This is a genomic window from Rhizobium sp. NXC24 (assembly GCF_002944315.1).
Taxonomy (GTDB): domain Bacteria; phylum Pseudomonadota; class Alphaproteobacteria; order Rhizobiales; family Rhizobiaceae; genus Rhizobium.
This window is the reverse complement of sequence record NZ_CP024311.1, coordinates 2,254,139-2,477,422: the sequence shown is the minus strand read 5'-3', so window position 1 is coordinate 2,477,422 and position 223,284 is coordinate 2,254,139. Positions and strand designations below refer to the sequence as shown.

Genomic DNA, 223,284 nt, shown 5'->3' with positions numbered 1-223,284 from the left:
TGCTCCGGCTCCTCGTCAAAGAAGGGAATGTCGTCATGTCCGATGGTCATGCGGCTCAATGTAATGATTCTGCCCTGAAAGGCAAAAGAAACGGCCGGGAAATAGAACAAAAAGTGCACATTTCTTGGGTTGTTAGCCTTTCAAGGGACTGTCTCGCAGTTCCTGCGGCTTGTTGTTCAACGGAGCGGCGGCTGCATGAAGAGATGTAGGAAGCGGCATTGCGTGCGAAGGCGGCCAGGCTCCGGGCGGCGGAATGATCGCAACCTGAACGCGATAACGATTTTCTGATCGAGGGCGATTTATGGTAAATTGCCAGTTTCCATTATCGCTTTCTTAAGCATGATTGCTAATCATAGCGCCTGTAACCGCTCGAGTTTCAGGCGCTGTTTTTTTGCCGGACTCCACCTTCGCCGACTTCGGTTGGCCCGCGCGCATGAGCGCCCGCGGCATGGTTCCAATGTCTTCATGTATCTGTTGTGTATCGTTGCGTCCGGAGTCCTGTGTCGTGAGTATTTTTTCGACCTTCATAAGGGTAAGTTCCCCTGTCAAAACAGCCCTTGAAGTCCTTCGAAACACACAGGCGGATCTGAATGTCGCACAGCGTCAGATGTCATCCGGTCTGCGTGTGCAGACCGCTAAGGACAACGCCACTTACTGGACGATCTCGACATTGACGCGCACCGATATTGGCGCCGTCTCGGCCGTGCAGGATGCGCTGGGGCTTGCTGCTGCCACGGTCAGCACCGCCTCCACGGGCATCACCAGCGCAATCGATATCGTCACTCAGATCCGATCGAAGCTGGTGACTGGCTATGAGGGCAGTGTCGATAAGACCAAGCTCAACGACGAAATCTCCGAACTTAAGGACCAGCTTCGCAGCGTCGGCGAGTCGACGAGCTTCAACGGCGTCAACTGGGTCGTGCTGCAGAACGGTGACGATCCGACCGAGCCACACGAGATCCCGGGCTCCCTCATCCGCCACACCGATGGCACGGTTTCGATCGGCATGCTGAACTATGAGGGTGTCGGCTCGACCAGCGGCCCCATCGTATCGACGGATGCACGATATCTGATCGACGATCAGTCAAGCGGCACGGGCGGCTATGGCGTGCTCACCTCCACGGCTTTTGCAACGGAAGCGGGGGCAGCCGAGAACTATGTGCTGATCGGCAGTAAAAATGGCGATACCAGCGGGCAGGTGGAAATCTCGCTCGACGCCAATACGACACAGGGCGCCGTGACCGACATGGTCAACACCGTCACCGCCATGCTGCACCAACTGAACACGATAGGATCGGCCTTCGGCTCGTTGGAAACGCGCGTCAGTCTGCAAAACCAATTTGCCAGCAATCTCAGCGATTCGCTGACGAGTGGCGTCGGCAAGCTGGTCGATGCCGACATGGAGAGGCAATCAAGCAGGGTATTGGCGCTGCAGACGCAGCAGCAACTGGGATTGCAATCATTGTCGATTGCCAATGCCAGCTACGATACGGTGAGACAACTCTTCCAAAACCTCTGACGGCGGAAGCCTGGATTTCAAGGGGAATAGATCGGCGGAGCGGATCCAATCTCCTTGAACTGGTTAGTTTGGAAGAAAACGCTCCAGAATAGTGGCCGGGCAGCCCGGCCGCGGGTGGACGAAAATTATATTTCATCATATTGCCGCAATGCTTCATATCTGCTGCGGACCATCGAACCGGAGAGCGACGATTCTATGATCAAGAAATTTGCCATCCTTGCCGTCTCGGCAGCCTTTCTCAATGCATGTACGACAACCGATCCCTATACGGGAGAGCAGAAAGTATCCAACACGGCGGGAGGCGCCGCGATCGGTGCCGGCGTTGGTGCGGTTGCCGGTCTTCTCATCGGCCACTCGCCGGCATCGCGCCGCAATGCTGCGCTGATCGGCGCCGGCGTCGGTGCGCTTGCGGGTGCCGGCATCGGCAATTACATGGACCAGCAGGAATCCGAGCTGCGCGCGCAGTTGCAGGGTACTGGCGTCTCCGTAACGCGCGTCGGCGACCGCATCATCCTCAATATGCCGTCGGCCATTACCTTCGACATCGACCAGGATGCGATCAAGCCGGAATTCGATCCGACGCTGAATTCGGTCGCGATCGTGCTTCGCAAGTTCAACCGCACGCTGATCGACGTCAACGGCCATACGGATTCGACCGGCAGCCTGCAGCATAACCAGGAACTGTCCGAACGCCGCGCCGATTCGGTTGCCAGCTATCTCGGCAGCCAGGGCATCGACCAGCGCCGCATGTCTGCCGTCGGCTTCGGCCCGAGCCAGCCGGTCGCCACCAACGCCAGCGAAGCCGGCCGTGCGCAGAACCGTCGCGTCGAAATCCAGATCGCGCCCATTACCCAAAACGGCTGATCTGACGTAGACCTTCAAACAAGGACGGCCGGGTTTTGCGACCCGGCCGTTTTGTTTGACCGCTGCCCGTTCACGAGTGCATCGTCGCGCCTTTGGTGATCTTGTCGACGATCTTCTTGTCCGCGCGCAGCGCGATGCCAACCACCTTGGCGTCCTCAGGCGTAAATTCGGAGAAGACGGCGCGATTGGCGACATCGTGGCCGGTTGAGAACATTTCCTCGATGAAGATCGAGGAGGTGACGTTGCGCTCCAGCGAGCGGCGATGAATCGTGCTCATGGTTTCTTCGTTGGCCGACAATACGATCATCGGCTGGATCGATAGCGCGTTGTAGAGGTTGCCGGCGCGATCGCGATAGGGTTCGCCGATCATGTCAGGAAATTGCCCGGCAATGCCGGTCGCCAGGAAAGCAGTCACGTTCAGTTTCTGCCAGGATTCAAGATTGCTTCGCAGAACGATCGCGATTTTGGTATTGAACATGGGTGATCTCTCTTATGCAGTCTGGGAATGAGCCTTTGCGCGAGGATGTTGCCGGCCATATCTTCGAAGGTCTTGAACGTTCGTGCACGATGCCGGAAGCAAACCGCATCGTCTCCGCACCCGCTTACCCCGGTATCGAGCGTATTCAGGCGCAATTCCATGGTGATGCGTTCGAGCCGCACCGGCACGATACCTATGCGCTCGGCGTCACCATCCGCGGCGTGCAGACCTTCAGCTATCGCGGCGAACGGCGCTACAGCCTGCCGGGAAGGGTGATCGTCCTCCATCCGGACGAGCTGCACGACGGCGGCGCTGCGACCGACGACGGCTTGCTCTACCGCATGCTTTATCTCGAACCGTCGATGCTGATGCAGTGCCTGGAAGCCGCGCGCATTGGCCTGCCCTTTGTCGAGGACCCGGTGGTCGAGGACGATCGTCTGGCCGGCTTGCTGCTGGCCGCCCTCGGCGAGCTCGACCGCGAGCTGGATGAACTCTTTGTCGATGATTTTGTCTCACGGGTGGCTGCGGGGCTCGCTTCGCATGCACATCTGCCGCAGAAGCCGCTGGGCAGCGTGGCCTGGGGCCAGGTGAAGACGGCGCGCGATTATCTAGAGGCGCATGCCATGCGCGGCGTCCGCTCGCAGGAGCTGGAACGAATCACCGGCCTCGATCGCTTTGCGCTCTCACGGCATTTCCGCGCCGCTTTTGCCACCAGCCCGCATCGCTTCCTGCTGATGCGGCGGCTGCAACGGGCGAAAGGAATGATCGCCGATGGCGAGCCGATCGCCGAAGTCGCTGCGGCCACTGGGTTTGCGGATCAAAGCCATCTGACACGGCATTTCAAGAAGGCGTTCGGCATGGCGCCGGGCGCCTGGGTCGGCATGCTGGGAACTGCTGGGGCACCGGTTCGAGGTTAACCGGCGGCTGAGAGCTCTCAGTGCAGGCCGAGAAACTGTTTGAGTTCCGGGGTCTGCGGATTGGCGAATACATCGCCCGGCGGACCGATTTCGTGGACGCGACCCTGGTGCATGAAGACGACGCGCGAGCAGACGTCACGAGCGAACTTCATTTCGTGTGTCACCATCAGCAGCGTCATGCCTTCGCTGGCAAGTTCGCGGACGACTGCGAGAACCTCGGACACGAGTTCGGGATCGAGCGCGGAGGTGATCTCATCGCAAAGGAGCGCGATCGGCTGCATGGCAAGCGCCCGGGCAATGGCAACGCGCTGCTGCTGTCCGCCGGAAAGTTCGTCGGGATAGGCGTCGAATTTGTGCCCGAGGCCGACGCGATCGAGCATGCGCCGCGCCATTGCCTCGGCATCGGCCTTGGAGGCCTTCTTGACGACCATCTGCGACAGCATGACGTTCCGCCCGGCGCTCAGATGCGGAAAGAGATTGAACTGCTGGAAGATCATGCCGACCTTTAGCCGCAAGGCCTTCAAATGCAGATCATCGGGCAGGAGCTGTGCGCCGGCGACCGAGATTGCGCCGTCATCGATCGTTTCCAGCCCGTTGATGCAGCGCAGCAGCGTCGATTTGCCCGAGCCGCTCTTGCCGATGATGGCGATCACTTCGCCGGGCGCGACATCGAGGTTGATGCCTTTCAGCACTTCGTTTGCACCGAAACTCTTGCGGACTTCAGTGACCTCGATGAGCGACATTGAGCTTCCTCTCCAGGATCTGGCTGCTCTTCGACAGCGGCCAGCACAGGGCGAAATAGATGAGGGCGACGAAGCCGTAGACGGTGAACGGCTGGAACGTCGCGTTGGTGATGACAGTGCCGGCCTTCGAGAGCTCTACAAAGCCGATGATCGAGGTCAGAGCCGTGCCCTTGACCACCTGCACGGAGAAACCGACTGTGGGCGGCACGGCGATGCGAAGCGCCTGCGGCAGGATGACGTAGCGCATCTGCTGGAGGTAGCCCATGCCAAGGCTGGCAGAGGCTTCCCATTGGCCCTTTGCCACGGCCTCGACGCAGCCACGCCAGATTTCGGTGAGAAAAGCGGCTGACCAAAGGATCAGAGCAACGCCGGCCGCCAGCCATGCCGGTACGTCGATGCCGAAGAGCCCAAGGCCGAAGAAGGCCAGGAAAAGCTGCATCAGCAGCGGCGTGCCTTGAAAGAGCTCGACGAAATATTTGACCATAGTGCGCGCGGCCCGGTTTTTGCCAATGCGCAGAAATAGCAAGATTGCGCCGACAGCACCGCCGCCGGCGAAAGAAATGAGCGAGAGCAGAACGGTCCAGCGTGTGGCCAGAAGCAGACCGCGCAGAATGTCCCAGGTGGAGAATTGAATCATCGGCGAACCCTGCGCGGGAAAATCAGGCCGCCCACAACGGTAAGTAACTGCCGCAGGATGACGGCCAGACCCAGATAGATTGCGGTGGAAACGAAATAGGCCTCGAAAGCGCGGAAGGAGCGCGACTGGATGAAATTCGCCGCAAAAGTCAGGTCCTCCGCGGCGATCTGCGAGACGACCGAGGAGCCGAGCATGACAATGACGACCTGCGACGACAATGCGGGCCAGATGCGCTGGAGTGAGGGCACTAGGATGACGTGGCGGAAGGTCTCGAACGGCGTCATTGCGAGGCTGGCGCCGGCCTCGAACTGGCCGCGTGGCGTCGCCTGGATGCCGGCACGAATGATCTCGCAGCTATAGGCGCCGAGATTGATGACCATGGCAAGGTTGGCGGCAGCGATCTCGTTCATGTGAATGCCGGCGGCGGGCAGACCGAAGAAGATGAAGAAAAGCTGGATCAGGAACGGCGTATTGCGGATCAACTCGACATAGGCCGCGACAAAAGGCTTGAGCCAGCGAGGACCCAGCGCCCGCGCCCAGGCGCAGGCAATACCAAGAGCGATACCGACCGCAGAGCCAACGAAAGTCAGCTCCATGGTGACGAGAATCCCCTTGATCAGAACGGGATAATAATCGGCAAGCCAGCCGAAATCGAAGTGATAGCGCATGAGAAGGTGCCTCGCTCGGCCCGGACCGCGCCATCGGACGATGGCACGGCCGATGCTCTGTTGATCAGAAGCCGGCGGGGAGGGCCGCGCCCAGCCATTTCTGCGATATCTTGGTCAGCGTTCCATCGGCCTTGGCGGCGGCGATAATGTCGTTGACCTTTTTCTGCAGGGCGGGCTCGTTCTTGTTCAGGCCTATGAAGCAGGGCGAATTGGTGATGAGGAACTTCATCTCCGGCTTCTTCGGCGGGTTCTTGGCGAGAATGGCCGCTGCAACCACGTTGCCAGTGGCGATGAGATCGACCTGACCCGAGAGGAAGGCGGAGATGGTGCCGTTGTTGTCTTCATAGCGCTTGATCGTCGCGTCCTGCGGCGCGACCTTCGTCAGCGCGAGATCCTCGATGGCGCCGCGGGTTACACCGATCGTCTTGCCGGAAAGATCCTCGGGCTTGGCGGCCGCAACATCGGCAGAACCGAAGACGCCGTTGAAGAAGGGTGCGTAGGCGTCGGTGAAGTCGATGACGGCCTGGCGCTCGGCATTTTTGCCCAGGCTCGAAATCACCAGGTCGACCTTGTTCGTCTGGAGATAGGGGATGCGGTTGGCGCTGGTCACCGGCACCAGCTCGGTCTTCACGCCGAGCTTTTCGGCGATCAGGTTTGCCATGTCGATATCATAGCCCATGGGTGCCATGTCCGCCCCGACGCTGCCGAAGGGAGGAAAGTCCTGGGGAACGGCGACGCGGAGCGTGCCCTTCGCGGTAATATCGCTCAAGGCGTCCGCCCGGGCTGCGTGTGGGCTCGAAAGCGCCCCCATCGTCAGCATCGCCATACCGAGTGCCATGAGCAATTGTCTACGCTTCATCGAATGTCCTTCCAATCGTGGCTATGTCAAAGCTGCGGGGTAAAACGCAAGACATGTGCCAGTCGCGGGACGGCATAGTTTCCCGTCAAGCGCGTGCTTTTTGCGAGAGCTTTGTGCGGTGTAAATCGAATTCTGCCCAAAAAAATTGCAGATTTTGCATTTCGCGTCGTTTGCCATCGCTTATGAACGACAACGTGCGGCCGTATTGGTTTCCTTCGATAGCGCTGGCTGGACAGGCCGGTTCCTATTGCCCATACAACCCATGCAGGCGAGGGAGATCGGTCCGATGGCTTTGATGGGTGCTATGGCGGGCAGGGGCGTGTGGCCGCTATCGTACCAATGATTTTTCGTGCCGGTTCGCGGCCGCGCCGAATGCTTGCCGTCACCGTGTCTCGCGCAGGCAAACCACAGGCTATTTTCGTGACTGGACAGCGTCGCGCTGATGTCTCATAGAACCGCGAAAAGGGTTAACATTTCCTTTTTTGATTGTGATGGGAGATCGGAACGATGGCTCTGACTGATACGAAGGCGGGGATACGCAACGAGGCGGGCATTGCTGCCGTTCTCGGCATCCTGAAGCAGGCCTTCGGCGAGCGTTTCCAAACCGGCGAGAGCTTTCGGGCCCAGCATGCCCACACGACCACCTATATCCCGGCGCAACTTCCGGACGGGGTGGTTTTTGCCGAGACGAGCGCGGACGTGCAAACGGTCGTCAAAGCCTGCGCCGAGCACAAGGTTCCGGTTATCGCCTTCGGCACAGGTTCTTCTCTGGAAGGGCAGGTGAATGCGCCGCAGGGCGGAATATCGATCGATTTCAGCCGGATGAATCGGGTGCTTGAAGTGAATGCCGAGGATCTCGACTGCACGGTCGAGCCTGGCGTCACCCGCGAACAGCTCAACACATATCTGCGCGATACCGGCCTGTTCTTCCCAATCGATCCTGGCGCCAATGCCTCGATCGGCGGCATGGCTTCGACGCGTGCTTCCGGCACCAATGCGGTGCGCTACGGGACGATGAAGGACAATGTGCTCGCCGTAACCGCAGTCACCGCCAATGGCGAGGAGATCCGCACCGCCCGCCGCGCCAGGAAATCGTCCGCCGGCTATGACCTGACCCGGCTCTTCGTCGGTGCTGAGGGAACGCTCGGCGTCCTGACGTCGGTGACGCTGCGGCTGCAAGGCATTCCGCAGAAGATCGCCGGCGGCACCTGCGCCTTTCCGAACGTGAAGGCAGCTTGCGACGCGGTCATCATGACCATCCAGATGGGCGTTCCGGTTGCTCGCATCGAACTGCTGGACGCCGTCCAGATGCGGGCCTGCAATCGCTATTCCGGCTTGACCTATGACGAGCGGCCAACCTTGTTCCTGGAATTTCACGGTACGGACGAGACGGTCGCGCTGCAATCGGCGCAATTCGCAGAGATCGCGAGCGAATGCGGCGGCGGGGAATTCCTCTGGACCAGCAATCTCGAAGAGCGCAACAAACTCTGGAAAGCGCGTCACGATGCCTATTGGGCATCGCGGGCTCTGGCGCCGGAACTGGCGGCCTTGTCGACGGATGTCTGCGTGCCGATCTCGAAACTTGCCGAATGCGTTGCAGCGACCCAGGCCGATATCGAGGAACACGGATTGCTGGCGCCGATCGTCGGTCACGCCGGCGATGGCAATTTCCACGTCCTGGTGCTGTTCGATGACAAGACGCCGGAAGGTATCGCCGTCGTCGAGGCCTTCGTTGCCCGGCTGAACGGGCGGGCGCTCGCGATGGAGGGTACCTGCACCGGCGAACATGGTATAGGGCAGGGCAAGATGTCGTTTCTCGAACAGGAGCTTGGCGGCGCCGTCGATCTGATGCGCCAAGTCAAGCAGGCGCTCGATCCTGATGCGATTTTCAATCCCGGCAAGATATTCCACAGTCATCGAAAAATGGAATATTGCCAAGATCTTGGCTTGCCCCCGGCGTGAATGGCGTTAGGCTAGACCATCCCGTTTTCATATGGCGTCATGGAAAGCGGTGGAGATGCCCTAGATTTGCAGCATGGTCCAAGAATTGCGATGCGGTTCTGGATAGGAAAGCAGGCTTAAGCCGAAGATCTGGGATGTCTTTTGCATGTCCGCTTCGCTATGTGACGCTTGATATCGTAATTGGAATGCAGAATGGAGACGGTGTGCATTGTTAGGTAAGGTCCTGGTTTTTCTGGGGGGAGTGCTCGTAGTGGTGCTGTTCGTGGCGCTGCTCGCTCCGCTCTTCATAGACTGGACCGATTTTCGCAAGAATTTCGAGGATCAGGCGAGTCGGATCATCGGAAAGAAGGTGACCGTTCACGGCACCGTTGACGCCCGCCTTTTGCCTTTTCCTTCCGTGACATTGCATGACGTCCGCGTCGGACAGGAAGCCGACGGGACGCCATTGGTGCAGATCGCCCAATTCTCCATGGACGCCGAGCTGGCGCCGTTCCTGTCCGGCGAAGCGCTGATTTTCGACATGCGCGTTTCCGAGCCGAAAGTGCGTCTGCGGCTGTTGAAGGACGGGACGCTCGACTGGATGCGCGGCAGCCAGCCGGAAATCCCTGCCAAGTCGGTGGTGCTCGAGGGCGTGCATGTCGATGGCGGCGATATCCAGTTCATCGACGAGCAATCTGGCCGCACCCGGCACATAACCGGTCTCAACGCGCAAATGTCCGCCCGGTCGCTGGCGGGACCCTGGCGAATCGATGGCGATGCGGCGCTCGACGGCGAGCACGGCAATTTCAGCATTTCCAGCAGCCAGCCTGACGATAATGGCGTCTTGCGCGTCCGCACCCGGCTCTTGCCGGACCGCCATCCGCTCAATGTCGACCTCGACGGCGAATTGAAGCTGGTCAACAGCAAGCCGGATTATATCGGCATGTTTACGGCGGGGATTGAGGACAAGCAGACACATAAACCTGCCGACGAACAGGTTCAGCCCCGTGTCAAAGGTCGATTCGAGCTTACCAACGAGCGCATACGGGTTTCGGAATATCGTCTCGAAGTGGGTACCGCGGACGATCCCTATGTGGTGACGGGGGAGGCGACGCTGGACACCGGCACCAAGCCGGAATTCCTGCTGACGGCCGACGGCCAGCAGATCGACGTCAACCGCCTCGGCAACACGCAGGGCACGAGCGGCAAGACCAACCGCAATCCCACCATTTCGGCGCGCCAGCGACTAAACAGCCTGATTGCCATTGCCGCCGAAATTCCGGTGCCGCAGGTGCCCGGCAAGGCGACTTTCCGCCTGCCGGCGATCGTTGCCGGCGACACGACCATCCGCGACGTACAGCTCGATCTGGAGCCTGCCGGAACCGGCTGGAAGATCGATCACGCCATCGGCATGCTCCCTGGCCGCACCCAGGTGGAGGCCAAGGGCAATTTGATGCTGCAGGGCGATCCGAATTTCATCGGTAATCTCGTGGTCGCCTCCAATCAGCCATCCGGTCTGGCATCCTGGCTGGTGGGTTCGGTCGATCCGGCGATCCGGCAGTTGCGACAGGCCGGTTTTTCCGCCGATGTCAGCCTGCGTCACGAGGAGCAGCGCTTCGAGAATCTTGAAATCGCCGTCGGCTCGGCGACGCTCAAGGGCCAGCTCGACCGGCAGGCGCCGGCAAACGACCAGGCGCCGAGGCTTGCCGTCGATCTCAGCGGCGATGCGCTCGATCTCGATGCGCTGAGGGCGCTGACAGGGCTGTTCACCGGTCAGGATGCCGGCGAGACCTTGCTCGATCACCGGATTACGGCCCATCTGAAAGCGGACAAATTCGCCGCGTTCGGCGTGCAGGCCGACAATGTCGAAACGTCGTTTTCGATCGCCGATGGCGCACTCACGCTCGACAAGCTTGCCGTGCGCGATGTCGCCGGTGCCGAGCTTACCGCAACCGGCCGTGCCAATGGTTCGCTGCTGGACTACAAGGGGTCGGGCGAAATCACCTTCAAGGCGGCCGATCCCGGTCCCTTCTTCGATATGCTGAGCCAGCATCTGCCGCATCATCCGGCGATGGACCGGCTGGTGCGAAACGCTGCATGGTATGGAAATACCGCGCTTCGCGGCGCGCTGACGCTGGGCGGCGACCAGGGCGATGGGCTGGCGGTAACGCTTGCCGGCGTCTCCAACGGCAGCCGCGTCAATCTCGATTACCGCATGTCCGACCTGTTGGCGCTGACCGGCAAAGGGACGACGACGCTTGAAGCAACGCTCGAAAATTCCGTGACCTCGATCCTGTTCGGGCAGGCGGGCCTCGATCCGCTGCCCGTCGAAGCGGATGCCAATGGCCGCCTGACGCTGAAGGTGACAGCAAACGGCACCGATCCGGCGGATGCGGCGCTGACCTTTGCCACCGACAAGACCTCGTTCACCGCAAACGGCAAGGTCGATGTGCGTCCCGCAACCTTCCTCAACGGCAAAATCGCGCTATCGCTCGAGAGTGCCGATCTTGATCCCTATTTCGTCATGAACGGCATCGGCGTACCGCAGATGGGCACGGGCCTGCCGGTCAAATTCCAGGCGAATGCCGCGCTCGATGCCGGCAAGATCGTATTCTCCGATATGAAGGGCCTGCTTGCCGACAACAATGTTTCGGGCGCGCTCACCTTCGACCGCAAGGCGCCGAATATCAAGGCTACCGGCCAATTGACGCTCGACAAGGCCGATCTCGGCTGGCTGGGCGAAGCAATCTACGGGCCGGTGACGGATGCGATGACGGGCAACCTCACCAAGGCCAAGCTGGGGTTGCCGATGTTCAGCGGGCTTGATCTCAACGTCAAGCTTTCGGCCAAGCAGTTGTGGCCGGGCATCTTCGGCCCGATCTCGGATTTCAGTACGAACGCTGCCTATAAGGGCGAGGAGCTGCGGCTGAACGACATCGCCGGCGCTTGGAACGGCGGTACGCTTAGCGGCAATTTGATGTTTGCGAACTCGGACGGCACCGGGCTGATGCAAACGAAACTCAACCTCGCCAATGGCGACCTTGCCGCGGTTGCCTGGCAGCGCGATGGCGCGCCGCTCGCCAATGGCCGCTTCGGTTTGGGACTGAGCATGGAAGCGAGCGGCAAGAGCCTGGGGGAACTGGCTGCCAACGCCAGCGGCTCGGGCGAGATCAAGCTTGGCGACACGCATGTCCGCGGCCTCAACCTCTCCGTTTTGCCGCCGCTGTTGTCGGCGACGGACCAGATCCAAGGTGAGATCACAGCCGATAAGGTGCTGCCGATCGTCCAGACATTGCTCAACAATGGCGAGGCGGCATTGCCGGCCATCAACATACCGTTCAATATTTCGACCGGCGTCATCCGTGCTGCCAATATCAGTGCCGGCAATGACCTGGCGAAGCTTTCGGGCAATGCCGAGATCAGCCTGCCGGATGAGCGCATCCGTGGCTCCATGGGCATCGATTTCGATGCCGGCAACGAGGCGCTGAGCGGCGCCGAGCCGGCATTGCGCCTCGATTTCGCCGGTCCGTTGGCGACGCCGGGTCGGACGATGGACGTTACCGACATTACCAGCTTCCTGTCGCTGCGCGCCTTCGAACGTGAGCGCCAGCGCGTCGAGCGGCTTCAGGCAAGCGTATTGGAAAAGCAGCGGCTGCGGCGCGAGGTGGCGCTCTACAAGTACACTGCCGTCGCACGCGAAGCCCAGCGTCAGCGCGATGCGGCAATCGAGCAGCAGCGTAGCGCCGAAGAGAAGCGCTTGAGGGAACTGGCGCGCAAGGCCGAGGCAGAAAAGCAGGCGGAAGCCGCAGCCAGGGCGAAGGCGAGTGCGGAAGCCCGAGCGAAGGCGGAAGCGCAGCAATTACCTGCTCTCAACGGACAGGTGCCGCAGACAGGCGCGCCGCTGAACTTTAACAATCTTCCCGGCATCGCCCGATAGATCATTCTCCATCGACCATACGAAATCCGCCGCTTTCGTCGCTGGGAGCGGGGATGCTATTGAGTAGAGAATGAAGTGACTAAGCGCCCTCGTTCAAGGCGGGGCGTTTCAGGTGCGATCCTTCAGCCATTTCAGAACATAGAGCCGAAGCGCCGAGGAAAGGTTGCTTGCCGGATCGCGGCCGTCGTCGATCTCTGAGATCAGAGCCGCAAGCGACGTCCCGCGCGCATTGGCGATCACCTTCAGTTCGGCCCAGAAGGCGTCTTCGAGGGAAAAGCTGGTGCGATGGCCATGCAGCGTGGCGGAATGTTTGCGGATCATCGGCGGATCGATCAAAAGTTCGGAAACGGAAGAGGTAATTCTAAAAATGATTCAAAATGCTGGGGTAAGCGATTGATTTCGGAGGGCTATAGACTTTCAGCTCGGTATTTCAATCGTCTGTTTTGGATGACTCGATATGGCCGGCCTCGTGTGTTTTCGCGGTCTTTTCATTGAGCGCCTTGGTCAACTGCTTCTCCGCCTTGGTGCGGCCAAAGGTAACACGGTTCTGCTCCGCCTGCTTTTCTTTTTCCAAGCGTGTCTGTTTCTTACGGAACTGGCGCAGATTGACGATTTCGGCACTCATCGATGGTTCCTCACGGCCGATGTGAAAAGGGGAAGCGCCTGCTTCCCCGGATGCTATTGCTTCTTGCGGAATGCGTCGAGGGAGACGACCGATCCCGGCTTCTTCTCCTCGCCGTCCTTGGCGACCGCGGGCTCCTCGCTGCCCTCGGCCGATACCGGATAGGCGGTGATCTCGCCGGACGGCATTTCCTCGTCCTCGGCGAGCGGCACGTCGAATTCCAGCTCGAAATTCACGGACGGATCGTAGAAACCCCGAATGGCATTGAACGGGATGACCAGCTTTTCCGGAACGTCGGAGAACGAAAGACCAATCTCGAACTGGCTCTCGGTAACCTTCAGGTCCCAGAACTGATGCTGGATGACGATGGTCATCTGCTCGGGATATTTCGACTTCAGGTGCTGCGAAATGCGCACGCCGGCCGCACCCGTCAGAAAGGTGATGAAGAAATGATGGTCACCGGGCAGACGGCCGGTGGTGCCGACCTCGGTCAACACCTTGCGGATGACCCCACGCAGGGCGTCCTGTGCCAAAATGTCGTAGCGGATATGATCCTGCCCCATACTTTCCTGTCTTTCGTTGGCCATGTTTTTTCTAAGGCTTATGCCACGCCCTGCGCCGACGGGAAACCCCCGTGCGCGAGTCAACGCCTGATCATACATAATATCGAAGAGAGGGAGAAGGTGAAGGCTTCTGTTGCCAGGTGCCTTCGAACCCCGCCTAAGAGTGCGACCCCTTAGGACTTTATTTGAAGTGCCACACTGCGATTAAGCAGCGAGACGAGCTTCCGCATAGTTGTCGTTTGCAACTACAATTTTAGCCCGATAACGGTGGTACAATGCCGAGCGAAAAGTCGATCTTTACACCCTTGTCGATCCTGTTTCGCCCCCATCAAAAGCCGGTCTTGCCCGACCAGTTTTTGGTGGAGGCGCCGGGTACCGCCCCCGGGTCCAATAGGTTTATTACACCGCTCATTTATCGCCATAGCCGGCCCGAAGACCGGCATGGCTGATATAGTGTTTTCCTCAGGCGAATGGAAGGGGATTTGTCATAAATGCTTCGCCGAAACACAGGTTTGCCATAACAAACGACGGCCGGATGGGAGAATTCCAGGGATTATGCTTGCCCGCAGTTGGTTTCGTGCCGACTTGCCATTAAATTGAGGAGGAATGGAATCGGCGGCGGGTGCGATGAAGCAATATCTCGATCTTTTGAAGCATGTGATGGACACCGGCATCGATCGCGGCGACCGCACCGGCAAAGGTACGCGCTCGGTCTTCGGTTACCAGATGCGCTTTGACCTTTCCGAAGGTTTTCCGGTGCTCACCACCAAGAAGCTGCATCTGCGCTCGATCATCCACGAGCTGCTATGGTTCCTGAAGGGCGAAACGAACATTCGTTATCTCAAGGAAAACGGCGTTTCTATCTGGGATGAGTGGGCCGACGAAAACGGCGATCTCGGCCCGGTCTACGGCCATCAATGGCGTTCCTGGCCGGCTCCCGACGGCGGCCATATCGATCAGATCGCCAATCTGATCGAAGGGCTGAAGACCAACCCGAACTCCCGCCGCCATATCGTTTCGGCCTGGAATCCGGCTGAGGTGGACGAAATGGCGCTGCCGCCGTGCCATTGCCTCTTCCAGTTCTACGTCGCCGACGGCAAGCTTTCCTGCCAGCTTTACCAGCGCTCCGGTGACACCTTCCTCGGCGTGCCCTTCAACATCGCCTCATACGCGCTGCTGACGTTGATGGTAGCGCAGGTCACGGGGCTGAAGCCTGGCGACTTCGTGCACACGCTGGGTGATACGCACATCTATTCCGACCATTTCGAGCAAGCCAGGCTGCAACTGACCCGCACCCCGAAAAAACTGCCGACCATGCGCCTTAATCCGGCGGTGAAGAACATCTTCGATTTCAAGTTCGAGGATTTCACGTTGGAAGGCTATGAGGCCGACGCCAATATCAAGGCGCCGATCGCCGTCTGAGGGGGTAGGGATGGCCGAACCGGTAAAAACCATTCTCGTCGCCGTCTCGCGCAACGGCATCATCGGCCGCGACGGGGATATGCCGTGGCGGCTGTCGTCCGATCTCAAGCGGTTCAAGGCCATGACGCTCGGCAAGCCCGTCATCATGGGACGCAAGACGTTTCAGTCCATCGGCAAGCCGCTGCCGGGCAGGCCCAACGTGGTGATCAGCCGCGATCCCGGTTTTTCCGCCGAAGGCGTACAGATGGCGCATTCGCTCGGCGAAGCCATCGATATTGCGAGCCGCCTTGCGGCAGAGAGCGGAGTTGACGAGATCTGCGTCATCGGCGGCGGTGAGATCTACCGGCAGGGGATCGGCCTTGCCGATCGGTTGCTGATCACGCATGTGGAAGCCGAGGTGGATGGCGACACGTCCTTTCCGGCGATCGATCCGGCCCTATGGCAGGTCGAGAGCGAGCTTGCCGTGCCGGCCGGCGAAAAGGACAATTATCCGACGCGTTTCGTCAGCTATTTCAGGCGAAAAGCATAAAAGCTGCCCGCGAAAATCAACTATTTTCCAATAAATCCGACGAACTTCCTGAAGTTGCGTTGAAAGCAGATGCGCCGATACCTATAACGGGAGACAATCGCCGCCGCCTGCGAATTTCAAAGTCTGCGCGATACTGGGAGTCCACAAACAAAGAGGTTTTGATGCCCTGGAGCAATCAGAATGGCGGCGGCGGCCCGTGGGGCGGCGGTGGCGGCGGAAACAATCAGGGGCCTTGGGGGCAGGGACCGAACCGGCCGCGGGGAAGCGGCAGCGGTGGCCCGCCGGATCTTGAAGACATCATCCGCCGTGGTCAGGACCGTCTGAAGGGACTTGTCCCCGGCGGCTTCAACGGCGGCGCCTTTGTCATCGTCGCGGCGGTCATCGTCGTTTTCTGGCTTATCCAGTGCGTCTATACGGTTCAGCCGGACGAGCGCGGCGTCGAATTGCGATTTGGCGAGCCGCGCCCGGAAGTGTCCATGCCCGGCCTGCATTTCCATTTCTGGCCGATGGATCGTATCGAGATCGTCAAGGTTACCGAACAGCAGCGCAATATCGGCGGCCGTTCGAGCTCGAGTTCGAATGCCGGCCTGATGCTGACGGGCGATCAGAACATCGTCAACGTGCAGTTCTCGGTGCTCTACACAGTCACGAACCCGCAATCCTACCTCTTCAACCTCGAAACTCCCGACGAGACGCTGCAGCAGGTTGCCGAAAGCGCCATGCGCGAGGTGGTTGGCCGCCGTCCGGCCCAGGATATCTATCGCGACAATCGCCAGCAAATCGCGATCGAGGTAAGAAACATCATTCAGGATACGATGGACCGATATGGCTCGGGCATTTCCATCAACGCCATACCGATCGAGGATGTGTCGCCGCCGCGCGAAGTGGCCGATGCCTTCGACGAGGTGCAGCGCGCCGAGCAGAACGAAGACCAGCAAGTTCAAGAGGCCAATCAATACGCCAATCAGAAGCTCGGTCAGGCTCGTGGTCGTGCGGCGCAAATCCGTGAAGACGCGGCTGCTTACAAGGACCGTGTCGTCAAGGAAGCCCAGGGTGAAGCGCAGCGCTTCGTCTCCATCTATGACGAATACGTGAAAGCGCCGGAAGTGACCCGCAAGCGGCTGTTCCTCGAAACCATGGAGTCCGTTATCGGCAATTCCAACAGCATCATCATCGACGACAAGCAGGGCGTCGTGCCCTACCTGCCGCTGAACGACCTCGGCAAGCAATCCACGACGCAGTCGGGTAAGCCCGCGACCGCACCTCAGCCGGAGGCCAAATAATGACGTCCAGCCGTTTGCCAGCCATTCTCATCGCGCTCGCGGTGGTGCTGCTGATCGTTTATTCCTCGGTTTTCGTGGTCAATGCCCGCGAACAGGCGATCGTTCTGCGCTTCGGCCAGATCCGTGCCGTCAAGACGGAGCCGGGCCTCTACTTCAAGCTGCCCTTCGCCTTCATGGATGCCGATCGGGTGCAGTATATACAGGACCAGGAGCTGCGCTTCGATCTGGACAATATCCGTGTCCAGGTTTCGGGCGGCAAGTTCTATGAGGTCGATGCTTTTGTCGTCTACAGGATCACCGATGCGCGGAAGTTCCGCGAGACGGTGTCGGGTGATCGCGATGCGGCGGAATCGCGCCTCAGGACCCGCCTCGATGCATCGCTGCGCCGGGTCTACGGTCTGCGCGGTTTCGAAGCTGCCCTATCGAACGAACGCGCTTCGATGATGACGGAAGTGCGCGACGACCTGCACCGCGATGCAGAGTCCCTCGGGCTGAATATCGAGGATGTGCGCATCCGCCGTACCGACCTGACCCAAGAGGTGTCGCAGCAGACCTACGACCGCATGAAGGCCGAACGTCTGGCGGAAGCGGAGCTGATCCGCGCCAGAGGTAACGAAGAAGGTCAGCGCCGCCGCGCCATTGCCGATCGTCAGGTGGTCGAGATCGTGGCGGATGCACAGAAGGATTCGGAGGTCCTGCGCGGTCAGGGCGAGGCCGAGCGCAACGGCATCTTCGCCGACGCCTCCTCGCGCGATCCGAGCTTCTACGAGTTCTATCGCTCGATGGCCGCCTATCGCACATCGCTTGCTTCAGGCGGCAAGACGTTGGTGCTGCCGCCGAACCAGTCGGAATTCTTCAAGTATTTCGATAGTTCGGTCGGTTCGGCTCCTGCAGCGGGTGCCCCGGCGCTGGCTGCGCCGTCCATGACGACGCCTGCGAAATGATGTGAGGCAACCTCACGAAATCCAAGGGGCTGCCTGTCGGCGGCCCCTTGTCTTATGTTTGATGGCATCAATCTTACCTTGAATAAAAAGGCCGGATGGACGTTCGGAGATTTCGCAAAAAGGTGATTTCACGCTTCATCATTCCGCCTTATGTTGATGCTTATACAAGACTTCCCTTTCTCGATGAGGATGCCTGATGGCTTTGACCAATCGCCTGCCTTTCAGACGTTCGTTCGCTCTTCTGGCCAGTGTGGCGCTGATTACCGGTCCCACCCTTGCAGGCGTCGATCGGGCGTATGCGCAGACGACACAGACGCCTTCGACGGATACGACGACGCCGAATAGCGGCGCGGCTCCAGGCGCACAGGTTCCCGCCAATTCCGCGACGGACGCGCCCGCGTCAGGCTCGGCTACGGCGCCGGCGACCGGTTCGTCGGCTGCGCCAAGCGGCGAGACGAAGACCGAAACGCAGGCGCCAGCCAATTCCGGGACGACAGCGCCGGCAACAACCGGCGAGACGGGTCAGGCTCTAGCCACGGGCTCTGCCAGCGCACCCAACGGCAATGCCGTGTCCGGCACGCAGCCGCCCGCGACCTCCAACGGCCAGACCCCAGCCACGGCGACCAATCCGGCGCAGGCTCCGATGGGCGGCTCGACGGCAACGACGACCGAAAATCCAGCCGTCGTGCCCAACACGCCGCCGCCGGTCACGGGCAATCCGGCAATGAATGCCGGCCCGGCTTCGGTTGCGGATCTGGCATCCGGTCTGCTGGACGCAGTGGTCAACATTTCCACCTCCCAAAAGGTCAAGGATGAGGGCGATGGCCCGGCGACACCCAAGGTGCCGGACAACTCGCCATTCCAGGAATTCTTCAACGACTTCTTCAAGAACCGGAACAACGAAAACAGCAACCGCAAGGTCAGCTCTCTCGGTTCCGGCTTCGTCATTGATCCATCCGGCTATATCGTCACCAACAACCACGTCATCGAGGGCGCCGACGATATCGAAGCGATCTTCCCGAACGGCACCAAGCTGAAGGCGAGGTTGATCGGCACCGACACCAAGACCGATCTTTCCGTGCTCAAGGTGGAACCGAAGCATCCGCTGATAGCAGTGAAATTCGGCGATTCCAGCAAGATGCGGATCGGCGACTGGGTGATGGCGATCGGCAATCCATTCGGCCTGGGCGGCTCGGTGACCGTGGGTATCGTGTCGGCCCGTGGCCGCAATATCAATGCCGGTCCCTATGATAATTTCATCCAGACGGATGCGGCGATCAACAAGGGCAATTCCGGCGGGCCGCTCTTCAACATGAAGGGTGAGGTGATCGGCATCAACACGGCGATCATTTCGCCGAGCGGCGGCTCGATCGGCATCGGCTTCGCCGTGCCGTCCGAACTGGCCGAAGGTGTCGTCAAGCAGCTCATGGATTTCGGCGAAACCCGTCGCGGCTGGCTCGGCGTGCGCATCCAGCCGGTAACCGACGATGTTGCCAACAGCCTCGGGCTCGACAGCGCCAAAGGCGCGCTGGTGGCTGGCGTCATCAAGGGCGGACCGGTCGATAACGGCTCGATCAAGGCCGGCGATGTCATCCTGAAGTTCGATGGCAAGGATGTTGACGAGATGCGCGACCTGCCGCGCGTTGTCGCCGAAAGCCCCGTCGGCAAAGAAGTCGATGTCGTCATCATACGCGACGGCAAGCAGCAGACCGTCAAGGTTACGCTTGGCCGGCTCGAGGACAGCGACCAGGCAGCCGCAGCCAGCGCCGGCGACAGCAATCAGGGCGACAAGGGCGGCGGCGACAAGGCACCCCAGCTTGCGCCCAATGATCATGGCGGTCGCGACGGCGTCATCAATCCCGACGAGGGGGATGAAGATGATGAGGGAGCGGACGGCCAGGACCAGGACAACGATCAGCAGCAGCAAGCGCCGCAGCCGCAGGCTACCCAGGACGTGCTCGGCATGAGGCTTGCGACCCTCAATGCCGAAAACCGCAAGAGCTTCGGCATTGCCGACAGCGTCGACGGCGTGGTGATCACCCAGGTCACTCCGGGTTCGGCCGCAGCGGACAAGGGGCTGAAGCCCGGCGAAGTCGTCGTCGAAGTGGCGCAGGAATTCGTGCAGACGCCGACGGCTGCCTCGGAAAAGGTCGCAGCGTTGAAGCGGGAAGGTCGCCGCAATGCACAGATGATGATCGCCTCTCCGAATGGCGATTTGCGTTTCATCGCGGTAGCGCTGGAATAGGCTGCTTCAACGTTCCGTAGCCTGCATCTGCCGCTGGCGCCATTCTGCAGCGCTGAGGCGATAGAGCGCATGGCGCTTCAATTGCGGATGAGTGGCGGGAATATCGGGGTGGTCGAACGCGCCGGCCGGATCCGGACGCATGCCAATCCTTTGCATGACGGCCAAGGCGCGGTGATTATTGTGCACGGCGATGGACACGATTTCATCGAGTTTCAGCGTCTCGAAACCATGGCGCAACAGGGCCGCGCCTGCCTCGCTAGCATAGCCCTGACGCCAATTCCCTGCTGAAAGTCGCCAGCCGATTTCGACGGCGTTTTCGGGAAGGAACGGTTCAAGTTTCGGCCCTGAAAGTCCGCTGAGGCCGATCGGCTTGCCGCTCTGCTTCAACGTCAGCACGAGAAGATCGAAACCGTCTTCCGGCGTCTGTCCGCTGATCATGTCGAAGACGGCATCAGCGTCTTCACGGCTGCGGCGGAAGGGAAAGAATTCGAGGACATCGGGATCGGAACTCAGTTCATAGAAGAGTTCGCGGTCGCTTTCCCGGCACGGGCGCAGGATGAACCGCGGCGTCTCGATGATCGTCATTGCAGGGCGCGCCACTCGGCTGCGGTGAGGCGATAGAGCACGTGACGCTGCAGGTGAGGGTAGGTATCGGGAACGCCGGGGTGGTCGAAATCCCCGCCTTCGACCCGATGCATGCCGATCCGCTCCATTACCGATGTCGAGCGGATATTATTATGAACCGCGAAGGATACGATCTGGTCGAAATCAAGCGTTTCGAAGCCGTGGGCAAGCAATGCCCGCGCCGCCTCGCTGACAAATCCCTTGCCCCAATATCGCGCCGCAAGCCGCCAGCCGATCTCGACGGTACCTGCTGGTACAAACGGTTCCAGATGGTTTGTCTGTGCCAGTCCACAAAAGCCAAGCGCCTCACCACTTGCCTTGAGCTCCAGGGCATAGAAGCCAAGCCCGGTCTCAGCGATCATGGATTGGACGCGCTCGAAAAAGGCGTTGGCTTCCTCACGATTGCGGCGGAATGGAAAGAACTCCATGACGGCCTCGTCGGAGTTGATCTCGTAGGCGAGTTCGCGATCCGCCTCGCGCCAGTTCCGGATGATGAGTCGGTCGGTTTCGGTGATGATCATCTGAGCCCCGATCCCGGCGATTGCGCCGTTCTATGGTTTGATGAAATCCGTTTTCCGGTAGCCCTGGATGTAGAGCAGGGCGGTCAGGTCGCCGTGGTCGATGCGCATCTTGGCCTGGGCAGCCACGGTCGGTTTGGCGTGCAGGGCGACACCGGAGCCGGCGAGTTGCAGCATGCCGAGATCGTTGGCGCCGTCGCCGACGGCAATCGCGTCATCGGTGGAGATGCCGAGCTTTTCGGCAATAGTGTTGAGTGCGTCGACCTTGGCTTGCATGCCGAGAATGGGTTCGGCGACAAGGCCGGTCAGCACGCCGTTGTCTTCCAGCAGGATGTTGGCGTGGTTCTCGTCGAAATCCAAGGTGGCCGCGATGCGGCTCGTAAAGAGGGTGAAGCCACCGGAGACGAGGGCGCTGTAATAGCCCTTGGCTTTCATGGTGGCGATCAGTTCCGCCCCGCCGGGAGTGAGGGTGATGCGTTTGGCGATGACGTCATCAACGACGGACAGCGGCAGGCCCTTCAGCAGGGCCACGCGCTCACGCAAAGCCGGCTCGAAGGCGATCTCACCATTCATGGCGCGCGCGGTGATGTCGGCGACCTTTTCCTTCAATCCGACTTCGGCGGCCAGTTCGTCGATGCATTCCTGGCCAATCATGGTGGAGTCCATGTCGGCGATCAGCAATTTCTTCCGGCGCGTCTCTGCTTCCTGGATGACCAGATCGATCGGCGCTCCGGCAATGATGGCGAGAATGTTGGCTTCCGCTGCCCGCAGGTCGGCGTCGTCGCGCAGCGCAATATCGCAGGCGATGCCGTCAGCCAGCCAATAAAGTCCCAGCGCCTTGACGGCGTCCGCCGCCGGCTCGGCGATTGCCGGAACGAGAACGGGGTTTGACGGATTGGCAATAAGCGTGGCAACGAAGGCCATGAGCAGAAACCTTATAAGCGATATCGACGCGATCCTGATAACCGGGCCGACCGCCAGCGGCAAGTCCGCGCTTGCCGTGGAATTGGCGCGCGCGCATGACGGCGTGGTCGTCAATGCCGACAGCATGCAGGTCTACGACACATTGCGCGTGCTGACGGCTCGGCCATCCGAAGCGGAGATGCAAGGCATTCCTCATCATCTTTATGGCCATGTGCCGGCAAGGCAAGCCTATTCCACCGGCGCCTGGCTGCGCGAGGCTGCCGCGTTGGTGGCGCAATTGCGCGATGAGAAACGGCTGCCCGTTTTTGTCGGCGGCACCGGGCTCTATTTCAAGGCTCTGACCGGCGGGCTTTCCGACATGCCCGAGATCCCCGCGGAGATTCGCAACCACCTGCGGGAGCGGTTGTTGATGGAGGGAGCCGAGGCGCTGCATCGGGAGCTTGTTATTCGCGATCCAGCCGTAGCGGAAAGTCTCAATCCTCAGGATGGCCAGCGCATCGTGCGTGCCCTGGAAGTGATCGAGGCGACGGGACAATCCATCGCCGCTTTTCAGGGCAAGACCGGTCCCGTTATCGTCGATGCCGATCGTGCGCGAAAGATCATCGTGCTGCCGGATCGCGCGGTCTTGCATCAGCGCATCAACGGCCGTTTCGAAAAGATGCTCGCCATGGGTGCTGAAGATGAGGTGCGGGCCTTGCTGGCATTGAAACTGCCGGACGAGATGCCCGTCATGAAGGCGATCGGCGTCACGCAGATTGCTGCGATGCTACGCGGCGAGATGACGCGTGAGGAGGTTCTTGAAACCGGTGCTGCCGCGACGCGGCAATATGCCAAGCGGCAGATGACCTGGTTTCGCAATCAGATGAATGAAAGCTGGGAGCGGATTAGTCCGTAGTCCGCGTCAGTCCTTGTTATAGAGGCTGCTCAGCGGCTTCTTCAGGATACTGTCGCGCAACGAGAGGCCGCCTTCGCGCCGCACAGACGGAGCGGGCTCCTTCTCCGAAGGGGATGGACTGCTTGTGTTGTCGCCGCCTCGGAACTCTCGGCGCAGCTCGGCAAGTCTGCTATCGATCGACGTCTGGGGAGCTGCGCTAAAAGCCGAAGCCGCCGTGGCGCGCGGCAGCATGTCGGGCCGATAAGGCTCTATCGGTGGCGGATCAATTCGCACCGGCTGGGGCTCGGATATTGCGGCAGGCTGATCGAAATCGTCATCGCCAATGTCCTCGTCCATATAAGCGGCCGGCTCGCTTGAGGCCTTATAGCTCTGCTGAAAGGCAGAGATGTCGGGACCGGAGATCGAGCGCATGCGGCCGACGATGGTGCGCAAGTCGACGGTATCGGGTGATTCCTCGCTCGTTCTTGCGATGCTACCGCTGGCCTTCGGCAGTAGGTTTTCTTCGACGCGGGAAAAGCGCATGCGCATGGGGACTGCAATGGCTTCGCCGAAGGCGATGGCTTCGCCGTTGCCGATCGAAGACAGGAAGCTCGTCGTCGAAATTGAGGAGTTCGGGATTGCCGACCGTATGATGTCCTGGTCGCGATCGTTTGCGAGGCGCATGGCGAACAGCGTCGAGCATTGCGACAGGATCGTCTGATCAAGTTCGCCCGGACGCTGGGTGATGATGCCGAGCGACACACCGTATTTGCGGCCCTCCTTGGCGATGCGGGCAATCGCCTGCCGCGTTGGGAAGAAGCCGAGGTTCGGGTCGGCGGGGATATAGCGATGCGCTTCTTCGCAGACGACCAGCATATGGATCGCCCCTTCGCTCCAAAGCGCAAGCTCGAAGGCCATGCGGCAGAGAACGGAGGCGACGGAATTGACTACTTCGGAGGGAATGCCGGCGAGCTGGAAGGTACAGATCGGCTTGTCATCACCGGGAATACGAAAGATCTGCGCGATCGTCTCCATGATCGTGTCGCTGATCGTATTGTTGGAGAACATGAAATGATAACGCGGATCGTTGATCGCCGAGATGACGCGCATCTTCAGAGAGCGCAAATGCGGTTTTTCCTGCCGGCCTTCGAGGCGGCCGATGCGCTCGTCGATCAGGGCCAGCAGATCGGCCATGCGATAGGGAACCGGTGTATCTGCTGTCACCGAGCTTTTTTCCGTCTGACGGCGCATCAGCGGCGAGTCACTGCCGCGAAAGGCGCGCTTCGCTTCGGGAATAATATCGCGCAGCATATCCAGTTCGTCGGGGATCGGCGGCCGGCCCCGGAAGACAACCTCGGCAAACTCGTCGAGCCGCATCAGCCAGAAGGGCAGGTCGAGCGTATCCGTATCGACGACGACAGAATGCTTGGGAAAGGCGGCGGCGAATTCGTTGTGCGGATCGAGGATCAGCACGCGCAGTTTGGGATCGGAGACGATTGCCTTGTGCAGCAGCAAGGAGACAGCGGTCGATTTACCGACGCCGGTGGAGCCGACCACGGCGAAATGCTTGGCCAGCATCGAAGGGATATGAATGGCGGCGTCGATGCTTTCATCCTGCGTCAGCTTGCCGATGACGCAACTGCTGTCCTTGCCGGCATCGAAAATGCGCATGAGATCGGCTGCGCGGATACGGTGAGCGATGGCGCCGAGATGGGGATAGGCGGAAATGCCGCTGGAAAACTCCTCGCGGCCGTTTGATCCGACGCGGACTTCGCCCAGCAATTCCACTTCGATGCGGAAAAGATTGTCCTGTCCTTCGCCCCAGCCGGTATTGCCGGTGTTCATGGCGTAGACGAGAGCTGCGACGCGATTGGAGCCTACGCTGATCGAGATCAGTTTGCCGACGGACCAAAGCTCGGTCAGATCGGTACCGCCATCCTCGGCGACTGCGGCGATGGTTGCCCTGGAACCGGTGCACGCGACGACACGGCCGAGGAAGCGATTTCCCGGCTTCAGATTGTCGCGGCGATCAAGGTCCCCAGCTTTGCCGGACGTCTGCAAATCATTATTGAGCAAACGGCTACTCCCAGCGTTAAGACATGGAACATAAGGAAGGTGGCTTAACAAAACCCTTAGCGCCGCTCGACATTTTAAGAGGATCGGTAAAGGTCGCGATTTTTTATTGCTGAATGCGTTGACGCTTGGAAATTTTCTGTCTATCAATTCCGCCCATGAAAAACTCGACGGCTCTTATCGTGGTGGGAAAGCGCATGGGCAGGATGGTGTAACCATCCGGCGATAGCCACCCATGCGCTAGACGACAGGCTCCACAGGAGCCTTTTTTTATGCCCGAAATCGAGATTTCACTTTCCAAACCCTCAGCAGATAGCGGAACAAACGTATGACCGGCAAAGATAATCAGACGAGCGGCAATCAGATGACAGGCGCGGAGATCGTGTTGCAGGCGCTCAAGGACAATGGCGTCGAACACATCTTCGGTTATCCGGGCGGCGCGGTTTTGCCGATCTATGACGAAATTTTCCAACAGGACGATATCCAGCATATCCTCGTGCGCCATGAGCAGGGCGCAGGCCATGCGGCGGAAGGTTATGCCCGCTCGACCGGCAAAGTCGGCGTCATGCTGGTCACCTCCGGTCCGGGCGCGACGAATGCCGTCACGCCGCTGCAGGACGCCTTGATGGATTCGATCCCGCTGGTTTGCCTGAGCGGCCAGGTTCCCACGTCACTGATCGGCTCGGACGCGTTCCAGGAATGCGACACGGTCGGCATTACGCGTCCCTGCACCAAGCACAATTGGCTGGTCAAGGATGTCAACAAGCTCGCCGCGGTCATCCACGAAGCTTTCCGCATCGCCCAGTCCGGCCGTCCGGGTCCCGTCGTCGTCGACATTCCGAAGGATGTTCAGTTCGCCACCGGCACTTATACACCGCCGGAAGCGCATGATGTCCAGAAGAGCTACCAGCCCAAGGTTCAGGGCGATCTCAACAGGATCACGCAGGCTATCGAGCTGATGGCGAGCGCGCGCCGGCCGATCATCTATTCCGGTGGCGGCGTCGTCAATTCCGGTCCGGAAGCCTCGAAGCTGTTGCGCGAACTCGTCGAGCTGACGGGCTTCCCGATCACTTCCACGCTGATGGGCCTCGGTGCCTATCCGGCATCCGGCAAGAACTGGCTCGGAATGCTCGGCATGCATGGTTCCTACGAAGCCAACATGGCGATGCATGATTGCGACGTCATGGTCTGTATCGGCGCGCGTTTCGACGACCGCATTACCGGCCGTCTGAACGCCTTTTCGCCGAATTCGAAGAAGATCCACATCGACATCGATCCGTCGTCGATCAACAAGAACGTTCGCGTCGATATCGGCATCCTTGGCGATGTCGGCAATGTTCTGGAAGATATGGTTCGCCTGTGGCGCGCACTGCCGCATAAGCCGGCAGCAGATCGCCTCGGCGATTGGTGGGCGAATATCACACGCTGGCGTGCGCGCAATTCCTTCGCCTACAAGCCGCACGACGATGTCATCATGCCGCAATATGCGATCCAGCGTCTCTATGAGCTGACCAAGGATCGCGACACCTACATCACCACCGAAGTCGGCCAGCACCAGATGTGGGCGGCACAGTTCTATGGCTTCGAGCAACCGAACCGCTGGATGACCTCCGGCGGCCTCGGCACCATGGGTTACGGCCTGCCGGCTGCCCTTGGCGTACAGATCGCCCATCCGGAAAGCCTGGTCATCGATATTGCCGGCGATGCCTCGATCCAGATGTGCATTCAGGAAATGTCGGCGGCCATCCAGCACGATGCGCCGATCAAGATCTTCATCCTGAACAACCAATATATGGGCATGGTGCGCCAATGGCAGCAGTTGCTGCACGGCAACCGCCTGTCGCACTCCTATACAGAGGCGATGCCCGATTTCGTCAAGCTGGCGGAAGCCTACGGTGCCGTCGGCCTGCGCTGCGAAAAGCCCGGCGATCTCGATGCCGCGATCCAGGAAATGATCGACGTCAAGAAGCCCGTTATTTTCGATTGCCGAGTTGCCAATCTCGCCAACTGCTTCCCGATGATTCCCTCGGGCAAGGCACATAACGAGATGCTGCTGCCGGACGAAGCCACCGACGAGGCCGTCGCCAACGCCATCGACGCCAAGGGCCGGCAGCTCGTTTGATCGGAAAGCCGGGACACGGTAGGCTTGCCGTGTCCCCCGGCCGCTGGACCAATCACCACTCAAATCAGGATCGAGCTGGCATCCTGACCATAAGAACCGAGGAAACGGAACAAGGACAATGACCGCACACCTTCAACCCACGGGCTCCGCCTATTTCATCTCGCCGGAAACCGCGGCTTCCGAGAGCCATACGCTTTCGGTGCTGGTCGACAACGAGCCCGGCGTTCTCGCCCGCGTCATCGGCCTCTTCTCCGGCCGGGGTTACAACATCGAAAGCCTTACCGTTTCCGAGACCGAGCATCAGGCGCATCTGTCGCGCATCACCATCGTCACGCGCGGCACGCCGCAGGTGCTGGAGCAGATCAAGGCGCAGCTTGAGCGCATTGTGCCGGTCCATCGTGTCGTCGACCTGACGGTACGCGCCCGCGATCTCGGCCAGGAGCGGCCGATCGAGCGCGAAGTGGCGCTGCTGAAGGTGATCGGAAGCGGCGAGACCCGCGCTGAAACGCTGCGGCTGGCCGATGCCTTCCATGCCAAGGTGGTGGACGCGACCGTCGAGCATTTCATTCTCGAAATCACCGGCAAGTCCTCGAAGATCGATCAGTTCATCGCCATCATCAAGCCGCTCGGCCTGATCGAAGTCTGCCGCACCGGCATCGCCGCGATGAACCGCGGCCCGCAGGGAATGTGAAGAACGCCTGTCGTTGACCGGCTTATCGGCGTCGCGTAGCTTGCGCGGCGCTTGGGCGTGCAAGGTAGGCCCCAACTTACGCAGGTGGCATAATTGGGGCTTTCGACCGAAAAGTATACGCCCGATATCGGCGAGAAAAGCTGGCATCCTCCGGCAGGAATGCGTCTCGGCGCTACCTTCTATGTGCGGCAGGCTTTCCCCTGGCTTGGCCAGTATTTCGGGTCGCAGAAGATCGCGTCGACCCTCTCGCCGGCCATCGGTGGTATCGTATCCTGGGGCGGGCGCATGCCGGCAAAGACGGCAGCGGCGATCTCGCGGTTGCGGGGATTGCCGAATTGGAACCTTGAAGACGGTTTTCTGCGCTCGGTCGGCCTTGGAAAGGCTGGCGCAGTGCCGCTCTCCATCGTCGTCGATGATCTCGGTCTGCCGGTGGATGCGAACCGGCCGTCGCGTCTCGAGCGGCTGATCCAAGGGGCTGATGGGGTGCAGATTGGCGAACTTGGCAAGGCAATCCGCGAACAGATCGTTCGGAACAAGCTCTCCAAATACAATCATCTGCCGCACAAGGCGCCCACGATCGAGCGGACAACGAAACGCCGTATCCTGCTGGTCGATCAGGTCGTCGGCGATATCTCCATTGGCAAGGCACTCGGTTCACGCGCCTCGTTCGAACGGATGCTTGCCGATGCGCAGGCCAGCGGCGCGCAGTGCGTGATCCGGACGCATCCGGATGTCATGGCCGGCCACCGCAAGGGATATCTGACTACAGAAATTGCCGGCAAGAGCGACGGGATATTACTCAACGATGCGGTGTCGGTAGCATCGGTCCTGGACGTTGTGGATGAGGTCTGGACGGTCTCCAGCCAGTTCGGCTTCGACGCGCTGCTGCGCGGCATTCCGGTACGCTGCTATGCCGCGCCGTTTTATGCCGGATGGGGTGTGACGGAAGATCAATTCGGCGTCTACACGAAAGCAGTCCTTGCCGACAGACGAACAAGGCGGTGTACCGTCGACCAGATCGCCGCGGCTGCCTTTTCGCTTTATCCGACCTATCGCGATCCGGCCGACTGGCGGCAGATCGATGTTTTCCAGGCAATCGAGCTGATCGTCACGCAGCAGCGCGCGGAGGCCCGCAATTAGAGCATCTCCAGCGGCTTCTTTCGCGCCGGTGGCGGAAAGGCGGCGTCGAGGGTGGCCCAATCCTCGTCGGTGATGTCGAGCGAGACGGCGTCGCGGTTTTCCGCAACCCGTTGCGGATTGGAGGTCTTGGGAATGGCGATCACGCCGTCGCGCTCCAGCAGAAAGGCAAGCGCCACCTGAGCCGGCGTTGCCTGATAGGTCTTCGCGATGTGGATCAGGTCCGGATGATGGGCGAGGCGGCCCTGCTCGATCGGCGAATAGGCCATGATCGGAATGTTGCGCTCCTGGCACCACGGCAGCAGATCATATTCGATGCCGCGTCGGCCGAGATTGTAGAGCACTTGATTGGCGGCGACATTGCCGCCATCGGGAACGGCCAGCAGTTCCTCCATGTCGTCAACATCGAAGTTCGAGACACCCCAGGCGCCGATCTTGCCTGCGGCTTTCAGGGCTTCGAAGGCCGCCACTGTTTCAGCCAGCGGATACTCTCCGCGCCAATGCAGCAGATAGAGGTCGATGCGGTCGATTTTCATCCGTTTCAGGCTGCGTTCGCATGCCTCGATCGCGCCCTTGCGACTCGCGTTCATGGGATAGACCTTGCTGACGATGAATACCTTGTCGCGCTGCCCCTTGATCGCCTTGCCGACGATTTCCTCCGCGCCGCCGTCGCCATACATTTCGGCGGTGTCGATCAGCGTCATGCCGAGATCAAGCCCGGCCTTTAGGCTGGCGATCTCGTCCTCAGCCCGAGCGATCGTTTCGCCCATGTTCCATGTCCCCTGGCCAAGAGCGGGAACCGTGATGCCGGAGGGAAGGGTGACGGTAGGAATGGGGTCGCGCATGGCCTGTCCTCGCTGCTTGAGAAGCGAAGGATAAGTGCATTCATCGGGATTTCAATCGAGGCCATTCATGTCACCGTGACAATCATCTCATGGCATTCGATTCCAAGGCGAATTAGGGTTGCGCGGCGCCGCTGTGACAGACGCGCATCGCGAGGAATGGACGCTTCCGTTGACCAAGAGAGCTGCGTCCGGGGAGGCTTTATGGCGCCGGATACATTTTTGGCTCTTCTGTTGTTTGCGTTCACGACATCGATCACGCCCGGACCTAACAATATGATGCTGTTCGCATCGGGCGTGAATTTCGGTTTTCGTCGCACGATCCCGCACATGCTCGGCATCGGCGCCGGCTTTCTGTCGTTGCTGCTGGGCGTCGGGCTGGGGCTTGGGGCATTGCTGCATACCGTACCGCTGCTCTACACTGCCCTGAAATTCGCCGGTGGAGCCTATCTCGTCTGGATCGCCTGGAAAATTGCGACGTCACGCAGCCTCAGCGAGAAGGAAAGCGGCGTGGAGCCGATGAGTTTCCTGAGCGCTGCCGCCTTTCAGTGGGTCAATCCCAAGGCCTGGGTCATGGCTGTCACGGCCATGGCGACCTACACCAATCCGCAGCTCTATTTGATCAGCGTATTACTCGTCGGCCTTGCCTTTGCGGCGGTCAATGTTCCCAGCGTTTCGACCTGGGCCGGTTTCGGCTCGGCCCTGCGCGACTGGCTTTCGGACCCCGTTCGCCTCAAATGGTTCAACATCACCATGGCGGTCCTGCTGGTGCTCAGCCTCTGGCCGATGCTAAAGTAGCGATATGGATGGCTTGTTGAGCATCAGCCAAAGAATGCTGATGACCGCGAAAAAGGCGGGGAAGCCGCAAGCAAACCAGATGCGATAAAGACGGTGATAGGCTGCCGGCAGCGGCGTTCCGGTCGCGGATGCCCTTCGAGCGAGATCGCGCAGGCGGATTTGTATCCAAACCACCGGCAGCCAGAAAACTCCGGTCAGCACATAGAGCAGTAAGGACAGGGCGATCCATCCTTCTTCGAGCGGCCAGCCGATCGATTGTGCGAGCAGATAGCCGGTCACCGGCTGAAAGACGACGGCCGTTGCCGTAAAGATGGTATCGGCGATGACGACCGTTGCGGCGACATGTGCGATCAGCTTGGGGTCGCCGGTACGATGCGCCATGACCATGAAGAAGGCGATACCCGCACCGGTGCCGAAAAGCACTGTGGCGCCGACGACATGAACAAGCCGAAGAAGCTCCTCTGTCAGCATCAGCGCTCCTCCAATACCGCAAATGTGGCAAGCGTCAGGAGGATCGCCGGCAGTGCTTTGACAAATGGCCCGAGTGGATCGAACCAAAGCGACGGTTCGAGCAACGTGCCGCCGGCAAGATAGCCGAGCGTGACGGCGAGCATTCCGAACAAGGCCGATCGCGCAAAGGGCCGCACAAGGACAAAGGCGCCAAGGGCTATGTCAAGCAGACAGGTAGTCAGCGTCAAAGCCATTGCCATGCCGTCCGGCATGAAGGGTAGGAAGTGCCGGCTTGCCGCTGTCGGGGCTAGCATCGGAATGATGCCCGACAGCATCCAGAAGAGCGCCAGCCCGCCGATCATCAACGGCTTTAACAGGTAGAGGCGGGCAAACCACAAATCCTGAACGCCGGAGGGATTGGCATTCAGCGTTTCGATGGCCGTCGCCAAACGTTGAGTTGGGAGGTGCCCCGCATTCCTTCGGCTGAGAACTCCTTCGGACATCACCGCCATCGCAGTCGACCGGAGCGGCGAGCGCCATCCAAACCTGCCGGCGATGTCGGCCGCCGAGCTTACCACCTTTGCCAAGCCGGCCGGTATCGGCATGACCCGTGTCGGCGGCAGGCCGAGCCAGTTTCGATGAAGGATGACGAGTTCGCGCAGTGTCAATGCTTCGCCGGCAGCAAGATCGATGTCGGCGCCGGATTCGAATTCGCCGGCAACCGCCGCCGAGACGATCGCGGCGACATCATCGACCGAGACCGTCTCGACCGGGCTTTGCGCATGGGTGAGAGGCAGGACAAAAGGTATGGCCGCAAGCGCGCGCAGCAATGCCGTACCGCCATGGGCGTTGCGGCCAAGGACGAGCGCTGGCCTCAGAATAATGTGGTTGAGACCACTTGCCGCCAGCGCCTTGTCGGCATTGCGCTTTGTCGCCAGGAACGGCTGCTCTTGGCCTCCACCTTCCGTGCGGGCGGAAATCTGCACGACGAGCTCGATTGCCGATTGTGCTGCTGCGGCATAGAGCGCCAGCATTGCCTTTTCCTGCGTGGCGGCGAGATCATCGGAAGGCCCGTCCTGAAGGGCGCCGGCGCAGTTGATGACGAGCTGATGGTCGTTCAGCACGGCATGCCAGTCTGATGGATTGGTCATCTTGGCCAGATCGGCTTTGATCCAGGTAATCGAAGGGTGTTTTATCCGCGCCCGGCCAGGATTACGGGCAAGACCGGTGATCATATGCCCGTCCTTGCGCAATCGCGCCGCGATTACAGAGCCGATGAAACCAGTTGCGCCAAGAATCAAAATCTTCATGCTGGGCAGACTAGCTAAACGCGCTAACAATGCGAGGGGTTGCGGCATCTGATCGCGGTTGCAACCTATGAAGAAGGCGCTTGGCGGCCGTATGGCAAAGGCTTAGAACTGAGGCTTGTTCGACGGGGAGATTTATTATGCACGATCATGACGACCATCATCACCATGATCATGACAACCACTATTCCGATATGCAGGCGCGCGTGAAGGCGCTGGAGACGCTGCTGACGGAAAAGGGGCTGATCGATCCGGCGGCGATCGACATCATCGTCGAGACCTACGAGACGAAGGTCGGGCCGCGCAACGGAGCGCAGGTGGTGGCGAAAGCCTGGAGCGATCCGGAATTTGCCGAATGGTTGAAGCGCGACGCAACGGCGGCGATTGCCAGCCTTGGTTTTAGCGGTCGGCAGGGCGAGCATATGCGGGCGGTGTTCAATACGCCAGAAACGCATAATCTCATCGTTTGCACGCTCTGCTCCTGCTATCCCTGGTCAGTGCTCGGCCTGCCGCCGGTCTGGTACAAGGCGCCGGCTTATCGCTCTCGCGCTGTCATCGATCCACGCGGCGTGTTGGCCGAATTCGGTCTGACGCTGCCTGATGGGCAGAAGATTCGCGTCTGGGATTCGACGGCCGAGCTGCGCTATCTCGTTATCCCGGAACGTCCTGATGGCACCGAGGGCATGAATGAAGCGGCCCTTGCCGATCTCGTCAGCCGTGACGCCATGATCGGTACGGCGGTCGCCAAGGCTCCGGAGGTGACGATATGAACGGGCCGCACGATCTTGGCGGGCAGATGGGTTTTGGTCCGGTCGCGCCGGAGCCGAACGAACCGGTCTTCCATGCGGAATGGGAAAAGCGGGCGCTCGGCCTCACGCTCTCCTGCGGCGCGTTCGGCGCCTGGAGCATCGATGAAAGCCGGCATGCGCGTGAAAATATCCCTCCGGCTGCATACCTAGCCGCCAGTTATTATGAGATCTGGACGCGTGGGGTCGAAGTGCTGCTGCAACGGCATGGTTTTGTAACGCACGACGAGTTGCGAACCGGCCATTCGTCGCAGCAAGGTGTGGTGCCGAAGCGTATCTTGAAGGCCGATATGGTCACCGGCGCTCTTGCCAAGGGCGGCCCCTGCGATCGGCCGGTCAATACGGCGCCGCTTTTTGCGGTCGGCGATCACGTGCGGACGAAGAACATCAATCCGACGGGACATACGCGTTTGCCCCGCTATGCGCGAGCCAAGACGGGTGTGGTGGAAGCCGTTCAGGGCTCGTTCGTTTTCCCCGACGACAATGCTCATGGCAAGGGCGAGAATCCGCAATGGATTTACACCGTCGTTTTCGATGCGCCGGAAATCTGGGGTGAGGGCGCCGATCCGTCGCTAACCGTCTCCATCGACGCCTGGGAGAACTATCTTGAGCGCGTCTGAGACCTCGTCGCTCCTGGCGCAATCGCCGCAACTGCCAAAATCCGCCGATGGTGAGCCGGTCTTCCCCGAGCCCTGGGCGGCGGAGGCTTTTGCAATGACCGTGCATCTGCATGAGAAGAGACTGTTTAGCTGGGGCGAGTGGGCAGAGCAGCTTTCTGCCGAATTGTACAAGCCTGGCCGGGCCAAAGACGGCAGCGATTATTTCGACTGTTGGGTGGCCGCACTCTCCAGCATGTTGATCAGCCGCGGCATCGCCGATGCGAGCGCGATCCTCGACCTGCAGAAAAGCTGGCAGCGCGCGGCGGAAGCGACGCCGCACGGCAAGCCGATCTTGCTGGAGAACGATCCCGAACGCTGAGCGTCTTACGATGAGAACTGCTTATAGCATTCATCCGCCACCCGCCTCAGCATGTCGCGCGAGATTTCGCCGGTAACGGCATAGCCGAGCTTGCCGTCGATCCAGTAGAAGGTCTCGACCGTACCGGCACTGGTGAAGCGGAAGCTGGTCGTCGTATTGTCCTTGTTGCTGCCGACGAGCACGGTCAAGCGTTGGCCGCTGGCGTTCTCATACATGAAGAGTGCACCGGGCGTGCCGTTGATCGGCAGCAGACGGCCGCCGACGAGCTGGAAGCCGAGCGCGCTGAGGCTCGGCACCTTGAGGCCGGCGACATTCATGCGCTTGCCGAGCCAGGTGGCAAGATGTGCTTCCTGATCCGCGCCGACCTCGACCGGGTGGCGGACATCGCTCGCATAGACGACGAAGGCCGATTGCGCCTGCCGCGGCAGCGCTTCGATACCCGCCAGGCGAAGGTCCGGCTGCGTCAGAAGCGGTGGGCCGAAATGGCCGGCGGCAGCGCCGACCAGGAAGATCGCTAGGGAGGCCGCGGCCATCGGCAGCCAGCGAAGCCGACGTGACGCTGCGGCAGGCACAGACGACGCCGGGATGCGCAATACCAGCTCACGGTCGCCTTCCTTCGACGTTTCATACGGCGCAAACAGCGCCTTGATGCTGGCGTTTTGCGCCTGCCATGCGGAGATCTGGTCCGCTTGTTCGGAGTTTTCGACAAGCCAGGCTTTCAATCGGGCGTGATCGTCCGCCGGCAGCAATCCGTCCGCAAAGGCGTGGAGATCCGCTTCGGTCACGGTCGGGTTACGTTCGCTCATTTCGGTCTCCGAAGCGTAATGACATTCTCGGCACTCATCAGATTGGTCATTTTCCGGCGCGCTCGAGACAGGCGCGACATGACGGTGCCGATCGGAATATCCAGTGTGGTGGCGACGTCCTGATAGCTGTAGCCTTCGACCACCACCAGCATCAGCACTGCGCGGTAATCCTCCCCGAGGCTGTTCAGCGCCGCTTCCAATCGCGAGCGCTCCAAAGGGTCACTGCTGGTCTCAGTGGCCGGCAGATCGGTGTTGTCGTCAAGATCGACGAAATTGCGACGACCTTGCTGGCGCAGGCCGTTGCGGTAGAGATTGGTCATGATGGTGAGCACCCAGCCGCGCAGGTTCAGCCCGCGCCACTGGCTGCGCCGCACCAGCACCTTTTCCACGCAATCCTGCAGAAGGTCTTCGCCATCGGCGTCGGATCGGGTGAGGCTGCGCGAATAGCGCCGTAACGAGGGGAGGAGCGCCAGCACCTCCGCCTCGAAGCTGTCGGGTGCGGGGGAGGCTCCCCCCGCATCCCGGCCGGTCCGATCAGGGCCGTGCGGCATCCCAGACACCCTTGAAGCCATCGCCGGCAACTTCACCGGCCTTGGTATCCTTCATAAAGAAATAGAGCGGCATGCCGTCCTTCGCCCATTGCTTCTTCCCGTCTTTGCGGGTGATGATCGAATATGCGCCTTCTGCCTTGGCTTTGCTATCGGCCATTAGCGGCGGCCATGCCTTGGCGCAATCGTCGTTGCAATTGGAGACACCCTTCTTGTCATTCTTGAAGGTGTAGAGTGTCATGCCGTTTTCGCCTGTGAGAACCTTGCCCTTGGCGCTTTCGCCGGTTTTTACCGGGGCGGCGGCAAAGGCCGACGTCGCTACGGCCGATGCCATGACCAGGATCGGCAAGAATTTCGCGGCTTTCATGATGTTTCTCCTCGGAATGGTAGACCTATGGTCTAGGCCCCACGTTTTGCGTTGCCGGACATGAGACGCGAATTGCCACGATTTTATTCCCAACAATTCTGGGTTTTTTACTGCTTGCTTCTGCCGGGCGAATCCTGCCAAGTCGGCCCATGCAATTCGCACCACAACAAGACGAAGCGCTCAAGGCCGTTGCCAAATGGCTGAAGGAACGGCGCTCGCCGCTGTTTCGCCTGTTCGGTTATGCCGGTACGGGCAAGACGACGCTTGCCCGGCATTTTGCCGAGCATGTCGATGGCGAAGTCCTGTTTGCCGCCTTTACCGGCAAGGCGGCGCAGGTGCTGCGCTCACGCGGCGCCAGCAACGCCAAGACCATCCATTCGCTGATCTATCGCCCGCGCGGTGAAGAGGCCGTCGAGGACGAAGAAACCGGCAAGACGTCGATCGCCCCGATGTTCACCATCAACCGGCAGAGCCCGGTCGCCAAGGCCGCGCTGATCATCGTCGACGAATGTTCGATGGTGGATGAAGCACTCGGCAAGGACCTGATGAGTTTCGGCACGCCGATCCTCGTCCTCGGCGACCCCGGGCAGTTGCCGCCGGTTTCGGGCGGCGGGTTCTTCACCAACGAAGAGCCGGACTATCTTCTGACGGACATTCACCGTCAGGCCCGTGACAATCCGATCATCCAACTCGCCATGCATGTGCGCGAGGGCAGGGAGATCATGCACGGCGATTACGGCACCGCGCAGGTGATTTCGAAGAATGAAGTGACGCAGCCGCTGGTGCTCGAGGCGGATCAGGTGTTGGTGGGCACCAACCGGACCCGCCGGCGGTACAATCAGCGACTGCGCGAGCTCAAGGGTTTTACGGCCGAATATCCGCAATCCGGGGACAAGCTGGTCTGCCTGCGCAACGACCCCGCCAAGGGCCTGCTCAACGGTTCGCTCTGGCAGGTGATGACATCTTCCAGGGAAACCACGAAGCCCGGCATCAATCTGCTTGTTCGGCCGGAAGATGACGACATGGATCGGGGTGCCGCGAAGATCAAGCTGCTGAAGCAGGCCTTCGAGGATGTCGAGGGCGAGATCCCCTGGTCGACCCGCAAGCGCTATGACGAATTCGACTATGGCTACGCGCTGACCGTGCATAAAGCGCAGGGTTCGCAGTGGAACAATGTGGTGTTGTTCGATGAAAGCTGGGCGTTTCGCGATACGCGCGAGCGCTGGCTTTATACGGCGATTACGCGTGCCGCCGAGACGCTGACGATCGTCCGCTGAAGTTTACTTGCTCGCCTTACGACGCCGATCAGGTGGCCTCAACCCCATGCTGAAACGGTCTATCAGATGTCCCCACCATGAGAATGAGGGCGCTCTGCAGTGCTATCATAATCAAGGAGATCGGTGACTTTCTGCATCTGCCGATTCAATTCGGACATCTCGATGATGAGTTCGCGCTTGCGGTGGTTGAGGGCCGTGCGGAAGATGGTCTCGGCATCGTCTGATGTTTCCGCATCATCGAGCTTTTCCATGATCTCCTGAATGGCGGCGATCGACATGCCGATTTCGCGGCAGACTGTAATGACGGCCATGCGCAGCACATCGTCGGTGCCGTAGATGCGCATCAGCCCGTGGCGATCGGCTGAGATCAGCCGCTTTTCCTCGTAAAAATGCAGCGTCCTGTGTGTCACCCCGAAAGCGCTGGCCATATCGGCAATGGCGACTGCCCCCTCCGGCAGGTCAGAAGGAAGTGCGGTCTCAGGCAGGAACCGGTACTTGGCACGCGCCCGCGAAACAAGGTTGGCGGCAGCAAACGGACGTTTGGAACCGTCAGACATGAGTACCTCCATATTTCCATCCCCTTTTGTCGCGGCGCCCCACGCCACGATTGAGTGCCTATTTTTTTGTCTGACGGAGGAGGCCGCAGCTACGCCCAACTCGCTTTCACAATGACGCGACTAACAAACGCAGATATGTCGCCGATGAAAATTCTTAGGTTTCATAAGGACAAATTTACTGTGGGTGAGCTTGAGCTCCCTCGTTCCCGGACGAATCAAATCAGGCGCCCGATACAACGACGCTATCGGGTTTCGGCGAAATTATAAGTTGCCCGAAGGGGGTATCGTCGGACGGGCGAGACGGCAAAAGAGGGGAAGACCATCAATCTTTTGCATGAGTCGATGTTCGAATCTCGTTGGTCTTGCGGCGTGCAATCGCATAAAACGGATGTATTATCCTCTTTATAAATCATGGATTTCGATCATGCCCGCCAAGCTCTCCGTGAACCTCAACGCCATCGCGATGCTGCGTAACCGGCGCGATCTTCCCTGGCCAAGTGTCACGGGCTTGGGACGCATCGCGCTTGCCGCCGGCGCCAGCGGTCTGACCGTGCATCCGCGGCCCGATCAGCGGCACATCCGCTTCTCTGATCTGCCCGAAATCCGGGCGCTGATCGACGATGAATTTCCGGAAGCGGAGTTCAATATCGAAGGCTATCCGACAGACGAGTTCTTCGATCTCTGTGCATCCGTAGAGCCGGAGCAGGTGACGCTGGTACCCGACGATCCCTCACAGGCGACATCCGACCACGGCTGGGATTTCCGTAAGAACCGCGATTTGCTGGTCGATGTCGTCGCCAAATACAAGAAGATCGGCTGCCGCGTTTCGCTGTTTGCCGACGGCGACGGCGATGCCGACGCGGTGAAGATCGCCAAGGAGGTCGGTGCCGACCGCATCGAGCTTTACACCGGCCCCTATGGTGGCTGCTATGACGCACCGGAGCGCGCTGCCGTCATTCTCGAAGCGCTTGGCAAGACGGCTGATGCTGCATTCGCCAACGGCCTTGACGTCAATGCCGGTCACGATTTGACGGTCGCCAATCTGCCAGCGTTGCTTAAGCGTATTCCGAAGCTTGCAGAGACTTCGATCGGCCATGGGCTGACTGCCGATGCGCTGGAATATGGCATGGCCGAAACGGTGCGGCGCTTCCGCCGGGCTTGTGGTCAGGCGGTTTGAGCTAAAAATCCTTCACGTACCGAGAAATCAACTCGTATAGCTGTTGTTTCCGCTTGCGATCTGAATATCGCGGGCGTGCCTCTTGCTAGCATTGTTCTTTTCAGCCATTCTGCACGCAAAACGGGTGCAGAATGGCTTTTCAATTCTGAGGCTAAGCTGCGAACCCTCCTGTCAAAGAGAGTTAGTTGCAGCAACTAGCTCGACCCCAGTGATCGTGAGTTTGTGTAATGAAGGCCGCAAAGCTGACAATTCTTATTGTATTGTTGGTGCTGGGATTGATCGACAGCTTTGTTATCAGCTTTGTTGGATTCGCGGCTCTTTCGGACGGCTTAGAGCAATGCCCTGACGGAAATCATTGTGACAGAGCAATCACGACTCTGGTGATTTGCTCGATGGTTTTGCCCGTAAGCGTAGCGACGTGCGTCTTCTCTCTTCGCGCGGTCATGCGAAAGATTTCGTCGCCATCTCACACCGTACCGTCCACACTCAGCGTATAGTCAACTGAGGCTCCTAATACGCAAGCGCAGATTTGCGCAGTTCTTAACGATCAGCGGATGTTGTCTTTGGTTGTTCCCCGTCGACGCGGACTAGTTTGGAGTAGGCGGTCAGGCAGGCCCTTGCCGCCGTGGCGGCCCAGCCTGACCTTCTCCAAAGCCTTAGCCGAGCAACGCGGCCTTGTGTTCCTCGACGAAGCTGCGCAGTGTCTGCGGCTCCTTGCCGGTCAGCTTGTTGAAGTCGTTCGTGAGGATGTTGAAATTGCCGGCGCGGATGTTAGCGTCGAAGGAGACGAGCATGTCGACCACGAATTTCGGCAGGCCGGCGCCGTTGAGGCCAGCGGCGAGTTGTTCGTCGTTGACCTGTACGACTTCCAGCGGACGGTCGGTGATCCTGCTGACGACGCTCGCAATCTCATCGATGGTGACGGCAGTCGAGCCCGTCAGAGTGTAGGTAGCATCTTCCGTCGCATCGGACGCCAAGGCGGCGGCGATGGCGAGCGCGCAATCTTCGCGGCTGATGTTGCTGACGCGGCCGCCGCCGGTCGCGGTGTACCACTTGCCGGTTTCGAGGCTATGCGGCAGACCCATCAGATAGTTGTCGAAATACCAGGCGTCGCGCAGGATGGTGTAGCCGATGCCGCTTGCCTTGATGGCGTTTTCCGTGCCGAGATGGTCAGGCGCGAAGCTGACGAGCGAACCTTCCGGGGCCGGCATGGAGGTGTAGAGAATGTGCTTCACGCCAGCGGCCTTCGCGGCTTCAACGGCAGCCGTATGCTGCTTCAGGCGCTGACCGGGAACGGCGAGCGAGTCGGTGCTGATGATAAGCAGGCGGTCGACGCCGGCAAAGGCGGCGGACAGGCTGGCGGCATCATCAAAATCGGCCTTGCGGGTGACGACGCCCTTGGCGGCGAGGTCGGCAAGCTTCTCCGGGCTGCGGGTGGCGGCAATGATGCGGCTGGGCGCGACCCTGTATGTCTCCAGCAGGTGATGAATGACGCGCTGACCAAGCTGACCCGCGGCGCCGGTGACGAGAAGAGTGCTGCTCATATGTTTTTCCTTGTTTGACCGCCGCGGACTTGCAGAGGTTTTCCGCTCTCAAAAAGAGACTAGCACTAGAATAGGAATTGACTTCGGGCTGTAAAGGAGGCAGTTTTTCAGCCCTACGTTACCAAAAGGGAACCAGCCCGATATGAGCGCCAGCACCGTCGTCAACTTGCGCAGCACAGAGGAACCGCTGCGTGTCTTCGATGTCAGCAAACTCGATTTTACGAATTGCCCGGTGCGGGACCTGATCTCGCAGATCGGCGGCAAGTGGTCGGTGTTGCTGCTGGAAGCCTTGGCGCAGCGGCCGTATCGTTTCGGCGAGCTGCGGCGCATGGTGCCGGATATTTCACAGCGCATGTTGACCCAGACGCTGCGGGACCTCCAGCGCGATGGCTATATCGGCCGCGAGGTGTTTCCAACCAAGCCGCCGAGTGTCGAATATCGCATGACCGATCTCGGCCGCTCGCTGTATGTGCCTTTGGCGCAACTCTTGAATTGGGCCGAGGCCAACCATGATGCTGTGCGCGCTGCACGCGTCCGTTTCGATCAATCGCAGGACTGAGCGCGGCCAGTGAAATCCCTGAAAATTGCGATCGTCGGTGCCGGACCTGCGGGCCTTGCGGCTGCCCTGTTTCTATCACGTGCCGGTCATACGACGGAAATTATCGAGCGGTTCGATAGTCCTTCGCCGGTCGGATCCGCGCTGATGCTGCAGCCAACCGGCCTGACCGTGCTGGAATCGCTCGGCCTCGGTCCTGCCATTCACACCGCCGGCAATCGCATCGATCGGCTGTTCGGCACCGAGGCGAAACGTGGCTGCATCGTTCTTGACGTGCGCTATGACACGCTGGCCGGCGGGCGCTATGGGCTGGCGGTTCATCGCGCCGCACTGTTCGACACGCTCTATGACGAAGTCTCTGCGCGGCGACACCTTGTCCTCACCGGACGGCGGGTAACTGGCGTGCTGGAAGAGGGCAGTCACACCCATCTCATTACCGAGGGCGGAGAGCGGTTGGGGCCGTATGATCTTGTCGTCGACGCGAGCGGCGCGCGTTCTGAGTTGGTCGCTGCCTGCCCGGTCGCACCACGGGTGCGCAATCTCGCCTATGGCGCCTTCTGGGCGACGCTGGATTGTCCCGATGGATTGGTGGATGAGAGGGCACTGACGCAGCGCTACGACCAAGCGAAAGTGATGATCGGCGTGTTGCCGATCGGACAGCGTAAGCCGGATCTGCCGAAGCAGGCGGCGTTGTTCTGGAGCTTGAAGATAGCGGATGCAGACGAGGTGCGCCGGCAGGGGCTTGAGCGCTGGAAGTCGGCGATCCGCGGCTATTGGCCGGAATGCCAGCCGTTGCTTGATCAAATTATCGATTGGGAACAGTTGACGCTGGCGCGCTACGCCCATCGAACCGTGGCCATTCCCTATAGCGGCCGCACGGTTTTCGTCGGCGACTCCGCCCATTCGACCAGCCCGCAACTCGGGCAGGGCGCCAATATGGCGCTGCTGGATGTAGCGGCGCTTGCGCATGCATTGGCGGGCAACGACGATATCAGCGCGGCGCTTGCGGCTTACGCCAAAGCGCGGCGCATGCATGTGCGGCTGTTCCAGTTGCTATCGCTGACGTTTACGCCGTTCTACCAGTCGGATTCGGCAGCATTGGCCTGGATCCGGGATCGACTGGTTGCCATGATCGCCAGGGTACCGCCGGGGCCGCAGATCTTGGCGTCTATTGTCTCCGGCACCTTGATCGACCCATTTGCCGCTGCCGGCCTCAGTGAATGCGACTGGCTGCGGACCATCGTTCCGCAGCCGTCTTGATCATTTCTGCCGCTCGGTCAGGAAAATGAGCAGCGCCACGACCGGGAAGCAGACGCCGATCCAAGAGGCGAGGTTCCAGCCGCCGGTGGCATAGGCCCAGCCGCCGATCGCCGAGCCGAGGGCGCCGCCGGCAAAGAATGTCGCCATGTAGAGACCGTTCAGGCGGCTGCGATGTTCGGCGCTCAGCGCAAAGATGGCGCGCTGGCCGAGCACGAGATTGGTCTGTACGCCGAAATCGAGCAGGATGCCGGAGAGCGTCAATGTCGCCAGCGCCAGTAGCGAACCGCTGCCGGACGCATGGCCAATAAGGAGCGCGATGATGGCGAGCACTAGGGCGAAGGTGGTGGCAAGCTTCGTCCAGCCGCGATCAGCGACACGGCCGGCAATCGGCGAAGCGACCGCGCCCGCAGCTCCAGCCAGCGCGAAGAGCGCAATACCGTTCTGCGTCAGGCCGAAGGCAGGGCTTGCAAGCAGCAGCGGCGTCGTCGTCCAGAACAGGCTGAAGGCGCCGAACATGCAGGCCTGATAGAGCGCGCGGCGCTGTAGCACCGGCGTATGCAGCGCGAGATGGCCCATCGAATAAAGCAGTTGGCCGTAATGCAGCTTGGTATGCGGAACACGGGTCGGCAGGACGACGCGAAGGATGATGGCAAGTCCGATCATGACGCCGGCGGAGAGGATATAGACCGCATGCCAGGAGAAGAGTTCCGACAGGAAGCTTGCCGCGGGCCGCGCGAGCATGATGCCGCAAAGCAGGCCACTCATGACATTGCCCACAACCGCGCCGCGGCTGGCATCCGGCGCCATATGGGCGGCGAAAGGCACCAGCACCTGGACAGCGACGGAGGCGAGGCCGATGCAGAGCGAGGCGAGCAGGAAGAGCGACGGCGACCACGCAAAGGCGGCGCCGACGAGCGCCAGTGCCGAAAGACCGATCAGCGTCAGTACCAGCCTGCGGTTTTCCAGGAGATCGCCGAGCGGCACGATCAGCAGCAGGCCGAGGCCGTAACCGATCTGCGTTAGTGTCACGATCAAACCGGTTGCCGCCGGCGTGAATCCCAGCGCCTGGCTGATCGGACCGGCCAGCGGCTGGCCGTAATAGAGATTGGCGGCCACCAGCCCGCAGGCGGCAGCGAACATGAATGTCAACAGCGGTGAAATGGTCTTCTCGGGGAGCGGTGTGCTCTCCCGTCTGGCAGCGGAAGTTGCGGGCATGTTTTATCCTCGATGCGGGCGAGGGAGCGTGCTCCCCGAAAATTCGTGTGAAAAAATCAGTTCAGCAGTTTCATGGCCGTCTCGGCGACGGCGAGCATATGTTCGGTTTTGCGGCCGGTCTTTCCGATCACGCGCATGCCTTTCGTTAGGGCAAGCAAGGCGCAGGCGGTGCTTTCAGGGTCGATATGCTTTGCCACGGATCCATCCGCCTGACCCAGAAGGACGAGGTCGCGAATGCGCCGCTCGTCGAAATCGAAAGCCACGCTGACACGGCTGGCGACCTCCTTGTCGAAAAGCGCAAGCTCGGTCGCGCTGCCGACCACGAGACAGCCTCTGCGGCCGATCTCACCGCACGAAGCTTCGGCGAAGAACGCCACCAAAATACGCAGTTTCTCATATGCGTTCGGGCCCTTCGCAAGAGCCTCATCGATCAGTTGCTGGCGCATACGGCGATAGCGATCGAAAGCGGCCAGGAACACGCCCCGCTTGTCGCCGAACGCCTTGTAGACGCTGCCCGCGGTCAGCCCCATGGCCTCGGTCAGTTCGCTAATCGAGGCGGCATAGTAGCCGCGCTCGGAAAAGACCCGCAGTGCCTCGTCGAGCGCTGCGTCCATATCGAATTCCCGCGGGCGACCGCGAAGCTTCGGGGAGAAGTCTTGTGTGTCTGTCGTCATGCAGACTGTTTAGGAAATGATCGTTTCCAAATCAAGCGGAATTTTGCGGCGCAACATAATCGTGATGGCGCGTTATTTGATTAGAGGTCCAGCACCCATGTCTGGCCGTTCAATTCGGGGCCGAACATACGGTGTTTTTCTTCCGAGACGAGTCGGAATCCAGCCTGGACATAGATGGCTCGGGCAGTATCGAGGATGTCGTTTGTCCAGAGCGAAAGCTGACGATAGCCGGCGTTGCGGGCAAAACGGATGCATTCACCGACCAGCAGCTTGCCGAGGCCGAGGCCTCGTGCCGTCTTGTCGACATAGAGCAGCCGGAGCTTTGCGAAGCCGTCGCCGCCATCGGCGACCATGACGGAACCGATGTTCAGTCCGCCCCGCTCGACGATCCAGCATTGGTCCTTCTGCGGATTGAAGTTGGAGAGGAATTTTCCGGCGACCTCGGCGATCAGGCCTTCGAAACGCAGATCCCAGCCGAATTCCTCGCAATAGAAGCGGGCCTGGCTCTGGACGATCCAGCCGATATCGCCGGCGCGGTGAGTGCGGATGACGGCGGGAGGCGTGACATTGGCACTTGAGTTGAGGACGGTCTGGATCGTTCGCATCGCGTCCACGACACGTTCGGGCTCACCGATGGCCAGCGCATCGAAATGCCCGGCGATCTCGGCGCGGGAGCGGCGGACAAACTCGTGGAACTGCGCTTGTCCCTTGTCGGTGACTGTAATGATCTGGCTGCGCAGATCGTCCGGATCTGGCTTGGTTTCGATCAAGCCGTCTTCGCGAAAGCGTTTCAGAATGCGGCTGAGATAGGCGGGATCGAGATGCAGATCCCGTGTCAATGTCGAAGCGGCGACGCCGCCACGCGAGCCGACTTCGAACAGCACGCGGACGTCAGTCAGCGCATAGGGGCTGTCGAGATAGGCTTTGTTCAGAACGCCAAGGAAACTGGTATAGAAGCGATTGAAGTCGCGCGCCGCATCGATGGTCGCGAGTTCCGTAGTCACAAGCATGGACATCGTCTCCCTATAGCATAGGAGACGATGTCCATCATTTATTTGACTCAGTCAAGTAAATTTGGCTTGATTTACGCGGCCTGGCTTGCTCTTGCCTTTTCATTGCCGACAGCGAAATCGACAGCTTTCTGTGCGTGAATCGCCGTGGTGTCGAAGCCCGGCAGAGTAAGCGCGTTCGGATCCAGGATCAGGCAGATCTCGGTGCAGCCAAGAATGACGCTATCGGCGCCTTCGGCTTTGGCGCGCTCGATGATGGCCATCAGCTTCCGGCGCGACTCGTCCTTGACGACGCCGGCGCAGAGTTCATTGAAGATGATGTCGTGGGTCGTGGTGCGATCTTCAGCGCCGGGGACCATGACGGAAACGCCATTGCGGGCCATGCGGTCGGCATAGAAGCCGTGTTCCATCGTGTAGCGCGTGGCAAGCAGTAGCGGCTTAACGCGGCCGGCGGCCTTCAGCGTGGCAGCGGTCTCGTCGATGATATGGATCAGGGGGATCGAGATACGCGCGGCAACTTCCGGGGCGATCAGATGCATGGTGTTGGTGCAGATCAACACGCATTCGGCACCGGCGATCTGCAGGCGAAGCGCGGCATCCCCGAGACGGGCAGCGGCATCGTCCCAACGCCCGGCCTTCTGCATGGCGACGATCTCTTCGAAATTGACGGAATACATCAGCACCTCGGCAGAGGCGAGGCCGCCTAGTCTGTCGCGAACCATCTCATTGATAAGACGATAATAAACTGCCGAACTCTCGAAACTCATGCCGCCGATCAGGCCGATAGTGCGCATACTGCCGCTCTCCGTTCTCGAATGTGAATAGCAGAATATTGAGACATTTCACGCGCCTCGTGTTTGCAATCTTTGTCGTCTATGCGATCTTCACTGCAAGATTTTGCGCAAGAATGATATTATGCGCAAAATTACAGCGCCATTAGGGAGATCGTTGCATATGCTCGACGGGCGAGACAGAAAGATTCTCGATCTTTTGCAGACCGATGCCGGCATTTCGGTGACCGATCTTGCCGACCGCGTGGCGCTGTCGGTCTCCGCCTGTTCCCGTCGCATTCAGCGGCTGGAGGAGAGTGGCCACATCGCCAGACGTATTGTCGTGCTCGACCGCGAGAAGATGGGTGTGCCCACCACGCTCTACGCGCTGATCAAGACCGCACATCATGCCGACGAATGGATCGAGACCTTTCGCAAGGCGATCAGCGACATTCCGGAGATTGTCGAGGCGCACCGGCTGACCGGCAATCACGACTACATCCTGAAAATCGTGCTGCCGCGTGTCGAGCACTATGATGTCATCTACAAGATGCTCGTACGCAAGATCGAGCTCTTCGATGTCTCGGCCTCCATTTCCATGGAGGAGTTGAAAAGCGGCACATCCATCCCCGTCGGCTATGCACATTGAGCTCACTACGGTCGCGTGCTGATTCTGCATATCACCTCAGCAAAGCTGTCATGAAAATCACCAGTTTTTAAGTTGTAGAGTCGCTGTCGCAATTATCGCTTTAGGGGCAATATGCCATGCGCAATTCTGACATTCAAAACTACTTCCTGCCTGGTGAAAAATTATTGTGGCTGGGCCAGCCGAAGCAAGGGCTCATGTTTAATAAGAAAGATCTACTGCAAGTGCCTTTTTCGTTGTTGTGGGGCGGCTTTGCGATCTTCTGGGAAAGTTCGGTGATACGCCAGATCAATGCGCCAGTCGTTTTCAGGTTATGGGGCGTGCCTTTCGTATTGATCGGTCTCTATCTTATCGTTGGTCGTTTTGCGGTCGATGCGTTCGTTCGCGCAAGGACACAGTATGCGGTCAGTGACCAGCGCATCATAATTTTACGCGACGGCTGGTTTTCCAAGATTCTTACCGTATCGCTGGAACGGTTGCCGGCTCTGGATCTGGATCAGCGCGGTGATGGAACAGGGACGATCAGCTTCGGAACCGATACCCAAGTCGGCTATGGCCGTTTCGGCGGTATGGGGGCCTGGACTCCAGCGCTTTCCAACGTTCCACAATTTCTCGGTATCAAGGACGTCCGCGACGTATTCAATCTGATCTTGCGTGCGCAATCGGCGAAAGCATCTTAGCCGCTATGGCAAGGTGGCAGATGCAGGGGTGCCATGCGTAAAAGGCGGTTGCTGGCCATCATCCTCAACCCTACGTTTGCGAAGACAAAACAGGGTGCGGGGTGTCGTCATGCAGGATCATCACGTTGTCGTCGTCGGGGGTGGATTTGGCGGCTTGCAGCTCGTCAACGATCTCAAGGGAGCTCCGGTCCGGATCACGCTGATCGACCGGCGCAACCATCATCTGTTCCAGCCGCTGCTCTATCAAGTCGCCACTACGTTGCTCGCCACGTCCGAGATCGCCTGGCCAATCCGAAGCTTTTTCCGCGATCGGCCGGAAGTGACGACATTGCTGGCGGAGGTCGTCGGCGTCGACAGCAAGGCACATGTGGTGACGCTGAAGGGTGGCACCACGATCGCCTATGATACGCTTGTGCTGGCGACGGGTGCGACGCATGCCTATTTCGGACATGACGAATGGGAACCGGTGGCGCCGGGCCTTAAGACGCTGGAGGATGCGACGACGATCCGCCGCCGCGTTCTTTTGGCCTTCGAGCAGGCGGAGCTGGAAACCGATCCTGCCGTCTGCGACGCTTTGCTGACTTTTACCATCGTCGGCGCCGGGCCGACCGGCGTCGAGCTTGCCGGCATTATTGCCGAGCTGGCCAGAACGACACTCCCGAAGGAATTCCGCAACATAGACACCACCAAGGCCAGGATCATTCTTGTCGAAGCCGGGCCGCGCGTTCTCCCAAGTTTTGACGAGGGGCTGTCTTCTTATGCCCACAAGGCGCTGGAAAAGTCGGGCGTCGAAGTTCGCACGGGAAAACCCGTTACATCGTGCACCGCGGAGGGTGTCACGATCGGGGAGACCTTCGTGCCGAGCCGGACGATCGTCTGGGCCGCTGGCGTGCAGGCTTCGCCGGCGGCGAAATGGCTCGCCGTTTCGGCCGACCGCGCCGGCCGCGTCGTGGTTGACAAGGAACTGAGAGCGTCTGGCGAGGCGGATATCTTTGTCATCGGCGACACGGCGGCGGTCATGCGCGGGGATGGCAGTCCCGTGCCGGGCATCGCGCCGGCCGCCAAGCAGCAGGGCTCTTACGTCGCCAAGATGATACGGGCCAAGTTATCGGGCCAGCCGGCACCAGGGCCATTTCACTATCATCATCAGGGAAGTCTCGCGACGATCGGCAAAAGTGCTGCGATCATCGATTTCGGCTGGATCAAGCTCAGGGGATGGATCGCCTGGTGGGTCTGGGGCCTTGCCCACATCTACTTCCTGATCGGCGTGCGCTGGCGCATTGCGGTCGCCTGGAGCTGGCTGTGGATCTATATCAGCCGGCAGCACAGCGCCCGGCTGATCACGCAAAGGGAAACCATGCGCGAAGATTAAAGAAGGCGGCGCCCGTTTCGGACGCCGCCGTTTTTCTTAGGCCAGCGAAGCGATATCGATGACGAAGCGATAGCGAACGTCGCTCTTCAGAACGCGCTCATAGGCTTCGTTGATCTCCTGGATGTTGATCTTCTCGATCTCGGCGACGATGTTGTGCTCGCCGCAGAAGTCGAGCATTTCCTGGGTTTCCTTGATGGAGCCGATCATGGAGCCGGAAAGGCTGCGGCGGCCGGGGATGAGCGAGAAGGCGTGAACCGGAACGGCATGTTCCGGAACGCCGACCAGCACCATGCTGCCGTCATACTTCAGCAGGTTGAGATAGGCATTCCAGTCGATGGCGGTGCCGACCGTGTTGATAATCAGGTCAAACGTGCCTGCGAGCTTGGTGAAGGTCTCGGCATCGCTGGTGGCGTAATAATCCTTGGCGCCCAGCTTGAAGCCGTCTTCCTTCTTCGACAGCGTCTGGCTGAGAACCGTCACGTCGGCGCCCATGGCATGCGCCAGCTTGACGCCCATGTGGCCGAGACCGCCCATGCCGACGATGGCGACTTTCTTACCCGGGCCTGCCTTCCAGTGGCGCAGCGGCGAGTAGAGCGTGATGCCGGCGCACAGCAGCGGCGCGCCCGAATCCAGCGGAATATTGTCGGGGAAGGAGAGGACATAGCCCTCCTTGACGACGATCGAGTCGGAATAGCCGCCGTAGGTCGGCGTCTCGCCGTCTGCTTCCACGTCGTTGTAGGTCTGGACCAGGCCCGGCAGGAAGTGTTCGTAGTCCAAATCGCGCGTCGCGCAGGTCGTGCAGGAATTGACAAAGCAGCCGACGCCGACGCGGTCACCGACCTTGAACTTCGTCACCTTCGAACCGACGGCCGTGACGAGGCCGGCAACTTCGTGGCCAGGCACCATCGGATACTTCGAGCCGCCCCATTCGTTGCGGGCCTGGTGGATGTCGGAATGGCAAACGCCACAATATTTAACGGAGATGACGACGTCGTCTTCGTTCGGCTCGCGACGTTCGAAGGTGAAGGGAGTAAGCGGCTTGGACGCGTCGGTGGCGGCATAACCCTTTGCAATTGCCATGGAAGACTTCCTTTTGTTAGGATTGGCTTTGGGGTGGCCGACTTATGGACCGGAACCGGGTGAGAGCGTTAGAGCGATCCTGCAAGCTTTATGTACGATCCTGCGAATCTAAATTGGCAGCGGCTCTTTTTCAGCGACGAGGGGTCACCTAGATAAGCTGCGACAAGCCCTCGAAAACAGTTGGTTGCGCATGACACTGCCATTCAATCCCAACCAGGAACTCGCCTCCATCGTTGCCCGTTTCGCCACGGGGGATGGAGAACATCGCACACCGATCGACGGTCTCAATCTATACCGGCAGTCGGCGGTGACCGTGTGGCAGCATGGGGCCTATCGACCTTCCTATGCCGTCGTTGTCCAGGGACGCAAAAGCCTGACGGTCGGTGCCGACACGTACCATTACGGTGTCGGCGAGTATATTCTGACCGCTCTCGATCTGCCTGTGTCGACACAGGTAACCAATGTCCACAGTGAAACTCCCTACCTCTGTTTTGCCATGGTGCTCGACAGCGAACGGCTGAATGAGCTGTTATCGCGCGTCAACATTCCGCGCCAAGCGATTATATCGGAACCCATGCGTGGGCTTGCGGTCAATGCGGCATCGCCGGAACTGCTCGACGCCTCGTTGCGGCTACTTAGATTGCTCGACCGGCCGGAGGATATTCCTGCCATGGCGCCATTGATCGAACAGGAAATCCTCTACCGTCTGTTGACGGGCCCGAACGGTCCTCGGCTGCTGCAAGTCGCCATGGCGGAGAGCCAGAGCAACAGAGTGGCGCGCGCGGTTGCCTGGATTCGCGGCAATTTCGTCCAGCCGCTGCGCATCGAGGAACTGGCGGAACGCGTCGGCATGAGCGTCTCCTCGCTGCACCATCATTTCAAGGCGGTGACTGCGATGTCGCCGATGCAATATCAGAAGCAGCTCCGGCTCCACGAAGCGCGGCGGCTGATGATCGTCGAGCAGCTCGATGTCGGATCGGCCGGCCACCGCGTCGGCTATCAAAGCCCTTCGCAGTTCAGCCGCGAATATAGCCGCCTCTATGGGCTTCCGCCGCTGAAGGATGTCGAGGCCATGCGGAGCCCGGTTGCCGCGGAATAATTTCCTTCGTTTTTGACGCATTGCAGCAACGATTTGCGCTTGACGCTGGCTTCTCCCTCAGTCATAACGACGGCGAACCGTACCGTACGGTACGTATTTGGGAGTGGCCATCGTGCTGAGCGAAGCAGGACAGTCGAGCGAGTTTTCGCCGCGCCAGAACGCTGTTCTGGAACAGGCGTTGCGTCTGCTCGTCGACGGCGGCGAAAAGGCGCTGACGACCTCGGGCGTCGCGCGCGCTGCCAATTGCTCCAAGGAAAGTCTCTATAAATGGTTCGGCGATCGCGACGGTCTGCTGTCGGCGATGATCGCCTATCAGGCGAGCAAGGTGCGCACCTTCGAGCGCAACGGCGAACGGCTGACCGTGGCGAGCCTGCATGACCATCTCGTCATTTTCGCCCGCGATCTGCTGGAAGTCCTGGCGGGCGACGTTTCGCTCGCATTGAACCGTCTGGCGATCGGTCAATCGAACCGCGACGGCTCCAAGCTCGGCAAGCTTCTGCTGGAGCGCGGGCGCCGCCAGATCGACCGGCGCGCCAGCGGGCTGATCGATGCCGGCAAGCGGGCAGGGCTGCTGCGCTTCATGGACGCCGACGAGGCTTATCATACGTTTTACGGGCTTATCGTTTCCGATCTGCATGTGCGCATGCTGCTCGGCGAGCCCGGTTTGAGGGACACCAGCCGTCAGGCGGAGAAGGCGGTCAGCGCCTTCCTCCGGCTTTACGGCACGGAAAAAGTATTGGCGGAAGCGGCAGCGACCGTCTGACAATTTAAAATCTGCACCCAGACAAGCAAAGGGAAGGACAAACAATGCGCGTCTATTACGATCGTGATGCCGATCTCAACCTCATCAAGTCGAAGAAGGTCGCCGTCATTGGCTACGGTTCCCAGGGCCGCGCCCATGCGCTGAACCTGAAGGACAGCGGTGCGCAGAACCTTGCGATCGCGCTCAAGGCCGGCTCGGCAACCGCCAAGAAGGCTGAAGCCGACGGCTTCAAGGTCATGACCGTTGCCGAAGCTGCTGCCTGGGCCGACCTGATGATGATGGCGACCCCGGACGAACTGCAGGCCGACATCTACAAGTCCGAAATCGCTCCGAACATCCGTGATGGCGCTGCGATCGCTTTCGCACATGGCCTCAACGTCCACTTCGGCCTCATCGAGCCGAAGGCTTCGGTCGACGTCGTCATGATCGCTCCGAAGGGACCGGGCCACACGGTTCGCGGCGAATACCAGAAGGGCGGCGGCGTTCCCTGCCTCGTTGCCGTTCATCAGAACGCTTCCGGCAATGCGCTTGAACTCGCTCTCTCCTACGCTTGCGGCGTCGGCGGCGGCCGTTCCGGCATCATCGAAACCAACTTCCGCGAAGAGTGCGAAACCGATCTCTTCGGCGAACAGGTCGTTCTTTGCGGCGGTCTCGTCGAGCTCATCCGCGCCGGCTTCGAAACGCTGGTTGAAGCTGGCTACGCTCCGGAGATGGCCTATTTCGAGTGCCTGCATGAAGTGAAGCTGATCGTCGACCTGATCTATGAAGGCGGTATCGCCAACATGAACTACTCGATCTCGAACACGGCCGAGTGGGGCGAATACGTCACCGGTCCGCGCATCATCACCGAAGAGACCAAGGCTGAGATGAAGCGTGTCCTGAAGGACATCCAGACCGGCAAGTTCACCTCCGAGTGGATGCAGGAATACCGTTCCGGCGCTGCCCGCTTCAAGGGCATCCGCCGCAACAACGACAGCCACCAGATCGAAGAAGTCGGCGCCAAGCTGCGCGGCATGATGCCCTGGATCGGCAAGAACAAGCTGGTCGACAAGAGCGTCAACTAAGCTTCTTCAGCTTTACACCGCAATGAAAAGGGCCGGGGAGGGAGACTTCCCCGGCCCTGACCGTTTCAAGACGGGTTTACGGCTTACATAGCCGATCAAATATTTTTCCGGGCTCTCATCCGCAGCCACCTCGTCGGTTTGCCATCGTAGCCGCCGCCATCGGTTTCGTTGAGGGAAATGTCCTTCCAGCCGGTCGAGATGAGCAGATCGTTAAGCCAGTCGGCGGAGATATAATTGTAATATCGGCCGAAGCCGTCATAGCCCTCGGCTTCTCCCGCTTTGAAACTGGCGTGAAATATGCCGCCGTTCTTCAGGGCCTTGTGGATGCGGTTGAAAATCCCTGGAAGATCGGGTCGCCGCACATGCAATAGGGATGCTTCGGCCCAGATGCCGTCATAGAGCTGGTCGTCCTCCAGCTCCTCGAACCTCAGAACGACGACCGGCTTTCCGATCAACTTTTCGGCCTGCTCGGCTATTTCCGGCGAACCGTCTGTGGGCGTGACGTTGAAGCCGCGCGAGATCATGTAGGCTGCGTCTTGGCCGCCGCCGCAGCCTAATTCCAGAATCGATGCACCGGCGGGAAGGGTATTCAGGAAGGCATCGAGTCGCCGCTGCGGCAGGCTGCGATCGCGCCTGACATAGACGGCGGCGTTGTCGTCGTAGAAGGAGGAGGTGGGGTTGTCGTTTGTCATGCGTGTTCCCATTCGGTCATCAACTTGAGTATCGGAGCGGGATCGCTGTTTCGCAAGTTTGATCTTGAATTGCGGGCGAGAAGTAACTAGTCTTTTAACTAGTCAGATGGAGGGTGTCATGCGCCAATGGCCTGTTCAGGACGCCAAAGCGAAATTTAGTGAAATGCTTGATGCCTCGCTGGAGGAAGGGCCGCAGCTTGTTTCAAAAAGAGGCGAACCTAAAGCCGTGCTTGTTTCCGTGTCTGAGTGGGAAGCGCTGAACAAGCGGGCCAAGCCGTCCGCCAAGGACGTGCTTCTCGCGCCGGAGCCAAGATTCGATCTCGATATCCCGTCTCGTAAGGAATGGGTCTGGCGGGACGTCAATCTGAGTGAGGATTGACGCTTGTATTTGCTTGATACGAATGTGGTATCGGAATTGCGCGGGATAAAGCCGCATGGCGCGGTACTGGCCTGGATACATAGTGTCAGGAGTGACGACCTTGCGATTTCGGCCATCACGATCGGCGAGATCCAGCGCGGTATAGAGTTGACTGGAGAAACCGATCCGCAAAAGGCAAAAGAGCTTATGCGTTGGCTGGACAGTTTGCAGCTTGGGATTCGGGTCATTCCCCTGGATGCGGAGTGCATGATCCGATGGGCGCAATTCATGCATCGCAAATCGCCGACGCTGATTGCCGATGCGATGATAGCGGCGACTGCATCCGTTCATAATCTCACGATCGTTACGCGCGATATCGTCGATTTTTCGGCCTTTCCCGCTGCTGTTCTCAACCCCTTTGACTACAAATCTCCTTGAGAATGTCACCGTCACAAACAAAATAGGTCAGTATTATTGACTTATCGTTTGTTGCGTGATCTTGTGGCGCAAAGACAAAAAATTACGAGGAAGCCCCATGCTGAATTGGGAAAATATCTTTGCGACGCGCTCAAGCCGTATGCGCGCCTCCGAAATCCGCGAGTTGCTGAAGCTGCTGGAGCGTCCGGACATCATCTCGTTTGCGGGCGGCATTCCCGATCCGGCGCTGTTTCCGGATCAGGAATTCAAGCAGGCTTATGCGGACATCTTTTCCGGTCCGGCTGTCAACGCGGCGCTGCAATATTCGGTCAGCGAAGGCTACAAGCCGCTGCGCGAATGGCTGGTCGGCCAGATGGTGGCGCTTGGGGTTCCCTGCGAGCTTGAAAACGTCTTTATCGTTTCCGGTTCGCAACAGGGTCTCGATTACCTGGGTAAGCTGTTCCTGTCGCCGAAGGATACGGCATTGGTCACCGCGCCGACCTATCTCGGTGCGTTGCAGGCATTCAATGCCTATGAGCCGACTTACGATCAGCTCACGCCGAACGGCAATCGCACGCCGGCTTCCTACCGCGCGACTGCCGAGCAGGCGGGTGGAAAGGTAAAGTTCGCCTATCTCTCCGCCGATTTTGCCAATCCGACCGGCGAAACGGTCGATCTCGCTTCCCGCGAAAAGCTGATCGATCTCGGCGACGAACTGGATATCGCCATCATCGAAGATGCCGCCTATCAGTCGCTGCGTTATGACGGCGAGGCGATCCCGCCAATCCTGGCGCTGGAGATAGCCCGCAAAGGCAATATCAACGATACGCGGACGATCTATTGCGGCAGCTTTTCCAAGACCTTGGCGCCGGGTCTTCGCGTTGGTTTCGTCGTTGCCAACGCGCCAGTCATTCGCAAATTGGTGCTGATGAAGCAGGCGGCTGATCTGCATTCCTCGACCATCAACCAGATTGCCATCCATCAAGTCGCCGAACGCGGCTTCGATGCGCAGGTCGCCAAGGTCCGCAAGACTTATAGCCACCGACGCGACTGCATGCTGGCGGCGCTTGCGAAATATATGCCTGAGGGTACGAGCTGGACGAAACCCGAGGGCGGGATGTTCGTCTGGGTTACCCTGCCGAAGGGCATGGATGGGGCCAAGCTGCTGGCAAAATCGCTGGAGACTGCGAAAGTGGCCTTCGTGCCCGGCCAGGCCTTCTTCGCCGATGGCTCCGGCCCGAACACCTTCCGCGTCAGCTTCTCCTGCGCCAACGAGCAGATGATCGATGAGGGGATCTCGCGGCTCGGCAAGTTGATCGCCAGCGAAATCGGGGCGATGGCGGCCTAGTTCTTACCTTCTCCCCAGCTGGGAGAAGGATGCGCTTTAGCGCAGGTTGAGGGGGGCGTTGCACCGTAAGGATTGCCTTTCGCTTGCCGCTGAAGGCGCTCGCCGCAATGCGACGGGTTCCCCCCTCAACCGGCCAATCACTGCTTCACTGCGTTCAGCAGTTCTTGTCCACCTTCTCTCCGGGGAGAGAAGGTTTTTGGCTTTCCATCAGTTCGCCAGATGCGGTGCAATCAGCGAGAGGTCGGCATCGCTCAGCCTGTCGGTTGCTGTATTGCGCTGGTGCCAGTAGGGATACAGTAAAGGCAACAGACTGACGTCGTCGAGGCGCTTGCGCTCTTCTTCCGTCAGCTTCAGCTCGGCGCTGGCGAGATTGTCCTTGAATTGCGCGTCCGTGCGACCGCCGATGATGACAGACGTTACGCCCTTGCGGCCGATCAGCCAGGCGAGTGCGACCTGTGCGGCTGAGACGCCACGACCATCGGCGATCTCCACCAGCGTATCGACGATGTTCCACAGGCGGTTCTCGTCGCGGATCGGCGGCTCGGTCCAGCCGGCAAACTGGCGGGTGCCTTCCGGCGTCGCTTGGTTGCGGCGATGTTTGCCGGAGAGGAGACCGCCGGCGATCGGGCTCCAGACGAGGACGCCGAGGCCCTGGTCGATGCTGACTGGCAGCAGCTCATATTCGGCATCTCGCGCTTCCAGCGTATAGTGGACCTGCTGGCTGACGAAACGTTCGCGCTTGTCGCGCTCGCTGACGCCGAGTGCTTTCATGATGTGCCAGCCGGAAAAATTCGAGCAGCCGATGTAGCGCACCTTGCCTTGACGGATGAGCGTATCGAGCGCTTCCATCGTTTCTTCGAGCGGCGTCTGGCCGTCCCATTCATGCAACTGATAGAGATCGATGACATTAGTCTTCATGCGCTTCAGGCTGGCTTCGCAAGCCTGGATCAGGTGCTGGCGTGAGGAGCCGGCGTCGTTGACGCCCTGGCCCATCGGGAAACGGGCCTTGGTGGCGATCAATACGCCGTTCTTGCGCGGGCCGCCGATGATCTCGCCGAGAATTTCTTCGGAAGCCCCCTGCGAGTAGACATCGGCCGTGTCGATCAAGTTGACGCCGGCATCGAGGCACATATCGACAAGTCGTTTCGCCTCGCTGACGCCGAGATCACCGACGGTCTTCGCCCAGCCGACGCCACCGAAGGTCATCGTGCCCATGGTGATGGTCGAAACTTTGAGGCCGGAGCGGCCAAGCAGACGGTATTCCATAGATTATCCTCCAAAACCAAAGCTGAAACTCGCGCGCTAGGAGATAGTGCAGGGCGTTTATGGTCAAGGTCGAATGATAGTATGAACGGCCGGTCTGCGGTTGCAGATTGTCACAATCATGTTAACCGCCGCCGCTAAGGAACCCTTCTCATCACCCAGCCGAGGACGCTTCATGAAGACGTTTGTTTCCGCTCTCGCCGGCCTGCTGGCCATTGCTCTTTTCTCTGGTTCTGCCGCCGCCGCCGATCTCGTCCTCTACACCAGCCAACCGAATGCCGATGCGCAGGCAACCGTCGATGGCTTCATGGCTGCCAATCCCGGCATCAAGGTCGACTGGGTTCGCGACGGCACGCCGCAGATCATCGCCAAGCTGCAGGCGGAAATCCAGGCCGGCGCTCCCGTTGCCGACGTTCTGCTGATCGCCGATACGGTTACGCTGGAGCGCCTGAAGGAAGCCGGCAAACTATTGGCCTATAAGTCGGCGGAAGCCGCAAACTACGATCCGGCGCTCTATGACGCCGACGGCTACTACTATTCCACCAAGCTGATCACCACCGGCATCGTCTATAACACCGCCGCTGCGATGAAGCCCACGAGCTGGCAGGACCTGACCAAGCCGGAAGCCAAGGGGCTCGTCGCCATGCCGAGCCCGCTTGCTTCGGGTGCCGCTCTCATTCACGCGCAGACGCTTGCCGGCGTCGGCAGCCTCGGCTGGGATTTCTACAAGAATCTCGCCGCTAACGGCGCAATCGCTTCCGGCGGCAATGGTGCGGTGCTGAAGGCGGTTGCTTCCGGCGAAAAGGCCTACGGCATGATCGTCGATTACATGCCGATCCGCGAAAAGGCCAAGGGTGCGCCGCTGGAATTCGTTTTCCCGACCGAAGGCGTTTCGGCCGTGACCGAGCCGGTCGGCATTCTCGCCAGCACCAAGCATGTCGACGCCGCCAAGAAATTCGTCGACTACGCTCTGTCGGAAAAGGGCCAGCAAGGCTTCCTGAACCTCGGCTATATCCCTGCCCGCAACGGCATGCCGCTGCCCGCCGGTTTCCCGGCGCGTGACAGCATCAAGGTTTTGCCGTTGAATGCGGCCGAAGCTCTGAAGAACACCGACCAGGATCTGAAGACCTTCTCTTCCTACTACGGATCGAAGTGATCCAATCTGGACGGTCGATGTACGGATATGTGCGTAAAGGAAACAGCCAGCCAACCTGGCTGTTTCCTTTTGTCGTTACCATCGTGATGCTGCTCAGCGTGCTGCCACTGGCGCGGCTGGCGGAGGCTGGCATCGAGGCGCTGCTGCGTGGCGGAGCCTACGAACTGATCACCGATCCCGCCCTCTGGCGTTCGGCCTGGTATACGATTGAGACCGCCGTGTTTGGCACGGTTATTTCCGTGTTGCTCGGCAGCCTCTTTGCCTTCCTGCTCACCTTGACCGACATTCCGGGCCGGGGACCCCTTAGTTTTCTTTTCGTCCTGCCGATGATGATCCCGCCGCAGGTCACCGCGCTCGCCTGGGTGCAGATGTCCGGCCCATCGAGCCCCCTGTTGAAGGCGCTGCACATCGCGCCGCCGCTCGGCTCGCCGCAGCCGCTTTATTCTGTCGGCGGCATTGCGCTGCTCTATGGCGTGCAGCACGCGCCGTTGGTTTATCTGGCACTCCGGGCCGGTCTGATGGCACTGCCGCGTGACGGCGTCGAGGCGGCAAGGCTTTCGGGTGCTTCGGGATTTCGGGTGTTCCGCGACATCATCCTACCGCTGTCACTGCCCGGTGTCATCGCCGGTGCCGCCATCGCCTTCGTCTCTTCGATCGGCAATTTCGGCATCCCGGCTATACTCGGCATTCCTGCTTCGATCTTCACCTTGTCGACGTTGATCTTCACCAAATTCTCCACCTTTGGCCCACGCACCTTCGGTGACATCGCCGTGCTGTCGGCGATGATCGCGGTGATTTCGGTTGCCGGCCTCGCGGTACAGGGCAAAGCGCTGAAAGGGCGGGATTATCGCGTCATCGGCCTTTCCGGCGCCTCTGCCGCCCTGGCGCTCGGCCGTTGGCGTCTTGGGGCGGTGCCGCTGCTGTGGATGATCCTGTTCATTATGCTCGTCGCACCGTTCTTCGCTCTGGTCGCCGGCGCGCTGGTGCCGGCCTATGGCGTGCCGTTGACCTTCAAGACGGCGTCGTTGCACGCCTTCACCGAAATTCTGTTTCGGCAGACGGTGACGCGCGTCGCTTTTTCCAATTCCCTATTCCTCTCCGGGATGACGGCACTTGGTCTCCTGGTGGTGACTGTCCTGGCCGCTTACTCCCTGACGCGACGCAAGGATATGCTGAGCCGGATCGTCGGCGGATTGATCGAGATTCCCTATTCGCTGCCGGGGATCATCGTCGCCGTCTCTTTCATCCTGGTTTTCGCGGCACCATTGCCCGTCCTCAATATCACGCTTTACGGCACGATCTGGATCATTCTGCTCGCCTATTTCTCGGCCTATTTCGCTGTCAGCCTCAAGCCGGTGATGAGCGCCTTTCTGCAGCTCGATCCGGCGCTGGAGGAGGCGGCTCGTCTCTCGGGCGCCGGTTTCTTCCGTCGTCTTGCCGATATCATTGTGCCACTGATCGCGCCGGCAGCGGGCGCTTCGGTGATCCTGGTTTTTCTCATCGCCTGCAACGAGCTCACCGTTTCCGCTTTGCTCTGGGCGGCGGGCACGCAAACGCTCGGCGTCGTCATCTACAATCTCGATGATGGCGGCAGCGCCGATCTCGCCTCCGCCATGTCCGTCATCGTCGTCGCCATGGTGGTGACCATGATGTTGCTGCTGGAAATTTTAGCCAAGCACCTGCCGAAGGGAGTGGTGCCGTGGCGAAGCTGATCCTCAATCACGTCAGCAAGGATTTCGGCACGGGCGGCCGCCCGGCGGTCAAGGCGCTGTCGCTGGAGGTCCGCGAAGGTGGTTTCCTGGCGTTGCTCGGCCCCTCCGGCTGCGGCAAGACGACGGTGCTGAGAATGATAGCCGGCTTCGAGCAGCCGACGGATGGTTCGATCCATCTCGGCGAACGTCTGTTTGCCGATGCCGCTCATACCTTGCCGCCGGAGCGGCGCAACATGGCGATGGTGTTCCAGTCCTATGCGCTCTGGCCGCATATGAACGTTGCCGGCAATGTCGGCTACCCACTCAAAGTGCGCGGCATTTCCGGCGAGCGTTACCGTCAGAAGGTGCGAGAGGCGCTGTCGACCGTGCGGCTGGAAGACTATGCGGAACGGCGGCCTGCGGATCTTTCCGGCGGCCAGCGTCAGCGTGTGGCGCTGGCGCGCTGCCTTGTGACATCGCCCGATGTCGTGCTGCTGGACGAGCCTCTCGCCAATCTCGATCGTCATCTCAAGAAGGAGATGGAGGAGACCTTCCGCGAATTCCATCAGCGCTCGGGCGCCACCATGGTTTATGTCACCCACGACCAGAGCGAGGCCATGGCGCTCGCGACCGATGTCGCAGTCATGTCCGAGGGACGGCTATTGCAGGTGGCGGCGCCGGCGGAAATCTATGCGCGACCGGAGGGACGGCTGGTCGGCGGATTGGTGGGGCAGGGCGCGATCCTGTCGCTCGCCATTCCGGATGGTAAGCCGCGGCTTATCGATTGGTCGGCGCTGAAGACGATTTGGAGAGAGCAGGGGGACGGGAACCCGCGCGCTGATATCCTCGTTCGACCCGAGGACGTGGTCGCCGATGCCGATGGTATCTCTTGCAGGGTGGACACCGTCCTTTACGAGGGCGAGCGCTACGCCTTGCGGCTATCGCTGCCGGATGGTCAGATATTGAGAGCCTATAGCCGCGAAGCGGTGAAAACGGGCGATGTCTACGCGGTCGCCGTTCGCTCGGCGTGGCGGCTGTGATCGATGCGGCGGGCGGGGAGACAAGACGGTTGTTCACGGTCCCCACCTGTGCTTGAGTTGCCCGATGTCACGAATGGGAGTCGCGCCATGTCCGATCAAAACTTCCCGATTTTCGATCTCGGCGCCTTCGAGGCGGCCGGCGAAGGGGAGAAGAGGCGGCTTGGTGCTGAGGTCGACGAAATCTGCCGTTCGACCGGCTTTCTGGCGATTGCCAACCATGGTGTCGATGAGGCTGTAATCCAAGCCGTATGGGCAAAGACGCACGCTTTTTTTGATCGGCCCGCCGATGTCAAGCAACGGGCAAAAGCGCCGTATCCCGGCTATCCCTATGGCTATCTTGGCCCGGGCACCGAGGCGCTGTCGAAATCGCGCAACATCGACACACCGCCCGACCTCAAGGAAAGTTTCAACGGCGGGCCGCTTGCCGTGCCGGCTGGCATGACCGATCCGGAAGCGCTCGGCTTCTGCTATGCCGCCACCATCTGGCCGGATGGTCCGGAAGGCTTTGCGGATGCTTGGAAGGCCTATTACCGTTCGATGGAGGATTTGGCGGCGCGGATCATGCGCGTCTTTGCCACCGCGCTCGGTCTCGACGAGCATTTTTTCGACAGCTACGTCGACGCACCGATCAGCGCGCTTCGGGCGCTGAATTATCCCGAGCAGCGTGTCGCGCCGCAGCCGGGCCAGTTGCGCGCCGGCGCGCATACCGATTATGGCAGCCTGACGATCCTGCTGCCGCAGCCGGGCTCCAAGGGACTGGAGATCATAGCGCCCGACGGCCAATGGACGCCTGTGCCGCCGGTACCCGGCGCCTTCGTCATCAATATCGGTGACCTGATGGCGCTTTGGACCAATGATCGCTGGGTCTCGACGGTGCACCGTGTCGTCAATCCGCCACCGGAAGAGGGAGGGATGCAACGACGGCAGTCGCTGGCGTTCTTTCACCAGCCGAACTGGTTTGCCGAGATCGCCTGCCTGCCGTCCTGTCTTTCGCGGGGCGAGGAGCCGAAATATGCCCCTGTTCTCTCCGGCCCCTATCTCATGGGCAAGTTCAAATCGACCGTAACAGCCAAGCCCAATTGATTTGGGCGAGCCGGCCCATATCTCCACAAACCGGAATGCCAGATGTCCCTGCGCCTTGCCACCTTCAATGTCGAAAACCTGCTGACCCGTTTCGATTACACCGGTTTCCGCAATCAGTTGCGCCAGGACCGTGTGTTGAAGCTGTTCGACGTGCAGAACGAAGCCATCTACAAGCAGCTCGAAGCGGCGCGCGTGGTCGCTGCCACCGATGACACCAGGCAGATGACGGCGCTTGCGATCGCCGATGCAGATGCCGACATCATTTGCCTGCAGGAAGTCGACAGCATGGCGGCATTGCAGGCTTTCGAGTACGGCTATCTCTACCGCATGGTCGGCAATGGCTACCGGCAGAAGTTCCTGATCGAGGGCAATGATGGCAGGGGTATCGATGTTGCCGTGATGATGCGCGAGGAGACGCGTGACGGGCAGCCGATCGTGTTGAAGGACATCAGAAGTCACGCCATGGTGACTTATCGCGATTTCGGTCTTTTCAACGATGAACTGGCCGCACTTGATCTTCATCTGGACGACAAGATCTTCAAGCGTGATTGCCTGGAGCTTGATTTGACCATCGGCGGCGTGCCGTTCTCGCTGTATGTCGTGCATCTGAAATCGATGGGGCCAGTGCGGGAAGGCGTCGGTGGCCGAGATTCGACCATGCCGGTCCGCCGCGCCGAGACGCTTGCCGTGCGCCGCCTCATCGAGGACCGTTTTGGCGCCGGTCATACGGCGACGAAGAATTTCGCTATTTGCGGCGATATGAACGACTATCAGGAGCGCGTCGATGTCATCGGCACGCGCCACACCGGCTATCGTTTCAAACATCGGGATGAAGAGAGCAGCGCGCTCGATGTCTTCAGCAAGGACGGTTTCGTTGAAAACGTTATGCGCCGGCGCGATGTGCTGGACCGCTGGACGTTGTATCACGCTCGCGGGCCGCAGGAGCAGTGGCTTTGCCAGCTCGACTATATCTGGCTGTCTCCGGCCTTGGCGCGCGCCAATGCGCAGCGGATGCCCGACGTCGTCCGCTCCGGTCAGCCCTTTCGCACCATATTTCCGCCCGGACAGGAAGTAGAACGTTATCCACGTACCGGTTGGGACAGGCCGAAGGCCTCCGATCATTGCCCCGTCGTCATGACATTGGATCTATTATGACTCACGCTTTCAAACTGCGAAACGACATGGCCGCCTGGCCGCCGGAAAATACCGTGTTCCCGGTGGCCCGCATCGATCTTGCGGTTATTGCCGGCGATCACCCTTTTCATCTCAGCAACGCCGAGGCAGCGCAGGAAAACTGGAAGAAGGAGATTGCCGCCAATCCGGCACTTTTCGATGGACGGATGATCTTTCAGCATCGCTTGTCGGTCAGCGAGCAGGCGGTGGAGGGTGAGGCATATGTGACGCCGTTCTCCACATTCATGTGGTGGCGCAAACAGAGGGAGCGCGGCGGCGGCTTTCATGTCTTTGCCTTTCCGGTCGCGGTTTCCTCCGATGGCGCGATCATTGCCATTCGCATGGCTGAGCACACCGCCAATCCCGGCCAGGTCAATTGTGCCGCGGGTTCGATGGATGAAAACGATATCGTCGACGGGCGCTGCGATGTCGAGGGCAACATGCGCCGCGAAGTCATGGAGGAAACAGGCCTCGACCTATGGGATGCGGTCGCGGAGCCGGGCTATTACGCCACGCATTCGAACCTTTCCGTTACCCTGTTCCGCATCTTCCGCTTCCCCTGGACAGCCGAGGAGATGCTGGAGCGGATCCGGGCGCATATGCTGGTAGACCACGAAAAGGAGATCGACGACGCGGTTGCCATTCGCTCGGCCAACCCTGCTGCGCATCATTATAGTTCGGCGATGCCGCCTATTCTCGCGTGGTTCTTCGGTCGTCGGGAATAGCTTTAGCTTGCGCTCAAATGTGTTGCCGTTATGTATGGTTGAGCAGGCGTCTACAGTCTAGAATCATGTAATGGAGGCAGGGGTGGCCCGCAGCTTCAGTGTCTATGATGTATTCACCGACAGAAAACTCGCGGGCAACCCGCTAGCCGTCATCTTCGATGCCGAGGGATTGGACGACGAGGCGATGCAGGCGATCGCGAAGGAGATGAATCTCTCCGAGACGGTGTTCGTTCTGCCGCCGCAGAACCCGGCGCATACCGCAAGCTTGCGCATCTTCACGCCCGCCCGCGAGCTGCCTTTCGCCGGCCACCCGACCGTTGGCACGGCGATCGCTCTGGCTGAGCGGGCGCATGCCCGCCATGGCGGCGACGTCGATCTCGTTTCGGTGCTGGACGAGCGGGTGGGGCCGGTGCGCTGCGCCGTCCGGCTCAGGCAGGAAAGGGCGGGTTTTGCCGAATTCGACCTGCCGCGGAAATCACAGCAAATCATGTTGCCGCTCGACCGTGCCGATATCGCCAATGCGCTCAGCCTGAAGATCACCGAGATCGGTTTCGAGAATCACGTGCCGTCGATCTGGAGCGCCGGCGTGCCGTTCCTGCTGGTGCCGGTGCACGATGTCGGGGCCGCCGAACGGATGGAATTCGATCCGCAGCTCTGGGAGAAGACCGTACCCTTCGTCGACGGTGCGCTCGCCTCGGCCTTCATCTATTGCCGCGGCGCGCTCAATCACACGGCCAAGTTCCATGCCCGGGTATTCCCCGTCGGGATGGGCATTGTCGAGGATCCGGCCACGGGCGCGGCGGTGGCTGCGCTTTCCGGCGCGATAAACTATTTCGACAGGCTGCCGGATGGCCACCATCCCGTCATCGTCGAGCAGGGTGTCGAGATGGGCCGCCCATCCTTCATCCACCTTCACATCGACATCGACGGCGGCGATATCGTCAACGCCCGCATTGGCGGTCAGGCAATATGCGTGGCGACGGGAATTCTTGAGCTTTGATTTTGTAAGGTTTTTGCGGCTCTTCGAAATTTTTTTGACGATTAACCAAAGAAAATTCATCTGGCCGCTGGACAATCAAACCGATCCTATTTATATGCCCGGTCACACCGCGAGCGAGCGGTTACGGGTGATTAGCTCAGTTGGTAGAGCAGCTGACTCTTAATCAGCGGGTCGTAGGTTCGAGCCCTACATCACCCACCATTTTTACCTCACGGTATCAATGGGTTACGCCGATTTCTTTTGTCATCAGATAAAACACGAATACCCCGCTAGATCACTATTAGATCACGCGAGTAAGTATCTGTTTTTCCGTTCTATTTTCGTTCCAAGTCAACAGACTGTGGATAATCGGAATTCGCTCCAGCCATCCCCTGCTGAACCTAGCCGTCCGTCAGTTCAAAACTGAGGAACGATGGGAGCATCGCCCGTCGGCCAGCGACGGGTACCCCAGGATCCTGCCTCAAGAGCCTGCAAAATTCGAGCCTGCACTCGTTGACTTGCAATCGTCGTATTCATCAGATGACGAAAATTGAACAGACGCTCGGGAGTTCTGAGAAGAATGGCAAAACTCGATTTCAGCGTGCGCGGCTTCGTCTATGAGTCCGGTATCGATTGTCTCCGCGACAGCTTCACCGCCGCTGCCAGAGGAATCCAGGATAAAATTCGAGAGGAGGCAGAGGCGTGGGAATTGAGCCGACAATCGGGAGAGTATGATGATCAGCTAGAGTTCGCCGAGGACGGTTCTGTGCTCTTCGATCCAGCCGACGTCTATAAATACAAGATGGAGGCGCTTGACGAGGCACACGCAGAACTCCGCAAAGCCTTCGCGATAGCGATATATCACTACTGGGAACGAAAGATCCGAGTATTCTGCAAGCTCCCGGACGGTAAGCACGCGGAACTGGAATCATGCGCCAAGAAACTGGGCATTGAGATTCCCTCAGCCTTCGCCCGCGTTCATCGTCTCGCGAACGCCTTGAAGCACAACAACCGCGGTAGCGTGAATGCGCTGCACCGTGAATGGCCGGATGTCAGCGGGGTGCTCTTCGAAGCTCGGGGCCACCGCGACTGGTATGCTGGGATAGAGCTGACTGATGAACATATCTATTATCTACTCGAGCTGACTAAGCAGGCAGGCCCCCCGGTAAGGAAACGGAAGGCCGAACCTGCGCACGGCACCGCTTCGTGACTTCACGCCGCGAGACTCCGCTTGACTCTCGCGTCCTTGAGAACAAAATAGGAACAAAATCCGTTGACACCGGAAGCAATTCCTAAGGAGATACCATGACCCAGCTCGCCCCCGAAACTGGCGCCCAGTCGCCCCCCGACGTGGATCTAGCCGTGTCTGTGCTCAACGCATTCGATGGTGATGCGCTCGCCGCGATCCGGGAATTGCTCGAGGACGCCGATTTCCTCCGTGACCAGCTCTACATCGCGTCCAATCTGATGAGCAAAGGGATCTCGCGCGGCTGGAAGCCGCAGTACGAGCGCGGACATGAAGCATAGGAAAGGCATCGACTTCGTTGGGACAGGCGCCGACACGGGATACACCGTAGGAGAAGGCATCCGCCGTGGATCTGGATCGGAGCCGCCTGATGCTCCATATCGAATAGAAGTCTGGTCTGATCCTCCTGAAGCCGGCGGCGAGCTTCTTGAGACGATATCGCGGTCGACGGTCTTTGCAGTGTCTGTCGCGGCGCTCAAGGCGGCCGTCCGCGAGCGACCCGGAAAAGTCCTCGTCCACCTCAACCAGAGACATCGCATGACGTGCGAGCGCGCACCGGATCCGCCGCTCCCTCTCTGCCGAGGCCGACCAGGCGGCGGGATCGGCCGTTTTCTCCCTTCGACAGACTCCGGACGACTGCCTCACGCTCGACAAGCTCGAGCAATGGTATCTGCTCGGCGGTAGCTGCCAAAACTGTCACCATGTCGGCTGGCTCGACCGTTGGGACATCGGACGTCGATTTGGCAGAAAGGTGCTCATTGTGACGTTGATGCCGCGGTTACGCTGCACGACATGTGGTAACAATCGTGGAAACACTCTGAAGCTCGGTAAGATCAAGCGATAGCGATCGTGCTCTTTTAACGCTTCCGGAAGAAATGGGGCTCCCAAACGATTAGGGTCCGTATAGCGTCGACTCCCGTGTTCAACAGGAGTGCTGCGTATGACGATCTTCACATCTCGCGACCCTGCAAGCCGCGCCGCTGGCGAGCTTGCACTAATCACCGCCGGCATCGTGGGCAGTCTCGGGGACGCGCATGCCGCTGGTCTCCAGGCTGCCGAAGAGCGCCGTGAGAAGCGCGCGGCGTACCGCTACGCGTGTGAGTTGGCTGAAGCTCGCGGTCGCGCTGATGAACTCGGGCGGGTCGCCATTCGTGCTGTCCGCCACGTCGCCGCACTCGAAGCTGAAGTCCGTCGTCTCTGCATTGCGCTCGAACAGCGGCAGGCTCACATCGACCGTCTGCGCGGAGCAGCCGCATGAGCATCATCCCAGACTTGTCCAACGAAGGCCTCGTGAAGCAGTTTGGGGATATATTGTTCGAAATTCCCGAGCTTTGGGACGCGTTGCGCCGCTTCGAACTGCAAAACCGCCCTGTGAAGGGCGGCTTCAAGATGTCAGTGAAGGGTGCTGACAAATTTGGGATTCGGATTGGGTATTCCCGGGACGAGAAATAGCTCTCGGAACCGCGCGCTGATGAATTCGCGCTTCGCCTCTTCATTCTCTTCGTCGCTCGGGATCGCATAGATCTCGGGCGTTTCCATTTCTGGCGCTGCCTTCGGGTAGCTCGGGAGCACTTCCTTCGCTTCCAGGCTCCGCGCGCAGCCGCTCGGTGTCGACATGCCGAGCTTGTCGAGATCCTCGTCCGATAGCCGCAGCAGCCAGTCCTGTTCCTCCATGTCGAGCGCGGAAAGATCCATCGTTGCGCGGCCGGCAGCATCAGCACTTGCGTAGGCGCGGACGACCTCTGCAGGCGACATCTCCCGGGTGATCGCGTCGACGGCGGCTTCCTGTTCCTCGGCGAGCTTCTTCGCGTCATCGACGTCTTCTTTCTGGATGTTTTCGAATCCTTCTGCCCGCGGCGGCGTGAGCATGCCGAGCCATCTCAGTAGCGGCCCGAATACGACGGCGAGGAGCCCTATGGCGGCGTTGAGCCACTCGAGCGGATTCAGCAAGCTCCACATCGATTTCTTCTTCCCAATCATGACGACACCTCCTTGTTCGATGAGGTCAGAGTCCTGCCGGCGGCCGAAAGCGACAAACGGTCGAAAACATCATGGATAAATCCGTGAACAATTGTCGGATAAACCGAAGGCCGTTAACCTAAGTAATTGTTGACAATGAATTTTTTGGATTTTCACTCTTGCCTGTATCGGCTGACGGATACAGCATTGTCATATCAGCGCCCTTAAGGCGCTAAGACAAGGAGATCTGAAATGACTACCGTGACACTTTACAAGACGCATTCCGGTTTCGCGAACGTCGCTGACGATTGGTCGCTCGACGGAGGTGGCGCAAACGAGTACCGCGGCGACTACAGTCAGGACTTCGTACTGCCCGCCCGCGTAACTCTGGCCAAGACCATTTTTGGATTCCCGGCGCTCTTCGACGGGGAAGGCGAATATGTCCACCTCAGCATCAATAAAAGCGGTCAGCCGATCGTATTGATCGGCTTCGACTGGCACGCCCTACAAGCCGTCTGACGATGGCTCCGTTGGCCGGAGCCGAAACCTCCTCCGGGAGGTCGCGGTAGCCAAAATCACACAGATGACAACGACGACCGTGGGAACGCACCAAAAACACCAGGGAGAGTCTGAATTGGAACTACAAATCTTCGTCGAGCCGCCGCAGGAAGTGCAGCCGACTTACCACCTCACGATCGGTGAAATCACCGCGCATTATCGTGATGTCATGAGTGTCCTGGACGCGCACGGCGTGTCGCATGACGAGGCCGCTCGTCATGTTGGCCTGTCACCGACGACGCTGACGGCATACGGCCGCGGCTACGGCACGGCTGCCCACCGTCGGATCCCAGTGGAAACCTTCGACAGGATCCGGGATCTTGCCGTCGATGCCTACTGGAAGGCGGCCGCGCATCCATATCGGGTCGAGCAAGCCGGCAGTGCGGAACGCTTCTATTTGATTCCGACCTGGCACGCGCACGACAACGCCGGGCTCGTCCGTGATCGGCATCCGCATCCCCTGAGGATCCGGGAGGTCGCCGATAAGCTCGGCGGTCAGGTCACGCAGGCATGGGCTGTCGGCATTCCGACGCGCGAGAGCGTGAAACCACCACCACTCGATGCGAAGGCTTCCCTGCGGAGCCGCTGGAGGATCGGCGCTTGGCAGCTACGCGACCAATTCGATTACCTCGGCCGCGCTGCGGACGAGGCGGATGCGACCCTCTGCGGGATCGCGGACTGCTGCCGATATAGCCTGTGGTCTTTCTCGACGGAGTACCGACCATGGATGACGCAGGTGACGACATCGCAAGTGGAGCGCCTCGAAGCCGCGGTCGCCGACATCGAGCGTGGCGACGAAATCCAGCCATTCGAATCCGCTGTGCAGCGCGCGATGGCCGACCTGGAGGATTTCTGATGCGGGTGTTGTCCACCTTCTCCGGCATCAGCGCCGCCTCGGTCGCCTGGAAGCCCCTCGGATACGGTTTCGTCGGGTACTGCGAGCCGGCAGCGTTTCAGTGCCATGTCCTCAATCAGCGTTGTAATGCGACGGCTCCGAAATACCTGCCGCATGGCAAGGGTTTCGAGCGTCGGAAGTACGGATCCATCCCCGGCGGGTCCGTCGTCAATTTTGGCGACATCACGCAGATCACCGACGACGACCTCCGCGCGCTCGGCCAGATCGACGTGCTCGAGGGAGGGTCGCCGTGCCAGGCGTTTTCGATCTCCGGACTTCGCAAGGGCCTGGGCGACGACCGCGGAAATCTAACCCTGGCATTCGCGAAACTGGCTGCGCGGATGCGGGAAATTAATGGCCTCAGATTCGTGATCTGGGAAAACGTGAAAGGAGTTCTCAGTGACAAAACCAATGGATTCGGATGTCTTCTGGCTGGCCTCGCCGGTAGCGGGTCGGGAGGACATCCTGTGGAGTCGCCAAGGGGCGGATGGACGAATGCTGGTCATGTGCTTTCAAGAGACGAGCATGGAAATGCCGACGTCTCCATCTGCTGGAGAACCCTGGACTCTCAATATTTCGAAGTCCCACAACGCCGGGAGCGCGTGTTCCTTGTCGCAAGCTTTGACGGAGCCGTCGACGCAGGAAGCATATTCGCTGAGCGAGACTGCGAAAACCGGGATCCTTCGTCGCGCCGCGGCCCGCAACAAGCAGATGCCGGCAGCCGTGAGATCGGCTCTGGAGACCTGATCTGGCCTCCGGTGCTCGGCACGCTCAATGCGAGCGGAGCCGGAATGTCTCGCCCGGCGGGTCAGGGCAATGAGCTCGATTTCGTCCTCGTTTTCTCCGACGGCACCGTTCGCCGACCGACCCCACTCGAATGCGAGCGTGCGCAGGGCTTTCCGGATGGATGGACGGATGTCGCGGTTGGCGGGCGCGCGACTCTCGACATCGAGCGGTATCGTGGGGTCGGGAATTCGATGTCGGTGCCCGTCATGGAATTTGTGGGCTACCGGCTGCTGAAGGCCGTGGAAGCCGCTGAACAGGAAAGGATGGCGGCATGAGCAAGCGCGTTGCGAAAGCTGCGGCAAAGCAAGCCGCATACGAAGAGACCATGACATCGCAGTCGACGAAGCCGAAAGTCTCAAAGTCGCGCTGGATCAAGCACACTTGGGACGAGAAGACCGACACCTTGCGAACGCAATGGCAGCCCGGGTTCTTTCCACGAGCCAGCCAACACTGGCACCGCGAAGGCAGCCTGGACGAGATCGAGCAGCGAGAGAATGCCGGGCAGCGGGAGATGTTTTGATGACCAGGAAGAATCATTTTGCCAAACGGCTCGAGCGTGCTGCACACTGGAAGCAATCGTTGCGAGATCAGGAACAGCAGGAGCCGGAGGAAACCGAAGGCCGATGGCAGCGGACGGCGCGGATATGGGAGCGGATCGAAAAGCAAATGGATGAGCAGAAATGACAGAGGCCGGGATCAACTCATCGGCCTCTTCACTTTGAAGCTGTTGTTGCAGGCTTCCTCTTGATCACGAGCTTCGGCTTGGTAACCCGCTTGAATTTGACATCATAGGAGTCGATGTCCATCTGGTAGACCCGGATATCGGCCTTCGTCATCGCATTCAGGATTGCTTTCTTGTGATCCGCCTTGATCCTTGAACCCAAGTAAACGGCGGTTACGCATTCGCCCTTTCGATATGAGGCAGGGCCACGTTCAGGGCGAATGAGGCGCCACTCACGTTCGCCCGCCCATTTTATAGACTTACATGAAAGAATGAGCTTGGCTCGGTTTGATGCCGTTTCGTAGTTCCGAAGAAGGATGGGTGCCTGCTCGTTGTACGTCATCTTCACAAACTCGCAGTTCTTCGGAAGATGGGAGAGCAGCGACTTCATGCCGTAGGCCACGCACATCCCTTCGAAATTGCTTGCATAGTGCGCCCACATGGGCTCGTGCGACTTGCTCTCGGAAAACGAAGCGATACCGAACCCGTTCAGCGCGTCTCGAACCTCCGTGATGCTGCGGCCGTAGCTCTTGCTCTCTTTGAGCAGGGCGCTCTCTCGATGGTTTCCTTCCATCGGGTCGTTCATCTCCGTATAGGTCGGGCAGAACACGTACCTGTCGGTGATTGCCTTGATCTCGCGCTCCAGGATGTCGTCCGTGAGCGGACGAAGGCGATAGAGCGTGCTTGGTCGGCTGTATGCTTCAATTGTCGCCATGGAGTTGCCTTTCCGTCAGGTTGAAGCGGCAGTTATGGAACAACTTTATCGAGGCGTTCAAGGTCTCCAGCCGCAGATCTTCGCACCCGTTCCGATCGCTCGAGAAGCCGCAGTGCCGCCCTGTAGACACCGTTTCGACATCTCGGCCGTCGTCCTCCGGCCATCGAGTCAGGGATGGAGCAACGCGTATGGAGCAGGAACGGACCCGGAACTATCTTGTTAATGTTCTCTTTATGTTCTATGGATAAAATTCTGTCGAGATGTCAGAGAGATTCCCAGATGACGCGAGGTGATTCTATGTCCGAGTTCTCCACGCTCCGCCAGAAGGCTGGCTTGAGCGTTCCTGAGGCGGCCAAGCAACTGGGCTACAACGAGCGACAAGTCTACAGGTGGGAATCGGGGGAGAACGTTCCGCGCAAGGTCGTCATGGACAAGCTCGAATCCTTAAGGCTAGAGCGTTGTGGTGTTGCTCCGGACCATTCCTTCACGTTCATTGATTTGTTCGCCGGAATTGGTGGGCTGCGTCGTGGATTTGACTCAATCGGGGGCAAGTGCGTGTTCACCTGCGAGTGGGACAAACATTCCCAGCAGACCTATCGCGCCAATTTCCCGGACGACGATCATGAGATCTGGGGGGATATCCGGCAACTCAGGGAACAGGACATCCCTCAGCACGATGTTCTCTTGGCAGGATTTCCATGCCAGAGCTTCTCGATCGCAGGGGTTTCGAAGAAGAATGCCCTCAACCGACCGCACGGATTCGCATGCGAGACTCAGGGGACGCTCTTCTTCGAGATTCAGCGAATCCTTGCTTACCATCGACCCAAGGCCTTCTTGCTCGAGAATGTCAAAAACCTCGTTAACCACGACAAAGGGAGGACATTCGCCGTCATCCGCGATGTCCTTGAGAACCAGCTTGGCTACACGATCCAGTTCAAGATTCTCGACGCTAAGTCATGGCTGCCGCAGCACCGCGAGCGCATCTTTATCGTCGGCTTCCGCACGGACCAAGGATTCAGCTTCAACGACCTGCAGATCCCCGACGTCCTCAAAGGGCCAACCCTCAAGACAATCCTTCACCCCGAGAACGGAGAAGAGGCGCCGGAAAAGCCTTTCACGGATGGCAACATCGGACGTGTTTCCAACAAGTATGTGCTGAGCGACAAGCTCTGGGCATATCTTCAGGCCTATGCTCAGAAGCATAAGGCGGCAGGTAATGGTTTCGGCTTTGGTCTGTTCGGTCGGGAAGGCATCGCTCGTACGCTGTCCGCCCGGTATCACAAGGATGGTAGTGAGATTCTCATCAGCCGTGGCGACGGCAGCAACCCCCGCCGTCTGACCCCTCGCGAGTGTGCTCGTCTGATGGGCTTCGACGGCCCGGGCGAAAGCAATTTCAGAATCCCTGTCTCCGATACGCAAGCCTACCGTCAGTTCGGGAATAGCGTTGCTGTGCCCGCGGTGAAGGCGGTGGCAGAACTCATGAAGCCCTACATCTTAGACTACCAAGAAATCGAGGACGTGATCCGCAAGCGCGCGTAATGGTCGACATCGTCAGCCCCGAGAAACGCAGCCAGATGATGGCTGGCATAAAAGGCAAAGATACTAAGCCGGAAATCGCTATCCGAAAGGCACTGTTTGCTCTCGGATGGCGATATCGTATCCATGATAAGCGACTTCCTGGAAAACCTGACCTCGTCTTCCCTTCGCGCATGGCGGTGATTTTTGTCGAGGGCTGCTACTGGCATGGCCACGACTGCCACTTGTTCAAGCTGCCGTCCTCCAGAACCGAATTCTGGGGGAGCAAGATCGAGGGCAACCAACAGCGCGACGTCCGCGTCCGCGAGGAACTTCGGACTTTGGGATGGCGACATCTGACGGTATGGGAATGCGCGCTTAAAGGGAGAACCAGATTGCCTTTTCCCGAGCTCATCGACACGATCGTTGCGTGGCTCGAATCACCTGAGCCATCGGGGGAAATAGAGGGACTTAGGCATGGCGTTGGCGGATCTGACCGACTGGATGGATGAGTTCGGCCGCCCCGGATTCGTCTGGTACGCCAAGCGCCTGTCCGGGAACGACACCCTGGCCAACAAAAGCCATCAGGCTGGGCCTTACATTCCCAAAGAATTCCTGTTCGAGATGGTGCCGAGCATCAAGAAGCCGGAAGTTCTGAACCCCGATGCCAAATTCGAGCTGTATGTCGACTCTCACCCGGATGTGCAGACCATCAGAGCGATCTGGTACAATTCGAAGCTTCACGGAAAGACCCGCAACGAAACGCGGCTGACCGGGTTCGGCGGAGCGCAGTCAGCACTGCTGGATCCCGATAGCACAGGCGCACTTGCGGTCTTCGCGTTCAGACCAGAAACTGACGCTACCCCGGCCGATTGCCACGTATGGGTGTGCGGCGGCGAAGGGACAGAGGCTGATCTGATTGAAGAGCGCTTGGGCCCTGTCGAACCAAAGATACCGGTAATCTGGCGGCCTGGCGTGTCCGAGCCGCAGGCTGATCTCTTCAGTTGGTCTCCCCCGTCGCGGGCATCGTGCTGGCTGCAGCCGCATGAGATCCCGGCCGAGTGGCTCATTCAGTTTCCTACGGGGCGCGAGATCATTGCGAAAACCATCGCATTGCGATCGGCAACCGGAACGACTGCTGACGTGCGCCTGCTGCGCCGAAGGACATGCGAGTTCGAAATCTTCAAGTCGATCGAGGAAGCAAGCTGGCTGCCGAAAATCAAAGAAGGCTTTCATTCGATCGATGGTTTTCTCGGGCTCGCGAACACGATCTTGCAGAGCCGAAAATCCCGAGCGGGCAAGTCCTTGGAGTATCATACTGCTGCCATCCTTGAGGAGGAAGGCCTCGCCCCGGGGACTGCATTCGTCCACAACCCGGTTATCGAGACCAACAAAAGGCCGGACTTCCTGTTTCCTAGTATTGCAGCCTACGAAGATCCGGCATTCCCGTCCGGTCGGCTCCGCATGCTGGCCGCCAAGACGACCTGCAAGGATCGATGGCGACAGATCATCAACGAAGCGGACAGGATACAGACCAAACATCTTCTCACGCTACAGGAAGGCGTGTCGGAGGCGCAATTCCGTGAAATGACGGAAGCCGGCGTGCGGTTGGTGGTTCCCTCAGGAATTCATGATGCCTATCCTGAGACGGTGCGACCTCATCTCATCACGTTCGAAGAATTCATCGGCGATGTTCGTACAGCGTGACCCCACATCGAGTGGCTCAACCGACATGACCGACGCGCCGATCTACGTTCCTATTCCGAGAGACCTCTACAACGAGATTATCGTGAGGTTTCATGGTGCTGTAGATCCTGTGGAGTTCATCACTCGGCAGGCCAGACAGCTCGTGCGTTGTAAAGCGGTTCCATTCAGCCCACCCGAAAATCTATCTCCGGGATGGCGCTTGTCGACATTGGAGGAACTTGAAAGGAGCACCGCCGGACACAACTGGGAAGAAGTTTTTTTGTTGAATGGCTCTAAGCTTCTGTTGCCGTGGAGAGGGCATTGTTACCAAGCAAAGGTGTATGACACGCGGATAAGAGCTTCAGGCTGGCTTTTCGATACGGTTCGCGACTGGTTCATCTTTGTCACTGACGCTGAAGATAAGGACGAATGGAAATACGTCGAGGTTAAGCGTTCCAACAAAAATGAAGATTTCTGTCAGGCAGCGCAATTGCGGCAGCAGTCTGCGAAGCAATCGCGCCGGATTTGCGACATTGCTAGTCGGTCACGCGGTTGAGGATCTCCTGCATCTTTCTGATGATGGTGAGATCAAAATTGCTTTCCGGTAACGCGTCAGTGTCATCCCCCTCCCAGCCAGTGTCATCAGAATCCACTCCCAGCGCCATGTTACTTGCGGTAGCATCGATTGATATGAAGGCCGCACCGGGCGCGATTTCGATCCCGAACATCGCGTAGACAAAAGCTGCAGCCTTGCTCAACGTCGATATGAAAAGTACGACCAGACTTCCATCGGTCTTCAGCCCGATGATGATGGTATCACCGGGCATGGCGCGCTTGGTTACAGGATTGTCGTAGTAGTAGAGGCGGTACTCCGAGCGCGTTGGATGTCGAGCTCTCGCATCATACCAGGTAAGGGAGCCATCTGAGCGAGCTATTTCGCCACCGTCTTCCAATCGCAAGAACAGAGCTTTGAAGCGTTGAGGCTGTTCCGTTCCGAAAAGGCCGATGAGAGCGCGGGATCCATTGAACTCATGCTGGTTGGATCTTGAGGAGTCCGTTTCCACAACGCTCAAAAGCTTCACAACAACGCCGCAAAACCGCGACGAGCTCATCTGGAAAGCTCCGGAAGCCCCGACGGCGGACTATTGAACGGCGCGTTCAGTACGACCCTGAGGCACTCCTCCTTCTTTGCCCATTCTGAGATCTGTCTCGATCCGGCTGTCTGCCGGAGTACCTCTTCCACGCTGGAAACAATATCACCAATATAGGAATGTAGTTGCGGTGAAACTGACTGGCGTTGCCAGATCGCATCGAGCGCGAGCCGTCCCTTGGTAAGGTGAGATAGGACGGTAATGGAGTATACCGTTATGTTCGCTTTGGCTTGTGGATAGCCCCGTGAATTGACAATCTTATGGGTGGTCTTGAAGATAATCGCCTTGGCGATCATTTCCTTATAGGCTGATACATCCGGCATGATCTCTGAGGCATCGTCCGCCATGAAGCGGTCAAAGTTCTTCTGGTTGCCCAAGGAGACGAGATCAGCCCTGCCTGCCCATGCCTGCAAATACTTTGCGAGATCGGTTTTGGTGATCTTGCGTGCAGGAGGGATGCTATCCTTGAGTTTCTTCAGCTTGGAGGGGGTGGTGCCCTCGCGGGCAAGCAGCACATTGTAGCTGCCGGCTGCGCGCTCATAAAACCATCGCCCCGTTCCGTCCGGCAAATAGGTTGAATTGGCGAGCTTCTCTACTTCGACATGGAAGGGCTTGTTCGCGGAGAGGTCGCTTACTTTTACCGCATTCTGACTGTTGGCGAACTTCGAGATGTCCCCGATCAGGGCTTCCTCCGCTTCAGGGTCATGGCGATGAAGAACAATAATCTTGGCGGGGACGCGCACCCGGGACAGATCCGTTTCCGGGTTTCGGCGCTTCGTGAAATAGATCGACGCGGTGGTCTGTCCACCATTCACAATTTGCATGCCCTTCAGCCAGGACAGTCCGGTGGAACCATCCAATGCCTTCCCGAGACTCACCTCATCGGCAATCACGACGATCCCGTTGTTGTATGCCATAAAGCGTTCAGGCGTGTCTCTGAGTGTTTCCCGAATACCCTTGTTCACTTTCCCCGTCTGGCTCAGGAATGATCGGACGTTCGCTTCAAGGAGGCGCGCGCCATATCGCTCATAAAGCAAGCGGAGGGCTTGCCCGGGGATCGCGGTCAATGCGTAGTCGTAGTCCTCGTTCTCGCCCGGCACGTAAACGCAAGGAAGCGGCGTTCCGCAGACCTCCTCAAAATTCACAACAAGTTCGTCTCTCGGTTTTCCCTCGGACCAATGACGATGGAGTCGCTCGATATCCATGACTTCGAGCTTTACCGCTTTGCCGGCAACCTCACGGGCCTTGTAGATCTTGGTTTTTGTCAGCATATCCGTAAGGACGTAGACTCGCACCTGATCAAGATCTGAGTAACAGGACTTGATTGTGTGGCTGAACTCGTAAGCATCGTCGGAAGGATCGATAAGTTCCACTACACGGCCATCGGCAGACTGCCCCAGAAATTTGATGCACTGCTCGGCAACGCGTGTGACCTCTGAGTCAGGTATGCTCTCAATCTTATCCGTCGCCTTGTAAATGGTGACGAAAAGATCGACTTGGTCAGCGTCGTCCGAGACGGCGTACCCGTTTAACTTAACGTTCGATGTACCTATTTTTCGCTCGATTCGCAGAGCAGTCGGCTCGAAAGTCATCCCGCACTCTGACATGTGCTGCATCACGATCTCGGTGAATGCAGTCTCCGAGTTCAACCATGAATCCGTCGCAAGTTGCTCGTTCACCATTGCCTGAACGTCAGCCTGAGTTTGCGAAAGGAATTCTTCAAGTGTCATTACGTGTTAACTCCAAAATGCAGCAGGACTGGGCCCAGATCGTTGGAAGAGCCGTCAATCATATCGAGTTCAAGTTCATAGACCGCGCTTCTGATGGCCGTCGAAACCAACCCGCGACGAAGGCAGGGAAAATCGTCACCAACGTGAAATATTCGGCGCTGCGAAACTGAATAGCTGCGGGTGTACTCGTCAGCGCTTGAATCATCGAAACCCGCAAAAAGCAGTGACCGATTGAAGTTGCCCAGTGCTCCTGGAAAGGGCTCGAGTTCATGCCGGATGTCATCTATGAGGCTCGGCAGAGTGCGGCCCTCGTTCTGCATTGTCAGGCGTAGCGCTCCTAGAAGGACGAGTTTGCCATCGAAGGTGTCCAATTGCTCGAGCGAACTTATTGTGACTGGAAAACCTGCGGGACGTAGATTGGTTTTGATCTCGACGCCAGCGGTGTCGGTAATGAAGTCTTGTAGTCCCCCTCGCGGCCCAACCCATGATGAAAGAGCCTTGTCGGGATGAACTTGCTCGGCAAGTAGCATCTCCAAGAATGCTACTTCGCCGAACAATCCGATCTCCTCTTCCTGTGAGAGCCGACCTGCGCGAGGACGCTCCATGAAATCCTGCCAAGCCCGGATCCTGGCAATCAAAACTGAAAGGAGATACACTTCCGATCCCGCCGTAGGTGTCGAGAGAGCCTCGATTGCGTCTTCTGCCATCTGTGTGAAGAGATCAGCGATAGCACCAGGCTGCCGCTCCAATGCTACCCACAGGCTGAAACCGGGGCCAAGAGGTTCGGAAGAAACCTCCACTTTGAATCCCCGGCCAACCGGCAGCATCTGCTTTTGCGGAGGGGATTGAAGATTGAAGCCTACGAGCAATACTTCCTGATGATCGGGGTAACGGATTCCCCCTCTAAAGCGTGGTCCTGCACTTCCAAGAGCGATGCTAAGGTAGCCCGAGTCCTTACGTTCGTTGGCGAGAGCCGCCCACGCGACCTGAAGTTCGTTAGGGTCAGTCTGCACCGCCGTACTCCTGGGTCCAGAGAATGTTGGTCACACGGTATTCAACCTTCGTACCGGAGTCACTTGAGGGAAAGCTTAGGCCCATGGCGACCACCGGCGGCAATTCGTCAACCAGCTCGGCCTCTTTGGGATCCAGAACATACAGAAGGAGCAGGCCGCGTTCTGGATGTCGTTGGCCACGGACGGTGCGGATAGCCGGGCCTGACGGGTCAGTCGGGGGTGTTTCAGATTTTGATCTGGCGGGATCCGGCTTCCAACCAAGTTGTGTTAATCGTAGGGCCTCGCTGTACTCCTCACTGGACAGGTCTATTGTCTCGTCGCGGGGCGAGAGCAGCCGGCCGATCGAGTATCGGTCTGGCGCGCCCTTCGCGCTGCGCTTCAGCATTTCGATTGAAATTGTCTTCGTCACATCGAAAGTTGCCCCGCCTCGGGCGCCGATTAGGGCAACGGAGAACTCCGTTAGCTCTCCGTAAGCGTTCATTTTTGTTATGAACTCCGACAACAGGGCGTTATTGACCTTGTACGCGTCCGGATGTGTTTGATAGGCGGCCAGAAAAGCGGTGACTTGAGACGATGGAACAGAGTTCCAGAGAATGCCGCGCCATTGCTGGACGCTTCCATCTCGTTCTCGTTGAGGATTTATATCGCCCGGTCCCAATCCATCGATCAGACTGGCGAGAGCTCTGCAATTTCGTTCGAGAACTGCCGGTTCTTTGTGGAGGGTAATAGTTTCAGAAACCTGCCCGCTGAATGACAACATCAAACTCTTCGATGATCTCATCTTCAGGCGTGAAGTTACCATAAGGACAGGGTGGGATTGAACCTTCAAGCCATATTCACGAGGCGTTGCGCCAGCTTCGGCCATCAGATCAAATTCCTGACGCAGCTCCTCGGCAGCGTCCGCGATATGACCAAACCAGTCGGCCAGCTCAGAGGTCGTGTATAGTCGGCATAGATCTATGTATCCCGGGCGATATCCGAACCAGCGGCCCATCTGCATAAGGGAGTCGTACATCTTCGACGTTCGCAAGAAGTAGCTCGTGCATAGTCCTTCCAAGGTCAGGCCACGCGAGAGCTTATCACCGCCAACTGCTATAACCTTGAGCCCTTTTCGATCAGCGTAATCAAGAGCGTCCTTGGCGGTCCCGTTGATCATCCGCACATCAATGTCGTTGATGACAGACAACAGGCCGTTAAGGACGTCGTCCCAATCGGGAATTTCGGGATCACCGGAGAGGTGCGAAAAGTCTTCGGCGGCTGCTTCGGTGGTCGGGACGAAATCCTCTTCCCAAAGATTGCGCAGCCGTGTCTCGGTCTCGTTATTTCCAATGCGCCGTGTCAAGCGCTGCTTCACTTCGCGGAGGAATTCGTCAACTCGTTCGTGAACAGCCTTCTGGACGGATGTAAAACGGGTCACGTGGATCAGCATCGACGAATGCTCTTCACTCTGCCCCCGCAGATGTCGGACGGCGCACGTCAGGAGGAAAGAGTAGATCGCCTTTTCAAGCGATTCCGGAATTCCACTTTTCCGGTCAATTTTCGGGACGTAGCCGTTCTTATGCGAGTGCGGCATCCAACCGCCCTTACCATCTTCTGAAACGTGATCATCTACTTCCCTGTAGAGCGGCAGCCCGTCTGATCGCTCCGCGCCATTTTTCAGACCAAATATCTGGGCGGGGCCGATGTAGTTCGAAGGTGCAGCCAAGTTGACTATGAAAGCTGACGGGAAGAGGTCGGGGCCTTCCTCGGTCGTTGCGCCGCGCTCATGAATAAAGATGTTCGCGAAGGGTGTGGCCGTGTAACCTACATACGCGGATCGCGCGAATGTATGAAGGATCTTACGTGTGAGGCTGTTGATCGCCTTGGGCTGATAGTCCGGGTCTGGCAAGCCTTCCTCATCGAAGACCTGTTCCCCAGTGTCGACGGAGGCGTGATCAGCTTCATCATCGATCAGGAGCAATGGAAGACGCTGTATAATCTTTCGCCCGTGTTCATCTTTTCCGTCTGCCACGTGCTGCCTGAGCCAGCCCAGCAATCGCTCAAGAACGGTCTTGTTTTTCTTGACGACAAACAGCCAAGGACGCTGCTCGGGCGTGATGCCAAGGTTGTTTGCACGTGCAGTGCTGAAGTCGCCGTTGTTTGTGCGATTGGTTACGTAATTTGGGCGTATGAAGGGATCACGGTCAATCAGCCCAACACCTATCTGCCGGATGTCGTCAGCAATCGGCCGGGTTTCGTAGCCTAGAAATCCTTCATCGAGGCGCATTTGAGTCTGCGACCGAAGATTGTTGTGGAGGCCTGCGAGCACGATGACAATCTTGTATCCTGCGTCTGCGGCCTTGCATATCAATCCGGTGTAATTCCCGGTTTTACCTGATTGAACATGACCAACAACCAGCCCACGTCGATCCCATTGGCCGTCCCTGAGTGGATCCTCCAGCATATCGAGGATGGTGTCCGTCGATCGATCCAGACCGTCCACTGCTACGACTGACATTTTGGCTTCGAGGTATTCCCGGTATCTTTGCCAATACCGCCAGTCAGCCTTCCTGGCAGAATTCAGCCACGGTTTATGTCCATCGTCGCTGCTGATTTTGGTATCAATCCCGACCCATAGACTGAACCTCCTCACAAGTTCAGTCACCGCTGCGTCGCGGTCGAAGTCTTGCTTCCAAGCTGGCTTGAATGCGAGCACCTGATCGATCTTCGAATTGATGAGTGCCGGGCTGATCGGTGTACCCTCCTCATCGACTAGGAGTTCCTGTGCAAATTTGATTACGCTTTGAGTGCTCAATTCATGTTCTCCTGGATGCCGTCATCGTGTCCAGAAACGACGGCCAGTTATCAAATGGATCTGTCGTGCTGAGGTGCCTGCGTGCCTGTTCCTCGGACAAACCCTTCCGGTTCACCAAATTGTTGAAAACGGTTTGCATAACCGACCGTACTTCCTCAGGAGGTGCGCCATCGAAGCCCGTCTTCGGGGTCTCTTTGGCTTCAGCGGTATCGAGCCAGATCTGCTGGACTGGAACCGTCTCCTCAATCACGCGAAGCATGGCAATGACATCCTGCCTGAGGTCTCCCGCATGCTCCAGAACAGCGGCGATTGCCGGGTGAGTTTGATCGACCCGATATCGCATGCCGTTCTTCAATCTCTCGACCTCCCAGACGGGCGCGACGAGACCAACAGAACTGCGCCGTTCAGACTTCCCTCGAAAAGCGAAAACCCGGCGGGCGCGCTGCCTGACATCCTCGGCAAAAATGGACAGGCGTGGTCGCGCGGCATGGGGAGGGCGAGCAATCGATTTCCGGATGTCGATCTTCCAGTCCTCATCTGCTGTATTCGGTATGTCGAGGCGTATCCGGGCGAGCCTGAAAGGCTCTTCTTTAGTCCACGACCGGCCACGTCCTAAACCAAGCCAGTTACCAGCAACCAAGAGACGTTCATTGCGATACACATAAAATCCCTGTTGAGCGGTCCAACCGTCGGGACCCGCAGAGTCTTCATAAATCTTAGGTGGTAGCCGATCCTTATGAGGCAGAACAAAACCTTCGAAGTTAATACGATGACCGTCCACCACCATCGCATTTTCACCTGAGCGCCATGTATCTGCCCGTGAGCGCAAGAACGGATCCCATGGCTTGATGGAGACGTCGTTGATCTTGATGTCGATTGATTTGCGCTCCAAAAAGCGATGAAAGACCATCGAAAGGTGCTGTTCCACCCGGTCAATGACCTGCAAGAAATCCTTGTCGCTCGACCCCGGGGGCACGACCCGATCCAGAACCTCCCAGAGTACCAAGGTGCCCCGTGTGAGTGGTTCAAGGGCTGCGAAAAATTGTTCAGATCCAGGTTGGCAACCTTCCAGCAACAACCATCGCCCCTGAGGATCCGCCCGCAAAAGATCAAGATCCCATCGAAGTGTTTCCGACGTATCATCCCGTTTCGATCGGACCGTTAACCGACGCGCTTGCGAAAACGAGGCTGTTTTCAAGCCTAGGCCGAAACGTCCCAGGTCAACGAGCGAACGATCATCAGAAGGATCCTTATCCCCAAGTCGCATAGCGCGCTCAAGATCCATGGGAAGCATTCCCGATCCGTTATCCATAATGGATATCGCGCTATCCGGGCCTCGCCAGTGGAAGTTGACATTGATTACGTCAGCTTCGGCCGAGATGCTGTTGTCAATAATGTCCGCAATTGCTGTCGAGATGGAATATCCCATCCCCCGGAGGGATTCGACCATAGCACCTGCCTTCGGCGGTGCCTCTCGTGTTGATAGTGTGATTTGGCCCACTGATTGACCTCACGGATCCAAGTATGATCGCAGTACGCGACTGCGAGAAGGATGTTTGAGCTTTCGTAGTGCTTTTGCTTCGATTTGGCGTATCCGCTCTCTGGTGACGTCGAATACGTGACCAACCTCTTCGAGGGTGAGTTCCACCTCATCAAAAAATCCGAAACGCATCCTAAGGACTCGTTCCTCTCGCGGAGTTAAAGTCATGAGGACTAAGCTTGCTGTCGATCTGAGCTCATTCATCAAGGTGATATCGAACGTCTCATTCACAGACTGTCGAAGCGAATTTTCCTCGATCACGTGGCTTGTGATGCGTGGGAGACAGAGAAGTCGTTTGGCCTGAGTGACCGTAACATCGATACCGGCCGATATCTCTTGCACGTAAGGCTTCCGGTTGAACTCGGCCCGGAACTGCTCGATGAACCGATTAAACCTTCCGACATGGGTGACAAGATGTACAGGGATGCGAACCGTGCGCAATTTGTCCGATAAAGCCCGAGTGATTGCTTGGCGAATCCACCAGTTCGCATAGGTTCCAAACCGGGCACCGTTCTTAGGATCGAACTTTTCGACCGCGCGGATCAGACCGATGTTACCTTCTTGAATGAGGTCCTCGATGGGCATCCCCATTTTCTGATATCGCCGCGCGATCCAAGGAACCAGCTTCAGGCCCCCTTCTATCGCCAAATCTCGTGCTCTAAGATATGCGTCAACTTTCTTCCGGAGGTCACGGCGTTCGTTACCGCGGGTTTTCCAATCCTCGCTCTCGAGCTTTTTCATAGCTTGAGCCAAGAGCACCTCGTCCGAGTCCGGGGCTATCTCTTCCTCTCGCGAAGGTATTTCCTCATCCTCGACGTCCTCATCCTCAACCGCTGCCGCATAATCATCCGAGTTCGCTTGCGTTGATGGGTTGGGCTCAAGTTGCATCTGCCTCGCTATGATCAGCAGATCATCCTTGGCCTGCGTCAATCGAGCAAAGATGCGCGCCTCGCGTTCGGCGGTGAATACACGGGATTGTGCTATATTTGCGATGTAGGAATCGGCAGCGTCCGAACCGGTCTCGATGAGACTGTTGAAGTTCTCGGCGAGTTCACGTGCCGCCGCCGAGTTTCGGAATATTTCCGTGCCGCTATCGTAGAAGTCCCTGAAGACGGACTCGGAAATAAGGCGAATATCCGCTGCCGCCAGAACATGCAGAAGGGTACGCCTTTGATGGCTAGTGTATCCCTGTGATGCTAAAATGACGCTCCTCTTCGTCGTTACGCCTGACGACAGGGCCGCTTCGAATAGTCGCAGCAATCCGGGTGACACATGCACAGGGATGTAAGATTCTGAAGCGGAGGGCAGCACTAAGTCAGCAAGCTGCCACTCGTCATCGGTTTGCTGGAACCGATGATCGCTTATTCTATCTTGTATCGCCTTCAGCGTGTTGTCTGGATCACCGATGGCAGCGGGTGCCTCGAACGACTCCTCGGCCATCCAGAGGGAGTCTTCGTCGCCCTGCAATTCAATAACTGGCGTGGGGTCTGCTTCCGCAGGTCGCGGGAGCAGCGTGGTTCGTATGAGAGCAGACAGATCCTTCCAGCCTTCACGTTCGGCAATGTCGGCCGCGCACGCGCCGCCGGGCTCCGTGATCGAAGGATCTGCTCCCTCTGCTATGAGAAGCTCGCAAAGATCGCGCCGCCCCAGTCGAGCCGCGATCATTAGTGGCGTGTGGCCGTGGTTATCCACCCCATCAAGCGGGGCACCCCTTCTAAGATGCAGGACAATCGCAGGCTCTTCTCCCTTGACGAGAGCCAAGCGAAATAGAGGAGAGATTCGGCTACTCTGTTTGTTTAACATTCTAAAGACGCGATGGATCAAAGATCATCGCGAATACCCCCAATGCGCCCACCCCGTTCTATCGGCGAAGGTATTAATGATTCTCGGTTTAGGCTAGCGAGATTTTCAGAAAACCAATCATAAGATGCAGCAGTAACCTTCAATTCTCGGCCAATGCTCGTCAAGGAGACCACTTCTTTTATCTGTCCTTGCACTGCTGGTTGTCGTCATCGACAAGCCGTTCCTCGAATTCATGTCGAGGATGGCGCATCAGTCGCACATCTCGAACTACGATCGTCCGGATCGTGGTGCGATTCGAAGAAGAGTCTGGGTACGATAAGGCGAAGCTGATTATCGATGAGGCGATCAATAAGTCTCTTGATAATGCCGTGAACCACGCGCACGGCCAAGGAGCAGTGGCCGCTCGGGCGCCTCGGTTTGGCCGATGACCGACTTATCGATCACATTCTCGATGACGGCCTTCGGCCCGTAGCGCCCCGCGACCTCGTTCACCGTCACGCCCGGTCGCAAACTCTCCGACACGATCCGTGGCTTGACCTCGTCCGGCCATTGGCGATTCACGTCGCGACGTGTTGCGAGAACCTCCAACGTAGTCTCCATGGAGAACTTGCTCGCCGCTTATCCATGGTAACTGGATCACAGGTCAGGCGACTGCGGGCACCTAGGGCAGAACACCGGTGTCTTGTAACAGTGCTTGCGCCCGGAGGCTTGCGATCAGCTACATGGACAAGTGTTCGAGCCGTCCAGAAAATCGGGCCCGGCCTTTCTCGCCCTTGCTTCATGCAACCGGTGGTCAGAACATCATAGTGATCGCGGCAAAGGAGCGGGACGAAGCATGACAATGACACAGAACGGCAGCCGCCCTCATTATAATCTGCATCAGGGACCAGGTTTCCCTTCTGGCCGTCGCTGCATAGGGAGTGTCTACGAATGGCGGCCTTTGTTGATGGCGTTCGAAAGATTTCGACGGATCGAGTTGCTAGATCATGCGGAGGCTCTGTATCTGCTGTCCGATCTCGTCCTGCATCAAAAGGAGCGGCTGCCGGCCGCTTGCACAGGCAGCATTGTGCTGAACGGAGTTCCGGAGGTCGGAATTTTTCTGGATGCCTCGCTGCTCTCGAACCTCGCGTTCGGCTGCAGGGAATTGCTGCTGATGGTGAAGCATGATCGTTTCGGTGCCTTCCGTGGAACTCTATGCGATGGTTGGCAATCGAGATACGGGCACGAACCTCTGCTGAGCGACGACGAAGATCACGCCGTCAGATCGGTTGCCAGCAAGATCATTAGCCTCATGGACAACGATACCCCAAGTATGTACGACTTCGCCTCCGAACCGATGGCGGCTCTCCCAACGCCGGCAGCGACAAGAACCCCATCGACCTCGATATAGCAGCAGTCCATGCCGTCGGAGATCGGATGGGGCTGGCGGGGATCCGGAAAGAACCGCCTGACCGGATGCTCGGTCATGATGACGATGTCGAACGATCGTGTGGCTTCGTCGACCGATGTCGGTGCCCCTGCGAACGAGCGGCGGAACTGGGACGCGGCGCATGCTCGTCGTTGTCGGCGATGTCGAAGGTCTTACGGGCATTCGCTCTCGTCTCAGATCAGTGTCTGAAGAGGAGCGTCACCTGGTCCCCTGCAAGCTTCGGAACGAATGGCAATGAGAAATGAAAGCCCCCGGTATCGGGGGCTTCAAGGTTCCGAGCGCGGCTCAGACTACGCGCAGGCGCCCTTGCCCAAGGACAACGTCAAGCACCTCCTGAAGGTCGTGGAGGTATTCTTCGGTCTGCAGTTTATCCGCGACGTCGTAGCAAGACTTGCCCGCACCGAGGCTGAGTGTGACCGCGATCGCTCCCTGACGATCGTCACGGTGAGCGTCGATGTACGCTTCGGTCGCGATGATCATGTAGACGATGTCGACTCCCTGTGAGCGATCGGGGTCGCGCCACAGGCAAGCGAAAAGCTCGTCCTCGTAGGGCACGGATCCGACGACGTGCGGTTGCGAATCCAGCCAGTCACGGGACTGGAGCGTCATCTCGCGGATCCACCCCTCGTCGCAGCCAGTCCAGACGGGGCCAGAAAGGCGGAAGCGGAACTCGTGATCTACGAGAGGCATACGCAGCGCGGTATCGATGTCGCTCATGCTGCTGCTCCTTCTGCGCAATGGCGGTCTCCAATAAGGCGCGGGTGTGCGGCACGCAGCATGCCGACCAAGGTCGACGGCGACGCCCAGTTGTGGATCAGTTCCTGGACCGCCAGCGAAAGCTCCGCATACGACCTCGACGAGCCGAAGGCGTGAAACAGTGCGTCTTTTTTTGCTTCGTGCGGGAGTTCGACGACATCGCCGAAGCTGATGCGCACACCCAGTTCACCGTCCACGTCGATATAGGACCACAAGGCGATAGAAGCCTGCCGCATGGTCGCGTTCGAGCTAGGGAACCAATGGCGCATCTGAAGCTCAAGCGCGAGCTGCAGAAGACTGGAGTCCACGTAGGCGACGAGCTCCGCCAGGCTCTCCGGAGAATCCTCGAAAAGATGGCTCATTCCGACACCTCCACGTTGGAGGTCGCGTTGAGCGGATCGGGCATCGTCAAGACGTTGCGAATGAAGCGCTCGAACGCCTCATTGCTGACGCGCTCGATACGGGTCTTGCCTTCTTTCAGGTTGGTCGAGCTGAAGTAGCGCTCACTGCCGTATGTAACGAAGTCTGCAAGGTACACTGTACTGATCCTTGTGCTGTTGAGTACGCACATAGGAACACCGGACCACGTCGCCCCTGTCAACACTTTTTGGCGGGACGGCGCTCAGAAAAAGCCGTTTTATAGCAATGGCTTACGATGTGTGGTTTTTCGGCACTCGCGGATATATCCGTGATATTTTTTGGCGCTTGTGAACTCGTTTTGCCGTCCCCCCTGATAGGATAAGACCCGGATCCGCTGCCCCCGCTGCCGTCCAATTTCTCCAACTCGTCATCGACCATCGGCGCACCTTCTTCGCATTCGATACGACAATGGTGTGCGCCCGATGTGCCTACGCAAACGCCGGCGGAAATTCATGCTTCTGAAAGCGTGTGGTGATACGCGTTCTGCAATTCGAGGTAACCGTACAACGCAGGGGGCTGTAGATGAGTGGGAATGGTGTGGACGCGAAGGCAGTGGGAATGAAATTACGGGCTGGTGACGGCAAACTGATCATAGAGCTCTCGGATTTGCTGCACGGCGACATCCTCCTCTACAAACCGAGTTCTGCACAGCTCCACCAAGCCGCGATCTCTCGCTCTACCAACAGCCCTTACACGCACGCGGCGATCTACGTCGGGGATGGGGAAATTGCGGAATCCAATGTTCCAGGCGGAGTGAAGAAGAATCCTGTCGAAGGAATCCTTGATGGGGCGGAATACGTTGCTGTTCTACGAAGCCAATGCGGGTTCGGCGGTGATCGACCGCGCCGCCTGAAGGAATTCGTCGACGCGGTCGTGAAAGAGGCGAGATTCTACGACGTCGCCACCGCTGTCCGTTTTGTTGCGAAGAGCCGCGAGTACTTCGCAGGACAGTTGCAGTTCGTCAGCGAGAACTACAGCAAGTACTCGACTACAGAAGAGTATGCGCAGAAAAGGTTCATCTGCTCGGCCTTCGTGGTCGCGTGCTACACCGTTGTTGGGATCATCGACAGCAGTGCGCAGGTGGCCTACGTTCCCGAACATTTCTCTCCGGGGCACCTTGCGACGGACAGCTCTTTCGGCTGGCTGCTCGGGTATCTCGTTCCAGAGGGTGTCACGGTTCCCGGCGATGATCCGTGCCGCTTCAAAGGGGCGTGGATCGACATCGGCACTGAATGGTGGAAATGAAGCATGATGAACGACGCGCAAGCGCTGACTAGGAGCGGCCTATGGGATCGATGAGCGAGCTGATGATCGAGCAATGGGCCGCTGAACCCGTCGATATCGAAGTCACCTTTCTTTGCCCTCATTGCGGCCATCCTGCAGCAGCGTGGCTGAAGGTTCCGGGGGACGATCACGACTACGCCGAGGAAGTGTCGTGCCTGAATCCCGAAGAGGATCACGAGTGGACCGTTAGGCTCCGCAAGAGGAACGGCATCCGCACGGCCTATCTCGAGGGACAGCCCGGCTTCGATGTCTCCATACACGAACTCGACACATCCGACGACGATTGGGACGAGCCGCTCCCGGAGCCGGGGGCCTATGGCATCTTCCTGGATGCGATGAGGGAATGGAAAGCGAATGTCAGCGCATTAAGCGAACTTGACGGCGGCAGCAGTCGAAATCGCATGCTGTTTGGCACGTTGTATTCCATCATTGAAGCCTACTTCGCTGACGCCATCATCGGATCCGCGCTCGCGGATGTGAAGGTGCAGCGGCAACTGATCAAGCTGGAAGCGCTCGGCTTGCACGACAAGCAGCTCAGTCTCGATACTGTCCTCGACAAGCCCACCATCGTCCGCGACATGCTCCGGGCGACGCTTCAGGGCCTCTCGTTCCACAAGCTGATCCTCGTCAGCCGCATCTCGGAGACGGCATTCGGGAAACCGATCCTGCCGAAGGACAAGGATGACCGCGCACTGGCCGTCAGCTCGGTGCAGAAGCGACATGACTGCGTCCATCGCAATGGATTCAACACCGACGGAAATAAGCATACCGACATCACTCAGGACTACCTGAGAAAGATGGGGTCGATCTTCGAGGAGATGGCGCAGTCTTTGGAGAACGCGATGCGGGACGCCCAAGCAAAGCGGTTTTTTGAGGACCTCGGGCCGGATAAAGAAAGCTAATCGCTGTAGTGACGCAAACGCTGACAAATTGTGCGAGACTGATTGGATGGAAGTCGAAATGAGCGCTAAAGAGTTCCTGGAGGCGCTAGACGCCTTCCGTGAACGGCATGGCTATAGCTACGAGAGCGCCTTCCGCCTTCAGAGGCTATTTCTGGAAGATCTTGGAACCGTCAGCCACACCGAGTTCCTTCGAAAACTAGATCAGAACGCAGCCTGGAGATCGGTCTACCTTCAGAGCATCATGACATCGCCAGAAGTTCGGTCGTGGGGCCTAGAAGGCAAATCTTTGCAGGAGATTACTGAAGAACTTGCGTTCCCGGCGCGATTTGAAGACACGTTAATGTGGGCTCTTTTCAACGCACTACAATCCGGGGCATCGGCCTTTGCTCAGATGGAGCTCCCCGCCTATCAGGAAGAAAGCACGCTCAACGGATCATTGTTCGGGCAGCTACGCGGCATGTCAATATCGTGGGCGCGCGATATCAAGCCAATTCTGGGTGGAAAGGCAGGTTCAGCCCATTTCTCGAAGATTGACCTTCAGGTGAAGAAGAGAGAACAGGCCACGGGCGGCGACACAGCCGTCTTCATTGAAAGCCAGAATGTCAACGGCGACCTCGCGACAATACCGCTTATACTGCAGGCCAAACGCTTCGCGCGCGAAGATGCTAAAATATCGCAGCGGAATGGCGAAATATACCAGTTTCACACGTTGAGAGACTATTGGCTGCCGACTGCATACATCTTCTTCCACAACAGCAAGACCCGGCGTATCGAGAGGCCATTGCCTCCGCTCGTGAAGAATGTGCACGACATTGCTTACTCCGATACACCAGAGAAAACCTCTGCTCTCACCGACAGCCTTCCGTTGGCAAACTATATACTGCGACTGGTCACAACGGCGCCCAGCAGCCATCGTTTTGTATCCCCCGCCGACGCCGTCGCTGCGATGGCGGCCAATGTGTCTCCAGACGATCTTACGAATGTCATTGTAATCTCTCCGAGCAGCACTGCCGAACTCCGATTCGACGAGGCTTGGAAATCCCATCTCATCGAGAACGGATACATCACTGAGCCCAAGGCTGAGGCAGAGGATGATCCTTCAGATGACTTCGGAATGTGAACTCGCTGACTCCTACGAATCCATCTCGGCGTACGGTCGCGTGTCCTCGACGAGGGAGTCGAATCCTTCCGTCCTGCTCGCGACGGCCCCCTTTTTTCAACATCACATTCTCCCTGTAACTGGGTGCCGTGGTGAGCGCTCCCGTTGCCCAGCGCAAACGCCGGCGAAATCTAACTTGCTGTAGAAGTTGTCGATGACTACTGTTCGACAACTCTGGGGCATTGGGGAATCGAATGACTAATCAGGTCCAACAATCGCAAGCGGCACAGCATGCGGAGATGATTGGCAAGCCACTGTTCGCGATCCTTCTGGTCGTCATATACGGGATCTATCGGATCGTGCAGGAAGGCGTCTGGCCGGCATGGCCTAATGGCACCATCCTGGTTGTCGGCGGCATCGTCTCTGCAGTCTGCATCATCGCCTACATGAAGAGCATCGAGGGCGGCCCCGGAAGAAGCTGGGGCAAGGCCGTCTCTGGCTTTGGCGGTCTGATCCCATATGCCTATTCCCTGTTCGGCGTTCTCATCGGCTACCGGATCCTCAAGTCCTTCTACGACATCACTGAAGTCGTTGCGGCCTCACAATGATGGGTAAAGATAGCCGATGTGCGACATGGGTATCATGGGGTGCTCCTGGCAATGGCTGTCGAATCTTCAAGGAGCGCAGGCCGCCTTCGTGGGGTCTGTCACCGGCTCCTTGTTCGGCATCATCGCGCTCGTCATCGGTGCCCTGTTTAATTTCTGGCTCACACGGCGACGCGATGCGAGGATCCGGTCTGAAGAGTCGAATGCGGTGGCTGCGGCGCTGTTCGGAGAAATCGTGCTGTTCAGGGAGGAGCTTGCTCGAATTGCGAAGCTGGTTGCAAGCTTCGAAGCGAACCATCGCGAATTCGATGCACACTTCCTCGAGCGGATCCATCTACAGGATCCATCGCTCTACAAGGCTCTTGCTGGAAAGGTTGGACTCCTTGATGCCCATGTCTTGCTTGCGATCGTAACGTTTCACAACAATGTCCAAGCAGTGCGAGATTGGCTTCCACAGCTCGTGGAGAATAAAGAACGCAAGTTCAGCTACAGCACGATGACGGTTCTTGAACCTGCAATCGAGGGTATCGAAAACATCTTCCCCACACTCAAGATCCTTGCCGCCAGAATGGGCGTTGCGCCTCCGAAGGAAAAGTTCGACCTCGGCTACGCATATGCAATTCTGGAGACTGAGCGGGATAGATTCGCAAACTGAGGGTCAAGAGCGTCCGATGACGACGCCTGCGCTATAGTCGCGGTGCTCGCGATACATAATTATGCGCCCCGGAAGTGCGGTGGCCTGCCAGCCTGCCGGAAGCACCGAGAGGACGGCGGAAATGACTTCCCGCGTGGTCGCCGGCTTGATTGCAAAAGGCGGCACGATGTTGTCGGTCAGATCGGCGTGAGGCTTGGGCAAGTCCTTTCTCGCCGATCGCCGGAGCTTGATCCCCGGCTCCATGCAACAGGGATAGGTTGTACCAGCCGCGCGTATCGATAAGATGCGTTGTGGGGCTTTTGGGGGCGGTTATGTGGGAACTGATTGTTGAAGCGTTCGACATGAATTCGTACGGAAAGGCGGATCTGCTACCTGCCTCCGTGATACTGATGCTTGGTCTTTTTTGGGCGACTTTTGTTCCTTATCGGGCTTCGTCGGAGTATGGAATCAAGCCGTTTGCATCCATACTACGCGCAGTAGGCGTCTTCTTCGCGATGATGCTCGCACTAGAGCTGAATGACGCCGATTACAGGTTGGTTGCGGCTTGTATTGGCCTTCTCGCTGTCGGCGCCGCAACGTCACCCTGCTTTGTGGTGTCTCCGCCAGTATCGAAAGATGAACAATCGAACGGGATCATCAGGTTCCTCCACAATGCCGGTGAGCGTTTTCTGGACAGCAAATTCGCCGCGTTCATTGCTCTTATCGTAGGATCACTTATCACCCTGACACTCGGGTTCGATGTTGCCATTTGGTGCACGATGGCGCTCGCCGGCATCCTACTACTCGCGAAAATCGGGAAGACTCATGAGGGCTTGAATACCCTTGAATTCCATCGACGTGGGTATTTCAGGTTCATGGCGTTTATATCAACTGGTCTCATGCTGTACGCGATCTTCTCGCTGACTTCTATAGCGAAGAACCTCGCTCACCTGACCCTCGGCGATTTCTGGTCAGTCTTGGTTCTGGTGGCTGGTTTCCTGTTCGGGGCTTTGTTCTAACCACCCCGCTCCACGATCTGAGCATCATACGATGCCCGCACACGCCCGCCTGGACGTGATATCCGAATAGGATCGGCAACTCGAGCGCATAGAGCTGGTCGATCTCTGCGGGGGTGAAACCCTCCCGGAGCTTCTCGTCCACAAACGCCGTGATCGCACGCTCGATGACTGCCAGTCGAGTGCGGACGCCATCACGGATGACGATGTCGTCGCGTGTCTGCGGTATCATGCCGGCCACCGTCACAGGATTCGTGATATAGGTCATGGCCGGCTGCGCAGGAGCCGGATCCGGGACGATGACGGCAGGAGCAGCAGGCTTCTGCTTGCGAGATGCCATTACGCGTCTCAATGGGCTGCGTGCATGACAATCCTCCTTTGTCGTAGGAAGATTGTTTGTGCCCGCGGCGCGTGAAGCAAGTCAGCCTTCGGGTTCGAGTTCCTCGGGCTCGGGAAGCCAGTAGTCGTCAGGGCGCCACTCTTCTTCGTCACTGGTGCGGCGACGCGGCTCAGGTAGGACATCGAGATGGAAGAACTCGGCGTCGAACACCGTCGTGAGCGCGTCCGGGTTATCCTCTTTTTTGCTGCTGTTGAGGTCGATGGGCCCTTTGAGGATTCGGCGCGGTGTGGTCTGCAACAGGGCGTCGCCTTTCTTCCTAATCCGGAGCTTTCGCGGCTTGCGCTTATGGCCATGTCCGAGGTTCGGCATTTTCGCCGCCTTCGGTGCCCACACCGACGGCGACCACGTCTCGTCGATGTACGCGCGATAATCCGTCAGCGCCTGGATGAGGTCCGATCTCAGTCTGACCGACATGTCTCGGAATCGGACGCCATTCTCAATGCTGTTTTCCAGTGCCTGCAGCTCGACGGCGAAGTTTGCATATATACGCCCGTCGATCATCTTGCGAGCGCGCACGATGTTTGATCGAATATTGTAAACGGCCGCTTTCGTTAGATCAGGGCGCCGTCTATCAATGAAAGCGTTGAACTGATTGTATTCGTATTTACGATGCTCCGTCAGCGCCTTGATCAAGGCCGACTGTTCTTTTTTCGGCAGCTTCGAGAACGCAACACCGGTCTTGCTGCTGCTCTTGAGAGCCTTCAATGCCCCGGCTGTGTCGACATACGGATGATCACCGATAAGCGTTCTCGCACGATCCGCGTCAGCCTGAATCCTTTCGAGATCGTCACGGTACAGATGTGGACGCTGCTCTTTAAGGTGTGCGGCAAAGGACTTGTCCAGCTTCGGCATCGCAAAGGTCTTGTTCAACTTCGTCGAGGCGATGCCGTGATGCCGCTCGAAGATGACCTTCCCGATTCGCTGGACCATCGGAGCCGGCACCGCGTTTGCGACCATCAGGTTGATGGTCTTGTCCGGCCACCCCTCGCGAGCATAAGCATAGGCTTTTCGCTGGAAATTGTACTTGCTTGGGAATCCTTGAATCCGAGCGACCTGCTCGGGTGTCAGGATGTGAGCGTTCTTTAGCTTTCCTTCGTCCTTCGGATGAGCGATGTATCCGTCGCCGGGATGTTCGTGGGTGTTGCGAGCGATAGTCGCGCATGGTTCGTCGATACTCAGTATTCCGCGTCCGTTCGGTTCGCCCGACTTGCCCATCCAGGGACGCGCGAAAAAGCAACCTTTCTCGAGCAACGAACGGTCGTCCGGGAATTTCTCTGGGTCCAGCATGTCCCGGATCGTCATCGGTTTCGGCGTCGCGGCCTCCATGAGGTCATTGAAAAGAAAACCGTCGATCTCATCGAGTCTGCCGATGCAGATATGCCGTTTTCTGCGCTGCGGCACACCATAATCTTGCGCATCCAGTTGAATTTCCGTGAGGCCGTACCCGTGTCTCTTCCACAGGCTCCGCGCCCATTTGTACTCGGACGACTTAGCGGCCTCCGGGACGTTCTCGAAGATGAACCATTCGACGCGCTGCAAGCAGATTATCTGTGCGAAATGCTGAGTGAGCCTAGCGCGATCTGTCTTCTGACGCTTTCCCGCTCTCGAGAAGTCCTGGCATGGTGGCCCGCCAGCGATGAGATCCGGGCGTTCTTTCATCGCAAAACAGGCGGTCGCGATGTCCTTTAGGTCCATCCGCACGGCGTCTTTACCCGCGTGCATCAGGACGCTGTGCTGAGCCTTTTCCTTCTCGAAGGACAGCAGATGCTCCAACCCGGCAGCTTCCAAACCCAATCCCATGCCGCCGGCCCCGGCAAAGAGCTCTACGAAATACATGTCCCACCTCGGTCACGGATGTTTCCCTGATCTGATAGCGTGGGACCATTGAGCCGAAGTAAACGTCGCTGGCGAGATCAACCGCCGTTGAGCGTCTTCAGAGAACGGGGGATCTCGGCTCCATACATTTTTGGCAGATCGGCTACCGGAATGGCCTCGCTGCGGCGTGGGTCTTCCAGTTCCTCAATTAGGAACTACATCAATGCCAACGAAGACCTGTCCGCGGCGCAATACGACCTGAACCGGATGTCGAGAAACCTTCTATTCCTTCGGTAGGTTAGCGCCAGTGTCGAAGAAATTGAGTCCATACAGCACGAGATGACGGAGCAGGCGCGGGTCTTCGTCAGTGGCGGCCGTGCGCAGGGAAATGGGCGTGGCCGAGTCCTTTGTGGACGGAGATGGTGCAGGTGTTCCGGGAGGGCAGGGATGATGCGGACGGGGCAACGACCGGCGCCCGTTGACGATTTTCAGCTTCTGACTGTAACCGATCGTTCCGCAGCTCCCATGGTCAATACAGAAGGACTCGACTATTGGTTCCATGTCGACGAAATCTCAACCAATTCGAGGGACTATCCCGCAGATCGCATCGCGGGACGAGGGGGAATCTTGCTTACAAGGAACCATGCGCAGGAGGGGCTAAGCCGCGCCTACGTTCAAGCGCTGTCCTCGGCCGCCCGTATATGGTCAAGCATGAAGGACGAGTTCGACTATGGATTCGACGGTCAGTTCGATCTTATTGGGAGGGTGGAAATCGACCCCGCCTCTGGCAAACAGAACCTTGTAAAGGCGGGTTATACGGTCGACTTTCAGCTCAAATGCTCGAAGGATTGGAAGATCGTAGGCGATCACGTCCTCTGGAGCATGAAGTCCAAGGCTTACAACAAGCTTGCAGGCCGTGGTCGCGGAGCCGTCCCCGCAATTCTTATACTGATGTGTCTTCCTGAGGACGAGAATGGCTGGATGGATTTCTCCGAGGACGCGCTGGTTCTGAGGAAGTGTTGCTACTATACGACCGTGACCGGGCCTATGCTGGAGAACGAGAACAGTACGCACCAAGTACGCTTCCCACGCAGCAATCTGCTGAACGTGGCAAGCTTGACTTCGATCCTAGACAGAAATCGGGAGCGGATGGATGCCGCCTTCTCGGCGTTCGGTGAGTAGCGCGCTATGGATGTCACGAAGCAAGCGATCATCCGCTACCTGGTGCGGCGCGGTTGGAAGCAGCAAAGTAGCAGGGACGGCAGACTGATCCGATTGGTGCTTGCCGATGAGGTCGACAGGCCTCCGGTGAACATCTTCTTCTCGGCTGACAGCGTCGGGGCAGATGCTGATGGAGCAGAGATAGCGGCCGCAGCCGAAACCATCCAGCAGATTTATGGCCTCTCGGAGACCGCACTTCGCGCCAACCTCGTATCGCTGACATTCGACAAGATACTTGCCACCGTGCCAGACGACTATCTGAGACATGAGTCGATCGAACTCCGGGCCGCTCGCTCCTACTTGAACGGTATGAAGGGCATCATCGCGGCCTCCGCCACTACCGTTCTGACGGGAGAGCGCTCGTTCCGCCGAACCGTGAAGGAAGCAAAAGACTACGCCGACGGATGTCGGTTCGCTCACACTTTCAAAGGAAGCTTCGGCCTCGCGATCGAGTCCCCTGTCGGCTTGAACAATCAGACAATCATGCCCTTCGCGGAGCCGGAGCTTCCTTTGGGACGTAAGATCGTGCGGAGAATTGCAATCGGTCTGCAGTCTTTGAAGGATTCCTATTCCCAGGATGATCTCGGTCCAATCTTAGCGACTCCGGAGGGCCTCAACGCGAACATGTGCAACGAGATGGTTGGAATCATCGAGGGAACAGGCATTTCTCGCATCGACCTGTCGTTCGTCCTTTCGCCCGAGTGGGAGCCCGACGTCCCGGCGCCGCAGCCGTTCAAGATCGAGAGCCGGTACCGCGACATTCTGAAGGACGCCGCCGCGCGCCTGACAAAAGCTGACGACGATGCCGACGTCTCAATCTTTGGCCGGATCGTCAACCTGCACAACGTCGGCGACCCGTCCGATCTAGTGAGCGATGACGCTGACCGGATCATCCAGGTCAACTGGGATAGTCCGGAACACGGGCTGATAAAGGTGTCCGTAAGTCTCGACCCTGCGAGCTATCTGGCCGCAGTTGAGGCTCACAAGCAGGGGAGCCTCATATCGATCCAGGGTCGGCTGCAACGCAAGGGACGATCATGGGCGCTGCTGGGGGCGAAGGACATACGGACCATGTCGGTCTGATGCTCGCGCAATGGTCCTTCCAGTTGTCTTCGTTTAGAACTGAAACGGAGACGGGAGAATCACGATGGACGAATTCCAGCAGAAGCAGGCGGACTACCACAAGCAACTCGATGGTATCTGGAGGGCAGCCATCCGGAGAGCTTTCGGCGACGATATTCCTCGGTCACGGAGCTGGTCCGATCCCTACGAACTTGCTGATATCCTGCGCCATTTCATGGAAGCGAATTATTCTTACCTCACCCCGAACGGGCATCTCCCGTTAACGGGCGTCCAAGTGCACGAAGATGGCAGAAGGCTGCTCTTCGATCTGAGTGAGACCGGCCAGCTCGAGATGCTCCCCGGCCGGGGGACTTTCGAATACATCGAGAAGTCCCCCATCGAATCCTTCTTCCTACTGGATTTGAAGAGGATGTCTCCGAGCGGAGTCTACGAGGAGGTAGGGCACAACGAAGAGATCCTCCGCGTCGATGGGGAGGACTACGACTATGCCATTGCCGAGCATGGCGTATGGGAATTTGACGAGGACGGAAACGAGGTTCCGGTTCCTGATCACGCGAAGACCGTGCTGCGGCAACTGTCGGGGAAATTCCTGATAGTCTCCAAAGGCAGCATGTGGAACCAATCGGACAAGACGTGGGCGGGCGTGCACGCCACAATGTCAGCAGCGGAAATTCGGGCGGACATCGAGCGCGCTCTTGCTGAAGAGTAGACGGCGAAATCCAAGCTATGCCTGAAACATTTGCCGGGAATCCGAAGCATGAAGCATGACTTGCGCGACGTGCACCGTATCCCCCCAAATGGGTGTACGACACCTACGCGGCTTCCGATGGTCAAAAGCCGTATTTCGCGCGGCGGATCGTGAAAGCTTTCTGACCGCCTTCCAGTAGGTTCTTCACAAGATCCTTGACCTTCGCTACCTCGATCGATCCACACAACTCTTCCGCGTGACGGTTCGTTCGACTCCGCCGTCAATAACCGATTGGAGACCGATAATCTGTTCGGCGTCGCCGAGAACCGGTATTTTGGCGTTATGGCTCGAGAAAATGAACCGTCGCCGACGTTTCTCCAATCTCATGGCTGGCACGCTGCTGTCGGCGATGAAGCGGTTGTCCTAGGTCGCCTTCGGGCTGACCGACGAAGAGCTGCGCATCGGATTGGAGCAGAAGGAGTAGCAGGACAGCGGTGGCCTTTGGGCAGTCGACAGTTCCTCGAGCTGTTTCCACGTCTGGAATCCTTCCGGCCCGACGTTCAACTCGACGGCCGCTTCTGCCGGAAGCTCGCTTTAATGGGTAACATTTCAGGGGGATTTCCCCCTGCCGCATTGTGGCGCTTGTTAACGCTCCCTTGACCATATTCACGCACGGAGTTTCCGCCCCTGGCTCATGACGATGCCCCTGTTCTCCAGTTCAATTCCAGCGGCATTTCATGACGACCATTAACACGAACACTTCAGCTATCGCAGCGCTTCAGACTTTGCGGATCATTTCCGGGACACTGGAAAGAACGCAGGCTGAGGTTTCTTCCGGGCTCAGAGTGGCAACGGCATCGGATAATGCCGCCTATTGGTCCATTTCGACCATGATGCGGTCGGATGCCCGTTCCATGTCAGCGGCCCAGGATGCGATGGCTTTCGGAGCCGCGAAGATCGACACCACCTATGCCGGCATCGAGGCCACCATCGAAGTGGTCGACGCATTCAAGTCCCGGATCGTCGCCGCTATGGAATCCGGAGTTGACAGGACGAAGATCCAGGGCGAACTGGAACAGCTCAAGCAGCAGGCGGTCTCGATCGCAACGTCGGTGAGCTTCAGTGGCCAGAACTGGTTGAACACGGACATTGCTGACATCTACGACCAGTCCAGCAGCCGCACCTCCCTCACGACAGGATTCGTCCGCCAGGGATCATCGGTCAGGGTCACCACTACGGATGTCGGTCTTGCCGGATTGTCTCTGTTCAACACTACGGGCGGCGGCCTTCTGGAGAAGGACGACCGCAGCCCAGGCACGATCGGTGGTCTGCGCAATACAGACACCTTCACCTATGGCGGCGGAGCCATCCAGAGCTTCACGTTCGATGGCCCGCTCGTCTTCACCGACGACTCGACCGCGATCACCTTCCAGATGGTTCTCGATGCCGACGATCCGTCGAACACGACCTCTCCTGGCGGCGGGACTACCGTGAGCGTGACGCTGAACCGGACCCTCATGGATCAGGTCTACCCGACCCTGAACGGAATGATCTCCTCGCGCGACCAGTTTGCATGGCTCGTGCGCCAGGCGATCATTCCGCTGGGAGCGCAGTTTGCCAGCCAGAGCGGGACGACCGACGGATACGCGCTCCTGTCCCTCGAGACCTCCGGGCTAACGGGATCGTCCATCCAAGTGCTCAATGTCTCCTCGACGCTGGCTGACGGAAAGACCGGCGGCCTTGCGGCGACCGGAACGGACTATGGCTCGCGCCCGGCGGTCGTCAGCTACTGGGACGGACCATTCAACGTCCATAGCACCGCGCAGATCTATGTCCCCATCAGGATCAACGGCACCATAACGACTCTCGAGATCACCCGCGACACAGTAGATCAGGCGCTGGGGACGACGACGGGTGACGTGACCTCGGCCGACGACCTCGCGACAGTCCTCAATGCCGCGATGCAGGCGCAGAATGTCGGCGTGACGGCGACGAATGCAGGAGGCTACATCCTCTACGAAGCGGACGAGATCATTAACAAGGCGTCGGGAAGCAAGACCTCCATCGGCATCGGCCGTGCCTATGACGGATACGGAGACCTCGCGGACTTCGATCTTCTCGATATCGACATCACCTCCGACACCGCCGATCTGGATCGCTATCTGGACGGCGTCGAGTCCATGCTCGGCAAACTGACGAATGCCGGATCGATGCTGGGCTCCCTCAAGCGGAGGAATGACATGCAATCGGAATTCCTCGACACGCTGATGGATTCAATCGACCGAGGCGTATCCCGTCTGATCGATGCCGACATGGAGGAGGCTTCGGCGCGCATGAATGCTCTGCAGACACAACAGCAACTCGCCATCCACAGCCTTCAGATCGCGAATTCGCAACCCCAAGCTCTTCTCAGCCTGTTCCAATGATCCCACCCGGCGCGCTGATCATTGATCGGGGAGGGCGTCCGTCCTCTCGTCGTTTGCACGGCGGCTGACCTGAGTGGCAACTAGCTTCGCCACCAGATGGACCAGGTTCCTCGCCTCAAATCGGTTCTTCAGCCTGTCAATCCGGTGTTCGATCGTCCTTGGCGACAGGTGCAGAAGCTCGGCGATTTCTTTCGTGGCCTGCCCCTCGATAAGAAGCTGGATGATATTATCGTCCGTGATGTCGGTCTTCGCCTCCTGCATCGGAGAAATGAAGAAACGCCCTTCGACCAGGCTGACGCACCAACGGGGTTTCGCGTCGCATTTCTGCGGCAGGATCAGGCGCTCGTAGCCGATCCGGACACCGAGAAGCTTCGTTCTCACCAGGTCAATCGCGGGGCGCTTCGCCTCCAAGGCCCGCGAGTAGGCGGCAATGATCGCATCATCGATAAAGCGTCGGTCGAGGTCACGCAGCGCGGCATCGGGAAACTGCTGCTTCATCCGATCCAGTTGAGGGCTTCTGAATCCGAAGTCTCTCACCCGGCGAAATCGCCAGTCGTAAGGATCGTCGGCTGCCGTCGTGACGACGGAGAGTGCCATTTTGATATTCAGCCGTCCTATCACCGTCGAATAGAGGTTTTCCGGGGAGATTGTCGCGTCGGACTGCAACCACGCATCGATAAGTTCTTGGGAAATCGTGTTGAATGCACTCATGTCTCTATGTCGATGTCTGAAAAGAATGCCCTGAAAATTGTTAGTTGATGCCGTCTGGAACCCCACCGTAAACCTTCGCGATGGCGCGCTTCAAGGTTCGTGGATGGACACGGAGCCGGGAGGCCACCTGCTCCCATGGCTCGCCGCCGCCGATATCCTTGGATGCCGCGATGCATTGTTCGTCGGTCAAGGATCGCTTCCGGCCATGCCGCTGCCCCCGCGCCCGTGCTGCCGCGATGCCCGCGACTGTCCGCTCCCGAATGATCGACCGCTCGAATTCCGCCATCGCCGCCAGAACATGAAAGACCATCCGGCCACCGGCGGACTCCGTGTCGATGTTTTCCGTTACCGAACGGAACCCGATCTGCCTCTTCTGGAGTCTGGTGATGATCTGGACCAGATGGCCGACAGAGCGCCCAAGGCGATCCAGCCGCCAGACCACCAGCACATCTCCCTTGCGCAGCGCTCTCAGGACACCAGTAAGGCCGCACCGCTTGCTCTCGCTCCCGGAAACGCCGTGATCCTCAAATATCCGCTCGCAACCCGCCGCCAGGAGCGCGTCCTTCTGCAAACCGAGATGCTGATCGGTTGTTGAAACCCGCGCATATCCAATCCTTGCCATCCACGAATCCTTCACTGCGATTCGCATTTCCGGATATTTACTTGACAGAAAGGAAGGTTTTCGCAGGGCAAACATTCGGAAACGCGGCGATTTCATTCTCGTAACGATGGCAAGGGGTTAAGCAAGCAACAAACTCGCGGCATTCGCCGTGACAAAAACCTTGGTTTCTATCTCCACGAACTGCGCCGGATTTACAGGCGGGACGCGCAAACGGATAGGGTAATACTACCCTCCGAATTTTCCCCGCGTTTAAGCGCCCGATGGAATCCTTCCAAGCAAACGACGAGTCCCGTCATGGCCGAATGCCCTGCGAATAGGAGAATGGGAAACCCGATGAAATCCCGACCACCGGCCTTTGCGGCCATTGCCGTGTTAGCCGCCACATCGGCCGCAATGCTCTCGCCGACAGCGGCATCGGCCGAAATGTTCGATCACAACGGTTCGCTCATGATCGTGAACTACGATCACAACGACATCCGCTACGACACGCCGAGCGATCGCGCGGGACAGGTGGTTCGCCCCGGTGATCCTGCGTTCACCGGCCATATCCAGCGCCGGGGGGAAATCGAGGGAACGGCCTATGTATACAAGAAGGGCTGCAACGTCGTCTTCTACAAGGTTTCTGGTCGATACGACCCAGCCATTCCGGGCTACGTCATGACGGGTGCCGCCCCCATTCGCGAGAAGAAAGGATGTGGTGTTGCCGGCTACACGATGAAGTCGCCGAACGCCAGGCTGGTCTACGTGGACATTGCGGAGAAGGAAAAGCGGGAGCAGGACGATTACGCCAGGTCGGTCTACGATACCGAGTCCGATCCGAACTGGATGAAGGGTTTCAAGGACCCGACCGGAAAGAAGTAGCGGCAAGAACGGATTGAAAATCGAAACCTGGCTCGCAGGGCAGCGACGGAGATCAGCCGCCGCCAGCCTGGAACCACCCCAGGTCATTGGGCATCGGACATCCTGTCGCGATAGTCCTCGCACCATGCGCGCGATCTGTATCCAATCAATCTGCTCAGGGTCGAGGCATCGAAATAGTCCGGACACACGGAACGAAAGCTTGCCTTCCTGGCCGCTTCCTCTATGCGCGCCGTGCGGGCTTCGTTCTGCTGTAGACGGGCCACGTTGACCGACCATGAGGACCAGACCATCGGTACCGTCGTCGTCGCGATCGTGTATACCGCCATGACCAACGTAACCAGTAGCGGCAGTACAATCACGCTCACCAATGCGATGACGAGCCAGTGCCTACCCGCGCTGTTTTCAGACATGATTTTCATCGCACGTCACACTGTCTTGAGTTGGCGGCCGCCGAATTTTGCTCCAACCCTCGATCGCTCCAGTTCTTTGTGAAGGGCGATGGAATCCTTTCGGACACGGCCCGGCCCATCCAGATGGTTCAGAACAAGAAAGGCTATGGGCGGAATCAGAGCGAGCCAGAATACGTTCCCAATGCCGATTGTAGCACTGGCTGGCAGAACGAACATGAATAGGCCTAGGATATAGGCACCAGGAACCGCCTTCATCATCATCAGAACGTGAGCGATCCTGTTCACTGTCTGATACAGCGTGAAGCAGTTGAGTCCGCGAGTATCGCTTTCGCTCGCGATGAGGTGAAAGACGGACTTTTTCCATGATCGGATTCGTCGGAAATAGAGCGTGCAGGAATTACCGACCTCAATTTCGGGTTCGATCTTTTCGTTGGTCGTGACGCGCTCGAACTTGAGCAGTTCGCCCTTCTCGTCCTCGATGATCAGATAGGCGTAATGCCAGATGTCATCGATGTTGTCCGCCCCATTGCGGCCCATGAAGGTTCTTCCATTGTACTCCTGGATCGTGCCGGTGATCTTGATGATGTTTGGATTGCTCTGGATGGACATTTTTTAACCCCGTGCTTCGGGGACGACGCTGCCATTCTTCGATTAAGAACAACGATAGTGTCAGAGGGGGAAACTACCCTCAATTGCATCCAGCAATCTGCATACAGGTTTGCAATTTCATAAGCTCTTTCCGTCCACGTGCCGTCATGTATACGACGGTTTCCAGGGCAGCACGCCACAGTCTATGATCGACGCCGCCTCCGGAGACACGGTTCTCCACCGGCCATTTCCCCAGCGCTTCCAGGTACGCGAGGCGTGGCGCAAGTGTGTGGATTTCAGCGGATTGTTTGACCATGTCGGTCTCCTCAAGAAGTCGATGTTCCGCCGGAATGCCTGAAAAGATTCAATCGCCAGCGCGTTGCGAGTATTGAATCGGATGTCCGCGATTTGTTTCGACTTATAGCAAGTCGCCCTGCGCGACGCGTGAAGCCTGGCGCCTATATCTGGCGGCCATCTTCAGGACTTCAGCGCAGGTGCTTTCGTCCTGCAGAACGGAACGTACACTGAGCTGCGCCAAGGCATGCCCTTTCGCAGAATCAGAGCGAGAGAAACCGACGCCATTCTGTGCCTTCGCATAGTCCGCGTCCTCGGCGGCGACCGTGGCCAACACGATCAAGGCCTCTTTTACTCTCGGCCCACGAGGGTCGGCAGCAGGTTTCGGCGGGGGGAGGAAACGCCTCATGTCGCACCTCCGTCCTCACTACCAGGAACTCGAGAATCCCGTTTTTTAAAGTGGAAGTAATGGGGGGAGGAACGACCCGGTGCCGGCCGCGTAGCGATGTCTTTCAGCGAATCCAGATCCGAACGGAACTGAAGACGACCACGGGTCTTCTTGCCGGCTTCGACAGGATCAAAGCCTCGATCCACGAGGATTGTCTTCGCGAGATCAACAAGGGCATCGAAAGCGGCATCGCCGTTGGGCTTCCCCCGGGAACGATCGAATGAGACGGCGACCGCTGCAGCAACGGCAACGTCCACGTGCGATGCCTCCGGAGCACCGCGCGCCCTGAGCTTCCCACGGTAGCGTGCCTGCTCCTCGGCATGCGCCTCGCCAGCTTGCGTCTTCGGTCTCGGCATCGTCTCCTCCTGTCCTCACTACGTGAAGCTTACACATCCTCACTACGTGAGGAACAAGCACAGGATCGCTGTCGGCGGCGCATCTCACAAAACCTTGAAAATAAAAGTTTGTTGACGCTGAACATAGGGTGATCCCGGCGTCAACTTTCTTGCTCGTCTCGCCCGCCGGCTGCTGCTTGCGATGCGCCCGGCCGTCTCAAACCATCGAGTCGAGGGTCCATCAAGAGACCCCGATCGATGACTTACAGACTACCCGGGACAGAAAGAATGCACTCAACCGAATACACCCCCGAAGATTTCCCTCGAGACCGTGCGCTGCCGTTCTTCGCGGAGGCAAGCTATGCCGAGCTGGCGGATGTCCTGCCGATGCCCAAGTGCGCGACCAGACGCCAGGAGAAAGTCATGGCGGGCATCGTGGCCGGGATGGCGCATCACGTCCGCATGCGTCCGGCTGATCAGTTCATCTCCTACAGCCGCGACCATTCGGTCTACCCGGGGCAGCAGGTCTACTACGGCGAGGACTGGGGATATGGCCCCGTCATCGGATCGATCGACTCTCTGGCCGACAACGGCTGGTTCTCGATCCATGACCGCAAGAAGCAGATGTCCGTCGCCCAGGGCCAGCAGTCGCGCTTCATCCCGAACCCCGAGAAATTCCAGGGCATCGCACTGCCGAAGACCAAGAGGTCCGTCGGAGAACTCATCCGGCTGCGCGACCGCAAGGAGCGCGTCCTGATTCCGTACAAGGAGACCGAAGCCGTCGACCGGATGCGGAAGTTCGTCTCGAAGATCAACGGTCATCTGCAGGCAGCCGACATCAAGTTTACTGGCGGCGTTCGTCGTGACGGATCGGTCGTCTACTTCGAGAGCATCGACGAGCAGGACGGCCGACTGAAGACCTCTGCCGTCGACCTCGAGGACATGTTCCTATACCGCGTCTTCAGCGACGTGTGGAGCCTTGGCGGCCGCTTCTATGGAGGCGCTTGGCAGAACATTCCCAAGAGCGAACGCAAGCACTTCGTGCTCGACGGCGAGAACGTCGTCGAGCACGACTACAAGAACAACCACCCGAGCATTCTCTACATCGCGGAGGGCAAGCCCCTCGATCTCGAGTCCGGCTACGACGCGTATGACATCGCCGGCTTCCGTGACCAGCGTCTGGCATGCAAGCGCGCGCTCAACATCATGCTCAACGCCCGGGACTACAAGAAAGCCGTCGGAGCGGTCAGGAAACACGTGGCATCCCAGACCTACGAAGAAGCCAAGGAACTCATCGAGGCTGTGAGGATCAAGCATGCCGACATCAGCCACTACTTCTTCAGCGACGTTGGCCTGAAGCTACAGCGCATGGATGCGGACATGTGCCAGCAGGTTCTGAACGAGATGACCGTCAAGCGCGGTGAGACTATCATGCCGATCCACGACTCGTTCATTGTCCGTGCTTCGGCTGCCGACGAGCTTGTCCGTGTCATGGCCGACGTGTTCACGAAATGCACGGCAAACATCCGGAATAGCTCTTTCGTTTCAAAGACTTCCGGTCGTGCCATCTTAAATACGGGAGCTTCCCGACGAGGGTGTGGCCCGTTGGTGTGTGGTGCCCCTGCCTCAGATTCAGAATCAGAATCCAACCGGAATCGTAGAGAGAATCAGAATCGGAATCGTAAGACCGCAGGCACGAGGAAAACCGACGGGAAGACGAATAGCAGGACCAACACCGGAGGATCGATGAGACGGTTCAGCAGGATCAAGACGAAGACAGTTGAGACGGCAGTCACGGATACGGCACAGCCCATCTTCATCGCTCCCTCGGTGGTCGAACAGCAGAAACGTCCAGAGAAGCCCGTGAAGTGCATCCGAAACTCTTACACGAGTGTCGGATACGGCAAATGTTCCTGAACGCACCATAGACCCCGTTTCCGACGATTGCAGGCGGGGCACGGAAACGAAGGCTAGGTCGAAGGCAATGTGGCAGCCGAGGAAGACAACGGTTCTTGATCTGATCCGGGAAGAGGAACGGAGACGGGACGCAAGACAGAACGGCAAGCTGAAGAAAGGACGGGAGTGAGACCATGACCGAGTACGTGCGCTACAGGGATTTCATCACATACCTCGAGATGACCGCTGCGGAGGACGACACGATGCGAGTCCTCGAGAACCGCTGCCTCGCCGAGACGTGCGGCACATGGCTGTCACTCGTTCCAGGTCTGGACGGCGGAGTGGCGTTCGTGCGCTCTAGGAAGAACGGCAATGCACCGCTCGATGCGGGCGTCATGGTGAAGATCGATCCGACGGTCATGATCACCGCGCTGGCAGCGGCCCTTGCCAAGCCCGAGATGATGGCGCTTGCGCGCTCCATCCTCACGCCCGGTCAGTTCAATCTGTGCGATGTCGGTCTGTTCTCCGACGGGTTGAAGGACTTGCCGATGAATCCTTTCCAGGACGACACGGTTGAAGGCTCCCGTCCTACACCGACCAAGAAGCCCCCGTCTCTCGACATCGGGTTGTGGCGCAGGATCCCCCATGCTCAGCGCCGTGACTTCATCGTGGCGATGGCCGCGGGCCTGCGACGAGGCCTTCATCCCGACGACACGGTCTCGAGCATTCTCAGCAAGTCGAGATAGAACCTCAGTCCGATCGCACTAAATTTACCTAGACGCCATCCGGGTAAAACTTAGGGCTCACAACTCATCCGGGTCCGTGCTATGAGACTTCCGACGAAGGAACCAACATCGTGATTGCAGGACTCCGAATAGCCATAGCCGCCTGATCCGCCCCGAGCGGAGCCGCACGCTTATGTCTATTTCCGGAGTCTTCTCATGTCCTTCTGCCGCAAGCTATATACCGCTGACCTTCATCTCGGCCATCACGGCATTCTCCACCACTGCGCAGCCACGCGCCCCTTCGACACCGTTGAAAACATGGATCGCGCCATCGTCGCGAACATCAACGAGCGCGTCGAGCCGCTCGACATCCTCCACATCATCGGGGACTTCGCGATCTCGTCTGATCCTGCCTACGTGCGCCATCTTTTCCACGAGATCCGCGGCCGCAAGGTTTTGGTCTGGGGCAACCATGACTTGGATAAGAAGGGCCGTATCATGAAGACGATCCGAGATCTACCGTGGGATATCCCGCCGACGGCTGCGCTGGAGACGCACGACGACGGCGCCAGGATCTACCTGCACCATTACGGCTGCCGCACGTGGCCGGCAGCGCATCATGGCTCGTACCACTTCTACGGTCACAGTCACGGCAATCTGCCGTCGATGGGGCGAAGCCGCGACGTCGGAATCGATTGTCCGGATACGCACTTCGCACCGATGACGTTCTGCGAAATCAAGGAGACGCTCGATGTCTGAACCCTTCCCGCTGCATCCCGATCGCGCTTGGTACGATTTCATGGTCGCACGCTACGGCGATGCCGTGCCGCCATTCGAGCACCTGCAGTTTCGCCGCGGACTGCACACCATCGTCGGAGACCTGTTTCACGACCTCGATATCGCCGACCGTTTCCACGCGTACAGCGTCCACGGCATCAATACGCTCGCTCCAGGAGTCGTCGTCATCGACGCTCGGTTCTCCTCGGCCGCGACGAGAGCAGACAAGCACATGTGCAACCGCATCCTCGAGCGGATCCAAGAGCGCCTGTGTGAAGCATGCGAGCACTGCGGCCGCGAAGCCAGCGTTCTTGTCGACAAAGGGGACGACCCGATCCGCTTGCTGTGCCGCGAGTGCTACGAATCCTGGAGGGACGATGACTGACGCTGAATACGAATTCCTCGTTGCATCGCACGGCGATGCCGTTCCGGAACGTCATCTGATTCGCTTGCACGACTGCCAGCTCCCCGCGCTCGACAGCTTGCTCCGAGTGATGCGGGAGATGGGGCTCGACAAGGAGGTGCGCGTGGTCGGTATCTTCGCGACGGCAGCAGGGCGGACGAAGATCGACATCGAATTCACGGATGCCGTCGATCCGAGATCGCCTACCGCACTGTGTCACGAAATCTCGTTCTGGCGTTTCGAGCAGCGCTTTCTTGAAATCTTCGAAGAGGAACTCGCTGATGACCGATCCCATTCGTCCTGATCTCTACGCCGCTCTCGTGGCGAAACATGGCGACCGCATCCCTCCGCAGTCCGAGGTCTTTCTCCGTCGCGGCTGGGTACCGCTCGTCGACCGTCTCCTGACCGACATCGCAATCGAGTATCCGGACGCGCGCATCGTCGGCCTCTGCGGCTGCGGCTGGCTGCATATCGACACTTCGCTGCCGGCCGACGGCCGCGACTGGAGTCGCCATGTTGCTCTGGATCGTTGGCTCCAGCGCTACATCACCGAGAGCTTACATACCTGCGAGTGCTGCGGATCCGGGAATGGCCGAGACTGCGGCGAACGGCGCGTGGTGATGTGCGATGAATGCGAGAAGGAGACCTGCAATGCCGATGGATGATTTCCCCCGGATCAAGAGCGACGACCTCGTCGCCGACTTCCCGGGTGTTTTCGACTCCGCCCGGTATGTCGACGTCGGAATCGGGTGGTTGCCGCTCGTCCGCGATTTCGTCCGAGAGGCGCTGCCGCACGATCCGCAGCTCGTCGTCCACGAACTGAAGGAAAAATTCGGCTCTCTGAGGATCTGGTGCGACACCGAGGTCCTGCCCTCGCGCCTCGCGAAGGCGAAGGCCGAATTCAAGAGCAGCCTGACGTGTGAAGTCTGCGGCTCCGAAGGATTCGTCCGTCGGCCGCCTGCCGACCGCTTTGCCTGGTGGCGCTGCCTCTGTGACGAGCACGCCAGCGAAGACCAGAGGTCGTGGCCGCGACGGGATGTCGGACGGATGACAGGGATGATGCAGACACGCGATGGACAGTGGTACCGCTACGACCGCGACGCCGACAAGATGGTGCCGAGTGAGCCTCCGGAGGGCTGGAGCCGATGACGACGTTTGACGAGCTGCGCGCGAAATACCCGCGTCTCCTGCGGCCGGGATTTATGTTTGAGTGTCATGAAGGATGGATCGGAATCCTCGATCGCTATTTCGCGGTGATCGACCGCGAGATGCCGCCAACGGCGACTTACGAAATCCGGCAGATCAAAGAGAAACTCGGCACGCTGCGCATCTATGACAGCAGCTACGGCGAGACGCTCTCGTCGGTGCGTGCGGTCACGGATGCTCATCGCCTCGCCGAAGCTCGCAGCTATTACACGTGCGAGTACTGCGGCCGACCCGGCGTTTGGAGCAACCGTCGCGGTTATCTGACGACAGTCTGCGAAGACCATGCCGTTCGCGACGGCTATCGCGCGGAGCCGTGCGAGGCGGAGCCCACCACATACCGCGATGAGCGCGGCGTGTGGTGGGTCTACGATCCCGACAGCGACGCACTCATCGAAACGGAGGCGCCTGAATGGTCGCGATGACAGCACAGTCACTTCGCCGTCGCCGGCCTCTCGGCATTCGTCCGCGCGTCAGCGTCGAAGGAATGGATCGCGAATCCTTGATTTGCGAGGCGATCCTTCGCGACGAGGACACCGAGCGCGCGCTGTCCACCAACTGGGAACCGGACGACGAAACCTGTCGCCGTGTGGGCTGGTGGCTGGTCAAGCACACGGGCACTCTGTTCCATGTCGGCCGTCGATTGCTCGAACTCACGTCTCCGGGCGGCGCGCTGCTGCCGCCGCCGGAATACCGCATGTGTCGTGACACGGAGCCGACGGACGAAGAGCAGTGGTCGGCGCCGATGTTGCAGCCCTGGTCGCTGATCTTGTTCCAGAGCGGATCGCTGCCAGCGGTGTGGAGGTTGGGTGGGACCGTCTATCATCGTGACCACGACTGCGTCTGGGTGTGGACGCGGCTGCTGTATCTGCATCGTGAAAAGCAGATGGCACGGACGGATGAGGGGTGGATCAAATTGGGGAAGAGGATGAGCGCATGACGATTGATGACACACGGCGGCAGTGGCTGCGCAGCGCTTATATGGATCGTATCACCGAGGCCGCGATGCACTACGCGGCGACGAGATCGTACTTTATCGGCTCGGATTTTCTTGAGTTCATCGCTGACGATTTTGCGTATTTGACTGAGCTTACGGCGGAGGATCAACAATACCTCCGAGATCAGGTAGGCCTCGAGTCTTTGCGTCTTGTAGCGCTGTCTCGCGCAAAAGACCGCGAGGAATTTTTCGGAAATGTCGTCGCCGAGAACCCCGATGTCGTGACAACCGACGCTGAATTCGCGTTCGATCTTGGGTGGTTAGACCTTCTGCAGTCTGCTGTCGAACGCGTCCGAAGGTATCCGGACGCGTGGAATACCAAGATTGTCGGCGGAAAGGAAAAGTGTGGTTGCTTGGTCTTGCATGTCGACTGCGACTACTCCGTTCGTGGTTGCCGCAGCGAGGTTGAGCGGCTGCGCGAGGAGATCCGGCTTCGGTCTTTGGCAACCTGCGAGATCTGCGGTGAGCTTGGGCGGCTGCGGATCGGGCAGTGGGCGAAAACGGCCTGCGATAAACACGCTGCCGTTCTCGGCGATTTCCGTGAAGACGACGGCAAGTGGTCGGATCCGTGGAAATGGCATGAGGACAGCGACGAGTATCCTCCGGAAGCGGCGGAGATCCTGAAAGACCTGGTACCCGTGCGGCCGCGTCCGAAGGATCACCTCGTCGATTTCATGCCGCAGACCGCTATCGCCCGACAGATCGACCGAGACATCGAGAAGAACTATGGCCGGAAAGCCGATCTGCTACTCGAATTCTGCGGCCAGATTGAAATTGCCGTCGTGGCCGCGATGTCCGTCGCCGATGATGATGTCGACTTTTGGATGCGCTCCGAGATCGACCGATGGCAGGGCGTGCAGCCGTTGTCGGACGAAGACCGTGAATTCCTTCACCGATATATGCGGAGCCTCGCCATCGACGAGCGCGGTCGGCGGCAGCGTCTCGAAGATGGAGCAAAGGCCCTCGAAAACTTCCTCGCCGACAATCCCGCGCTTGGGCAGGAAGCCGATCAGTTCAAAGGCCGCGAGCGGGAGCTGCTCGATGCGTACGCCGGTGACCTTGCTGATTCCGCTCGCGGCAGCGTGGTCAAGGTCGAATTTCTCAATGGATATATCCGTGATGAGATCGCGCTCTGGCCGCACATGCTGGAGCTATCGGAAGGCGATAAGGAGTGGCTCCGAGCATGGCTTCGGAAGATGATCGATGCCGAGTACCGGCGGATCAAGGGCAAAGACTGATGTCGGAAATAACCGACCAAAAGGTGGACAATGTCGGAAATTACCGTCGCTAACGGATGGCAAAACATCCTCGCCGAAGCCGTCGAGGAGGCCTCCAAGCTGCCCGCCGAATGGCTGTTTGAGATCACATCGGCAGAGACCATCGACGGCACTCTCAAGATCACGGCAACGTATGTCGGCGGTGACGTGCCCCTGGATGACCATCTGCCGCCCGATGCCAAGCTGCCGCATCCATACCGGAGCTTCCTGCGGATCCGGGAAACTGCGCGCGAGAAGTCGCTGGTCACATGTGAATGCTGCGGTCGTCCGGGCAAGCTGATCGATGCCGGCGAGCGCGCGCGGGTTCGGTGCGTCCAGCATGCGTATGTTGTCGATGCTGCGGAGTGGAGCGGGAATCCGGTCGGATTCATGTTCGACAGCGCCGAGGAAGCACTGGCGCATTTCCTTCAGGACTACGGCAGCGGTTTGGAGATGATGCAGGATTTGCAGGCTTCTGCTGATGAAGCCGATGCCGACGAGACGCCTCGGAAACATCGAAACTGACACCCCGTGCCCGACGAGTTTGAATCATCGGGCACTGGGATAGGGTGAAGATCACCGCACAGTGACCTCAGGCGGCTTTCTTCATCTGCTGCGAGGCGAGATACATCTGGTGCCCCTCAAGCACGTATTCCTGCCACCAGACGAGGATCTCCAGCTTGACGTCGAGGTAGCTGTTCTTGTCGTACACAAGCTGCGCAACGCTTTCGCGGCCTTCGTTCTTGTGCGTGATCATCGTAACTTCCTCAGCGTCCATCGGGCGACCTCGCAGCGTGAACTGAGACATCTTCGGACCGACGATGGACACGAAGGCCTTGCGAAGGTCGTGCGTGGAGACGTCGAACGGCATCAACTCGAAGACGCCTCCGGGCTTCCTCATCTCTTCAATCCCGTCGGATACCGTGCGGACGTTGATGTGGCCTGCCATGTCATCGCCCTTCTTCTTGGCGCGCTGCTTCGGAAACAGGTGCACGGAATCGGGATTGTTCGTCGCCATTCGAAGGGCGTGCTTCACGATCCCTGCGGCGAGCGGCGGCAGCGGGAGTTTGCGCCAGTGGTGGCTCTTGTCTTCCAGACCCCACACACACTCGTAGTGTCCGGAGTCGAACTGGAACGCCGACTGCAGAGCGATGGTCGGAGTTGTCCGGCGCTGTCCGGTGAGAAGCTGGAGCTTGAGCACGCCGCGTACGGTTTCGTTGGGGCAGGATTCCAGCGCTTCCCACAGCGCTCCAATTTCGATCTGGGTTAGCGCCCTGAACTTCTCCTTGCCAGCAATCTCCGTCGGTCTCTCAAGGCACTTCGAAAGATCGGCGGCTGGGTTGCGATCGAGGTTGAACTGCTTCTTGTTGACGAAATGCTTGAATGCCGCCTTCAGTGCGCTGACAGTGAGATCTGCCTGGCGGATCCCCGCGACTACTTCCTTCTTCGAGCCTCTGTCGCCGCGCGCCTGCAGTTCCTCAATAGCTCGTTCGGTGCAGCGGGATACGATGTTGTCTCGGATCTGAGCGAGGTCGCGAGTGAGGATGGCGGCAAGCGGCTTACCATGGATGGGAGCGAAGTCTTCCTGCAGCCCGGGTGTCGCGCCCAGCGCGGACTTGTAGCCGCGTGCTGTATCCGGATTGCGGTTCCGACCACACCATTCCAGATAGAGGTCACGTGCGACTTCCCAGACCACTCCGGTGCCCGTAGCGACATCGTGGAGATGTCCTGCATCTTGGACCGAGTATCCGGCCGCGAAGGACTTCACGAGAGTGTCGATCGGATTGCCCTTCTTTGCCTCCTTCCGGATCTTGACGACCAGCTCCCGAAGCATCGGGAGGTCGTCGAGGCCGAAGTGGGAAAACGGTGCGATCTGCAGGTTCGTGTCCCGGGTGCTGTAGTACCAGGATGCTCCGGTTTTCGTGAGCTTGATTGCAAGGCCGCTGGTGTCTTGGTCGCGATAGACCACGGCTAGACTGACGCCTTTCTTGACCTGATTTTTGACCTTCGTGAATGTGTAGCCTGTGAAAACTTCGGAGGGCATTCGTAATCCTCTTTCTCTCGTCTGAGAAATGGTCACCCGGATCGAATCGCTTGGCAAGTGCCAGACCCAAAATCACTGAGCGGTTAGCAGCCAAATCACGTGTGATTTGGAAACACGTTGCCAAGTCACAACCAAGAAAGTTGACGAAGATATGGGATGAAACTGCGCGTCAACAAATTTGGCCTTGTTTCTAAGGCTTTGATCCGGCAACTTTGTTGACAAGGGCAGGAATGGCGGACAGAAAGAAACGCGAGACCCTCTGACTCTTAATCAGCGGGTCGTAGGTTCGAGCCCTACATCACCCACCAAAATTTCTTCTGAGAATTACCGCAAAGCCTTGAAAATAAAGGTTGTTGCGGTTTTCTGTTTCCAGAGCCCGGCGTGGCCAGTGTGGCCACAAGGTCGCTATGCACGCATCATGCGGCGACATGGGCGCGCGACTTCATTGCGCATGATTGATTGCATAAGGTGATGCGGGAAGGCGGTTCGAGTAATCGGGATCCGGCGCAATCAGCGTTGCGAGAATCAGGATGCATCCCATCGCGACTACGGTGCCTGCATAAAGAATGAACGCAAGGTGACTTTGCATGGCCATGCCAAACCCAAAGTTCTCTGAATCTAACCGTTGGCGTTCAGGTAAGTTCCCATGATTGGAATTTACTGTGATCTCGCTTTGCCTGCTGCCGAATGACTCAAGAAATGCCGTCCTGACGACTGCGGCAGCATTTGGGGATTACCACCAGTGATGTGAGCGCTCGCTTTCCGCGGCGTTTCTTCCCATCAGGTAGCCCAATCCAAAAATAATTGCGCCAATTGCGACGATCGTTGCGGTCGTTGTTTGGTGTTCCTGAGCGCCTATAGCAACGGCTTGCGCCTCGCGCTTGGCCATGGATGTTGCCGACTTTACCGCCCTTTTCACTCCTTCGGGCTGCTCGACCGGCGTTCCCGTGAAACCTGCATTCAATTTTGGCATCGCGTTCTCCTTTTACAAAAAGGTAACTGCGGAAAAACGGAACTGTTCCTTCGACCGCGTTCTACTCCTGACGCGATCTACAGATCGCTTTCATTCGAAGCGGGATCAAAATCATAAATTTTGCAGAAGGATAGACGGCGAAAACACACGCCAAACCTTCAATTCGCCACTGCTGGGCTTTGGAGAAATTCTGCTATTCGGCCGGGGCAAACTAATGCCTCTTATGCCCGCCGCCTTCCATAACGCTGAATACGAAAATGGCTGCGAGAACCAGAACCAGCATATAGTCGAAGGGGGTGAGCAGGTGCAGCAGTTCCATGATGTTTCTCCTCCCAGAGAACATGTATTAGAACAATCGGTAGTATGTGCCTTTGTTCCGTGTATGCCAAGGTTTTCACATCCTGCGGTGCGATAACGCTGTTGTGCGAGGCACAAAGAAGTCCTTATTTGCATGGATGTGTCGGCGGTCACGGATGGTCAGCAGCCGGTTGGAACCATCGCGCTGCCATCGGCATTCTATTGTCAATAAAATTTATAGAGTATATTCCTATGCCGTAGGCATTTTCGGTTGCCGCCGGCGAAGTGTTCGGCGCAATCGATCGATCTGGAAGGATTTGGCGATGACCACTTGTTCTGACGATCAATCGCGTGATCGGCCCGTCATCGCAATCATCGGCGGCGGCATTTCGGGGGCGGCGGTTGCTTTTCACTTGCTGCAATCGGAAGCGCTGCAGCCCGGTCAACTCTTCATTTTCGAACCGCGCGCCAGGCTCGGGGCGGGGCTTGCCTATGATACCCGCGACCCCGCGCATCGCATCAATGTGCCGGCAGCTAAGATGAGCCTGTTTCCTGACGATCTCGAACATTTCCAGCGCTGGCTTCAAGAGAATAATGCGCTGGAAGGCGACCAGACGGCGGTCGCGGCGAATGGCAGCCTGTTTCCGCGGCGCGGGCTTTTTGGTCGTTATATCAATGCCATGGTGCAGCCTTTTATCGATGGCGGTGCCATCACCCATGTCGCGGAAAGGGTTGCGGATGTCCGGCGGCTGGATGACCGATGGGTGATCACGGGCGAGGCAGGGCGGCGCTTGGAGGCGGATATTCTCGTCATCGCCACAAGCCATCCGTCGCCTCTGCCGCCGCGGTCATTGCAAAATGCGCTTGCCGGTCATCCGCGTTTCGTCGCGGACCCGACGCGGCCGGATGCGCTCGATGCCATCCGCCCCGGCGATCGGGTGTTGGTGGTCGGTAACGGCCTGACCTCCGCCGACGTCATCGCCTCGCTGGAGCTGCGTGGTCATAAAGGACCGATCACCGCAATTTCCCGACGCGGGCTGCGATCGCGCGGGCATGCGCCGGTGAAGCAGGAGTTGTTCGGCGATTTCGTCAGTCAGCCGTCACGGACAGCGCTTGATCTTCTGAGGCGCGTGCGCGCCGCTATTCGTAAGGCAGAAGGCGAGGGATGGACTTGGCATGCGGTGATCGATCAGGTGCGCGCGCAGGGAGGAGATTTATGGCAGGCAATGCCGCTCAGCGAGCGTCGTCGTGTGGTGCGGCATTTGCGGCCCTTTTGGGATGTGCATCGCTTCCGTGTCGCGCCGCAGGTCGAGGCCGTCAGTGAGGAGGCGATCAGCACCGGCAGGCTCGATGTACTCGCGGCTTCCGTCGCGTCCGTAGAGGCGAAGGGCGAGGTGATCGACTGTACGCTTCGGCTCAGCCGCTCGGGCAGGAGCCTCGATCGCCAATTCGATGCGGTCGTCGTGACGACCGGGCCGGGCCATCGCGGCATTCTGGGCTCGCAAGGCTGGATCGGCGCCCTTGCGGATGCGGGCTATCTCGCCATCGATGCCACAGGGCTCGGCCTTGCCTGCAATACGGCATCGCTGGCGCTCGGCGCTGATGGTAAGACGGCACCGTCGCTGCTCATTTCCGGGCCTTTGGCGCGGGGCACTTTCGGCGAACTTATGGGCCTGCCCGAAGTGGTCGAGCATGCCGTTTTTGTCGCCGAACAGGTGGCGTCGGCGATTGCCCAAAATGCCCCCGAACACACCCAGCGCAAGCATAACAAGCCAAAAGTCGATAGCAGCGCCGCGTAAAGGTAGAAAAAAGTGCAAAAACGTTGCTTGAGCGATACATTTGCCCAAATTTACTCATATAAACTATACAATTTGTGAGTTATTATCTTGTTCGCACGGGGCGGCGGCGTTACTTCCGAGGTCAATGACGAACAGGACAAGCCGGTTGAGTCTCGATCGAATCGTGCCGGGCTTACAACAATCGACTTTGCAGTAAGTGGATAGCGATGCTCACGAAAAAAGGAAAATACGGGTTGAAGGCGCTGGTGGACCTGGCACGCCTCGGGCCGGGCGAAACTGCGTTTATCAACGACATCGCGTCCCGCAATAATATCCCGAAGAAATTCCTTGACACCATCCTGTTGGAACTGCGCAATGCCGGCGTGCTGCGCTCGAAGAAGGGGCCAGGCGGCGGCTATTCGCTATCGCGCCCTGCCTCCGATATCCGCATCGGCCATGTCATCCGCACGCTCGACGGTCCGCTCGCGCCGATCCGCTGCGCCAGCCGCACGGCCTATGAAGCCTGCGACGATTGCGCCGATCCGGAGCGCTGTCATGTGCGCCGTTCCATGACGGAAGTCCGCGACGCGATCGCGGCGATTCTCGACAATATGACGCTCGAACAGTTCGTCGCCGGCGGCGGGCCTGGAATCGAAATCGAAGAGCAGGAAGATTATCGCGCTTCGAATATCGGCTAACCCATTGGGTTCCCGAACAAGCTTATTGTTCGCCGTCACCGGCTTTTGAGAACCAAAGATCCCTGTAGATCGCGGCGGCGGATTCATCGGGCGCGCGATCCTCGGTCAGCCAAACCTTCCGGATCGACCAGGCGTCGTCACGGCTCGGAGACTTGCTGCATTGGTCCACATCCGAGGCGCCGACGCAGGGAATGAACCATGACGGCATCAAAGGCCGTGCTGCGTAGCCAGTTTCCGTGCGGGTGATCAGGACAGCAAGCCCTGCCTTCTTGCTGGCTTGCCACGGAAAGATGATCCGGCCTGCGGGCCGCAATGCTTTAAGCCACGATGCCGGTGGGGCGATTACGCCGGCATTTACGTAGATGAGATCGGCATTCGGCAGCGCCAGAGTGGTCGCATCGCCATGGACGAGGGAAATTCCCTCGAATGGCTCCAGATTTGCGCGTGCACGGTTGGCCAAATCCTCTTCGATTTCGAACGCATGAACATGGCCATTTGGCAGCACCAGCATCGACAGGAGCGCCGTATAGTACCCCGTCCCCGCGCCAATATGGATTACGGTGTCGCCGGACTTCGGGGCGGCAACCCCGATCCAGGCCGCATGCAGGAACGGCTCCCCATTATTGATGCCTTTGGTTCTGTCCAAAGCGACGAGCGCATTCTGATAAAGAATGGAGGGATCGGCGCCGGGCGTTTCAATGTAGCGCCGATTGACCTTTATCTGCCAAGGCCCAGGACCCAGGAACGCTTCGCGCGGTACAAGCTCGAAAATCCGCTCAAGCCTTTCATCATGGGAATTGCTGGCGGCAGCCATCATTTTCGCGTGAAAGGCCCGTATCTCTTCCAAACTGGCACGGCGATTTGCAGTCACGGTCTCTCTCCACCTTCCGATACAAAATTCGTCAGAGCGTCCAGTTCTTCGGCGGTGTTACGCCGTTGAGATGATAGTTGCCGACGATGTGATATTTCCAGCGAACCGGGTCGTGCAGCGTGTGGGTGCGGGCGTTGCGCCAATGACGGTCGAGATTGAGGCCGATGCGGGTCGAAGAGGTGCCAGCGAGCTCAAACAGTGTATTCGAGGCTTCGATGGCTATTTCCGTCGTCAGGGTTTTCGCGGCAGCCACAGCAAGTGTGGCCTCGATCACATCATCTTCCGTTGGATTGATCTGAGCAACATCGATCTTCCTGCCGGCGCGTTCTAGCATGGCTGCGGCTGCCTCGATGCGAATGGCGATCTGGCCGATCCTGGCGATGGTCAGCGGATCATCGGCCGCTCGCTCGACGCCGCTGTCCATCCAGGGGCGTGCGTGCGTTTTCACAAACTCCACGGTCTCGGTGAAAGCGGCGCGGGCAATGCCGAGATCGATGCCGGCATGGATAATTTGGCCGACCGAACCGATGGTCGTCGCCCGCTCGAAGCCCTTGTGATGCGCGACGACAGCGTCGGCGTTAACGTAGACATTATGCAGAATGGTGGTGCCGCTGCCGGATGTGCGCTGACCGAAACCGTCCCAATCATCCATGATCTGGATGCCTTCAGCGCCACGCGGGACAAGTGCCAGGGTGAGTTCGTCGTCTGCGTTCAGCGCAAAAATACCGATCCAGTCGGCGAAAAGTACGCCGGTGGAATAGAATTTGCGGCCGTTGACGCGATAGCCCAACCCGTCCGATGTCAGGCGCGTGTTGTATTGACCGGCCGTTCCGGTGCCGACTTCGGAAAATGCATTGCCGAAGCGGTCACCGGCCAGCGCCCTGGTAAAGAAGAAATTCTTCTGTTCCTCGCTGCCATCGACGCGAAGCGCTTCCAGAATGTAGAAATGGCTCTGCGGAATCTGGGCGATCGAAGGATCGGCTTCGGCCAGAATGGCTATGATTTCGGCAAGAACGGAGTTGGAAATATCGATGCCGTCATATTCGGACGGAGTGGTGATGCCGAGCAGGCCGGATTGCGACAGGGCCTCCAGCTCCTCGTAGGGCAACACCCGGTTGATGTCGCGGTCGCTTGCCTGCCGTGCAAATTGGATGGCCAGCGATCGCGCGATTTCCAGCGCTTCCTCGTCGCTTTGAATGCGGTGTGCGAGCGGTCTGGTGCGCTCGTGCAACTGTGAAACAGTTCCCATTCATAACCCCATCAACGATGGCATATCAGTGACTTAGCTATGCGAAAGCGCTATGATCGTAATTTCTATAGATCTACTATACAATAGATTTTCTTTGCTTATGCAGATTTCGCTATCCGCCATAATAGGCACCGAATGGAGAAATTGTAAGCGGGCGGCTCAATGCAGCCATCGCTCGCATCCAGGAGAGCGCCGTGGTCGCGACACTGATTCTTCCGGGTTTAAACGGCTCCGCCGAGGGGCATTGGCAGCGCCATTGGGCGCGTGATAAGACCTCTGCGGCCATCGTCCGTCAGGCTTCATGGTCGAGGCCGGTGCTGGAACACTGGTTGGCGGCGCTGGAGAGAGAGTTGGAGCGGGTGGAAGAAGCCTGGCTCGTCACGCATAGTCTCGGATGCCTGCTTGCCGCAAATCTCGCAGATCGCCCCGCCGCCCGGCATGTGAAAGGCGCTTTTCTTGTGGCTCCCTGTGATCTCGACCGGACGGAGAGGCTGCATCCCGGCGCCATCGATTTCGGCACAATGCCGACTAAAGCTCTGCCATTTCCGAGCTTTGTCGTTGGCAGCCGCGATGATCCGTACATGGATTTCGTCGAGCTTCGGCATCATGCCGCGCGATGGGATAGTGAGCTTCATGATCTCGGCCATGCCGGCCACATCAATATCGCCAGCGGTTTTGGCCGATGGGAGCAGGGCTTCCAACTCTTTTCCGCGTTCACGAAGGGGGTCGAGGATCGGCAATTCAGGCGGGCAAGACCACCGTTGCACGACGTCCTGTGCGGGGCCATGCCATAAGCGTCGTCTTCCATGAAAAATGCGGTCGCAAGAAAGCGCTTGCTACCGGCGCATTTTCGCGCTTTCATATACGACTAAATAAGTAGACAATAGCGACAATGACATTTGTCGAGCCGTCAATGGCTCGATGTGTGTCCAGGTTGACGAAGGCAACGGGCTTCCTAGCTTGAATGGGAGCCCGCCCAGAGCATCCCGTCAGGTAGAGGGATGCCCTGGATTCAAGAACCAGAGCGTCCAATGCGTTTACGACGCGCGGCGCTCTAGCGGCCGAGCGTTTGATGGCCGCGAGCTGTGTGCGGGTCACAGGCAAAGTATCAGCGTGCCCTCAGAAAAGCATGATCGACCACCTCTTGCCCCAGGAGTTGATATGACGGTTCAGGGACTTTTTTCTGCCAGGGCAAATGCCTCGGCGCAGGCCTATGCGATGCCGCGCATCGCTGTCATCGGCCGCGGCTTTTCCGGCATGATGACGGCGATCGCCTTGATGAAGACGGTGCGGACGCCTTTTCATCTGCAGCTCTTCGACCCCAATTCCAGCGTCAGCGGCGGTCAGGCGTTGGCTTCCGGCCATAGCAGCGAAATCCTGAACAGCCGTGTGCGCGATCTCTCGGTTTCCGCTGGCGATCCCGATGATTTCAACGATTGGCTCTGTAGCAATGCCGCGTTCCGCAGTGCCGTGCCGGCGGCCATACCGGGCTTTTTGCAGATATTCGTCCCCAAAAGCATTTTCAGCGACTATGTGTACCAGCGCTTTTCCGAGGCATTGTCCTCGCGGCGGGATATTGCGGTGCAGGTCAGCGGCGAGACGGTGATCGGCCTTCGCCGCAGCCATGGCGACCGCTTTTTGGTGGAGAGCGCCGGCGCCGTCTATCCCCCGTTCGACACCGTGGTCCTGGCGACTGGTTACGGCATTGCCGATCACGAGCCGCAGAGCGGCGAACCGGTGGCGACGCCGACGACGGTCCGCGCCCGCCGCCTAGTGTCGCGCCCGCATACGGTCTTGCTCGGTAGCGGTCTGCGCGTCGTGGACCGGCTGCTGCAGATGCGCGACAACGGCTATGATGGGCAGATCACCATCGTTTCGAGACACGGCTTTCTGCCGCAGAGCCACACCCGCAGCAATGCCGATCCGGTCTTTCCTGCAGAAGCAATGCCCGGCAGTCTCAGCGAGATTGTGCGTTTTATTCGGCGGGCTTGCGAGAATGCGGAGGCGAGCGGGCAAAGCTGGCAATCCGTCATGAACGGCCTGCGCAAACATGCGCGCTCCCTTTGGCGCTCGCTGCCGGCCGGACAGAAGCAGCAATTCAACCGCCATCTGCGCGCCCTTTACGACAGCCATAGAAACCGTCTGCCGGAGGCTCTGTATGTCCGGCTGAGGCAGGAGCTGGCGGAGGGTAATACGCTGTCGCGTTGCGGGCAATTTCTACGGCGCACGCCGACCGGATTGATGCTGAAGCCGGCCGGTCAGCAGGGCGTGGAGCAGATCTATGCCGACGAGGTGATCGATTGCCGCTGCCGGGAGCCCGATCTCGATACGCCATTGATGCGGAGCCTGATCAACGCGGGCCTCGCCACACAGGATGAACTCGGTCTTGGCCTTGCTGTCGAAGCAACGGGCGCGCTTTCCACAGATGGCCGCATAATCGAGGGACTTTTCGCCATCGGCCCGCTGGGGCTCGGCAGCCTGCCGGACATCGATCTCGTGCCCGAGATCGTCACGCAGGCCTATGCGGCCGCCGAAGGCGTGGCGGCCCGGTTCTATCCGCAGTGCAAGGCGGTGTGATTGGGATTTTTGTCGCTCGCCTAAACTCGGAGGCGAGGTCATTTGCCATGTTCAACAGCCCTTATGAATACGAGCTTCGGCCTCATCGCCATGCCTTATTTTTTGATTGAAATTAGTAACGTAATAACATAACAAATGCGCTTGCCATTCACGCCAGCCGGAATTCGGGGACAAGTGCAGACCTCAATGACACTACCATTGCTCGCTTCGATTTTCTGTGAGATGAACCATACCGATGGTGCTGCCGCCGGAATCATCCGGAGGGCGGCTGAAAAGGGAACACGGTGCGGATTACCCATCAGGGGCCAAAACCGTGGCTGCCCCCGCAACTGTAAGCGGAGAGCGCGTTCGCGACATGCCACTGGCTTCATGCCGGGAAGGTGCGAACGGGCTGTGACCCGCGAGCCAGGAGACCTGCCATCGATGACGTCAACCGCAACGGACGGGGTGTTCCGATGGAAATTCAGTGGTTGGGCGAGGGCGCGTTTGTGTCCGCAGGCCCTATCTTGACTTTGCCTCCGGCGAGATCTCCGGGAGGCTTTTCATGGATACAGCGAGAGAGCAGACGCATCGGATCACCGTATGCACGAATTGCCGTCACGTCGGCGCGCCATGCCGTCCCGGTCTTGATTTGCTGAAGCATCTACAGGCCGCCATTACCCAGGCTGGCGCGGCACTTTCCGACGATTTCAGTCTGGAGGGCAGCGTTTGCATGGCCGGCTGCGATCGGCCATGCACCGTCGCCTTCCAGGCAACGGCAAAGGCGACCTACCTCTTCGGCGACATCGCGGGCGAGGCGGATATCGGGGCACTCGTCTCCTTCGCCGAGCTTTACCGCGATCGGCCCGATGGCCTGACAAGGGAAGGCGAACGCCCGAAAATGCTGGGCGGCAAGACATTGGCGCGCATTCCGGCTGCGATCGTTTCGGCCGAACGCCAAGCAACGCTCTTGCAGTAGGAGCGGGGTCATGCTGGAAAAATGCTTGCGACTGGAAGCTGACGGCGTCACCTGGGGCCCGCATAAGGGTAAACCGATCATCCGGGACATCAGCCTGTCCGTCAAAGCTGGTGATCGGCTGGCAATCATCGGCCCGAACGGGGCGGGTAAATCGACCCTGCTGCGCTGCCTCTATCGTGGTATCCGGCCGCAACGGGGTTGCGTGCGTCTCGACGGCATCGATCTCTGGTCGATCGGCCCGCGCGAGGCGGCGCAGCGTATCGCCGTCGTCCTGCAGGAGACGCCGGGCGATTTTCCCTTTAGCGTCCGCGATGTGGTGATGATGGGCCGCATTCCCCATCGCAAGGGCATGGCGCGTTGGAGCGAGGAGGATCATGCGGCGACCGCGGCAGCACTTGTCCGCCTGGAGCTCAAGGATCTGGCGCTCCGGCAATTCGCGTCGCTTTCGGGCGGCGAAAAGCAGCGGGTATTGATTGCCCGCGCGCTGGCGCAAGAGCCGGAGCTGATTATCCTCGACGAGCCAACCAACCATCTCGATATCCGCCATCAGCTCGAAATACTGGAGCTGCTGAAAGGCCTTGGTCGGACGATCATCACGACCTTGCACGACATCAATCTCGCCGCCGATTTCGCCACGCATGTCGCAGTGCTCGATTTCGGCCGTCTGAGCGGCCATGGCTTGGCAATCGAGGTTCTGACCGCCGAGCGCATCTCATCCGCATTCCGTGTCGAAGCGAGCCGTCAGGTCGTGGGCGACACATCCCATCGTTTTACGTTTTCTCTTCGATAATTTGGAGCCATCCATGTCTTTCCGCATGTCCTTGTCCGCTACCGCCTTGCTGCTCGGCACGTTCTTTGCCGGCGGTGCTTTGGCCGAGCCCGTCACCGTGCGTAGCTGCAATCGCGATGTCACTTTCGACAAGGCGCCGGAGCGCGCCGTTTCCAACGATGTCAACCTCACGGAAATGATGCTGGCGCTGAAGCTAAGGGATCGCATGGTCGGCTACACCGGGGTTTCCGGCTGGAAGACGCTGGATGAGAAGCTGCGGGACGGCATCAAGGAAATGCCGGAGCTGTCGCCGAAATATCCAACCAAGGAAGTGTTGCTCGGAGCCAATGCCGACATTTATTTCGCCGGCTGGAACTACGGCATGAAAGTGGGCGGCGAAGTGACGCCGGAGACTTTGGCGCCCTTCGGCATCAAGGTCTATGAGCTCACCGAATCCTGCATCTTCGTCATGCAGAAGAACAAGCCGACCATGGACGACATGTTCGTCGACCTGCTCAATCTCGGCAGGATTTTCCGTGTCGAGGATAGGGCGGAGGCCCTAGTGGCGGATTATCGCAAGCAGCTTGGCGGTATCCAGGCGAAGATCAGCCGTGCCGAGAAGCCGACCCGTGTTTTCGTCTATGATTCCGGTGAGGAAAAGCCCTTCACCTCGGGCCGCTATGGCATCCCGACGGCAATGATCGAAGCGGCCGGCGGCACCAACGTCATGGACAATGTCGAAAAGAGCTGGACGGAGGTCTCCTGGGAGCCTGTGATCGAGAAAAACCCCGAGGTCATCGTCATCGTTGACTACGGCGAAGTCACGGCGGCCCAGAAGATCGCATTTCTGAAGAACAATCCGGCTTTCAAGACCATCGACGCGGTGAAGAACGACCGTTTCGTCGTGCTTCCCTATGTCGAGGCCACGCCGGGACCGCGCAATATCGAGGCGATCGCAACGCTGGCGAAGGCTTTCCACCCGGAAGCGATGTAACGAACGACAATGCCGATCCGTCCAGTCGATCACTGAGCGGATCGGATCGCTTCCTGGATTTTCGCATGCGTATTGGCCTTCCCATTCTAATCCCTCTCCTGGTCGCTCTCCTCGCCATGTCGATCACGGCGGGCGTTTCCTTCGGTGCGGCACCGATCCCGTTTGCGACCGTCTGGTCGATCGTCGGCAACAAGCTGCATGCCAGCTTGTTTCCAATCACCTGGTCGGGCGGACAGGAAAGCATCGTTTGGGACGTCCGTTTTCCGCGCGTCATTCTCGCGTTGCTCGTGGGTGCCGGGCTTGCGGTCACCGGAGCTGTGCTGCAGGCTTTGACGCGAAATCCGCTGGCCGATCCGCATCTTCTCGGCGTTTCCTCAGGTGCCGCTTTCGGTGCTATCCTGGCGCTACTGCACACCGGGCTCATCCTTGGGCTACTGACCGTACCCTTATTCTCCTTCGCCGGCGCGCTACTCGCGATCGCCGCCGTAGCGCTGGTGACCCGGCTGACGCGCTCGCAATCAGCCGACCGGCTGATGCTGTCTGGCGTCGCCGTCGCCTTTGTCTTTACCGCGCTCGGCAATCTCCTGATTTTTCTCGGCGACCCCAGGGCGGCCAATACCGTTGTCTTCTGGATGCTCGGTGGTTTGGGGCTGGCGCAGTGGCAGCATCTGATCTATCCGGCCGGCGTGCTGCTTGTCTGCCTTGCCGTGCTGATGCTGAAATCACGGGAGCTCAACGCGCTTGCCATGGGCGATGAGACGGCAGCGACGCTCGGCATTGCCGTCTCGCAATTCCGCTTCATGCTGTTTGTTGTCACGGCGCTGCTGACGGGCGTCATGGTCGCTTTTTCGGGCGCGATCGGCTTTGTCGGACTGATGGTGCCGCATTTCGTCCGGCTTCTCGCCGGCGGCGACAACGTCCGTGTCGTGCCGCTTAGCGCCGCCTTCGGGGCACTGACATTGGTCTGGGCCGATATTGCTGCGCGGCTTGTCATGGCGCCGGAGGACATGCCGATCGGCATCGTTACCGGTCTGGTCGGCGGCATTGCCTTCATTCTGATCCTGCGAAAAAGGTGACCAACGGGCGGCGTTCACCATTGCCACCCGCCGCTCGTGGACCTATCTCCCGACGGGCATGCCGGGAGGGAGCGAATGGCCGCAGATCCGATTGTTTGTACGCCAGAGGAAGTGCTGAGCTTCTGGTTCGAGGAGTGCACGAGCGAGGATTGGTTCCGCTCCACCGTTGCTCTTGACGAAGAGATGCGCCGTCGGTTTCGCGACACGCATCTGGCATTGGCGGCTGGCGTGCCGGATCTGTGGTGCGTAACGCCCGAAAGCCGGCTGGCAGCGGTCATCGTCCTCGATCAGTTCGCCCGCAACATCTATCGCGGCACGCCGCTGGCCTTTGCGACGGATGGTTTGGCTTTGCAGGAGGCGAAAGAGGCTTTGCAGCTCGGCGCAGATCGAGGGATGCCGGCGGAACGACGGATATTCTTCTACTTGCCTTTCGAGCATGCCGAAGACCTGGCCGAACAGGATCGGTCCGTGGCACTTTTCCGTTCGCTCGGCCTTGAAGAGCAGATCGACTATGCGGTTCGCCATCGCGCCATCATCGCCGCCTACGGCCGCTTCCCGCATCGCAATGTCTTCCTTGGCCGGGTGTCGACAGAGGCTGAGAAAGACTATCTCGCCGAGCCTGGAGCAGGATTCTGAGGGAATAAAGGTGTAAATGCCTTTGTGTCGCCTTTCTTTGCCTTACAAGGCGTAGGCCAAGGGAATATGAAATTCGCAATCACAGTTTAGGAAGATCCGATCTTCCGTTTTTTCGTGCGGCGAATCCGTTTACTCGTCGCCGGCGACTTTACTGCGACGAGGAGCTTTGCTTGCGCCCGCTGAAACACCGTCTCCGTTTTTTGCCCGTGCTGCTTATGGGGCTGAGCGCAGCCATTGTTGCCGGCCCTTTGATGGGCGGGCAGGCTTTTGCGCAAAGCCAGCAGCAGGCACAACCGACGCAGCAACCGGAACAGCAGCCCGCAGGCCAAGCGCCGCAGTCGGCGCAGCTCGCCAACGGTTTGCTGGAGACTGCCGTTGCCGATCTCGCCAAGGCAAAGAAGGACTTCGCCTCGATCGAAGGTGACTCCAAGGAAGAGGGCGCTGATGACAATGCGCTGGTCGCCCTTTCCGGCCGGGCGGACGAGCTCAATCGCTCCGTAGCGGCGATTTCGGCGCGGTTGAAGCCGCGCACTACCGAGATTGACGCGCGCCTGACACAGCTCGGTGCGCCGCCCAAGGAGGGGCAGCCGCCGGAAGCCGCGATCGTTACCCAGGAGCGCGACCGTCTCAACGCCGAACGTTCGCAGATCAGCGCCGTGACTGTCGACGCCGACAATCTCGTTGCTGCGAGTAACCGGCTTGTGATGCAACTTGTCGAAGTGCGCCGCAAGCTGTTTGCCGAGACGCTGTTCAAGCGTACTGGCGTTTCCGCCACCACATTCGAGGATGCTGGAACGGCCTTTGTCAACGAGGGCGTAGAGTTCAGCACTGCCGTAACAAGCTGGATCGGCTTTGTCGTGAAGGCGAAGCTTGGGTCGCTTATGGCTGCCCTCTTCCTGTCGCTTGGTGCGGCGTTGATTTTTCTGTCCGGAGGCTACCGGTTGTTCCGCAGATATTATGTGCGGGACGAAAACATTGAAAATCCGCCCTATATTAGCCGCCTCTCGGTCGCCTTCTGGTCGACGCTGATCCGCACGCTGTCGCTGGTCGCATTCCTCGTTACGTCCTTTTTCTTCCTGTCGAATTTCAACGTGCTGCGGCCGGATATCGCGCCTGTCCTGGCCGCTCTCTTCGGCTTCATCGGACTGGTCTATTTCGTCGGCCGCCTGGCCAATGCCGTTTTTGCGCCCTTCAGGCCGCATTGGCGGCTCGTCAAGCTGTCCAACAAAGGTGCCCGCTCGCTGAGCTGGTGCATGCAGGCCATGGCCGTCGTCAACGGTCTTGATTATGTTTTCGACCGCATCAGCGAATCCATGGGATCGCCGGTTGTCGTCACGGTGGCGAAGAGCTTCTTTGCGGCTCTGTTGATCGGTCTTATTCTGATTGCCGCCTCCTTCGGTTCGCCGATCCTTGCAAAGAACGGCAATCCCGATGCTCCAGGCCGTCGTTGGCCGCATGGCATGGCGATCATCCTTCGGGTGCTCGGTACATTGCTGATCTTCACGGCTTTTATCGGCTATGTCGGCCTGGCGCGCTTCATTGCAACGCAGTTGATCGTCACCAGCGCCGTTCTGGCGACCATGTATCTCGGCTTCCAGCTCGGCAAGTCGGTGTCGAGGCAGGGCGTTTTTGCCGAGACGATCATTGGACGTTTCCTCGAAAGCCGTTTCGCGCTCGGCGACGTTGCGCTCGATCAGGCTGGTCTCGGGGCCGGCCTTGCGACCTATGCCGTCGCGCTTATGACCGGCATTCCGCTGATCCTGCTGTCCTGGGGATTCCATATCCAGGATCTGGAGCTGATTGCCTATCGTCTGTTCACCGAAATCCGCATCGGCAACATGTCGATTTCGCTGGTCGGCATTTTCGCTGGCGTTCTGCTCTTTGCCGGCGGTTATCTCGTGACGCGTTGGTTCCAGCGCTGGCTGGACAGCAACGTCATGGCGCGCGGCCAGGTGGACTTGGGTGTCCGCAACTCTGTGAAGACCGGCATCGGCTATCTCGGCGTAGCGGTGGCGTCTATCATCGCCATTTCGGCTGCCGGCATCGACCTGTCGAGTCTGGCGCTCGTCGCCAGCGCGCTCTCGGTCGGTATCGGTTTCGGCCTGCAGAATATCGTGTCGAACTTCGTCTCGGGCCTGATCCTGTTGGTCGAGCGGCCCTTCAAGGTCGGCGACTGGATCGTCTCGGGTACCTCGGAAGGCATCGTCAAGCGCATCTCGGTACGCGCCACTGAGATCGAAACCTTCCGCAAGCAGTCGATCATTGTGCCGAATTCGGAGCTGATCAACGGCTCCGTCGGCAACTGGACGCACCGCAACCGCTTGGCGCGCTCTGAAATCCCGGTTTCCGTCAGCTTCGATGCCGATCCGCAGAGGGTGATGGACATTCTGCTGGAGCTGGTGCGCGACATCCCGAAGGTGCTCAGAAATCCCGAGCCGCATGTCGAATTCCTGCGCATCGGTCCGTCCTCGCTCGATTTCGAAATGCGCTTCTATCTCTCCGATCTCTCCGACGGCATGGAAATCCGCAACAATCTGCGCATCGATATTCTGAAACGGTTTCGGGCGGAGGGGATTGCTATTCCCTATCCGCATCAGGAGCTGCACATCGTCCGCGACAGCAAGCGCGGCAGGCAGACCGATCTGCTGGCGACCACCAATCTGGCCGACTCCGCAGATGGGCCGGAAGTCGTCAATGAAGATGTCGTGAAAGACATCGCTCCGCAGGTCGAAGAGGAACTGCCGGAGCCGCTGGAGGTCAGGAGCGGCACTCGTCGTCGCGGCAAGGCATCTGCCCAGTGATGTGATCGCACGGCGTGGCAGCGGGCGAGGGCGGTTGATGACCTTATCCGAGCGGCAACGTCCAGAGTATAGTATATGAGAAGGCGGCCGGCGGTCGTCTTTTTCATTTATGGGAAACCAGTCGACTTAATAAATATTCAAGTGCTTTGCTGTAGAAGTTTCGAATGGGGCCGATTTCTATTAGCAGGTTTAATCATGCCATTTTTGGGTATTTCGGGAATGCAGTATTCCGGCGGCTCTCTTGCTGGAGCGCGCATTCTTCTCGCTGAGGACTCGAATGTCTTTACGTCGATGATCAGCACGAAGCTGAAGGAACTCTTCGATATCGACATCGAAATCTGCAGGAATTTCGAAGAGTTGCAGTTTGCTTACGACAAGTCGTCGGAGCCGATCCGGTTGGCGATCTCCAACATCAATCTGCCGGGGGCAGAAAAGGGCGAGGCGCTGGAATATCTGATCGATCTCAGCATCCCGACGATCGTTTTCACCGGCACGTTCCAGGAAGGCATGCGCGACGAACTGATTGCGAAGGATATTGTCGACTATATTCTCAAGGACAACATCTTCGCCGTCGATCTGCTGGCCGAGTCGATCTGCCGATTCCTGACCAATCATCGTCATCACGTGCTGATCGTCGACGACAGCGCCACGGCGCGTGCGCTGCTGTCCAGCCGTCTGAAGCGCTATAATTTCCGTGTCAGCGTCGCCGAGAACGGCACAAAGGCGCTGGAGATCCTGAAAGCCAATCGCGACATCGGCCTGATGGTTACCGACTACAACATGCCGGATATTGACGGTTTCGAACTGACGCGTCGCATTCGAGCCAGTATCGGTTCGCACGAGCTGCGCATCATCGGCGTTTCATCCTCTACCAATCGGCTCCTATCGGCGCGTTTTCTCAAGGCCGGCGGCAATGATTTCATCCTGCGGCCGTTCATCGACGAAGAATTCTATTGCCGCGTGAACCAAAACCTCGACACGCTGCTGCAGATCCAATCAATGCAGCAGGTAAAGTTGAGGGCCTGACATGGAGGAAGTAGGAACCGGGTGATGTTCAGAAATACAAAATATGAGGATAATTCATCTTCTGTACAAGATTTCTGCAATCTCTGGTTCCAATTTCTTCACGAATCCTGTTCACGATGGAGTTGAGGGGCGGGCGTTCATCTCGCTCGGGATAGGCAGATGCGACCAGCGACTGCCGGGTAGTCTGGGAGGACGTGAAGGCAAATGGTGTTCCGCGTGGATTTCCTCAGCGATGGCCGTGGTCATCGCCGCGGCAGCCAGAAGATACTTCTGGTTGAAGATTCGCGCATGTTTTCTTCTGTCCTGTCCCACCGGTTCCAAACCGAACTCGGCCTCAGCGTTACCCATTGCGGCTCGCTGAAGGCGCTGAATGAAGCGCTGGCGGAGGGGCACGGCTTCACCATGGCTGTGGTCGACCTCAATCTGCCGGATGCACCCCATGGCGAGGCTCTGGATGTCGCTATCGCTCATCATATTCCGACCGTGGTTTTCACCGCGTCCTTCGACATGGACATGCGCAACCGCATCATGGAGCGCAGCATTGTCGATTATGTTCTGAAGAACAATGAATTCGCGCTCGACAATCTCGTTTCCACCGTACGGCGCGCCATCTCCAATCGCGGCACGCGGGTGCTGGTGGTAGATGATGTCCCATCGGCGCGGCGCGTGCTGGTGGAGCTTCTGGAGGCGCAGCAGTTCAAGGTGGCCGAAGCCGGCACTGGCGTCGAAGCCTTGGCAATGCTTGACGACTATGGCGACATCGAAGTGGTGGTGACCGACCATCACATGCCAGATATGGACGGTTACGAGCTGACCCGGCGTATTCGCCACCGCTACGGTTCGGATCGGATGCGGGTCGTCGGCATCTCCTCTTCGAACGACCGTCTGTTGTCGGCGATGTTCCTGAAGGCCGGCGCCAGCGATTTCATCTATCGTCCGTTTGTGGCCGAGGAGCTGCAATGCCGCATCGCCCACAATGTCGAAACGCTGATGCAGCTCAAGCAATTGCGCGCCGCCGCAGCAAGCGACTATCTGACTGGGCTCTATAACAGACGCTATTTCTACGATCACGGCCCGCGGATCGTCAACGAGTGCCTGCGCCATCATCGGCCGACCTCGGTCGCGATCCTCGACATCGATCATTTCAAGCATCTGAACGACACCTATGGCCATGAGATCGGCGACCAGGTGTTGAAGGCCGTCGCGGGCCGGCTTCATTCCCTGTTCGAAGGCAGCGAGAACCTGCTATCGCGTCTCGGCGGCGAGGAATTCGCTATCCTGTTCACCGAGATGGATTCACGCGCTGCAACGGCTCTTTGCGACGAGGTGCGCGTCAATCTCTCCAATTTGAAGGTGAATGCGGACGACGAGGAATTGTCGGTGACCGTGTCGATCGGAGTGGCCGAGATTGCGGGCCATGAGGCGTTCGAGAACTATCTCAACGCCGCGGACCAGTTTCTCTATATGGCCAAGCACAAGGGCCGCAATCAGGTCTATTCCGACGCCAAGATGACAGAGGAAGCGGCGGAATAGCCGCCTCCGTCGGCCAAGCTCAGACGACGACGCCGGTGCGGTTGCTCGACATGGTGAGCTTGCGCTCGGCGCGCTCCTGCTGTGGCGAGCGGTTGTAGAGTTCGCGATAACACTTGGAGAAGTGCGAGGCGGAAACGAAACCGCAGGCGACCGCCACTTCCACGACCGGCATAGAGGACTGCACCAGCAGGTGACGTGCACGGTCGAGCCGGATTTCCAGATAGTAGCGCGCGGGCGAGCGGCCCATTTCCTGGCGGAAGAGGCGTTCGATCTGACGGCGCGAAAGGCCGGCATCGTCGGCGATCTCCAGCAGAGACAGGGGCTCGGCGAGATTGCTTTCCATCAGCTCGATGATCGACAGCACCTTGGCATTCTGAACACCGAGGCGCGCGCGCAGCGGCAGACGCTGGCGGTCGTGCGGGCTGCGGACACGGTCGGTAAGCTGCTGCTCACAGACGCGGTTGACAAGGTTTTCGCCGAAATCCTGGCCGATCAGGTTGAGCATCATGTCGAGCGAAGCGGTACCGCCGGCGCAGGTATAGAGATTGCTGTCGACCTCATAGAGGTCGGCATAGACTTCCGCCTGGGGGAAGCTTTCGGCAAAGCCGGGGAGATTTTCCCAGTGAATGGCGCAGCGCTTGCCGTTCAGGAGGCCGGCCTGGGCCAGTACATGCGCGCCCGTACAGAGGCTGCCGACGGCAACGCCGCGATTATACGTCTCACGCAGCCAGGCATTGACCGACTTATTGTGGAACTCCTCGACATAAATGCCCGAACAGACGAGCACCATGTTGGGCCGGTTTTCACCGCCGAGATTGCGGCGCTCGTCGGCAAGCGACGAATTGACCTCGAGGCCGATGCCGCTGGAGGAATAAACCTTCTGGCCATCTGTCGAGGCCAGTCGCCACGTATAGGCGGGGTAACCGAGCATGCGGTTTGCAATCCGCAGCGTCTCGACCGCAGCGGAAAACGGCAGCATGGTAAAATGGGGAACGAGGAAGAAAACCAGGGAACGCGTCTTAATCGGAGTCTTGCTCATATCAGGAAAATCCATGCTCCACGACCATGCCGTATTCCTTGCGTCAAATGCGTCGGCTCGATGGTCCAATAGCGACATTGGCATGGAAAATAGCGGCCGCAAAGAGATATTTGTGCAAGCTCACTAAAATTGACGCTTTAAATAAAGCGGGCGAGGCGGGTATGCAATTTCCTGAAGCAACCAAATATATATTTCGACAATAATCAAAATAAAACCAAATACGCGTTTAGATGCATAAATGTTCGAAAGGCGACACCCGGCGTGGTTGAGCGTCGCCTTCAGAATTCAAAGCATATTGCGATCATCGCTGGACCTTGGAATTTTTGGCCTCATTGATGGCCGGCCAGCCAATGTCCTTGCGTACGTCGTCCGAAAGGGACTCGAGCTCGCGCTCGGAACGCCATTGCTGCCAGCGATCGAAGATCCGCGTGATGAACGGTACAAAAGTGGCGCTCGGCGGAAGCGAGCTATGCGTCCTGCCGGTGTGTCTATAGGTTATCGTGGTCATTTCAAGGTTCCTTCGGTTCTCAGATGCCCGAAAGGTCGCGACCTTTGCGAGCCAATATGGGGTTGCTTCACCTATCAATCAAGCGAATAGATTTTATAGCTGCCATTAGCATTCTTGAACGATCGCACGTTGGCGGGCTTCCGTTCGATGGCCGAAACTATGCGATCCGGCGGTAGGCCGCGGGCGTTGACATCGTCAATCAGATGCGCCGGGAAACGCGTTGCGATGTCATCGAGCGTGTGCTGCGCGGTGCGTTGAATTTCGCGGGCGCGCATGAGGTTGAACAAGCGAGAAGCCTCGCGAAGTGCTGTGCCAGCCATGGTCTTGCTCCTTTCGGCTGCCTCTATCAATTCCGTTAGACCTAATATGGTGCTTCGTTGACATTCAGACAAATGAAATGATATGGTGCTTAAAATCAGAAAAATTGAAGGATGCCGTTATGACCGTACCGTTTCGCCGGCCCATACCGTTGCTCGACAATGAAGTTCTGCGCACCTTCGTCGCCATTGCCGAAACCGGCAATTTTTCGACCGCCGCCGATGCGGTCTATCGCACGCCGTCCGCCGTCTCGATGCAGATCAAGAAGCTGGAAGAGCAACTCGGCGTGACGCTGTTCCTGCGCGACGCGCGTTCCGTCAGCCTGACGCAGCATGGCGAAATGCTGCTTTCCTATGCCCGCAACATCCTGGCTCTATCCAACGAGGCCGTGTCGCGCTTCATCATGCCGGAGCTTAGCGGCGTCGTGCGGCTTGGCGCGCCCGACGATATCGGTGAGCGCCTGCTGCCGAGCATTTTGAGGAGTTTTTCGGAGAGTTATCCGGGCATCATGGTCGATGTTACCGTCGACATGAGTCTTCAGTTGAAGAAGCGCATCGAGGAGCAGCGGCTGGATTTGGCCCTGATCAACTGCGCGACGCGGCCTTTCCCGACCGATGGTGAGGTTATATATACCGAGCGCTTGGTCTGGGCCGGCGCAAAATGCGGTACGGCTTACCGCCGCGATCCATTGCCGATCTCGATTTGGGAAGACGGCTGCATCTGGCGATCGGAAGCCTTGGCGCAACTAGAGCGGCACAAGCGGCCATATCGTGTTTCCTACCTCAGCGCACATACGATGGCGCAGCGCGCCGCCGTGGTTTCGGACTTGGCGGTGGCGCCGTTCCCGCGCTCCTACGTCACGGAGGACATGGAAATCCTTGGGCAGAATGAGGGGCTGCCGGAACTCACATCCTTCGACATTCGCCTGCTGACGGCATCGCAGATGACAGGGCCGATGAAGGCGGTGGCCGACAGCATCCGGCAGGCGTTCATAGAGATCGGGCGGAAAATGGCCGCATAACCACTGCCGGTCGCGTATTACTCGCGGCTGCGGCGGCGTCTGCGGCCGCCGCCTTCGCCGCTCGCATCATCAGCAAGTTGCTTGCGTTCCGGCAATGTCACGACCTTCGACAGTTCCGGGAAGGCGTCGACCTTGTTCGGCAGGGCCATGGCGTGAACGAAATGCTCCTGAAACTTTGATTCAAGCGCCGTCTCTATCTTCTCGATCTTGCTGACGGTTTCCTCGATTTCGCGGCGGTGGCCGCGGTTGAGGAGCGCCATGCGCGCGCCCGTGCCGGCGGCGTTGCCGACTGCCTTCACCTTGTCGAGGACGCAGTCCGGGATCAGGCCGAGCACCATGGCGTATTTCGGGTCGATGAAGGTGCCGAAGGCGCCGGCAAGGCCGATGCGGTCGACATGGTCGACGCCCTGCTTGTCCATCAGCAGCTTGACGCCGGCATAAAGGGCGGCCTTGGCGAGCTGAATGGCGCGGATATCGTTCTGCGTCACTGTGATGCGGGGTTCGCCGTCGCGCACGAGATAGGAGAAGGTGCGGCCGTTCTGCAGGATGCGCGGCGAGCGTGCCATCATGCTGCCGTCGACGACGCCATCTTCGGAGATGATGCCGGTCAGGAACATCTCGGCGACCACCTCGATGATGGCCGAGCCGCAAATGCCGGTGACCCCGACTGTGGCCGCGGCCTCCGCAAAACCGGGTTCGTCCGACCATGGTTCGATGCCGATGACACGGTAGCGCGGCTCCAGCGTGATGGGATCGATCCGAACGCGCTCGATGGCGCCGGGAGCGGCGCGTTGGCCGCTGGAAATCTCGGCGCCTTCGAAGGCTGGGCCGGTCGGTGAGGAGGCTGCGACGACACGATTGCTATTGCCGAGCACGATTTCAGCGTTCGTGCCGATATCGACCAGCAGCATCATTTCGTCCTGCCGGTGCGGCCCTTCGGCCAGCGTTGCCGCGGCAGCATCGGCGCCAACATGGCCGGCGATGCAGGGCAACATATAGATGCGTGTGCCGGCATTCATCGGCAGGCCGACGTCAGTCGCGGTCAGATGCACGGCGCCGGAGACGGCGAGGGCGAAGGGCGCGCCGCCGAGCTCAGTCGGATCGATGCCGAGGAAAAGATGGTGCATGATCGGATTGCCGACGAAGACGGCGTCCAGAATGTCCTGGCGCGATACGCCGCCATCGGCGCAGACTTTGTCGATCAGTCCGTTCAGCGCTTCGCGCACGGCGTTGGTCATGGCGCCGCGCCCGTCCGGATTCATCATCACATACGAAACGCGGCTCATAAGATCTTCGCCAAAGCGGATCTGCGGGTTGGACGCGCCCGCGGATGCCACCGTTCGGCCCGACAACAGCGAAGAGAGATGCATGGCGATCGTCGTCGAGCCGATGTCGCAGGCAATCCCGTAGGCTTCATTCTTCAGGCCTGGATAAAGCGCGATCAGGCGCGGATGGTCGCCCTCCTGATCCCGGTGGATCGCGGCCGTAACCTTCCACTCGCCCTTGCGCAGAATCGATTGCAGCTGCGGGATGATATGGAAATCGACTTCGAGATTGTCGTATTTCCAGTCGGCGGCCAATGCGGCTTTCAGCCGGTCGAGATCGCCGGATGGTTTGTGCATGTCCGGTTCTTCGACCTCGACGTAGCACATATGCACGGCCGTATCGCGGGCGATGACGCGTTCGTCGGCGGCCTTGCGGACCACCTGCGCGTTGATCACCGTATCCTGCGGTACGTCTATGACCAGATCGCCCTGGATCAGGGCCGAACAGGAGAGGCGGCGCCCATCCGGCAAGTCGCGGACTTCGGCGTAGCGCCTTTCCTTGGGGCCGATCGGCGAAAGATGGTCGTTGGCGGAGACGATCTTATGTTTGGCGAAATTGCCTTCCTGCACGGACACCTGGCAGCGTCCGCATGTCGCGCGGCCGCCGCAGACGCTCTCAACATAGACACCAAGCTGCCGTGCTGCCTCCAGCACCGGTGTGCCGACCGCAAAACGGCCACGCTTGCCGGAGGGCATGAAGAGGACGAGGGGATTCGTGCTGTCGCTGGCTTGGGCCACGGATCAGTCTTTCTGTCTGGTGAGGCGGCGCACGTTCGAGCGAACGCGCGCGCTGTAAGGCTTGACGGCGGCTTGGGCCACCGCATCGGCAGCGCGACGCGATGAGGCGCTGCCGCCCTTTGCCATTGCTGTTATCGCCATGACGCTCTGTTGGGTGATGGCTATGTTGGCGGCGACGGCGCTTTCCGCCGCCGCCATCATCTTTTCCGAGATCATCCGGTTGAATTCCGCGGTGTTCAAAGTACCGCCGGTCATCGCTGCCATCCATATTTGCTGCGTGCGCATTGCAATTACGATGGGCGCCTGGAGCCACAACGTCGCAAGATCGTTGGAAAGCCGGCTGCTCGGATACATCGTTATTCCCTCGCTGCGCTTGCCCCAGCGCGGGCCGCGCGTCCACCACGCCGACCGCCGCCCGCTGCCGGCGCCGCCGTGGCTGCTGCTGCCGCGCCACCCTCTGCCGGCTTATAGTCGCGATAGGTCATGATCCAGTTGGTGCAATTCGCGTCGGTGCCGTTCAGCACGTTGGCGGCGCGCACGGCTTCCATTTCCTGCGGGCGGCACGGGTTCATGATCGCCGAGGTCATGCCAGCACCGATCACCATCGGGATGAAGCCGGCGTTGATGCCATGGCGGTGCGGCAGGCCGAAGGAAATGTTGGAGAGGCCGCAGGTGGTGTTGACCTTCAGCTCGTTGCGCAGGCGGTGTAGCAGCGCGAAGACCTGACGGCCGGCGTCGCCCAGCGCACCGATCGGCATGACGAGCGGATCGACGACGATGTCATGCGGCTTGATGCCGTGATCCATGGCGCGTTCGACGATCTTCTTGGCGACGGCGAAGCGAACATCGGGGTCCATGGAAATGCCGGTCTCGTCATTGGAAATGGCGACGACGGGCACGTCGTACTTTTTCACCAGCGGCAGGATGGCCTCGAGCTTCTCTTCCTCGCCGGTGACGGAGTTGACCAGCGGCCGGCCCTTGGCGACCTTCAGCGCCGCCTCGATAGCGGCCGTCACCGAGCTGTCGATCGACAGCGGCACGTCGACGAGGCCCTGGACGATTTCCAGCGTCTGCACCAGCAGGCCCGGCTCGGTCTCGTTTGGGTTGACCGAGGTGACGCCAGCGTTGACGTCCAGCATGGTTGCGCCGGCGGCCACCTGTTCCAGCGCGTCCTTGATGACCGTATCGAAATTGCCTTCGATCATCTCGGCGGCCAGCTTTTTGCGCCCCGTCGGGTTGATGCGTTCGCCAATCACGCAAAAGGGTTGGTCGAAACCGATGATGATTTCGCGAGTGGCTGAAGCAACGATGGTGCGCGTCATGTCTGATCCTTTGGTCAGTTGGCCCGATAGGGGTGGTCTATCGTGCGATGATTTCGGTTACAAGCCAGGCCGGCTCCTCCGCGGGCCTGTTGCGAATATTCTCGTTCAATGCGTCTGGTGCGGCGGATGATGGGCGGCGGCTTCGGCCATTTGCTGCTGGTTCTCCTCCATGCCGCCGCGGATATGCTCCAGCCGCTCGGCGACGAGGTCATCGGTGCGGCTTGCCTCGTGCTTCCAGGGCTGGCGACCTTTCAGGACGCCCGATTCATGTACCATCTCGGCGACATATTCTTCCTGGCGATAAGCCATGACATGGATGCCGGAAACGCCCACGATCTCCTTCACCTCGTTGATGATGTCGATGCAGAGCTGCTTGCCTTCCTTCTTCTGATCCTGAGCACCTTCGAGGCGCTTGATCACGGCGTCCGGAATATGCACGCCCGGCACGTTCGAGCGCATCCAGCGCGCGGTTTTGGCGGAAGCCAGTGGTCCGACACCGACGAGGATGAAGCATTTCTCATCCAGACCGAGATCCCTGACCTTTTTCATATAGTCGCGGAACATCGGCACGTCGTAGCAATACTGGCTTTGAACAAACTGCGCGCCGGCCTCGATTTTCTTCGCCAGGCGATAGGGCCGAAAGTCGTAGGGCGGCGCAAAGGGATTGATAGCTGCGCCGAGAAAGACTTTCGGCGGAGACGTCAGCTTACGGCCTGAGAGGAACTTGGCGTTGTCGCGCATGATGCGCACGGTTTCGAGCAGCGACATGCAGTCGAGATCGAAAACCGGTTTGGCGCCCGGCTGGTCGCCGGCCTGAACGCCGTCGCCGGTCAGGCACATGATGTTGCAGACGCCCATGGCGGCAGCGCCCAGCACGTCGCCTTGAATGGCGATGCGGTTCTTGTCGCGGCAGGCGATCTGCATGATCGGCGCATAGCCCATGCGCGTCAGCAGCGCGCAGATGCCGACCGAGGACATGTGGCAATTGGCGCCGGAGGCATCGACCGCGTTGATCCCGTCCACCCAGCCATCGAAGATCGAGGCGCGTTCGTAGACGTCTTCGGGGTTGGCGCTGTCGGGCGGGTTCAGCTCTGCCGTGACGGCGAACTCGCCGCGACGCAACACGCGCTCCAGTCGCCCAAGCGAGGAATGGCCGGGCAGGGGATCGAGCGGCAGATGCGCGCCAAGCGGATTTTCATCAATATGCGCCATCGATCAGGCTTCCTTCTTCGTCGCTTCGCGCGCTGCCGCAGCTTCCGCCGTCACGCGCAGCCACGAGGATGTTTCGCGCAGCGACTGGTTCACCGGCTTCTGCACATTCAAGATCGCGTCCCCATTGACCATGTTGCGCGAGCCGTTCCAGGCCTGCACCCAGACGCAGGGCATGTCGGGCTCGACTTCGCAATTGCCATTGGCGCGCACGCCGCCACAAGGTCCGTTGCGCAACTGCTTCGGACAGTTCATCGGACAGGACATGCCGGTCGACGACAATGCGCATTGGCCGCACATGCGGCAATCGAAGAGAAAACCTTTCACATTGCGCTCGATCACGGTGATCGGCCGTTCGACGCGCCCATAGCCGATCGCCTTCCAGAGCGGATGCAGCAGGAGGAAGGCGTCGGCGAAGCGATGATAAAACCACTCGAGGAAGCGCGAATGACGCACGGCCCAGAGACGGACGGTGTATTTGCGACGGGCGCGGCGGTTCGGCGAAACACCTGATGGCGTATAGGCGCCGCTGGCTGCCTTCGCACCCGCTGCGGCATTGCCGGGTTTCTGGACAGCATCAGCCATTGTCACGGCCTCCGGCCTTCACCAATGCCACCAGGCGCTCGCGATCATAGGCGGCTTCGAGTTCGCTTGCGGCGCTGTCTGCCTCTGCCTCCAGATCGTCGGAAACCGGCACGGGATCGGCCTTGCGCCATTCGGCCAGATAATCGTCGGTCTCGGCGGCGCCGGTGCGCATGGCGCACATGTCGATCGCTTCAGTGAAGCGCAGTGACAATTCACGCTTCGCCGTTTGCCGTCCTTTCTTGATGATGACCTGGGCAGGAATGTCCCGCCAGTAGACGACAATGCGATCTGCCATGCAAAATTCTCCTCTTTGTACAAGAATGCACGTCCGCCGGTCTGGGGACTGCGCTTGCGGCGACGCGGCCCATGCCAAAAAACGACGCGGTATCGAAACCGCCTCCTCAACCGCAACCTCTAGTCACCTATAAGTGACATCGTCTTGTTTTTCGGTGGAATTCGGGGCTTTCAGCATGGCCGCGTCCAGGGGCGGCCGCAAGTGGGCAGGCTGAAAACAATGTCGTAATCAGACCGCCAGCAATTCGCGGGCGAGATCGCCATAGCCTGTGAAGCGGTATTCGTAGTCGAGGCCGAGATAGGCTGCCGCCGCCTTCGCCTTTTCCTGAAGCGCCGGATCCTCTTCCTGCGAGAGATAGACGACCTTCCGGTAATTGCCGAAATACATTTCCTTCAGCTCCGGGTGCCGGTCGAGGCCGAGGGGCACGATGACGAAGGCTTCGAACTGGCGGGCCAAAAAATCGGTGAGGAAAAACGAGGTGATGTCGTCGTCGCGGGCGGCAAAAGCGTCGTTGCCGCTGAAGAAGGAATAGCAGTGCGGGCCGGAGAGGCGCTCGATACCTTCGCGCTCGCAGATCCTGTCGATATCGCCACCCGTGCCGCAATCGGCATAGCCAATAAAAATCTTCTCGAAGCCGCGCGAGCGGGCATTGGCAATCGCGTCTTTAAGCGCGGGCGCGATCTTCTGTGGATAGGAGTGATAGATGGCGGGAAGACAGTGCAGGTCGATATGATCGAGGCTATTAATTCTGGCGATCGCCAATATTTCGCGCGCGATTGCACCGCACGCGATCACATGAACCTTTTGCGCGATTGTGCGTTTATCTCGCGGAGTCGTTGTCTCCGCCTTTTGTCGATCAATATCCATTTCCGAAAGGGCTTCCGATCATGACTACACCGACACTGACCAAAATCGCCGCCGCCTGCGCGATCCTCATGGCACTCGCTTCATGCGCCAACACAATTCGCGGCATGGGCAGAGATAGCGCCAACGCCGTCAACGCGACCCAGGATGCCGGCCATAAGGTCAAAAAGGCGGCTCAATAACTGATTTGGTGTGCCGATCGGCCGGCGGCAACCCTGTGGATGCCGCCGCCTTGACATTCGTCGTGATTAGGCGCTGGCAGCGTGGCTGTTGTGCTTGCGCTTCATAAAGTCCTTGGCGGTTTCGACCGCGACGGCCGCGTCACGGCAGTAGGCATCGGCACCGACCGCCTTGCCGAACTCTTCGTTCAACGGCGCACCGCCGACGAGGACCACGTAATCGTCCCGCATGCCCTTTTCCTTGAGCGTGTCGATGACAACCTTCATGTAGGGCATCGTCGTCGTCAGCAGCGCCGACATGCCAAGAATATCAGGCTGTTCACGCTCGATGGCGTCGAGATAGTTTTCGACCGGATTGTTGATGCCGAGGTCGATGACATCGAAACCAGCGCCTTCCATCATCATGCCGACGAGGTTCTTGCCGATATCGTGAATGTCGCCCTTGACGGTGCCGATCACCATCTTGCCGAGCTTCGGCGCACCGGTCTCGGCCAGCAGCGGCCGCAGGATCGACATGCCGGCCTTCATCGCATTGGCGGAAAGCAGCACTTCGGGAACGAAGAGAATGCCATCGCGAAAGTCGATGCCGACGATGCGCATGCCTTCGACAAGCGCCTGGGTCAGGATATCGTAAGGCGTCCAGCCACGTTCGAGGAGGATATTGGTCGCTTCCTCGATTTCCTCCTTCAGTCCGTCATAGAGGTCATCGTGCATCTGCTGCACGAGTTCCTCGTCCGAAAGTTCCGCGAGAATGATTTCATCGTCAGACATGCGCTCCATCCCGTTTTCGTGCGATGCATCAGGGGTTTGTATAAAACACTGCTATCATTACCGATAGACCCGAAGCCTAACAAAACCCTTTTCGAAAGCGACGTAGTGCAGATAAATCGCGACGGATGGACATGAAGCAATTTCGCCCCACCCATGTCTGTCCTATGCTAGTCGCTGGCGCATAAAGGAATGTCCGTGCGACGGAATCGGGTAGCATGGGGCAATGTACAGACGCATTCATGCGCAAGAGTGAGGAAGCATCATGGACGATATGATTGAGCAACCGGCCGCAGGCGGCGATGGTGGCGGACGGCGTTCGCGCGGCGAGGGCAGGGGTGCGGCCGCGCGGCGCGCATCGCGCAGCGGCGGCGGGCCAGGTCCGTCGCTTCCATATATTACCCGCAAGATCGGCGTCTACGAAGTATTGGACGAAGAGGGCCTGCAGCTTATCGAGCGCAATGCCGATAAGGTGCTCGAGGAAATCGGCATCGAGTTTCGCGACGATGCGGAAGCGCTGGCGCTCTGGAAGGAAGCCGGCGCCGACGTCAAGGGGCAGCGGGTCCATTTCCCGAAGGGGCTTTGCCGCGAACTCTTGAAGACCGCGCCGAAGGAATTCACCTGGAATGCGCGCAACAGCGCCCGCAACGCCCATGTCGGCGGCAAGGGGACGATCTTCGCGCCGGTCTATGGCCCGCCGTTCGTCCGCGATCTCGAAGGCAATCGCCGTTACGCGACGATCGAGGATTTTCGCAATTTCGTGAAGCTCGCCTATATGGCGCCGTCGATCCATTCGTCGGGCGGCACGGTCTGCGAGCCGGTCGACATTCCCGTCAACAAGCGCCATCTCGATATGGTCTACAGCCATATCAAATATTCCGACAAGCCGTTCATGGGCTCGGTCACTGCGCCGGAACGCGCCGAAGACACAGTCGCCATGGCGAAGATCGTCTTCGGCGATGATTTCGTCGAAAACAATTGCGTCACGCTGAACCTGATCAACGCGAACTCACCGATGGTGTTCGACGAGACCATGCTCGGCGCATTGAAGGTCTATGCGCGCCACAACCAGGCTTCTGTCGTTTCGCCCTTCATCCTCTCCGGAGCGATGAGCCCGGTGACGGTTGCCGGTACGCTGACGCAGATCCTGGCCGAAGTTCTGGCCGGCGCTTCCTTCACGCAGTTGATCCGCAAGGGATCGCCGGTGCTCTACGGCACCTTCGCTGCGTCCATCTCCATGCAGTCGGGCGCGCCGACCTTCGGCACGCCGGAACCATCGCTGGTTTCCTACGGTTCGGCCCAGCTTGCCCGCCGTCTCGGCCTGCCGTTCCGTACCGGCGGTTCGCTCTGCGCCTCCAAGGTGCCGGATGCGCAGGCGGCGCATGAATCGGCCAACACGCTGAACATGACGCTGCTTGCCGGCACGAATTTCGTGCTGCATGCCGCCGGCTGGCTCGAAGGCGGCCTCGTCTCGTCCTACGAGAAGTTCATGATCGACCAGGACCAGCTCGGCATGATGCAGAAAATGGCCGAGGGCGTCGATCTTTCGGAAAATGGCCAGGCGCTGGATGCGATCCGCGAAGTCGGTCCCGGCAGCCACTATCTCGGCTGCGGCCATACGCAGGCCAATTTCCAGACGGCCTTCTACCGTTCGGCACTGGCTGACAATAACTCCTTCGAGCAGTGGGAAATTGAGGGCCAGAAGCGCGTCGAGGAACGTGCCAATGCGCTTTGCCGCTCCTGGCTCGACCACTACGAAGCACCGCCGCTGGATCCTGCGATCGATGAGGCGCTGCTGGCCTACATCCAGAAGCGTAAGGATTCGATGCCGGACGCTTTCACCTGAAGAGAGCCCGAGGCCGCCAGGGAGCAAGGCGGCGCGGTACGCGTCGCCGATCTGATTCAGAAAGAGGTCTGGCGGCCGCACTATCAATATAAGGGGCCGCGATGAGCGGCGGCTCCGTCATGGTTGATGAACTCCGTGCGGCGCTTGCTCCGCACGGAGTTTTTGTTCGCGGGACGGTTACCTTCGGCGAAGGTGAGGGGCCGCTACTAGCCGATGGGATGCCGGCGAGGAGCGTGATCCTGCTCGGCAATATCGGCGGCTCGATCTGGGAGCCGTTTTCCCGGTGGCGGCAATCGTCCGAAAGTGCCGACCGCAACGATCCGCTGGACGAGTGGTCGAAGGCAGTCATACGGCCTATCGCCGCAGCATTCGAGGCGACAGCCTATTTCCCCTCCGATCCGCCGTGGCAGCCCTTTCAGCGATGGGCAATGCAGGCGGAAGGTTTGAAGGCATCGCCGCTCGGCATCCTGATCCATCCGGACTATGGCCTATGGCACGGCTATCGCGGTGCGCTCGGGTTTGCCGCTGTGATTGAAGAGGCAAGGATGGCCGTTGCGCATCCCTGCGACCATTGTGCCGAAAAGCCGTGCCTGACCGCCTGTCCCGTCGACGCCGTTGCGTCCACCGGCTTCGATGTTGCGGCCTGTCGGTCGCATCTGCGCACGGACACAGGGAAAACCGGCTGCATGGCTGGTGGTTGTCTCGCGCGCAATGCCTGTCCGGTGGGCTCGGCCTACCGCTATTCGCAGGCGCAGCGCGCCTTTCACATGGCGGCACTTAAGCCCTAAAAAGACGAGCAATTTCCTTCTTTTGCCGCATTTCCATTGCGCTCTAATGTTTGAGAAATTCGCAGCGGAGTTGTGCGCTTGATCCGATTGCTGATAGCCCTTGCCCTGCTCGCCTGCGCCACCACGGCTTTTGCCGATGAGGCCTGCCGCAAGGTCCTGCATCTCGGCGACAGCTACACGGTCTGCACCTTCGATCCTGCCATCGACGGCATCCGGCTCTATCAGAACGACCGTAGCGGCAAGCCCTATGGTTCGTTCCGGGCGCTGGAAGACGATCTGCGTCAGGACCGCATCTATGTTCGATTTGCCATGAATGGCGGCATGTACCGGGACGATCAGTCGCCGGTGGGCCTCTATATCGAAGAAGGTAGGCAGCAGAGAGCGATCAACGTCAACAAGGGATGGGGCAATTTTCATCTGCTGCCGAACGGCGTGTTCTACATTCAGCCGGGCCATGCCGGCATCATGGAGAGCAAGGCCTTCGTGGCTTCCGGCATCAAGCCGTTCTACGCAACGCAATCCGGCCCGATGCTCGTGATCGACGGCAAGCTGCATCCGTCGTTCCTGGCAGACAGCACCAGTTTCAAGACACGCAACGGCGTCGGCGTTTCGGCGGACGGTAAGGTGATCTTCGCCGTGTCCGACGGCGCCGTCCGCTTCCACGATTTCGCGACCTTGTTCCGTGACGATCTCGGCTGCGCCAATGCTCTCTTCCTCGACGGCAGCATCTCCAGCCTCGATATACCGGAATGGCAGAGACGGGACGAATTATTCCCGCTCGGCCCGATTATCGCGGTCACGGCGTTGCTGCCGGACTGAGGAAGCCTCAAACGAACTGTTCGATATAGGTGAGAATATCGAACAACCCATCCTTGGGACCGGGATTGGCCGGAAAGTTCTGGGTGAAGCGAAGGAAAGCCCTTGGCTTGTCGGACCTATCGAGTTGCGGAGCTTCCCGGCTTAAGCGTTCCCGGATCGATGGCGGCAGAAGATTGATCGTCGTGTCGTCGACGATCGGCTCGACAATCACTGGTTCGCCATTGAATGCGATTGCTTCCGTTGCGGCGGTCGCGATGCCGGCGAGCTTGCGGATCTGATCGTAGGATTCCGGCGGCAGCGGCGCGGGATGATAGGCCGCCATGCGATGATACATGATGTAAGCCTCGACCCAATTTTGCGCGTTGACATGCAGGCGCATCGCAACCGCCTGACGCTGCAGCATGAATTGCGTGATGCGCTGCATTAGAGACGTCCGGTACTCGGCGGGAAGCCGGCCGTCGCGAAGAGCTTGCGAGGCAAGATATTCCAGGCCGCCCCTGTAGCTATCCCACTGGAACATGCATTCCTTGTTACCCTGCTGCAGGCGCGGGTCATCGGAAACTGCCGTCACGCGCGCGAAGGGTTCCGGCATAAAGAGGATGTCGGCCTTGTCGAGCGCGCGGGTCGTATAGAGAAATGCCCAGAAGATGAAGGGCGTCGGGCTGGAGATGGCCTTGGCCAGAACATCGCGCCTGATGATCATGAACTCTGGGAAGACGTGCCGCTCCAGAATGAATTCCAGCATCGAATGGAAATCGCCCTTCGCGTGACGCGTCGGGTAGGGCAGGTGATAGAAGGGTTGCATGTCACCGCCGCTCGGCCGTCCATCGACGAGCATCCACGGCGCCTGCACCATGCCGATCCGCTGGTCGTCCGTCATCAAGCGGATATATTCGACGACTTTTTCCGGAATGAGCAGGTCATCGTCCCCAAGGAAAACCGCGTATTGGCCGCGGGCGCGCTGCATGGCGAAGGCATAGTTGCTGAGAAAACCGGCATTGCTTGCGCGCCGGTAGGCATTGATTTCCGGATGATGCGAGATGGATTGCACATACGCAGCGGTATTGTCGGTGGAGCAGTCGTCGACGATCACGATCTCGAAGGAAATGCCGAGCCGGCGAAAGGCCTCCAGGTGGAAGCTTACATTGCGCTCAAGCATGAACTGCCGATTGTAGGTCGGAACGCAGATCGAAAGGACGGGGGATTCAATAGAGGACATCGACTTCTCCAGGGGCATCGGCGCGATTCGGAGCGCAAGCTTCGCCGTTGGATAGGAGAGATTGCTTTCGTGGGGCTGTCCTTGTCCGCCCTTGACCCCCTTAAGCCGTGCCGCACGGGGCATCGATCCAACCACGACATCTCTCAGACAGCCTGACGCAAGCCATGGCTGGAATCCTGTGCGCAGTGGGTGGGGTCAAGGAAGGACTTCTTATGCAAATCAACTCGGGCTGGAATCTCGCTGTGTCCGGCGAACAACTGATGCCTCTGGGAGCGCCGGAAGGATCGGCTGCCGCAGGTCAGGGGCGCATCGCCGTCGATCTCGAAGTTCCAGTGACATGGTTTCCAATCGCCCAGGACGGAGACCGCCATCGCTGGATGTTCGTGCGCCTGTGTTCCGTTCTTGCGCAGCGCCCGGTTTCGGTGAACATGTCGCTTGTCATGGGTGGCGTCCATCACATGCCACGCAATGCACCCGAGGGCGGCATCGTGCTTTCGTACCATTCGGTGGGCGACGAGCCGAATGTATGGCGCATCAAGGAGACGCCTATTGCCGGATGGTATTCCTTCGATGCCAACGGTTTCTCGGGCTGGAGTTCGCTTGCTCGCTTTCCGCAGAATCATGCCCCCGCAATCGACCGCATGGACACCCATGCCGCGCGTCAGCGTATCGGAGCGTTGCGCGACGAGCTGCGCAAACGCAATTTGTCCAAATACAATCAGTCCTCGGAAAGTTTCGACGTCTCTCGTCCCTATGTCTATTTTCCGTTGCAGAAGGTGGATGACCCGGTCGCGGAATTCTGCCGGCTGAATACGCTTGAGGTCCTTTATCGCGCGGCGGAGCTGGCGGATCAGACCGACACCTTGCTGGTCGTGAAGCGTCACCCTCTTTGCGAGAGCATTGTCATCGGGCAAACGCTGGACGATCTGCGTCGGAAGTTCAGGAACGTTATTGTCTCCAACGCCTCGATTCACCGCCATCTCGAAGGCTGCAATTCCGTTATCGTCGCCAATTCGGGCGTCGGCATGGAAGCGCTCCTTTACGGAAAGCCGGTCTTTTCTTTCGCGGCGAGCGAATATGAGCTGGCAACGACCGCGGTCTCGTCTCTCGATGAGCTTCACAAGGCATTCTCAGCCGTCTTGCCCGCCGATGATGGTCGCGCGGCGAGGTTTCTCGCATATTATCTCGATCACTGCTGCTTCTCGATCTACGATATCTCCACCATCGAGCAGCGCGTGGACCACGCGCTTTCGAAGATTTCCCGCCCGGCCGGAATCATGCCGCACGACGATCGCAAGGAGCTCTTCCGGGCATACGGCCAGGTCGAAGACTTCAGGCGCATGTTCACCAAGTCTCAGGCGGAACTCGCCAATGTGCAGAGAATCGCCCGCCAGGCCGTCGAGCTTGCCGACCGTCTAGCCGCCGAAAAGAATGAAGCTGTCCGCCCGGCCGGACATGCGGCGGATGCCGATGTCATGCTGGAAGCGGCAACCCAGGCGGCTATCACCCTGCATCAGGCTGCCCTTGCGGCAAGTATCGGCGAAATGGTCGTCGGCAACACCTCGCGCGAAGCATTCATACGCTATGCGGAGCTTGCCGTGAAAATGCGTGGGAATCCGCTCGCCGAGGCTGCCATCGATGCCGAATTGCTGCGCAGCGGCTACGCATCGGGGTTGGATCCCGCCGTCGCCCACCGGAACACCACGGCAAACGACTATCAGCGCCTGCATGACACCGCCAAAGGCTATCAGGAAAACAACTGGCTGGTCGATCACTGCGATATCATCAACATGGCATCTCCGAGAGTGGTCGTAGAGGTTGGTTGCGGCAATGGCCGGTTCCTGCACGAGATCGCGCGCCGCGTAGAGACTGTCATCGGGCTCGATTGGGCTCGATCAGCGCAGATGGGAGAACTTCCGGCCAACGTCATGTTCCGGACGACGAATGTCCTCGTCGACAATCTCCCGCAGGGTGATGTCTGCTGCTCGGCCGACGTTCTTGAACATTTCGAGCCGCGTGTGCTGCCGCAGCTCCTGCGCAAGATGCACGGCAGTGCGCGAATCAACTATCACGTTATCGCCTGCTACGATGACGGACACAGCCATTGCGCGGTTCTCCATCCCGGACAATGGCTTGGCCTGTTTAAAAGCATCGACCCGGCCTACGAGCTTGCCGCCGTGGTGACGCGGCCATCCCGTCCCGATCGTCTGGTTTGCGTGATCACCAACCTGAAGCAGGCCCCGGACCAGTTTCCGAATCTCGGTCGCATAGTGGGCACCTGGGCGACCAATACGGGTCAGCAGGTGACGTTCCTGAACGATTTCACCGTCCGCGTCGGCGGGCAGGCTGTCGCGACCTGGTTCCCCATGGCGGACGGATCCGCTGCTATGAACTGGACCAATTCGAAGATGATCGATCTGCTGCGGCCTGCTCCGGATGGCCGGGTCATGCAGATCAACAATCTGAACGGCGAGGCGTACGAGGTACATCGCGTCAATTGAGTGTCGTCCCGCCAGGGCAGCCGGACGAAAATCAGACAGGCCGAGGAATAGGGGCAATCCATGACATCATTTGCCGCGAGTAATCTGCAAACTCTTTCGCATGCGGAGCGTGTGGCAATTGCAGAACAATGGGCTGATGCTCCGCCTTTGCAGGCAGAGATGCTTTCAGGCACATTCTGGCAATTGAGCGATCTGAACGGGCGGCAGTTGTTGCCGTTCGTCGTGCTTGCCCCCGAGGGAATTGTCGGCAACGCCTTTCACGGATCGCTGGATCACTGGTACGTGGCCAATGGTAAACTTTGCATCCTCGACAGCCAGGGGATGCCGACGATCGTATTCACCGCGGCTCGTGTCGTGAATTCGGTGGTCGTGGCGCTTGCCGGCCACGCCGTCCTTGGCGGCGTCGAAGCGATCTACATTCTGAACCTCGTCGATCATCCGCCGCATCCGGTATCGCCGACATCGCCTCATATCGCGCGTCGGGCGATGTTCCTCAAGCAGCCGCCGGCGGCTGCGCGCCGGGCAAATCTCGTTGTCGTCCGCGCCAACGGTTCATCCCTGCATCCGCGCTGGTTCGACGGGCTCGACGACAATACGCGCACCTGGGATCTCTGCGTAAGCTGGTACGGCGACGAAACCCCCGACGCATCGGTTTCGCCGGAATACCTGACCCATGCGCCGAACCAACGGAAATTCAAACCGATCTTCGATCTGTTTTACGAAGGCAGCCCGCTTTGGGATTACGATCGCATCTGGTTGCCCGATGACGATCTGCTATGCAGCGGATCGGATTTGAACAAGATGTTCCATTTGTCGCGCAAATACGGGCTCGATCTGGCTCAGCCATCGCTTCGCCAGGAGCCCGGTTGCCACATCAATCATCCGATAACCGCTCAGCGCCAAGGGGGCGACGTCCGCTTCGAACCCTTCGTCGAGATCATGTGCCCGCTCTTTTCGCGCCGGGCACTGCGCATTTGCGTCGGCAGCATCAAGGATGCGGTTTCGGGCTATGGCCTGGATCATTTGTGGCCTTCATTCCTTGGCCGGCCCGCGGCGCGCATGGGCATCATCGATGCGGTCGGTATCGTTCATACCCGGCCGATCGGCGCGAGCTATGACGTCCGGTCTGCAATTGCCGAGCAGGCGGCGCTCTGGAATGCCTATGGGTTTACCTACACGAGAATTCCAGGCGTGAACTGATGCGCCCAGCTGTGTGGCCATGTGTCGTGGGCGCAGCCGAGCCAGCAAGCTGATTTCCTTTCCAATCCCGGGGACCTGAAAGTTTCATGATCGATTTTTCCAACATTGACCTGCTGATCGTCGGCGCAGGTTTCTATGGCGCGACGATTGCCGAGCGGGTTGCGAACCAACTGCAAAAGAATGTTCTTCTGATCGATCGCCGCAGTCATATCGGCGGTAATGCCTATAGCGAATTCGACAGCGAGACCGGGATTGAGGTTCACCGTTACGGTGCGCATCTTTTCCATACGCCGAACGAAACGGTCTGGACCTATCTGAATAGGTTCACCGGATTTACCGATTACAAGCATCGGGTCTATTCGACCTATCGGGATCAGGTTTATTCGATGCCGATCAATCTCGGCACCATCTCCCAGTTCTTCAACCGGCGTCTTTCTCCGGCCGAAGCGCGGACGCTGATCGCGGACCAAGCGGCCGAGATGGCAGGGCGCAACCCGGCGAATCTGGAAGAGAAGGCGATTTCCCTGATCGGTCGGCCCTTATACGAGGCGTTCATCCGCGGCTACACCGCAAAGCAGTGGCAGACCGACCCCCGCGATCTGCCGGAGCATATCATCACGCGGCTGCCGGTCCGCTACACCTACGACAACAGATATTTCAACGACAAATACGAGGGTCTGCCGGTCGACGGATATACGGCGATCTTCGAGCGGATGCTGAAGCATCCCAAGATCAATATCGCCCTTGGTGTTGATTTCTTTTCGCTGAAATCCTCGCTGCCGCCGAATCTACCGATCGTCTATACAGGGCCGATCGATCGGTATTTCGACTATTCGGAAGGGGAATTGGGCTGGCGCACGATCGATTTCGAACAGGAGACCGTCAACACCGGCGATTTCCAGGGCATGGCGGTCATGAACTATGCCGATGAGACCATCCCCTATACGCGCATCCTCGAGTTCCGCCACTTCAATCCCGAAAGAAGCTATCAGACGGAAAAGACCATCATCGTAAGGGAATATTCGCGCTCGGCGCAGCGAAAGGATGAGCCCTATTATCCGATCGACACCCGGCAGGATAAGGATGTCTTCCTGCGATACCGGGCACGCGCGGAAGCGGAAACCAACGTCCATTTCGGGGGACGGCTCGGCACCTACCGATATCTCGACATGCACCAGGCAATCGGCGCGGCCCTGAAGGCGTTCGAGAGCCGCGTCGTTCCGCATTTCACCGAGGGCCGTATCCTCGGCGGCGAAAAATAGGCTTTGAGCTGAACTCAGAGGATCAGCATGTACATCGTTTTCGGACGATGCCATCATTCGAGATGTGGGCGGAATGACCATCTAAAGGACATTCCGCCCGATTGTTTTTATCCCCGGCGACGGCGCTCGCGCGTCGGGGCGGCGCCACCTTCGTTGGCGGTCTTGTTGCGCAACGGGCCGATCCGCTCGACGATTGTTTCCAGCGTCGGGCGCGGACCGGGCGTATAGCTGTCGAGCGCCTCGCGCATGGCGGCGAGGTGGCCGCAGGAGGTGCCGCAGCAGCCGCCGATGATCTTTGCGCCGGCATCGCGGGCGAGGCGGGCGTAATCGGCCATCAGCGGCGGCGTGCCGGAATAGTGGATCTCGGCGCCGCGATATTCCGGAATGCCGCAATTGCCCTTGACGATCACGGCCGCAGCAGGATCGGCATCGGTCATGTCGAGCAGGCTCGAGAGGATATCCGATGCGCCGACGCCACAATTGGCGCCGACGGCGAGCGGGCCTTCGCCAACATCATTGGCGACACCGTGAATATCCTTCGGATGCAGGCCCATCATCGTCTTGCCGGCGGTGTCGAAGGAGCCGGTATAGGTGTAGGGCAGGCCGACCTTGACGGCGGCTTCGGCGGCGGCGCGGATTTCCTCCGGCGACGACATGGTCTCGATCCAGGCGACATCGACGCCGCCGGCCTTCAGGCCTTCGATCTGCTCGGCGAAGGCGGCAACGGCGTCCTCATAGGTCAGCGCACCAAGCGGCATTAACAATTCGCCGGTCGGGCCGACGGAGCCGGCGACGATGACCTTGCGGTTAGCCTTGTCGGCGACGGCGCGGGCGATCTCGGCTGCCTGCTTGTTCAAGCTGTGAACGCGGTCCTGCGCATGGTGCAGCTTCAGCCGGTGGCGGGTACCGCCGAAGGTGTTGGTGAGAATGATGTCGGCGCCAGCGTCGACGAAATCCTGGTGCAGTTTGGTGATCCGCTCGGGATGCTGCTCGTTCCAGAGTTCCGGCGCTTCACCGGCCTCCAGGCCCATGGCGAAAAGATTGGTACCGGTCGCGCCATCAGCGAGCAGCACGCCCTTTTCGGCAAGAAGATCGGTCAAGGGATTGGCTGTGACGGTCATGGCGTCTCCTCGAATGCGTCGGATAAATCGGATTGAAATGCAGATATAAACATTTCTTTATATGAGTACAATGCCGGGATAAAGGCAGAGGTTACCCGATAATGCGATGGACAAGAAAAAAGCGCCCAGGGTAGGGCGCTTTTTCGCTTCACGATGGAGGTTCGTTTCAGGCGGCTGCCATCTGCGCCGCTTCATGTGTCGTCGGCGTCACCATGGCGGCAATGATGGTTTGCAGGTCGATTGCGCCGATCGGCCGGCCACCGGCATCGGTGACGACGGCAGCGGTCTGTCCGCCGTCGGTCATCTGTTTGGCCGCCATTTCCAGCGTCATGTCGCCGGATATGCGTACGCCGTGCGCCTCGCCAACAATCGGCTTCATGATCGTCTGAGCCTGGATAACGCGGCCGCGATTCACTTCCTTGACGAAGGCGGTGATGTAGTCGTCGGCAGGTTTCAGCACGATTTCCTGGCCGCTGCCCTGCTGCACGACCTTGCCGTCCCTAAGAATGGCGATCTTGTCGCCGAGGCGCAGTGCTTCGTCGAGATCGTGGGTGATGAAGACGACGGTTTTCTTCAACTCCTTCTGCAAGTCGAGAAGCACGGTCTGCATGTCGACACGGATCAGCGGGTCAAGTGCTGAATAGGCTTCATCCATCAACAGGATGTCGGCATCGTTGGTGAGCGCGCGGGCAAGGCCGACGCGCTGCTGCATGCCGCCGGAAAGCTGGTTCGGATAGTGGTTCTCGAACCCCTTCAGGCCGACGCGCTCGATCCAGTATTGGCCTTTCTTCTGGCTTTCGGTCCGGGCCACGCCCTGGATGTCCAGGCCGTAAATGGTGTTTTCGATCACCGTGCGGTGCGGCAGCAGGGCGAATTTCTGGAACACCATCGCCGTCTTGTGACGGCGGAACTCGCGAAGGGAATTTTCGCCCATCTTGCAGACGTCGACGCCGTCATAGAGGACTTCGCCGGCGGTTGGTTCGATGAGCCTGTTGATATGGCGGATCAGCGTCGATTTGCCGGAGCCGGAGAGACCCATGACGACCGTAATGGCGCCGGCCGGCATATCGATATTGATATCCTGCAGGCCGAGGACATGGCCATGCGTCTCATTGAGTTCGGCCTTGCCGATGCCGTTTTTCACCGCATCCACATAGTCGCGCCCACGCGGACCGAAGATCTTGTAGAGGCTTTTGATCTGGATCGCATGACTAGCCATGGATGACCTCCGAGTGCTTCTGGAGCCGTCTGCCGTAGGCCTGGCTCGTGCGGTCAAAAATAATGGCGATCGCGACCAGGGCGAAGCCGTTGAGGAAGCCGACAGTGAAGAACTGGTTGTTGATCGCCTGCAGCGTGTTCTTGCCAAGCCCGCCGACGCCGACCATTGAGGCGACGACGACCATGGCGAGCGACATCATGATGGTCTGATTGATGCCGGCCATGATGGTGGGCAGCGCCAACGGAATCTGCACGTTGAACAGCTTCTGCCGGTGCGACGAGCCGAAGGCGTCCGCTGCCTCAAGCACTTCCTTGTCAACGAGGCGGATGCCGAGATTGGTTAGCCGGATCATCGGCGGAACGGCATAGATGACGACAGCGATCAGGCCAGGGACCTTACCGATGCCGAAAATAACGACGACGGGGATGAGATAGACGAAACTTGGCATCGTCTGCATCACGTCGAGGGTAGGGTTGATGATCGATTGCAGCCGATCGGAACGGGCCATCAAAATGCCGATCGGCAGGCCGATGACGATCGCGATCAGGGTGCAGACGGTCACCATGGCAAGGGTCACCATCGTGTCGCCCCAGAGGCCACAGACGCCAATCAGGATCATGGAAATGGCGGTGCCGGCGACGATCTTGAGATTACGGCTGGCGGCGTAGACGACGGCCATCATGACGAAGAGCACAATGAACCAAGGCGTATTGGTGAAAAGCCATTCCAGATAGTTCAGAAACCATTGCAGCGGCTGAACCACGGCATCGATGACATTGCCATAAGCCCGCACTATTCCTCTGAAGCCATCATCGATATTCTTGCGCGCGGCGCGAATGAGAGTGTCGTCGATCGCCGGAAAATTACATAGAACATCCGGCAAAAAACTACATTGTATAGCCATGAAATTCCCCTTCTTGTCCGGTTTTGACCAGCCCGTGCGTGTGGCCTTCACGTGCGGATGGTGGGCAGCGCTGCGACCGGTTCGTCAGACTGCTGTTTATTTTTTTACACCATTTGAAGGCGCCATCCTGCGCTTGTTGCGACCTAAGGCCGCGTTACTCCGTCGATATGGGCGTCGACGCCGCGGCTGCGAATATGGAACTGGCGGCCGACGCAGTGCCGGCCGCCAGTCCACGCGTTTCATGTCAAAGCGAAGCCTTCACCTTGGTGGCTACTTCTGGAGATACCCACTTGGTCCACATATCGGGGTAGGTCTTCAGGAAGTATTTTGCGCCGTCTTCGTTGGTGCCCTGATTGTCCGTCATCCAGGCCAGAACCTTGCCGACCGTGCCGTTGTCCCATTTGCGGGTCTTGACGTAATCCATGGCAATACCTGCCTTGGAGGCAAACGCCTTGGTCACGACGGTATAGACGTCGGAAACCGGATAGGAGTTGACCTTCGGATTGGCGCAATCCTGGATGGCCGTGCAGGCATCCCATTCCTTCTTGTCATGCGGCACGTTGAAGCTCAGGCGCACCATCTCGTACTTGCCGAGGATCGCGGTCGGAGCCCAGTAGTAGCCGAGCCAGCCGGTCTTCTTTTCGAAGGCGTTGGCGATCGAGCCGTCGAGACCAGCGGCCGAGCCGGTGTCCACCAGCGTGAAGCCGAGCTTCTCGGCGCCAAGCGCCTTATAGAGATTGGCCGTGGAAATCTGGCAGTTCCAGCCCGACGGGCAATTGTAGACTGCGCCCTTTGAGGAATCTTCCGGGGCGGGGAAAAGTTCCGGATGCTTCAGCGCGTCCTGAACGGTCTTGATATCCGGATGGGCGTCGGCCATGAATTTCGGAATCCACCAGCCTTCGACGCCGCCGTCGCTGAGAAGGGGGGCGGCCTCGATCAGGCGGCCTTCGGAAACGGCCTTGTCGAGCGCGGTGCGCACGGCATTGACCCAGAGTTCGGGCGCGACATCGGGCTCGCCCTTCTCGTCCATGGAGGCGAAGGTCGGCTGCGTGTCGCCGGTGACCAGCGTCACGTTGCAGCCATAGCCGTTCTGCAGGATGATCTTGTCGACCTGCGCGGCGACGCCGGCGGACGCCCAGTTCATTTCAGCAATTGACACGTCGCCGCATTCCGCAGCCTGCGCCGAGCCAGCCAAAGCATAGGCACCAAATGCAAAGATGGCGGAAGCAATGAGCTTCTTCATTGGATAATGTCTCCCAGTTCTCGTTAAGTTACGGGAATCGACTCCAGCAGACATGATGCCTGCCGATCCCCCGTCAGCGTGGTCGCACCACAACCGTTCACTCGCCGCTGACGACGTCTGTCCGGTCCCCTGTTTTTCAGTCGTGCGCTTGCTCTTTATGCGGCTACGAACCATGTCGCGACCGTGCTCTTTTTCGCATCGACAGGATGCAGCCTAAGGATTTGAGTGAAGAAATCAACCTGCCGTCGACCGTGCGGGCTTACCACGCCTTGTCGAAAAGCTTATATAAGCGCTTGAATTAGCCTGTTTTCTGCTATTCATGGCTGTAAAATGGTTATGGAAGAGGCAAGCGAACCCGTAGCGATTAAACATCGCTAAAATATCGCGCCCGGCAAAGACCTTTTTTATTCCATTCGCGCCGTTTTCAGTCTGTCGAGGCAAGCCGAAAAAAATTCAAAAAATTTTCGGATTCATCCTTATTTAAGCTCTTAATAACCCTCCGGTAACGATGTCCGGCTATCAATCTGGACGTGGCGGGGGACAAACCTGCCTCTCCGGATCAGGTAGTGCGTACCGGAGGAAGCGAGCCTTGCAGTGTGAAATGCAAGCGAGCCGGCGTTTTTGGCAAACCGCGTCGATCTGGAGATCGCGCGGTTTTCGCGTTTTGGGCTTAGGCTAACGGTCTCAGGCAGAATCGATATAGGATATTCCCGAGGTGCGGACGGACCACGGCGCACCTGAATGGCGGAAACAGCAAAGCCGCCTATGCTCTCGCATGGCGGCTTGATGTGCGGTCGGTTGGCGGCCTTGACGGCCTATCAACCGACGCTGTAGGTGCGGATGAAACCGATCGGGCCGAAGCGGGTATCGAGCTGCTGCAGGCGGCTCTCGGGGCGGCGCGACGGCAGTTTCGAATTCCAGGCGATCTGGATGGAATTCTTGTTGTTGAAGATGAAGAGCATCGGGGTTTCCTCGGGCCGGATCGACCGGCATTCGTTGTTTGATTGGCGACGGAGATAATCCTCTTCAGTGCGCCGAACAATGGATGAAGTCGTCATCGAATGTCGCAAATAGAGTATGTGAGGACGTGATGCTTTTTTGCCTCGCAGATCCGGCTTTTCGCTGTTAATCATCGCGGCAGAATCAAGGCGAAACCAGGGTTTTCGGTCGTAGTGCCATATCGGAGCGATAACGGATGACGAAGGCGATCATGCTGCAGGGGACCGGCTCCGATGTCGGAAAAACGGTATTGGTCGCCGGACTCTGCCGGCTGTTTGCCAACAGGGGCGTTCGGGTGCGCCCTTTCAAGCCCCAGAACATGTCGAACAATGCCGCGGTCGCCGAGGACGGCGGCGAAATTGGCCGGGCGCAATGGCTGCAATCGCTGGCCGCGCGCGTGCCGTCATCGGTGCATATGAACCCGGTGCTGCTGAAGCCGCAATCAGAAACCGGCAGCCAGATCATCGTGCAGGGCAAGGTCTGGGGGCAGGCAAAGGGCAGGGATTACCAGGCGCTGAAGCCGCAATTGCTCGGCGCCGTGCTGCAAAGCTTTGCGACCATGCGCGCCGGTACCGATCTGGTGATCGTCGAGGGCGCCGGTTCGCCGGCCGAGATCAATCTCAGGAAGGGCGATATCGCCAATATGGGTTTTGCCACCCGCGCTAATGTCCCGGTCGTGCTCGTCGGCGATATCGATCGCGGGGGCGTGATCGCTTCGCTGGTTGGCACCCATCATATCCTGCCCGAGGAAGACCGGCGGATGATCCGTGGCTACCTGATCAACAAGTTTCGCGGCGATATCTCGCTGTTCGGCGAAGGGGTGGATGCCATTGGGGGCTTCACTGGCTGGCCTTGCTATGGCGTCGTGCCCTGGCTAAAGGCGGCGGGCCGGCTGCCAGCCGAGGATTCGGTCGTGCTGGAGCGGCTGGCGCGCGGCTCGGATGGCGCGTTGAAGATCGCAGTGCCTGTCTTGCCGCGCATCGCCAATTTCGACGATCTCGATCCGCTGCGCGCCGAGCCCGATGTCGATCTCGTCTTCGTGCGCCCTGGCGAGCGGTTGCCCGCGGACGCAGGACTCGTAATCCTGCCGGGCTCGAAATCGACCATCGGCGACCTGATGGATTTGCGGGCGCAGGGGTGGGATCAGGATATAGCTGATCATGTCCGCCGCGGGGGCCGCGTCATCGGCATTTGCGGCGGTTATCAGATGCTCGGCCGCGTGGTGCATGATCCGCTCGGCATAGAGGGATCGGTGACGGAGATACCGGGGCTTGGCCTGCTCGATGTCGAGACCGAGATGGCGCCGGAAAAGACATTGCGCAACAGCGTGGCTTTTTCCAGGGAATACGACGCACCGCTCTCGGGCTATGAAATCCATCTCGGCGTGACTCGCGGCACCGATTGCGACCGGCCCTCGACGATGATCGACGGCCGGCCGGATGGTGCGCTTTCCAGCGACGGCCTGATCATGGGCACCTATCTGCACGGGCTTTTCACCAGCGACGCCTACCGGGCAAAGCTGCTTGCAAGCTTCGGCCTGACCGGCGAGCGGATGGATTACCGCGCCGGCGTCGAGGCGGCTCTGGACCAGATTGCAACGGAGCTGGAAGCGGTGCTTGATCCGGCCTGGCTCGACAGCCTCGTGTACTAAATTTCGCCCGACACTTCGCGGCGGCGGCGGTCGAGTTCTTCGCTGTAGCGGCGCAGCGTATAGCTCTCGGTGAGCAGGCCGATCACCTTGCGCTCGATCAGGTCGTTGATCACCACCAGTGCTTCGCTTTGCGTCTGGTCGAACAGGGCGGCGGCCTGCTTGGCGTTCATCTGCGGCTGCAGGAAATCGTTGCGATGGCGGATGAAATCGGCGAGGCCGTGTTCCTCGTCGTCCTTCTCGACCGGGCTCGCATAAATGTCCGGCATCAGCACCATGCCGGCATATTTCTCGTCCTTGTCGATAAGAATGACGCGCTGCGCTGAGCCGATCGGAAAGCGGTGACGAAATTCCTCGATGCTCGTGTTGACATCAGCCGTGTGGACGTCCGGGCGCATCATGCGGACGACCGTCAGATTGCGGATCCAGCCGACATCATGGGCGCTGCGGATGCTTTCGCCGCGCAGATGGAAGCGCCATGTTGCGAAGGAATAGCCGAAGGTGGTGCGCACGACGAGCGACGAGGTAATGACGGCGGCGAGCACCAGGGCGGTGATCGGAAAATCGCCGGTGATCTCCAGCGCCAGGAAGGTCATGGTCAAGGGGCCGCCGATGATGGCGACGGCAAGCGAGCTCATGCCGACCACGGCATAGACGGCCGGCGTCAGTGTGGCGTGATCGAAATAGGGGCCGCAATAGGCGAAGATTTTGCCGAGCAGCGCGCCCATGAACAGCGACGCAAAGAACAAGCCGCCTCTGAAACCGGATCCGATCGACACGGCAGAGGCCAGTGATTTCAGGATGAAAAGTCCGGCCAATGCGCTGAGGGTCACATTTGTCGACAGGTTGAGATGCAGTGCGCCGTGGCCAGCCGACAGAACCTGCGGCGAGATCAGCGCCAACAGGCCGACGACAAGGCCGCCGAGCGCGGGGCGGAAGGGCGGTGCGATGGAACTCTTGCGTGCAAACTCTTCGACCCAGGCGACGCCTTGCATGATCAGGATGCCTATACCGGCGCAGAAAGCACCGAGCAGGACAGCCGGAAGATAGTCGGCAGGGACGATCGCACCGAAATGATCGATGTCGATGGCGAAGTCGTCACCGGCGAGCAATCTTGCGATCATGGTCGATATCAGCGCTGAGACGACGACCGGCGTCAGGGTGAGGATGGAATAACTTCCGATAATCAGCTCGAAAGCGTAGAAGGCGCCGGTGAGCGGCGCATTGAACGCGGCGGCGATGGCGCCGGCAGCGCCGCAACCGACGAGCATGCGCAGGTCGGCGCGGCGCATCTGCATCTTATAGCCGAATTTCGACGCAATGCCGGCGGCAAGCTGCGTGTAGCCAGCTTCAAGCCCGACCGACGCGCCGAAACCGTTCGAGATCAGGTTTTGCACCGCAACGAGGATACTATCGGTGAGCGACATACGGCCACCGTGCAGCGCATTGGCTTCGATCGGGTCGACCATCGGCTTCTTGCGCGTGCGCGACAATATATAGAGCAAGATGCCGAGGATGATGCCGCCGGCTATGGGCGCGATCAGAAGCACCGACTTGTCTGGTATAGCTACCGCTGCCGAACTCAGGCGCTCATAGTCGGTGATCCCATAGATGGCGCTGTGAAGCTTGCGCGAGACAAAGCTCATCGCTGTTACGGCGCAACCGGAGACTATTCCCGCCAGGGCGCCGGCGAAAACCAGCCCCAATTCGCCACGACGCAGCAATGCCCTGAACCGACCAAGTTCGAATAGGGCGGAGAAGACGCCGAGGCGGCGCGGTTGGAATTTCTGCAACATGGGGAACAGACGACAGTTTTTTGCTCAAAGCTACGTGCTTGGCTTCTATAAACTCCTAACATCAAAGAAATACGGCAAAAAGAGCGCCAAACCGCTGCGACTTTTATGCATATTTCGCCGTTAGGACAGCCGATGTCGTATCGGCCGGCCTTGATTGACTTGCCGGGACCGAAAGCCTAATCATTGCGGCATAACGAATGGTTCCCGAGCGGCGATCTGTCGCATGGGATGAAAAGGGAATGTGAAGGGGCGGACCCAACTCGGGCGTTCTCATCACAGCCGACCCCGCGACTGTAGAGCGGTCAGGGTCTTTCATCCGGTTTGGGGGGTATTTTGCTGATGGTCCGCGTGGTGCGGGCAGGTGAAAGCAGCTTCGAGCCGGAAAAGCCACTGGCGTGGCATCATGATCAACCAGGGCTGGACGCCTCTAATTCTACGAATCGTCCGCCTTTTCATGATGTTTGCCGGGAAGGCGAGGGAGATCCGCTGGTGCAGGAGCGGAGGCGACCGATTTCGGTTTGCCCCGCTTGCTGCGCCTCATCCGCGAGCCAGGAGACCTGCCATACGTGCCGGGCACAAGGCCCACCCCAGGGACGGATGTCTCGGCTGCCAGCACGGAGGTTGTCATGGCGCGAAATGAATTTTGGGCGCGCAGGCGCCTGCTTTGCGGCTTTGGCGGCATCGCGCCCGCGGTCGCCTTTGTGTCGGGGCGGAAATAGCCGATGCTATCCTCACCGTCCCGCGCCGTTCTTGTTCTCGGCGGCGCACGCTCCGGTAAATCCCGATTCGCCGAATCGCTGATCTCGGATACCGGCCTCGATCGTCATTACGTGGCGACGGGCCAGGCCTGGGACGACGAAATGCGCGATCGCATCGCACAACATCGCGCCGAACGGGGTGATCTTCTCTGGACGACGCATGAGGAGCCGCTCGATCTTACGGCGCGGCTGGCGGCGATCGACGGCGAGGACCGCGCTGTTCTCGTCGATTGCCTGACGCTTTGGGTCACCAACCTGATGATGGCCGAGCGCAACATCGCGGCGGAATTTTCCGCTCTCACAGAATTTCTACCAGGCGCAAAGTCGCGCCTCGTCCTCGTTTCCAATGAGGTCGGGCTCGGCATCGTGCCTGAAAACCGTATGGCACGCGAGTTTCGCGATCATGCCGGCCGGTTGCACCAGATGCTCGCGGCGGCAAGCGCCGAAGTCTATTTTATCGCGGCGGGGCTGCCGCTGAAAATGAAGGGTTGATCTGCATGAATCAGGAAAAAATTCCCGCCACCGTCATCACCGGCTTCCTTGGCGCCGGAAAGACGACGATGATCCGCAACCTCCTGCAGAACACCGGTGGGAAGAAGATCGCCCTGATCATCAACGAGTTCGGTGATCTTGGCGTCGATGGTGACGTGCTGAAGGGCTGCGGCGCGGAAAACTGCACCGAGGACGACATTATCGAGCTGACCAACGGCTGCATCTGCTGCACGGTCGCAGACGATTTCATCCCAACCATGACCAAGCTTTTGGAGCGTGATGCGCGTCCCGATCATATCGTCATCGAGACTTCCGGTCTGGCGTTGCCGCAGCCCCTCGTCGCTGCTTTCAACTGGCCGGATATCCGCACCCAGGTCACCGTCGACGGCGTCATCACCGTGGTCGATAGCGCCGCTGTCGCCGCCGGCCGTTTTGCCGATGATCACGATGCTGTCGAAGCCCGTCGTGTCGAAGACGAATCGCTTGATCACGAAAGCCCGATCGAGGAGCTGTTCGAGGATCAATTGCACTGCGCCGATCTTATCGTTCTCAACAAGACCGACCTGATCGATGTCGCTGGCCTTGGTCGCGTCCGTACCGAAGTTGCCTCTCGCACCGCCCGCAAGCCGACGATCATCGAAGCGAAAAATGGTGAGGTTCCGGCCGCCATCCTCCTCGGCCTCGGCATCGGCACCGAAGGCGATATCGCCAACCGCAAATCACATCACGAGCTGGAACACGAGGACGGCGCACCGCATGATCATGACGAATTCGACAGCTTCATCGTCGAGCTCGGCCCGATCGCCGATCCGCTTGCCTTTATCGAGAACTTGAAGGGCGTGATTGCCGAACACGATGTCCTGCGCCTCAAGGGTTTTGTCGATGTGCCCGGCAAGCCGATGCGCTTGCAGATCCAGGCCGTCGGCAGCCGCATCGACCATTATTTCGACCGCGCCTGGACGCCGGGCGAAGAGCGTCAGACGCGGCTTGTGGTGATTGGGCTGCACGAGATGGACGAGGAGATCGTGCGCAAGGCGATCGAGCAGTTAGCTTGATTTTGTATCAGGTCATGATACATTGGATATACTGCTTAGGCGGAAGTTGAGATAGCGGTGATCGTTTCATACAAGGGGAAGTTCGCCGAAGCTGTGGCCTCAGGAAACGTGCCAAAGGGCTTTCCAGCCGACCTCGTTCGTTCCGCGCAACGCAAGCTGACGATATTGAACTATGCGGTTGTGCTGGACGACCTGCGATCGCCTCCCGGCAATCGGCTGGAGCGTTTGCAAGGTGATCGTTCTGGCCAGTATTCGATCAGAATCAACGATCAATGGCGCATTTGCTTCCTATGGACCGAAGCTGGACCGCGTGATGTCGAGATCGTGGATTATCACTGATGGAGCGTAACATGACCGAGACCAAACTTCCGCCGATCCATCCGGGTGAAATCTTGCGGGAGGAGTATCTGAAGCCATTGACGATGAGCGCCGGTGCTTTGGCGAAACATCTTAACGTGCCTCGAACGCGTATTGAGAGGCTGGTTTCGGAGGACACCGGGGTCACGCCGGATACGGCACTTCGGCTCGCGCGGTTTTTCAGCACGACGCCAGATTTCTGGATGGCGATGCAAACGGGTTATGATCTCGCGATCGCGCAAGCGGAAAAGAGCGATGTATTCGCAGCCATCAAGCCGCTTGAAGCGGCTTAAATCAATGAAACGAATTGGGGCGGCATGCATCTCCTCCTAGCGCAAAAGGGAACGATCAGCGATGGCGAGGAGGCGATTGATCTTGGCCAGTCGCCGGGCGATATCCTGTTTCTGTCGGCCGCCGATACGGAGCTTGCGGCGATCGCTGCCGCCCATGGGCAGGGGGAAGCCGCCTATTCGTTGCGGCTTGCGAGCTTGATGAGCCTCAAGCATCCGATGTCCGTCGATACCTATATCGAACGGACGGCTCGGCATGCGAAGCTGATTATCGTCAGGGCGCTTGGCGGTGCCAGCTATTTCCACTATGCGCTCGAGGCGTTGCATGCCTGCGCCGTACGCAGCGGTGCGCTTATCGCGGTACTTCCGGGAGATTCCAAGCCTGATCCCGGGCTGACGCCGTTCTCCAATGTTGCGCTCGAGGACCTCAACGCGCTTTGGTCCTATCTGATCGAAGGCGGCGACGCGAATTCTCGTGACTTTCTCGGCTACGCCGGGGCGTTGCTGTCGGGCGCCGAAAAACCGGCGCCGGCCGCTCCGTTGATGAAGGCGGGGATCTGGTGGCCGGGCAGGGGCGTGATTGGGACCGAGGAGTGGAGAAATATCTCAGCATCTTCGATGGTAGCGGGAGAGGGATTTGAACCCCCGACCGTCGCTATTTCGTTCTATCGTGCCCTCGTGCAAAGCGGTGAAACCAAGCCGGTCGAAGCCATGATAGAGGCGCTGATCACCGAGGGCATGCGGCCGCTGCCGGTCTTTGCCTACAGCCTCAAGGATCCGGTTTCAGTCGGCATTCTCGAAAGCGTTTTCGGCGAGCTGAAGCCCGACGTCGTGATCAACACGACCGGTTTTGCCGTCTCGGCGCCGGGCGCGGATCGGCAGCCGACCGTATTGGAGGCGAGTGACGCCGTCGTGCTGCAGGCGATCTTTTCGGCTTCATCGCGAGAGGCTTGGGATGCTTCGTCACAAGGGCTTTCCGCACGTGATCTCGGCATGAATGTCGCGCTGCCGGAGGTGGATGGGCGCGTACTGGCTCGTGCCGTCTCCTTCAAGGCGGCGGCGCGTTATGATGATCGTGTCGAGGCCAATATCGTTGCCAGCGAGTCGGCAGCCGACCGCATGCGCTATACCGCTCGATTGGCGGCCAATTGGGCGGGATTGCGCAAAACGCGCCCGCAAGATCGGCGGGTGGCGCTCGTCATGGCCAACTATCCGAACCGCGACGGACGGCTTGGTAACGGCGTCGGGCTCGATACGCCGGCGGGCACGATGGAAGTGCTGAAAGCTATGCAGGCGGCGGAGTATCCGGTTGCCGATCTGCCTGCCGATGGCGATGCGCTCATGCGGCACCTGATGGACGGGCCGACCAATTCCGGCCACGACGGCAAGGTCGTACGCGAGACCATTTCTATAAGCGAATACAAGAATTTCCTCTCATCTCTTCCTATTCAGATTCAGGACGAGACTACTGCGCGTTGGGGTGATCCGGAGAGCGATCCCTATGTTCGCGAAGGTGCCTTTGCACTGCCCTTCACCCGCTTCGGCGACGTGCTGGTGGGTATCCAGCCAGCGCGCGGCTATAATATCGATCCGAAGGAAAGCTATCATTCGCCGGACCTCGTGCCGCCGCATGGCTATCTCGCTTTCTATGCATTCCTGCGCCGGTCTTTCGGCGCGCATGCCGTCATTCATATGGGCAAGCATGGCAATCTCGAATGGCTGCCGGGGAAAGCCCTGGCGCTGTCAGAAACCTGCTATCCCGAAGCGATTCTCGGGCCGTTGCCGCATCTCTATCCGTTCATCGTCAATGATCCAGGCGAGGGCACGCAGGCCAAGCGCCGCGCGAGCGCCGTGATCATCGACCACCTGACCCCGCCTTTAACACGCGCCGAAAGCTACGGCCCGCTCAAGGACCTCGAAGCGCTGGTGGACGAATACTATGAGGCTTCCGGCGGCGATCCCCGCCGTATTCGGCTGCTGCGCAAACAGATTCTCGATCTGGTCACCGATATCGGCCTGGATCAGGATGCCGGCATTGCCAAAGGCGAAGGTGAGGATGAGGCGCTGAAGAAGCTCGACGCCTATCTCTGCGACCTCAAGGAAATGCAGATCCGTGACGGACTGCATGTTTTCGGCGTTTCGCCATCCGGAAGGCTGCTCACGGATTTGACGGTGGCCCTGGCGCGCGTGCCGCGGGGATTGGGCGAGGGCGGCGATCAGAGTTTGCAGCGGGCGATCGCGCGGGATGCGTTGGTGCAGCCTACGTCGTTCGATCCTCTGGATTGCGATATGGCGGACGAATGGCTCGGCCCGCGCCCATCTATCCTGCAAGACGCCTCCGATGCGCCCTGGCGCACGCAAGGCGACACTGTCGAACGTATCGAGCTGCTGGCCGCTCAACTCGTTTCACGCGGGATGGTCTGTCCAGAGAGCTGGGTAAACACCCACATGGTTCTTGAGGGGATTTTCTCGCAACTGCAGCCGTCCATTCTCGCGTGCGGCGATGCGGAGATTGCCGCCTTGATAAAAGGCCTCGACGGCCGGTTCGTGCCGCCCGGCCCCTCAGGGGCGCCGACACGCGGTAGGCCAGATGTTTTGCCGACGGGTCGGAATTTCTATTCCGTCGACAGCCGCGCCGTGCCGACGCCGGCGGCCTATGAGCTTGGCAAGAAGTCGGCGGAGCTGTTAGTCCGCCGCTACGTGCAGGATCACGGTGAGTGGCCGGTTTCCTTCGGGCTGACGGCCTGGGGCACGTCGAATATGCGCACCGGCGGTGACGATATTGCCCAGGCGCTGGCCTTGATCGGTGTCAGGCCCGTCTGGGACATGACCTCGCGGCGCGTTACCGGCTATGAGATTATTGCGCCGGCAAAGCTCGGGCGGCCGCGTGTCGATGTGACGTTGCGAATTTCCGGCTTCTTCCGCGATGCCTTTCCGGAGCAGATCGCACTGTTCGACAAGGCGGTCCGCGCGGTCGGGGCGTTGGATGAGGATGCCGTGGACAATCCCATCGCGGCACGCGTGCGCGGCGAGATTAGGCGGCTGGAGGCGGCAGGACTGGACGAGGCTTCGGCCAGCAGGCGAGCTGGCTACCGTATCTTCGGTTCCAAGCCCGGCGCCTATGGAGCCGGACTGCAGGCATTGATCGACGAGAAGGGCTGGGAGCGTCGCGCCGATCTGGCGGAGGCCTATCTCGTCTGGGGCAGCTATGCCTATGGCGCAGGCGAGGACGGGAAAGCCGAGCGCGGCGTGTTCGAGGAGCGGTTGCGCTCGATTCAGGCGGTGGTGCAGAATCAAGACAATCGAGAGCACGACCTGCTGGACAGCGACGATTACTACCAGTTTGAAGGTGGTATGGCGGCTGCTGCGGAGCAGCTCGCGGGCGCTCGTCCGTCGATCTATCACAACGACCATTCCCGCCCGGAAAAGCCGGTTATCCGCTCGCTGGAAGAGGAGATCGGCCGTGTCGTGCGCGGCCGTGTCGTCAATCCGAAGTGGATCGATGGCGTGATGCGCCATGGTTATAAGGGCGCCTTCGAGATTTCAGCCACGGTCGACTACCTCTTCGCTTTCGCCGCAACCACGGGCGCCGTGCGCAATCATCATTTCGAGGCGGTCTATCAGGCTTTTGTCGTCGATCCCCTGGTGCGCGATTTCATGGCGGAGAAGAATCCGGCGGCCTTACGGGAGATGCAAGAGCGTCTGCTCGAAGCGATCGATCGCCAACTCTGGACGCCACGCAGCAATTCGGCACGGTTCGATCTGGAGACTTTGACTGACAAGGAGGTCGTAGCTTGAGTGCGGTCGACGATCTTCTTCAAGCCTTCCAGCGCTATGTCGCTTCGCGGAGCGATCCCATATTGAGGCGTTTCATTGCAGGCTTTGATTGGCGGATGGGCGGGCGGTTACTTGCGGCACGTAGTCTGCCGGTCGTGAGTTATCTGAACGATCTCCACCGGCCAGCCGATGTCGCGGAAAGTGAATTGTTTTCCAGCCTCGTAGGTGCGGCAGACGCATTGCACTGGGCGCAGACCTATAACATCGCTGATTTCGGCGCCGATTTTCTGCAGAGATACTGTTGGGTCGAGCTTTTCGGCACGCGCGGCCACTTCGTCAGCGATGAAATGGCCGGCGGCTTTCTGCTGCTCGGGCCAGATGTGCATTATCCGGATCACCATCACATCGCCGAGGAAATCTATATTCCGCTGACGGAAGGCTCACTGTGGAGCAAGGACAGTCAAGCCTTCCTGCCGCGGTGGACAGGCGAAATCATTCATCATCCCTCGGATATTCGCCATGCGATGCGAACCGAGAGGACACCGCTGGCGGCGCTTTACCTTTGGCGTGGCGGGCCGTTAGCGCAGAAATCGACAATTGCAGGGAGAGTAGAATGAGCGAAGAACCAACCGAAACGGGCACTGAAGCACCGAAGAACGATGACGCACGCCATGCCGACAAGATGGCCAAGAAAAAGGCCGCGCGCGACAAGATCATGGCAACGAAGACGGACGAGAAGGGACTGATCATCGTCCATACCGGCAAGGGCAAAGGCAAGTCGTCGTCCGCGTTCGGCATGATTTTCCGTCACATCGCTCACAGGAAGCCGTGCGCAGTGGTGCAGTTCATCAAGGGCGCGATGTGGACCGGCGAGCGGGATCTGATCGAAAAGCATTTCTCCGATATCTGCCAGTTTCATACCATGGGCGAGGGGTTCACCTGGGAGACGCAGGATCGTGCCCGCGACGTGGCGGCCGCTGCGGCAGCCTGGGAGAAGGCCAAGGATTTGATTCGCGACGAGCGCAATTCGATGGTGCTTCTCGATGAGATCAACATCGCGCTCCGCTATGATTATCTCGATATCAACGACGTCCTCGACTTCCTGAAAACGGAGAAGCCGTACATGACGCATGTCGTTTTGACTGGCCGCAACGCCAAGGAAGAGCTGATCGAGATCGCCGACCTCGTCACCGAGATGGAGCTGATCAAGCATCCGTTCCGTTCCGGCATCAAGGGGCAGCCGGGCGTCGAATTCTGAGGAATTAGAGAAGCGAGGCGCTTCGGTCCGCGGCGGCGATGTAGATCTTCGGATCGCCGATGCGAAAGGTTGCCGGCTGGAGTTCTGCCGCGCGGATGCGATCGACGCGGAAGGTTCTGATGTCATCCCGCAGGTGATCCCAGGTGATGAGATACCAGACGGGCGCATTCAAATAGAGGAATTGCGGCTCGATCCGGCGGCTGGTGACAACGCCGTCGCCGGCCTCGTAATCGATGATCACCTGCCGCTGCTCGAAGAAGGCTTGGGATATCAGTGCAAGATTGGCGCGACTTGGCGGCACATAGCTGTTGACGACATTGAGCGTTGCCGGCGCACCGACGATGATGCGGCGGCGCAGGTCGCGGATGCGGCCCTGATAGCCTTCGGTGAAGGCGGCGGAGACCTTGCGCTTGATCGACGTCAGATGTTGCAACAGCAGAGGCGAACCAACCTTTTCGGCGATGGTGATGCTGAGCAGCAGGTCGATCGTTTCGAGATGATCGAGATGCAGCCGGCCGAGCGACCAGCTACGATGCAATTGCATGCCGCCGCCGCGGCCGCGGTCGGCATCGATCGGCAGGCCACTTTGGCGCAGTAGCGCAATGTCGCGGTTGAGCGTGCGCAGGCTGACGCCCATCTCGGCAGCGAGCTCGGCGGCTGTCGCGTGCTCACGTTCGCGAAGCAGCCCTTTCAGCTCTTCCAGCCTGTTCAGCCTTGTTCCATCCGCCGTGCGCGCCATTGCTGAAATATGTCGTTATCTGTCCTATTAAGCAATAAGCGATGGGCATCTGACTGAACCCGAGGAAAGACGATGACGGGAAAAGTTATGGAATGGGCGCCGTTCAAGCTCCGCGCCGACCTATCCGAAGGTGCGCTTCTGGAAGCGGCTGCGAGAATGCAGGATCGTTTTCTGAAGCTCCAGCCCGGCTATATCAATCGCGAACTGGTGCGCGGCTGTGATGGCGGCTATGTCGATGTCATCTGGTGGCGCTCTCATGCTGATGCGGTGGCCGCTCTGCCGAAGGTGCATGCGAGCAAGGATTGCCTCGACTATTTCGATCACATGCAGATCGATGCCGCCAATGCCGGCACCAGCGTGCTGCATTCGAACAACTGCGAAGCTTTTGAGGGGATGGCATGGCTGAACGCCTGAAGGATCGCTTCGGTGCAGAGGTGCCGGCCCGTATCGCCGAAATGATCGGTGCGGTGCATCCGGCATTCGACCGGAAAGGCTTCGTTGCGGCGACGCTTGATGGATACGAGCCGCTGGAACTGATGGATCGTGGGCGAGCGATAGCGCGCACGCTCAAGGTGTTTTTGCCGGGAGATTATTCTGAGGCGATCGATATTCTCGTTCGCTCGCTGGGTCCGGAAATGAATGGCAGCGACAATTTCGGCATGACGCCGTTTCTTTATCTGCCACACACGATCTTCGTTGCCGACAACGGCATCGATCACTTCGAGCCGTCCATGCGGGCGCAATATGAGCTGACGAAGCGCTTTACCGCTGAATTCTCGGTCCGCACCTTCCTCGACAAGAGGCAGGAGGAGACGTTGGAGCGGCTGCGTATGTGGGCCAGCGATGCCAATGTGCACGTCCGGCGGCTGGTGTCGGAAGGTACGCGGCCACGTCTTCCATGGGCACAACGGCTCCGCGCCTTTCAGGCTGATCCGGCGCCGGTGCTTGAGTTATTGGAATTGCTGAAGGACGATCCGGAGCTTTATGTCCGTCGTTCCGTCGCCAATAATCTCAACGATATCGGTAAAGATCATCCCGGCGTTCTCATAGAGACGGTACGCCGCTGGAGCATTGATGCGCCGCGGGAACGTCTGCGCCTGATCCGTCATGCGCTGCGCTCCGCCGTCAAGCGTGGTGAGGCCGATGCGATCGGCGCTATGGGTTATTCCGCCGTCGAAGGCATTCGCGTTGGCAGTGCTGAGATAATGCCGGCGAAGGCGCAGATGGGCGACATCGTCCGCATCGGCTTTTCCCTCGTCAACGAGGGAGAAGCTGCGCAATCTCTGCTCGTCGATTTTGCCGTGCACTTCGTCAAGGCAAACGGCATGGCAAGGCCAAAGGTCTTCAAGCTGACATCAGTATCCTTGGCGCCCGGTGAAACGGCACAATTCTCCAAGGCATTGCGGCTGGATGACCTGACGACGCGCAAACATTATCCTGGTCTCCATCGGATCGATGCAATGGTGAATGGCGTGGCGATGCAAGTCGGGGAGTTCGTGTTGGGCCAGTAAGCGCCTCAAAGCCGCCTGATACTAGAACCCCAGCCAGACGCGAACAGGATTGGTCGGGTCGGCCAGGAGCTTGATGGCGAAGGCGATGCAGACGACGACCAGCAGCGGCTTGATCAGCCTTGCGCCGATGCGCATGGCGAGTCGTGAGCCGGCCTGAGCGCCAAGGAACTGGCCGAGACCCATGGTGAGGCCGACCTTCCATAGGATGACGCCGGAGAAGATGAAGACGATCAAGCTGCCGAGATTCGAGCCGAAATTCAAAAGCTTCGTATGAGCCGTCGCCTTCAGCATGCCGAAGCCGACGAGCGTGACGAAGGCGAGCATGAAGAACGAGCCAGTGCCAGGTCCGAAGGCGCCGTCATAGAAGCCGATCAGCGGCACGAAGGTGAACCCGAAGAGCGTTGCGCTCATGCGGCCGTGTTTTTCGATATCGTTGAGATTGGGCTTGAAGGCGAAATAAAGCGCGATGGCGATCAACAGGAACGGCAAGATGATGCGCAGGACATCGCCGGGCATGATCGTCGCCAGCGCAGCGCCCAGCATGCCACCGATGACAGCCATCAGGGCCATCGGCAATTGCGTGCGAAGCCGCACATGGCCCTGGCGGGCATAGGCAATAGTCGCCGAGGCGGCACCAAAGATTGATTGCACCTTGTTGGTGCCGAGCGTCTGCAATGGCGGAATGCCGGCAAGCAGCATGGCTGGTACGGTGATAAGTCCGCCCCCGCCGGCAATGGAGTCGACAAAACCGGCAAAGAAGGAAGCGGCGAAGAGCAGAAGCAGCAGGTGAAGGGTGATGTCTTGCAAGGGCGGGGAACTCGACGGCGTGAAGTTGAGACGTCTTCTGGCACTGCAAACACATTAGGGCAATTGCTGTAGGGACACACCGGGCGAAATTGACGGGCAGGGGGGTGGACACGAACGCGCGACAAAGGAGACTATGCCCAATCATAACCGCCGTCGCTGAGGCCCCATGACGACTCTTGATCCTTTCACCCGCCGCTACATCCTCGGTCTCGGCTGCGAGCGCGGTACGGACTGGAACGATGTGCGCCTGCTTGCCGAACGGGCCTTGCGGGAGGGTGGGATAGAGGTCGCTCAAGTCGTCGCGATCGCCTCCATCGATACGCGAAGCAACGAGCCCGCAATCGTAGAAACGGCCGCTCATCTTCAATTGCCGCTGCATTTTTTCGACGCGGCCACCCTGGAGCGCGAGACGCCTCGTCTGAAGAACCCGTCCGAACTCGTCTTTGCGCGTGTGGGCTGCCACGGTGTCGCCGAGGCGGCCGCACTGGCGGCGGCCGGACCCGTTGCGGAGCTTGTTCTTCCGAAAATCAAATCCGATTTTGCTACCGCCGCAATTGCGAAAATCGGCTGAATTTTCGGCTGATTGGCATCGATTTGCCGCAATCTGTGGCGAATTCGCACGAGATTGTATCCGATATTGCAGAAATGGCGTCTGCGGCTATGGTGAGGCATTTCGCTGAGCACGGCTCTCGTGCGCCCCGGTGATTTCGGAGCATGATCCCCAAAAACTGCGGCGCAGCCTTTGGACAAGATCAAGCTGGTCAAAAGGATAACAAGGAAAAATCATGCACAAGGTCATTTACGACACGGACCCTGGCGTCGACGACGCCATGGCGCTTCTCTTCCTGCATCGCCATCCGGATATCGATCTTCTCGGCATCACCACCGTGTTCGGCAATGCTTCCGTCGACACGACGACGCGCAACGCGCTGTTTCTGAAGCGCGAATGGAATATTCCGTGCCCGGTCGCCCGCGGCGCCAGCGTCACGTTCGATCCGTCGCGAAAGGAGCGGGATTGGCCTACCTTCGTGCATGGGCATAATGGTCTCGGCGATATCGAAGTGCCTGAAACGATCGATCTGGCGACCGATCCGCGTCCGGCGCATCAATTCATCATCGATACAGTCCGCGCCAATCCGGGCGAGGTGACCCTTGTCGCCGTCGGCCGAATGACCAATCTGGCGATGGCCCTGAAGCATGATCCGGAGATCGCCAGGCTGGTGAAAGACGTCGTCATCATGGGCGGCAATTTCTATGTTCCGGGCAACGTCACGCCGGTGGCGGAAGCCAATATTCACGGCGACCCGGAAGCCGCCGATGCCGTCATGACCGCAGCCTGGAAGGTCGTAGTCGTCGGCCTCGACGTGACCGCGATCACGACGATGAGCCGCAGCTATCTCGCCGACATGGCAAAGGCCGGGGGGCCGTCCGTGCAGTTGCTGGCCGACCTGTCGCAATCCTATATCGATTTCTACAGCCATGCGGTCGACGACGGCATGATGGTGCATGATAGCTGCGCCTGCGTCTATGTCGTGGCGCCGGAGCTGTTCGATACGATCGAGGGTTCGGTACGCGTCGTCTGCGGCGGCATTGCCGACGGCCAGACGATCGTCAAACCGAACGGGCGCCATTTTCCGCCGAACGAATGGGACAATCTTCCGAGCCAGATCGTTTGCACCGGCATCCGTTCACAAGCGGTGATCGATCTGATCCGCGATGTGATTCTCGGCAAGTGAACCGCTGAGGACAGATTCGGAGAGGGAGGCTGTGCGGCCCTCTCCGAAAGCGTCTTATTCGCAAGGTTTTTTATTTTATAATATTATCAGATCGTTGTGCCGACGCCCTGACAGTTCGAGTCGGAGATTTCAAGCGATACATCGGCTTCTTTCCGGTGTCTTCGTCGTCTTGGGAAAAGCGAATAGCGCAGCATCGCCGCTGCTGAGATCCGATTTATCCTATCATTCTACGAGGGAAATGAGAGTCGAGCCGGAGCGGCCTTATCCCATTCCCAAGATTGCAATTTTGCCCATCCGGGCATAGGACAGGTGGGATGAACGATACCGCATTTTCCAATCTGCCGGCGCTGGAGCCGGGCTCCGTCTGGCTTGTTGGCGCGGGGCCGGGTGATCCCGGGCTTTTGACCTTGCTGGCGGCCAAGGGACTGGCGGAGGCCGACATCATCGTCCACGACGCGCTCGTCAACGAGGACTGCCTGAAACTCGCCCATCCCGGTGCGATACTGGAATATGCGGGCAAGCGCGGAGGCAAGCCGTCTGCCAAGCAGCGGGACATTTCCCTGCGTCTTGTCGAGCTGGCCCGTGCGGGCAAGCGCGTGTTGCGGCTGAAGGGCGGCGATCCCTTTGTATTCGGGCGCGGTGGCGAAGAAGCGCTGATGCTGGTCGAACACGGGATCCCGTTTCGCATCGTGCCGGGTATTACCGCCGGCATCGGCGGTCTCGCCTATGCTGGCATTCCCGTAACCCACCGCGACGTCAATCATGCCGTCACCTTCCTGACTGGCCACGATTCCTCCGGCGTCGTCCCGGACGGGATCAATTGGGAAGCTATCGGCAAGGGCTCGCCCGTTATCGTCATGTACATGGCGATGAAGCATATTGCGCAGATCAGCGCCAATCTCATTGCCGCTGGCCGTTCGGCCGACGAGCCGGTCGCCTTCGTTTGCAATGCCGCGACGCCGGCGCAGCAGGTGTTGGAGACGACGCTCGGGCAAGCCGACGCCGATGTCGCCGCTTCCGGCCTGGAGCCGCCGGCAATCGTCGTGGTTGGCAATGTGGTCAAGCTGCGGCCTTCCCTCGACTGGCTGGGCGCTCTATCCGGCCGCAAGCTCCTGCCGGAGACGGAGGTGCGGGCGGGAACCGGTCATAAGGTGCCAGCATGAGCGGCTTGCTGATCGCCGCGCCGGCTTCGGGCTCGGGCAAGACCACGGTCACGCTCGGCCTCCTGCGAGCGCTGCGGAAAAGGGGGATTGCGGTGGCCCCAGGCAAAGCCGGTCCCGACTATATCGACCCTGCCTTCCTCGCCGCTGCTAGCGGTTCGCCCTGCCTCAATTTCGATCCCTGGGCCATGCGCCGCGAATTGATTTCGGCCAATTCGGCGCTTCATCGTGGCGGAGGGCGGATGCTGGTCATCGAAGCGATGATGGGGTTGTTCGACGGGGCGGCGGATGGTTCGGGCACACCGGCCGATCTCGCCGCTTTCCTTGGACTCTCCGTCGTGTTTGTGGTCGACGCCTCACGGATGTCGCAGTCGATTGCAGCGCTTGTCAGCGGCTTTGCCAATTTTCGCGCCGATGTCCGTATCGCCGGTGTCGTCCTTAACCGCGTCGGCAGCGACCGGCATGAAGCGATGCTGCGCCGCGCCTTGGAAGCCGTGCGCATTCCCGTAGCCGCCGTCATTCGCGGCGACAAGGGACTGACGTTGCCGGAGCGGCATCTCGGGCTGGTGCAGGCGGGAGAACATGCAGGCCTGGAGGCGTTCATCGAGCACGCGGCGGATACGGTCTCCAAGGCATGCGATTTCGGGCTGCTGCTGCGCGCCGCACACCAGAATCTCGTTCGGCCATCGGCCGCCAACATTGCCCGGCTGATGCCGTTTGGGCAGCGCATCGCCGTGGCGCGCGATATCGCTTTTGCCTTCTGCTACGAGCATATGCTGCTCGGCTGGCGCCGGCGCGGGGCGGAGATTTCGTTTTTCTCGCCGCTTGCCGATGAAGCGCCGGCTGATGATGCCGACGCCATCTATTTGCCCGGCGGCTATCCGGAATTGCATGCGGGCAGGCTCGCGACCGCATCCCGCTTTCAAGGGGCAATGAAGGCAGCCGCAGCGCGGGGTGCGCGAATCTATGGCGAATGCGGTGGCTACATGGTGCTTGGCGAAGGATTGGTGGATGCTACCGGCATGCGTCATGAAATGCTCGGGCTGTTGCCCGTCGTCACCAGCTATCAAAAGCGCCAGCGGCATCTCGGCTACCGGCGCGTGGTGCCGCTTGACGGTTCTTTCTTCGACCGACCGATGACGGCGCATGAATTCCATTATTCGACCATTGTCTCGGAAGGTACGGCGGATCGGCTGTTCGCTGTCAAAGACGCGTTGGGGGACGATCTTGGTACGGCCGGGCTGCAGCGCGGCAATGTCGCCGGTTCCTATATGCACCTGATCGATCTTGCCGGTGACGCCGCATGACGAACAGGATCGTACACGGCGGCGGCATCACTGCGGCGGCTCGTCTTTACGGCGGGCAACCGGAGGACTGGCTCGACCTATCGACCGGCATCAACCCCAATCCTGTTGCCTTGCCGGAAATTTCCGTTTCGGCCTGGCATCGGCTGCCGGATCAGCATCTGGTGGAACAGGCGAGGGCGGCGGCGAGAGTCTATTATCGCAGCGGGGATATCCTGCCGTTGCCTGTCCCAGGTACGCAGTCGGTGATTCAGCTACTGCCGCGACTTGCATCGGCAAGCGGTGTGGCCATCCTGTCGCCAACTTATGGGGAATATGCCCGCGCCTTTGCGCTGGCGGGTCTGCCCGTCTGCAAGATTACGGGGATCGATGATCTCACTCCCGAACAGAAGCTGGTCATCGTCGTCAATCCCAACAATCCGGATGGCCGAACTCTGTCCGTCGACCGGCTACGGGAATTGCACGACCGGCTGCAGCCGCGCGGCGGCATGCTGGTGGTCGACGAAGCATTTGGGGACATGGAGCCGGAAAGCAGCCTGGCGCCTTATGCTTCCTCCATGCCGAATCTCATCATTTTCCGTTCCTTCGGCAAATTCTTCGGGTTGGCTGGTCTGCGCCTCGGTTTCGTTATCGCGCAATCCTCGATCCTGGAGCGTTTCGAGGATTGGCTCGGCCCGTGGGCCGTTTCCGGACCGGCGCTTTCATTGGCCGCCTCGTTGATGACCGGTGACACAACCTCCATCCGCAACCGCATTCTCGATCGCAGATCGGCGCTGGATGCGGTCCTTCGCCAAGCCAGGCTTCAGGTCGCCGGCGGCACGGGGCTGTTCGCGCTGGTTGCCGATGATCGCGCAAGCGACATATATACGCATCTCTGCCGCCATCATATTCTTGTCCGCAAGTTCGACTATGCGCCGAATTGGCTGCGCTTTGGTCTTGCCCCAGGCGAGGTGACCGATCGCAGGCTTGCCGGGGCGCTCGAGGCTTATTCGATATGACGATCGACGAACATCTGCTCATCCTCGTTCTGGCATTGCTGTTGGACCGCCTCATCGGCGATCCGGACTGGCTATGGCAGCGCATGCCGCATCCCGTCGCGCTGTTCGGCAAGGCGATTTCCTTTTTCGACGGTCATTTCAACATCAAGGGCCTGCCTGGTCTGGTGCGACGCCGCAATGGCGTGATGTCGATTGTCGCGCTGCTTTTCGGCGCGGTCATAGCCGGCCTCGCCGTGCACGGGCTGCTCGCCTTCTTCGGCTGGCTCGGCATCCTGGCTGAAGCGGGTCTGGTGGCGATCTTCCTGGCACAGAAGAGCCTGGCCGATCATGTCGGCGAGGTATCGAAGGCGTTGCGCAGCGAGGGGCTCGACGGTGGACGCCGCGCCGTATCGCGCATTGTCGGTCGTGATCCCGAAACGCTGGACGAACCCGGCGTTTGCCGCGCCGCGATCGAGAGCCTTGCCGAGAATTTTTCCGACGGCGTGGTGGCGCCGGCGCTCTGGTATGCCGTGTTCGGCCTGCCGGGCCTGTTTCTCTACAAGATGCTGAATACGGCCGATTCGATGATCGGCCATAAATCCGAGACCTATATCGATTTCGGCTGGGCTGCGGCCCGGCTGGACGACATCGCCAACTGGCCGGCCGCGCGGCTGTCGATCCTGTTCATTGCCGCCGGCGCGCTCGCCAAGAAGGGGATTTCGGCACTCGGCAATACGATCCGCGTGGCGGTTCGCGATGGCGGGCTGCACCGCTCGCCGAATTCCGGCCGGCCGGAGGCGGCGATGGCCGGCGCCTTGGATATCCAGCTTGCCGGGCCGCGCGTCTACGGCGGCGAGGTCGTTCGCGAGCCGATGATCAACGGTTCCGGCCGCGATATCGCCACCGTCAGCGATGTCGACAGCGGCATCTCGATCTTCTATTCGGCATGCACGATGCTGACGCTTATCGCCTTCGCGGCATTCCTGTTGTTGTTGTGATTGGCCACGCTTGCGTTAACGAATTGGTCACTATCTGTATTAATTTAGTATAATCAGAGAGCTGGTAGTTATTCCCTCCATCGGAATTGTTTCGAAAAGAAGCAAACGGTGGAGGGGCGAAATGAAGCGAATAACGGCGGCCGCTGCCGCATGTCTATGCATGCAGTTTCATGTTACAACAGCGCAGGCTGGAACTGTTCTCGCCAGTGTTGATCTTCGGTCGCAGACGATGACCGTTTCCGAAGACGGCGTTTTCAAGTATCGCTGGAAAGTATCAACGGCCCGCAGAGGTTATGTAACCCCTACCGGCTCCTATACTGCGAAGTGGTTGTCGCGCGATCATCGCTCGAAGAAATACGACAATGCGCCGATGCCCTATGCGGTCTTCTTCAACGGCGGCTACGCGGTGCACGGCACCTATGAGCTGAAGCATCTCGGCCGGCCGGCATCGCATGGCTGCGTTCGTCTGGAACCGCGAAACGCCGCGACCTTCTTCTCGATGGCATCGCAGGTGGGGCTGAGCAACACGCGCATTATCATCAACCAGTGACCACGGTTTGCTCATTGCACCAGCGATCTGGCTGGGATTGCAACTAATTTGCTTGGCTTTGCCACTAAGCCGCAATGCTGCCGTATCTTGCTCGCATGCCGGCCGCTGTTCCGGCAATTGCGCACCGGAAGTATCTTTGCTGTTTAGGCAACAGTGCTTCGCCAAATTACCGGGGTCTCGGGTGGAAACCATTGGCTTTTGGAATGGATTTCCCTATGAGGAGGGTTGAATTATCATTTCAAGAGGTATGGGCGTGACTGCTACATTCGACAAAGTTGCCGACATCATCGCTGAGACAAGCGAAATCGACCGTGAAACGATCACGCCAGAGAGCCACACGATCGACGACCTCGGCATCGACAGCCTCGACTTCCTGGACATCGTCTTCGCCATCGACAAGGAATTCGGCATCAAGATTCCGCTGGAACAGTGGACGCAGGAAGTCAACGAGGGCAAGGTTTCGACCGAGGAATATTTCGTCCTCAAGAACCTCTGTGCCAAGATCGACGAATTGCGCGCCGCCAAGGGCTGAGCAACGTCCTTGCTTTTTTTGACGCCCAGCCGCCCTTGAAATATGGCGGCCGGGCGGTTTCATTCTTAACTATCGTATCCTGCCCGGGCCAAACCGCGTCACCGGGTCGGATCGGAGGCGTTAATGCTGCTGGAATATTTCCAGATGATTGACCGGGTCGAGTCGGTCGATCTCACCAAGGGCCTTTTGAAGGCGCATTCGGTCGTTCCGGCCAAGAGCCCCGTTTTCGAAGGTCACTTTCCGGGCATGCCGCTCGTTCCCGGCGTCCTTCTGATCGAGACCATGGCGCAGGCGTCGGGCATGCTGGTGCTCGCGGCAACGAAATTCGCCTATATGCCGTTCCTGATGTCGGTCGACGGCGCCAAGATGCGTACCTTCGTCGAGCCAGAAGCAAAGCTCGACATCGAGGCGGAACTGGAGCATGACGGCTCGGGCTTTGCGGTGACAAAGGCGCGGATCACGATTGCCGGCAAGAAGATCTGCGATGCGCAGTTGAAGCTGCGCACCATGCCGTTTAATGAGGTGCCGCTCGCCGATATCGTGCGCAAGCGGGCAGGCGAGGTCGGGCTTCTCGACGCTATCGCCGCTAATGGCTGACGTTTCCGGCTTGCATGGCGCCGCATTCTAAGAGGATTGATGAATGAGCAAGGCTCAGAATGATGTGGTGATCACGGGTATCGGCATCGTCACCTGTCAGGGTGTCGGCAAGGATGCGCATGTCGCCCTGCTGACATCGGACAAGGTGCCGCCGACCATCGTCGAGACCGAGAAATTCAAACCCTATCCCGTGCATCCGCTGCCGGAGATCGACTGGTCGCAACAGATCCCAAAGCGTGGTGATCAGCGCCAGATGGAAAACTGGCAGCGCATCGGCGTCTTCACTGCCGGCCTGGCGCTGGATGATGCCGGCTTCAAGGACGATCTGGACGCTTGCGGCAGCATGGACATGATCGTTGCGGCCGGCGGCGGCGAGCGCGACATCAATGTCGATACATTGATCGTCAACGAAGGTCTGAAGCGCAACGACCGCGAATTGCTTCTGAACGAGAAGCTGACGACCGAGCTGCGTCCGACGCTGTTCCTCGCCCAGCTTTCCAATCTGCTCGCTGGCAATATCTCCATCGTCCACAAGGTCACGGGTTCGTCGCGTACCTTCATGGGCGAGGAAGCTTCCGGCATCTCGGCCATCGAAACTGCTTTCCATCGCATCAGGTCGGGCGAATCGAGCCATGCATTGGTCGGCGGTGCGTTTTCGGCCGAGCGTCAGGACATGATACTGCTGATCGAATCAGTGAACGCGCATGCGATCGGCGACTGGCATCCGCTTTGGTCCCGCAAGCCTGAAGATGGCGGCGGTATGATCATGGGTTCGCTCAGCGCTTTCCTCGTGCTCGAATCGCGCGCCCATGCCGAAGGCCGTGGCGCGCGCATCTACGCAACCATCGACGCCATCGAAGGCGATCGCGGCAGCCGCGATAGCGGCAAGTTCGAGGCCCGGTTGGAGCACTTGCTCGCGCCCGCCAAGGACGCGCAAGGCGACAGCACGGTCGTCTTCTGCGGCACGACTGCGATCCCAGATCTCGCGACGCGCGAGAAGGCCGTTCTGGAAGCGCAGTTGCCCGGATCGGCCATTCGGGGCTATGCCGGCGTTTCCGGCCACGGCCTTGAAAGCCAGTTTCCGCTTGGGCTCGCCTTTGCCGCTCTGGCGGTCGCCAACAAGGCCAAAGTACCGCCTTTCGATGCCACGCATGAAAAGCCGATGACTGCCGGCGCGCAGAAAGCGGTCGTCACGACCGTTGGGCATGTGCGCGGTGAAGGCGTCGCCGTACTTTCCGCCGAAGCGTGAGGAGTTAGGATCATGACCGCATCCGCCTACAAGGATCATCTCGGCCGCCCGATCGTCGCCGTTACCGGCATGGGCATCATCACGTCACTCGGCCAGGGGCTGCAGGACAATTGGAACGCGCTTTCCTCGGGCACGTCCGGCATCCACGGGATCACCCGCTTCCCGACCGACGGCCTTTCGACGCGCATTGCCGGCACCGTGGATTTCATCGATATTCCGGTACCGAACGCGGTCGAGCGCTCCTATGCCTTTGCTCGCGAGACCACGATCGAGGCGCTCGCCCAGGCAGGCATTTCGGGTGATTTCAACGCGCCGCTTTTCCTCGCCGCACCGCCGATCGAGCCGGAATGGAGCGCACGCTTCGAGCTGGCCGACCGCTCGCCGCCGGCCGATCATCCGGCCGATGCCTATGAGCGCTTCCTCGCGGCAATGCGTGAGCGTCCCGATCCGGCTTTCCACGAGGCAGCCCTGTTCGGCGCCATTTCAGAGCGTCTTGCCGACCGTTTCGGTACACGCGGCCTGCCGGTGACGCTGTCGACGGCCTGTGCATCGGGCGTTACCGCGATCCAGCTCGGCATCGAGGCAATCCGCCAGGGTCGCACCACGCGGGCGCTGACAGTCGCGACGGATGGTTCGCTCAGTGCCGAAGCGCTGATCCGCTTTTCGCTGCTTTCGGCATTGTCGACGCAGAATGACCCGCCGACCAAGGCATCCAAGCCGTTCAGCAAGGACCGCGACGGCTTCGTTATCGCGGAAGGTGCCGCAACGCTTGTGTTGGAATCGCTGGAATCTGCTATTGCCCGCGGCGCAAAGATCCTTGGCATCATGAAGGGCGCCGGCGACAAGGCGGATTCCTTCCATCGCACCCGCTCGTCGCCGGACGGCGGCCCGGCGATCGCGACGATCCGCGCTGCTCTTGCCGATGCGGGAATGGCTGAAACCGATATCGGCTATATCAACGCGCACGGCACGTCGACGCCGGAAAACGACAAGATGGAGTACGGATCCATGTCCGCCGTCTTCGGCGAGCGGCTTCCGTCCATTCCGGTCTCGTCGAACAAGTCGATGATCGGCCATACGTTGACGGCCGCCGGCGCGGTCGAAGCGGTGTTCTCGCTGCAGACCATGCTGACCGGCACGCTGCCGCCGACCATCAATTACAACAATCCCGATCCGTCGATCATTCTCGACGTCGTGCCGAACAAGAAGCGCGAAAAGCAGGTGGGCGCCATTCTTTCGAACTCCTTCGGGTTCGGCGGACAGAACGCCAGCCTTGTCATGGCGCTTGAACCGGCTTAATCGGACCTTTGAACAAAAAGACGTTACTGCGCCCGAGAGGCGGGGGATTTTGCCATGCGCGCTTTGCAATTGATCGACGACCGCAAACTTGAGATCACCGATCTACCGGAGCCTGAAGCTCCGGGCGCGGGTGAGGTTACCCTGCGCGTGAAGGCAGTCGCCCTCAACCATATCGACGTATGGGGCTGGCGTGGGATGGCGTTTGCCAAGCGCAAGATGCCGCTGGTGATCGGCGCGGAAGCGGCCGGTGTCGTCGAGGCGATCGGACCGGGTGTTGCCAACGTACTGCCCGGCCAGCTCGTATCGATCTACGGTGCCCGCACCTGCGGTCTCTGCCGCCACTGCCGCGAAGGCCGCGACAATCTCTGCGAACATGTCGGCGGCGTGCATGGCTTCCATCTCGATGGCTTCGCGCAGGAGAAGGTCAACCTGCCGGCGCGCCTGCTGGTTCCGGCGCCTCCCGGTGTCGATGCGATTGGCGCTGCTTTAGCACCCGTTACCTTCGGCACGGTCGAGCATATGCTGTTCGACAATGCCAAGCTGGAGCCCGGCGAGACGATCCTTGTCCACGCCGGCGGCTCCGGCATCGGCACGGCGGCAATCCAGCTTGCCAAGAAGATCGGCTGCACTGTCATCACCACCGTCGGTTCCGACGACAAGATCGAGAAGGCCAAGGCGCTCGGCGCCGATCACGTCATCAACTATCGCACCGACCGTTTTGAAGGCGTGGTGCGCAAGCTGACGAAGAAGAAGGGCGTCGACGTCGTCTTCGAACATGTCGGCAAAGATACCTGGGCCGGCTCGATGCTGTGTATGAAGCGTGGCGGGCGTCTCGTCACCTGCGGCTCGACCTCGGGCGTCTCCACCGACATGAACCTGATGATGCTGTTCCAGCAGCAGCTAAAGCTGCTCGGCTCCTTCGGCTGCCGGATGGAGAACATGGCGAACGCCATGCAGAAGATGGCGCGTGGGCTGGTATATCCGGTCATCGACACTGAAGTGAGCTTTGGCGATATCGACCGGGCGCTGGAGCGGATGGAATCGCGCCAGATCTTCGGCAAGATCATCCTCAAGATGGATTGAGCGGCGTGAAGCTCGTCCTCACCCGGATCGTGCTTGCCGTCAGGCATTTCCGCCAATGGCTGATTGCGCAGATCATCTTCGGCTTCCTAAATTTCCTGAAGCTGTTCCCCGCCGATGGCGGCATCAACTTCGCCGACTGGCTGACCCGGAAAATCGGGCCGCATACGAGCCGCCACAAGCTGATGCTGACCAATCTGCGCAACGCTTTTCCTGAGAAGAGCGAGGCGGAGATCGCGGAGATTGCCTTGGCGAGCTGGGGCAATATGGGGCGGCTGGCGGCGGAGTATGTCTTCCTCGATCGGCTGTTTGATTTCGATCCGTTTAGCGAGAAGCCGGGCCGCGTCGAGGTATCCGGCATTCCGATCTTCCTCGACCTCAGGGACAATCCGCGGCCGTTCATCGTCTTTACAGGACATACGGCAAATTTCGAATTGCTGCCGGTTGCAGGCGCTGCCTTCGGGCTGAAGGTCACCGTGCTCTTCCGTCCGCCGAACAATCCCTATGTGGCAGAGAAGGTTTTCGATTTTCGCGCCAAGCGCATGGGCAATCTCGTACCCTCGCATGCGGGATCGTCTTTCACCTTGGCCAGGCAATTGGAAGCCGGCGGCGGGGTTGGCGTTCTGGTCGATCAGAAGTTCCGAAAGGGACTGAAGACGCTGTTCTTCGGTCGCGACGTCAAAACCAATCCGCTGCTGCCGAAGCTGGTTCGTCAGTTTAATTGCGAAGTTTATCCGGCTCGTTGCATCCGGCTGCCCGATAATCGCTATCGACTGGAGATCGAACCGAGACTGGAGATGCCGCGCGATGCTCGCGGCAATCTGGATCTGCCTGCGACGGCGCAGCTTCTGAACGACAAGGTAGAGAGCTGGGTGAGGGAATATCCCGAGCAATGGCTGTGGTATCACGACCGCTGGAATATCAAAAAGACTCTTTTCTAAGTAATTACTTAAATAAAACAATTCGTAGCAGAATGAACCATCTTAAGCCTTCTTAGGCTCAAAATTAGACCTTCGGTAAGTCCTGCCTTTCGAAAAATTCGCCTTTACCGAGAACTTCATTTCACCCGGATTGAATGTGAGGGTAAGTCATGTTATTGCATTTGCAAGAAAGCTTGGTGAGATAGCGGGCGCCAGGCTGAATATCCTTGTTTATGGTAGCGTCGGGAATGAGGCCCGAAGCTGAACCATGGGCAAGGACAGGAGGGCAATTTGCTGGCACTCTTTCATGCCTTCTCCATGAAATGCACCCAGATTCAAAGGGCAATCAAGCTGGGTGACGATGAACTTGTCGGTTCGCTCGATCGCGAGTTGGAGCCGCTCGTTACAGCGATCCTGGCTTATAAAGCCACCAGCCTTCTCGAAATGTATATGCAATTGCAATTTATGAGCAATCTCATCCGCGAGGAATCGGATGACCGCTCACGAGTAATGCGCAATTCCGCGTCGCTATCGTCACTGATCGATCGCTATTTCGGCGGCGCCAGTGAGGCCGCGGCGGAGGTGCTGATGGCATTTTCCACAGGAAAGAACCAGCACGAAGCCGAGGTCGCCGGGTTCGACGAGGACAATGTTCTGAACGACGTTATCCTCGATAGCCTGCCGGATCGTGTCGCGGTGATTACGCGCGACTATCGCTATCTCTATAGCAACGCGGCCAATTCCGAATTTCTGGGGTCTAAGCCGATCGAGCTGGTCGGCCGGCATATTGCAGAATTCACCGGTTCCGAATTGTTTGAAAGCACCTTCAAGACCAAGCTGGATGCCTGCTTTGCCGGCGAGACAGTCGATTGCCTCTATCCGGCCTATCGTCCGAAGGAGGCCAACAAGACCTTGCATTGCCGAATGACGCCGCTACGCGCCACCAAGTCGAGAGGCGAAGTAATCGGCGCGCTGGTGGTGGTGCATGAAGTCAGCGTCGTTCCGGCGAACATGCTGGTGGCCTGATCGGCCGTTTTGGTTCCAAACGATAATCTTTCGATAACGCCCGCATTGTGCGGGCGTAATTCGTTTGTCTTTTCCCTACCATCGTCGAAAGCCGTGACAGCGAGCAAATGGCTCGCTCTCTTCGTCGATCTATTGCCGCTTCAGGAAAGGCAGGTTTTCAGGGAATTGGCGATGCTGCGCATCAGGTCGAAATAGAGATCCGGTCCTTGCGTCAGCGTCGCCGCTTCCGGATCGAGCACGCCCGATTTGGCGGATGTGCCCTCGATGACGACATTGACCAGCTTTGGTTCGAATTGCGGCTCGGCGAAGACGCAGGTTGCGCCGAGACCGGCGACCTTGCCGTGGATTTCCGCCACCCGCTCCGCGCCGGGGATGCTTTCCGGGCTGACCGTGATCGAACCCGCGACATGCACGCCGTAGCGGCGCTCGAAATATTGATAGGCATCGTGGAAGACGATGAAGGGCTTGTTCTTTACCGGCGCGACGGTCGAGGCGATTTCCGAGTCGAGCGCGTCCAGCTTGTCGTCCAGCGCTTTCTGGTTCGCCTCGTAGGTTAGCGCATTGGCGGGATCGGCCGCGACCAATGTGGTGGTGATCTCAGCCGTCATTGCCTTGGCATTGTGCGGATCGAGCCAGAGATGCGTATCGAACGCGCCGTGATCGTGTGTATCACCTGCGTCCGCAGCCGGTTCGTCGCCGTCGTCATCCGCTTCGAAAGCGCCGCCCTGGCGGAATTTCAGTTTAGTGATGCCAGGCGCCTTGTCGAGTTCGACCACGAGGGCGTTCGAGCCGAGCGCCGAGAGGGGTTTTTCCAGAAAAGCCTCCATGCCGGGACCAACCCAGAAGACCACTTTGGCGCCTTCCAGCGCCCGCGCATTCGAAGGCTTCAGCGCATAGGTGTGCGGCGAGGCCGCGCCTTCCACGATCAAATCCGGCGTGCCGACGCCCTGCATGATTGCGGCGACGAGGGAATGAACCGGCTTGATCGACACCACCACTTCCGGCGGATCGCCCGCGAATGCCGGGGCGGCGAAAAGCCCGGAGAGCAATAAGGAAGCGGCGAGGGGGAGAAGGGTCTTTGGCGGGATCATGCGATATTGCCCTTGAATGGGTTCTGTTATGTTATTACATCAATTGCGTTATGCTATAACGTGTGCGATAGCAGGACGCAACAGCGCAAATGGAAATTTCATGCTTTCTTCCGTGGACAATAAGAGCCGGCCCCTCGTGTCGCTCCATGATGTCGGCGTCCGCCGTGGTGGCCGTTGGCTGGTGCGCGGCGTCGATTTTTCGGTGAGCCGCGGCGAAATCGTCACCCTGATCGGCCCGAACGGTTCCGGCAAATCCACCAGTGCCAAGACCGCCATCGGCGTGTTGAAGCCGGATGAGGGCAGCGTCGATCGCATCGCCGGGCTCAAGGTCGGTTATGTCCCGCAGAAACTTGCCATCGACTGGACCCTTCCGCTGAGCGTGCATCGTTTGATGACATTGACCGGACCCTTGCCGGAAGCGGAGTTGAAGGCGGCTTTGGAGGCGGTGGGCATCGCCCATCTCGCCAAGGCTGAGGTGCAGCATCTCTCCGGCGGCGAATTCCAGCGGGCCTTGCTGGCGCGTGCGATTGCCCGCAAGCCGGACTTGCTGGTGCTGGACGAGCCGGTACAAGGCGTCGACTTCAGTGGCGAGATCGCGCTTTACGATCTCATCAAATCGATCCGCAATTCCGAAGGTTGCGGCATTCTGTTGATCTCACATGATCTGCACGTCGTCATGGCCGCGACGGACACCGTTGTTTGCCTCAATGGCCACGTCTGCTGCCGCGGTACGCCGCAGGCGGTGACCCAGAGCCCGGAATATGTCAGGCTGTTCGGCACGCGGGCAGCACAATCGCTGGCGATCTACAGTCATCATCACGACCATACGCATCTGCCTGATGGCCGTGTGCAGCATGCCGACGGCTCGATCACCGATGATTGCCGTGCCGATGACGGTCATCACGGCCATGGCCATCACGATCATCACGACCATGATCATGCCCACCACGATCATGATCATAATGCCGCAGGAGAACGCCATGTTTGACGATTTCTTCCTGCGCGCCGTCATCGCGGGCGTCGGGCTGGCGCTGACCACCGGGCCGCTCGGCTGCTTCATCATCTGGCGGCGCATGGCCTATTTCGGCGATACGATCTCACATTCGGCATTGCTCGGCGTGGCGCTGTCATTGCTCTTCCAGCTCAATCTGACGCTCTCCGTTTTCGCTGTCGCTGCGGCCGTTTCGATCCTGCTCCTGTTCCTGCAGCGCCGTCAGGCGCTGTCGGCGGACGCCTTGCTCGGCATTCTGTCGCATGCAACGCTGGCGATCGGCCTGGTGATCGTCGCTTTCATGAGCTGGGTAAGAATCGACCTCATTGCTTTCCTGTTCGGCGACATTCTTGCCGTCAATCGTTCGGATATTGCCCTGATCTGGGGCGGCGGCATTCTGGTGCTGGCGGCCATTGCCTGGCTTTGGCGGCCGCTGCTCGCCTCCACCGTCAATCCGGAGTTGGCCGAGGCGGAGGGACTGCAGCCGGAGCGGGCGAAGCTGTTTTTCATGCTGCTGATGGCCGTCGTTATCGCCATTGCCATGAAGATCGTCGGCATCCTGCTGATCACCGCGCTGCTGATCATCCCGGCCGCCACGGCACGCCGCTTTGCCGCGACGCCGGAGATGATGGCGGTTTTCGCATCGCTGATTGGGGCTGTTGCCGTCGTCGGCGGATTGTTCGGCTCGCTGCGTTACGATACGCCCTCCGGCCCGTCGATCGTGGTGGCGGCGCTCGTTCTGTTTATCATCAGTCTGCTGCCCCTTGCCCGTAGGGCCGGCGCGCCGGCGGCGCAACAAGGAGGACAGGGATCATGACCACTCCGATACTGACCAAGAACCAGTCGCTCGTTTTCGATGTCCTGACCAAGGCGGAGGCGCCCCTCAGCGCCTATACCATTCTCGACAAGCTGCGTGACCATGGTTTCCGCGCACCGCTGCAGGTCTACCGGGCGTTGGACAAGCTCTTGGAATATGGTGTCGTCCATCGTCTCGAGAGCATTAACTCCTTCGTTGCCTGTGCCCATCCGGATGAGAATTGCCATAGCCACGGCCTCGTCGCCTTTGCCATCTGCGAAAGCTGCGGCCAGGTGATCGAATTCCACGATCATGAAGTGGATCACCGGCTGATGGACTGGCTGAAATCGCAGAAGTTCAAGGCCGAGAAGTCGACCATCGAGATTCGCGGTCATTGCGCGAGCTGTGCCGCTTGAATGTCGGCGTGGCGCGATTCTAAAGCCGCGCGCACTTTTGAAAAATGCCGCCTAATCCAGCCTCTTGAGGTCGCGGGCAAAACGCTGCCAATTGGCGACATAGTTGCGGGCCGAACGGCGCAGGCCTTCGATGGCAGCCTCGTCCAGTGTGCGGATTGCCTTTGCGGGAGCGCCGACGATCAAAGAGCCGTCGGGAAATTCCTTGCCCTCTGTCACCAGCGCGTTGGCGCCGACCAGACAATTCTTGCCGATCTTTGCGCCGTTCAACACGGTCGCGCCCATGCCGATCAGCGAATTGTCGCCGATGGTGCAGCCGTGGATGATGGCATGGTGACCGATCGTGCAGCCTTCACCGATCGTGGTCGGGAAGGCAGGATCGGTATGCACCATCGCCCCTTCCTGAATATTGGTGCCTTTGCCGACGACAATTGGCTCATTGTCGCCGCGCAGGACCGCGCCAAACCAGATACCGACATCCTCGCCGATCTCCACCTTGCCGATCACACTTGCGTCGGGCGCGATCCAATAGCGGCCGGGATCTGGCGTCTTCGGCACCAAGCCGGAAAGGGCATAGAGCGGCATCTCGCTTCTCCTCGATCAAATGACGTTCAGCACCAGCGTCGCGACGCCATCGACGGCGCAGGTGATCCTGTCGCCGCGCGCCACCGGTCCGACGCCGGCCGGCGTGCCGGTCATGATGACATCCCCAGGCGCCAGCGTGAACTGCTTCGAGAGCTCGGCGATGATTTCCGGTACCTTCCAGATCATCTGCGAGAGGTCACCCCTCTGCGCCGACTCGCCGTTGCGCATCAGCCAGATGCCACCCTTGTCGGGATGACCAACCTTAGTTGCCGGGGCGAGAGGGGAAATGGGGGCGGAGTGTTCGAAGGCCTTGCCGACTTCCCAAGGGCGGCCGAGCTTCTTGGCTTCGCCCTGCCGGTCGCGGCGGGTGAAATCGATGCCGACGGCATAGCCGTAGATGCAGTCTAGCGCTCTCTCGGCCGGAATGTCGGCGCCGCCGCTTTTCAGCGCGATCACCAGCTCGACCTCATGATGCACATCCGACGACAGCGGCGGATAGGGGAAATCGCCTGATGGTAACAGATTGTCCGGGTTCTTCTGGAAGAAGAAGGGCGGTTCGCGGCTGGGGTCGTGGCCCATCTCAATCGCATGGTCGGCATAGTTGCGGCCGACGCAATAGACGCGGCGCACGGGGAAGAATGCGGTTTCGCCTTCGATCGGCAATAGGACGGGTGCGGGCAGGGGAATGACGGTGGCAAATTGTTCGGTCATGACAATCTCTTCGCAAAATTCGTCTGCTGCCAGAAGAACGCTGTCTTCCGACTCCAGTGTCAGCCTAGCATCAATGGAGCGGAGGGGAAAACCGACCAATGGAAACGTTTTGGTGTAAAGCGTGGGCGGAGGCGTTTTCCGTATTCACCGGCACTCTCGAAAGCGATGCCCGGATATCCGCCGTAAGCCTTAGATTCGCTCATCTGTGCAGGTGATGGGAACTGTGGCATAACTAGGCCATGGCTATAAATGTCTTGGGGGTCCACACCGATCAGGTCAGGACGGAACAGGCGTCGGGCAATTCGCTTGCAGCCGCCTATTCTGTGGCCGTCTTCTGCTGGGTGCTGTCGTCCGGCGTCTATATTGCCGCGAAGTGGGTCTCTCATGAAATGCCGCCCTGGGCGCTCTGCTTTTGGCGCGTGCTGATCGCCTGGGCCATCCTGCTGCCGATCGTGCGCGGGCATTTTGGCGCCATGGTTGCGCTTGTGCGGGCTCGTCCGCTGGAATTACTTTGTATTGGCGGCACCGGGCTCGCGATCTGTCAGGGGCTGCTTTTCATCGGCCTCGAACATGCAGATGCCACGACGGCCGGCATCATCATGGCTCTGATCCCCATTCTCACGATGATCCTTGCCCGCCTGATTTTGGGGGAGCCAATGGGAACCTGGCAGGTGACGGGATCGATCATCGCTTTCCTCGGCATCGTAACCATCGTCGTCAAAGGCAGCCCGGCGGCATTGATGCGCCTCGATATCAATCCAGGGGAGTTGTGGATCGTCGCCGGCTCTTTCTGCTTCAGTCTCTACACCGTCCTGCTCCGCCGCGCGAAATTCGATATAGAGCGCCTTCCGCTTTTGGTGCTGCTTCTTGGCGCCGCGGTGCTTACGGCGTTGCCGTTCTATCTCTGGGAGCTTGCGTCCGACGAGCGCTCGACGCTCAACGGCAACGGGCTGATCGCGCTCGCCTATGTGGCGATCCCCGGCGGGGCCATGACCTATTACCTCTTCAATCGGAGCGTCGAGGCGCTGGGTGCGGCCCGGGCCGGCATGATGCTCTACCTGCAGACAATCTTCACCGCCATACTCGCCTACCTGATTCTCGGCGAACAGTTGCAGTCCTATCACCTCGAAGGCGCTGCGATCATCGTCGTCGGCCTGCTGCTTGTCACCCTGCTGAAGCCGAAGACCGAAACCGCGGCGGCAAAGCCCTAATGCGCTAGTGGCGTTGCTGGTCATCTCAGCGCGATACATTGCGGGACGAAGATTTGCTGCCGCGTTTGAACTTTGACGCCGTCTCGCTTTATTCCTATCTGTGCTGTATATCGCCTCTCGACATCGTGCCCCATTTTGTTGCTGCGCGCCGCTTAAGGTCGCTTAGACGCGGCAATAGACGATTGGAGCGGGCCAGAACAAAGTTTATGCGAGCAGACAAGACATGACAAAATCGGCAGAAAAGCCCGGAGTGCCGGCGGATATCCCTTATAGCCGCAAGCCCGTTTTCGCCGTCGCACCGATGATCGACTGGACGGATCGGCATTGCCGGTATCTGCATCGGCAGATCAGCCGGCATGCGCTGCTCTATACCGAGATGGTGGTGGCGGATGCGATCATCCATGGGCCGCGTGACCGGCTGCTGGGACATGATACCTCCGAGCATCCCGTGGCGCTGCAAGTCGGCGGCTCCGATCCGGCCAAGCTTTCGGAAGCGGTGCAGATTGCCGGGGCTTATGATTATGACGAGATCAATCTGAACGTCGGCTGTCCTTCGGATCGCGTGCAGTCCGGTACGTTCGGGGCCTGCCTCATGCTGACGCCGGAGACGGTGGCGGAATGCGTTGTGGCGATGAAGAGGGTTTCCAAGGCGCCCGTGACGGTGAAATGCCGGATCGGTGTCGATGAGCAGGAGCCGGAGCTGGCGTTGCCGGAGCTGATCACCCGCGTGCTCGAGGCCGGCGCCGATGCGATCTGGATCCATGCCCGCAAGGCCTGGCTGAAGGGCCTGTCGCCGAAGGAAAACCGCGAGATCCCGCCGCTGGATTACGACATCGTCTACCGGATGAAAGAGCGTTGGCCGGACGTCTTCATCGGCATCAACGGCGGCATCCAGACGCTGGATCAGGCCGAAGCGCATCTTGCCCATGTTGACGGCGTCATGCTCGGCCGCGCCGCCTATCAGAACGCTGCTATCCTCGCCGATGTCGATCATCGCTTCTATGGTGAACCGTCCGTCGAGCCGGATTGGAACGACCTGCGCGACCGGATGATGGCCTATACGGAGCGCCACATTGCCAACGGCGGCCGCCTGCAGCATGTCGCCCGCCACATGGTCGGCCTCTTCACCGGCCTACCGGGCTCCCGCCGCTACCGTCAGATTCTCTCCACCGACGCCAACAAGCCGGGGGCGGGGGCGGAGGTGATTGCAGCGGCATTTGCAGCAGTGGATTTTGCCGGCGAGGGCGAGCGAGTGAGCGCTTAGCGCCCTGGGAATATGCCAACCCGCCCTCGTCCTTCGAGGGTCGCTTATGCTCCCACCTCAGGTGAGGGCTGATCGATTGGGTCTTGCGGCAATTGCAAGTGATCTTGGGAACAATTACGAAGCCTGCTCTACCCTCATCCTGAGATGCGGAAGCCGTAGGCTGTAGCCTCGAAGGACGAGGGTGCCCGATCTGCCTGCAAACGCAAAAAAACGGCGCGGTTTTCACCGCGCCGTTCGAAACCTTATCCGGCTTCTCAACTAAGACTTAGGAAGCCTTGATGTTGACAGCCTTCGGGCCCTTGCCCATGCGATCCGGCTCGGTGTCGAAGGTGACCTGCTGGCCTTCGCGCAGCGACTGGATGCCAGAAGCCTGAAGAGCGGAGATGTGAACGAAAACGTCCTTAGCGCCGCCGTCCGGGGTGATGAAACCAAAACCCTTGTCCTGGTTGAAGAATTTTACGATGCCCTTGGTGGCCATTGGGATAGTCCTTTTCCCTACAGTCTGATGTCTGCCCGAGCTGCCCCGAGCGGTTTAGCCTTTGCCCTACGCAAAGACCAGTCGAGAAGTCACGTACGGGGAAAGAACGTCTACGCAGAGGATAAACCTCTGTAGGCTGCCTCGCGCAGTCGGCATTGCCAAATCAGTCCAGTCACCGGCATGCAAATGCCCGAGCGGGTGTATGGGTGACAGGATTTGCGACAAAAGGCAAGGGGCAATATTGGGGCGAAGCGGGAATGAGGCCGGATAGGGGGGAGATTTCAAGGGGTTGGGGAGGTGATGCTTATGCCGGTAATGGCCGTTATTGTTTCATTTTGACACTACAATACGGCGAAAATTACCCGTATACCGATCAATGACGTAGCTTCGATGACAACTATTTGCGATGAGTCACTCGAAATGAAATGGCGCGGATTATCGCCGCGCTGGCAAATCCCAAACCCGATAGAGGTTATTGAGCGCATCCGCTGTGCGGCATTCGACGACTGGCAAACCGGATTCCTGGAGAATTTTTGCATATTTGACGCCACTGTCGCGAGTCTTCACGAGAATCCAGTGAATCATTTCCCATTTGATGCTGTCCTGGGCACCTTCGAGATGTCCCGCGCGGTCCGAGCGGTTGATCAGCGTGCGCTTGAGATAGCGGGAAAAGCGTAGCCAGTGATTGGACGTTAGGAGAATGGCGCCGGTAGCACGGGCCAAACGCTGCGGCATCAGGCGCGAGTAGTTGCCTTCCATAACCCACTGCTCTCCCAGAATTGCCGCATCGTGAAGCGCGGCGAACTCTGCTTCGGGGCGCGGCTGCCAATCCGTATAGGGCAGATGATGAAGTTGATCGAGATGGACGGCCGGAAAACCAAGCTTTTTAGCAAGGGCGACCGCCAACGTCGATTTCCCCGCATTGGAAGGGCCAACAACGACAACGCGCTCGCCAAGGGAGTGCAAAGGCAACATGAGGACACCGGTCGGGAAAATTGAGATGACCTCAACTGGCTGGAAAACGATGAGTTGTCAACGACCGGCGGGCTCGGTCCCTCAATGGTAGCATCTTCGCCAATTGCGCCGCAGCTTTCCGCACGCCGGGCCGCTCTCAAACCACTTCGATTTTGAAATCCGCGCCTTCCCACCGCTGCGTATCCGTCCAGAAGAGTGTGAAGATGATCGTGCCCGGGCCGAGCGCCTTCGTCGGTATGTCGCAGATGTGCATGCCGAAACCCGTAGTGTGAGATTGGCTGTCGGTGAAGCTGGACCAGCCGTCGGTGGACCAGTGCACCTGCGCTGGTTCCGGCAGTTCGATGCGCAGGGCGCGGCCTGCCGGCATACGCGCGCGCTTGTTCGTCGGGCGCCAGGCGAAGGGCGCGGGTGCCGGCTTGGCGCCGACGTAGCGGGCGAAGGTCTGGGGCGGCATATCGAAGACTACGCCGTCACGGATCGAGCGCAGCAGCTTGATGTGTTCCGCGTGGGCCCAGACCAGAGGCATGGCGCTGCCGGAGGGGCGACCGAGAAAAAGCTCGCGTTCGGGCACGTTTTTGCTGTCCCAGATCTGCTCGGGCAGGAGCCCGCCTTCGCTTGCCGAGACTTCCAGTGCCGCCAGCAGGCGCTTCGCCTCATCCGGCCGCCCGGCGGCGAGCTCATAGTGCGCGCGCTCGCCCGTCAGCAGCGGCCATAGGCGGCCGACACCGCTGCCGGCGAAGGGCGCGCCGCCGGTGCGCTCGCCGTAGCCGTCGTCATTGTAGCGGTACCAGTAGGGTCCGGCGGGAAGGTCGCGCCGCAATTCCGAATCGATCGCGGCGATGGTGCCGAGGATGCGCGGATCGTCGGCGGCCCTGAGGCCGAAGCGCACCAGCGCCAGCGCGTCCGGGCTGATAAGCAGGTCCGCCTCCAAGACTTCGCTGGCGTCATCGCGATTGCGGATTGGGATGAAGTCACGCCTCAGTGACGAGCTGCCATCCGTGACCGAGGCGATGCGCACGTAATAGCCTTCGATGCCGAGGCTGCGCGATAGTTCCGTATCGGTGGCATAGGTCCATTCCTCGATGCGCTCGTTCCAGCCATCGGCCACCTCGCGCAGATATTGCGCCGCCGCCAGCCGGCCGGCTGCTTCCACCGCATCGGCCGCCGCGAGCAAGCCGGCGATCTCGACGGCGAGCGTGAACGGCGAGTAGCCGGCATCCTCCTCCCAGCGATCCTGCTGGGTAGCAGGGCCGTTTCTGACAATATAGGCCGCAGCCGCCTCGATCATCGGCAGGTACCGGCCGCTCTCCGACGCGTCGATCGCGCCGGCGCGCAGCAGCATGTCGTAGAGCAGGATGGGAAAGGCCGTCTCGTCCATCTGGATGCCGTACCAATAGGGCCGGCCATCGAGCCATGCATTCTGCACCCAATGGCCATCCGCCTCTTGGATCGCCGAGAGATAGTCGAGCACGGAGCGCGCGTCGGCCTTGGCGCCGGCGGCAAGCAGCCCGCCGGCCGTTTCCACGAGATCGCGCGTCCAGACCAGATGATAGCCGCCAAGGTCGTCGTCGCTCTTGCTGAAACCCCAGGGGATGGAAAGGCTGGCGATGATGGCGCCGGAAGCATCGTCGCGGTGAGTGGCAAGCACGCCGGTACTGACGCGGTAGCGGTTTAGCTGGCTGGGATCGTGGGGTTCGTCCAGGGCAAGCAGGCTGGCCTGCCACTCCCGCCAGCCACTGCGATAATGTTTCAGCGCCGGCTCGACGCCTTGTTCCAAGCTGAGGACAGCGCGGAAGGCAGCTTCTTCCGGCTGCGTGCCGAAGCCGATGGCGATCAGCGCGCGCCCTTCGTTCGCCTGGATATCGAGCGTCCCCGACAGCGCGATGTTGCCGGATGCAGCGTAGCGGTACTCCTCCTTCAGCCCTTGGCCGCGCGACAACGTCTGCCAACCGTCGGAGAAGCCGACATAACCTACGGAGCGCGCCAGCCAGGGCACCGAGGCGGCGACGGCGAGCACCCGCCCGGAACCCTCGGCGAAGAGCATCGGCCTGCCTTTGAAGTCACCGTACCAGCCAGTGTTGTCCGCGCCGCCGTTGACCAGATGCGGCGCCACGAGGGCATGCAGTCGGTAGTCGGAGAGATCGCCGATGAGCGCCTGGAAGTAGACTTTCTGCAGCACCACCTCACGCTCTGGGTCCGAAAATATGGTCTTGGTGATGCGATAGCGACCGTCGCGGGCGGTATTGACGAGGCGGAAAGCCGGAACGCCATCCTCGATCGCCTGCACGCGATGATCGGCATCGCGCTTCTCCTCGGAAAAATAGCCGTCGGCCGTCACGATGAAGCCGAAATCACGGACGCAGGCCATATCGAGCCGCGGCGCGTAGATCTCGTTGAGGATGCCATGGCTCGCCGTGAACCAAACGCTGCTCGCCGTGCTGACGGCAGTGCCGACCGCGCTCTTGTCGCTCGAGGTCCAGCGAGGCTCGATGCCCGGGGCCCCGGGCGGGTCTATGGAACCGGGTGGCAGTGTCGGATAGGCCAAGTGTCGATCCTCCGCTCAGTATGCGTTCCTCTTCGGAGCCATCCTGGATTGAATTTAAGCGATCCGCAATACGCCCCGGACTTGACAGCGAGTGCCGATCTTGCGCCCCATAGGCGTGGGAGCGACGAAGGGCAGGGTCTAAAGCGCATCGCGATCTCTGGGATTCGCTCCTTGCGCTTTGGGCCTTTGATTTTGCGCATGTCGTTATCGCAAAACCGCTGTGCGCTTTTGCGCGGCATGCTTTAGGGAGGAGCGCTAGACATGGATGACATGACGGAAGAACCCGCAGCAGAGCAAACACGTCACCACAGCAAGCCGAAGGCGCATGCGGCGCCTGCCCGCCGCACCGTGCTTGCCGTCGATATCGGCGGATCGCATGTGAAGGTGGAACTCAGTAGCGGCGGCGAGCGGCGAGCAGTCGAATCGGGGAACAAAATGACGGCGGCCAAGATGGTGGACGCGCTGCGCGATCTCACATCCGACTGGCACTACGACCTCGTCACCATGGGATACCCCGGACCCGTGGTCGCCCACCGCGCCGCAGCCGATCCGTTCAATCTTGGACCGGGATGGAAGGATTTCGATTTCGAGGCAGCGCTCGGCAAGCCCGTGCGGATGGTCAACGATGCGCTGATGCAGGCGATCGGCAGCTACGAGGCGGGCCGCATGCTCTTCCTCGGTCTCGGCACCGGCCTCGGCTCGGCCATGATCGCCGACAACGTCTGCATGCCGCTGGAACTGGCGCATATGCCCTACCGAAAGGCGACCTTCGAGGACTATGTCGGCGAACGCGGCCTGGAGCGACGGGGCAAGAGCAAGTGGCGAAAATCGGTATTCGACGTCGCCGAGCGCTTGGACAAGGCTCTGCTGCCGAGCTACATCGTCATCGGCGGCGGCAATGTCGAAAAGCTCAAGGAATTGCCCTCGAAGTGCCGGCGCGGCAACAATGACAACGCCTTCCGCGGTGGTTTCCGGGTCTGGCTGGATGACAGTTTGCGGTTTTGAGGGGAGGCGAGACCGGCGGACTTAGGGTATCGGCGGTGCCTCCAGCGATGTCTTCTCTATTCGGCGTGGTGAGGTCAAGCACCTTCTGACTGTCCGTAGCTATGGTGATCGATGTCTTCGCAGTATCGCGCTTCTCTCCGGGATCGACCTGTGTGGCCCTCCCACTATGGGACCAGAAGAATGGGGCGGAACAATCTAATTGGCGACCTGATCGCAATAAACGACCGTACCAAGACAACCACGCGAACTCACCCCATCCGTCGTCCTGCGAAGGACATCTTTTCCACCGGCGGCGGAATCTTCTTGTCTCCTTTTTTTCTCGTTACCCTGGTTGCTAACTACGCAGCAACAGGCAAGCTCTCCCGTGTCCAGCAAAATTCGGTTCCGTCACTCCACATGCGATGCATGATCACCGCAAGCCGTCGAGCCAACGCTACAACCGCCTTTTGCCTCCCGCGACGCCTAGCGATATTCATCGCCCAGGCCTTTAGCCACGACCATTTCTTGACGTTTACAAGCAGGACTTGCGCTGCTTCGTACAGCAGGGATCGCATCATCGCGTCACCGCAACAGGATACGCGCCCGACCCGCTTGCTTTCACCAGACTCGTTCAGTTTCGGCGTCAGCCCGAGCACAGAACCGACCGTCTTTGAATGTGCAAACCGCGCAGGAATATCGATGGTTGCCGTATAGGTGAGAGCGACCACGGGGCCGACACCAGGGATCGTCGTCAATCGGCGACAGACTTCATCCTCGCGGACCAAATCCAAAACCTTCTTGTGCAGCTTGGTGAACTCGTTGCGCAACAGTTTGCGTGCAGCCAACAATGGCTGCATGATTTCGTGTAGATCAGGCCTGTCTTCGACGAGCTCATTGATCCGCTCCTCGAATTTGATCTTGCCGACCAATCCGACTTTCAGACCGAAGTTGCGCAACAATCCGCGAATGTCATTCGCGATGGCGATGGCTTTTTCCTGCAAAAGTTTGCGCGCGGTCAGCAATGCTCGGTGCTTCTGGCTCGTCAATGTCTTCACATGCACAGGCCGATAGAGATTGACGCGCATCATCTGGGCCATGCCACGCGCATCGTTGCGGTCCGTCTTATTCGGTTGGGCTTTCAAAAATGCCTTGGCATGCCTGGTCTCGATGCAGATCACCGGCAATCCTGCCTTGGCAAGTCCGTCATAAAGCCATTGCGATAGTGGTCCGGCTTCAAGACCGATCCGCTCAATCTGCCACTTCGGATCCTTGATCACCGAGATCAAATCCTCAGGGTGAGTGGCAACTTTCGTCTCCCGGCAAATCCTGCCTGTCTCATCAACAATGCAGACCGCGGTCTCTTTCACCGATACATCCAGTGCACAATAGTGTTTCATGCTGCGCTTCTCCCTTTGATGTTTGAGGCTGTTGAAAGACATGACCTCGTTTTACCATCAGCCAGAAGCGCAGCACCGCAAGCCACAATGGTCAACGCTGAGACGCAAAGCCGAATATCCCATCTAATTGGGCATCACGCGGTATACGCATGCAATTCCCTCGACGCCCCGGAGAGGAGCTTCGAAGGCGACCAGTCTTTGACCGGCGAGGAGTTGGCTGACACCGGGCGCCGCAAACAGCGCTTCGGAAATGCATATTTCCCCCGCGTCAGCCAGCGACTGCACGCGTGCGGCAACATTGACGGTCTGGCCGAAATAATCGAGGTTTTCGTTCAAGCTCACGGCGATCGAGGGGCCGCAATGGGCTCCGATCTTCAGGATAGGGCTCGGGTCGCCATGCGCGGCATTGTAGCGCTCGATGACCCCCAGAATGTGCAGCGCAGCCGAGACAGCATCCGCCGGACGAGAGAAGGCAGCCATCACGGCGTCGCCGATTGTCTTGACGATCGCGCCTGAGTGCTCCTGCACCGTCGCACCGAGCAGTGCGAAATGCTCGCGAACCAGCGCATAGGCATTGAGATCGCCAAGCCGCTCATACATGGCGGTCGACCCCTTGATGTCCGTGAACAGGAGGGTCACCTGACGGATACCCAGACCTTCCTTCTCATCGACGTTTTCCGAGCGGAACAGGCGCCGAAATGTCTGTCGGGCCAGCAGCATCCCGCCCGACATGTAAGGATCGAAGTCGAGGGCCGGCTTGATTGTCTGCGCGAGGATTTCCGGCGGCCAATTGATCAGCAGCAACGAGCCACGCACGGCACCGGAGTTCTGCACGTCGATGATGACAGGGCCGGGCGGCGCTGCCGGCAGCGAAGCGGAAAACCGTTGCCCGTCATATCCGATCCGCAAGCGCGTCGGCTCCGTTACCGGCTCGCCTACGACCGGCAATGCAAAACTCGCCTGGGTCTGGACATTGATGCCCGCCAGGGCGCCGGGACCGAGCTCCGCCCTCAACGTCGTGACCGAGCTAGGCGGCAGAAAAGAGAGTCCACGAACCAGTCCCTGCAGGACATCGAGAAAGCGGACCTGTTGGCCGGGTATTCGCGCGTCGCTCAGGAATCGCGCCTTCCAGTGAAAATCCTCGACTGAGAGCGAGCCGGGATCATGAAAGGGCAGCCGGCGGAGGTGCGGCGACACCGTGAAGGTGACCTCGATGAAGTCATCTAGGTTGGTTTCGCCGCTGACGTCGCACAGACCGCAGACATAGTGGGTCTTCAACGTTCGCAGCGCGCCGAAACTGTCGAGCACCATGCCGGATTGCGGGCACACCACATCCCAGCTCATCTCGAACAATCCGTTTCGGGTGGCATGGAGAAACAGATCAATACTTTCCGCCTCCGCGATGGCACGGTCGCGAGCGAAGGCCAGGGGATTGATGCGATAGAGGGACAAGTCGTCACCGCTGCGGATCAGCGCTTCTAATTTGGAGATGATCCGCGGACTCCAAGACCGGGCCTGCTCGATCTCGATGATCTTGCTTTCAAGGAGCCTTTCCTGAACGTCAGTCATGTGGCACCTGCGCTTCAGCTATCGATCAGGTTTGGCCATGCCTTGGGAGTTGTCTTGGTTGTTTGAGAGTATAGCAGAGAATGGGGCATACGTCCGCTGAGGGTCAAATGGGGAAGGACTCAGCCTTTCTGTTGTGGTGAGTTCAGCGACAATCCTTGCCCACAGCGGCTTAGAAAATAATCCAATATCGCAATTTAACACGGATTGTGTCGCTCACGACGCATTATTAATTCGAAATTTCTATCTTGGATTTAGCTGTCTCGCGGAATTACATTATGCAACTATGCTCGCATAGATAGACTCAACGAACCATTCTGGTGGTGTAGATGGCAATTATTCTTAATAAAAAAAGCGAAGCAATTGAAGAATCCGCTGTGACATTCGCCAGCGGTGAGCAAGAAGAACCTGTCACTTTAGATCAACGGAGAACGCAAGAGCTTGTCTTCGCTATGGTTGCGCCTATCGGATCCGGTGCGTCGACGGTGGCAAGTCTTATTAAAAAGAAAATAGAGGAGAATTTCTCTTACCAAACTAACGTTATAAAGATTAGCGACATAATTAATGAACGTGCTGAGAGTGTCGGTTCTGTCACAGTTGATGCGTCAGATTCGGAGAGAGTTGAAAAGCTTCAACATATCGGCAACAAACTTAGAGAGAAGCATTCAAACGACGTTCTTGCCATTTTAAGTATAGATCAAATAAATAAATCCAGAAAAGATGTTGAAAATGGCGAGGACAGGCGATTCTGCGCGATAATAGATTCTTTGAAGAATCCAGAGGAAGTTGCAGTATTGCGAAAGGTCTACGGTGATTTGTTTTGGTTAATAGGTGTATTTTCTCCCGAGGATAAGAGAATTTCGAGATTGGAGAGTAATGTTTCAAACTCCTCTTATCTCTCCAAGATCAAAGACGCTGACTACGATGAAGGTCTGGACTTCGGCCAATCTGTTCGTAAAACGATGAACTATGCTGATGTCTTCTTCCGAAATGACGAAGATAATACTGATAACGTCGGGATTGCAGTGGATCGTTTGTTAAATTTGGTCTTCGGAATTGGCGTTCAAACCCCTACGCGTGATGAATATGCGATGCAGGTTGCTTCCGGTATTTCTTTGAATTCGGCTTGCCTATCCAGGCAGGTCGGTGCCGTAATTGTGTCAAAGACGGGCGAGGTAATCGGTCAAGGTGCTAACGATGTGCCAAAATTTGGGGGTGGGACCTACAATATTGACGACGGATCCGGAGATAATCGATGCTATAAGTGGAAGGCGTGCCAGTGTTGGAATGACTTCCATAAGAATAAACTTTTCGACCAAATTAGTGCGAAGGTTGGGAATTCCGTAAAATCATCTGACATTAGGCAAAGTCTTAGAAACACGGACGTCAAAAACCTTATAGAATTTTCCAGGGCGGTCCATGCTGAGATGGAGGCCATTATCTCCGTCGCCAGATTGGGCAAGGGTGGGATCGTTGGATCTAAATTATTTACGACAACATTTCCTTGCCACAATTGCGCTCGTCACATCGTGGCAAGCGGGATCGACGCGGTTATTTATATCGACCCATATCCCAAAAGTTTGGCATTGACGCTGCATTCAGATGCTATAACTACCAATCCCAATGAGAAAGGGAAAGTTGCGTTTCTGCAGTATGCCGGTGTGTCACCTTCCAGCTTCTCGCGAGTTTTTGGTGGCAAGCTTGAACGTAAAGAATCAGGTAAGCTAAAGAATGTTATACCTAAGACCGCTAGGCCGCTGGCATCGCCACCATTAGACTCTCTTGTAACTCGCGAGCAATTGGTTCTGCAGCCTGTGTTAGAAAAGGAGGGGATATAAAATGAAAAAGGAACAGCAGCTTTCGATGTTGTTACCAATCAGCAATGCGCGTCTGAACAACGCTTCTCTTATTGTAGATGAGCGTGCTTCAAAAGGTTTATCTGCGACATCAGATAAGCGACACGTGCAAATCAAAGAGTCTTTGAAAAACAAAGGGTTATTGAAATCAAGCCGTTCTTGATATAGGCCCTTACGTACTTCAGCTAAGTTAATTTTGATCGCATGCGGCAAACCGTATGTGCGTATTTTTTGAATTTAACTCGGCTCACCTCCCAGGCCGCCCCGTCTTCCCCTTCGTGCGGGCCTTCCGCTGCTTCTCATCCACCGCATCCTCATAGGACCCGGCACCCGGCTTAGCCCGGATGATCGGCTTGTCCGGCACCTTGCCGAGTACCGGCTTCTCCGTTCTGCCGACGGTGATTTCGTCTAGCGTGTTCTTGCGGAAGAGGGCTTGACGGCATCGACGGCCAGCACGGCGGGAAGCAGCACGCGTTCAGACAAGGCGTTTGCCCTGGGCATCGAGTACCTGCTCGCCGTCTTCCTTGGTGAAGGAGCCTTTATGGGTGTCGGGCAGGATATCCAGAACGATCTCGGAAGGCCGGGCAAGGCGTGTGCCGATCGGCGTAATGACAAATGGGCGGTTGATCAGGATCGGATCCTTCAACATGGCATCGAGCAACCGATCGTCGGTCAGGCCCGGATTGTCGAGGCCGAGTTCGGCGTAGGGCGTGCCCTTGTCGCGCATTGCCTCGCGGACGCTCAAACCTGCATCCACAATCATCTTGACGAGCTGTTCGCGGGTCGGCGGATTTTTCAGATATTCGATGACAGTCGGTTCGATGCCGGCATTCCGGATCATCGCCAGCGTGTTGCGCGACGTGCCGCATTGCGGGTTGTGATAGATGGTGACGTCCATGCTCATGGGGCGGATTCCGTTTCTGTAGGAGTTTGAGGATTGCGGGCTTCCATCAACAGCCAGCTAGCGAGCATCGATGCCAGCAATGCGCCCAGGACTTCCGCGACGATAAAGCCTGGCAGATCGACCGGACGGATGCCCGAAAAGGTGTTTGTCAGCGAGCGGGCGATAGCGATGGCGGGATTGGCGAATGAAGTGGAAGCCGTGAACCAGTACGCGGCGGTGATATAGAGACCGACCAGCCAGGGCACGGTTTCGGACCGAAATCGCAGGCCAGCGAGGATCACGAAGATGAGGCCGAACGTGGCCGTTACTTCAGAAAGCCATTGCGCGCCGCCGGCACGGATGGTGGTCGAGGTTTGAAGCAAGGGCAATTCGAACATGGCATGGGCAAGAATGGTTCCGACAATGCCACCAAGGATTTGCGCGACGATATAGGTCAGAGCCGACATTGCGGTCAGTCCGCGACGGAGCGCGAAAACCAGCGATACGACCGGGTTGAAGTGAGCCCCGGAAACCGGCCCCAGCACAGTAATCAGCACGACAAGGATCGCACCCGTCGCAAGCGTGTTGGCGAGCAATGCAAGCGCCGTATCAGTCGTCAGCCTGTCCGCCATGATGCCCGAACCGACGACGGTCGCAACCAGAAGTGCCGCGCCGAGGGCTTCCGAGGCAAGGCGGCGCGAGAGAGGAAACAAAGTCATAGCTTCAGACCACAGACCAAATCGGGACGTTCATTGAACTTTTTCCTCTGCGGGCGCGCAGCAGGCGGCAACCTTGGCCGTTGGTGCACAAATTTCGGGATTGCCCCCGCAGCAGTCTTCCATCAGGAAACGCACGAGGCCGCTCAGCGCATCGTAATTGGCGGTGTAGATGATGGAGCGAGCTTCACGCTGCTGGTTGACGAGGCCGGCTCGATCCAGTTCCTTAAGATGGAACGAGATGTTCGAAGGCGATACTTCGAGCTTTTCCGCAATTGTTCCTGCCGACATGCCGTCCGGACCGGCAACGACGAGCATGCGGATGATCTGTAGTCGGGTCTCCTGCGAGAGCGCACCGAACGAAGCGAGAGCTTGACGTTCATCCATAATTCAATAATCCTTGAAATGTTGAAACGATGGGTATCTCAAATGAATGCGATCGACAAGGTCCAATCTTCGGATATCAACCTTGGCCTTTTGCTTGAGACATTGGCAGCTTCCCGCGATCTGCCCCTTGTATTCCGCTATGAGGGCCGGTCGGTGAAGCCGGGCTATCATGTCACCGAAGTCAAGGCGGGGCAGTTTTCAGCGCTGGACTGCGGGGCCAATCCGGAAGCATGGGCAGAGATTTTCGTGCAGCTCTGGGATATCGAGGAAGGCAACCGCACCTATATGCTTGCGGGCAAGTTCGCTGCCATCATTCGCAAGGTTTCCGAGCATGTTCAGCTTGATGGCTCGGCGAAGCTGACCTTTGAGGTAAGCGATGGTGTGCAGCCGATGCGGCTCTATTGCGCATCGACTCCTGTCATCTGCGATGGTGCGCTATATGTCGAACTCGTTCCCCGCGCGGCGAGTTGTAAGCCGCGTGACCGGTGGCTGGCTGAACAGGCTCAAGTGGCGGCCTGCTGCGGATCGGCGGCTGCTGCCAAGTGCTGCGGGTAGTCCATGCGATGACCGCAATGAGCCGCAAGTTGCCACTGGAAAACTGAAATCCGCTTACCTCCCAGGCCGCCCCGTCTTGCCCTTGGTCCGGCCCTTCCGCTGCTTCTCATCCACCGCATCCTCATAGGAGCCGACGCCCGGCTTCGCGCGGATGATCGGCTTGTCCGGCACCTTGCCGAGGACCGGCTTTTCCGTCCTGCCGACGGTCATTTCGTCGAGGCTATTCCTTCGGAAATAGCCTCGAGTTCTTGCTTGCTCGGATTCGCTATCTTGCCCGGCTGTGCCGGACAAGGCGTCCGAACTGGTTTTTTTGCGGAAGAGGGGCGTGCCGGCGTCGCTGCCGGGGCCCATTTCGTCGAGGGTGGGCTTGGCGAAATAAGAGCGCTGCGCTTCCTCCTCATGGTTCGAGACGGCCCTGCGGGCCTCCTCACCATGAGGGTTGCCTCTACCTCCCGATGCGGCGCCTGCTCCGTCCTCATCCTGAGGTGCGGAGGCTCCTGAGTTTGTCGAAGGGGACCGGGGCCTCGAAGGATTGGGGCGGCCAATTTTGCCGCCTTCAATGTTCCTTGCCTCTTCGCGGGCCATCGGGTCGTCCATGACGGCGAGTTCGGCGGCTTTGAGGCGTTTGATTTCGTCGCGCAGGCGGGCGGCTTTTTCGAAGTCGAGGTCGGCGGCGGCGTCGCGCATCTGTTTTTCCAGCGCGTTGAGATGGGCCTGCAGGTTGTTGCCGACGAGATGGCCGCCATCGGCAAAGCCCTTGCCGGAGGCGCCGCCGATATCGGCGCGGACGTGGTCCTTCTCGTAGACGCTGTCGAGGATGTCGGAAATCTTCGCCTTAACCGATTCCGGCGTGATGCCGTTTTCCTCGTTATAGGCCATCTGCTTTTCGCGGCGGCGGCTGGTTTCCTCCATCGCCCGCTGCATCGAGCCGGTAACGGTGTCGGCATAGAGGATGACCTTGCCGTCGACGTTACGCGCGGCGCGGCCGATCGTCTGGATCAGCGACGTTTCCGAGCGCAGGAACCCTTCCTTGTCGGCGTCGAGGATAGCGACGAAGCCGCATTCGGGAATGTCGAGGCCTTCACGCAGCAGATTGATGCCGACGAGCACGTCGAAGGCGCCGAGGCGCAGATCGCGGATGATCTCGATGCGCTCCAGCGTGTCAATATCGGAGTGCATGTAGCGGACGCGCACGCCCTGTTCATGCAGATACTCCGTCAGGTCCTCGGCCATGCGCTTGGTCAGCACGGTGCAGAGGGTACGGTAGCCCTTGGCGGCGGTCTCGCGGATTTCGCCGAGCACGTCGTCGACCTGGGTGCGAGCGGAGCGGACTTCGACCGGCGGGTCGATCAGGCCGGTCGGGCGGATGACCTGTTCGGCGAAGACGCCGCCGGATTGCTCCATCTCCCAGCCGCCCGGCGTTGCCGACACCGCGATCGTGTCCGGGCGCATGGCGTCCCATTCCTCGAAGCGCAGCGGGCGGTTGTCCATGCAGGAGGGCAGGCGGAAGCCGTATTCGGCGAGCGTCGCCTTGCGCCGGAAGTCGCCGCGGTACATGCCGCCGATCTGCGGCACGGTGACGTGGCTTTCGTCGATGAAGATGATGGCGTTGTCGGGAATATATTCGAACAGCGTCGGCGGCGGCTCGCCGGGATTGCGGCCGGTGAGATAGCGCGAATAGTTCTCGATGCCCTGGCAGGAGCCGGTGGCTTCCAGCATCTCGACATCGTAGCGGGTGCGCTGCTCCAGGCGCTGCGCTTCCAACAAACGGCCGGCCTTTTCCAGCTCGGCGAGGCGGAGCTTCAACTCTTCCTTGATCGCCTTGATGGCGCCATTCAACGTCGGCCGGGGTGTAACATAGTGCGAATTGGCGTAGATCTTCACCGATTTCAGGTCGCCGGTCTTCTGGCCGGTCAACGGATCGAATTCGGTGATGGCGTCGATCTCGTCGCCGAACATGGAGATGCGCCAGGCGGCATCCTCCAAGTGGGCCGGGAAGATTTCGATGGTGTCGCCGCGCACGCGGAAGGAGCCGCGGATGAAATCCATGTCGCGGCGCTTGTATTGCTGCGCCACGAGGTCGGCCAGGAGCTGGCGCTGGTCCAGCCGATCGCCCACATTCATCTGGAAGGTCATGGCCGTATAGGTCTCGACCGAGCCGATACCGTAGATGCAGGAGACGGAAGCGACGATGATACAGTCGTCGCGCTCCAGCAGCGAACGCGTCGCCGAGTGGCGCATGCGGTCGATCTGCTCGTTGATCGAGGATTCCTTCTCGATATAGGTGTCCGAGCGCGGCACATAGGCTTCCGGCTGGTAGTAATCGTAGTAGGAGACGAAATACTCGACCGCATTGTCCGGGAAGAAGTTCTTGAACTCGGAATAGAGCTGCGCCGCCAGCGTCTTGTTCGGCGCCAGGATGACGGCCGGACGCTGGGTCTCCTCGATCACCTTCGCCATGGTGAAGGTCTTACCGGAGCCGGTGACGCCGAGCAGCACTTGGCTGCGATCGCCGTTTTCCAGGCCCTCGACGAGGTCGCGGATCGCCGTCGGCTGGTCGCCGGCGGGCTGGTATTCCGAGGCCATGCGGATGCTGATGCCGCCTTCGGATTTTTCCGGCCGAGCAGGGCGGTGCGGCGTCCAGATCTTGCCGTTCTTGTGCAGCGGATTGCCGCTCTCGATCAGCGCCGACAGCGCTTCGACCGTGGCAGTGACGGCCGTGCCGGCATTGACGGCCTCCTCCAGCGTTGTGTCCATGCCGGCCACCGGATTGAGCCCGGCAGCGGCACGTGTTTTCGGGTCGGTCGAACCGCCCATGGAGGTGCCGCGCGCCGATTTCGATGCAGCGATCTCCACCTTCTTCCGGTGCTTGCCTGCCTTGGAGGCGATTTCGCGCTGGCTCTCGACGCTGCTGGCTTCCGCCTCCGCCTCGAGCCGCTTGACCCAATCTGCGACGCTGCCGCTCAACGGCGCACCTTCAAACGGTGCCTGCGGCGCCTCTTCGAAACCGGTCGGGGCGGAGGAATTTTTCGGTGATTTTGCCATGGGCGGAATATGGAGGGAGTCAGCGCCGATGTGAAGGGGGAAAGAGTACAAAAGGGAAACAGACGTCGATTTTTCTACTTCCGATCACACAAAATGTGATGGAACCGAAAGGCGACGAAGGCGTTGGCGGGACGCTGCTCCAGACATCCGCCAGCTAATTTCGTAAGCGCTGGAGGAAAAGCCCGCCGCAGCGTCGAACCGCCCGGCCGGTGCCGGGCTCCCCCTTGCTTCGACGGCATCCGGAATTGCCCGCCTCGCCGCCGCCATCCGGTCGGAGGACCATGATGTCAGCATTGGATAGTTTACGCTCTTTATCCCCGCAACAACGCAACACCGTCATCGCCGCCTATCTCGGCTGGACGCTCGATGCCTTCGATTTCTTCATATTGGTCTTCGTTCTCAAATATATCGCCGAGGAGTTTCATACCGATGTTCCCGCTGTCTCGGTGGCGATCTTCCTGACGCTCGCCATGCGGGCGCTCGGGGCGCTGATCTTCGGGCTTGCCGCCGATCGCTTCGGCCGGCGCGTGACGCTAATGGCGGACGTGCTGCTCTATTCGATCTTCGAGTTCCTGACCGGCTTTTCGACCGGGCTGACGATGTTCCTGATATTGCGGGCATTCTTCGGCATCGCCATGGGCGGTGAATGGGGTGTCGGCGCGTCGCTGACGATGGAGACGGTGCCCGAGGAGTCGCGCGGCATCGTGTCCGGCATTCTGCAGGCGGGCTATCCTTCCGGCTATCTGCTGGCTTCGATCTTGTTCTTCCTGCTCTTCCCGATCATCGGTTGGCGCGGCATGTTCATGGTCGGTGCGCTGCCGGCGCTGCTGGTGCTCTATATTCGCCGCAACGTACAGGAATCGCCGGCCTTCGTGCAGCGGCGGGCGACGCCGCAAAGGCCTTTCGTCACCGTATTGCGCGAGAATATCCCACTGTTCCTGTGGGCTGTGCTGTTGATGACCGCCTTCAACTTCTTCAGCCACGGGACGCAGGATCTCTACCCGACCTTCCTCCAGACACAGCGGCAGTATGACAGCTATACCGTCGGCGCTATCGCTATCGTTTACAATATTGGTGCGATGATTGGCGGCTTGTTTTTCGGGGCCCTGTCGCAGCGCATCGGGCGGCGGCGGGCGATCGTCATCGCTTCGGTGCTGGCAATCCCGGTCGCCCCGTTATGGGTCTATGCGCCCGGACCGGTGCTGCTCGCTGTCGGCGCCTTCCTGATGCAATTCTTCGTGCAGGGCGCCTGGGGCATCGTGCCGGTGCATCTCAACGAGCTGTCGCCCGATGAAGTGCGCGGCACATTCCCCGGCTTCGCCTATCAGCTCGGCAACCTGCTCGCATCCGGCAACGCAACGATTCAGGCGGGCCTGGCGGCACGTTGGAACGGCGACTACGCTTTTGCGTTGTTGATTGTATTGGTGATCGTCGCGGCCGTGGTGGCGCTATTTTCCGGTTTCGGTTTTGAAAAGAAGGATATCCGCTTCGGCGATAAGGGGACGGAGGAACCCCAGAGCGCGATACCGATCTAATCGCCGCGCCCTCGCCGGAGCACGGCCGGCGGCTCAAAGCCGCCGGCCTCCAACCTATTTGCCGCAGATTTCGGAAATTTTCGCCTGCGCAAAGCTGCGGGCAAGCTCCTGTATCCCGCCGACCGAGGATATCAGGTCGCCGATGGGGCCGCTGACGCCGACATGGGAATCGGTGATTTTGCAGGCGCCCACATCGACCGTCACCGAAGCTTCCAACTGGCCTTTGACCGTCGCCTGGACGATGCCATGCGACTTGCAGGCGAGATCGGCGCGGGCGTTGACCTGCACACCGCCGGCCGCGCTGCAGAGGTCAAGCGACTTGACTTCGAATTTCTCCTTGTGATCGAGGCCCGGCAGTTTCTTGCAGGGATCGGCCTCGTTCACCGACTTCTCGATCTGCGGACCGAACTTGCTCTGCAGCAGCGACCAACAGGAGCCGGGCGCGCTCTGGGCCTGCGCGGATGCCATGGGCAAGGGGGACAGCGGCACGGCGAAGGCGATGGCGAATAATCCCATGCGAAGCGACGGAAGGAGCGAGGCGGGCAGTGCAGCGGATGTCTTGATCACGGCGGTCGGTTCCTTGGCAGATAGAATAGGAGAATATGCGCGCACTCTTCCATGTCTCCGGCTGGTGAAGCAATCCCCGCAATCATGTGAACGCACGACTCTCCAGCCGGCCTCAATTCGGCCCATTTCCATATTCACGTGACTGCTGCATTTAGGCGCAGCGCTCCGCTCTTGAATTTTCGGGCCTTGAGGGGTCAAAGGTGTGGGCGATTCATAATGGCCAAAGGATTTACCATGCCCTCCATCCTCAACCCGGCCGCGGTCTGGCCGGTCATCATGCTGTTTGCATCGAATATTTTCATGACCTTCGCCTGGTATGGCCATCTCAAGCACAAGAGCACGGCCATCACGATCGCCGTTCTTGGCAGTTGGGCCATAGCCTTTTTCGAATATTGCCTGGCCGTGCCCGCCAACCGCCTCGGCTCTGGCTATTATTCGACGGCGCAGTTGAAGACCATGCAGGAGGTGATCACGCTGATCGTGTTCTCCGGCTTCTCGGTCTTCTGGCTGGGCGAAAACCTGACCTGGGGCCACGCCATCGGTTTCGCGCTTATCGCTGTCGGCGCCTCCTTCATTTTCCGGGGATGAAGCGGGCATAGGCCGCTAGGCAGCGATCGCCATTCGTCCTATGATTCGCATGCCGGTTCAGTCTTTGAGGAGAGGCTGCCGGCGAGTGGCGTATTTCGGGAGGGCTGAGATGTCGGGTTCGCTGCATTCCGTGCTGGATGAAACGACGCCCGGGCGGGCGCCGCTTGAGGCGAACGGCAAGATTCTGTCGATGGCGCCAGACCGTTTCGGCTATCTCGAACCCACCGATGCCGCGACCGACATTGCGACGCTGCGCGAGCAATATCAGGAGCATGGCTATCTCTGGCTCAAGGGATTTCTGAAGCGCCAGGATGTGCTCGATTTCCGCGCCTGGGTGTTCGCGCATCTGATGGACACCGGGCTTCTGCAGCCCGGCTCGGACCCCATGGTCGGTCTTGCCGCCAAGGCGGAAGCCGACAAGTCGCTGGCCGACCGGCGGTTGATGTCGCTGGTGCGTTCGGTGACCTATGAGGGCTTCTGTACCCAGCCGCGGCTGGCCTCCTTCATGGACGAATTCCTGCAGGGCATCTCCTATCTGCACAAGCGCAAGATCATGCGTTTCACCCGGCCGGGCACCAGCGTCGTCACGCCCGCGCACTATGATCTTGTCTATCTGCGCGGTGGCACGAACCGCATCGTCACTGCCTGGATTCCGATCGGCGATATTCCGGTCGATATGGGCGGCCTCGTCTATCTCGAGGGATCGCACCGGATCGGCGCCGATATGGAGAAGGAGTTCGCGATCAAGAGCGCCTCGCTCTCGCCGGAGGAACGTATCAGCGCCTTCAACAAGAACATGACCGAAGGTGGCTGGGTCTCCAAAGACCTGCCTGACATGGCGGAGCGCTTCAAGACACGCTGGCTCGCCGCCGACTATGAGGCCGGCGATATCATGTTGCACAGTCCCTACATGATCCACGCATCCACGACCAATCGGGATCCGAAGGGCCGTCTGCGCCTGTCGACCGACATCCGGTATCAGAATGTCGAGGACGAAATCGACGTCCGCTGGGGCAATCACTGGAGCTTGGGGGATATGCTCTAAACAGGAGCGCCTCGGCTCACTTCATCTGATCGAGAATGCTCTGTGCCGGCGCATAGCCCTGGGCGGCGGCTTTCCGGAACCAGCCTATCGCCATGTTGCGGTCTCTCGTGACGCCGTCGCCGCGGAGATAAGCATAGCCGAGATGGAATTGCGCCTTGGGCAGGCCTTGATCGGCGGCTTTGGCAAACCAGGCAATGGCCTCGGCGTAATCCTGAGGAACGCCCTTTCCGAGCGCATAGAGGCTGCCGAGGCCATCCTGCGACGCCGCATCGCCTTTGTTCGCCAAAGGCTGCCAATGGGCGAGTGCACCGGCATAATCGCCTTTGTCATAGGCGGCTTGCCCGTCGTCGGCATGGGCCTGAAAGGCGATCGAGAGTGCCAGCGCCAGTCCGAAGCCTATCTGTCTGAGCCGCATCCGGCGATCTCCCATCCATGATTCCCGTTCGGGCAAGAGCTAAGCATAGCGGACCGTCGGCGCAAGGCAGGGGCCTCGGTTATCTCAAATCGGGATGGTCCTATTCTGCGGAGGCGTCTCCTCATTATCACCGGGCTCATTGTCGTTGCGGCCCATGGCTTTGGCCTTGCGGAACCATTCGAAGGATTTTGCCCAATCCACCGGCACGCCGTCGCCGTCACGATACATGACGCCAAGGTTGAAGGCAGCGTCGGCATAGTTCTGTGCGGCCGCCTTTTCGAACCAATCGACGGCTTGGCGGCCATCCTTGGCAACGCCTTCGCCGTCGCGATACATGACGCCGAGATTGTACTCGGCTTCGACGTCATTTTGATCCGCCGCCTTGCGGAACCAGACCATGGCCTCGGCGTCGTCTTCGGCAATTCCGTCGCCGTCCGCATACATGGCGCCGAGATTATATTGTGCCTCGGCATCGCCCTGGTCTGCCGCCTTGCGGAACCATGAGACGGCTTGATTGCCGTCCTTGGGCACACCTTCGCCGTCGCGATACATGACGGCGAGATTGTATTCCGCCTCGATTTTCCCTTGGTCAGCGGACTTGCGATACCAGGCTAAAGCCTGGGCGTCATCTCGGGGCACGCCGTCGCCTTCGTCATACATGATAGCGAGATTGTATTGCGCGTCGGCATTGCCCTGATCGGCGGATTTTCGGTACCAGGCAACAGCCTCGCTCTTGTCCTGATTTACGCCGTCACCGTTGTCGTACATGACCCCGACATTGAACTGCGCATCCGCGTCGCCCTGTTTGGCTGCCTTGCTGTACCAGACGAAAGCTTGCGCGCTGTCCTTCGTCACGCCCTCGCCATTGTCGTACATCAAAGCGAGATTGTATTGCGCATCGCGATAGCCTTGTTCCGCGGCCTTGCGGTACCAGACGGCGGCCTTGGCGTCGTCCGTCGCGACACCTTGGCCTTCGTCATACATGGTGCCGACGTTGAACTCAGCCTCGGCATTACCCTGGTCGGCTGCCTTGCGATACCAGCTCAGCGCCTGCGTGAGATCCTTCGCGACGCCGTCGCCTTCCTCATACATTTCGCCGAGTTTCAGTTGCGCCGCGGCGTCGCCCTTGTTTGCGAGCGGGCGCCAATAGTCAAGCGCCGCCTTGTAGTCGCCTCGGTCGTAGGCGTTCTGCCCGCGATCGGCATGCGCGACGCCGATGGATGCCAACGCAAAAAGCAATCCGACGGCCACCCTCTTGAAACGCACGATCTGCTCCTCAACCTTTGATCTCTTCATGTGTGAATACTAAAAGCGCGACGGGCGAGGGCGCAAGGCGCCTTGCACGTATAAGTTATAAATTATGGCAACAGCGTCGTCAGCAATCGGAGGACAAGCCAGCCCGGCGCTTCGCTCCGGCTGTTCGTCTTGGCGAGTTCTCCACCCTCCGGGCCAACATCCTTGATAAGACCACCGCCGTCGGCTGCCATGTCGCCCAGGCCGTGTTGCGCCTCCGGTAGCCCCTGATCCGCTGCCTTATGGAACCAATCGGAGGCCTGGTTCATATCCTTCGCCACGCCGTAGCCATTGTAATACATATGTCCCAGCCCGTATTGGGCACGGGCGTCGCCTTGCTCGGCGGCCTTGCGGAAAAGGTCAGCGGCTTGGCTATAATCCTGGGGAACACCGTCGCCATTGTAATAGAGGTAGGCAAGGGCATATTGGCCGTCCGCATTGCCCTGGTCAGCGGCTTTGCGGTACCAGGCCACCGCCTCGCTCTTGTCCGGGGCTGTGCCCTGACCATTGTCGTACATATAGCCGAGCGCATATTGCGCATCCGCGCCGCCTTGATCGGCGGACTTGCGGTACCATTGCAAGGCCTTGCCATAATCCTTCGCGAGGCCGCGACCGCAGGCATACATGAAGGCGAGAGCGTATTCGCCTTGGGCGTCGCCTTGATCGGCTGCCTTGCGATACCATTCGACCGCGACGTCATCATTGACCGGAACGCCCTGGCCATTGGCATAGAAGTAGCCGACTGCATATTGCGCATCGGCACGACCCTGGGAGGCCGATTTGCGGTACCATTGCAGCGCCTGCTTATAGTCCTGGGGAACACCGAGGCCATTGGCGAAGCTGTAACCAAGCGCATATTGCGCGTCGGCGCGGCCTTGCTCGGCGGATTTCTTATACCAGGAATAGGCCTGGGCATCGTCCTGATCGACACCGTGGCCGTTGGCATAGGCATAGCCGAGCGCATATTCGCCCTGGGCATCGCCCTGATCTGCTGATTTTTGATACCACTCTATCGCCTGGCTTTGATCTGCGGCTGTGCCGAGGCCGTTATCAAACATATAGCCGAGCGCATATTGTGCATCGCTGCGTCCCTGATCCGCCGACTTGCGATACCAGGCAAGCGCCATCGTATCGTCCTCGTGAACGCCGATGCCGTGTGCATACATATAGCCGAGGGCATACTGCGCCTGGGGTTGGCCGAGTGCGGCGGATTTCTGGTACCAGCCGGCCGCCTGCTCGTTGTCGACATCCAGCCCGCGGCCGTTGGCGAGGGAATAGCCAATGGCATATTGCGCATCCGCATTGCCCTGTTCGGCGGCTTTGCGGTACCAGGCATTTGCCTGTTGCTGGTCTTTGTCGATGCCGCGGCCATTGGAATACATGTAGGCGAGGGCGTATTCAGCCTTGGCATTCCCCTGTGCCGCCGCCTTCTGGTACCATTCGACCGCCTTCGCATCGTCGTGCTCGACGCCCTGGCCGTTGGCGTAGCGATAGCCGAGGCCATATTGGGCGGCCGGATTGCCATCCCGTGCGTATTGTATCCAATATTTCAGCGCGATCGTGGTATCGCCGGGACCTGGCGCGGGATCATCGGCATAAGCAAAGGGAGCGAGCGAAAGAGCTAGCGCCAATCCAAATGCAAGGCTGGTGATCTTCAAAAGCGCGCCTCCCGTCCGCAAGCTAATATTCGGCCGCACTGAACAATGCGGGGTAGTTCTGGTCAAGGGTTGTACAGTATGGAAATGGCAGCCGTTTTACCGACATCGTTCCGGTCGACGCCGTTGCCGTTTTCATGCGTGGTCTGCAACAAAATATCGGCGTCGCTCCCTGCATGGCTGGTGGTTTCTATCCCGGGAGCACGTCATACAGCCGGAAGATCCAGCTAATCTGATAGATCAACCCGACCGACACGAACGCCGCCTGGAAGCGGCGATTGGCAGTGATGGCGGCTACGATGCAGAGGACGATGTAAACGAGATTGCGGATCGGATATTCCCAGCCGAGCGATCTGAAATAGGTCTCGCCCTTCAACAGCGTATCGATGAGATCGACGGCGTAGGTAACGGCAAGAAGGCCGAAAAACCAGCGCCGGCGCGAGATGAAATATTCTTCGAAGCCGCCATAATCCTCGATCGACGGAGGGTTCAGCAGCACGCAGAGGAAATAGAACAGGCAGCAGAAGCAGATGAGGAAAAGATAGACGCCGAAACTGATCTCTGCCACCGACTGCAATCGATATTCCCACCACCAGAAATGAATGATGAAGAGGAACATCGACAGTATCCAGCCGAGATGGACCAGATAGACGCGGTGCTTGCCAGGCGATTGCACGAAGCCGGCGAGGCGCATCAGGAGCTGGGCGAGCGAAAGGCCGATGACCATGCTCATGACCGTCCTGATATAGACGTAAACCTCGAGCGTACGGGCAGCTTCCATCCGATCAGCTTTCCGCTGGAACCGGCTTCGGGGCCCCGGTCTCGTCCAGCGCCACCATGATGAATGTGCCGGCTATCACCTTCTCCAACTTGGCATAGCGAGAACGATGCGCCCATGCTTCGACGATGAGCGTGATCGAGGTACGGCCGACGCGTTCGATATCGGTGTAGACGCTCAACGTGTCGCCGATCTTCACGGGCAGCTCGAATGCCATTTCCTTGACGGCGGCAGTGACGACGCGACCGCGGGCCCGCTCGGCGGCGCGAATGCCGCTCGCCAAGTCCATCTGTGCCATGACCCAGCCGCCGAAGATGTCGCCGGCAGGATTGGCGTCGGCGGGCATGGCCAGCGTGCGCAGGGTCAATTCGCCTCTTGGTTTGACGCTGTCGTTCATTTACTCGCTCCAATCGATAAAGGCTTTGATTCCGGCGTTCAGCCTACGCAATCGAATCTCGATGGGAAAGACGTCGTCTGTATTCGACAACAGCTCTGTCGATTGAAGAGGAGCTTTTTAGACATACTTCGCGCCTCTTCAGGCCATTCCGGATGTCCCACTTTCGTGGGGCGGTAAGCATTCATTCACCGTTTTTATTTAAGATTCGTAATAGTTGCCGACCGTGGCTGGGGCAGCAGGAGCGGATCTGGAGTATGGCGTATTTGTCCTTTCTGCGGCGGGCTGTCCTGCCGCTGCTCGTGTCGTCGGCGCTGGTCGCCTGCACGGCTGATAGCCTCATACCACCGTCGAGCATCGACAGCAGCGCCCGCGTCGGTTCGATCAAGCCCCATCGCAGCATGCCGCAGAGGCAGTTCACCTACCAGGGTGACCAAGCGCCCGTTAATTCCGCCTCGGCCAACTACGCCAACAGCTATAATCTCTCTGGCAGCCGGCAGAGCGCCGCGCCGATGCCTGCCTCTGCAGCCGCCAAACAAGGCCGCCTGCCGATGGCTGGTGCCAATGAGGCCGTAACGACCACAGATGTCCAGGAGGGCTTGGCGCAGCAGTCGGATGTGCCTTCTCAGGGCGTCAATATGGACGCGGAACTTGGTGTAGGGCCGAGCGAGGAAGCGCAGTCCGGACCGGTCGTCGGGCTGGCGCAGGAGGAAGGGCAGAACATTGCGGAGGGCGAAACCGATCAGCCCGTTGTCGACGGGATCGGCTCGGACACGCCGGTGCAGGCCAACCGCTCCATCATTCAACGCCCGGCCGCACAGGCTGAACTCAATCAGTCGCCGATCCGCCGCAAGATGCCGAATACACAGGTCGCCATGTTGCCACGCGTTGGCAATCCGATGCCGCGGATCGAACAGCAGGAGGAGGCGCCGCAATCGTCGCCTGGTGGCGCCATGCCTACCTCGGAAATTGCCTGCCGGCAGGAATTGCAGCGTATGGGGGTCGTCTACAACGACAAGCCGCCGATTAACGATGGTCCGGCCTGCCAGGTTCCTTATCCGGTTTCCCTGAGCGGGCTTTCCGGCAACATCGCTGTCAGGCCGGCGGTGACGCTGAACTGTCAGGTAACGCTTGCCTTCGCCAAATGGGTGAAGAACGAATTGGCGCCGGCGGCTCGCACGCGCTATTGGACGGGCGTCGGCACGATCGTGCCGCTCGGTGGCTATTCCTGCCGCCGGATGAACAATAGCCGGCAGCGCTACAATCCGATGTCGGAACATGCCCATGGCAATGCCATCGACGTCGGCACCTTCGTTTTGAAAAACGGCCACGTCATCGATGTGCGCAAAAAGGGGCTGTTCTCCTTCCGTGAAGGCCGGCTGCTGAAGGCAGTGCGCAGCGATAGCTGCAATTATTTCGACACAGTGCTTGGCCCGGGCAGCAACGCCGAGCACTGGAACCATTTCCACTTCGACCTCAGGGATCGCAGGGGCGGGCGTCGTTACTGCAGCCTGTGATGCCGAATTTGCCGAGCGCCAGCGGCGGCAATGTGTTGGCCGGGGAGTAGGTCGACATCACAAAATCAGCTATTCTGATAGTTGTCCGTCTATCCGTGGAGTGAACGCAATGGCTGAAAAGACGCCCGTCACGTCGCCGAAGGTGGCAAAGAAGGGAGCCAAACCGAGCAATGCAGCCCCGACCCTTCTTACGGGTGGCAACCCGCAGATCGCGAAGGGCGATGGCGACGCTCCCGTGCAAGCCTACATCGCGGCCATGCCGGGCTGGAAAAGCGACATCGGCCGCCGCCTTGACGCGCTCATCGTGCGCACGGTTCCCGAGGTCCGCAAGGCGGTCAAATGGAACTCGCCGCTCTATGGGATGGAAGGCGAAGGCTGGTTCCTGGGCATCCACTGCTTCACGAAGTACGTCAAGGTGGCCTTCTTTCGTGGTACGTCGCTGAAGCCAATCCCTTCTGGCGAGTCCAAAAGCAAGGACACGCGCTATCTCAATATCCATGAAGGTGATCCGCTCGACGAAGCTCAGCTTACCGCCTGGATAAAACAAGCCAGCCAATTGCCCGGCGAACGAATGTGAAGGCCAGTGCAGCGCAACTATAACCGTGAAGAAAGCGACACAAGCATGACCGAGAGTGAGCCGAAGGAAGGGCAGACAGAGGACTCTGCCTCTCATCTGATAGATGGGAGAATCAAGGAGCTGAACGATTGGCGGGGCCAGACGCTCGCCCGGATCCGAGCTCTCATCCAGCAGGCCGACCCTGAAGTGATCGAGGAGTGGAAGTGGCGAGGAGTTCCGGTCTGGTCGCATGCCGGGATCATCTGCACCGGCGAGACCTACAAGAATGTCGTGAAGATGACCTTCGCCAAGGGCGCCTCGTTGGAGGACCCCTCGGGCCTTTTCAACTCCAGCCTGGAAGGCAACACCAGGCGCGCCATCGATTTCCATAAGGGTGACAACATCGATGAAGAGGCATTGAAGGCACTCATTCGCGCCGCTGTGGCACTCAATACCGCTGCTCGCCCGGCCCGCTCTCAGAAGAAACCAAAGAGCGCGTAAGGAGCGTCGCGGGAATGAATGCAATGGATCATTGCGGAATCGTGTGAGCAAAAAGTTGCATTTACGCGCTTTCTTGTACTTCCCTATAACTGTGCCAGCCAAGGTGGGAGAGCTGTTCAATGGAAGAAGCCCCGAGAAGGAAGAGAGGGTTGGGGAAGGCCCTGGTTGCCGCTCTCGTTGCGATCGTTCTCGTCATCGGCGGGCGTTGGTACGCCTATGTTGCCTATGCCGATGATCCATTCGATGAGGTCGGCATCGGCCTCAACTCGATGATGCCGGGCGCGATCCGTGAAAAGGGTTGTGCGATGCTGAAGGCGCGCTTCGAAAACAAGACGCTGCCGCCGGCAGGCTGCGGCGTCAACGGCAACTGGTAGTTGGGGATCGATTGCCGGCAAAAGAAAAGCCGGCGCGGGGGCCGGCTGGAGTGGGGCACAGCAACGACAGGGGATCTTTGCTGGCCCCAGAAAAGAAACTTCATGTCGCAATGGCACTGCAATATGGATGTGAAGGCAATCAATCTGCAAATATCATCGGCGCCGACGCTGTCGCCAAGAGGCGTTGGGCGGAGTGCGACAGTCGTTGCTCACCTGGGGAAGATATGACCGAGGAAGGTCACGGTTTAATGACAGCCTGCGGTGTGGTTTCTTTCCCTCAGGCGAACACACTGTTTCATTTAGGCTGGGTGGTAAAAGCCGCTGACCAACTATATTAGCGGGCAAACGCCGCAAAACTAATCAGAAAAGCCGGACTTCGCCTCCATATGGCCCCGATCATTTCTATCCGTAATCTCACCAAAACCTATTCCAATGGGTTTCAGGCACTAAAGGGCATTGATCTCGACGTCGAGCAGGGCGAGATTCTGGCGCTGCTCGGGCCGAATGGCGCGGGCAAGACGACGATGATTTCCATCGTTTGCGGAATCACCAATCCGAGCGGGGGTACAGTGACCGTCGGCGGTCATGACGTCGTCAAGGAGTTTCGCGCCACGCGCACCATGATCGGGCTGGTGCCCCAGGAGCTGACGACCGATCAGTTCGAGACCGTGTGGAACACGGTCAGCTTTTCGCGCGGCCTGCACGGCAAGAAACCGAAGCCCGCGCATATCGAGCAGGTGCTGCGGGACCTGTCGCTCTGGGACAAGCGGGACAATATGCTCCGCCAGCTCTCCGGAGGCATGAAGCGGCGTGTCCTGATCGCCAAGGCGCTGTCGCACGAGCCGCAGATCCTCTTCCTGGACGAGCCGACGGCGGGCGTCGACGTGACGTTGCGGAAAGATATGTGGCATGTCGTTGAGCGGCTGCGGGCTTCCGGCGTCACCATCATCCTGACGACGCATTACATCGAAGAGGCCGAGGAAATCGCCGACCGCGTTGGTGTCATCAATGACGGCAAGCTGCTGCTGGTGGAGAAGAAGAAGGCGTTGATGGCCAAGCTCGGCCGCAAACAGCTCATCCTCGACCTGCTGCAGCCGCTGAACGCCGTTCCGCATTCTCTCGACGGCAATGGCCTGTCGCTGGGGCCGAATGGCACGACGTTGATCTACGATTATGACGCCGAGCACGAGCAGTCGAGCATCGCGGCCCTTTTGTCGCGTCTGGCCGCCGAGGGCATTCACTTCAAGGACCTGTCGACGCGGCAGAGCTCGCTCGAAGACATCTTCGTATCGCTGGTAGGAGAAAATAAATGAACTTCGAGGCGATCAAATCCATCTATGCGTTCGAGATGGCGCGTACGCGCCGCACGCTGCTGCAGAGCGTCGTCTCGCCGGTCATTTCCACCTCGCTTTATTTCATCGTCTTCGGCGCCGCCATCGGCTCGCGCATCCAACTGGTGGAAGGCGTTTCCTACGGCGCGTTCATCACGCCGGGCCTGATCATGCTGACGCTGCTTGGGCAGTGCATCAGTAACGGTTCCTTCGGCATCTATTTCCCGAAGTTTACTGGCACGATCTACGAGGTTCTTTCTGCACCCGTCGCCATGACGGAAATCGTTCTCGGCTATGTCGGCGCTGCCGCGACCAAGGGCATGCTGATCGGGCTGATCATCCTGCTGACGGCGAATTTCTTTGTGCATATCACCATCGAACATCCCTTCATGATGATCCTGTTCTTCGTGTTGACGGCGGTGACCTTCAGCCTGTTCGGCTTCATGATCGGCATCTGGGCGGGGAATTTCGAGCAGCTCAACCTCATTCCCATGCTGGTGGTGCCGCCGCTGACCTTCCTTGGTGGCAGCTTCTATTCCATCAACATGTTGCCGCCCTTCTGGCAGGCCGTCAGTCACCTCAATCCGGTCCTTTATCTTGTCAGCGGCTTCCGCTGGAGCTTCTATGGCATCGCCGACGTCAACCCGGCGCTGAGCCTCGCGATGATCACGCTTTTCCTCTTGATCTGCCTTGGGACCCTCGCGTGGATTTTCAAGGCCGGATATCGGTTAAGGAACTGATTGGCTGGCACTTTCCCGCAAATACACCGGTTGCAATCGCTCTCCCTGCGGTTCATACATTCGATGTCCACGCCCCCCGGCCAAGCAAATTGCAAGCCATGGGGAAGCGCGGGTGAGATGACGATCAAGCCGCGCGTCTGGGCGACCGACCCGAGCCTTGTTGCAGGTGTTTCATGCCCACAGTTCCTCAGCCTCGTTCACTGTCCGATGTCCTGTCGCGCCTTGACCTGCTAACCAATTGGGAGCGCAAGCCTCGCGGAGAGATGCGTGTCGGCCTCGATCCGATGCTCGATCTCATGCAGCGGCTCGGCAATCCTCATCGAAGCTTCCGTGTCATCCATGTCGCCGGTACCAAGGGCAAGGGTTCCGTTTCTGCGCTGATCGAAGCGGCCTTGCTGCAGGCGGGGCTGGGGACCGGTCGTTATGGCTCGCCGCATGTCGATCGTGTGAATGAGCGGATCAGCGTTTCAGGCCAAGCGGTCGAAGACGAGGCGCTGGCAAGGGCATTGGAACAGACGCTGGACAGCTACGAGTCGGCAAAGCGGGAGGCGACGGCCGGCGAAGACGCCACCTGGTTCGACATGATAACGGCTGCTGCCTTTCTTGTATTCCAGCACGCCGGTCTCGACTGGGTGGTTGTGGAAGTCGGGCTTGGCGGCCGACTGGACTCCACGAATGTCGTCTTCGGCGAAGTTGCGGTCGTCACGAATATCGAGCTCGAACATACGGAAATCCTCGGCAGTACGCGCGAGGCGATCGCGGGCGAGAAGGTGGGTATATTGAAGTCCGGCGCAACTATCGCGACGACACTTCCGATCTCAGATGCTGCGGGCCGGGTTTTGCAGCAACGCGCAGATGAGCTCGGTTGTCGCGTATTGCGCACCGACTTTCCCGATGACGCCACGATAGCGGACAAGAATGCCGCGTTGGCTGGCTTGGTCCTCGACTATTTGGGACAGCATGGCGAACGTGCGCGCGAGGGTGCTCGAGCAGGCGTCGCGATCGGCGCATGGCTGCTTGACCAGGCGGTCAGGGATAGCGCGCATCTGCCGGGACGGATGGAGCGGCTTACCTTCGAACTGCCCGCAGCGCCAAATACGGCTCCGCGAATGGTGCCAATGGTGATGGACGGCGCGCATGTTCCGTTCAATATCGAGGCCGTTTTGCGGGATATCAGCCGCGACCGCGAGTTCGACAGCGGGTGTATCGCCATTGTTGCACTGGCGTCCGACAAGGATGCGCTCGGGTTCCTGACGGTGCTGTCTCACTACGCTGTCCATACGCTTTTTACGGAAGCGGCTGGCTCCGGCCGGTTTTATCCGGCCGATGAGCTGCAAGCGTTGGGATCATCCATGGGGATGGCCTCTGAAGCCGAACCCGATGCGCGAAAGGCGTTGGACCGTGCCACCGCGATGGCGTCGCGGAATAATGGCTGGGTTTTGGTGACCGGGTCGCTTTATCTTGTCGGAGCGCTGCGAAGCGTCGTGTTGAAGGGCGGCTGATCGAGGATGGACATCAATATTCGATCGGCTCTTCCCGACGATGCGGCGGCCATGGCCAATCTGCATGTTACCGTCTGGCGCGAAACCTATCGAACGCTGGCGTCTCCCGAAGCTTTTCGCAGCCTCGACGAAGCCCATCGGCAAGCCAGATGGGCGGCGACATTGGAGAAGCCCGGTCGTGATCAATTGGTGCTTCTTGCGGAGCAGGGCGATCGGTTGGTCGGCATCGGCTCGGTCGGTGCGCCATCGCAGCCCGTCTTCGAAGGGCGAGGGGAAATACGATCTCTCTACGTCGATCCCTCGCTCAAACGCCAGGGTCTCGGCCGTCGCCTGATGCGGGAACTGGCGCGCCATCTTGCCGATCTCCACTATCCCGGCGCTGCCCTCGGCGTTGTTGTCGGCAACGATCCGGCAATCGCATTTTACCGGTCGCTG

The 223,284-nt window shown here is 59.2% G+C and carries 226 protein-coding genes, 1 tRNA gene, 1 other RNA gene, 2 pseudogenes and 2 riboswitches (2 of these 232 only partly in view); of the genes and pseudogenes, 138 read left to right on the top strand and 92 right to left on the bottom strand.

The genetic code is table 11. From position 1 onward, the window contains the following. Positions 1–50, bottom strand: the beginning of a protein-coding gene (locus NXC24_RS12230) for a UvrD-helicase domain-containing protein (RefSeq protein ID WP_104825138.1). It extends 2,413 nt beyond the left edge of the window; the window shows 50 of its 2,463 coding nt (coding positions 1–50); the start codon lies at positions 48–50; the stop codon falls past the left edge of the window. Positions 51–505: 455 nt separating this feature from the next. Here NXC24_RS12230 and NXC24_RS12225 point away from each other — a divergent pair, with 455 nt between their 5' ends. Continuing rightward, entirely contained in the window at positions 506–1,519 is a 1,014-nt protein-coding gene (locus tag NXC24_RS12225) for a flagellin (RefSeq protein WP_245463848.1), read from the top strand. Between the two features lie 195 nt (positions 1,520–1,714). Further along, positions 1,715–2,383, top strand: coding sequence for an OmpA family protein (locus NXC24_RS12220; RefSeq protein WP_104825136.1), 669 nt, complete (start codon positions 1,715–1,717; stop codon positions 2,381–2,383). 70 nt (positions 2,384–2,453) lie between these two features. Here the strand turns inward: NXC24_RS12220 and NXC24_RS12215 are convergent, their stop codons facing one another. Continuing rightward, complete coding sequence (locus NXC24_RS12215) at positions 2,454–2,861, bottom strand: DUF2000 family protein (RefSeq protein ID WP_104823530.1); 408 nt, start codon at positions 2,859–2,861, stop codon at positions 2,454–2,456. Positions 2,862–2,896: 35 nt separating this feature from the next. Between NXC24_RS12215 and NXC24_RS12210 the strand changes: the two genes are divergently transcribed. Continuing rightward, complete coding sequence (locus NXC24_RS12210; protein ID WP_104823529.1) at positions 2,897–3,778, top strand: AraC family transcriptional regulator; 882 nt, start codon at positions 2,897–2,899, stop codon at positions 3,776–3,778. Positions 3,779–3,795: 17 nt separating this feature from the next. Here the strand turns inward: NXC24_RS12210 and NXC24_RS12205 are convergent, their stop codons facing one another. The 4 genes from NXC24_RS12205 to NXC24_RS12190 form a co-directional block, all read right to left on the bottom strand. Then, positions 3,796–4,521 carry an amino acid ABC transporter ATP-binding protein gene (locus NXC24_RS12205; RefSeq protein WP_104823528.1) on the bottom strand — a complete coding sequence of 242 codons (726 nt, stop codon included), beginning with the start codon at positions 4,519–4,521 and terminating at the stop codon, positions 3,796–3,798. Next, positions 4,499–5,158: an amino acid ABC transporter permease gene (locus NXC24_RS12200; RefSeq protein ID WP_104823527.1), complete on the bottom strand. Its 660-nt coding sequence runs from the start codon at positions 5,156–5,158 to the stop codon at positions 4,499–4,501. Before NXC24_RS12200 ends, NXC24_RS12205 begins: the two co-directional genes overlap by 23 nt. Next, on the bottom strand, positions 5,155–5,826 hold the full coding sequence (locus tag NXC24_RS12195) for an amino acid ABC transporter permease (RefSeq protein WP_104823526.1): 672 nt from the start codon (positions 5,824–5,826) through the stop codon (positions 5,155–5,157). The genes NXC24_RS12200 and NXC24_RS12195 overlap by 4 nt, the downstream gene beginning before the upstream one ends. Before the next feature lie 64 nt (positions 5,827–5,890). Further along, entirely contained in the window at positions 5,891–6,664 is a 774-nt protein-coding gene (locus NXC24_RS12190; protein ID WP_245463983.1) for a transporter substrate-binding domain-containing protein, read from the bottom strand. A 528-nt stretch (positions 6,665–7,192) separates the two neighbouring features. Between NXC24_RS12190 and NXC24_RS12185 the strand changes: the two genes are divergently transcribed. Beyond that, on the top strand, positions 7,193–8,647 hold the full coding sequence (locus NXC24_RS12185) for an FAD-linked oxidase C-terminal domain-containing protein (protein ID WP_104823524.1): 1,455 nt from the start codon (positions 7,193–7,195) through the stop codon (positions 8,645–8,647). A 208-nt stretch (positions 8,648–8,855) separates the two neighbouring features. Then, positions 8,856–12,563 carry an AsmA family protein gene (locus NXC24_RS12180; protein ID WP_104823523.1) on the top strand — a complete coding sequence of 1,236 codons (3,708 nt, stop codon included), beginning with the start codon at positions 8,856–8,858 and terminating at the stop codon, positions 12,561–12,563. Between the two features lie 108 nt (positions 12,564–12,671). Here the strand turns inward: NXC24_RS12180 and NXC24_RS12175 are convergent, their stop codons facing one another. From NXC24_RS12175 to ssrA, 4 genes are all read right to left on the bottom strand, one after another. Beyond that, positions 12,672–12,884: a ribbon-helix-helix domain-containing protein gene (locus tag NXC24_RS12175; protein WP_104825135.1), complete on the bottom strand. Its 213-nt coding sequence runs from the start codon at positions 12,882–12,884 to the stop codon at positions 12,672–12,674. A 109-nt stretch (positions 12,885–12,993) separates the two neighbouring features. Continuing rightward, entirely contained in the window at positions 12,994–13,188 is a 195-nt protein-coding gene (locus tag NXC24_RS12170) for a DUF4169 family protein (RefSeq protein WP_104823522.1), read from the bottom strand. 53 nt (positions 13,189–13,241) lie between these two features. Continuing rightward, positions 13,242–13,748, bottom strand: a complete 507-nt coding sequence (locus tag NXC24_RS12165; protein WP_104823521.1) for an SspB family protein — start codon at positions 13,746–13,748, stop codon at positions 13,242–13,244. 119 nt (positions 13,749–13,867) lie between these two features. Continuing rightward, positions 13,868–14,228: a transfer-messenger RNA gene (ssrA, locus tag NXC24_RS12160) on the bottom strand. Between the two features lie 147 nt (positions 14,229–14,375). Between ssrA and NXC24_RS12155 the strand changes: the two genes are divergently transcribed. The 5 genes from NXC24_RS12155 to NXC24_RS12135 all read left to right on the top strand — a co-directional run bounded on the left by NXC24_RS12155 (position 14,376) and on the right by NXC24_RS12135 (position 20,171). Then, entirely contained in the window at positions 14,376–15,170 is a 795-nt protein-coding gene (locus NXC24_RS12155; protein WP_104825134.1) for a thymidylate synthase, read from the top strand. A gap of 10 nt (positions 15,171–15,180) precedes the next feature. Further along, positions 15,181–15,699, top strand: a complete 519-nt coding sequence (locus NXC24_RS12150; protein WP_104823520.1) for a dihydrofolate reductase — start codon at positions 15,181–15,183, stop codon at positions 15,697–15,699. A gap of 161 nt (positions 15,700–15,860) precedes the next feature. Beyond that, entirely contained in the window at positions 15,861–16,982 is a 1,122-nt protein-coding gene (gene hflK, locus NXC24_RS12145; RefSeq protein WP_104823519.1) for an FtsH protease activity modulator HflK, read from the top strand. Continuing rightward, a complete protein-coding gene (locus NXC24_RS12140) occupies positions 16,982–17,926 on the top strand; it encodes a protease modulator HflC (protein WP_104823518.1) in 945 nt (314 codons plus the stop codon). Before hflK ends, NXC24_RS12140 begins: the two co-directional genes overlap by 1 nt. A gap of 196 nt (positions 17,927–18,122) precedes the next feature. Continuing rightward, entirely contained in the window at positions 18,123–20,171 is a 2,049-nt protein-coding gene (locus NXC24_RS12135) for a DegQ family serine endoprotease (RefSeq protein WP_245463847.1), read from the top strand. 6 nt (positions 20,172–20,177) lie between these two features. On the opposite strand, the gene NXC24_RS12130 is transcribed toward NXC24_RS12135, so the two are convergent. Genes NXC24_RS12130 through serB form a run of 3 tightly spaced genes read right to left on the bottom strand, consistent with a single transcriptional unit; the run spans position 20,178 to position 22,237 of the window. Next, complete coding sequence (locus tag NXC24_RS12130; RefSeq protein ID WP_104823517.1) at positions 20,178–20,756, bottom strand: GNAT family N-acetyltransferase; 579 nt, start codon at positions 20,754–20,756, stop codon at positions 20,178–20,180. Continuing rightward, positions 20,753–21,316 carry a GNAT family N-acetyltransferase gene (locus NXC24_RS12125; RefSeq protein WP_104823516.1) on the bottom strand — a complete coding sequence of 188 codons (564 nt, stop codon included), beginning with the start codon at positions 21,314–21,316 and terminating at the stop codon, positions 20,753–20,755. Before NXC24_RS12125 ends, NXC24_RS12130 begins: the two co-directional genes overlap by 4 nt. A 30-nt stretch (positions 21,317–21,346) precedes the next feature. Then, entirely contained in the window at positions 21,347–22,237 is an 891-nt protein-coding gene (serB, locus tag NXC24_RS12120; RefSeq protein WP_104823515.1) for a phosphoserine phosphatase SerB, read from the bottom strand. Here serB and miaA point away from each other — a divergent pair. Beyond that, positions 22,236–23,132 carry a tRNA (adenosine(37)-N6)-dimethylallyltransferase MiaA gene (miaA, locus tag NXC24_RS12115; protein ID WP_104823514.1) on the top strand — a complete coding sequence of 299 codons (897 nt, stop codon included), beginning with the start codon at positions 22,236–22,238 and terminating at the stop codon, positions 23,130–23,132. The two genes, serB and miaA, sit on opposite strands and share 2 nt — an antisense overlap. A gap of 6 nt (positions 23,133–23,138) precedes the next feature. On the opposite strand, the gene NXC24_RS12110 is transcribed toward miaA, so the two are convergent. Continuing rightward, on the bottom strand, positions 23,139–25,187 hold the full coding sequence (locus tag NXC24_RS12110; RefSeq protein WP_104823513.1) for an ATP-binding protein: 2,049 nt from the start codon (positions 25,185–25,187) through the stop codon (positions 23,139–23,141). Between the two features lie 325 nt (positions 25,188–25,512). On the opposite strand from NXC24_RS12110, the gene NXC24_RS12105 reads away from it, so the two are divergent. The 3 genes from NXC24_RS12105 (at position 25,513) to NXC24_RS12095 (ending at position 29,137) form a co-directional block, all read left to right on the top strand. Then, on the top strand, positions 25,513–27,306 hold the full coding sequence (locus NXC24_RS12105) for an acetolactate synthase 3 large subunit (RefSeq protein ID WP_104823512.1): 1,794 nt from the start codon (positions 25,513–25,515) through the stop codon (positions 27,304–27,306). Between the two features lie 118 nt (positions 27,307–27,424). Then, positions 27,425–27,997, top strand: coding sequence for an acetolactate synthase small subunit (gene ilvN, locus NXC24_RS12100; RefSeq protein ID WP_104823511.1), 573 nt, complete (start codon positions 27,425–27,427; stop codon positions 27,995–27,997). Positions 27,998–28,156: 159 nt separating this feature from the next. Continuing rightward, entirely contained in the window at positions 28,157–29,137 is a 981-nt protein-coding gene (locus tag NXC24_RS12095) for a capsular biosynthesis protein (RefSeq protein ID WP_104825132.1), read from the top strand. On the opposite strand, the gene NXC24_RS12090 is transcribed toward NXC24_RS12095, so the two are convergent. Beyond that, complete coding sequence (locus NXC24_RS12090; protein WP_104823510.1) at positions 29,134–29,979, bottom strand: aldo/keto reductase; 846 nt, start codon at positions 29,977–29,979, stop codon at positions 29,134–29,136. The two genes, NXC24_RS12095 and NXC24_RS12090, sit on opposite strands and share 4 nt — an antisense overlap. A 201-nt stretch (positions 29,980–30,180) precedes the next feature. On the opposite strand from NXC24_RS12090, the gene NXC24_RS12085 reads away from it, so the two are divergent. Further along, on the top strand, positions 30,181–30,774 hold the full coding sequence (locus NXC24_RS12085) for a LysE family translocator (protein ID WP_104823509.1): 594 nt from the start codon (positions 30,181–30,183) through the stop codon (positions 30,772–30,774). Here the strand turns inward: NXC24_RS12085 and NXC24_RS12080 are convergent. Then, positions 30,766–31,242: a DUF2269 domain-containing protein gene (locus NXC24_RS12080; RefSeq protein ID WP_104825131.1), complete on the bottom strand. Its 477-nt coding sequence runs from the start codon at positions 31,240–31,242 to the stop codon at positions 30,766–30,768. The two genes, NXC24_RS12085 and NXC24_RS12080, sit on opposite strands and share 9 nt — an antisense overlap. A 2-nt stretch (positions 31,243–31,244) precedes the next feature. Further along, entirely contained in the window at positions 31,245–32,534 is a 1,290-nt protein-coding gene (locus tag NXC24_RS12075; RefSeq protein WP_104823508.1) for an SDR family oxidoreductase, read from the bottom strand. 137 nt (positions 32,535–32,671) lie between these two features. Between NXC24_RS12075 and nthA the strand changes: the two genes are divergently transcribed. The 3 genes from nthA to NXC24_RS12060 are packed head-to-tail and all read left to right on the top strand — an operon-like array spanning position 32,672 to position 34,315. After that, positions 32,672–33,301 (top strand): nitrile hydratase subunit alpha, encoded by a 630-nt coding sequence (nthA, locus tag NXC24_RS12070; RefSeq protein ID WP_104823507.1) that lies wholly within the window; start codon positions 32,672–32,674, stop codon positions 33,299–33,301. Next, entirely contained in the window at positions 33,298–33,957 is a 660-nt protein-coding gene (nthB, locus tag NXC24_RS12065) for a nitrile hydratase subunit beta (protein ID WP_104823506.1), read from the top strand. Before nthA ends, nthB begins: the two co-directional genes overlap by 4 nt. Then, positions 33,944–34,315 carry a nitrile hydratase accessory protein gene (locus NXC24_RS12060; protein WP_104823505.1) on the top strand — a complete coding sequence of 124 codons (372 nt, stop codon included), beginning with the start codon at positions 33,944–33,946 and terminating at the stop codon, positions 34,313–34,315. The genes nthB and NXC24_RS12060 overlap by 14 nt, the downstream gene beginning before the upstream one ends. Before the next feature lie 5 nt (positions 34,316–34,320). On the opposite strand, the gene NXC24_RS12055 is transcribed toward NXC24_RS12060, so the two are convergent. Genes NXC24_RS12055 through NXC24_RS12045 form a run of 3 tightly spaced genes read right to left on the bottom strand, consistent with a single transcriptional unit; the run spans position 34,321 to position 36,036 of the window. Next, the gene (locus tag NXC24_RS12055) at positions 34,321–35,121 is read right to left on the bottom strand and encodes an anti-sigma factor (protein ID WP_104823504.1); all 801 of its coding nucleotides are present in this window, start codon (positions 35,119–35,121) and stop codon (positions 34,321–34,323) included. Next, positions 35,118–35,672 (bottom strand): RNA polymerase sigma factor, encoded by a 555-nt coding sequence (locus tag NXC24_RS12050; RefSeq protein WP_104823503.1) that lies wholly within the window; start codon positions 35,670–35,672, stop codon positions 35,118–35,120. Before NXC24_RS12050 ends, NXC24_RS12055 begins: the two co-directional genes overlap by 4 nt. Next, entirely contained in the window at positions 35,656–36,036 is a 381-nt protein-coding gene (locus tag NXC24_RS12045; RefSeq protein WP_104823502.1) for a hypothetical protein, read from the bottom strand. Before NXC24_RS12045 ends, NXC24_RS12050 begins: the two co-directional genes overlap by 17 nt. A 149-nt stretch (positions 36,037–36,185) precedes the next feature. Between NXC24_RS12045 and NXC24_RS12040 the strand changes: the two genes are divergently transcribed. Then, complete coding sequence (locus tag NXC24_RS12040) at positions 36,186–37,313, top strand: ATP-dependent RecD-like DNA helicase (RefSeq protein WP_104823501.1); 1,128 nt, start codon at positions 36,186–36,188, stop codon at positions 37,311–37,313. Between the two features lie 86 nt (positions 37,314–37,399). Here the strand turns inward: NXC24_RS12040 and NXC24_RS12035 are convergent. Next, a pseudogene (locus NXC24_RS12035) lies at positions 37,400–37,870 on the bottom strand (MerR family transcriptional regulator); the annotation flags it as partial. A 424-nt stretch (positions 37,871–38,294) separates the two neighbouring features. Between NXC24_RS12035 and NXC24_RS12030 the strand changes: the two are divergent. Continuing rightward, positions 38,295–39,047 carry a pyridoxine 5'-phosphate synthase gene (locus tag NXC24_RS12030; protein WP_104825130.1) on the top strand — a complete coding sequence of 251 codons (753 nt, stop codon included), beginning with the start codon at positions 38,295–38,297 and terminating at the stop codon, positions 39,045–39,047. Between the two features lie 656 nt (positions 39,048–39,703). Here NXC24_RS12030 and NXC24_RS12025 read toward each other — a convergent pair. After that, positions 39,704–40,591, bottom strand: a complete 888-nt coding sequence (locus tag NXC24_RS12025) for an SDR family oxidoreductase (protein WP_104823499.1) — start codon at positions 40,589–40,591, stop codon at positions 39,704–39,706. Positions 40,592–40,733: 142 nt separating this feature from the next. Here NXC24_RS12025 and NXC24_RS12020 point away from each other — a divergent pair, with 142 nt between their 5' ends. Together NXC24_RS12020 and NXC24_RS12015 are read left to right on the top strand one after the other, a co-directional pair. Then, positions 40,734–41,150, top strand: coding sequence for a helix-turn-helix domain-containing protein (locus NXC24_RS12020; RefSeq protein ID WP_104823498.1), 417 nt, complete (start codon positions 40,734–40,736; stop codon positions 41,148–41,150). Positions 41,151–41,159: 9 nt separating this feature from the next. Beyond that, positions 41,160–42,407, top strand: coding sequence for an NAD(P)/FAD-dependent oxidoreductase (locus NXC24_RS12015; RefSeq protein ID WP_104823497.1), 1,248 nt, complete (start codon positions 41,160–41,162; stop codon positions 42,405–42,407). Here the strand turns inward: NXC24_RS12015 and NXC24_RS12010 are convergent, their stop codons facing one another. From NXC24_RS12010 to NXC24_RS11995, 4 genes are all read right to left on the bottom strand, one after another. Continuing rightward, positions 42,408–43,622 carry an MFS transporter gene (locus NXC24_RS12010; RefSeq protein ID WP_104823496.1) on the bottom strand — a complete coding sequence of 405 codons (1,215 nt, stop codon included), beginning with the start codon at positions 43,620–43,622 and terminating at the stop codon, positions 42,408–42,410. A 56-nt stretch (positions 43,623–43,678) separates the two neighbouring features. Beyond that, positions 43,679–44,296 carry a TetR/AcrR family transcriptional regulator gene (locus NXC24_RS12005; RefSeq protein ID WP_104823495.1) on the bottom strand — a complete coding sequence of 206 codons (618 nt, stop codon included), beginning with the start codon at positions 44,294–44,296 and terminating at the stop codon, positions 43,679–43,681. Between the two features lie 80 nt (positions 44,297–44,376). Further along, positions 44,377–45,306, bottom strand: a complete 930-nt coding sequence (locus tag NXC24_RS12000) for a MarR family winged helix-turn-helix transcriptional regulator (RefSeq protein ID WP_104823494.1) — start codon at positions 45,304–45,306, stop codon at positions 44,377–44,379. A 74-nt stretch (positions 45,307–45,380) separates the two neighbouring features. Continuing rightward, positions 45,381–46,100: an aspartate/glutamate racemase family protein gene (locus NXC24_RS11995; protein ID WP_104823493.1), complete on the bottom strand. Its 720-nt coding sequence runs from the start codon at positions 46,098–46,100 to the stop codon at positions 45,381–45,383. A 160-nt stretch (positions 46,101–46,260) separates the two neighbouring features. On the opposite strand from NXC24_RS11995, the gene NXC24_RS11990 reads away from it, so the two are divergent. The 3 genes from NXC24_RS11990 (at position 46,261) to NXC24_RS11980 (ending at position 48,774) form a co-directional block, all read left to right on the top strand. Continuing rightward, positions 46,261–46,725 (top strand): Lrp/AsnC family transcriptional regulator, encoded by a 465-nt coding sequence (locus tag NXC24_RS11990; RefSeq protein WP_104823492.1) that lies wholly within the window; start codon positions 46,261–46,263, stop codon positions 46,723–46,725. Positions 46,726–46,841: 116 nt separating this feature from the next. After that, positions 46,842–47,402, top strand: a complete 561-nt coding sequence (locus NXC24_RS11985) for a PH domain-containing protein (protein ID WP_104823491.1) — start codon at positions 46,842–46,844, stop codon at positions 47,400–47,402. Between the two features lie 109 nt (positions 47,403–47,511). Next, a complete protein-coding gene (locus NXC24_RS11980; protein ID WP_104823490.1) occupies positions 47,512–48,774 on the top strand; it encodes an NAD(P)/FAD-dependent oxidoreductase in 1,263 nt (420 codons plus the stop codon). Positions 48,775–48,810: 36 nt separating this feature from the next. Here the strand turns inward: NXC24_RS11980 and NXC24_RS11975 are convergent, their stop codons facing one another. Further along, positions 48,811–49,854, bottom strand: a complete 1,044-nt coding sequence (locus tag NXC24_RS11975; protein ID WP_104823489.1) for an NAD(P)-dependent alcohol dehydrogenase — start codon at positions 49,852–49,854, stop codon at positions 48,811–48,813. 190 nt (positions 49,855–50,044) lie between these two features. Here NXC24_RS11975 and NXC24_RS11970 point away from each other — a divergent pair, with 190 nt between their 5' ends. The 3 genes from NXC24_RS11970 to ilvC all read left to right on the top strand — a co-directional run bounded on the left by NXC24_RS11970 (position 50,045) and on the right by ilvC (position 52,780). Continuing rightward, on the top strand, positions 50,045–50,953 hold the full coding sequence (locus tag NXC24_RS11970; protein ID WP_104823488.1) for an AraC family transcriptional regulator: 909 nt from the start codon (positions 50,045–50,047) through the stop codon (positions 50,951–50,953). 112 nt (positions 50,954–51,065) lie between these two features. Further along, a complete protein-coding gene (locus NXC24_RS11965; RefSeq protein WP_104825129.1) occupies positions 51,066–51,716 on the top strand; it encodes a TetR/AcrR family transcriptional regulator C-terminal domain-containing protein in 651 nt (216 codons plus the stop codon). Positions 51,717–51,760: 44 nt separating this feature from the next. Further along, positions 51,761–52,780, top strand: coding sequence for a ketol-acid reductoisomerase (ilvC, locus tag NXC24_RS11960; protein ID WP_104823487.1), 1,020 nt, complete (start codon positions 51,761–51,763; stop codon positions 52,778–52,780). Between the two features lie 95 nt (positions 52,781–52,875). Here ilvC and NXC24_RS11955 read toward each other — a convergent pair whose 3' ends face one another. Beyond that, entirely contained in the window at positions 52,876–53,472 is a 597-nt protein-coding gene (locus tag NXC24_RS11955; protein ID WP_104823486.1) for a class I SAM-dependent methyltransferase, read from the bottom strand. 118 nt (positions 53,473–53,590) lie between these two features. Between NXC24_RS11955 and NXC24_RS11950 the strand changes: the two genes are divergently transcribed. The 3 genes from NXC24_RS11950 (at position 53,591) to NXC24_RS11940 (ending at position 55,595) form a co-directional block, all read left to right on the top strand. Continuing rightward, entirely contained in the window at positions 53,591–53,851 is a 261-nt protein-coding gene (locus NXC24_RS11950) for a type II toxin-antitoxin system Phd/YefM family antitoxin (RefSeq protein ID WP_104823485.1), read from the top strand. Positions 53,852–53,854: 3 nt separating this feature from the next. After that, a complete protein-coding gene (locus NXC24_RS11945) occupies positions 53,855–54,268 on the top strand; it encodes a type II toxin-antitoxin system VapC family toxin (RefSeq protein ID WP_104823484.1) in 414 nt (137 codons plus the stop codon). A 97-nt stretch (positions 54,269–54,365) separates the two neighbouring features. Next, the gene (locus NXC24_RS11940) at positions 54,366–55,595 is read left to right on the top strand and encodes a PLP-dependent aminotransferase family protein (protein WP_104823483.1); all 1,230 of its coding nucleotides are present in this window, start codon (positions 54,366–54,368) and stop codon (positions 55,593–55,595) included. Between the two features lie 207 nt (positions 55,596–55,802). On the opposite strand, the gene NXC24_RS11935 is transcribed toward NXC24_RS11940, so the two are convergent. Continuing rightward, entirely contained in the window at positions 55,803–56,861 is a 1,059-nt protein-coding gene (locus NXC24_RS11935) for an aldo/keto reductase (RefSeq protein ID WP_104823482.1), read from the bottom strand. A gap of 172 nt (positions 56,862–57,033) precedes the next feature. Between NXC24_RS11935 and NXC24_RS11930 the strand changes: the two genes are divergently transcribed. The 11 genes from NXC24_RS11930 (at position 57,034) to NXC24_RS35095 (ending at position 67,209) form a co-directional block, all read left to right on the top strand. Then, complete coding sequence (locus NXC24_RS11930; RefSeq protein WP_104823481.1) at positions 57,034–58,014, top strand: ABC transporter substrate-binding protein; 981 nt, start codon at positions 57,034–57,036, stop codon at positions 58,012–58,014. Positions 58,015–58,031: 17 nt separating this feature from the next. Continuing rightward, the gene (locus NXC24_RS11925) at positions 58,032–59,726 is read left to right on the top strand and encodes an iron ABC transporter permease (RefSeq protein ID WP_104823480.1); all 1,695 of its coding nucleotides are present in this window, start codon (positions 58,032–58,034) and stop codon (positions 59,724–59,726) included. Next, entirely contained in the window at positions 59,714–60,745 is a 1,032-nt protein-coding gene (locus NXC24_RS11920) for an ABC transporter ATP-binding protein (protein ID WP_104823479.1), read from the top strand. The genes NXC24_RS11925 and NXC24_RS11920 overlap by 13 nt, the downstream gene beginning before the upstream one ends. Positions 60,746–60,832: 87 nt before the next feature. Continuing rightward, complete coding sequence (locus NXC24_RS11915; RefSeq protein ID WP_104823478.1) at positions 60,833–61,828, top strand: 2OG-Fe(II) oxygenase family protein; 996 nt, start codon at positions 60,833–60,835, stop codon at positions 61,826–61,828. A gap of 42 nt (positions 61,829–61,870) precedes the next feature. Then, positions 61,871–62,983, top strand: coding sequence for an endonuclease/exonuclease/phosphatase family protein (locus NXC24_RS11910; RefSeq protein WP_104823477.1), 1,113 nt, complete (start codon positions 61,871–61,873; stop codon positions 62,981–62,983). Continuing rightward, positions 62,980–63,726 carry a DNA mismatch repair protein MutT gene (locus tag NXC24_RS11905; protein ID WP_104823476.1) on the top strand — a complete coding sequence of 249 codons (747 nt, stop codon included), beginning with the start codon at positions 62,980–62,982 and terminating at the stop codon, positions 63,724–63,726. The genes NXC24_RS11910 and NXC24_RS11905 overlap by 4 nt, the downstream gene beginning before the upstream one ends. Before the next feature lie 82 nt (positions 63,727–63,808). Next, positions 63,809–64,726, top strand: coding sequence for a PhzF family phenazine biosynthesis protein (locus NXC24_RS11900; RefSeq protein WP_104823475.1), 918 nt, complete (start codon positions 63,809–63,811; stop codon positions 64,724–64,726). Between the two features lie 125 nt (positions 64,727–64,851). Next, positions 64,852–64,927 (top strand) — tRNA-Lys (locus tag NXC24_RS11895). 358 nt (positions 64,928–65,285) lie between these two features. Next, complete coding sequence (locus tag NXC24_RS11890; RefSeq protein WP_104823474.1) at positions 65,286–65,915, top strand: hypothetical protein; 630 nt, start codon at positions 65,286–65,288, stop codon at positions 65,913–65,915. 95 nt (positions 65,916–66,010) lie between these two features. After that, entirely contained in the window at positions 66,011–66,232 is a 222-nt protein-coding gene (locus NXC24_RS11885) for a hypothetical protein (protein ID WP_104823473.1), read from the top strand. 659 nt (positions 66,233–66,891) lie between these two features. Then, positions 66,892–67,209 (top strand): hypothetical protein, encoded by a 318-nt coding sequence (locus NXC24_RS35095; RefSeq protein ID WP_158704471.1) that lies wholly within the window; start codon positions 66,892–66,894, stop codon positions 67,207–67,209. Between the two features lie 134 nt (positions 67,210–67,343). Here NXC24_RS35095 and NXC24_RS11875 read toward each other — a convergent pair whose 3' ends face one another. Beyond that, positions 67,344–67,931: a hypothetical protein gene (locus NXC24_RS11875; protein WP_104823471.1), complete on the bottom strand. Its 588-nt coding sequence runs from the start codon at positions 67,929–67,931 to the stop codon at positions 67,344–67,346. A 231-nt stretch (positions 67,932–68,162) separates the two neighbouring features. Between NXC24_RS11875 and NXC24_RS11870 the strand changes: the two genes are divergently transcribed. The 5 genes from NXC24_RS11870 (at position 68,163) to NXC24_RS35085 (ending at position 70,833) form a co-directional block, all read left to right on the top strand. Beyond that, positions 68,163–68,429, top strand: a complete 267-nt coding sequence (locus tag NXC24_RS11870) for a hypothetical protein (protein ID WP_104823470.1) — start codon at positions 68,163–68,165, stop codon at positions 68,427–68,429. A 115-nt stretch (positions 68,430–68,544) separates the two neighbouring features. Further along, complete coding sequence (locus tag NXC24_RS35090) at positions 68,545–69,324, top strand: hypothetical protein (RefSeq protein ID WP_158704470.1); 780 nt, start codon at positions 68,545–68,547, stop codon at positions 69,322–69,324. Beyond that, on the top strand, positions 69,324–70,424 hold the full coding sequence (locus NXC24_RS11865) for a DNA cytosine methyltransferase (RefSeq protein WP_158704469.1): 1,101 nt from the start codon (positions 69,324–69,326) through the stop codon (positions 70,422–70,424). Before NXC24_RS35090 ends, NXC24_RS11865 begins: the two co-directional genes overlap by 1 nt. After that, entirely contained in the window at positions 70,421–70,669 is a 249-nt protein-coding gene (locus NXC24_RS11860; protein WP_104823468.1) for a hypothetical protein, read from the top strand. Before NXC24_RS11865 ends, NXC24_RS11860 begins: the two co-directional genes overlap by 4 nt. Beyond that, positions 70,669–70,833 carry a hypothetical protein gene (locus tag NXC24_RS35085; RefSeq protein ID WP_158704468.1) on the top strand — a complete coding sequence of 55 codons (165 nt, stop codon included), beginning with the start codon at positions 70,669–70,671 and terminating at the stop codon, positions 70,831–70,833. Before NXC24_RS11860 ends, NXC24_RS35085 begins: the two co-directional genes overlap by 1 nt. Before the next feature lie 29 nt (positions 70,834–70,862). Here NXC24_RS35085 and NXC24_RS11855 read toward each other — a convergent pair whose 3' ends face one another. After that, the gene (locus NXC24_RS11855; protein ID WP_104823467.1) at positions 70,863–71,585 is read right to left on the bottom strand and encodes a DUF2971 domain-containing protein; all 723 of its coding nucleotides are present in this window, start codon (positions 71,583–71,585) and stop codon (positions 70,863–70,865) included. Between the two features lie 297 nt (positions 71,586–71,882). Between NXC24_RS11855 and dcm the strand changes: the two genes are divergently transcribed. The 4 genes from dcm to NXC24_RS11835 are packed head-to-tail and all read left to right on the top strand — an operon-like array spanning position 71,883 to position 75,342. Further along, a complete protein-coding gene (dcm, locus tag NXC24_RS11850) occupies positions 71,883–73,124 on the top strand; it encodes a DNA (cytosine-5-)-methyltransferase (RefSeq protein ID WP_104825128.1) in 1,242 nt (413 codons plus the stop codon). After that, positions 73,124–73,612 carry a very short patch repair endonuclease gene (locus tag NXC24_RS11845; RefSeq protein WP_104823466.1) on the top strand — a complete coding sequence of 163 codons (489 nt, stop codon included), beginning with the start codon at positions 73,124–73,126 and terminating at the stop codon, positions 73,610–73,612. The genes dcm and NXC24_RS11845 overlap by 1 nt, the downstream gene beginning before the upstream one ends. Beyond that, positions 73,578–74,807: a type II restriction endonuclease gene (locus NXC24_RS11840; protein ID WP_104823465.1), complete on the top strand. Its 1,230-nt coding sequence runs from the start codon at positions 73,578–73,580 to the stop codon at positions 74,805–74,807. The genes NXC24_RS11845 and NXC24_RS11840 overlap by 35 nt, the downstream gene beginning before the upstream one ends. 25 nt (positions 74,808–74,832) lie before the next feature. Next, positions 74,833–75,342 carry a hypothetical protein gene (locus tag NXC24_RS11835; RefSeq protein ID WP_158704467.1) on the top strand — a complete coding sequence of 170 codons (510 nt, stop codon included), beginning with the start codon at positions 74,833–74,835 and terminating at the stop codon, positions 75,340–75,342. Here NXC24_RS11835 and NXC24_RS11830 read toward each other — a convergent pair. From NXC24_RS11830 to NXC24_RS36240, 7 genes are all read right to left on the bottom strand, one after another. Beyond that, on the bottom strand, positions 75,323–75,898 hold the full coding sequence (locus tag NXC24_RS11830; RefSeq protein WP_104823463.1) for a hypothetical protein: 576 nt from the start codon (positions 75,896–75,898) through the stop codon (positions 75,323–75,325). The two genes, NXC24_RS11835 and NXC24_RS11830, sit on opposite strands and share 20 nt — an antisense overlap. Beyond that, a complete protein-coding gene (locus tag NXC24_RS11825) occupies positions 75,895–77,667 on the bottom strand; it encodes an AIPR family protein (RefSeq protein ID WP_104823462.1) in 1,773 nt (590 codons plus the stop codon). Before NXC24_RS11825 ends, NXC24_RS11830 begins: the two co-directional genes overlap by 4 nt. Continuing rightward, the gene (locus tag NXC24_RS11820; RefSeq protein WP_104823461.1) at positions 77,667–78,680 is read right to left on the bottom strand and encodes a PD-(D/E)XK motif protein; all 1,014 of its coding nucleotides are present in this window, start codon (positions 78,678–78,680) and stop codon (positions 77,667–77,669) included. The genes NXC24_RS11825 and NXC24_RS11820 overlap by 1 nt, the downstream gene beginning before the upstream one ends. Further along, on the bottom strand, positions 78,670–81,474 hold the full coding sequence (locus tag NXC24_RS11815; protein ID WP_104823460.1) for a Z1 domain-containing protein: 2,805 nt from the start codon (positions 81,472–81,474) through the stop codon (positions 78,670–78,672). The genes NXC24_RS11820 and NXC24_RS11815 overlap by 11 nt, the downstream gene beginning before the upstream one ends. Position 81,475: 1 nt before the next feature. Then, a complete protein-coding gene (locus NXC24_RS11810) occupies positions 81,476–82,924 on the bottom strand; it encodes an ATP-binding protein (RefSeq protein ID WP_104823459.1) in 1,449 nt (482 codons plus the stop codon). Positions 82,925–82,984: 60 nt separating this feature from the next. Beyond that, on the bottom strand, positions 82,985–84,817 hold the full coding sequence (locus NXC24_RS11805) for a sigma-70 family RNA polymerase sigma factor (protein WP_104823458.1): 1,833 nt from the start codon (positions 84,815–84,817) through the stop codon (positions 82,985–82,987). 345 nt (positions 84,818–85,162) lie between these two features. Beyond that, the gene (locus tag NXC24_RS36240) at positions 85,163–85,417 is read right to left on the bottom strand and encodes a transposase (RefSeq protein ID WP_104823457.1); all 255 of its coding nucleotides are present in this window, start codon (positions 85,415–85,417) and stop codon (positions 85,163–85,165) included. Between the two features lie 235 nt (positions 85,418–85,652). On the opposite strand from NXC24_RS36240, the gene NXC24_RS11795 reads away from it, so the two are divergent. Further along, on the top strand, positions 85,653–86,207 hold the full coding sequence (locus NXC24_RS11795) for a hypothetical protein (protein WP_158704466.1): 555 nt from the start codon (positions 85,653–85,655) through the stop codon (positions 86,205–86,207). A gap of 324 nt (positions 86,208–86,531) precedes the next feature. On the opposite strand, the gene NXC24_RS11790 is transcribed toward NXC24_RS11795, so the two are convergent. Genes NXC24_RS11790 through NXC24_RS11780 form a run of 3 tightly spaced genes read right to left on the bottom strand, consistent with a single transcriptional unit; the run spans position 86,532 to position 87,540 of the window. Beyond that, positions 86,532–86,963: a hypothetical protein gene (locus tag NXC24_RS11790; protein ID WP_104823455.1), complete on the bottom strand. Its 432-nt coding sequence runs from the start codon at positions 86,961–86,963 to the stop codon at positions 86,532–86,534. Next, positions 86,960–87,364 carry a hypothetical protein gene (locus NXC24_RS11785; RefSeq protein WP_104823454.1) on the bottom strand — a complete coding sequence of 135 codons (405 nt, stop codon included), beginning with the start codon at positions 87,362–87,364 and terminating at the stop codon, positions 86,960–86,962. Before NXC24_RS11785 ends, NXC24_RS11790 begins: the two co-directional genes overlap by 4 nt. Next, positions 87,361–87,540, bottom strand: coding sequence for a hypothetical protein (locus NXC24_RS11780; RefSeq protein WP_104823453.1), 180 nt, complete (start codon positions 87,538–87,540; stop codon positions 87,361–87,363). The genes NXC24_RS11785 and NXC24_RS11780 overlap by 4 nt, the downstream gene beginning before the upstream one ends. Before the next feature lie 404 nt (positions 87,541–87,944). Here NXC24_RS11780 and NXC24_RS11775 point away from each other — a divergent pair, with 404 nt between their 5' ends. The 5 genes from NXC24_RS11775 to NXC24_RS11755 all read left to right on the top strand — a co-directional run bounded on the left by NXC24_RS11775 (position 87,945) and on the right by NXC24_RS11755 (position 91,967). Beyond that, the gene (locus NXC24_RS11775; RefSeq protein WP_104823452.1) at positions 87,945–88,667 is read left to right on the top strand and encodes a hypothetical protein; all 723 of its coding nucleotides are present in this window, start codon (positions 87,945–87,947) and stop codon (positions 88,665–88,667) included. Between the two features lie 41 nt (positions 88,668–88,708). Then, positions 88,709–89,608 carry a hypothetical protein gene (locus NXC24_RS11770; RefSeq protein WP_104823451.1) on the top strand — a complete coding sequence of 300 codons (900 nt, stop codon included), beginning with the start codon at positions 88,709–88,711 and terminating at the stop codon, positions 89,606–89,608. Positions 89,609–89,654: 46 nt separating this feature from the next. Beyond that, positions 89,655–90,728, top strand: coding sequence for a hypothetical protein (locus NXC24_RS11765; protein WP_158704465.1), 1,074 nt, complete (start codon positions 89,655–89,657; stop codon positions 90,726–90,728). A gap of 233 nt (positions 90,729–90,961) precedes the next feature. Then, a complete protein-coding gene (locus NXC24_RS11760; protein ID WP_104823449.1) occupies positions 90,962–91,315 on the top strand; it encodes a hypothetical protein in 354 nt (117 codons plus the stop codon). Positions 91,316–91,340: 25 nt separating this feature from the next. Next, complete coding sequence (locus NXC24_RS11755) at positions 91,341–91,967, top strand: hypothetical protein (protein WP_104823448.1); 627 nt, start codon at positions 91,341–91,343, stop codon at positions 91,965–91,967. A gap of 3 nt (positions 91,968–91,970) precedes the next feature. Here NXC24_RS11755 and NXC24_RS11750 read toward each other — a convergent pair whose 3' ends face one another. Beyond that, a complete protein-coding gene (locus tag NXC24_RS11750; RefSeq protein WP_158704464.1) occupies positions 91,971–92,168 on the bottom strand; it encodes a hypothetical protein in 198 nt (65 codons plus the stop codon). A gap of 110 nt (positions 92,169–92,278) precedes the next feature. Between NXC24_RS11750 and NXC24_RS11745 the strand changes: the two genes are divergently transcribed. Continuing rightward, entirely contained in the window at positions 92,279–92,965 is a 687-nt protein-coding gene (locus tag NXC24_RS11745; protein WP_104823446.1) for a hypothetical protein, read from the top strand. A 418-nt stretch (positions 92,966–93,383) separates the two neighbouring features. Here the strand turns inward: NXC24_RS11745 and NXC24_RS11740 are convergent, their stop codons facing one another. Beyond that, the gene (locus NXC24_RS11740) at positions 93,384–95,198 is read right to left on the bottom strand and encodes a DNA cytosine methyltransferase (RefSeq protein WP_104823445.1); all 1,815 of its coding nucleotides are present in this window, start codon (positions 95,196–95,198) and stop codon (positions 93,384–93,386) included. A 426-nt stretch (positions 95,199–95,624) separates the two neighbouring features. Between NXC24_RS11740 and NXC24_RS11735 the strand changes: the two genes are divergently transcribed. The 4 genes from NXC24_RS11735 to NXC24_RS11720 all read left to right on the top strand — a co-directional run bounded on the left by NXC24_RS11735 (position 95,625) and on the right by NXC24_RS11720 (position 100,595). Further along, positions 95,625–96,359, top strand: coding sequence for a DUF4365 domain-containing protein (locus tag NXC24_RS11735; RefSeq protein WP_245463845.1), 735 nt, complete (start codon positions 95,625–95,627; stop codon positions 96,357–96,359). A 6-nt stretch (positions 96,360–96,365) separates the two neighbouring features. Then, the gene (locus NXC24_RS11730; protein ID WP_104823444.1) at positions 96,366–97,481 is read left to right on the top strand and encodes a hypothetical protein; all 1,116 of its coding nucleotides are present in this window, start codon (positions 96,366–96,368) and stop codon (positions 97,479–97,481) included. Between the two features lie 64 nt (positions 97,482–97,545). Further along, positions 97,546–98,190, top strand: a complete 645-nt coding sequence (locus NXC24_RS11725; protein WP_104823443.1) for a hypothetical protein — start codon at positions 97,546–97,548, stop codon at positions 98,188–98,190. A gap of 716 nt (positions 98,191–98,906) precedes the next feature. Continuing rightward, entirely contained in the window at positions 98,907–100,595 is a 1,689-nt protein-coding gene (locus tag NXC24_RS11720; protein WP_104823442.1) for a flagellin, read from the top strand. An 18-nt stretch (positions 100,596–100,613) separates the two neighbouring features. Here the strand turns inward: NXC24_RS11720 and NXC24_RS11715 are convergent, their stop codons facing one another. Together NXC24_RS11715 and NXC24_RS11710 are read right to left on the bottom strand one after the other, a co-directional pair. Continuing rightward, positions 100,614–101,372 carry a helix-turn-helix transcriptional regulator gene (locus tag NXC24_RS11715; protein ID WP_158704463.1) on the bottom strand — a complete coding sequence of 253 codons (759 nt, stop codon included), beginning with the start codon at positions 101,370–101,372 and terminating at the stop codon, positions 100,614–100,616. Further along, positions 101,347–101,928, bottom strand: a complete 582-nt coding sequence (locus tag NXC24_RS11710; RefSeq protein WP_104825126.1) for a recombinase family protein — start codon at positions 101,926–101,928, stop codon at positions 101,347–101,349. The genes NXC24_RS11715 and NXC24_RS11710 overlap by 26 nt, the downstream gene beginning before the upstream one ends. 333 nt (positions 101,929–102,261) lie before the next feature. Between NXC24_RS11710 and NXC24_RS11705 the strand changes: the two genes are divergently transcribed. Further along, positions 102,262–102,789, top strand: coding sequence for a hypothetical protein (locus NXC24_RS11705; RefSeq protein WP_104823440.1), 528 nt, complete (start codon positions 102,262–102,264; stop codon positions 102,787–102,789). 83 nt (positions 102,790–102,872) lie between these two features. Here NXC24_RS11705 and NXC24_RS11700 read toward each other — a convergent pair whose 3' ends face one another. The 4 genes from NXC24_RS11700 to NXC24_RS35080 all read right to left on the bottom strand — a co-directional run bounded on the left by NXC24_RS11700 (position 102,873) and on the right by NXC24_RS35080 (position 104,885). Next, positions 102,873–103,199: a hypothetical protein gene (locus NXC24_RS11700; protein WP_104823439.1), complete on the bottom strand. Its 327-nt coding sequence runs from the start codon at positions 103,197–103,199 to the stop codon at positions 102,873–102,875. Between the two features lie 15 nt (positions 103,200–103,214). Continuing rightward, the gene (locus NXC24_RS11695) at positions 103,215–103,808 is read right to left on the bottom strand and encodes a hypothetical protein (protein WP_104823438.1); all 594 of its coding nucleotides are present in this window, start codon (positions 103,806–103,808) and stop codon (positions 103,215–103,217) included. 79 nt (positions 103,809–103,887) lie between these two features. Next, on the bottom strand, positions 103,888–104,103 hold the full coding sequence (locus NXC24_RS11690; protein WP_104823437.1) for a hypothetical protein: 216 nt from the start codon (positions 104,101–104,103) through the stop codon (positions 103,888–103,890). A 383-nt stretch (positions 104,104–104,486) separates the two neighbouring features. Then, the gene (locus tag NXC24_RS35080; RefSeq protein WP_158704462.1) at positions 104,487–104,885 is read right to left on the bottom strand and encodes a hypothetical protein; all 399 of its coding nucleotides are present in this window, start codon (positions 104,883–104,885) and stop codon (positions 104,487–104,489) included. A 267-nt stretch (positions 104,886–105,152) separates the two neighbouring features. On the opposite strand from NXC24_RS35080, the gene NXC24_RS11675 reads away from it, so the two are divergent. The 11 genes from NXC24_RS11675 to NXC24_RS11625 all read left to right on the top strand — a co-directional run bounded on the left by NXC24_RS11675 (position 105,153) and on the right by NXC24_RS11625 (position 112,646). Next, entirely contained in the window at positions 105,153–106,781 is a 1,629-nt protein-coding gene (locus NXC24_RS11675; RefSeq protein ID WP_104823434.1) for a hypothetical protein, read from the top strand. A gap of 173 nt (positions 106,782–106,954) precedes the next feature. Beyond that, on the top strand, positions 106,955–107,506 hold the full coding sequence (locus tag NXC24_RS11670; protein ID WP_104823433.1) for a hypothetical protein: 552 nt from the start codon (positions 106,955–106,957) through the stop codon (positions 107,504–107,506). Positions 107,507–107,701: 195 nt separating this feature from the next. Next, a complete protein-coding gene (locus NXC24_RS11665; protein WP_104823432.1) occupies positions 107,702–108,244 on the top strand; it encodes a hypothetical protein in 543 nt (180 codons plus the stop codon). Beyond that, complete coding sequence (locus tag NXC24_RS11660) at positions 108,237–108,647, top strand: hypothetical protein (protein WP_104823431.1); 411 nt, start codon at positions 108,237–108,239, stop codon at positions 108,645–108,647. The genes NXC24_RS11665 and NXC24_RS11660 overlap by 8 nt, the downstream gene beginning before the upstream one ends. Next, positions 108,640–108,969, top strand: coding sequence for a hypothetical protein (locus NXC24_RS11655; protein ID WP_104823430.1), 330 nt, complete (start codon positions 108,640–108,642; stop codon positions 108,967–108,969). The genes NXC24_RS11660 and NXC24_RS11655 overlap by 8 nt, the downstream gene beginning before the upstream one ends. Next, positions 108,947–109,330, top strand: a complete 384-nt coding sequence (locus NXC24_RS11650) for a hypothetical protein (RefSeq protein WP_104823429.1) — start codon at positions 108,947–108,949, stop codon at positions 109,328–109,330. The genes NXC24_RS11655 and NXC24_RS11650 overlap by 23 nt, the downstream gene beginning before the upstream one ends. Then, a complete protein-coding gene (locus NXC24_RS11645; RefSeq protein ID WP_104823428.1) occupies positions 109,317–109,814 on the top strand; it encodes a hypothetical protein in 498 nt (165 codons plus the stop codon). The genes NXC24_RS11650 and NXC24_RS11645 overlap by 14 nt, the downstream gene beginning before the upstream one ends. Beyond that, a complete protein-coding gene (locus NXC24_RS11640) occupies positions 109,811–110,293 on the top strand; it encodes a hypothetical protein (RefSeq protein WP_104823427.1) in 483 nt (160 codons plus the stop codon). The genes NXC24_RS11645 and NXC24_RS11640 overlap by 4 nt, the downstream gene beginning before the upstream one ends. Further along, positions 110,281–110,808 (top strand): hypothetical protein, encoded by a 528-nt coding sequence (locus NXC24_RS11635; RefSeq protein ID WP_104823426.1) that lies wholly within the window; start codon positions 110,281–110,283, stop codon positions 110,806–110,808. The genes NXC24_RS11640 and NXC24_RS11635 overlap by 13 nt, the downstream gene beginning before the upstream one ends. Continuing rightward, on the top strand, positions 110,805–112,103 hold the full coding sequence (locus NXC24_RS11630; RefSeq protein WP_104823425.1) for a hypothetical protein: 1,299 nt from the start codon (positions 110,805–110,807) through the stop codon (positions 112,101–112,103). The genes NXC24_RS11635 and NXC24_RS11630 overlap by 4 nt, the downstream gene beginning before the upstream one ends. Before the next feature lie 30 nt (positions 112,104–112,133). After that, positions 112,134–112,646 (top strand): hypothetical protein, encoded by a 513-nt coding sequence (locus tag NXC24_RS11625; protein WP_104823424.1) that lies wholly within the window; start codon positions 112,134–112,136, stop codon positions 112,644–112,646. 67 nt (positions 112,647–112,713) lie between these two features. Here the strand turns inward: NXC24_RS11625 and NXC24_RS11620 are convergent, their stop codons facing one another. Beyond that, positions 112,714–114,165: a hypothetical protein gene (locus NXC24_RS11620; RefSeq protein ID WP_104823423.1), complete on the bottom strand. Its 1,452-nt coding sequence runs from the start codon at positions 114,163–114,165 to the stop codon at positions 112,714–112,716. Between the two features lie 733 nt (positions 114,166–114,898). Further along, entirely contained in the window at positions 114,899–115,138 is a 240-nt protein-coding gene (locus tag NXC24_RS11610; RefSeq protein WP_104823422.1) for a hypothetical protein, read from the bottom strand. 620 nt (positions 115,139–115,758) lie between these two features. On the opposite strand from NXC24_RS11610, the gene NXC24_RS11605 reads away from it, so the two are divergent. Together NXC24_RS11605 and NXC24_RS11600 are read left to right on the top strand one after the other, a co-directional pair. Next, positions 115,759–117,234 carry an FAD/NAD(P)-binding protein gene (locus tag NXC24_RS11605; RefSeq protein ID WP_104823421.1) on the top strand — a complete coding sequence of 492 codons (1,476 nt, stop codon included), beginning with the start codon at positions 115,759–115,761 and terminating at the stop codon, positions 117,232–117,234. A 206-nt stretch (positions 117,235–117,440) separates the two neighbouring features. Then, positions 117,441–117,911, top strand: coding sequence for an Rrf2 family transcriptional regulator (locus tag NXC24_RS11600; protein WP_104823420.1), 471 nt, complete (start codon positions 117,441–117,443; stop codon positions 117,909–117,911). A gap of 22 nt (positions 117,912–117,933) precedes the next feature. Here NXC24_RS11600 and NXC24_RS11595 read toward each other — a convergent pair whose 3' ends face one another. After that, positions 117,934–118,782 carry a methyltransferase domain-containing protein gene (locus tag NXC24_RS11595; protein WP_245463843.1) on the bottom strand — a complete coding sequence of 283 codons (849 nt, stop codon included), beginning with the start codon at positions 118,780–118,782 and terminating at the stop codon, positions 117,934–117,936. Positions 118,783–118,813: 31 nt separating this feature from the next. After that, the gene (locus NXC24_RS11590; protein WP_104823418.1) at positions 118,814–120,031 is read right to left on the bottom strand and encodes an SfnB family sulfur acquisition oxidoreductase; all 1,218 of its coding nucleotides are present in this window, start codon (positions 120,029–120,031) and stop codon (positions 118,814–118,816) included. Positions 120,032–120,225: 194 nt separating this feature from the next. Here NXC24_RS11590 and NXC24_RS11585 point away from each other — a divergent pair, with 194 nt between their 5' ends. From NXC24_RS11585 to NXC24_RS11540, 10 genes are all read left to right on the top strand, one after another. Further along, positions 120,226–120,825, top strand: a complete 600-nt coding sequence (locus NXC24_RS11585; RefSeq protein WP_104823417.1) for an alpha/beta hydrolase — start codon at positions 120,226–120,228, stop codon at positions 120,823–120,825. Between the two features lie 367 nt (positions 120,826–121,192). Beyond that, positions 121,193–122,608, top strand: a complete 1,416-nt coding sequence (locus tag NXC24_RS11580) for an FAD/NAD(P)-binding protein (RefSeq protein WP_104823416.1) — start codon at positions 121,193–121,195, stop codon at positions 122,606–122,608. 219 nt (positions 122,609–122,827) lie between these two features. After that, positions 122,828–123,045, top strand: a riboswitch (cobalamin riboswitch). A gap of 107 nt (positions 123,046–123,152) precedes the next feature. After that, on the top strand, positions 123,153–123,566 hold the full coding sequence (locus NXC24_RS11575) for a DUF1636 domain-containing protein (RefSeq protein WP_104823415.1): 414 nt from the start codon (positions 123,153–123,155) through the stop codon (positions 123,564–123,566). 10 nt (positions 123,567–123,576) lie between these two features. Further along, complete coding sequence (locus NXC24_RS11570; RefSeq protein ID WP_104823414.1) at positions 123,577–124,356, top strand: ABC transporter ATP-binding protein; 780 nt, start codon at positions 123,577–123,579, stop codon at positions 124,354–124,356. Between the two features lie 13 nt (positions 124,357–124,369). Next, positions 124,370–125,329, top strand: a complete 960-nt coding sequence (locus tag NXC24_RS11565) for an ABC transporter substrate-binding protein (protein ID WP_104823413.1) — start codon at positions 124,370–124,372, stop codon at positions 125,327–125,329. A gap of 65 nt (positions 125,330–125,394) precedes the next feature. Then, the gene (locus tag NXC24_RS11560; protein ID WP_104823412.1) at positions 125,395–126,405 is read left to right on the top strand and encodes an iron ABC transporter permease; all 1,011 of its coding nucleotides are present in this window, start codon (positions 125,395–125,397) and stop codon (positions 126,403–126,405) included. Between the two features lie 75 nt (positions 126,406–126,480). Further along, positions 126,481–127,041: a DUF924 family protein gene (locus NXC24_RS11555; RefSeq protein ID WP_104823411.1), complete on the top strand. Its 561-nt coding sequence runs from the start codon at positions 126,481–126,483 to the stop codon at positions 127,039–127,041. A 170-nt stretch (positions 127,042–127,211) separates the two neighbouring features. Further along, a complete protein-coding gene (locus tag NXC24_RS11550) occupies positions 127,212–129,842 on the top strand; it encodes a mechanosensitive ion channel family protein (RefSeq protein WP_104823410.1) in 2,631 nt (876 codons plus the stop codon). A gap of 195 nt (positions 129,843–130,037) precedes the next feature. Continuing rightward, positions 130,038–130,868 (top strand): response regulator, encoded by an 831-nt coding sequence (locus tag NXC24_RS11545; RefSeq protein ID WP_104823409.1) that lies wholly within the window; start codon positions 130,038–130,040, stop codon positions 130,866–130,868. 204 nt (positions 130,869–131,072) lie between these two features. Next, complete coding sequence (locus NXC24_RS11540; protein ID WP_104823408.1) at positions 131,073–132,401, top strand: diguanylate cyclase; 1,329 nt, start codon at positions 131,073–131,075, stop codon at positions 132,399–132,401. 19 nt (positions 132,402–132,420) lie between these two features. On the opposite strand, the gene NXC24_RS11535 is transcribed toward NXC24_RS11540, so the two are convergent. From NXC24_RS11535 to NXC24_RS11525, 3 genes are all read right to left on the bottom strand, one after another. Next, positions 132,421–133,440, bottom strand: a complete 1,020-nt coding sequence (locus NXC24_RS11535) for a GlxA family transcriptional regulator (RefSeq protein WP_348632693.1) — start codon at positions 133,438–133,440, stop codon at positions 132,421–132,423. A gap of 301 nt (positions 133,441–133,741) precedes the next feature. Continuing rightward, entirely contained in the window at positions 133,742–133,948 is a 207-nt protein-coding gene (locus NXC24_RS11530) for a hypothetical protein (protein WP_104823406.1), read from the bottom strand. A gap of 74 nt (positions 133,949–134,022) precedes the next feature. Next, complete coding sequence (locus NXC24_RS11525; RefSeq protein ID WP_104823405.1) at positions 134,023–134,268, bottom strand: hypothetical protein; 246 nt, start codon at positions 134,266–134,268, stop codon at positions 134,023–134,025. Positions 134,269–134,345: 77 nt separating this feature from the next. Here NXC24_RS11525 and NXC24_RS11520 point away from each other — a divergent pair, with 77 nt between their 5' ends. Then, positions 134,346–135,287, top strand: coding sequence for a LysR family transcriptional regulator (locus NXC24_RS11520; RefSeq protein ID WP_199773475.1), 942 nt, complete (start codon positions 134,346–134,348; stop codon positions 135,285–135,287). Between the two features lie 17 nt (positions 135,288–135,304). On the opposite strand, the gene NXC24_RS11515 is transcribed toward NXC24_RS11520, so the two are convergent. From NXC24_RS11515 to NXC24_RS11485, 7 genes are all read right to left on the bottom strand, one after another. After that, positions 135,305–137,308 carry an ASKHA domain-containing protein gene (locus NXC24_RS11515; protein WP_104825125.1) on the bottom strand — a complete coding sequence of 668 codons (2,004 nt, stop codon included), beginning with the start codon at positions 137,306–137,308 and terminating at the stop codon, positions 135,305–135,307. A 45-nt stretch (positions 137,309–137,353) separates the two neighbouring features. Beyond that, entirely contained in the window at positions 137,354–137,614 is a 261-nt protein-coding gene (locus NXC24_RS11510) for a hypothetical protein (RefSeq protein WP_245463841.1), read from the bottom strand. A gap of 92 nt (positions 137,615–137,706) precedes the next feature. Next, the gene (locus NXC24_RS11505; protein WP_104823402.1) at positions 137,707–138,672 is read right to left on the bottom strand and encodes a methyltetrahydrofolate cobalamin methyltransferase; all 966 of its coding nucleotides are present in this window, start codon (positions 138,670–138,672) and stop codon (positions 137,707–137,709) included. A gap of 105 nt (positions 138,673–138,777) precedes the next feature. Next, entirely contained in the window at positions 138,778–139,884 is a 1,107-nt protein-coding gene (locus NXC24_RS11500) for a methylenetetrahydrofolate reductase (RefSeq protein ID WP_104823401.1), read from the bottom strand. 3 nt (positions 139,885–139,887) lie between these two features. Continuing rightward, on the bottom strand, positions 139,888–140,466 hold the full coding sequence (locus tag NXC24_RS11495) for a methylenetetrahydrofolate reductase C-terminal domain-containing protein (protein WP_104823400.1): 579 nt from the start codon (positions 140,464–140,466) through the stop codon (positions 139,888–139,890). Continuing rightward, the gene (locus NXC24_RS11490) at positions 140,459–140,761 is read right to left on the bottom strand and encodes a virulence factor (protein ID WP_104823399.1); all 303 of its coding nucleotides are present in this window, start codon (positions 140,759–140,761) and stop codon (positions 140,459–140,461) included. The genes NXC24_RS11495 and NXC24_RS11490 overlap by 8 nt, the downstream gene beginning before the upstream one ends. 228 nt (positions 140,762–140,989) lie before the next feature. Continuing rightward, on the bottom strand, positions 140,990–141,628 hold the full coding sequence (locus tag NXC24_RS11485) for a DUF1638 domain-containing protein (protein WP_104823398.1): 639 nt from the start codon (positions 141,626–141,628) through the stop codon (positions 140,990–140,992). Between the two features lie 20 nt (positions 141,629–141,648). On the opposite strand from NXC24_RS11485, the gene NXC24_RS11480 reads away from it, so the two are divergent. Beyond that, entirely contained in the window at positions 141,649–141,807 is a 159-nt protein-coding gene (locus NXC24_RS11480) for an entericidin (protein ID WP_104823397.1), read from the top strand. Positions 141,808–141,873: 66 nt separating this feature from the next. Here the strand turns inward: NXC24_RS11480 and NXC24_RS11475 are convergent, their stop codons facing one another. Further along, positions 141,874–142,575 (bottom strand): B12-binding domain-containing protein, encoded by a 702-nt coding sequence (locus tag NXC24_RS11475; protein WP_104825124.1) that lies wholly within the window; start codon positions 142,573–142,575, stop codon positions 141,874–141,876. Positions 142,576–142,837: 262 nt separating this feature from the next. On the opposite strand from NXC24_RS11475, the gene NXC24_RS11470 reads away from it, so the two are divergent. The 3 genes from NXC24_RS11470 (at position 142,838) to NXC24_RS11460 (ending at position 146,025) form a co-directional block, all read left to right on the top strand. Further along, a complete protein-coding gene (locus tag NXC24_RS11470; RefSeq protein ID WP_104823396.1) occupies positions 142,838–144,418 on the top strand; it encodes a trimethylamine methyltransferase family protein in 1,581 nt (526 codons plus the stop codon). 101 nt (positions 144,419–144,519) lie between these two features. Further along, positions 144,520–145,206, top strand: coding sequence for a ferredoxin (locus NXC24_RS11465; RefSeq protein ID WP_104823395.1), 687 nt, complete (start codon positions 144,520–144,522; stop codon positions 145,204–145,206). 81 nt (positions 145,207–145,287) lie between these two features. Then, positions 145,288–146,025, top strand: coding sequence for a phosphodiester glycosidase family protein (locus tag NXC24_RS11460; protein WP_245463982.1), 738 nt, complete (start codon positions 145,288–145,290; stop codon positions 146,023–146,025). Between the two features lie 7 nt (positions 146,026–146,032). On the opposite strand, the gene NXC24_RS11455 is transcribed toward NXC24_RS11460, so the two are convergent. Then, positions 146,033–147,244: a glycosyltransferase family 2 protein gene (locus tag NXC24_RS11455; protein WP_158704461.1), complete on the bottom strand. Its 1,212-nt coding sequence runs from the start codon at positions 147,242–147,244 to the stop codon at positions 146,033–146,035. Positions 147,245–147,456: 212 nt separating this feature from the next. Between NXC24_RS11455 and NXC24_RS11450 the strand changes: the two genes are divergently transcribed. The 3 genes from NXC24_RS11450 to glf all read left to right on the top strand — a co-directional run bounded on the left by NXC24_RS11450 (position 147,457) and on the right by glf (position 152,207). Next, positions 147,457–149,745, top strand: coding sequence for a hypothetical protein (locus tag NXC24_RS11450; RefSeq protein ID WP_158704460.1), 2,289 nt, complete (start codon positions 147,457–147,459; stop codon positions 149,743–149,745). A 60-nt stretch (positions 149,746–149,805) separates the two neighbouring features. Continuing rightward, entirely contained in the window at positions 149,806–150,945 is a 1,140-nt protein-coding gene (locus tag NXC24_RS11445; RefSeq protein ID WP_104823391.1) for a DUF707 domain-containing protein, read from the top strand. A gap of 86 nt (positions 150,946–151,031) precedes the next feature. Further along, positions 151,032–152,207 carry a UDP-galactopyranose mutase gene (gene glf / locus NXC24_RS11440; RefSeq protein WP_104823390.1) on the top strand — a complete coding sequence of 392 codons (1,176 nt, stop codon included), beginning with the start codon at positions 151,032–151,034 and terminating at the stop codon, positions 152,205–152,207. Between the two features lie 107 nt (positions 152,208–152,314). Here the strand turns inward: glf and bmt are convergent, their stop codons facing one another. The 5 genes from bmt to NXC24_RS35470 form a co-directional block, all read right to left on the bottom strand. Further along, positions 152,315–153,328: a betaine--homocysteine S-methyltransferase gene (gene bmt, locus NXC24_RS11435; protein WP_104823389.1), complete on the bottom strand. Its 1,014-nt coding sequence runs from the start codon at positions 153,326–153,328 to the stop codon at positions 152,315–152,317. A gap of 166 nt (positions 153,329–153,494) precedes the next feature. Next, the gene (locus NXC24_RS11430; protein WP_104823388.1) at positions 153,495–154,547 is read right to left on the bottom strand and encodes a glycine betaine/L-proline ABC transporter ATP-binding protein; all 1,053 of its coding nucleotides are present in this window, start codon (positions 154,545–154,547) and stop codon (positions 153,495–153,497) included. Continuing rightward, positions 154,540–155,451 carry a proline/glycine betaine ABC transporter permease gene (locus NXC24_RS11425; RefSeq protein WP_104823387.1) on the bottom strand — a complete coding sequence of 304 codons (912 nt, stop codon included), beginning with the start codon at positions 155,449–155,451 and terminating at the stop codon, positions 154,540–154,542. The genes NXC24_RS11430 and NXC24_RS11425 overlap by 8 nt, the downstream gene beginning before the upstream one ends. Before the next feature lie 244 nt (positions 155,452–155,695). Continuing rightward, positions 155,696–156,694, bottom strand: a complete 999-nt coding sequence (locus tag NXC24_RS11420) for an ABC transporter substrate-binding protein (RefSeq protein ID WP_104823386.1) — start codon at positions 156,692–156,694, stop codon at positions 155,696–155,698. A gap of 818 nt (positions 156,695–157,512) precedes the next feature. Beyond that, entirely contained in the window at positions 157,513–157,656 is a 144-nt protein-coding gene (locus tag NXC24_RS35470; RefSeq protein ID WP_162950158.1) for a hypothetical protein, read from the bottom strand. 233 nt (positions 157,657–157,889) lie between these two features. Here NXC24_RS35470 and NXC24_RS11415 point away from each other — a divergent pair, with 233 nt between their 5' ends. Continuing rightward, on the top strand, positions 157,890–159,344 hold the full coding sequence (locus tag NXC24_RS11415) for a cobyric acid synthase (RefSeq protein ID WP_104823385.1): 1,455 nt from the start codon (positions 157,890–157,892) through the stop codon (positions 159,342–159,344). On the opposite strand, the gene NXC24_RS11410 is transcribed toward NXC24_RS11415, so the two are convergent. After that, the gene (locus NXC24_RS11410; RefSeq protein WP_104823384.1) at positions 159,341–161,137 is read right to left on the bottom strand and encodes a chloride channel protein; all 1,797 of its coding nucleotides are present in this window, start codon (positions 161,135–161,137) and stop codon (positions 159,341–159,343) included. The genes NXC24_RS11415 and NXC24_RS11410 overlap by 4 nt on opposite strands. A 181-nt stretch (positions 161,138–161,318) precedes the next feature. Then, positions 161,319–161,717, top strand: a riboswitch (cobalamin riboswitch). A 142-nt stretch (positions 161,718–161,859) separates the two neighbouring features. Between NXC24_RS11410 and cobU the strand changes: the two genes are divergently transcribed. Genes cobU through cobO form a run of 7 tightly spaced genes read left to right on the top strand, consistent with a single transcriptional unit; the run spans position 161,860 to position 169,124 of the window. Then, a complete protein-coding gene (gene cobU / locus NXC24_RS11405; RefSeq protein WP_104823383.1) occupies positions 161,860–162,387 on the top strand; it encodes a bifunctional adenosylcobinamide kinase/adenosylcobinamide-phosphate guanylyltransferase in 528 nt (175 codons plus the stop codon). A 5-nt stretch (positions 162,388–162,392) separates the two neighbouring features. Beyond that, positions 162,393–163,442, top strand: coding sequence for a cobalamin biosynthesis protein CobW (gene cobW / locus NXC24_RS11400; RefSeq protein ID WP_104825123.1), 1,050 nt, complete (start codon positions 162,393–162,395; stop codon positions 163,440–163,442). Positions 163,443–163,499: 57 nt separating this feature from the next. After that, complete coding sequence (locus NXC24_RS11395; protein WP_104823382.1) at positions 163,500–163,781, top strand: type II toxin-antitoxin system RelE/ParE family toxin; 282 nt, start codon at positions 163,500–163,502, stop codon at positions 163,779–163,781. A gap of 11 nt (positions 163,782–163,792) precedes the next feature. Beyond that, entirely contained in the window at positions 163,793–164,092 is a 300-nt protein-coding gene (locus tag NXC24_RS11390; RefSeq protein ID WP_104825122.1) for a HigA family addiction module antitoxin, read from the top strand. Positions 164,093–164,116: 24 nt separating this feature from the next. Then, positions 164,117–167,887: a cobaltochelatase subunit CobN gene (gene cobN / locus NXC24_RS11385; RefSeq protein WP_104823381.1), complete on the top strand. Its 3,771-nt coding sequence runs from the start codon at positions 164,117–164,119 to the stop codon at positions 167,885–167,887. Beyond that, on the top strand, positions 167,884–168,483 hold the full coding sequence (locus NXC24_RS11380) for a dimethylsulfonioproprionate lyase family protein (RefSeq protein WP_104823380.1): 600 nt from the start codon (positions 167,884–167,886) through the stop codon (positions 168,481–168,483). Before cobN ends, NXC24_RS11380 begins: the two co-directional genes overlap by 4 nt. Further along, a complete protein-coding gene (gene cobO / locus NXC24_RS11375) occupies positions 168,480–169,124 on the top strand; it encodes a cob(I)yrinic acid a,c-diamide adenosyltransferase (RefSeq protein WP_104823379.1) in 645 nt (214 codons plus the stop codon). The genes NXC24_RS11380 and cobO overlap by 4 nt, the downstream gene beginning before the upstream one ends. 4 nt (positions 169,125–169,128) lie before the next feature. On the opposite strand, the gene NXC24_RS11370 is transcribed toward cobO, so the two are convergent. Then, a complete protein-coding gene (locus tag NXC24_RS11370) occupies positions 169,129–169,863 on the bottom strand; it encodes a WYL domain-containing protein (RefSeq protein WP_104823378.1) in 735 nt (244 codons plus the stop codon). A 72-nt stretch (positions 169,864–169,935) separates the two neighbouring features. Here NXC24_RS11370 and NXC24_RS11365 point away from each other — a divergent pair, with 72 nt between their 5' ends. Together NXC24_RS11365 and NXC24_RS11360 are read left to right on the top strand one after the other, a co-directional pair. After that, positions 169,936–170,277: a hypothetical protein gene (locus tag NXC24_RS11365; protein WP_158704459.1), complete on the top strand. Its 342-nt coding sequence runs from the start codon at positions 169,936–169,938 to the stop codon at positions 170,275–170,277. Further along, positions 170,262–171,374, top strand: a complete 1,113-nt coding sequence (locus tag NXC24_RS11360) for a DNA alkylation repair protein (protein ID WP_104823376.1) — start codon at positions 170,262–170,264, stop codon at positions 171,372–171,374. Before NXC24_RS11365 ends, NXC24_RS11360 begins: the two co-directional genes overlap by 16 nt. Before the next feature lie 21 nt (positions 171,375–171,395). On the opposite strand, the gene NXC24_RS11355 is transcribed toward NXC24_RS11360, so the two are convergent. Then, positions 171,396–172,181: a TSUP family transporter gene (locus tag NXC24_RS11355; protein ID WP_104823375.1), complete on the bottom strand. Its 786-nt coding sequence runs from the start codon at positions 172,179–172,181 to the stop codon at positions 171,396–171,398. Between the two features lie 166 nt (positions 172,182–172,347). Here NXC24_RS11355 and NXC24_RS11350 point away from each other — a divergent pair, with 166 nt between their 5' ends. The 14 genes from NXC24_RS11350 (at position 172,348) to NXC24_RS11285 (ending at position 185,609) form a co-directional block, all read left to right on the top strand. Then, positions 172,348–172,752, top strand: a complete 405-nt coding sequence (locus tag NXC24_RS11350) for a cobalamin biosynthesis protein (RefSeq protein ID WP_104823374.1) — start codon at positions 172,348–172,350, stop codon at positions 172,750–172,752. A gap of 214 nt (positions 172,753–172,966) precedes the next feature. Further along, entirely contained in the window at positions 172,967–173,917 is a 951-nt protein-coding gene (locus tag NXC24_RS11345) for a nucleoside hydrolase (protein ID WP_104823373.1), read from the top strand. Positions 173,918–174,231: 314 nt separating this feature from the next. Next, positions 174,232–175,080, top strand: coding sequence for a uroporphyrinogen-III C-methyltransferase (cobA, locus tag NXC24_RS11340; RefSeq protein ID WP_104823372.1), 849 nt, complete (start codon positions 174,232–174,234; stop codon positions 175,078–175,080). Then, positions 175,077–176,384: a cobyrinate a,c-diamide synthase gene (locus NXC24_RS11335; RefSeq protein WP_104823371.1), complete on the top strand. Its 1,308-nt coding sequence runs from the start codon at positions 175,077–175,079 to the stop codon at positions 176,382–176,384. The genes cobA and NXC24_RS11335 overlap by 4 nt, the downstream gene beginning before the upstream one ends. Beyond that, complete coding sequence (gene cobD, locus NXC24_RS11330) at positions 176,381–177,379, top strand: threonine-phosphate decarboxylase CobD (protein WP_104823370.1); 999 nt, start codon at positions 176,381–176,383, stop codon at positions 177,377–177,379. The genes NXC24_RS11335 and cobD overlap by 4 nt, the downstream gene beginning before the upstream one ends. Continuing rightward, the gene (gene cbiB / locus NXC24_RS11325; protein ID WP_104823369.1) at positions 177,376–178,356 is read left to right on the top strand and encodes an adenosylcobinamide-phosphate synthase CbiB; all 981 of its coding nucleotides are present in this window, start codon (positions 177,376–177,378) and stop codon (positions 178,354–178,356) included. Before cobD ends, cbiB begins: the two co-directional genes overlap by 4 nt. Before the next feature lie 121 nt (positions 178,357–178,477). Then, positions 178,478–178,906, top strand: a complete 429-nt coding sequence (locus NXC24_RS11320) for a L,D-transpeptidase (protein ID WP_104823368.1) — start codon at positions 178,478–178,480, stop codon at positions 178,904–178,906. A 247-nt stretch (positions 178,907–179,153) separates the two neighbouring features. Beyond that, entirely contained in the window at positions 179,154–179,438 is a 285-nt protein-coding gene (locus NXC24_RS11315) for an acyl carrier protein (RefSeq protein WP_003495848.1), read from the top strand. Between the two features lie 123 nt (positions 179,439–179,561). Further along, entirely contained in the window at positions 179,562–180,035 is a 474-nt protein-coding gene (locus NXC24_RS11310) for a 3-hydroxyacyl-ACP dehydratase FabZ family protein (protein WP_104823367.1), read from the top strand. Positions 180,036–180,078: 43 nt separating this feature from the next. Continuing rightward, positions 180,079–181,284: a beta-ketoacyl-ACP synthase gene (locus NXC24_RS11305; protein ID WP_104823366.1), complete on the top strand. Its 1,206-nt coding sequence runs from the start codon at positions 180,079–180,081 to the stop codon at positions 181,282–181,284. Between the two features lie 12 nt (positions 181,285–181,296). Further along, positions 181,297–182,583 carry a beta-ketoacyl-ACP synthase gene (locus NXC24_RS11300; RefSeq protein ID WP_104823365.1) on the top strand — a complete coding sequence of 429 codons (1,287 nt, stop codon included), beginning with the start codon at positions 181,297–181,299 and terminating at the stop codon, positions 182,581–182,583. A 54-nt stretch (positions 182,584–182,637) separates the two neighbouring features. Next, the gene (locus tag NXC24_RS11295) at positions 182,638–183,666 is read left to right on the top strand and encodes a zinc-binding dehydrogenase (RefSeq protein WP_104823364.1); all 1,029 of its coding nucleotides are present in this window, start codon (positions 182,638–182,640) and stop codon (positions 183,664–183,666) included. Positions 183,667–183,671: 5 nt separating this feature from the next. Further along, the gene (locus tag NXC24_RS11290; protein WP_104825121.1) at positions 183,672–184,604 is read left to right on the top strand and encodes a lipid A biosynthesis lauroyl acyltransferase; all 933 of its coding nucleotides are present in this window, start codon (positions 183,672–183,674) and stop codon (positions 184,602–184,604) included. Positions 184,605–184,874: 270 nt separating this feature from the next. Continuing rightward, positions 184,875–185,609: a PAS domain-containing protein gene (locus NXC24_RS11285; RefSeq protein WP_104823363.1), complete on the top strand. Its 735-nt coding sequence runs from the start codon at positions 184,875–184,877 to the stop codon at positions 185,607–185,609. A 140-nt stretch (positions 185,610–185,749) separates the two neighbouring features. On the opposite strand, the gene NXC24_RS11280 is transcribed toward NXC24_RS11285, so the two are convergent. Beyond that, the gene (locus tag NXC24_RS11280) at positions 185,750–186,700 is read right to left on the bottom strand and encodes a zinc ABC transporter substrate-binding protein (protein WP_104823362.1); all 951 of its coding nucleotides are present in this window, start codon (positions 186,698–186,700) and stop codon (positions 185,750–185,752) included. A gap of 100 nt (positions 186,701–186,800) precedes the next feature. Here NXC24_RS11280 and NXC24_RS11275 point away from each other — a divergent pair, with 100 nt between their 5' ends. Genes NXC24_RS11275 through NXC24_RS11265 form a run of 3 tightly spaced genes read left to right on the top strand, consistent with a single transcriptional unit; the run spans position 186,801 to position 188,903 of the window. Further along, complete coding sequence (locus NXC24_RS11275; protein ID WP_199773474.1) at positions 186,801–187,688, top strand: metal ABC transporter ATP-binding protein; 888 nt, start codon at positions 186,801–186,803, stop codon at positions 187,686–187,688. Then, positions 187,681–188,508, top strand: coding sequence for a zinc ABC transporter permease subunit ZnuB (gene znuB / locus NXC24_RS11270; protein ID WP_104823360.1), 828 nt, complete (start codon positions 187,681–187,683; stop codon positions 188,506–188,508). Before NXC24_RS11275 ends, znuB begins: the two co-directional genes overlap by 8 nt. After that, on the top strand, positions 188,505–188,903 hold the full coding sequence (locus NXC24_RS11265; RefSeq protein ID WP_104823359.1) for a Fur family transcriptional regulator: 399 nt from the start codon (positions 188,505–188,507) through the stop codon (positions 188,901–188,903). The genes znuB and NXC24_RS11265 overlap by 4 nt, the downstream gene beginning before the upstream one ends. A gap of 51 nt (positions 188,904–188,954) precedes the next feature. Here the strand turns inward: NXC24_RS11265 and NXC24_RS11260 are convergent, their stop codons facing one another. Both NXC24_RS11260 and NXC24_RS11255 read right to left on the bottom strand, forming a co-directional pair. Beyond that, entirely contained in the window at positions 188,955–189,485 is a 531-nt protein-coding gene (locus tag NXC24_RS11260; RefSeq protein WP_104823358.1) for a gamma carbonic anhydrase family protein, read from the bottom strand. A gap of 15 nt (positions 189,486–189,500) precedes the next feature. Next, positions 189,501–190,196 (bottom strand): fumarylacetoacetate hydrolase family protein, encoded by a 696-nt coding sequence (locus NXC24_RS11255; protein ID WP_104825120.1) that lies wholly within the window; start codon positions 190,194–190,196, stop codon positions 189,501–189,503. 239 nt (positions 190,197–190,435) lie between these two features. On the opposite strand from NXC24_RS11255, the gene NXC24_RS11250 reads away from it, so the two are divergent. Both NXC24_RS11250 and dusA read left to right on the top strand, forming a co-directional pair. After that, positions 190,436–191,407 (top strand): DMT family transporter, encoded by a 972-nt coding sequence (locus NXC24_RS11250; RefSeq protein WP_104823357.1) that lies wholly within the window; start codon positions 190,436–190,438, stop codon positions 191,405–191,407. A 223-nt stretch (positions 191,408–191,630) separates the two neighbouring features. Next, a complete protein-coding gene (dusA, locus tag NXC24_RS11245) occupies positions 191,631–192,671 on the top strand; it encodes a tRNA dihydrouridine(20/20a) synthase DusA (RefSeq protein WP_104823356.1) in 1,041 nt (346 codons plus the stop codon). 265 nt (positions 192,672–192,936) lie between these two features. Here dusA and NXC24_RS11240 read toward each other — a convergent pair whose 3' ends face one another. The 3 genes from NXC24_RS11240 to NXC24_RS11230 all read right to left on the bottom strand — a co-directional run bounded on the left by NXC24_RS11240 (position 192,937) and on the right by NXC24_RS11230 (position 196,669). Next, positions 192,937–193,149 (bottom strand): cold-shock protein, encoded by a 213-nt coding sequence (locus NXC24_RS11240; RefSeq protein WP_028752932.1) that lies wholly within the window; start codon positions 193,147–193,149, stop codon positions 192,937–192,939. Positions 193,150–193,584: 435 nt separating this feature from the next. After that, positions 193,585–194,124: an AAA family ATPase gene (locus tag NXC24_RS11235; RefSeq protein WP_104823355.1), complete on the bottom strand. Its 540-nt coding sequence runs from the start codon at positions 194,122–194,124 to the stop codon at positions 193,585–193,587. 136 nt (positions 194,125–194,260) lie between these two features. Further along, positions 194,261–196,669 carry a glucan 1,4-alpha-glucosidase gene (locus NXC24_RS11230; RefSeq protein ID WP_104823354.1) on the bottom strand — a complete coding sequence of 803 codons (2,409 nt, stop codon included), beginning with the start codon at positions 196,667–196,669 and terminating at the stop codon, positions 194,261–194,263. 261 nt (positions 196,670–196,930) lie between these two features. On the opposite strand from NXC24_RS11230, the gene NXC24_RS11220 reads away from it, so the two are divergent. After that, positions 196,931–197,674: an ROK family protein gene (locus tag NXC24_RS11220; protein WP_104823352.1), complete on the top strand. Its 744-nt coding sequence runs from the start codon at positions 196,931–196,933 to the stop codon at positions 197,672–197,674. A gap of 338 nt (positions 197,675–198,012) precedes the next feature. On the opposite strand, the gene NXC24_RS11215 is transcribed toward NXC24_RS11220, so the two are convergent. Both NXC24_RS11215 and NXC24_RS11210 read right to left on the bottom strand, forming a co-directional pair. After that, positions 198,013–199,050, bottom strand: a complete 1,038-nt coding sequence (locus tag NXC24_RS11215; RefSeq protein WP_104823351.1) for an IS110 family transposase — start codon at positions 199,048–199,050, stop codon at positions 198,013–198,015. A gap of 123 nt (positions 199,051–199,173) precedes the next feature. After that, positions 199,174–200,619, bottom strand: a complete 1,446-nt coding sequence (locus NXC24_RS11210) for an adenylate/guanylate cyclase domain-containing protein (protein ID WP_104823350.1) — start codon at positions 200,617–200,619, stop codon at positions 199,174–199,176. A 326-nt stretch (positions 200,620–200,945) separates the two neighbouring features. Between NXC24_RS11210 and NXC24_RS11205 the strand changes: the two genes are divergently transcribed. Further along, on the top strand, positions 200,946–202,454 hold the full coding sequence (locus NXC24_RS11205; RefSeq protein ID WP_104823349.1) for an anti-phage dCTP deaminase: 1,509 nt from the start codon (positions 200,946–200,948) through the stop codon (positions 202,452–202,454). 1 nt (position 202,455) lies between these two features. Further along, the gene (locus NXC24_RS35075; protein ID WP_158704458.1) at positions 202,456–202,635 is read left to right on the top strand and encodes a hypothetical protein; all 180 of its coding nucleotides are present in this window, start codon (positions 202,456–202,458) and stop codon (positions 202,633–202,635) included. Between the two features lie 84 nt (positions 202,636–202,719). On the opposite strand, the pseudogene NXC24_RS35680 reads toward NXC24_RS35075, so the two are convergent. The 4 genes and pseudogenes from NXC24_RS35680 to NXC24_RS11185 all read right to left on the bottom strand — a co-directional run. Beyond that, a pseudogene (locus NXC24_RS35680) lies at positions 202,720–202,908 on the bottom strand (hypothetical protein); the annotation flags it as partial. A gap of 39 nt (positions 202,909–202,947) precedes the next feature. Beyond that, positions 202,948–203,376: an arsenate reductase (glutaredoxin) gene (gene arsC / locus NXC24_RS11195; protein ID WP_104823348.1), complete on the bottom strand. Its 429-nt coding sequence runs from the start codon at positions 203,374–203,376 to the stop codon at positions 202,948–202,950. After that, positions 203,373–204,074, bottom strand: a complete 702-nt coding sequence (locus tag NXC24_RS11190; RefSeq protein WP_104823347.1) for an MIP/aquaporin family protein — start codon at positions 204,072–204,074, stop codon at positions 203,373–203,375. Before NXC24_RS11190 ends, arsC begins: the two co-directional genes overlap by 4 nt. A 30-nt stretch (positions 204,075–204,104) precedes the next feature. Further along, positions 204,105–204,458, bottom strand: a complete 354-nt coding sequence (locus tag NXC24_RS11185) for a metalloregulator ArsR/SmtB family transcription factor (protein WP_104823346.1) — start codon at positions 204,456–204,458, stop codon at positions 204,105–204,107. Positions 204,459–204,500: 42 nt separating this feature from the next. On the opposite strand from NXC24_RS11185, the gene NXC24_RS11180 reads away from it, so the two are divergent. Then, positions 204,501–205,013 (top strand): DUF6428 family protein, encoded by a 513-nt coding sequence (locus NXC24_RS11180; RefSeq protein ID WP_104823345.1) that lies wholly within the window; start codon positions 204,501–204,503, stop codon positions 205,011–205,013. Positions 205,014–205,067: 54 nt separating this feature from the next. Here the strand turns inward: NXC24_RS11180 and uvrB are convergent, their stop codons facing one another. Further along, positions 205,068–208,058, bottom strand: a complete 2,991-nt coding sequence (gene uvrB, locus NXC24_RS11175) for an excinuclease ABC subunit UvrB (RefSeq protein WP_104823344.1) — start codon at positions 208,056–208,058, stop codon at positions 205,068–205,070. A 284-nt stretch (positions 208,059–208,342) separates the two neighbouring features. Between uvrB and NXC24_RS11170 the strand changes: the two genes are divergently transcribed. Then, positions 208,343–209,593: an MFS transporter gene (locus tag NXC24_RS11170; protein ID WP_104823343.1), complete on the top strand. Its 1,251-nt coding sequence runs from the start codon at positions 208,343–208,345 to the stop codon at positions 209,591–209,593. A 54-nt stretch (positions 209,594–209,647) separates the two neighbouring features. Here NXC24_RS11170 and NXC24_RS11165 read toward each other — a convergent pair whose 3' ends face one another. Next, a complete protein-coding gene (locus NXC24_RS11165; protein ID WP_245463839.1) occupies positions 209,648–210,160 on the bottom strand; it encodes a hypothetical protein in 513 nt (170 codons plus the stop codon). 234 nt (positions 210,161–210,394) lie between these two features. Between NXC24_RS11165 and NXC24_RS11160 the strand changes: the two genes are divergently transcribed. Together NXC24_RS11160 and NXC24_RS11155 are read left to right on the top strand one after the other, a co-directional pair. Continuing rightward, positions 210,395–210,748: a DMT family protein gene (locus tag NXC24_RS11160; RefSeq protein WP_104825119.1), complete on the top strand. Its 354-nt coding sequence runs from the start codon at positions 210,395–210,397 to the stop codon at positions 210,746–210,748. A 109-nt stretch (positions 210,749–210,857) separates the two neighbouring features. Beyond that, entirely contained in the window at positions 210,858–211,793 is a 936-nt protein-coding gene (locus NXC24_RS11155; RefSeq protein ID WP_104823341.1) for a phytanoyl-CoA dioxygenase family protein, read from the top strand. Positions 211,794–211,809: 16 nt separating this feature from the next. Here NXC24_RS11155 and NXC24_RS11150 read toward each other — a convergent pair whose 3' ends face one another. From NXC24_RS11150 to NXC24_RS11130, 5 genes are all read right to left on the bottom strand, one after another. After that, positions 211,810–212,208: a tetratricopeptide repeat protein gene (locus tag NXC24_RS11150; protein WP_104823340.1), complete on the bottom strand. Its 399-nt coding sequence runs from the start codon at positions 212,206–212,208 to the stop codon at positions 211,810–211,812. Between the two features lie 84 nt (positions 212,209–212,292). Further along, positions 212,293–213,474 carry a tetratricopeptide repeat protein gene (locus tag NXC24_RS11145; protein ID WP_104823339.1) on the bottom strand — a complete coding sequence of 394 codons (1,182 nt, stop codon included), beginning with the start codon at positions 213,472–213,474 and terminating at the stop codon, positions 212,293–212,295. A 92-nt stretch (positions 213,475–213,566) separates the two neighbouring features. Beyond that, a complete protein-coding gene (locus NXC24_RS11140; RefSeq protein WP_104823338.1) occupies positions 213,567–215,159 on the bottom strand; it encodes a tetratricopeptide repeat protein in 1,593 nt (530 codons plus the stop codon). A 187-nt stretch (positions 215,160–215,346) separates the two neighbouring features. Beyond that, on the bottom strand, positions 215,347–215,937 hold the full coding sequence (locus NXC24_RS11135; protein WP_104823337.1) for a hypothetical protein: 591 nt from the start codon (positions 215,935–215,937) through the stop codon (positions 215,347–215,349). A gap of 4 nt (positions 215,938–215,941) precedes the next feature. Then, a complete protein-coding gene (locus NXC24_RS11130) occupies positions 215,942–216,331 on the bottom strand; it encodes an acyl-CoA thioesterase (protein WP_104823336.1) in 390 nt (129 codons plus the stop codon). A 254-nt stretch (positions 216,332–216,585) separates the two neighbouring features. Here NXC24_RS11130 and NXC24_RS11125 point away from each other — a divergent pair, with 254 nt between their 5' ends. From NXC24_RS11125 to NXC24_RS11090, 8 genes are all read left to right on the top strand, one after another. Continuing rightward, complete coding sequence (locus tag NXC24_RS11125; protein ID WP_104823335.1) at positions 216,586–217,845, top strand: extensin family protein; 1,260 nt, start codon at positions 216,586–216,588, stop codon at positions 217,843–217,845. Positions 217,846–217,954: 109 nt separating this feature from the next. Then, entirely contained in the window at positions 217,955–218,422 is a 468-nt protein-coding gene (locus tag NXC24_RS11120) for a DUF1801 domain-containing protein (RefSeq protein ID WP_104823334.1), read from the top strand. A 45-nt stretch (positions 218,423–218,467) separates the two neighbouring features. Continuing rightward, positions 218,468–218,902, top strand: a complete 435-nt coding sequence (locus NXC24_RS11115) for a DUF1801 domain-containing protein (protein WP_104823333.1) — start codon at positions 218,468–218,470, stop codon at positions 218,900–218,902. Between the two features lie 119 nt (positions 218,903–219,021). Beyond that, positions 219,022–219,276 (top strand): hypothetical protein, encoded by a 255-nt coding sequence (locus NXC24_RS11110; RefSeq protein WP_104823332.1) that lies wholly within the window; start codon positions 219,022–219,024, stop codon positions 219,274–219,276. A 386-nt stretch (positions 219,277–219,662) separates the two neighbouring features. Beyond that, positions 219,663–220,589, top strand: a complete 927-nt coding sequence (locus tag NXC24_RS11105; protein ID WP_104823331.1) for an ABC transporter ATP-binding protein — start codon at positions 219,663–219,665, stop codon at positions 220,587–220,589. Further along, a complete protein-coding gene (locus NXC24_RS11100; RefSeq protein ID WP_104823330.1) occupies positions 220,586–221,347 on the top strand; it encodes an ABC transporter permease in 762 nt (253 codons plus the stop codon). Before NXC24_RS11105 ends, NXC24_RS11100 begins: the two co-directional genes overlap by 4 nt. 173 nt (positions 221,348–221,520) lie before the next feature. Beyond that, entirely contained in the window at positions 221,521–222,849 is a 1,329-nt protein-coding gene (locus NXC24_RS11095; RefSeq protein ID WP_104823329.1) for a Mur ligase family protein, read from the top strand. Between the two features lie 6 nt (positions 222,850–222,855). After that, positions 222,856–223,284, top strand: partial view of a GNAT family N-acetyltransferase gene (locus tag NXC24_RS11090; RefSeq protein WP_104823328.1) — the 5' portion only. Its footprint extends 96 nt past the window's final position; the window shows 429 of its 525 coding nt (coding positions 1–429); it begins with the start codon at positions 222,856–222,858; the stop codon falls past the right edge of the window.

What these genes read in the sequence shown, in the direction of transcription:
- NXC24_RS12220 (WP_104825136.1), top strand. Translation starts at nt 1,715, where the DNA reads ATGATCAAGAAATTTGCCATCCTTGCCGTCTCGGCAGCCTTTCTCAAT.
- NXC24_RS12215 (WP_104823530.1), bottom strand. Translation starts at nt 2,861, where the DNA reads ATGTTCAATACCAAAATCGCGATCGTTCTGCGAAGCAATCTTGAATCC.
- NXC24_RS12205 (WP_104823528.1), bottom strand. Translation starts at nt 4,521, where the DNA reads ATGTCGCTCATCGAGGTCACTGAAGTCCGCAAGAGTTTCGGTGCAAAC.
- NXC24_RS12200 (WP_104823527.1), bottom strand. Translation starts at nt 5,158, where the DNA reads ATGATTCAATTCTCCACCTGGGACATTCTGCGCGGTCTGCTTCTGGCC.
- NXC24_RS12195 (WP_104823526.1), bottom strand. Translation starts at nt 5,826, where the DNA reads ATGCGCTATCACTTCGATTTCGGCTGGCTTGCCGATTATTATCCCGTT.
- NXC24_RS12190 (WP_245463983.1), bottom strand. Translation starts at nt 6,664, where the DNA reads ATGGCACTCGGTATGGCGATGCTGACGATGGGGGCGCTTTCGAGCCCA.
- NXC24_RS12185 (WP_104823524.1), top strand. Translation starts at nt 7,193, where the DNA reads ATGGCTCTGACTGATACGAAGGCGGGGATACGCAACGAGGCGGGCATT.
- NXC24_RS12175 (WP_104825135.1), bottom strand. Translation starts at nt 12,884, where the DNA reads ATGATCCGCAAACATTCCGCCACGCTGCATGGCCATCGCACCAGCTTT.
- NXC24_RS12170 (WP_104823522.1), bottom strand. Translation starts at nt 13,188, where the DNA reads ATGAGTGCCGAAATCGTCAATCTGCGCCAGTTCCGTAAGAAACAGACA.
- NXC24_RS12165 (WP_104823521.1), bottom strand. Translation starts at nt 13,748, where the DNA reads ATGGGGCAGGATCATATCCGCTACGACATTTTGGCACAGGACGCCCTG.
- NXC24_RS12155 (WP_104825134.1), top strand. Translation starts at nt 14,376, where the DNA reads ATGAAGCAATATCTCGATCTTTTGAAGCATGTGATGGACACCGGCATC.
- NXC24_RS12150 (WP_104823520.1), top strand. Translation starts at nt 15,181, where the DNA reads ATGGCCGAACCGGTAAAAACCATTCTCGTCGCCGTCTCGCGCAACGGC.
- hflK (WP_104823519.1), top strand. Translation starts at nt 15,861, where the DNA reads ATGCCCTGGAGCAATCAGAATGGCGGCGGCGGCCCGTGGGGCGGCGGT.
- NXC24_RS12140 (WP_104823518.1), top strand. Translation starts at nt 16,982, where the DNA reads ATGACGTCCAGCCGTTTGCCAGCCATTCTCATCGCGCTCGCGGTGGTG.
- NXC24_RS12135 (WP_245463847.1), top strand. Translation starts at nt 18,123, where the DNA reads ATGGCTTTGACCAATCGCCTGCCTTTCAGACGTTCGTTCGCTCTTCTG.
- NXC24_RS12130 (WP_104823517.1), bottom strand. Translation starts at nt 20,756, where the DNA reads ATGACGATCATCGAGACGCCGCGGTTCATCCTGCGCCCGTGCCGGGAA.
- NXC24_RS12125 (WP_104823516.1), bottom strand. Translation starts at nt 21,316, where the DNA reads ATGATCATCACCGAAACCGACCGACTCATCATCCGGAACTGGCGCGAG.
- miaA (WP_104823514.1), top strand. Translation starts at nt 22,236, where the DNA reads ATGAGCAGAAACCTTATAAGCGATATCGACGCGATCCTGATAACCGGG.
- serB (WP_104823515.1), bottom strand. Translation starts at nt 22,237, where the DNA reads ATGGCCTTCGTTGCCACGCTTATTGCCAATCCGTCAAACCCCGTTCTC.
- NXC24_RS12105 (WP_104823512.1), top strand. Translation starts at nt 25,513, where the DNA reads ATGACCGGCAAAGATAATCAGACGAGCGGCAATCAGATGACAGGCGCG.
- ilvN (WP_104823511.1), top strand. Translation starts at nt 27,425, where the DNA reads ATGACCGCACACCTTCAACCCACGGGCTCCGCCTATTTCATCTCGCCG.
- NXC24_RS12095 (WP_104825132.1), top strand. Translation starts at nt 28,157, where the DNA reads ATGCGTCTCGGCGCTACCTTCTATGTGCGGCAGGCTTTCCCCTGGCTT.
- NXC24_RS12090 (WP_104823510.1), bottom strand. Translation starts at nt 29,979, where the DNA reads ATGCGCGACCCCATTCCTACCGTCACCCTTCCCTCCGGCATCACGGTT.
- NXC24_RS12085 (WP_104823509.1), top strand. Translation starts at nt 30,181, where the DNA reads ATGGCGCCGGATACATTTTTGGCTCTTCTGTTGTTTGCGTTCACGACA.
- NXC24_RS12075 (WP_104823508.1), bottom strand. Translation starts at nt 32,534, where the DNA reads ATGAAGATTTTGATTCTTGGCGCAACTGGTTTCATCGGCTCTGTAATC.
- nthA (WP_104823507.1), top strand. Translation starts at nt 32,672, where the DNA reads ATGCACGATCATGACGACCATCATCACCATGATCATGACAACCACTAT.
- nthB (WP_104823506.1), top strand. Translation starts at nt 33,298, where the DNA reads ATGAACGGGCCGCACGATCTTGGCGGGCAGATGGGTTTTGGTCCGGTC.
- NXC24_RS12055 (WP_104823504.1), bottom strand. Translation starts at nt 35,121, where the DNA reads ATGAGCGAACGTAACCCGACCGTGACCGAAGCGGATCTCCACGCCTTT.
- NXC24_RS12050 (WP_104823503.1), bottom strand. Translation starts at nt 35,672, where the DNA reads ATGCCGCACGGCCCTGATCGGACCGGCCGGGATGCGGGGGGAGCCTCC.
- NXC24_RS12045 (WP_104823502.1), bottom strand. Translation starts at nt 36,036, where the DNA reads ATGAAAGCCGCGAAATTCTTGCCGATCCTGGTCATGGCATCGGCCGTA.
- NXC24_RS12040 (WP_104823501.1), top strand. Translation starts at nt 36,186, where the DNA reads ATGCAATTCGCACCACAACAAGACGAAGCGCTCAAGGCCGTTGCCAAA.
- NXC24_RS12030 (WP_104825130.1), top strand. Translation starts at nt 38,295, where the DNA reads ATGCCCGCCAAGCTCTCCGTGAACCTCAACGCCATCGCGATGCTGCGT.
- NXC24_RS12025 (WP_104823499.1), bottom strand. Translation starts at nt 40,591, where the DNA reads ATGAGCAGCACTCTTCTCGTCACCGGCGCCGCGGGTCAGCTTGGTCAG.
- NXC24_RS12020 (WP_104823498.1), top strand. Translation starts at nt 40,734, where the DNA reads ATGAGCGCCAGCACCGTCGTCAACTTGCGCAGCACAGAGGAACCGCTG.
- NXC24_RS12010 (WP_104823496.1), bottom strand. Translation starts at nt 43,622, where the DNA reads ATGCCCGCAACTTCCGCTGCCAGACGGGAGAGCACACCGCTCCCCGAG.
- NXC24_RS12005 (WP_104823495.1), bottom strand. Translation starts at nt 44,296, where the DNA reads ATGACGACAGACACACAAGACTTCTCCCCGAAGCTTCGCGGTCGCCCG.
- NXC24_RS12000 (WP_104823494.1), bottom strand. Translation starts at nt 45,306, where the DNA reads ATGCTTGTGACTACGGAACTCGCGACCATCGATGCGGCGCGCGACTTC.
- NXC24_RS11995 (WP_104823493.1), bottom strand. Translation starts at nt 46,100, where the DNA reads ATGCGCACTATCGGCCTGATCGGCGGCATGAGTTTCGAGAGTTCGGCA.
- NXC24_RS11990 (WP_104823492.1), top strand. Translation starts at nt 46,261, where the DNA reads ATGCTCGACGGGCGAGACAGAAAGATTCTCGATCTTTTGCAGACCGAT.
- NXC24_RS11985 (WP_104823491.1), top strand. Translation starts at nt 46,842, where the DNA reads ATGCGCAATTCTGACATTCAAAACTACTTCCTGCCTGGTGAAAAATTA.
- NXC24_RS11980 (WP_104823490.1), top strand. Translation starts at nt 47,512, where the DNA reads ATGCAGGATCATCACGTTGTCGTCGTCGGGGGTGGATTTGGCGGCTTG.
- NXC24_RS11975 (WP_104823489.1), bottom strand. Translation starts at nt 49,854, where the DNA reads ATGGCAATTGCAAAGGGTTATGCCGCCACCGACGCGTCCAAGCCGCTT.
- NXC24_RS11970 (WP_104823488.1), top strand. Translation starts at nt 50,045, where the DNA reads ATGACACTGCCATTCAATCCCAACCAGGAACTCGCCTCCATCGTTGCC.
- ilvC (WP_104823487.1), top strand. Translation starts at nt 51,761, where the DNA reads ATGCGCGTCTATTACGATCGTGATGCCGATCTCAACCTCATCAAGTCG.
- NXC24_RS11955 (WP_104823486.1), bottom strand. Translation starts at nt 53,472, where the DNA reads ATGACAAACGACAACCCCACCTCCTCCTTCTACGACGACAACGCCGCC.
- NXC24_RS11950 (WP_104823485.1), top strand. Translation starts at nt 53,591, where the DNA reads ATGCGCCAATGGCCTGTTCAGGACGCCAAAGCGAAATTTAGTGAAATG.
- NXC24_RS11940 (WP_104823483.1), top strand. Translation starts at nt 54,366, where the DNA reads ATGCTGAATTGGGAAAATATCTTTGCGACGCGCTCAAGCCGTATGCGC.
- NXC24_RS11935 (WP_104823482.1), bottom strand. Translation starts at nt 56,861, where the DNA reads ATGGAATACCGTCTGCTTGGCCGCTCCGGCCTCAAAGTTTCGACCATC.
- NXC24_RS11930 (WP_104823481.1), top strand. Translation starts at nt 57,034, where the DNA reads ATGAAGACGTTTGTTTCCGCTCTCGCCGGCCTGCTGGCCATTGCTCTT.
- NXC24_RS11925 (WP_104823480.1), top strand. Translation starts at nt 58,032, where the DNA reads ATGTACGGATATGTGCGTAAAGGAAACAGCCAGCCAACCTGGCTGTTT.
- NXC24_RS11915 (WP_104823478.1), top strand. Translation starts at nt 60,833, where the DNA reads ATGTCCGATCAAAACTTCCCGATTTTCGATCTCGGCGCCTTCGAGGCG.
- NXC24_RS11910 (WP_104823477.1), top strand. Translation starts at nt 61,871, where the DNA reads ATGTCCCTGCGCCTTGCCACCTTCAATGTCGAAAACCTGCTGACCCGT.
- NXC24_RS11905 (WP_104823476.1), top strand. Translation starts at nt 62,980, where the DNA reads ATGACTCACGCTTTCAAACTGCGAAACGACATGGCCGCCTGGCCGCCG.
- NXC24_RS11890 (WP_104823474.1), top strand. Translation starts at nt 65,286, where the DNA reads ATGGCAAAACTCGATTTCAGCGTGCGCGGCTTCGTCTATGAGTCCGGT.
- NXC24_RS11885 (WP_104823473.1), top strand. Translation starts at nt 66,011, where the DNA reads ATGACCCAGCTCGCCCCCGAAACTGGCGCCCAGTCGCCCCCCGACGTG.
- NXC24_RS35095 (WP_158704471.1), top strand. Translation starts at nt 66,892, where the DNA reads ATGACGATCTTCACATCTCGCGACCCTGCAAGCCGCGCCGCTGGCGAG.
- NXC24_RS11875 (WP_104823471.1), bottom strand. Translation starts at nt 67,931, where the DNA reads ATGATTGGGAAGAAGAAATCGATGTGGAGCTTGCTGAATCCGCTCGAG.
- NXC24_RS11870 (WP_104823470.1), top strand. Translation starts at nt 68,163, where the DNA reads ATGACTACCGTGACACTTTACAAGACGCATTCCGGTTTCGCGAACGTC.
- NXC24_RS11865 (WP_158704469.1), top strand. Translation starts at nt 69,324, where the DNA reads ATGCGGGTGTTGTCCACCTTCTCCGGCATCAGCGCCGCCTCGGTCGCC.
- NXC24_RS11860 (WP_104823468.1), top strand. Translation starts at nt 70,421, where the DNA reads ATGAGCAAGCGCGTTGCGAAAGCTGCGGCAAAGCAAGCCGCATACGAA.
- NXC24_RS35085 (WP_158704468.1), top strand. Translation starts at nt 70,669, where the DNA reads ATGACCAGGAAGAATCATTTTGCCAAACGGCTCGAGCGTGCTGCACAC.
- NXC24_RS11855 (WP_104823467.1), bottom strand. Translation starts at nt 71,585, where the DNA reads ATGGCGACAATTGAAGCATACAGCCGACCAAGCACGCTCTATCGCCTT.
- dcm (WP_104825128.1), top strand. Translation starts at nt 71,883, where the DNA reads ATGTCCGAGTTCTCCACGCTCCGCCAGAAGGCTGGCTTGAGCGTTCCT.
- NXC24_RS11845 (WP_104823466.1), top strand. Translation starts at nt 73,124, where the DNA reads ATGGTCGACATCGTCAGCCCCGAGAAACGCAGCCAGATGATGGCTGGC.
- NXC24_RS11840 (WP_104823465.1), top strand. Translation starts at nt 73,578, where the DNA reads ATGGCGTTGGCGGATCTGACCGACTGGATGGATGAGTTCGGCCGCCCC.
- NXC24_RS11835 (WP_158704467.1), top strand. Translation starts at nt 74,833, where the DNA reads ATGACCGACGCGCCGATCTACGTTCCTATTCCGAGAGACCTCTACAAC.
- NXC24_RS11830 (WP_104823463.1), bottom strand. Translation starts at nt 75,898, where the DNA reads ATGAGCTCGTCGCGGTTTTGCGGCGTTGTTGTGAAGCTTTTGAGCGTT.
- NXC24_RS11825 (WP_104823462.1), bottom strand. Translation starts at nt 77,667, where the DNA reads ATGACACTTGAAGAATTCCTTTCGCAAACTCAGGCTGACGTTCAGGCA.
- NXC24_RS11810 (WP_104823459.1), bottom strand. Translation starts at nt 82,924, where the DNA reads ATGGTCGAATCCCTCCGGGGGATGGGATATTCCATCTCGACAGCAATT.
- NXC24_RS11805 (WP_104823458.1), bottom strand. Translation starts at nt 84,817, where the DNA reads ATGTTAAACAAACAGAGTAGCCGAATCTCTCCTCTATTTCGCTTGGCT.
- NXC24_RS36240 (WP_104823457.1), bottom strand. Translation starts at nt 85,417, where the DNA reads ATGGAGACTACGTTGGAGGTTCTCGCAACACGTCGCGACGTGAATCGC.
- NXC24_RS11795 (WP_158704466.1), top strand. Translation starts at nt 85,653, where the DNA reads ATGACAATGACACAGAACGGCAGCCGCCCTCATTATAATCTGCATCAG.
- NXC24_RS11790 (WP_104823455.1), bottom strand. Translation starts at nt 86,963, where the DNA reads ATGAGCGACATCGATACCGCGCTGCGTATGCCTCTCGTAGATCACGAG.
- NXC24_RS11785 (WP_104823454.1), bottom strand. Translation starts at nt 87,364, where the DNA reads ATGAGCCATCTTTTCGAGGATTCTCCGGAGAGCCTGGCGGAGCTCGTC.
- NXC24_RS11775 (WP_104823452.1), top strand. Translation starts at nt 87,945, where the DNA reads ATGAGTGGGAATGGTGTGGACGCGAAGGCAGTGGGAATGAAATTACGG.
- NXC24_RS11770 (WP_104823451.1), top strand. Translation starts at nt 88,709, where the DNA reads ATGGGATCGATGAGCGAGCTGATGATCGAGCAATGGGCCGCTGAACCC.
- NXC24_RS11765 (WP_158704465.1), top strand. Translation starts at nt 89,655, where the DNA reads ATGGAAGTCGAAATGAGCGCTAAAGAGTTCCTGGAGGCGCTAGACGCC.
- NXC24_RS11760 (WP_104823449.1), top strand. Translation starts at nt 90,962, where the DNA reads ATGACTAATCAGGTCCAACAATCGCAAGCGGCACAGCATGCGGAGATG.
- NXC24_RS11755 (WP_104823448.1), top strand. Translation starts at nt 91,341, where the DNA reads ATGGGTATCATGGGGTGCTCCTGGCAATGGCTGTCGAATCTTCAAGGA.
- NXC24_RS11745 (WP_104823446.1), top strand. Translation starts at nt 92,279, where the DNA reads ATGTGGGAACTGATTGTTGAAGCGTTCGACATGAATTCGTACGGAAAG.
- NXC24_RS11740 (WP_104823445.1), bottom strand. Translation starts at nt 95,198, where the DNA reads ATGTATTTCGTAGAGCTCTTTGCCGGGGCCGGCGGCATGGGATTGGGT.
- NXC24_RS11735 (WP_245463845.1), top strand. Translation starts at nt 95,625, where the DNA reads ATGATGCGGACGGGGCAACGACCGGCGCCCGTTGACGATTTTCAGCTT.
- NXC24_RS11730 (WP_104823444.1), top strand. Translation starts at nt 96,366, where the DNA reads ATGGATGTCACGAAGCAAGCGATCATCCGCTACCTGGTGCGGCGCGGT.
- NXC24_RS11725 (WP_104823443.1), top strand. Translation starts at nt 97,546, where the DNA reads ATGGACGAATTCCAGCAGAAGCAGGCGGACTACCACAAGCAACTCGAT.
- NXC24_RS11720 (WP_104823442.1), top strand. Translation starts at nt 98,907, where the DNA reads ATGACGACCATTAACACGAACACTTCAGCTATCGCAGCGCTTCAGACT.
- NXC24_RS11710 (WP_104825126.1), bottom strand. Translation starts at nt 101,928, where the DNA reads ATGGCAAGGATTGGATATGCGCGGGTTTCAACAACCGATCAGCATCTC.
- NXC24_RS11705 (WP_104823440.1), top strand. Translation starts at nt 102,262, where the DNA reads ATGAAATCCCGACCACCGGCCTTTGCGGCCATTGCCGTGTTAGCCGCC.
- NXC24_RS11700 (WP_104823439.1), bottom strand. Translation starts at nt 103,199, where the DNA reads ATGTCTGAAAACAGCGCGGGTAGGCACTGGCTCGTCATCGCATTGGTG.
- NXC24_RS11695 (WP_104823438.1), bottom strand. Translation starts at nt 103,808, where the DNA reads ATGTCCATCCAGAGCAATCCAAACATCATCAAGATCACCGGCACGATC.
- NXC24_RS11690 (WP_104823437.1), bottom strand. Translation starts at nt 104,103, where the DNA reads ATGGTCAAACAATCCGCTGAAATCCACACACTTGCGCCACGCCTCGCG.
- NXC24_RS35080 (WP_158704462.1), bottom strand. Translation starts at nt 104,885, where the DNA reads ATGCCGAGACCGAAGACGCAAGCTGGCGAGGCGCATGCCGAGGAGCAG.
- NXC24_RS11675 (WP_104823434.1), top strand. Translation starts at nt 105,153, where the DNA reads ATGCACTCAACCGAATACACCCCCGAAGATTTCCCTCGAGACCGTGCG.
- NXC24_RS11670 (WP_104823433.1), top strand. Translation starts at nt 106,955, where the DNA reads ATGACCGAGTACGTGCGCTACAGGGATTTCATCACATACCTCGAGATG.
- NXC24_RS11665 (WP_104823432.1), top strand. Translation starts at nt 107,702, where the DNA reads ATGTCCTTCTGCCGCAAGCTATATACCGCTGACCTTCATCTCGGCCAT.
- NXC24_RS11660 (WP_104823431.1), top strand. Translation starts at nt 108,237, where the DNA reads ATGTCTGAACCCTTCCCGCTGCATCCCGATCGCGCTTGGTACGATTTC.
- NXC24_RS11655 (WP_104823430.1), top strand. Translation starts at nt 108,640, where the DNA reads ATGACTGACGCTGAATACGAATTCCTCGTTGCATCGCACGGCGATGCC.
- NXC24_RS11650 (WP_104823429.1), top strand. Translation starts at nt 108,947, where the DNA reads ATGACCGATCCCATTCGTCCTGATCTCTACGCCGCTCTCGTGGCGAAA.
- NXC24_RS11645 (WP_104823428.1), top strand. Translation starts at nt 109,317, where the DNA reads ATGCCGATGGATGATTTCCCCCGGATCAAGAGCGACGACCTCGTCGCC.
- NXC24_RS11640 (WP_104823427.1), top strand. Translation starts at nt 109,811, where the DNA reads ATGACGACGTTTGACGAGCTGCGCGCGAAATACCCGCGTCTCCTGCGG.
- NXC24_RS11635 (WP_104823426.1), top strand. Translation starts at nt 110,281, where the DNA reads ATGGTCGCGATGACAGCACAGTCACTTCGCCGTCGCCGGCCTCTCGGC.
- NXC24_RS11630 (WP_104823425.1), top strand. Translation starts at nt 110,805, where the DNA reads ATGACGATTGATGACACACGGCGGCAGTGGCTGCGCAGCGCTTATATG.
- NXC24_RS11625 (WP_104823424.1), top strand. Translation starts at nt 112,134, where the DNA reads ATGTCGGAAATTACCGTCGCTAACGGATGGCAAAACATCCTCGCCGAA.
- NXC24_RS11620 (WP_104823423.1), bottom strand. Translation starts at nt 114,165, where the DNA reads ATGCCCTCCGAAGTTTTCACAGGCTACACATTCACGAAGGTCAAAAAT.
- NXC24_RS11610 (WP_104823422.1), bottom strand. Translation starts at nt 115,138, where the DNA reads ATGCCAAAATTGAATGCAGGTTTCACGGGAACGCCGGTCGAGCAGCCC.
- NXC24_RS11605 (WP_104823421.1), top strand. Translation starts at nt 115,759, where the DNA reads ATGACCACTTGTTCTGACGATCAATCGCGTGATCGGCCCGTCATCGCA.
- NXC24_RS11600 (WP_104823420.1), top strand. Translation starts at nt 117,441, where the DNA reads ATGCTCACGAAAAAAGGAAAATACGGGTTGAAGGCGCTGGTGGACCTG.
- NXC24_RS11590 (WP_104823418.1), bottom strand. Translation starts at nt 120,031, where the DNA reads ATGGGAACTGTTTCACAGTTGCACGAGCGCACCAGACCGCTCGCACAC.
- NXC24_RS11580 (WP_104823416.1), top strand. Translation starts at nt 121,193, where the DNA reads ATGACGGTTCAGGGACTTTTTTCTGCCAGGGCAAATGCCTCGGCGCAG.
- NXC24_RS11575 (WP_104823415.1), top strand. Translation starts at nt 123,153, where the DNA reads ATGGATACAGCGAGAGAGCAGACGCATCGGATCACCGTATGCACGAAT.
- NXC24_RS11570 (WP_104823414.1), top strand. Translation starts at nt 123,577, where the DNA reads ATGCTGGAAAAATGCTTGCGACTGGAAGCTGACGGCGTCACCTGGGGC.
- NXC24_RS11565 (WP_104823413.1), top strand. Translation starts at nt 124,370, where the DNA reads ATGTCTTTCCGCATGTCCTTGTCCGCTACCGCCTTGCTGCTCGGCACG.
- NXC24_RS11560 (WP_104823412.1), top strand. Translation starts at nt 125,395, where the DNA reads ATGCGTATTGGCCTTCCCATTCTAATCCCTCTCCTGGTCGCTCTCCTC.
- NXC24_RS11555 (WP_104823411.1), top strand. Translation starts at nt 126,481, where the DNA reads ATGGCCGCAGATCCGATTGTTTGTACGCCAGAGGAAGTGCTGAGCTTC.
- NXC24_RS11545 (WP_104823409.1), top strand. Translation starts at nt 130,038, where the DNA reads ATGCCATTTTTGGGTATTTCGGGAATGCAGTATTCCGGCGGCTCTCTT.
- NXC24_RS11540 (WP_104823408.1), top strand. Translation starts at nt 131,073, where the DNA reads ATGGTGTTCCGCGTGGATTTCCTCAGCGATGGCCGTGGTCATCGCCGC.
- NXC24_RS11535 (WP_348632693.1), bottom strand. Translation starts at nt 133,440, where the DNA reads ATGAGCAAGACTCCGATTAAGACGCGTTCCCTGGTTTTCTTCCTCGTT.
- NXC24_RS11530 (WP_104823406.1), bottom strand. Translation starts at nt 133,948, where the DNA reads ATGACCACGATAACCTATAGACACACCGGCAGGACGCATAGCTCGCTT.
- NXC24_RS11525 (WP_104823405.1), bottom strand. Translation starts at nt 134,268, where the DNA reads ATGGCTGGCACAGCACTTCGCGAGGCTTCTCGCTTGTTCAACCTCATG.
- NXC24_RS11520 (WP_199773475.1), top strand. Translation starts at nt 134,346, where the DNA reads ATGATATGGTGCTTAAAATCAGAAAAATTGAAGGATGCCGTTATGACC.
- NXC24_RS11515 (WP_104825125.1), bottom strand. Translation starts at nt 137,308, where the DNA reads ATGCCCTCCGGCAAGCGTGGCCGTTTTGCGGTCGGCACACCGGTGCTG.
- NXC24_RS11510 (WP_245463841.1), bottom strand. Translation starts at nt 137,614, where the DNA reads ATGGCAGCGATGACCGGCGGTACTTTGAACACCGCGGAATTCAACCGG.
- NXC24_RS11505 (WP_104823402.1), bottom strand. Translation starts at nt 138,672, where the DNA reads ATGACGCGCACCATCGTTGCTTCAGCCACTCGCGAAATCATCATCGGT.
- NXC24_RS11500 (WP_104823401.1), bottom strand. Translation starts at nt 139,884, where the DNA reads ATGGCGCATATTGATGAAAATCCGCTTGGCGCGCATCTGCCGCTCGAT.
- NXC24_RS11495 (WP_104823400.1), bottom strand. Translation starts at nt 140,466, where the DNA reads ATGGCTGATGCTGTCCAGAAACCCGGCAATGCCGCAGCGGGTGCGAAG.
- NXC24_RS11490 (WP_104823399.1), bottom strand. Translation starts at nt 140,761, where the DNA reads ATGGCAGATCGCATTGTCGTCTACTGGCGGGACATTCCTGCCCAGGTC.
- NXC24_RS11485 (WP_104823398.1), bottom strand. Translation starts at nt 141,628, where the DNA reads ATGGATATTGATCGACAAAAGGCGGAGACAACGACTCCGCGAGATAAA.
- NXC24_RS11480 (WP_104823397.1), top strand. Translation starts at nt 141,649, where the DNA reads ATGACTACACCGACACTGACCAAAATCGCCGCCGCCTGCGCGATCCTC.
- NXC24_RS11475 (WP_104825124.1), bottom strand. Translation starts at nt 142,575, where the DNA reads ATGTCTGACGATGAAATCATTCTCGCGGAACTTTCGGACGAGGAACTC.
- NXC24_RS11470 (WP_104823396.1), top strand. Translation starts at nt 142,838, where the DNA reads ATGGACGATATGATTGAGCAACCGGCCGCAGGCGGCGATGGTGGCGGA.
- NXC24_RS11465 (WP_104823395.1), top strand. Translation starts at nt 144,520, where the DNA reads ATGAGCGGCGGCTCCGTCATGGTTGATGAACTCCGTGCGGCGCTTGCT.
- NXC24_RS11455 (WP_158704461.1), bottom strand. Translation starts at nt 147,244, where the DNA reads ATGTCCTCTATTGAATCCCCCGTCCTTTCGATCTGCGTTCCGACCTAC.
- NXC24_RS11450 (WP_158704460.1), top strand. Translation starts at nt 147,457, where the DNA reads ATGCAAATCAACTCGGGCTGGAATCTCGCTGTGTCCGGCGAACAACTG.
- NXC24_RS11445 (WP_104823391.1), top strand. Translation starts at nt 149,806, where the DNA reads ATGACATCATTTGCCGCGAGTAATCTGCAAACTCTTTCGCATGCGGAG.
- glf (WP_104823390.1), top strand. Translation starts at nt 151,032, where the DNA reads ATGATCGATTTTTCCAACATTGACCTGCTGATCGTCGGCGCAGGTTTC.
- bmt (WP_104823389.1), bottom strand. Translation starts at nt 153,328, where the DNA reads ATGACCGTCACAGCCAATCCCTTGACCGATCTTCTTGCCGAAAAGGGC.
- NXC24_RS11430 (WP_104823388.1), bottom strand. Translation starts at nt 154,547, where the DNA reads ATGGCTAGTCATGCGATCCAGATCAAAAGCCTCTACAAGATCTTCGGT.
- NXC24_RS11425 (WP_104823387.1), bottom strand. Translation starts at nt 155,451, where the DNA reads ATGGCTATACAATGTAGTTTTTTGCCGGATGTTCTATGTAATTTTCCG.
- NXC24_RS11420 (WP_104823386.1), bottom strand. Translation starts at nt 156,694, where the DNA reads ATGAAGAAGCTCATTGCTTCCGCCATCTTTGCATTTGGTGCCTATGCT.
- NXC24_RS35470 (WP_162950158.1), bottom strand. Translation starts at nt 157,656, where the DNA reads ATGCTCTTCATCTTCAACAACAAGAATTCCATCCAGATCGCCTGGAAT.
- NXC24_RS11415 (WP_104823385.1), top strand. Translation starts at nt 157,890, where the DNA reads ATGACGAAGGCGATCATGCTGCAGGGGACCGGCTCCGATGTCGGAAAA.
- NXC24_RS11410 (WP_104823384.1), bottom strand. Translation starts at nt 161,137, where the DNA reads ATGTTGCAGAAATTCCAACCGCGCCGCCTCGGCGTCTTCTCCGCCCTA.
- cobU (WP_104823383.1), top strand. Translation starts at nt 161,860, where the DNA reads ATGCTATCCTCACCGTCCCGCGCCGTTCTTGTTCTCGGCGGCGCACGC.
- cobW (WP_104825123.1), top strand. Translation starts at nt 162,393, where the DNA reads ATGAATCAGGAAAAAATTCCCGCCACCGTCATCACCGGCTTCCTTGGC.
- NXC24_RS11390 (WP_104825122.1), top strand. Translation starts at nt 163,793, where the DNA reads ATGACCGAGACCAAACTTCCGCCGATCCATCCGGGTGAAATCTTGCGG.
- cobN (WP_104823381.1), top strand. Translation starts at nt 164,117, where the DNA reads ATGCATCTCCTCCTAGCGCAAAAGGGAACGATCAGCGATGGCGAGGAG.
- cobO (WP_104823379.1), top strand. Translation starts at nt 168,480, where the DNA reads ATGAGCGAAGAACCAACCGAAACGGGCACTGAAGCACCGAAGAACGAT.
- NXC24_RS11370 (WP_104823378.1), bottom strand. Translation starts at nt 169,863, where the DNA reads ATGGCGCGCACGGCGGATGGAACAAGGCTGAACAGGCTGGAAGAGCTG.
- NXC24_RS11365 (WP_158704459.1), top strand. Translation starts at nt 169,936, where the DNA reads ATGACGGGAAAAGTTATGGAATGGGCGCCGTTCAAGCTCCGCGCCGAC.
- NXC24_RS11360 (WP_104823376.1), top strand. Translation starts at nt 170,262, where the DNA reads ATGGCTGAACGCCTGAAGGATCGCTTCGGTGCAGAGGTGCCGGCCCGT.
- NXC24_RS11350 (WP_104823374.1), top strand. Translation starts at nt 172,348, where the DNA reads ATGACGACTCTTGATCCTTTCACCCGCCGCTACATCCTCGGTCTCGGC.
- NXC24_RS11345 (WP_104823373.1), top strand. Translation starts at nt 172,967, where the DNA reads ATGCACAAGGTCATTTACGACACGGACCCTGGCGTCGACGACGCCATG.
- cobA (WP_104823372.1), top strand. Translation starts at nt 174,232, where the DNA reads ATGAACGATACCGCATTTTCCAATCTGCCGGCGCTGGAGCCGGGCTCC.
- NXC24_RS11335 (WP_104823371.1), top strand. Translation starts at nt 175,077, where the DNA reads ATGAGCGGCTTGCTGATCGCCGCGCCGGCTTCGGGCTCGGGCAAGACC.
- cobD (WP_104823370.1), top strand. Translation starts at nt 176,381, where the DNA reads ATGACGAACAGGATCGTACACGGCGGCGGCATCACTGCGGCGGCTCGT.
- cbiB (WP_104823369.1), top strand. Translation starts at nt 177,376, where the DNA reads ATGACGATCGACGAACATCTGCTCATCCTCGTTCTGGCATTGCTGTTG.
- NXC24_RS11320 (WP_104823368.1), top strand. Translation starts at nt 178,478, where the DNA reads ATGAAGCGAATAACGGCGGCCGCTGCCGCATGTCTATGCATGCAGTTT.
- NXC24_RS11315 (WP_003495848.1), top strand. Translation starts at nt 179,154, where the DNA reads ATGGGCGTGACTGCTACATTCGACAAAGTTGCCGACATCATCGCTGAG.
- NXC24_RS11310 (WP_104823367.1), top strand. Translation starts at nt 179,562, where the DNA reads ATGCTGCTGGAATATTTCCAGATGATTGACCGGGTCGAGTCGGTCGAT.
- NXC24_RS11305 (WP_104823366.1), top strand. Translation starts at nt 180,079, where the DNA reads ATGAGCAAGGCTCAGAATGATGTGGTGATCACGGGTATCGGCATCGTC.
- NXC24_RS11300 (WP_104823365.1), top strand. Translation starts at nt 181,297, where the DNA reads ATGACCGCATCCGCCTACAAGGATCATCTCGGCCGCCCGATCGTCGCC.
- NXC24_RS11295 (WP_104823364.1), top strand. Translation starts at nt 182,638, where the DNA reads ATGCGCGCTTTGCAATTGATCGACGACCGCAAACTTGAGATCACCGAT.
- NXC24_RS11280 (WP_104823362.1), bottom strand. Translation starts at nt 186,700, where the DNA reads ATGATCCCGCCAAAGACCCTTCTCCCCCTCGCCGCTTCCTTATTGCTC.
- NXC24_RS11275 (WP_199773474.1), top strand. Translation starts at nt 186,801, where the DNA reads ATGCTTTCTTCCGTGGACAATAAGAGCCGGCCCCTCGTGTCGCTCCAT.
- znuB (WP_104823360.1), top strand. Translation starts at nt 187,681, where the DNA reads ATGTTTGACGATTTCTTCCTGCGCGCCGTCATCGCGGGCGTCGGGCTG.
- NXC24_RS11265 (WP_104823359.1), top strand. Translation starts at nt 188,505, where the DNA reads ATGACCACTCCGATACTGACCAAGAACCAGTCGCTCGTTTTCGATGTC.
- NXC24_RS11260 (WP_104823358.1), bottom strand. Translation starts at nt 189,485, where the DNA reads ATGCCGCTCTATGCCCTTTCCGGCTTGGTGCCGAAGACGCCAGATCCC.
- NXC24_RS11255 (WP_104825120.1), bottom strand. Translation starts at nt 190,196, where the DNA reads ATGACCGAACAATTTGCCACCGTCATTCCCCTGCCCGCACCCGTCCTA.
- NXC24_RS11250 (WP_104823357.1), top strand. Translation starts at nt 190,436, where the DNA reads ATGGCTATAAATGTCTTGGGGGTCCACACCGATCAGGTCAGGACGGAA.
- dusA (WP_104823356.1), top strand. Translation starts at nt 191,631, where the DNA reads ATGACAAAATCGGCAGAAAAGCCCGGAGTGCCGGCGGATATCCCTTAT.
- NXC24_RS11240 (WP_028752932.1), bottom strand. Translation starts at nt 193,149, where the DNA reads ATGGCCACCAAGGGCATCGTAAAATTCTTCAACCAGGACAAGGGTTTT.
- NXC24_RS11235 (WP_104823355.1), bottom strand. Translation starts at nt 194,124, where the DNA reads ATGTTGCCTTTGCACTCCCTTGGCGAGCGCGTTGTCGTTGTTGGCCCT.
- NXC24_RS11220 (WP_104823352.1), top strand. Translation starts at nt 196,931, where the DNA reads ATGGATGACATGACGGAAGAACCCGCAGCAGAGCAAACACGTCACCAC.
- NXC24_RS11215 (WP_104823351.1), bottom strand. Translation starts at nt 199,050, where the DNA reads ATGAAACACTATTGTGCACTGGATGTATCGGTGAAAGAGACCGCGGTC.
- NXC24_RS11210 (WP_104823350.1), bottom strand. Translation starts at nt 200,619, where the DNA reads ATGACTGACGTTCAGGAAAGGCTCCTTGAAAGCAAGATCATCGAGATC.
- NXC24_RS11205 (WP_104823349.1), top strand. Translation starts at nt 200,946, where the DNA reads ATGGCAATTATTCTTAATAAAAAAAGCGAAGCAATTGAAGAATCCGCT.
- NXC24_RS35075 (WP_158704458.1), top strand. Translation starts at nt 202,456, where the DNA reads ATGAAAAAGGAACAGCAGCTTTCGATGTTGTTACCAATCAGCAATGCG.
- arsC (WP_104823348.1), bottom strand. Translation starts at nt 203,376, where the DNA reads ATGAGCATGGACGTCACCATCTATCACAACCCGCAATGCGGCACGTCG.
- NXC24_RS11190 (WP_104823347.1), bottom strand. Translation starts at nt 204,074, where the DNA reads ATGACTTTGTTTCCTCTCTCGCGCCGCCTTGCCTCGGAAGCCCTCGGC.
- NXC24_RS11185 (WP_104823346.1), bottom strand. Translation starts at nt 204,458, where the DNA reads ATGGATGAACGTCAAGCTCTCGCTTCGTTCGGTGCGCTCTCGCAGGAG.
- NXC24_RS11180 (WP_104823345.1), top strand. Translation starts at nt 204,501, where the DNA reads ATGAATGCGATCGACAAGGTCCAATCTTCGGATATCAACCTTGGCCTT.
- uvrB (WP_104823344.1), bottom strand. Translation starts at nt 208,058, where the DNA reads ATGGCAAAATCACCGAAAAATTCCTCCGCCCCGACCGGTTTCGAAGAG.
- NXC24_RS11170 (WP_104823343.1), top strand. Translation starts at nt 208,343, where the DNA reads ATGTCAGCATTGGATAGTTTACGCTCTTTATCCCCGCAACAACGCAAC.
- NXC24_RS11160 (WP_104825119.1), top strand. Translation starts at nt 210,395, where the DNA reads ATGCCCTCCATCCTCAACCCGGCCGCGGTCTGGCCGGTCATCATGCTG.
- NXC24_RS11155 (WP_104823341.1), top strand. Translation starts at nt 210,858, where the DNA reads ATGTCGGGTTCGCTGCATTCCGTGCTGGATGAAACGACGCCCGGGCGG.
- NXC24_RS11150 (WP_104823340.1), bottom strand. Translation starts at nt 212,208, where the DNA reads ATGCGGCTCAGACAGATAGGCTTCGGACTGGCGCTGGCACTCTCGATC.
- NXC24_RS11135 (WP_104823337.1), bottom strand. Translation starts at nt 215,937, where the DNA reads ATGGAAGCTGCCCGTACGCTCGAGGTTTACGTCTATATCAGGACGGTC.
- NXC24_RS11130 (WP_104823336.1), bottom strand. Translation starts at nt 216,331, where the DNA reads ATGAACGACAGCGTCAAACCAAGAGGCGAATTGACCCTGCGCACGCTG.
- NXC24_RS11125 (WP_104823335.1), top strand. Translation starts at nt 216,586, where the DNA reads ATGGCGTATTTGTCCTTTCTGCGGCGGGCTGTCCTGCCGCTGCTCGTG.
- NXC24_RS11120 (WP_104823334.1), top strand. Translation starts at nt 217,955, where the DNA reads ATGGCTGAAAAGACGCCCGTCACGTCGCCGAAGGTGGCAAAGAAGGGA.
- NXC24_RS11115 (WP_104823333.1), top strand. Translation starts at nt 218,468, where the DNA reads ATGACCGAGAGTGAGCCGAAGGAAGGGCAGACAGAGGACTCTGCCTCT.
- NXC24_RS11110 (WP_104823332.1), top strand. Translation starts at nt 219,022, where the DNA reads ATGGAAGAAGCCCCGAGAAGGAAGAGAGGGTTGGGGAAGGCCCTGGTT.
- NXC24_RS11105 (WP_104823331.1), top strand. Translation starts at nt 219,663, where the DNA reads ATGGCCCCGATCATTTCTATCCGTAATCTCACCAAAACCTATTCCAAT.
- NXC24_RS11100 (WP_104823330.1), top strand. Translation starts at nt 220,586, where the DNA reads ATGAACTTCGAGGCGATCAAATCCATCTATGCGTTCGAGATGGCGCGT.
- NXC24_RS11095 (WP_104823329.1), top strand. Translation starts at nt 221,521, where the DNA reads ATGCCCACAGTTCCTCAGCCTCGTTCACTGTCCGATGTCCTGTCGCGC.